This window comes from Undibacterium sp. TC9W (assembly GCF_049339865.1).
GTDB lineage: Bacteria > Pseudomonadota > Gammaproteobacteria > Burkholderiales > Burkholderiaceae_D > Undibacterium.
Genome location: NZ_JBMPPJ010000013.1, coordinates 1 through 177214, shown reverse-complemented (window position 1 = coordinate 177214; position 177214 = coordinate 1). Strand labels below are relative to the sequence as shown.

The 177214-nt window shown below is 50.9% G+C and carries 163 protein-coding genes, 3 pseudogenes and 1 riboswitch; of the genes and pseudogenes, 58 read left to right on the top strand and 108 right to left on the bottom strand.

Annotated elements, in window-relative coordinates:
* Positions 1-226: pseudogene (locus ACO0LN_RS19015) on the bottom strand (hypothetical protein); the annotation flags it as partial.
* Positions 227-1649: 1423 nt separating this feature from the next.
* Positions 1650-3728, bottom strand: coding sequence for a hypothetical protein (locus ACO0LN_RS19010; RefSeq protein ID WP_422976422.1), 2079 nt, complete (start codon positions 3726-3728; stop codon positions 1650-1652).
* Between the two features lie 270 nt (positions 3729-3998).
* Here ACO0LN_RS19010 and ACO0LN_RS19005 point away from each other — a divergent pair, with 270 nt between their 5' ends.
* The 3 genes from ACO0LN_RS19005 to ACO0LN_RS18995 all read left to right on the top strand — a co-directional run bounded on the left by ACO0LN_RS19005 (position 3999) and on the right by ACO0LN_RS18995 (position 8122).
* Complete coding sequence (locus ACO0LN_RS19005) at positions 3999-5030, top strand: hypothetical protein (RefSeq protein WP_422976420.1); 1032 nt, start codon at positions 3999-4001, stop codon at positions 5028-5030.
* A 147-nt stretch (positions 5031-5177) separates the two neighbouring features.
* Entirely contained in the window at positions 5178-5963 is a 786-nt protein-coding gene (locus tag ACO0LN_RS19000) for a substrate-binding periplasmic protein (protein WP_422976418.1), read from the top strand.
* Between the two features lie 479 nt (positions 5964-6442).
* Positions 6443-8122 carry a chitinase gene (locus tag ACO0LN_RS18995; protein ID WP_422976416.1) on the top strand — a complete coding sequence of 560 codons (1680 nt, stop codon included), beginning with the start codon at positions 6443-6445 and terminating at the stop codon, positions 8120-8122.
* 113 nt (positions 8123-8235) lie between these two features.
* Here the strand turns inward: ACO0LN_RS18995 and ACO0LN_RS18990 are convergent, their stop codons facing one another.
* On the bottom strand, positions 8236-9276 hold the full coding sequence (locus ACO0LN_RS18990; RefSeq protein WP_422976415.1) for a cupin-like domain-containing protein: 1041 nt from the start codon (positions 9274-9276) through the stop codon (positions 8236-8238).
* 100 nt (positions 9277-9376) lie between these two features.
* A complete protein-coding gene (locus ACO0LN_RS18985) occupies positions 9377-11359 on the bottom strand; it encodes a glycosyl hydrolase family 18 protein (protein WP_422976413.1) in 1983 nt (660 codons plus the stop codon).
* Positions 11360-12063: 704 nt separating this feature from the next.
* Here ACO0LN_RS18985 and ACO0LN_RS18980 point away from each other — a divergent pair.
* Positions 12064-12936: a helix-turn-helix transcriptional regulator gene (locus ACO0LN_RS18980; RefSeq protein ID WP_422976411.1), complete on the top strand. Its 873-nt coding sequence runs from the start codon at positions 12064-12066 to the stop codon at positions 12934-12936.
* A gap of 72 nt (positions 12937-13008) precedes the next feature.
* Positions 13009-13650 (top strand): glutathione S-transferase family protein, encoded by a 642-nt coding sequence (locus ACO0LN_RS18975; protein WP_422976409.1) that lies wholly within the window; start codon positions 13009-13011, stop codon positions 13648-13650.
* Between the two features lie 33 nt (positions 13651-13683).
* Here the strand turns inward: ACO0LN_RS18975 and ACO0LN_RS18970 are convergent, their stop codons facing one another.
* Together ACO0LN_RS18970 and ACO0LN_RS18965 are read right to left on the bottom strand one after the other, a co-directional pair.
* Positions 13684-16947: a PAS domain S-box protein gene (locus ACO0LN_RS18970; RefSeq protein WP_422976408.1), complete on the bottom strand. Its 3264-nt coding sequence runs from the start codon at positions 16945-16947 to the stop codon at positions 13684-13686.
* Positions 16948-17236: 289 nt separating this feature from the next.
* Positions 17237-17896 (bottom strand): metal-dependent hydrolase, encoded by a 660-nt coding sequence (locus tag ACO0LN_RS18965; RefSeq protein ID WP_422976406.1) that lies wholly within the window; start codon positions 17894-17896, stop codon positions 17237-17239.
* A 363-nt stretch (positions 17897-18259) separates the two neighbouring features.
* Between ACO0LN_RS18965 and ACO0LN_RS18960 the strand changes: the two genes are divergently transcribed.
* Positions 18260-18397 (top strand): hypothetical protein, encoded by a 138-nt coding sequence (locus ACO0LN_RS18960; protein WP_422976404.1) that lies wholly within the window; start codon positions 18260-18262, stop codon positions 18395-18397.
* Positions 18398-18410: 13 nt separating this feature from the next.
* Here the strand turns inward: ACO0LN_RS18960 and ACO0LN_RS18955 are convergent, their stop codons facing one another.
* Positions 18411-20108, bottom strand: a complete 1698-nt coding sequence (locus ACO0LN_RS18955; RefSeq protein ID WP_422976402.1) for a serine hydrolase — start codon at positions 20106-20108, stop codon at positions 18411-18413.
* A gap of 305 nt (positions 20109-20413) precedes the next feature.
* Here ACO0LN_RS18955 and ACO0LN_RS18950 point away from each other — a divergent pair, with 305 nt between their 5' ends.
* Positions 20414-22381: a DUF6585 family protein gene (locus ACO0LN_RS18950; protein WP_422976400.1), complete on the top strand. Its 1968-nt coding sequence runs from the start codon at positions 20414-20416 to the stop codon at positions 22379-22381.
* 19 nt (positions 22382-22400) lie between these two features.
* Here the strand turns inward: ACO0LN_RS18950 and ACO0LN_RS18945 are convergent, their stop codons facing one another.
* A complete protein-coding gene (locus ACO0LN_RS18945) occupies positions 22401-23237 on the bottom strand; it encodes a hypothetical protein (protein ID WP_422976398.1) in 837 nt (278 codons plus the stop codon).
* Positions 23238-23478: 241 nt separating this feature from the next.
* Positions 23479-24069, bottom strand: a complete 591-nt coding sequence (locus ACO0LN_RS18940) for a hypothetical protein (RefSeq protein ID WP_422976396.1) — start codon at positions 24067-24069, stop codon at positions 23479-23481.
* A 151-nt stretch (positions 24070-24220) separates the two neighbouring features.
* Between ACO0LN_RS18940 and ACO0LN_RS18935 the strand changes: the two genes are divergently transcribed.
* Positions 24221-24949, top strand: a complete 729-nt coding sequence (locus ACO0LN_RS18935) for a metallophosphoesterase family protein (protein ID WP_162039680.1) — start codon at positions 24221-24223, stop codon at positions 24947-24949.
* 55 nt (positions 24950-25004) lie between these two features.
* Here the strand turns inward: ACO0LN_RS18935 and ACO0LN_RS18930 are convergent, their stop codons facing one another.
* Complete coding sequence (locus tag ACO0LN_RS18930) at positions 25005-25934, bottom strand: DMT family transporter (protein ID WP_422976393.1); 930 nt, start codon at positions 25932-25934, stop codon at positions 25005-25007.
* A gap of 96 nt (positions 25935-26030) precedes the next feature.
* Here ACO0LN_RS18930 and ACO0LN_RS18925 point away from each other — a divergent pair, with 96 nt between their 5' ends.
* On the top strand, positions 26031-26897 hold the full coding sequence (locus ACO0LN_RS18925; RefSeq protein ID WP_422976391.1) for a LysR family transcriptional regulator: 867 nt from the start codon (positions 26031-26033) through the stop codon (positions 26895-26897).
* A 6-nt stretch (positions 26898-26903) separates the two neighbouring features.
* Here ACO0LN_RS18925 and ACO0LN_RS18920 read toward each other — a convergent pair whose 3' ends face one another.
* Together ACO0LN_RS18920 and ACO0LN_RS18915 are read right to left on the bottom strand one after the other, a co-directional pair.
* Positions 26904-27293 carry a nuclear transport factor 2 family protein gene (locus ACO0LN_RS18920; protein WP_422976389.1) on the bottom strand — a complete coding sequence of 130 codons (390 nt, stop codon included), beginning with the start codon at positions 27291-27293 and terminating at the stop codon, positions 26904-26906.
* Positions 27294-27376: 83 nt separating this feature from the next.
* Positions 27377-28240: an MBL fold metallo-hydrolase gene (locus ACO0LN_RS18915; protein WP_422976387.1), complete on the bottom strand. Its 864-nt coding sequence runs from the start codon at positions 28238-28240 to the stop codon at positions 27377-27379.
* A 134-nt stretch (positions 28241-28374) separates the two neighbouring features.
* Here ACO0LN_RS18915 and ACO0LN_RS18910 point away from each other — a divergent pair, with 134 nt between their 5' ends.
* On the top strand, positions 28375-29265 hold the full coding sequence (locus tag ACO0LN_RS18910; protein WP_422976385.1) for a LysR family transcriptional regulator: 891 nt from the start codon (positions 28375-28377) through the stop codon (positions 29263-29265).
* A 46-nt stretch (positions 29266-29311) separates the two neighbouring features.
* Here ACO0LN_RS18910 and ACO0LN_RS18905 read toward each other — a convergent pair whose 3' ends face one another.
* The 3 genes from ACO0LN_RS18905 to ACO0LN_RS18895 form a co-directional block, all read right to left on the bottom strand.
* Positions 29312-30016 (bottom strand): glutamine amidotransferase, encoded by a 705-nt coding sequence (locus ACO0LN_RS18905; protein WP_422976383.1) that lies wholly within the window; start codon positions 30014-30016, stop codon positions 29312-29314.
* Positions 30017-30348: 332 nt separating this feature from the next.
* Positions 30349-30561, bottom strand: a complete 213-nt coding sequence (locus tag ACO0LN_RS18900) for a tautomerase family protein (protein ID WP_422976381.1) — start codon at positions 30559-30561, stop codon at positions 30349-30351.
* Positions 30562-30582: 21 nt separating this feature from the next.
* Positions 30583-31323: an SDR family oxidoreductase gene (locus tag ACO0LN_RS18895; RefSeq protein ID WP_422976379.1), complete on the bottom strand. Its 741-nt coding sequence runs from the start codon at positions 31321-31323 to the stop codon at positions 30583-30585.
* Positions 31324-31444: 121 nt separating this feature from the next.
* On the opposite strand from ACO0LN_RS18895, the gene ACO0LN_RS18890 reads away from it, so the two are divergent.
* Positions 31445-32377: a LysR family transcriptional regulator gene (locus ACO0LN_RS18890; RefSeq protein ID WP_422976377.1), complete on the top strand. Its 933-nt coding sequence runs from the start codon at positions 31445-31447 to the stop codon at positions 32375-32377.
* 232 nt (positions 32378-32609) lie between these two features.
* On the opposite strand, the gene ACO0LN_RS18885 is transcribed toward ACO0LN_RS18890, so the two are convergent.
* The gene (locus ACO0LN_RS18885; RefSeq protein WP_422952232.1) at positions 32610-32963 is read right to left on the bottom strand and encodes a DUF1428 domain-containing protein; all 354 of its coding nucleotides are present in this window, start codon (positions 32961-32963) and stop codon (positions 32610-32612) included.
* Positions 32964-33461: 498 nt separating this feature from the next.
* Between ACO0LN_RS18885 and ACO0LN_RS18880 the strand changes: the two genes are divergently transcribed.
* The 4 genes from ACO0LN_RS18880 (at position 33462) to ACO0LN_RS18865 (ending at position 36759) form a co-directional block, all read left to right on the top strand.
* Positions 33462-34226 (top strand): creatininase family protein, encoded by a 765-nt coding sequence (locus ACO0LN_RS18880; protein ID WP_422976375.1) that lies wholly within the window; start codon positions 33462-33464, stop codon positions 34224-34226.
* Between the two features lie 238 nt (positions 34227-34464).
* A complete protein-coding gene (locus tag ACO0LN_RS18875; RefSeq protein ID WP_422976373.1) occupies positions 34465-34935 on the top strand; it encodes a cache domain-containing protein in 471 nt (156 codons plus the stop codon).
* Positions 34936-35189: 254 nt separating this feature from the next.
* Positions 35190-35939 (top strand): tetratricopeptide repeat protein, encoded by a 750-nt coding sequence (locus tag ACO0LN_RS18870; protein ID WP_422976371.1) that lies wholly within the window; start codon positions 35190-35192, stop codon positions 35937-35939.
* Positions 35940-36213: 274 nt separating this feature from the next.
* Positions 36214-36759 carry an REP-associated tyrosine transposase gene (locus ACO0LN_RS18865; protein ID WP_422976369.1) on the top strand — a complete coding sequence of 182 codons (546 nt, stop codon included), beginning with the start codon at positions 36214-36216 and terminating at the stop codon, positions 36757-36759.
* A gap of 95 nt (positions 36760-36854) precedes the next feature.
* Here ACO0LN_RS18865 and ACO0LN_RS18860 read toward each other — a convergent pair whose 3' ends face one another.
* From ACO0LN_RS18860 to ACO0LN_RS18850, 3 genes are all read right to left on the bottom strand, one after another.
* Positions 36855-38798, bottom strand: a complete 1944-nt coding sequence (locus ACO0LN_RS18860; RefSeq protein WP_422976367.1) for a reverse transcriptase family protein — start codon at positions 38796-38798, stop codon at positions 36855-36857.
* 386 nt (positions 38799-39184) lie between these two features.
* Entirely contained in the window at positions 39185-40840 is a 1656-nt protein-coding gene (locus tag ACO0LN_RS18855; protein WP_422976365.1) for an SWIM zinc finger family protein, read from the bottom strand.
* The gene (locus ACO0LN_RS18850; protein WP_422976363.1) at positions 40837-44154 is read right to left on the bottom strand and encodes a hypothetical protein; all 3318 of its coding nucleotides are present in this window, start codon (positions 44152-44154) and stop codon (positions 40837-40839) included. The genes ACO0LN_RS18855 and ACO0LN_RS18850 overlap by 4 nt, the downstream gene beginning before the upstream one ends.
* Before the next feature lie 217 nt (positions 44155-44371).
* Between ACO0LN_RS18850 and ACO0LN_RS18845 the strand changes: the two genes are divergently transcribed.
* Together ACO0LN_RS18845 and ACO0LN_RS18840 are read left to right on the top strand one after the other, a co-directional pair.
* Positions 44372-44569: a hypothetical protein gene (locus ACO0LN_RS18845; RefSeq protein WP_162039663.1), complete on the top strand. Its 198-nt coding sequence runs from the start codon at positions 44372-44374 to the stop codon at positions 44567-44569.
* 14 nt (positions 44570-44583) lie between these two features.
* Positions 44584-45690: a patatin-like phospholipase family protein gene (locus ACO0LN_RS18840; RefSeq protein ID WP_422976361.1), complete on the top strand. Its 1107-nt coding sequence runs from the start codon at positions 44584-44586 to the stop codon at positions 45688-45690.
* 109 nt (positions 45691-45799) lie between these two features.
* On the opposite strand, the gene ACO0LN_RS18835 is transcribed toward ACO0LN_RS18840, so the two are convergent.
* Both ACO0LN_RS18835 and ACO0LN_RS18830 read right to left on the bottom strand, forming a co-directional pair.
* Positions 45800-46726 carry a pseudouridine-5'-phosphate glycosidase gene (locus tag ACO0LN_RS18835; protein ID WP_422976359.1) on the bottom strand — a complete coding sequence of 309 codons (927 nt, stop codon included), beginning with the start codon at positions 46724-46726 and terminating at the stop codon, positions 45800-45802.
* Positions 46727-46830: 104 nt separating this feature from the next.
* A complete protein-coding gene (locus ACO0LN_RS18830) occupies positions 46831-47922 on the bottom strand; it encodes a PfkB family carbohydrate kinase (protein WP_422976358.1) in 1092 nt (363 codons plus the stop codon).
* 335 nt (positions 47923-48257) lie between these two features.
* Here ACO0LN_RS18830 and ACO0LN_RS18825 point away from each other — a divergent pair, with 335 nt between their 5' ends.
* The gene (locus tag ACO0LN_RS18825; RefSeq protein WP_422976357.1) at positions 48258-50144 is read left to right on the top strand and encodes a hypothetical protein; all 1887 of its coding nucleotides are present in this window, start codon (positions 48258-48260) and stop codon (positions 50142-50144) included.
* A 160-nt stretch (positions 50145-50304) separates the two neighbouring features.
* Here the strand turns inward: ACO0LN_RS18825 and ACO0LN_RS18820 are convergent, their stop codons facing one another.
* Together ACO0LN_RS18820 and ACO0LN_RS18815 are read right to left on the bottom strand one after the other, a co-directional pair.
* On the bottom strand, positions 50305-53367 hold the full coding sequence (locus tag ACO0LN_RS18820; protein ID WP_422976355.1) for a tetratricopeptide repeat protein: 3063 nt from the start codon (positions 53365-53367) through the stop codon (positions 50305-50307).
* Positions 53367-54599, bottom strand: coding sequence for an ATP-binding protein (locus ACO0LN_RS18815; protein ID WP_422976353.1), 1233 nt, complete (start codon positions 54597-54599; stop codon positions 53367-53369). The genes ACO0LN_RS18820 and ACO0LN_RS18815 overlap by 1 nt, the downstream gene beginning before the upstream one ends.
* 371 nt (positions 54600-54970) lie before the next feature.
* Here ACO0LN_RS18815 and ACO0LN_RS18810 point away from each other — a divergent pair, with 371 nt between their 5' ends.
* The 4 genes from ACO0LN_RS18810 (at position 54971) to ACO0LN_RS18795 (ending at position 59306) form a co-directional block, all read left to right on the top strand.
* The gene (locus ACO0LN_RS18810) at positions 54971-55267 is read left to right on the top strand and encodes a collagen-like protein (RefSeq protein ID WP_422976351.1); all 297 of its coding nucleotides are present in this window, start codon (positions 54971-54973) and stop codon (positions 55265-55267) included.
* Positions 55268-55367: 100 nt separating this feature from the next.
* The gene (locus ACO0LN_RS18805; RefSeq protein ID WP_422952219.1) at positions 55368-55559 is read left to right on the top strand and encodes a Thivi_2564 family membrane protein; all 192 of its coding nucleotides are present in this window, start codon (positions 55368-55370) and stop codon (positions 55557-55559) included.
* A 328-nt stretch (positions 55560-55887) separates the two neighbouring features.
* Positions 55888-57972 carry a hypothetical protein gene (locus ACO0LN_RS18800; protein ID WP_422976349.1) on the top strand — a complete coding sequence of 695 codons (2085 nt, stop codon included), beginning with the start codon at positions 55888-55890 and terminating at the stop codon, positions 57970-57972.
* 53 nt (positions 57973-58025) lie between these two features.
* Positions 58026-59306: a hypothetical protein gene (locus ACO0LN_RS18795; RefSeq protein ID WP_422976347.1), complete on the top strand. Its 1281-nt coding sequence runs from the start codon at positions 58026-58028 to the stop codon at positions 59304-59306.
* A gap of 29 nt (positions 59307-59335) precedes the next feature.
* On the opposite strand, the gene ACO0LN_RS18790 is transcribed toward ACO0LN_RS18795, so the two are convergent.
* On the bottom strand, positions 59336-59563 hold the full coding sequence (locus ACO0LN_RS18790) for a hypothetical protein (RefSeq protein ID WP_422976345.1): 228 nt from the start codon (positions 59561-59563) through the stop codon (positions 59336-59338).
* 522 nt (positions 59564-60085) lie between these two features.
* Here ACO0LN_RS18790 and rbsK point away from each other — a divergent pair.
* A complete protein-coding gene (gene rbsK, locus ACO0LN_RS18785) occupies positions 60086-61015 on the top strand; it encodes a ribokinase (RefSeq protein ID WP_422976343.1) in 930 nt (309 codons plus the stop codon).
* A gap of 36 nt (positions 61016-61051) precedes the next feature.
* On the opposite strand, the gene ACO0LN_RS18780 is transcribed toward rbsK, so the two are convergent.
* The gene (locus tag ACO0LN_RS18780) at positions 61052-61306 is read right to left on the bottom strand and encodes a hypothetical protein (protein ID WP_422976341.1); all 255 of its coding nucleotides are present in this window, start codon (positions 61304-61306) and stop codon (positions 61052-61054) included.
* Here ACO0LN_RS18780 and ACO0LN_RS18775 point away from each other — a divergent pair.
* The 6 genes from ACO0LN_RS18775 to ACO0LN_RS18750 all read left to right on the top strand — a co-directional run bounded on the left by ACO0LN_RS18775 (position 61305) and on the right by ACO0LN_RS18750 (position 68367).
* A complete protein-coding gene (locus ACO0LN_RS18775; RefSeq protein ID WP_422976339.1) occupies positions 61305-62309 on the top strand; it encodes a BMP family lipoprotein in 1005 nt (334 codons plus the stop codon). The genes ACO0LN_RS18780 and ACO0LN_RS18775 overlap by 2 nt on opposite strands.
* Positions 62310-62442: 133 nt before the next feature.
* Complete coding sequence (locus ACO0LN_RS18770) at positions 62443-63972, top strand: ABC transporter ATP-binding protein (RefSeq protein WP_422976337.1); 1530 nt, start codon at positions 62443-62445, stop codon at positions 63970-63972.
* Between the two features lie 109 nt (positions 63973-64081).
* Entirely contained in the window at positions 64082-65164 is a 1083-nt protein-coding gene (locus tag ACO0LN_RS18765; protein WP_422952210.1) for an ABC transporter permease, read from the top strand.
* Complete coding sequence (locus ACO0LN_RS18760; RefSeq protein ID WP_422976335.1) at positions 65161-66132, top strand: ABC transporter permease; 972 nt, start codon at positions 65161-65163, stop codon at positions 66130-66132. The genes ACO0LN_RS18765 and ACO0LN_RS18760 overlap by 4 nt, the downstream gene beginning before the upstream one ends.
* 374 nt (positions 66133-66506) lie before the next feature.
* Positions 66507-67514: a nucleoside hydrolase gene (locus ACO0LN_RS18755; protein ID WP_422976333.1), complete on the top strand. Its 1008-nt coding sequence runs from the start codon at positions 66507-66509 to the stop codon at positions 67512-67514.
* 10 nt (positions 67515-67524) lie between these two features.
* The gene (locus ACO0LN_RS18750; RefSeq protein WP_422976331.1) at positions 67525-68367 is read left to right on the top strand and encodes an isopenicillin N synthase family dioxygenase; all 843 of its coding nucleotides are present in this window, start codon (positions 67525-67527) and stop codon (positions 68365-68367) included.
* Positions 68368-68851: 484 nt separating this feature from the next.
* Here the strand turns inward: ACO0LN_RS18750 and ACO0LN_RS18745 are convergent, their stop codons facing one another.
* On the bottom strand, positions 68852-69499 hold the full coding sequence (locus tag ACO0LN_RS18745; RefSeq protein ID WP_422976329.1) for a DUF5610 domain-containing protein: 648 nt from the start codon (positions 69497-69499) through the stop codon (positions 68852-68854).
* A gap of 139 nt (positions 69500-69638) precedes the next feature.
* Positions 69639-71111, bottom strand: coding sequence for a diguanylate cyclase (locus tag ACO0LN_RS18740; protein ID WP_422976327.1), 1473 nt, complete (start codon positions 71109-71111; stop codon positions 69639-69641).
* Between the two features lie 51 nt (positions 71112-71162).
* Between ACO0LN_RS18740 and cdd the strand changes: the two genes are divergently transcribed.
* From cdd to creD, 4 genes are all read left to right on the top strand, one after another.
* Complete coding sequence (cdd, locus tag ACO0LN_RS18735) at positions 71163-71564, top strand: cytidine deaminase (protein WP_422976325.1); 402 nt, start codon at positions 71163-71165, stop codon at positions 71562-71564.
* 61 nt (positions 71565-71625) lie between these two features.
* Complete coding sequence (gene creB, locus ACO0LN_RS18730) at positions 71626-72348, top strand: two-component system response regulator CreB (protein ID WP_422976323.1); 723 nt, start codon at positions 71626-71628, stop codon at positions 72346-72348.
* Entirely contained in the window at positions 72345-73784 is a 1440-nt protein-coding gene (gene creC, locus ACO0LN_RS18725; RefSeq protein ID WP_422976321.1) for a two-component system sensor histidine kinase CreC, read from the top strand. The genes creB and creC overlap by 4 nt, the downstream gene beginning before the upstream one ends.
* Before the next feature lie 284 nt (positions 73785-74068).
* Entirely contained in the window at positions 74069-75496 is a 1428-nt protein-coding gene (gene creD / locus ACO0LN_RS18720) for a cell envelope integrity protein CreD (protein WP_422976319.1), read from the top strand.
* 74 nt (positions 75497-75570) lie between these two features.
* On the opposite strand, the gene ACO0LN_RS18715 is transcribed toward creD, so the two are convergent.
* From ACO0LN_RS18715 to ACO0LN_RS18640, 16 genes and pseudogenes are all read right to left on the bottom strand, one after another.
* The gene (locus ACO0LN_RS18715) at positions 75571-76038 is read right to left on the bottom strand and encodes a hypothetical protein (protein ID WP_422976317.1); all 468 of its coding nucleotides are present in this window, start codon (positions 76036-76038) and stop codon (positions 75571-75573) included.
* 184 nt (positions 76039-76222) lie between these two features.
* A complete protein-coding gene (locus ACO0LN_RS18710) occupies positions 76223-76765 on the bottom strand; it encodes a cysteine hydrolase family protein (RefSeq protein WP_422976315.1) in 543 nt (180 codons plus the stop codon).
* 265 nt (positions 76766-77030) lie between these two features.
* On the bottom strand, positions 77031-77591 hold the full coding sequence (locus ACO0LN_RS18705) for an HD domain-containing protein (RefSeq protein WP_422976313.1): 561 nt from the start codon (positions 77589-77591) through the stop codon (positions 77031-77033).
* Between the two features lie 39 nt (positions 77592-77630).
* Positions 77631-78224: pseudogene (locus ACO0LN_RS18700) on the bottom strand (glutamate-cysteine ligase family protein); the annotation flags it as partial.
* Positions 78225-78347: 123 nt separating this feature from the next.
* The gene (locus ACO0LN_RS18695; RefSeq protein WP_422976311.1) at positions 78348-79595 is read right to left on the bottom strand and encodes a putative Na+/H+ antiporter; all 1248 of its coding nucleotides are present in this window, start codon (positions 79593-79595) and stop codon (positions 78348-78350) included.
* A 177-nt stretch (positions 79596-79772) separates the two neighbouring features.
* Positions 79773-80174, bottom strand: a complete 402-nt coding sequence (locus tag ACO0LN_RS18690) for a hypothetical protein (RefSeq protein ID WP_422976309.1) — start codon at positions 80172-80174, stop codon at positions 79773-79775.
* Positions 80175-80279: 105 nt separating this feature from the next.
* Entirely contained in the window at positions 80280-82397 is a 2118-nt protein-coding gene (locus ACO0LN_RS18685; protein ID WP_422976307.1) for a peptidase domain-containing ABC transporter, read from the bottom strand.
* Between the two features lie 47 nt (positions 82398-82444).
* Positions 82445-83191: a nucleotidyltransferase domain-containing protein gene (locus ACO0LN_RS18680; protein ID WP_422976305.1), complete on the bottom strand. Its 747-nt coding sequence runs from the start codon at positions 83189-83191 to the stop codon at positions 82445-82447.
* A gap of 101 nt (positions 83192-83292) precedes the next feature.
* The gene (locus ACO0LN_RS18675) at positions 83293-83925 is read right to left on the bottom strand and encodes a hypothetical protein (protein ID WP_422976303.1); all 633 of its coding nucleotides are present in this window, start codon (positions 83923-83925) and stop codon (positions 83293-83295) included.
* Between the two features lie 54 nt (positions 83926-83979).
* Positions 83980-84612, bottom strand: coding sequence for a hypothetical protein (locus ACO0LN_RS18670; RefSeq protein ID WP_422976301.1), 633 nt, complete (start codon positions 84610-84612; stop codon positions 83980-83982).
* Between the two features lie 119 nt (positions 84613-84731).
* Entirely contained in the window at positions 84732-84929 is a 198-nt protein-coding gene (locus tag ACO0LN_RS18665; RefSeq protein WP_422976300.1) for a hypothetical protein, read from the bottom strand.
* A 116-nt stretch (positions 84930-85045) separates the two neighbouring features.
* A complete protein-coding gene (locus ACO0LN_RS18660; RefSeq protein ID WP_422976298.1) occupies positions 85046-85999 on the bottom strand; it encodes a MauE/DoxX family redox-associated membrane protein in 954 nt (317 codons plus the stop codon).
* Positions 86000-86049: 50 nt separating this feature from the next.
* Positions 86050-87375 carry an HlyD family secretion protein gene (locus ACO0LN_RS18655; protein WP_422976296.1) on the bottom strand — a complete coding sequence of 442 codons (1326 nt, stop codon included), beginning with the start codon at positions 87373-87375 and terminating at the stop codon, positions 86050-86052.
* Between the two features lie 363 nt (positions 87376-87738).
* Positions 87739-88233, bottom strand: a complete 495-nt coding sequence (locus tag ACO0LN_RS18650; protein ID WP_422976294.1) for a hypothetical protein — start codon at positions 88231-88233, stop codon at positions 87739-87741.
* Positions 88234-88346: 113 nt separating this feature from the next.
* Positions 88347-89765, bottom strand: a complete 1419-nt coding sequence (locus ACO0LN_RS18645; RefSeq protein WP_422976292.1) for a hypothetical protein — start codon at positions 89763-89765, stop codon at positions 88347-88349.
* A complete protein-coding gene (locus ACO0LN_RS18640) occupies positions 89762-91066 on the bottom strand; it encodes an SPFH domain-containing protein (RefSeq protein ID WP_422976290.1) in 1305 nt (434 codons plus the stop codon). Before ACO0LN_RS18640 ends, ACO0LN_RS18645 begins: the two co-directional genes overlap by 4 nt.
* 260 nt (positions 91067-91326) lie before the next feature.
* Here ACO0LN_RS18640 and ACO0LN_RS18635 point away from each other — a divergent pair, with 260 nt between their 5' ends.
* The 3 genes from ACO0LN_RS18635 (at position 91327) to ACO0LN_RS18625 (ending at position 96606) form a co-directional block, all read left to right on the top strand.
* Positions 91327-92064, top strand: a complete 738-nt coding sequence (locus ACO0LN_RS18635; RefSeq protein WP_422976288.1) for a response regulator transcription factor — start codon at positions 91327-91329, stop codon at positions 92062-92064.
* Positions 92042-94144 (top strand): sensor histidine kinase, encoded by a 2103-nt coding sequence (locus ACO0LN_RS18630; protein WP_422976286.1) that lies wholly within the window; start codon positions 92042-92044, stop codon positions 94142-94144. Before ACO0LN_RS18635 ends, ACO0LN_RS18630 begins: the two co-directional genes overlap by 23 nt.
* 350 nt (positions 94145-94494) lie before the next feature.
* Positions 94495-96606, top strand: coding sequence for a prolyl oligopeptidase family serine peptidase (locus tag ACO0LN_RS18625; protein ID WP_422976284.1), 2112 nt, complete (start codon positions 94495-94497; stop codon positions 96604-96606).
* A gap of 51 nt (positions 96607-96657) precedes the next feature.
* On the opposite strand, the gene ACO0LN_RS18620 is transcribed toward ACO0LN_RS18625, so the two are convergent.
* Both ACO0LN_RS18620 and ACO0LN_RS18615 read right to left on the bottom strand, forming a co-directional pair.
* Positions 96658-97500 (bottom strand): amino acid ABC transporter substrate-binding protein, encoded by an 843-nt coding sequence (locus ACO0LN_RS18620; protein ID WP_422976282.1) that lies wholly within the window; start codon positions 97498-97500, stop codon positions 96658-96660.
* A gap of 422 nt (positions 97501-97922) precedes the next feature.
* Positions 97923-98810 carry an amino acid ABC transporter substrate-binding protein gene (locus tag ACO0LN_RS18615; protein WP_422976280.1) on the bottom strand — a complete coding sequence of 296 codons (888 nt, stop codon included), beginning with the start codon at positions 98808-98810 and terminating at the stop codon, positions 97923-97925.
* A gap of 514 nt (positions 98811-99324) precedes the next feature.
* Between ACO0LN_RS18615 and ACO0LN_RS18610 the strand changes: the two genes are divergently transcribed.
* The 4 genes from ACO0LN_RS18610 to ACO0LN_RS18595 all read left to right on the top strand — a co-directional run bounded on the left by ACO0LN_RS18610 (position 99325) and on the right by ACO0LN_RS18595 (position 105932).
* Positions 99325-101076, top strand: coding sequence for an ABC transporter ATP-binding protein (locus tag ACO0LN_RS18610; protein ID WP_422976278.1), 1752 nt, complete (start codon positions 99325-99327; stop codon positions 101074-101076).
* The gene (locus ACO0LN_RS18605; protein WP_422976428.1) at positions 101066-102832 is read left to right on the top strand and encodes an ABC transporter ATP-binding protein; all 1767 of its coding nucleotides are present in this window, start codon (positions 101066-101068) and stop codon (positions 102830-102832) included. The genes ACO0LN_RS18610 and ACO0LN_RS18605 overlap by 11 nt, the downstream gene beginning before the upstream one ends.
* Before the next feature lie 8 nt (positions 102833-102840).
* Positions 102841-105099: a penicillin-binding protein 1A gene (locus ACO0LN_RS18600; protein WP_422976276.1), complete on the top strand. Its 2259-nt coding sequence runs from the start codon at positions 102841-102843 to the stop codon at positions 105097-105099.
* A 329-nt stretch (positions 105100-105428) separates the two neighbouring features.
* Positions 105429-105932 (top strand): hypothetical protein, encoded by a 504-nt coding sequence (locus ACO0LN_RS18595; protein ID WP_422976274.1) that lies wholly within the window; start codon positions 105429-105431, stop codon positions 105930-105932.
* A gap of 45 nt (positions 105933-105977) precedes the next feature.
* Here ACO0LN_RS18595 and metC read toward each other — a convergent pair whose 3' ends face one another.
* Entirely contained in the window at positions 105978-107339 is a 1362-nt protein-coding gene (gene metC / locus ACO0LN_RS18590) for a cystathionine beta-lyase (protein WP_422976272.1), read from the bottom strand.
* A gap of 44 nt (positions 107340-107383) precedes the next feature.
* Here metC and ACO0LN_RS18585 point away from each other — a divergent pair, with 44 nt between their 5' ends.
* Positions 107384-107863, top strand: coding sequence for an Lrp/AsnC family transcriptional regulator (locus tag ACO0LN_RS18585; RefSeq protein WP_162057460.1), 480 nt, complete (start codon positions 107384-107386; stop codon positions 107861-107863).
* A 6-nt stretch (positions 107864-107869) separates the two neighbouring features.
* On the opposite strand, the gene ACO0LN_RS18580 is transcribed toward ACO0LN_RS18585, so the two are convergent.
* Positions 107870-108652 carry an MBL fold metallo-hydrolase gene (locus ACO0LN_RS18580; protein ID WP_422976269.1) on the bottom strand — a complete coding sequence of 261 codons (783 nt, stop codon included), beginning with the start codon at positions 108650-108652 and terminating at the stop codon, positions 107870-107872.
* Between the two features lie 226 nt (positions 108653-108878).
* Here ACO0LN_RS18580 and ACO0LN_RS18575 point away from each other — a divergent pair, with 226 nt between their 5' ends.
* Entirely contained in the window at positions 108879-109781 is a 903-nt protein-coding gene (locus tag ACO0LN_RS18575; RefSeq protein ID WP_422976267.1) for an AEC family transporter, read from the top strand.
* A gap of 46 nt (positions 109782-109827) precedes the next feature.
* On the opposite strand, the gene ACO0LN_RS18570 is transcribed toward ACO0LN_RS18575, so the two are convergent.
* The 7 genes from ACO0LN_RS18570 to ACO0LN_RS18540 all read right to left on the bottom strand — a co-directional run bounded on the left by ACO0LN_RS18570 (position 109828) and on the right by ACO0LN_RS18540 (position 116321).
* Positions 109828-110283 carry a DUF3592 domain-containing protein gene (locus ACO0LN_RS18570; RefSeq protein WP_422976265.1) on the bottom strand — a complete coding sequence of 152 codons (456 nt, stop codon included), beginning with the start codon at positions 110281-110283 and terminating at the stop codon, positions 109828-109830.
* A gap of 48 nt (positions 110284-110331) precedes the next feature.
* Positions 110332-111159 carry a methylenetetrahydrofolate reductase [NAD(P)H] gene (metF, locus tag ACO0LN_RS18565; RefSeq protein ID WP_162039607.1) on the bottom strand — a complete coding sequence of 276 codons (828 nt, stop codon included), beginning with the start codon at positions 111157-111159 and terminating at the stop codon, positions 110332-110334.
* Positions 111146-111505 (bottom strand): phage holin family protein, encoded by a 360-nt coding sequence (locus tag ACO0LN_RS18560; protein WP_162039606.1) that lies wholly within the window; start codon positions 111503-111505, stop codon positions 111146-111148. Before ACO0LN_RS18560 ends, metF begins: the two co-directional genes overlap by 14 nt.
* 119 nt (positions 111506-111624) lie before the next feature.
* Positions 111625-113055, bottom strand: a complete 1431-nt coding sequence (ahcY, locus tag ACO0LN_RS18555) for an adenosylhomocysteinase (protein ID WP_422976263.1) — start codon at positions 113053-113055, stop codon at positions 111625-111627.
* A gap of 25 nt (positions 113056-113080) precedes the next feature.
* A riboswitch (S-adenosyl-L-homocysteine riboswitch) is annotated at positions 113081-113155 on the bottom strand.
* 129 nt (positions 113156-113284) lie between these two features.
* Entirely contained in the window at positions 113285-113737 is a 453-nt protein-coding gene (locus ACO0LN_RS18550) for a GNAT family N-acetyltransferase (RefSeq protein ID WP_422976262.1), read from the bottom strand.
* Positions 113738-113763: 26 nt separating this feature from the next.
* A complete protein-coding gene (locus tag ACO0LN_RS18545) occupies positions 113764-114306 on the bottom strand; it encodes an adenine phosphoribosyltransferase (RefSeq protein ID WP_422976260.1) in 543 nt (180 codons plus the stop codon).
* 32 nt (positions 114307-114338) lie between these two features.
* Positions 114339-116321, bottom strand: a complete 1983-nt coding sequence (locus tag ACO0LN_RS18540) for a monovalent cation:proton antiporter-2 (CPA2) family protein (protein ID WP_422976258.1) — start codon at positions 116319-116321, stop codon at positions 114339-114341.
* Positions 116322-116434: 113 nt separating this feature from the next.
* On the opposite strand from ACO0LN_RS18540, the gene ACO0LN_RS18535 reads away from it, so the two are divergent.
* The 8 genes from ACO0LN_RS18535 to ACO0LN_RS18500 all read left to right on the top strand — a co-directional run bounded on the left by ACO0LN_RS18535 (position 116435) and on the right by ACO0LN_RS18500 (position 123743).
* A complete protein-coding gene (locus ACO0LN_RS18535; protein WP_422976255.1) occupies positions 116435-117475 on the top strand; it encodes a KpsF/GutQ family sugar-phosphate isomerase in 1041 nt (346 codons plus the stop codon).
* Complete coding sequence (locus ACO0LN_RS18530; protein WP_422976253.1) at positions 117475-118008, top strand: KdsC family phosphatase; 534 nt, start codon at positions 117475-117477, stop codon at positions 118006-118008. The genes ACO0LN_RS18535 and ACO0LN_RS18530 overlap by 1 nt, the downstream gene beginning before the upstream one ends.
* Complete coding sequence (gene lptC / locus ACO0LN_RS18525; RefSeq protein ID WP_422976251.1) at positions 118005-118649, top strand: LPS export ABC transporter periplasmic protein LptC; 645 nt, start codon at positions 118005-118007, stop codon at positions 118647-118649. Before ACO0LN_RS18530 ends, lptC begins: the two co-directional genes overlap by 4 nt.
* Positions 118650-118669: 20 nt before the next feature.
* A complete protein-coding gene (locus ACO0LN_RS18520; protein WP_162057449.1) occupies positions 118670-119233 on the top strand; it encodes an LptA/OstA family protein in 564 nt (187 codons plus the stop codon).
* Between the two features lies 1 nt (position 119234).
* On the top strand, positions 119235-119990 hold the full coding sequence (gene lptB / locus ACO0LN_RS18515; protein WP_162039597.1) for an LPS export ABC transporter ATP-binding protein: 756 nt from the start codon (positions 119235-119237) through the stop codon (positions 119988-119990).
* Positions 119991-120001: 11 nt separating this feature from the next.
* On the top strand, positions 120002-121492 hold the full coding sequence (locus ACO0LN_RS18510) for an RNA polymerase factor sigma-54 (RefSeq protein ID WP_422976249.1): 1491 nt from the start codon (positions 120002-120004) through the stop codon (positions 121490-121492).
* Positions 121493-121599: 107 nt separating this feature from the next.
* Positions 121600-121947, top strand: coding sequence for a ribosome hibernation-promoting factor, HPF/YfiA family (gene hpf / locus ACO0LN_RS18505; RefSeq protein ID WP_110255966.1), 348 nt, complete (start codon positions 121600-121602; stop codon positions 121945-121947).
* A gap of 701 nt (positions 121948-122648) precedes the next feature.
* Positions 122649-123743, top strand: coding sequence for an enoyl-CoA hydratase/isomerase family protein (locus tag ACO0LN_RS18500; RefSeq protein ID WP_422976247.1), 1095 nt, complete (start codon positions 122649-122651; stop codon positions 123741-123743).
* A 555-nt stretch (positions 123744-124298) separates the two neighbouring features.
* On the opposite strand, the gene ACO0LN_RS18495 is transcribed toward ACO0LN_RS18500, so the two are convergent.
* The 14 genes from ACO0LN_RS18495 to ACO0LN_RS18430 all read right to left on the bottom strand — a co-directional run bounded on the left by ACO0LN_RS18495 (position 124299) and on the right by ACO0LN_RS18430 (position 142098).
* Positions 124299-125021, bottom strand: a complete 723-nt coding sequence (locus tag ACO0LN_RS18495) for an alpha/beta hydrolase family protein (protein ID WP_422976245.1) — start codon at positions 125019-125021, stop codon at positions 124299-124301.
* 356 nt (positions 125022-125377) lie between these two features.
* Positions 125378-126106: an ABC transporter ATP-binding protein gene (locus ACO0LN_RS18490; protein ID WP_422976243.1), complete on the bottom strand. Its 729-nt coding sequence runs from the start codon at positions 126104-126106 to the stop codon at positions 125378-125380.
* 10 nt (positions 126107-126116) lie between these two features.
* A complete protein-coding gene (locus ACO0LN_RS18485; RefSeq protein WP_422976241.1) occupies positions 126117-128066 on the bottom strand; it encodes an ABC transporter permease subunit in 1950 nt (649 codons plus the stop codon).
* 9 nt (positions 128067-128075) lie between these two features.
* Positions 128076-128966: a branched-chain amino acid ABC transporter permease gene (locus tag ACO0LN_RS18480; RefSeq protein ID WP_110256242.1), complete on the bottom strand. Its 891-nt coding sequence runs from the start codon at positions 128964-128966 to the stop codon at positions 128076-128078.
* A gap of 151 nt (positions 128967-129117) precedes the next feature.
* Positions 129118-130275, bottom strand: a complete 1158-nt coding sequence (locus ACO0LN_RS18475) for an ABC transporter substrate-binding protein (RefSeq protein ID WP_422976239.1) — start codon at positions 130273-130275, stop codon at positions 129118-129120.
* A gap of 435 nt (positions 130276-130710) precedes the next feature.
* A complete protein-coding gene (locus tag ACO0LN_RS18470) occupies positions 130711-131403 on the bottom strand; it encodes a DUF4197 domain-containing protein (protein ID WP_422976426.1) in 693 nt (230 codons plus the stop codon).
* Positions 131404-131555: 152 nt separating this feature from the next.
* Entirely contained in the window at positions 131556-132704 is a 1149-nt protein-coding gene (locus ACO0LN_RS18465) for a deoxyguanosinetriphosphate triphosphohydrolase (protein ID WP_422976237.1), read from the bottom strand.
* A gap of 19 nt (positions 132705-132723) precedes the next feature.
* Positions 132724-134367 carry a bifunctional shikimate kinase/3-dehydroquinate synthase AroKB gene (aroKB, locus tag ACO0LN_RS18460; protein WP_422976424.1) on the bottom strand — a complete coding sequence of 548 codons (1644 nt, stop codon included), beginning with the start codon at positions 134365-134367 and terminating at the stop codon, positions 132724-132726.
* A gap of 145 nt (positions 134368-134512) precedes the next feature.
* Positions 134513-136888 (bottom strand): beta strand repeat-containing protein, encoded by a 2376-nt coding sequence (locus ACO0LN_RS18455; protein WP_422976235.1) that lies wholly within the window; start codon positions 136886-136888, stop codon positions 134513-134515.
* 73 nt (positions 136889-136961) lie between these two features.
* Positions 136962-138953, bottom strand: coding sequence for a type IV pilus secretin PilQ (pilQ, locus tag ACO0LN_RS18450; RefSeq protein ID WP_422976233.1), 1992 nt, complete (start codon positions 138951-138953; stop codon positions 136962-136964).
* Positions 138954-139108: 155 nt separating this feature from the next.
* Positions 139109-139648, bottom strand: a complete 540-nt coding sequence (locus ACO0LN_RS18445) for a pilus assembly protein PilP (RefSeq protein WP_422948902.1) — start codon at positions 139646-139648, stop codon at positions 139109-139111.
* The gene (locus tag ACO0LN_RS18440) at positions 139645-140298 is read right to left on the bottom strand and encodes a type 4a pilus biogenesis protein PilO (protein WP_422948903.1); all 654 of its coding nucleotides are present in this window, start codon (positions 140296-140298) and stop codon (positions 139645-139647) included. The genes ACO0LN_RS18445 and ACO0LN_RS18440 overlap by 4 nt, the downstream gene beginning before the upstream one ends.
* Positions 140299-140335: 37 nt before the next feature.
* Entirely contained in the window at positions 140336-141019 is a 684-nt protein-coding gene (locus ACO0LN_RS18435; protein WP_422976231.1) for a PilN domain-containing protein, read from the bottom strand.
* On the bottom strand, positions 141019-142098 hold the full coding sequence (locus tag ACO0LN_RS18430) for a pilus assembly protein PilM (RefSeq protein WP_422976229.1): 1080 nt from the start codon (positions 142096-142098) through the stop codon (positions 141019-141021). The genes ACO0LN_RS18435 and ACO0LN_RS18430 overlap by 1 nt, the downstream gene beginning before the upstream one ends.
* A 464-nt stretch (positions 142099-142562) precedes the next feature.
* Here ACO0LN_RS18430 and ACO0LN_RS18425 point away from each other — a divergent pair, with 464 nt between their 5' ends.
* Complete coding sequence (locus ACO0LN_RS18425; protein WP_422976227.1) at positions 142563-144725, top strand: penicillin-binding protein 1A; 2163 nt, start codon at positions 142563-142565, stop codon at positions 144723-144725.
* Positions 144726-144739: 14 nt separating this feature from the next.
* Here the strand turns inward: ACO0LN_RS18425 and cyaY are convergent, their stop codons facing one another.
* Entirely contained in the window at positions 144740-145051 is a 312-nt protein-coding gene (cyaY, locus tag ACO0LN_RS18420; RefSeq protein ID WP_422976225.1) for an iron donor protein CyaY, read from the bottom strand.
* Between the two features lie 62 nt (positions 145052-145113).
* Here cyaY and lptM point away from each other — a divergent pair, with 62 nt between their 5' ends.
* Positions 145114-145239 carry an LPS translocon maturation chaperone LptM gene (gene lptM / locus ACO0LN_RS18415; RefSeq protein WP_422948908.1) on the top strand — a complete coding sequence of 42 codons (126 nt, stop codon included), beginning with the start codon at positions 145114-145116 and terminating at the stop codon, positions 145237-145239.
* Here lptM and ACO0LN_RS18410 read toward each other — a convergent pair.
* From ACO0LN_RS18410 to ACO0LN_RS18385, 6 genes are all read right to left on the bottom strand, one after another.
* Positions 145230-145859 carry a 1-acyl-sn-glycerol-3-phosphate acyltransferase gene (locus ACO0LN_RS18410; RefSeq protein ID WP_422976223.1) on the bottom strand — a complete coding sequence of 210 codons (630 nt, stop codon included), beginning with the start codon at positions 145857-145859 and terminating at the stop codon, positions 145230-145232. The genes lptM and ACO0LN_RS18410 overlap by 10 nt on opposite strands.
* Positions 145860-145986: 127 nt before the next feature.
* Entirely contained in the window at positions 145987-146613 is a 627-nt protein-coding gene (locus ACO0LN_RS18405; RefSeq protein WP_422976221.1) for a sulfite oxidase heme-binding subunit YedZ, read from the bottom strand.
* Positions 146614-146626: 13 nt separating this feature from the next.
* A complete protein-coding gene (gene msrP, locus ACO0LN_RS18400; protein ID WP_422976219.1) occupies positions 146627-147607 on the bottom strand; it encodes a protein-methionine-sulfoxide reductase catalytic subunit MsrP in 981 nt (326 codons plus the stop codon).
* Positions 147608-147718: 111 nt separating this feature from the next.
* Positions 147719-148867: a c-type cytochrome biogenesis protein CcsB gene (gene ccsB / locus ACO0LN_RS18395; protein ID WP_422976217.1), complete on the bottom strand. Its 1149-nt coding sequence runs from the start codon at positions 148865-148867 to the stop codon at positions 147719-147721.
* Between the two features lie 51 nt (positions 148868-148918).
* Entirely contained in the window at positions 148919-151105 is a 2187-nt protein-coding gene (locus ACO0LN_RS18390; protein WP_422976215.1) for a cytochrome c biogenesis protein ResB, read from the bottom strand.
* Between the two features lie 236 nt (positions 151106-151341).
* The gene (locus ACO0LN_RS18385) at positions 151342-152040 is read right to left on the bottom strand and encodes a c-type cytochrome (protein ID WP_162039573.1); all 699 of its coding nucleotides are present in this window, start codon (positions 152038-152040) and stop codon (positions 151342-151344) included.
* Between the two features lie 217 nt (positions 152041-152257).
* Here ACO0LN_RS18385 and yihA point away from each other — a divergent pair, with 217 nt between their 5' ends.
* From yihA to sbcB, 6 genes are all read left to right on the top strand, one after another.
* The gene (gene yihA, locus ACO0LN_RS18380) at positions 152258-153031 is read left to right on the top strand and encodes a ribosome biogenesis GTP-binding protein YihA/YsxC (protein ID WP_422976212.1); all 774 of its coding nucleotides are present in this window, start codon (positions 152258-152260) and stop codon (positions 153029-153031) included.
* Positions 153032-153220: 189 nt separating this feature from the next.
* Entirely contained in the window at positions 153221-154246 is a 1026-nt protein-coding gene (gene hemB, locus ACO0LN_RS18375) for a porphobilinogen synthase (protein ID WP_422976210.1), read from the top strand.
* A gap of 5 nt (positions 154247-154251) precedes the next feature.
* The gene (locus ACO0LN_RS18370) at positions 154252-154932 is read left to right on the top strand and encodes a lysoplasmalogenase (protein WP_422976208.1); all 681 of its coding nucleotides are present in this window, start codon (positions 154252-154254) and stop codon (positions 154930-154932) included.
* Positions 154933-154942: 10 nt separating this feature from the next.
* Positions 154943-156193 carry a sterol desaturase family protein gene (locus ACO0LN_RS18365; protein WP_422976206.1) on the top strand — a complete coding sequence of 417 codons (1251 nt, stop codon included), beginning with the start codon at positions 154943-154945 and terminating at the stop codon, positions 156191-156193.
* Positions 156174-157268, top strand: a complete 1095-nt coding sequence (locus ACO0LN_RS18360; RefSeq protein WP_422976204.1) for a magnesium transporter CorA family protein — start codon at positions 156174-156176, stop codon at positions 157266-157268. The genes ACO0LN_RS18365 and ACO0LN_RS18360 overlap by 20 nt, the downstream gene beginning before the upstream one ends.
* A gap of 49 nt (positions 157269-157317) precedes the next feature.
* Entirely contained in the window at positions 157318-158754 is a 1437-nt protein-coding gene (sbcB, locus tag ACO0LN_RS18355) for an exodeoxyribonuclease I (RefSeq protein ID WP_422976202.1), read from the top strand.
* Positions 158755-159017: 263 nt separating this feature from the next.
* Here the strand turns inward: sbcB and ACO0LN_RS18350 are convergent, their stop codons facing one another.
* The 33 genes and pseudogenes from ACO0LN_RS18350 to tuf form a co-directional block, all read right to left on the bottom strand.
* Positions 159018-159659: a peroxiredoxin gene (locus ACO0LN_RS18350; protein ID WP_422976200.1), complete on the bottom strand. Its 642-nt coding sequence runs from the start codon at positions 159657-159659 to the stop codon at positions 159018-159020.
* A gap of 99 nt (positions 159660-159758) precedes the next feature.
* Positions 159759-161630, bottom strand: coding sequence for a protein-disulfide reductase DsbD (gene dsbD / locus ACO0LN_RS18345; RefSeq protein WP_422976198.1), 1872 nt, complete (start codon positions 161628-161630; stop codon positions 159759-159761).
* The gene (gene cutA, locus ACO0LN_RS18340; protein ID WP_422976196.1) at positions 161627-161956 is read right to left on the bottom strand and encodes a divalent-cation tolerance protein CutA; all 330 of its coding nucleotides are present in this window, start codon (positions 161954-161956) and stop codon (positions 161627-161629) included. Before cutA ends, dsbD begins: the two co-directional genes overlap by 4 nt.
* 268 nt (positions 161957-162224) lie before the next feature.
* On the bottom strand, positions 162225-162620 hold the full coding sequence (gene rplQ, locus ACO0LN_RS18335; RefSeq protein ID WP_110255935.1) for a 50S ribosomal protein L17: 396 nt from the start codon (positions 162618-162620) through the stop codon (positions 162225-162227).
* Positions 162621-162745: 125 nt separating this feature from the next.
* A complete protein-coding gene (locus ACO0LN_RS18330; protein ID WP_110255934.1) occupies positions 162746-163723 on the bottom strand; it encodes a DNA-directed RNA polymerase subunit alpha in 978 nt (325 codons plus the stop codon).
* A 104-nt stretch (positions 163724-163827) separates the two neighbouring features.
* Complete coding sequence (gene rpsD / locus ACO0LN_RS18325; RefSeq protein ID WP_110255933.1) at positions 163828-164451, bottom strand: 30S ribosomal protein S4; 624 nt, start codon at positions 164449-164451, stop codon at positions 163828-163830.
* Between the two features lie 249 nt (positions 164452-164700).
* Positions 164701-165105: a 30S ribosomal protein S11 gene (gene rpsK / locus ACO0LN_RS18320; protein WP_110255932.1), complete on the bottom strand. Its 405-nt coding sequence runs from the start codon at positions 165103-165105 to the stop codon at positions 164701-164703.
* Between the two features lie 31 nt (positions 165106-165136).
* Positions 165137-165502 carry a 30S ribosomal protein S13 gene (gene rpsM, locus ACO0LN_RS18315; RefSeq protein WP_186950499.1) on the bottom strand — a complete coding sequence of 122 codons (366 nt, stop codon included), beginning with the start codon at positions 165500-165502 and terminating at the stop codon, positions 165137-165139.
* 27 nt (positions 165503-165529) lie between these two features.
* Positions 165530-165643, bottom strand: coding sequence for a 50S ribosomal protein L36 (gene rpmJ / locus ACO0LN_RS18310; RefSeq protein ID WP_014004415.1), 114 nt, complete (start codon positions 165641-165643; stop codon positions 165530-165532).
* Positions 165644-165676: 33 nt separating this feature from the next.
* On the bottom strand, positions 165677-165895 hold the full coding sequence (gene infA, locus ACO0LN_RS18305; protein WP_005663428.1) for a translation initiation factor IF-1: 219 nt from the start codon (positions 165893-165895) through the stop codon (positions 165677-165679).
* Between the two features lie 23 nt (positions 165896-165918).
* Positions 165919-167256, bottom strand: coding sequence for a preprotein translocase subunit SecY (gene secY / locus ACO0LN_RS18300; protein WP_422976192.1), 1338 nt, complete (start codon positions 167254-167256; stop codon positions 165919-165921).
* 25 nt (positions 167257-167281) lie between these two features.
* Positions 167282-167713 (bottom strand): 50S ribosomal protein L15, encoded by a 432-nt coding sequence (gene rplO / locus ACO0LN_RS18295; RefSeq protein ID WP_110255929.1) that lies wholly within the window; start codon positions 167711-167713, stop codon positions 167282-167284.
* A 28-nt stretch (positions 167714-167741) separates the two neighbouring features.
* Complete coding sequence (gene rpmD, locus ACO0LN_RS18290; protein WP_110255928.1) at positions 167742-167921, bottom strand: 50S ribosomal protein L30; 180 nt, start codon at positions 167919-167921, stop codon at positions 167742-167744.
* A gap of 10 nt (positions 167922-167931) precedes the next feature.
* Positions 167932-168450, bottom strand: a complete 519-nt coding sequence (gene rpsE / locus ACO0LN_RS18285; RefSeq protein ID WP_110255927.1) for a 30S ribosomal protein S5 — start codon at positions 168448-168450, stop codon at positions 167932-167934.
* A 12-nt stretch (positions 168451-168462) separates the two neighbouring features.
* The gene (rplR, locus tag ACO0LN_RS18280; RefSeq protein ID WP_110255926.1) at positions 168463-168825 is read right to left on the bottom strand and encodes a 50S ribosomal protein L18; all 363 of its coding nucleotides are present in this window, start codon (positions 168823-168825) and stop codon (positions 168463-168465) included.
* A 12-nt stretch (positions 168826-168837) separates the two neighbouring features.
* Positions 168838-169371: a 50S ribosomal protein L6 gene (gene rplF / locus ACO0LN_RS18275; protein ID WP_162039558.1), complete on the bottom strand. Its 534-nt coding sequence runs from the start codon at positions 169369-169371 to the stop codon at positions 168838-168840.
* A 10-nt stretch (positions 169372-169381) separates the two neighbouring features.
* Complete coding sequence (rpsH, locus tag ACO0LN_RS18270) at positions 169382-169777, bottom strand: 30S ribosomal protein S8 (RefSeq protein WP_110255924.1); 396 nt, start codon at positions 169775-169777, stop codon at positions 169382-169384.
* 14 nt (positions 169778-169791) lie between these two features.
* Positions 169792-170097, bottom strand: a complete 306-nt coding sequence (gene rpsN, locus ACO0LN_RS18265; protein ID WP_110255923.1) for a 30S ribosomal protein S14 — start codon at positions 170095-170097, stop codon at positions 169792-169794.
* 7 nt (positions 170098-170104) lie between these two features.
* Positions 170105-170644, bottom strand: coding sequence for a 50S ribosomal protein L5 (gene rplE / locus ACO0LN_RS18260; RefSeq protein ID WP_110255922.1), 540 nt, complete (start codon positions 170642-170644; stop codon positions 170105-170107).
* 4 nt (positions 170645-170648) lie between these two features.
* A complete protein-coding gene (gene rplX / locus ACO0LN_RS18255) occupies positions 170649-170963 on the bottom strand; it encodes a 50S ribosomal protein L24 (RefSeq protein WP_110255921.1) in 315 nt (104 codons plus the stop codon).
* Between the two features lie 9 nt (positions 170964-170972).
* Positions 170973-171341 (bottom strand): 50S ribosomal protein L14, encoded by a 369-nt coding sequence (gene rplN, locus ACO0LN_RS18250; RefSeq protein ID WP_006464924.1) that lies wholly within the window; start codon positions 171339-171341, stop codon positions 170973-170975.
* A 239-nt stretch (positions 171342-171580) separates the two neighbouring features.
* On the bottom strand, positions 171581-171853 hold the full coding sequence (gene rpsQ, locus ACO0LN_RS18245) for a 30S ribosomal protein S17 (protein ID WP_110255920.1): 273 nt from the start codon (positions 171851-171853) through the stop codon (positions 171581-171583).
* Complete coding sequence (gene rpmC, locus ACO0LN_RS18240; protein ID WP_110255919.1) at positions 171853-172044, bottom strand: 50S ribosomal protein L29; 192 nt, start codon at positions 172042-172044, stop codon at positions 171853-171855. Before rpmC ends, rpsQ begins: the two co-directional genes overlap by 1 nt.
* A gap of 12 nt (positions 172045-172056) precedes the next feature.
* Positions 172057-172476 carry a 50S ribosomal protein L16 gene (rplP, locus tag ACO0LN_RS18235; RefSeq protein ID WP_110255918.1) on the bottom strand — a complete coding sequence of 140 codons (420 nt, stop codon included), beginning with the start codon at positions 172474-172476 and terminating at the stop codon, positions 172057-172059.
* A 2-nt stretch (positions 172477-172478) separates the two neighbouring features.
* Entirely contained in the window at positions 172479-173312 is an 834-nt protein-coding gene (gene rpsC / locus ACO0LN_RS18230; protein ID WP_186953127.1) for a 30S ribosomal protein S3, read from the bottom strand.
* Positions 173313-173321: 9 nt separating this feature from the next.
* Positions 173322-173654, bottom strand: coding sequence for a 50S ribosomal protein L22 (rplV, locus tag ACO0LN_RS18225; RefSeq protein WP_174244915.1), 333 nt, complete (start codon positions 173652-173654; stop codon positions 173322-173324).
* 6 nt (positions 173655-173660) lie between these two features.
* Entirely contained in the window at positions 173661-173936 is a 276-nt protein-coding gene (gene rpsS, locus ACO0LN_RS18220; protein ID WP_110255916.1) for a 30S ribosomal protein S19, read from the bottom strand.
* Between the two features lie 10 nt (positions 173937-173946).
* Positions 173947-174774 (bottom strand): 50S ribosomal protein L2, encoded by an 828-nt coding sequence (gene rplB, locus ACO0LN_RS18215; protein ID WP_110255915.1) that lies wholly within the window; start codon positions 174772-174774, stop codon positions 173947-173949.
* Between the two features lie 2 nt (positions 174775-174776).
* Positions 174777-175091: a 50S ribosomal protein L23 gene (gene rplW, locus ACO0LN_RS18210; RefSeq protein ID WP_110255914.1), complete on the bottom strand. Its 315-nt coding sequence runs from the start codon at positions 175089-175091 to the stop codon at positions 174777-174779.
* A complete protein-coding gene (gene rplD, locus ACO0LN_RS18205) occupies positions 175088-175711 on the bottom strand; it encodes a 50S ribosomal protein L4 (RefSeq protein ID WP_422976189.1) in 624 nt (207 codons plus the stop codon). The genes rplW and rplD overlap by 4 nt, the downstream gene beginning before the upstream one ends.
* A gap of 3 nt (positions 175712-175714) precedes the next feature.
* The gene (gene rplC, locus ACO0LN_RS18200; protein ID WP_110255912.1) at positions 175715-176371 is read right to left on the bottom strand and encodes a 50S ribosomal protein L3; all 657 of its coding nucleotides are present in this window, start codon (positions 176369-176371) and stop codon (positions 175715-175717) included.
* 223 nt (positions 176372-176594) lie between these two features.
* Positions 176595-176912 carry a 30S ribosomal protein S10 gene (gene rpsJ, locus ACO0LN_RS18195; RefSeq protein ID WP_110255911.1) on the bottom strand — a complete coding sequence of 106 codons (318 nt, stop codon included), beginning with the start codon at positions 176910-176912 and terminating at the stop codon, positions 176595-176597.
* Positions 176913-177044: 132 nt separating this feature from the next.
* A pseudogene (gene tuf, locus ACO0LN_RS18190) lies at positions 177045-177214 on the bottom strand (elongation factor Tu); the annotation flags it as partial.

Here is a 177214-nt window from a genome sequence, read left to right as displayed (position 1 = left end):
CTACGTCAGCTTTGTGGCCGAACAGGTTGTTGTAGATGGTGTTGACGGTGTCTTCTGTTGTTTTACCAGCGAATACGGTGGCGTATTCTGCTTGTTTGGAGAAGCTGTCGGCGATTTGGTTCAGTGTGAAACCTTGTGCCATCCAGTAAGCCAGACCATTTGGGTCTGCAGGACGGTTGAAGTAGGCGATGTAAAGCTTTTGGATGTCTGCTGCTGTGTTTGCCATTAGGAACCTTTATCCCGTATTTCGAAGTGTTCACACTTCTGATGATGTGGTTTGTTTGTGCTTGCCCCTGTGGCGAGGTCTGAAGTCGGTTAATGCATGGGCGTGTAAGCGGCACGCCGGACTTGTCACAGCTCATTTGCGAAAAGCAGGGTAAACATTTGGCAACGATCTGGGAAGGGTGAAATTAGTCATACTCCATCCACTTCCCTCTTATAGCTCAATGAATCATTGACGCGTTTATTAAACAGGGCCAGTGAATCTTTCAGTGTCTGTACCCAGCGTGCAGAAAAGGTATTCTCAGAAGTATTTCGTCCATCGTTGTATCGCTATCAATAACACATATAGAAATAAACTTTTTCCAGAATGATGATTTGTGATCTGGTTTCTGTTTAATTCTCTTTATCTCTCCATTACCGTCTCAAGTCCTTATTCGACATTTTTAAGGGGAATAAGGGAGCATGGCATCGTTAAATAGCCTATTGTCATATATCAACGTAAGAGGATCGTAAGTTAGCTATTTGGTCAGGCGAATCATCATTGTATTCAGGTCATTCAGGGGCGTTCGTTTGCTATCTGAATTGGCCCAGACAGTTCGATCCGCCTCCCACTTCCAGGCGAAGGCCAACATCAGGTCTTGCGTTCGCCTCAAATCCCAGTTCTTTCAGATCCAAGTGAAGTTTTTTGAGCTGCGTCGATGCTTACGACTTTTTTCAGTATTACGTCCGCAAGCAACATTGCACATTTATCGATGGCCCTGGTTGTTTGTCGCTCCACACAGGCTGGCTCGGTGACTTCAGAGCGCAGATAGCGCCGGACAGTGTTACCAGAGATGCCCAGCGGTCTGGAGATCTCCCACAATGGAATCTGGTCACGAATGTGCCAGCGTCGAATAATACCTAGTACTCATTTCATAAATAGGGATGAGATGCGTTTGTCTCATAACGTGGGCTGGCCAATGGTAAAACTATGGACGAGGCAGTCAATAGCGGTGCTATTGATAATGAGTCCAACGCAGTCCAGCGCGCGTTATGAGGCAACCCCTCCGGGAACTGACGATTTGGGCGCATTGCTGCGTTGCGCCCCTCGCTAAGGCACCAGCCTTAGCAGCGGGTCACGCCTTGCACTGCATCCCAAATCGTTTTGTTCGCACTCACCCCTATTTATGAAATGAGTTCTAGTAATGCCGCATCATTCACCCAGTTTCCCTACTCATCAAGATAAGTTGGAATTCGTGCTGGACGTGAGTCAATTTTCAGTGCAAATCAACAAATAGGCGACATATTGAGTAACGGCGACGAAAAGATCTGAATAAAATGGGTGAACCGAAAAGTTCAGAGTTAGCTGATTTTTACAAAAACTAATCTCTCACAAAAAGGTAAGTCGTTGATATTTAAGATTGTTGAGTTCAGAGGAACGACAACACCTATTCCTTTGACGCCGTTCCATCTCCATATTCTTCTATAGCCGGGTCCAGGTTTTCCGGTGCATGAAGAATAGTCGGTCCCCTGGAGCAAGCCTGACGGGTCAGGTATTCTGTCAAACCTTCTGCTTGCACGGCGGGTGGGATTGTTGCCTGCATCTCAGTCAGCAATTCTTCTGTTGCCTTGACTATCCATTCCACGCTGCGATACTTGGGCGAGACAATTTGTATATTCTGCGAATCAGTCTGGTCAAAGAAACCGTGCTGCAGTTTATGCCTGACGTAAGAAAGTGCAGTGATACCAGGTATGGTGCGCTGTTCCAGATAAGCCTGTTTGCCTTCTTCATCATAACGGACGACGATGTCAGGGAATTCATAACCCTCATCTTCCAGCAGCGCTTCGCTGACGATCGCTGGCAATAGTGGCCTGGCGTCTTCATGCCCGACTTCAAACAGCAAAATTTTCTTGAGTTTTTTCATTTCCTTTTCCTCTTCCGTGTCCGTTTTTTGTATGGCGATCGTCGGGAAGTACTCACGGATAAAGGCATTGGATTTACTGATCAACTCGTCCCTGCTGACTTCAGGTCTATGCTTGAAAAATCTGTCGTCCATGTCCATCATCTTCCAGGCATGGTTCAGATCATGAATCAGGAATTCGAGCGGAGATTGCCAGAACTCATCGACATACACAGGTTCGGTAGATACGCCGATAAAATACACTGGCGTGCCGCGTATTTTCATGAGGTCAGTCGCAGAGATATTATCGAAACTGGGGATGATGATGACCTCTGGCAAACGTCGCATGAGTTCTTCATAGCGGTACCAATATTTTTTTTGAAAATGCGTACTTAAATTCCTTTCAGTACGGCAAGCCACATCAAAAAAACCTACGGCCTCAAACAGGAGGCGCAGGGTTGGTTCATACGGGCACATCGCGCCATTCTGTATCGTGACGTGGTGCAGCTTGTGCAGCAACTGATCGCGCATGAAAGCCAGCGCTGCATCGTTGCGGCATTTTTCTTCCATCGCCGGGAGCATCATCTGGCTGCGAAAATACTCAACCACGGGCAATAATTCCAGCACCGATGTATTCAGGCTATTGTGGTTCTGTTCAAAGCGCTGGCGCAATTCACGGTATAAATCTACCGGATTTTTCACCCATTCACGTATCCATTCATGGTGAGAAACACCCTGCGTCCTGCTGAAATTTTTTGCGACCAGTGCTGCAGCTATCTGCTTGTGGTGACCAAAGGCAAACGAGCCTTCTTTCGCATACGGCGTTGTCATCACGCTCTCAGGCAACCACCTGCCGTGAACGTCTTTGGTGTCGGCAATTTCGACGAGCAAGCCCAGCGTATCGACAATATGACGCGGGTCAGAGGGAACGGCAATTTCTTTCAGATGGTCGCGGTAACTGTGCGTCACCGTCCTGTCCATGTAGATACGGGCTTCATTGCTGGCTGCATTTTTTGCTTCGCTACGGACAAAATAGTATTTGCGCCCGTCTTGTTCTGCAATGCCGTATTCTGGTGCCAGGGATGCAAACACCTTGCTGCCTGTTACCCGCAATGCGGCAAAAATATTGGCGGGAATGCCGCTCGCATTTTGCTCATCTTCATCCTGCAACAGCCCGCCCGGCAGCGCAATACCTTCTGGAAAAATAGTGCGGTCCAGGACCAGAAATTCGCGGCCATGTTGTACTTCCCGCATGACCAGCACATCAACCGTCTTGCGCACCATGATGCCCTCATCTATGCGCTGCCTGGCCCCGGTTTTAAGCTGCTGATCCGACAGCAAAGCTTGCACCGCTGCTGATTGAGGGGCCAGATCCAGGTATTTACCTATGCACTCTTGCATGGTGTTCTTGCGGGCCGGGTCACGCAGGCGATGGAACCAGTAAATCATGTACAACAGCGATTCGGCATACAGGCTGGCGGGAAAGCTTTGCGTATTGAGATGCACTGCGTGCTTGTCAAGTATGTCGATAACGGTATCCGCGACCTTGTCTGCCTGCACATCCGGGAGAGGAGCTGAAGATTGCGCGCTCGTTTCTGGAGCAGACGCAGATGTATTCGATGTCATATTGTTTTCCCTAACAAGTTCTCAGATGTGGCGTATTCGCATGAAACATGTCTGTATTGACCTCTGACATTAGCAGAATTGATGCATGTTCTCATATTGCCATTAAATCACATTGGAAACCATCTATCATACTGCTTGAACTATGCGGCAAGACAAATCCTGCCGCATCCGGGATTTTAAAAAATACTAAACACACCAGAAAAGCCAGGTATGGTCCACTGCGCCGGGAAATACTGTAAAAAATCAAGCAGCCTCATCCTCAGTATATTCATGCTGCTGTTAACAACGACATGCCAGGCAGAATCACTCACTCTCGCTGGCAAAATAGGTACATCGCCTGTTGTTATGGAACTGGACTTGAATAAGGGAGATGTGCAGGGCCGTTATTTCTATCGCAGGCATCATCTGGATCTGGCTCTTGAAGGCCAGGTGCATGACGACGGCAGCCTGGCCTTGACAGAAGTCATTGCAAACTCCACGGCAGCGAATGCTGAAATGGTATTGCGACCAGGCCCCAATGGCAAATTGCAGGGAAGCTGGAAAACCCGCACGCGCCCTGCTGCACTGCTTGTGCAGTTGTCGCCGTTAAAGGCACTTGCCAGCTCTGCTGCCGGGCCAAGTGCCTACGAACTTGAACGGTTGCAAGGCCTGCCGCTGCGTCGTGACCATGCTGAAGCGGTCGCGGATAAAAAGTTGCAATGGTGGATAGAACCCGTCTCTGGAGTCAGGGCTTTTCGTTTTGACAGTGGCTACGACACCACTGTCATGGCAAGTCTTAATGCACGGCTATCACAAGAACAGACCACAGCCATTACCGCTTTTTTCGCTTGCCAACTCGATTATTCGCGCCGTTATGGCCCCGGGCAAACCGCTGATTTCAGCTTCAGTGCTGAGCCACGTTTATTTTCGACGACGCTGGTCAGCATGCGCTTTAGTACCGTAAGCACTTGCAACAGCGGCGGATTGTCTATACATGGATCAAACATGAATGTCCAGATTCCTGGCATGCGTGAACTTGAGCTTTCACAACTGATCCGGGGTGAGGATAAACCAGCCGCAGTGGATCAGTCTGCACTTTCCAGCTGGATCGCAAATGCCATGCAAAATCTCTACGGCAGCGACATGGCCGACCTCAGAGAGCGATGTGCCGCCAAGGATGAAGATATCTGGCGCCAGCCTGCATGGTCAATGACAGCAGCAGGGATCATGCTGGAGCCTGTCTTTTCACAAAACAAGCAAGGGCCATGCGGTGGAGAATGGCTTTTGCCATGGACCATGTTCAAGCTTAAGCCAGGGAGTTGAGGGGCGACGGTGGCTGGCCCTGTAAAGTCTGCGTTGAAACTAGCAGAGACATCAGGTATGCGCTGGCGTACAATGTAAAAAAGCCCCGTTCTGAGCCTGGCTGTGGCGACAATCAGGGGCGCATAAAACATAAAATGGAGGCGATACGTGGCTGCTTTCGGATCAAGCATCAAAGGCACACGCTGCTTTATTCTGTGCATGGCGTCTCTTCTATTTTTTGCCAGTCCAGCCTATGCACAAAGCCTGATCAGGACAGCGGCGCAAGAGGCATCTGCCCCCAAGTTCATCTCTGTGATACAAGATGGCAAACCCGCCGTTGGCGGCGTATGTGTCGATATCATGCGGGCCATAGAAGCGGTGGAGCCCGGCATCAAATTTGTCGGTGACCAGAACTGGCTGCCACTGGTCAGGATCCTGGGCGGGCCTGTCGATGCGATTTGCGGGATACTGCATACCAAAGAGCGCGCCCTGCTCTACGACTACGTCGATACGCCTATTATTTCTGTCAATTACCTGCTGGCGGTGCGCGCCGACGACGACATACAGGTATCAGGCTGGGATGACATACGCAAGCTTGGCAAGGATGGCATTATCCTGTCCATGCATAACTATGCCATCAATGAACGCTTGAAGAATCTTGGTGGCTTGCAAGTCGATTCCAGCGCAGTCTCATCCAGATCCAACCTGAACAAATTGCTTGCGCGCAGGGGCCGCTTTTATTGCCACCGCTCGCCCGGCATCGCTGCAGAAATAAGGCAGGCAGGGCTGGAGGGCCAGATCAAACTGCTACCCAAGGTGATGCTGAAAGATGAACTTTACATGGTGCTGTCAAAAACACTGGCAGTGGAAGATGCGAAGAAGATCAGGGCGGCAATCACCTTGCTTGACCGCCAGGGTACATTGGCGAAATTATTTGAAAAGTACCAGGAGTGAGCCTGTACCTGTGCAGCTCTGAAACTGACAATCCAGCCAGATTGACCAACACATCTGGCTCATTACATCCGGGCTGGACCCAGTACCAGCTACCCAAGAGATAACAGGTCACAGGCCCGTTCCAGCGCCTGCGCAAGCTGGTGCTGTACCTGTATTCAACATCGTCCCATCAGCAATCATCCATGCTGATAAAAAAGAGCTAATACCACTGTTGCAAACTGTCAGGGCTGGTCTGATCAAGGAACAGTCAAAGCAAGGCACATACTGTTTACCTGATTCTTATTTCCATTGCATCTTGTTGCCTGTCAATTAAGTGGTATCTAAGTGGCAAGATAAAAACAAAACCAGTTGACGTCCAAATTCAAGGCCTACATGCTTGAATCCTGAGCGCTTGTCTGCAGCAAGGGCAAGCGTATCAAGAATGTATCTGGGGGAATAAACACATTTTCTGAATTCACAAAATCACGGGGGAGACGGCAGTGGAAAATACAACTTTAAGAAACCTGATTCAAAACATGCTGGTGTGTGCGACGAGCGGTAGCTTGCTGGTTGCATGCGGTGGTGGCAGTGGCAGTGCAGCAGGCAACGGGCAGGCAAACACGCCGCCACAGGCTCCGCCAGCAGTGGCTTCAACAGCGTGCTATGCGGCCTGGGATGCAGCAACTGCCTACAACGGCGGTGCCCTGGTCAGCACCGGTGGCAATAATTATGTGGCAAACTGGTGGACGCAAAATGAAAACCCCGCTTCCAATAGCGGTGCATCTGGAAGCGGCAAACCCTGGACAGGTAAAGGCGCTTGTGATGCCACGCCTACTCCAACACCAACACCAACACCAACGCCCACACCGACTCCGACTCCAACGCCCACACCGACTCCGACTCCAACGCCCACACCAACCCCGACACCTACGCCGACTCCCACACCAACCCCGACGCCGAGCTGTTCTGCCTATGTCGCCGGTACCCAATACGCCGCTGGAAAAGTGGTCAGTAATGCAGGTGGCTTTTATCGTTGCGATGTAGCGGGCTGGTGTTCTACCGGTGCATCTGCTTACGAGCCTGGTGTAGGCTGGGCCTGGACTAGCGCGTGGACATCAGTCACATCAAGTGCCTGCCCTACGCCGACACCTACCCCAACACCTACCCCAACACCCACTCCGACACCAACGCCGACGCCCACACCAACGCCAACACCGACTCCCACGCCAGTCCCTGGCCTGGCCAAGCATGCACTGGTCGGTTACTGGCACAACTTTACCAACCCTAGCGGCAATACCTATCCTATCGCGCAAGTCAGCAATGACTGGGATGTGATCGTCGTTTCGTTTGGTGACAACGCAGGCGGTGGCAATGTGAGCTTTACGCTGGACCCAGGTGCCGGTAGCGAAGCGCAATTTATTGCAGACATCAAAACCAAGCAGGCGCAAGGCAAAAAAGTCGTGCTGTCACTCGGCGGCCAGAATGGTTCAGTCTCGGTAGGCTCTGATGCAGAGGCCACCAACTTTGCCAACAGTCTGTACGGCATCATCAGCAAATACGGTTTTGATGGTATTGATCTTGATCTTGAAAACGGCGTGGCGCAGGGTGCCGCTATCCAGACTTATCTGCCGGTCGCTGTCAAAAAACTGAAAGCCAAAGTCGGGGCAAACTTCTACCTGTCGATGGCACCGGAATGGGTATATGTGGAAGGTGGCTTTACTTCTTACGGCTCAATCTGGGGTGCATATATCCCCATCATCAATGCGCTGCGCGATGAGCTGACTATCCTGCATCCACAGTATTACAACAATGGTGATATTTATACACCTTATCAGTCTGCGCCACTCAGGGCAGGCTCGGCAGACCAACTGGTGGGCACGGCAAAAATGCTGATCGAGGGCTTTACCTATGGCGGTAATAGCTTTGCTGGCTTGCGTCCTGACCAGGTTGCTTTTGGTGTGCCGTCTGGCCGTAGTTCTGCCAATTCCGGCTTTACCACGTCAGCAGATGTCAGCAATGCGCTGAACTGTTTAACCAAGTTGCTGAACTGCGGCACCATCGTTCCCAAACAGGCTTACCCTGGCTTCAGAGGAGTCATGACCTGGTCTATCAACTGGGATAAGCATGATGGCTACAACTTCTCGGCGCCTACCAAGGCTGTCTTGAAAACCTTGCCTTGATGTAGAAATGCCTTGCCTGTCAGATGACAGGCAAGGCATGGATAACTGATACAAAAGGACTGCGCTCCGGCATACGCCGGAAGCGCAGTATTCTTATGATGAAAGACTGTTGATCAAAAGTCGTGATTGGCCGGATAATTACTGAAGAAGTCATTATCCCAGCGGAAATTCGTCGCAGCGATGGTGACAGAAATATCCAGTGATTCTACAAAATGCCACCAGCCCACAGGCAGGAACAATATCTCGCCAGGCTCCAGTATACATTCCAGCACAGGCACATCCCGCATCTGGGGGAAGCGTGTCAGGTCGATGTTGCGGCCATCCACAGGCGTAAAGCAATGGCGTTCATTCTGCAGCTTGGCGAGGTGGCATGGCGCGATGAGCTTGACGCGCTTGCGCCCCATGATCTGCATCATGAAATTATTGGTCAGGTCATGGTGGAAAGGCGTAATCGTGCCCGCCGGGCCAAACCAGAAAAAGCCCTGCTTGCCCTGATCGGTCTTCAGATACTCTGGCAATGAAGGCACGTCTTCCCACAGTTCATTAAGTGCGTTACGGTTGCTGGAATCATTATTCGCAGTCATGTACATGTCATTGCTATGACCGGTTTTTTCCACCAGATCGACATACTCACCAAAGCGCATCTGGCGTTTGTGGGCGATGCTGTTCATTTCATAATTGGCGTCGCTATTACGGCCAAATTGCACTTCTACCTGGCGTTCAGAAAAATGTTCACGGAACCAGGCCAGGTTCCAGCGGCTGCGCGCCGGGCAATCATCGAGCATGCCGGTAATAATGACGGGGCGGTTTTGCTGGTAATAGTCATGCAAAAACTGCTCGCCAGATAATTGATGCTGACGTTCCAATACAAGCGGCTGTATCTGATCAAGTTTGGCGGAGATGGCCAATACCCAGTCACGCTTGTCGAGTCGGTTTTTGAGCCTTAGCACGCCTTGAAAATAGGGACTGGATAAAGCTGCACTAATTTCCAGTCGTGCCGTGTGCAGGCTGAAAGAATTTTTTTGCAAGACATTTTCCAGGGTTGCCGGGTGCGCGCCGAGCAGCAAATTTTCTGCGATCCAGCGACGCCATTCATCGCTCATGGGCTGGGCTGTTTGCTTTATTGGCGCATGCAAATCAAGTTGTGCATTCATGTACTTTCCTCTCGCTGAAAAAACTGCGGATGTGATGGTATTGTTCATCACACCCGCAGCCCTACACTATTAATGGACTATACCATTCCACTAATCAGGCTTATCGCCCTTTCCAGACTTCGCTACCCAGGGTACCGCTGGCATCGCCGTCAAGCTCCCAGGTAAATGCGCCACGCAGGTTCTGGTCACGCACATACTTCATTTTAATGGCAATGGCAGCAGGGTCATCATAACTCCACCATTCGCCATTATTGGTCAACAACATCAGTTGCTTGGTCACCGGATGCAGGGTGCGCGTACCAGTCTTGTTTTTCAAGACCTTGTAGTCTTCTATCCCTGCTTCATAAGTAGCCGGTGCTGGCCCACCAGTTGCCTGGTACAGGCCGTTGCCATTTGGCCCTGCACTGACGCCTTTCCAGCCACGCCCGTAGAATGGAATGCCCAGCAAGATTTTATTGCGTGGCATACCAGCCGTGACCAGGGCCTGGATGGCATCGTCACTATTGTACTTGGCCAGCACACCCGTGGATGGATCTGCAGGGTCATGGTACAGCGGTGAATGGAAGTTGGTGGTGTTTTCCCAACCGCCATGGAAGTCATAGGTCATGACATTCACCCAATCCATGTACTGGCTATACAGGGCCGGTTCGGTCTGGGCGATCTTTTCAGTGCCCGCGCCTATCGCTGCAGTCAGCGCATAACGCTTGTTGTCGAGAGCCCCTTGCGCGTCAAGTTGCGCACGGAATTCTGCCATCAACAAAGTGAAGTTATGTTTGTCGTTGACAGCATCAAAAGTGTTATACGGCTGCCCGCCACCACCTGGGTATTCCCAGTCGATGTCGATACCATCAAACACACCTTTGGCTGCACCAGGACCACCGCGGCCATCCTGCACCGGCAAATCACCTGCGATGAATTGCTTGACGCAAGACTTCGCGAGTTGCTTGCGCAGGGCATCGGTCTTTGCTGCGGCAGAGAAGAACTTCGACCAGGTCCAGCCACCGAGTGAGATGAACACCTTGAGGTTAGGATGTGCCGCCTTCAGCAATTTCAGTTGCGCAAAATTGCCGGTGAGCTTGGCGTCCCAGGGTATGGTTTTGCCATCCACGGTACGTGCTGGCTGACGCTGGTAATCGGCAAAGGCATCACCACCGGTACCGGCATCGGCAGGCGGCGGAGTGTTATTGCCGGTCTCTGCCTTGGTGACCATATCGCATTCATAGCCACCATTTTTGGCATACACATTGCCGAAGGCATAGTTAATGAAGGTCAGTTGATCAGCGACGCTGGTCTGCACGCCATTCACTGGTGTCTGCGTGGTGTGGATATCAGCCACTTCATAGCCACGGCCATACACACCCCATTGGGCAAAGTAGGAACCAACTTCGCGGCCACCGACTGGCGTTGGAGTCGGCGTAGGCGTTGGAGTCGGCGTTGGCGTTGGCGTTGGCGTTGGCGTTGGCGTTGGCGTAGGTGTTGGCGTAGGTGTTGGTGTCGGCGTTGGGCAGGCACTGACAGTCACCGCAGTCCAGGCGCTGGTCCAGGCCCAGCCTACACCGGGCTCATAAGCAGAAGCACCGGTAGAACACCAACCCGCGACATCGCAGCGATAATAGCCACCGGCATTGCTGACGACACTGCCTGCCAGATAACTGGTTCCTGCCACATAAGGCGCACACCCTGATGTAGGCGTAGGAGTAGGAGTCGGCGTTGGTGTCGGAGTGGGCGTCGGCGTTGGTGTGGGTGTCGGAGTTGGTGTGGGCGTTGGAGTCGGTGTTGGCGTGACCGCACTCACTTCCCATGGTCCCCACTGTTCTGTGCCCGGCACATTCCCCAGCGTCCACCATTTGGCTTTATAGGTAACGCCCTGATAAGTTACGCAATTGCCCTGGGTATAAATCTGGGTATTGCTCCAGACTGCGCAACTGCTTGGCACTTCTGCCGGCGGCATTGCCATGTGCGCACCTGCCTTGGGTGTATCTGTCAAACTGCTGGTGTTACTTCCTCCACCGCAGGCTGCCAGCATACCGCCGACCAGACTGAGCATGAGGTGATTAATGCGAATTCCAGTTCTATGTCTCATCCTATTCCCCCTGAACTGTTGATAGATAAATGCCCCGGTTTTGTGGGGTCATTTTCGTCGTTCCTGTTTCATTTTGAGCAGAAACTGAGGCAACGATGTTGCTTAAATATCAGGCGGTCAAGTGGTTTTTTTTGAAACAAAATCTTGTTACAAAAAAAGAGTCCAATTGAATAAACCGGGTTTTGGAAAATAAAAACTGAGAGGCGTAGCGATTAAATCAGTATAAAAAATTAAATACCATAACAATACCAATATTTACAATTAATCGAAGTGGTATTATCGTGAAATTTAGTCCTGACTAAACAGAAAATTCCCGCTGACCAAAAAAATTATGGACTTGGATAAAGAATTAATTGAACCTTGCTAAAGGATGCCCACCCGGAAGTACTCCAGCACACATGACCGGGCACCTTGTTTTGCTATGCAGCAAAAAACAACTCCCCCTTCTTTAGCTTGACTATGCCGACATGTAAAGCTTCAGGCCCAAGCAAGACTCTTGCTGCGACTCATCGATGTTTAAAAATTTTGACTGGCTTGGCACCAAAATCGACTTGCACAGCACAAAGTCAGATTGATACGGCAGCTATACTGAACTTGTTTACATCACCCGTCACTGACATGCTTGCAAACTCACTTTTCTACTTGCTGCCTCATGCCCTGGGCATTGCAAAGCCCCGGCTACACATCATCACAAGGGGCGCAAATTGACTGACCACGTCGCTTATAAACCAGACCAGACTGCCGCAACACGCGAGATCCATGTCAGAAAAGAGCTGGGTATTGCCGCCCACGTCATGCAGGCAAATGGGCTGGAGATAAGACGCATTCATGTACAGCAACCAGCGCTCGTAGTCGTTGAGCGAGGCAGCAAATCTGTACGTACTGATCTTGGTATCTGTGTCCAGGCTACTGCCGGGCAAGCCATACTGCTCGGTGGCAATCAAACCCTAGACTTCACAAACCTGCTGGAAGCTGGCAAAGCTTATGAAGCTCGCTGGTTGGTCTTTGATGCGGCGTTACTTGAAGACGCCTATTATCGCCATCGGGCAGAAACACTGAAAACCACCGACCAGAGTCACGCACCGGTGCGCCTGATTCCAGAAGTCAAAGATAGTTTGCGCAGTGCCTACATGCATGCATGGCACGCTCTGGTTAGTGGCAATGGCATCCCGGACGCAGTGGCGCGCCAGCGCACGCTTGAGGTACTGCACTGGCTACTGGAAGAAGGCATCCTCCTGCGCAATCCTACGCTCATCGAAAATGTAACACGCAAGGTCAGGGACTTGATTGCCCAGTCTTTGGACTATGCCTGGACCGCTGAACGCATCGCCAGTGAGCTGGCACTGTCAGAAGCAACACTCAGGCGCCGCCTGGCAGCAGAGGGCAATACCCTGACAGATTTGCTGGTAGATACACGGATGGCAACCGCACTCACACTCTTGCAGGCAACAACGCAGCCTGTATCTGCAATAGCGCTATCGGTTGGCTACGAATCGTCGTCCCGCTTTGCAATCAGGTTCCGGCAACGCTTTGGCTTCGCGCCAACCAGTGTGCGTGGTCATCAGCGGGCGGGCTGAGTTTTCCGCTCTTATTTTCAACTCTCATTTTTTTAACTCTTATTTTCAACCTTATTGCGCATCTAAAAGCTCATGATAACTATCCATCACCTCGGACATTCACAATCTGAACGTATCATCTGGCTCTGCGAAGAACTGGGTCTCCCGTATGAGCTGGTGCATTACCGGCGCGATGCTAACACCAGGCTATCGCCACCTGAATTAAAAGCCCTGCATCCTCTCGGCGCGGCACCCCTGATTGAGGATCAGGGATTGCTGCTGGCTGAGTCTGCCGCAATCGTCGAATACATTATCACCAGACATGGCAGTGGCCGCCTCAAGCCAGGCCCTGACCATCCTGACTATGCGGATTTTCTTTACTGGTTCCATTTTTCCAATGGCAATCTTCAACCAGTGATGTTGCGACTCATGACCGTGCATAGCGCCAAGCTGCCCACTGATCATCCTATGCTGGTATCTGTACAGGGCAGGCTGGACAAGGTCTTGCACCATATGGACACGCGTCTGGGCAATGCCCCGTATCTTGCGGGGCAAGAGTTAAGCGCTGCCGATATCATGAGCATATTCTCCCTGACGACCATGCGCCTTTTCCAGCCTGTTGATCTCAGCCCTTATCCCAATATCCGCGCTTATTTGCAACGCATAGGAGAGCGTCCGGCATATCGCAGCGCAATGTCCAAAGGCGACCCGGACCTGACACCATTGCTGACATGATCCGGCATGCTTGCTGACTTACTAGCTGATCGTTCACCCCTTCACCGCCTCCGCCAGCGCAGCTACATCATAGGGCTTGATGAGCGTGACTGCACCCGGCAAACTGATTTGTTGGTGGCGTCCAGATGCAAACACGACGTGCAATGTGGGCAGGATATTGCGGGCCTGGGTGGCAAGGGTTTCGCCGGACATGCCGGGGAGCTGGATGTCGGTCATGAGGACATCGAATGGTGTTGCTGGCAGCAAGCTCAGGGCTTGTTCGGCAGTGCTGGCTTCAAGCACGGTATGACCCAGCAGGGAAAGTAACTCTGTCGTATTGGCACGGATGACCTCATCGTCTTCCACCAGCAAGATGCGTTTGCCGCGTAGTGGTGTGGGTGGCATGTCGGGCGTAGCGGTAATAGCACTGGCACTGGCAGTGGCACTTGCATTGGCACTCTCAGACGTGGCCGCGGCAGCCTGTTTGCGCTGCTTCTGGTTAGCCAGCACGTGGCGGATTTTTTGTGCCAGGGCAGCGCGGGTATATGGTTTGCCCAGCAACTCTACACCGGCATCAAGGCGGCCACCGTGGACGATGGCGTTTTCAGTATAGCCGGAGGTGAACAGCACAGCCAGGTTGGGCAGGCAGCCACGTGCTTCGCGCGCCAGGTCAGGGCTGCGCAGCGGGCCGGGCATGACCACGTCAGTGAACAGCAAGTCGATGGCTAGGCCACTTTGTACGATAGCGAGTGCGCCTTCAGCTTCACCGGCCTGCAAGACGCGGTAACCGAGGCCGCCCAGCATTTCAACAACGGTCTTGCGCACACCGGCATCGTCTTCCACCACGAGTATGGTTTCTTCACCGCCGACGATTTCGCGGCTGTCGATAATGGTGGGCATTTCTTCTGCCGCCATTGAGCGGGGCAGATACAGTTTGACGGTGGTGCCGTCGCCCACTTCGCTATAAATCTTGACGTGGCCACCAGACTGTTTGACGAAACCATAGACCATGGACAAACCCAGCCCCGTGCCCTTGCCTTCTGGCTTGGTCGAAAAGAAGGGTTCGAATGCCTGCGCCATGACTTCAGGCGTCATGCCGCTGCCGGTATCACTGACGGCGATCATGATGTACTGGCCGCGCTCTACTTCAAGATGGTTGGCGGCATACTCATCGTCAAGGGCAACGTTGCCCATTTCTATGGTCAGCTTGCCGTTGGATTCCATCGCATCACGGGCGTTGATGCACAGGTTGAGGATGGCGTTTTCAAGCTGCGGTACATCGACCAGGCAATTCCACAAACCACCGGAGGCGATCATTTCTATATCGATGGCTTCACCGAGGCTGCGGCGCAGCATGTCTTCCATCGCACCTATGTAGCGGCTGACCTTGACGACTTTGGGTTCAAGCGCCTGGCGGCGGCCAAAAGCCAGTAAATAGCTGGCCAGCTTGGCCCCGCGTGATACGCCATCGAGCGCATTGTCGATCTTGCGTTGCGCACGAGGGTTATCCTTTACTTCGGCAGCCAGCAATTGCAGGTTGCCAGAGATGACTTGCAGCAGATTGTTGAAGTCATGGGCCACGCCACCGGTCAGCTTGCCTATGGTGTCCATTTTTTGTGATTGTATGAGCGCCTGTTCGGTACGCTTCATGGCGGCGGCAGCAGCACGCTCGGCGGTGACATCACGGCCTACGGCATGGAACAGGCCAGCATCACGCGAGCCGGTCCACGACACAAGATTGTAGCTACCATCAGCGCGGCGCACGTGTTTTTCAAATTTGAAGGTATTGTTACCATCAGAGGAGGCAAATAATTTGCCACCTGCGCGTCGCTGTTCGTCGGGATGTATGAGGCTGACAAAGGGCATGCCCGCGACATCAGCTTCCGCCCAGCCCAGGAGCGCAGTAAAGGCCGGGTTGACCGAGGTGATATTGCCATCCACATCAGCCACCAGCATCAGGTCTGTTGCCAGCCGCCACATGCGGTCGCGTTCTTCTGTGCGTTCACCTATTTGCTGGGTCAGGTTCAGGTTTTCATGCGTCAGCACTTGTGAAGCGCTCTTCTGGTCGTGGATATCGGTGTTGGTGCCTATCCAGCGCAAGATTTCACCCTGCTCATCACGGATTGGCAGTGCCCTTACCAGATGCCAGTGGTAATTGCCGTCATGCTGGCGAATGCGAAATTCTGTCTGATAGACTTCACCAGCAGTAACGGCAGCTATCCAGGTCGCGGCCACTTCTGCTACTTCATCAGGGTGAAGGATGCTCGCCCATTTGTCGCCATCAAGCTCACCCGGCCTGGCACCGCTATAGCTATACACGCGGTCGTTGAACCAGTACAGCAAACCGTCTGGCGATGCGGCCCACACCTGGTTGGGTACGGCTTGCGCCATTGTGCGGAACAGGGCTTCACTTTCCAGCCGAGCTTTTTCTGCCAGCACGCGGTCGGTGACATCAAAGCCCTGCACGAAGATGCCAAATATCTCACCAGCATTATTCTTTAGTGGCTGATACACAAAATCGAGAAAGCGGTCTTTGGTGCCACAGTTAATATCATCGACCAGAGAAAATGGTATCGCATGGCCTTCAAATATTTCGCCGCTCGCATATAGCTTGTCGAGCAGATCGACAAAGCCCTGCTCTGCCGCCTCTGGCAAAGCTTGCGCCACGCTTTTACCCAATACCTGGCGATTGTTCACCAGCGATGAATAGGCGCGGTTGGTCAGTGTAAAAATATGCTCTGGCCCGGTCAGCATGGCCGTAAAACCAGGCGTCTGTTCAAACATGGCTTGCAGGCGCTGATGTTCGCCCTTGATCCAGCGGTCTGCCCTTACTTTATCGGTCGTCTCTACCACGGTTGCCAGCACTGCTGCAGTGACACCATGCTCATCGGAGACGGCAGAGTAATCAAGACTCAGAAACACCTCTTCCAGCATACCCTTTCTGTTGAGAGCAAATTCCTGGTCGGTGTAGGTAATTCTTTCACCGGCAAATACGCGGCTGATAATCATGGCATTGAATTCTGCCACTTCTGGCCAGCCTTCTTTGGCCGTCATCCCCAGCAAGTGTGGGTGGCGCGGGCCAGCGAATTTTGCATAACCCTCGTTATAGATCATGACACCTTCCACTCCCATCAACATCACCATGGGCATGGGCGAGCGCAACATCATTGCCACCACGGCCTTGACACCGGCAGGCCAGGTATTGATATCACCTAAAGCAGTGGCGGCCCAGTCAAATTGACTGACCAGCTCACCAATGACGCCGGTATCGTTCAAAAAAGGCTGATGCGCGCGTTCGCTAGGGATGGAATTGATCATTGGCTTAGTAAATGGTATCTGGGTACCCGTAGCCAATTCCATCAAAGGGCAATGACGCAGGGTTCATACGAGCCTGCCATTATAGAGCACAATATCAAACGGAATAGCGCATTTTACAATCACACCTTTCGAGAAAAGTCTTTTTAAAACAAAGACTTAAAGTCACAAGATGTGGGTATAAAGCGACACCTGTGCTGCCATGGACATGCTTCCATACTCCATGTTATCGCCGCATTGTCGCCTGAGCATTGCTTGATTATTGCCTCATTATTGCCTGATCAGGCTGCCATCAGCTTGCCGTCAGCGCTCCGCTGACGACCAGCAAACCCGACCACATGCTCAACACCAGTAAAATTTCAGGCAGATAAATCCGCATTGGAAGGCGCCGTGCCAGCAGCAGAATGCCGAGCAACACGGGCAAAAGCAGGCAGGATTCAAGCAACAGATTGCGCCAGAACGTAAAGCTGGCAAGACCGGTGTGTGCCGCCCCCGGCAGCATCGCCACAGGCAAGAAAAACTCTGTCGTGAGAAAAGGCCATAACAAAGGCAAAGAGCGCCCCACCAGTATATCAAGCAAGAGATGTGAACAGGCAGCCAGCAGCAGTTGCAACAATGTCGTAAAGCCTGGTTTTGTCCATGCTGGCTGCAGCGGACGATATAGCAAACGGTACAAACGGTACATCAGGTAATACGTGATACCACCCGCCAGCAGGCAAAACGTCAGCGAATGCGTGTAGCGTTGTTCAAAACGCAGATGCAAAAACCAGATTGCGAAGTAATCAAAGTCAGGCAAAATTGCCAGCAAGACCAACAGGCCCGCCAATGCCATGCCCGGATACGCCGGGTTTGCCTGGTCGTCGCGCTTGCAAAAATACAGGGTAAGGCCAGCGGCAACATGGGCCAGCAATGAAGACATAGTCAAGCCGGATAAGACGGCGGTAGTAAGCAAACCTGCAGCTTAACCAGTGCATGTGAAGCCAGTATGTGCTGGCTGTGAAGTGAATTTCAGCGATGAATTTCAGCTACACATTTCAACCCGCAAATACTGTGATGGAAGGGGCCATATCTTAATTACCCCAGCTCCCATATTCCAACAACATCTGATTTACTTCCTGCTCGCAATATACCTTAGCCCCCTGAGTCGATTTTTCGCTGGATTCTGGCAAAAATAATACTAAAACATACGCTTCCTGCAAAATCCTACGCAAGCTGGTTCCGTCTTCCTACATCCATTTTGGCTTGGAAAATTCATCATGCTACTCATGAGCAGATAATTTCACTTCCTTATCACAATATCCCCGGGGAAACACAAATGAACACATATACAGGCAACAATGCCGGCAACAAAAAAATAAACAGGCGCAGGCCAAAAAAACTTTCCCCTCCCAGTATAGGCCTGGCTTTGCTCATGCTGGCATCAACGGTGCATGCATTGATCAAGCTGGCATGAATTGTGGAAGATGCTAATCCGCATCACGCGGCCCCGGCATATTGCGGCCATTCTGGTGCAAGACCAGGCCGCTGATTTTGCCATCTGCCTGACGCTGGAAACTCAGTTGCGCATCGACGACTTTCAAAAAGAATTTGTCCTTTGCCTCGGCAAAGATAGCATTGCTACCCTGGCCGGTAGCCTGCGCATACAATTGCCCGGCCTGCTCGCTGATGATGAGCTTGAAGCCCGGTGCCAGGGTGTAGCTGCCGGTATATTGTTTAAGCTGTTCAGCGGGTAAATTTATTTCTGTGCGCTTAGTTGCGTTTAAAGCGGCTTCTGGTGCAGCCTCGCCTATGCGCGGTGCCGGTGAAGCATGGCCGTTCTGATGCAGTGTCACTGACTGTATCTTGCCATTGGCATCGCGCTCAAATTGCAGGCTGGCTTCCACTACTTTATAAAAGAATTCATCTTTCTTGCGCGGGAACACTGGCGCCTGTGGCTGGCCGCTCAGTTGCGCAAGCAAGCCATCTGGCCCGGCGCTTATGTTGAGGATGGCACCGGGAGCAAGCTGATAGCGCCCTGAGTATTCTGCCAGCTGTTTTGCGCTGAGCTTCTCAGTGGCGGCATTGCCGACATCAGCAGCAGGAGCTGGCAACAAAGCTGCCATGCCTATGTCATCAACATTGACACTGGCATTGGCCAGCACCACGACACCACGCTGGCCGTCTGTCGTAAAACCGATGAAGGATGCGTATCCACCCGTCATGCCGTTATGCCAGACCACGGTCTGACCGCGCGCACTTTGCACATGCCAGGCCAAAGCTATCTGCAAACCTGGCATGCCGGTAGTACGTTGTGGCTGTTGCACCAGTTGCAAACCTGCAGGTACTTTGACATTGGCACCATGCATGTGCGCCTGCAGGTAACGCAGCATGTCTTGCGCGCTGGAGCGCAAGGCACCTGCACCTGCGAGTGTGGGCATGTCCCAGTTGGCGACAATCTTGCCTTGTGCATCATGGCCCGTCGCCAGATTTTTTTGCATGGTGGCAGTCAGGGCGATGCCGGTATCTGCCATACCTAGCGGCTTGGCAATACGCTCTTGCACCAGTTCTGCATAAGACTTGCCAGCGCGTGCAGACAAGGCCTGGCCCAGCAAGCCAAAGCCAAGGTTGGAATATTCATACTTTGCGCCTGGCGCGCGTGTCAGTTGATAGCTGCGCAAGAAGTCACGCAGATTATTCTCTGAGTAATCCGCATAGGGGTTATCCGCTAGTTTGGGCATGAGATTGGCAGGCAGCCGTGGCAGGGCCGACGTCTGGGTCGCCAGATCAAGCAAGGTGATGGCACGACCCTGGTATTGCGGTATTGTGTAGGCAGGCAGCAAGGCTGCTACTGCATCATCAAGCTTGAGCTGGCCACGCATCTGCATATCTGCCAGCAATAAGGCCGTGAAGGTTTTGCTGACTGAGCCGATTTCAAAAACGGTATTGGCATCTGGTGGGTGAGACTGCGACTGGTTTTTACCGTCGCTACCATTTGTGACGAGACCAAAGCCCTGTATTTTTTGCTCCTGACCATTCACGGTCACGACCACCAAGCCAGGAATCGCGGCACCGCTGACGCGTGCGTTGGCGACTTTTTGTGCAGCTGCAGCGAAGTCCTCTGCCGCAGCGACTGGCCCCAGAATGAGGAGGCCGCATACTGCAAGCAGGGCTGATGATATCTTCATGTACATTCCTTTATGTATATTTTGCATGCCATTGGCAAAAAAATATGTACGTGCATTATGCAAAGATGCGCGATGCACCTGCCCGACCCTGTCACTGCATGACATCATTGCCCAGCAAAATGCTGCTCATATTACAACAAGACAAGTAAAAAAAGAACAATTCCAGAGCTGCTTCTGACAAAGCTGCCGCTGGGACGCCTGGCAAGTGTGGCCGCTCAATGGCATACTGATGCCTGACCAGCTTTTACAGCAGTACCTGCACCTGTCCTTATCTGCCATTGTCTGCCCTTTTTCAGGAAATCCCCTTGCGACCTGCCGTTCTTCCAATTTTTCGTTTACTGCCCATCTGCTTATTTGTTTTATTTTGTTTATACGGTGCCAATGCACAGGCCAGTGTCGTCAACTCAAATTATGAAATCGACTGGGTAGCAAATACCAGCGCACGCGGGAATGATGGCGAAGTCTTGTATCTGGGCAGGCGCTTGCGCACTGACGTGTTTTTACTCCCATATAACATTACAGATGAAGGATTTGTCATGGGCGTCAAGGGCAGTCCGACTGACTATTACCCCTTGTCGCCAGAGCGTATCAAAGAGCTGCAGCAAAACGGCATGCTGCCCACACCCTTGCCTGGCTACCGCATCAGGTTGATCGATTACCTCATCGGCAATGCCTTGTGGATGCCATTTCTTATCCTGCTTTTGTATTTGCTGTTGCGCATGACTCAAGTTGTACATGCACGCAAGCAAAAATTTGCCGACGAGTTTTCATCTGCGGCGTTGGGCAAGCTGGTCGCCAGCTACCAGAAAAACTGGTCGCTGCAGAAATTGCATTACTTGCTCCTGATTTTCTCTTATTTGCCACTCGCCATGGGTTGGACCATTGCGTCCTGGCCGGTTTTTTTGCTCGGCATTCTCCTTCTCACACCTGCGCTGCTCTTGATTGTCAGTCAGTTCAACTACCAAGTACATGTTTATGAAAAAGGCCTGACCGTACAGGGCCCTCTGGAGGCCGGATTGATCAGCTTCTCGACGGAGCTCAGCATTTATGAGAATCACGCACGTAACAGCACCAGCATGGCGGCGCTTTTTTCCGGGCGACTCAATGATTGCCTGATTTTAAAAAACCGTAGCTCCCGCAGCACTGAACTGATCATCCCCAGCAATATCGCTAATATGGGTGAACTGCTGACCCGCCTGCGTCAATTGCAGGAAAAAATCCTTTTTCCACATTTATTGGAAAAATATGAACAAGGCGCAAGCCTGGATTTTTCTGCCTTAAAAGTACGCAAGACCCAGCTCATGACTGCGAACAAGGTGATCAATGCAAACGATATCGGCAGCATAGAGGTGAAGCATGTTCTGTACAGCACAACGTTGATCATCCGTGACAGGACAATGAAAAGAAGCTTGTTAAGCCTGAACTTGTCCGCACTGGCAAATTTTTGCGCTCTGATCCCTCTGCTGAACATGTATTTCAATCCAACGACCAGGCGGCCATTTCCGCAAGCAGCATCCCCTGTGCAAGCTGACCAGATGCAAACCCACAGCGCTGCCACCACGACGGATGCCGTAGCAGATTCCCTGCTGGCAGCCATCAGCGAGCGCCGGAAAACCGAGCCCTTGATCGGTGCCAGACTGGGTGGTAGAGAAATTCTCAAGCGCCTGATGGAAGCCATGAAAAATGACAAGGGCGTGCACATAGAATCGCTGTTGAGCATGCTGGGTGCGCTGGCTGGTTTTTCCTGCCAGATGAGCGCACGGGCTCAAATGCATGGCACGCCATCTGGAAATGCGGAAATCACCAAGGTGGAATGCGAAGATGGCACAAGCTACTTCATGGGCGATGCCATCAACCGTCCATTGGCAGAAAGCCAGTATTCAGTCTGGTCAATGATATGCGGCGCAGCCGAAAGCAATGGCGCAAAACCGCAAGACAGGCCCGACCTTCACGCACTGTTCAAGCATGTGAGCAACACCTTGGGCAGTGCAGAATTTGGCAAGCCACGCTTGCCCAGTGGCTTTCCGGCGTCAGATACACCGCTCAATTACCTCAAGAATTTTTGGCCTGCCTTGCAATCCACGATAGAAAGATTTTGCGCCAGTCCTGATGAATGGCCCATCGCCTATGCCTTTGCCATACAGGATGTCATAGACCAGGTTAGCACCACCACGCCAGCGTATGTCGCTGTTGCCATCGCCATGGAAAGTGCGGTACCCATGTCCAAAATCAATCCAGCTTTGATCGGTATCCGGGTTCCGCAAAAAACATGATTGCGGCTTGCGCCAGGCTTCACATATAAATCGCCTGCCAGCCAGTTGCCGGCATGATGAGGTTACCCTTTTCTTTGGCGACATCCTTGGCTGCAAAGCGGGCGCAATGGACTTTGTTTTTGAGAGGGTCGGTCGCATCACTGTTGGCGGGCAGTTGCTGTTCTTCATTGCCTTTGACCAGCACGGTCTGGTTTTGTCCGGCATAGCAAATGCCTATGCTATTGACCGACGGCATGAACACGCGAAAATACCAGGGTACCAGTTCCTTGATGGCCATTTGGGCAGCCTCTATGCTTTCACTGATGTCGGCATATTTGAAGACATCTTGCGGTAGTTTAGGCAGCAGCAGGATGTTGACTTCCATCGAGCCCTTTTTCTGGTTGGTGACAAACTCTGCACCATCGGCATAGGCGGCCTGATCCAGTGGCACGTTGACGAAACCGGTTGCTGAAATTTCCAGTTGCTGACGGGTGTTCTTGCCGTCGAGGTAGATGCTCAGGTTGGGTACCGGTGCGTGGGTTTTTGCCGAGGTGATGCGTATCTGTATCTGCACCTTGTCTTTGCTTGCCGCCCGTACTTTGGACATCAGCTCATACGCCACCTTATACGGCATGATGGCGGGGTCCCTGACGGCTTTGACTTCTACACTTTGCAATTCTTCTGCTGCAGTTTCAGCCGCGCTTGCCGATGAGCTTGCCGATGTACTTGCTGGGGTACTTACAGGTGCGTTTGCCGGTGTACTGGCAGGTGCGCTGGCCTGCGTTTGTGCCTGGCTAGTATGTGCGGACATCATGAGCAGCGTGAGCATCAGCGTGGCGACATGTCTGGCGGGAGTGAAAACAGAAACTGAGGGCATGTAACATTTCCTTGAATGATTATTCTGCCGGGGCTGGATAATACATAGCCGACCGGCAGCCTGTGCCTGCATCCCATACAGCCAAAAATTGGGGAGAAACCGGCACAACAATTTTCAAAGTGTCCTCACTTTTGATACATGGTGCTATATTTTTGGACAAAGTACTGCATTTTCATCCTCAAGGCACCATCTGGCAGAACTAATTTGCAAATTTATTACTCATTATCAATTTATGTCCGGCTCACTTCACCTCAATCGCCTCTACCCTGATTAACTCGCAGGCACCTGCGCCAGTGTCATCGCGGGTCAGGGATGAACGCCAGCGCCAGCCATCGGCAGCTTTTGCCTCAACCAGTTGGCCACGTATCTTGACAACCTGGCCAACGCGCACGTCTTTCATGATTTTTTCCAGTGCGGGCGTGGTGGGTATCAAATGCATGTTCGCGCTATGGGTGGCGATTTCTGCCGGTGGCCTTGGTGGCTCTTTTTCCCAGCGATAGAAATAAAAACGGTTGCTCTGCCCTATCGACAACTGATCAAGCACTGCCGTATCTGACATCGAACCCCAGCCCAGCGCCAGATCTACCGGGGCCAGCTCGGCCTCGCGGTCAGATGAATAAGTCTGCTTCGACAAGACACGCGCTTCTACCGTAAAGTCTGCCAGCGCTGTCAGCTTGTAATTATTTTGATCGTAAATCTTGCCAGAACCTGAAGTCTGCACAGGCTCATTCGGCGCGATACTGCCTGGTGGCACTGGCAAAGGACGGTTACGCCAGTGTTGTACGGCAAAGAACAGGATGATTGCAGCGATGATCCATTTCCATGGTGACATAATTGATTTACTAAATAAGATGTGAAGAATGTGAAATTTCGAAATATATTTGTTACCTGTATCTTATTTGAATTTGTTTCTCAGGTATATTCTTTGCATCTGAACTCTTGCGGCGCTGTCTTTGGTGCGCCACTATTTTAAATGCAATGTTATGCAAGCTATTTATTTTTGCGGTGACACCCACGGCAATTTCCAGCATGTGATTGATGCAGTGCTGGATAAGCGCCCTGCCGCCATCATCTTCCTCGGAGATTTGCAAGCCCGCCAGCCGCTGGAAATGGAGCTTGAGGCTATCGTTGATCTGACTGAAGTCTGGTATATCCACGGCAACCATGACACGGATACCGATGCCGACTACGACCACCTGTTTGGCTCAGCCCTGGCTGGCCGCAACCTGCATGGGCGCATAGTGGATGTTGCCGGTTACCGCATCGCCGGTCTGGGTGGTGTGTTCAGGGGTCATATCTGGATGCCGCCGGGGCCAAAGAAATTCCAGACGCAAAGAGAATATACGCAGAAGGCAGGTAAAGAAAACCGCTGGCGTGATGGCTTGCCGCGCAAGCATTACAGTTCCATCTTCCCTACCGACTACAACTACCTCGCCAGCCAGCGTGCCGACATTCTGGTCACGCATGAAGCCCCCAGTGCCCACCCGCACGGCTTTGCCACCATCGATGAACTGGCCCGCAGCATGCGCGTGAGCCGCAGCTTCCACGGTCATCATCACGACCGCATCGACTACAGCGAACATCAGGAACGCCTGGGTTTCAAAGCACAGGGAGTGGGTTTGTGTGGAGTATCAGATATAGACGGTAACGTCATTGTCGCGGGCAAGCATGATCATGAAGTGCCCTGGGCGACATTGCATAGACGTAGATAAGCAGACCTAAGTAAATAGACGTAGATAAGCAGGTGAATTGAACAAACCCTGAGTGTCACAAAGCTGCCAGCCTCTGCCTGACTGCATACCACGACCAGTTCAAGTTAACACCCAGACTGGCCAGCACGATCAATATCAGACCTGTCATTTGCAGCAGACTGATGTGTTGCCCATACACAAGATAATCCACACCTAGCGCCGTCGCCGGATAGATGAAGGTCAGCACTGCAATTGCCGTCGTAGGCATTTTAGGCAATGCACCGTAGATCAAGACATAGGCCAGCGCGGTAGGCATCAGGCCCAGCCCTAGCAGCCATGCCCATTGCTGCATCCTGATGCCATCAACCGGGATAGTGACCAAACCGGCCAGCAAGACCATGCCCACCAGGCAGTGTATCAGTGCAATCAGATGTGCTGGCATATTGCGCATGGCGCGGGTGGTCAGGGTCACACCGGCGTAGGCGCAGGCACCTGTCAGTGTCAGCAGCAAACCCAGCAGATATTGTTCACTCATTTGCCCACCCAGCTGCACACCTCCAATCTGCAAGCCGCAGGCCAGCACCAGTCCGGCAAAGCCCAGGCATATCCATGCCAGTTTATTGGCGGCGATTTTTTCGCGGAACAGCACTGCTCCCAACAGCAGGACGATAAACGGCTGCACATGAAAAACAATCGTGGTGACCGAGATACCTATGCGCTGTATCGCTGCAAAAAAAGTCACCCAGTTCACCACCATGAGCACACCACCAAATACTGCCAGCCCCAGGTTCTTGCGTGAGAAATTGGCAGCGACAAACATGCCTTTGTAAGCGCAATAAAGCGCCAGCGCGATGGCGGCAAACAGGCAGCGGAAAAATACCGTCGTCACCGCATCCAGACCAGCTTCATGAATAAAGATACCCAGCGTTGCCAGCATCAGCATGGCGGCGATGTAAGCCAATGTGGCATTGCGATTGTAAGGAATGACGGCTGATGGCCCAGACATGTTTTGCTCTCTGATTGATTATTGCGCTATCATGAATTTTATCCATGCATCAGACAAGCTGATTAAATTGAAGTCATACTTTCGAATAACTGAATCATGAATTTATCTGAACTCAACCTCAGCCAGTTGCGCACCTTTGTGCTGGCCGCAGAACGCCTGAGCTTTGTCAGCGCGGCAGAAGCCGTGCACAGGTCACAGGCCGCAGTCAGCATGCAGATCAGCAAGCTTGAGACCAGTCTGGGCCAACCCCTGTTTGAGCGGCATACCCGGCGCATCGCCCTGACGCTCGCAGGTGAAACCCTATTGCCCTATGCTCGCCAGTTATTGCAGACTGAGCAGGCGGCACTGAATGCATTACGTACGCAACAAGTGGTGGGCAAGGTGGTGCTGGGTTCACCGGATGATTATGTGTCCTCGCTACTGCCCGCCGTGCTGGAACGGTTTTCAAAAAGATTTACTGGCGTGGAAATAGAACTGGTGTGCCTGCAAAGCCTGTTGCTCAGACCCCTGCTGAAGAAAGGTGCCATCGACCTGGCCTTCGTCACCCGCGATGAAGGTCTCGACGGTGCCTTCATACGTCGTGAACCCATGGTCTGGGTAGGCGCAGAAAAACATGCCGTGTGGAAGAAAAGCCCGCTACCAGTCGCCCTGTACGACAAAGGATGCGTCGCCCGCGCCCATACCCTGGCAGCGCTGGAAAAAAGTAATCTGCCGTATTACTCCACCTACAGCAGCCCCAGTCTGCTGGGTATCTTGGCGATGGTAGAAGCAGGCCTGGCTATCGCCGCACTGGCCGAATGCAGCGCACCTGCACATCTGGTGCGGCTGGGGAAAGCGGAAGGATTGAAACCAATAGCGCCGCTGGACATTGTGTTGATCAAGGGCCGCAAAAATAATTCGCCTGCGGCGGAGTGTCTGGCGAATGGGATTATGCAGGGGTTGAGTGAACGGCGTGGGGTGTAGCGCGAGCTAGGCCATTGCAACAATAACGCTGTGGCTATCCACAAACTGTTCAAAGCGGATGATCTTTTCATCCTTTAATTGCCATAGATGGGCGACTCTGGCTGTGAAAGATTTTTGGCTCGCCTTATGCGTACCGCTATAAGTGCCATAAGCTACGACCTTGTCGCTGCTGGCGACGTAATCTTCTACGGTGAATTTGTAGTCCAGCCATTCTGTGGCGAGACGGTAGAAGACATTCTTTTGTATGTCGGCGAAGCCAATATAAGTTCCGGCATAGGGAAACCCTTTCGCCTCGGTCCAAATGGCGTCTGTCGCCAGATAGCGCTGGAGGTTCTTGCCGTTTTCTTCCGAGGTCTTACCTTCGTATGTACTCTTGATGATATCGAGGTTGCTCATATTTTTTGCGCTTCGCAGGTAGCAACATGGCGAACAATGTTCGCCATGTTTGGTAACGTTCTAGTGAATTAACTGAACCAGACTCACCACTTCATCTCACCCTTATTTACCTTGGCACCAATATCCAGAGACAAACCTGGTGGCGCATCAGGATAGGCTTTTTTCATGGCATCAATCAGCTCGGCACCTGTTTTGGTCGCCGCTGCATTCTTCTCAAACGACAGCAGATAGGCCTTGGTATAAGTGATGGCGCTGATGTCCACGGCGGTGCCAGATTTCATGTGGCCAGGCACGACAATTTTTGGTTGCAAGGCAGCCATTTCATCCAGTTGTGCGACCCAGGCGCTGCGTTCTGCCACAGTCTGGGTGTCTGCTGTCCATACATGCAGGTTACCAAATACACCGATGTTACCAACGATGGCTTTGATGGAAGGGATCCAGAAGTAAGGGCGGTGTGCCAGCAAACCCTGGTTGCCACGCAATTCGACCACTTGGCCATCGACGGTCAGGCTATTGCCGCTCAAGGCTTTTGGCAGGACTGGTGTGCGCGGTGCATTCGCGCCCATCTTTGGGCCCCAGAAAGCGACCTTACCTGCAACTTTGGCTGTCAGCTTTTCCAGCACGGCGGGTGTAGCGACAACGTCGGCTTGCGGGAAGATTTCTTTCAGTGTTTCTACGCCAAAGTAATAATCAGGATCAGCCTGGCTGACGAGTATGGTTTTAAGTTGCTTGCCGCTATCAAGCACATTGGCAGCAATGCGCAAGGCATCTGCACGGGTGAAACCGGCATCGATGACCATGGCTTCTTTTTCGCCATAGACCAGGGTGGAGTTGACATTAAAGCTATTGCCGTCAGCGTTATATACTTTGACTTGCAAGGGTGTTGCTGCCTCGGCAGAGGCAAAAGTGACAGCGAGGGTGGTGGCTAAGATGGTCGTGCGCAGCATGATGGGCTCCAGATTTTAAGGGGTTTTGAATCTGTACTGATTCAGTGCTTGCAGTTTAATTTCATTTTTTAGGCAGATAAACCAGCTAAAATGCACATACCTGTTTCAATATTCGAGCATATGGCAAATAGATCATGGACAGACTGACAGCAATGCGGGTGTTTTGTGAGGTGGCGACCAGTGGCAGCTTCAGCGCCACGGCAGACAAGCTGGACATGTCGCGTGCCATGGTGACGCGCTATGTGAGTGAGCTGGAACGCTGGCTGAATGCCCGCCTGCTGCAGAGAACCACGCGCAGCGTGACCCTGACGGATGCGGGTGAGCAATGCCTGCGCCGCAGCCAGCAAATGCTGGCGCTGATGGAAAATATAGAAGAAGAAACCCGCAGCGATGATGCAGAATTGCGCGGGCAATTGCGGCTGACTTGCAGTACCTCGTTTGCCTTTGGTCATCTGGCGCGTGTCATCAGCAAGTTCCTCGCGCAACATCCCTTGCTGAAAATAGACCTGCATGTCGGTGATGGCACCGTCAACCTGGTTGAGGCGCGCATAGACCTGGCGATACGTATCAGCAGCGAGCCTGATCCTTTGTTGATAGCGCGGCCACTTGCGATTTGTGACTCTGTGCTGGTTGCCGCGCCTTCTTATGTGCAGCAGGCGGGTTTGCCACAACACCCGCAGGACTTACCTGCCCATCGCTGTTTAAGCCATGCCAATTATGGCCGCAACACCTGGCGCTTTGTGCGTGGGGATGAGCATGTGCAAACCGATATCGCCAGCCACTTCAGCGCCAATGATGCAACGGTATTGTTGCAGGCGGTGCTGGCTGGTGCAGGTATTACCCTGTTGCCGACTTACCTGATGGGTGATCATCTGGACAAGGGTGATTTGCAAATCATCTTGCCGGGGTGGACGGCACCGCCCATGACTATCTATGCCCTCTTCCCTTCACGTCGCCACTTGTCGCCTGCGGTGCGGGCCTTGCTGGATTTTTTGGTGGAAGAATTTGCCAGCCAGCCCTGGTGAGTAAATACCGACAGGCCCTGGTTCCATGCCGTCTTTGAAATCAGCATTACGCTCCGCATATTCTCAGCCATTCGGTAAAGAACAAACGCGCCTGATGTGCGAGGTCCAGCGCATGCGCAGCGGCCTGCTGGCGCATCTGTGTTACCGATAAATTTTCATGTGCCATTTCATAGGCATTCCCGACATACCAGGCCTCCAGTCCTGCTGCCGTCACCTCTGGATGACACTGGAATGCCAGACCATGCTTGCCCCAGCCATAAGCCTGGTTATGGCAAGCCTCGCTCGATGCCAGCAATTGCGCACCCTGCGGCAAATCGAAGGTATCGCCATGCCAGTGGAACATATTGCAATGCCTTGCATCAAAATGCCGCACTGGCGTGTCCTTGCCCTCGTTTGTCATCTTCAGCGGAAACCAGCCTATCTCTTTGGCAGCCGCCGGATAAACGCTGGCCCCCAGCGCCCGCGCCATGATTTGCGCGCCCAGGCAAATACCCAGCGTGGGCAAATCTGCATGCAGGCGCTGCTGCAAGAAATATACCTCTTGCAACAAGAAAGGATAATTGTCATCTTCGTAGGCCCCGATAGGGCCGCCCAGCACGATGCACACATCGGCCGCCAGCGGGTCTAGTGCAGCCCAGCCCTGGGTACAGGCGTTAACTTCCTGAATGTTGAAATCCTGCTCTTTCAGCAGGGCAAGAAAACTGCCTGCATCTTCAAAAGCAACGTGGTGGATGATCAGGGCGGTTTTCATCGGGGCTCCTCAATATGGCTTTGCTTGCATGGTCCAGAGTGTGTTGCAACTTGCACTGTGGACATTAGCACGGACAAGTCAACGCGAGTCCAATAAACAATATAGTCTTGAATTTGCTAAATTCAAAACGCGCCGTGCCATATTGATGAGGCTGATGAGTGGGAATTTGTAGGTTGGGCCGGGCCTCGCTAGCATTGTAGGTTGGGCCGGGCCTCGCTAGGCTACGGTTTACCAGCCCAACACTGGGCGTTTAAATGACGTATACGTTGATTCGGGCCTAGTGTTGGGCTGGTAAACCGTAGCCCAACCTACGCTGTTAACCCGACCCAGGTTTACCTTACCTTCATCCCCATCTTCTCCAGCGTCAGGGTCTCATCCGCCCTGCCCCAACCACCATCGGTCACTTCTTCGACAAGCACCATGGTGTAAGGCCGTACGCCTTCACCGAAATATTCGACAAACATGGCGGTGGTGCGGTGGATGATTTCTTCTTTGCGGGCAGCATCGATGATGCCTTCAGGGAATTTGAAATTGGCAAATGGCATGATTATTTCCTTTAAAATAAATTAGGCGAAACCGCCGTTGACACGTAATACTTGTGAATTGACCCACACACCATCAGGGCCAGCCAGGAAGGCAACCGCTGATGCAATTTCTGTTGGCGTGCCTATGCGTTCCATGGGATTCATCCTGGCGATGTTGCTGACCTGCTCTTCCGTTTTGCCTTGAAAGAACATCTCAGTGCCTACCGGCCCTGGGGCAATGGCATTGACGGTGATATCGCGTCCACGCAATTCATTGGCCAGCACATGCACCAAACCTTCTACTCCTGCCTTGCTGGCGATATAGGGGCCATAGGCAGGAAAGGATTTGGCGATCACGCTGGTCGATAGTGCGATGATGCGCCCGCCCTTTTCTACATGCTGCGCCGCCTGTGCCAGTACCAGGAACGTGCCGCGCAGATTGATGGCGATGAGCTTGTCAAAGGCATCAACATTGCTGGTGTTGATGGTGGTCATCGTCATGCTGCCAGCACTGTTGACGACCACATCTATGCGGCCAAACACTTCTTTGGCGGTGGCAAACAATTGCGCCACATCTTCAGGCTTGCTGACATCGCCCTGCACGGCGATAGCCTTGCCCCCTGCCGCCTGTATGGCGCTGACAGTTTCCTGCGCCTTGCTCACATTACCTGCGTAATTGACGACGACAGCAAAACCATCTGCCGCCAGGCGCAGGGAGATGGCCTGTCCTATGCCGCGTGAACCACCGGTGACGATGGCGGTTTTTGTTATTTCATTGTTCATGTTTTTTCCTTAATCCAGATTGCACAGACTGATGCGTCTGTCTGGATCACACTTTAAGCATTCAACCCAGCAAGATAAATACTGATAAACTCAGAACACAATTCAACATAGCTCAACAATCATGGACAAACTGGACACCCTGCAACTGTTTACCCGCATCGTTGAAACCGGCAGCTTCAGCCGGGCGGCGGATATGCTGGACATCCCCAGAGCCAGTGCCACCCATGCCATCAAGCAGCTGGAAACACGTCTGGGCACCCGTCTGCTCGAGCGCACCACGCGCCAGGTGCGCTCCACGCTGGACGGCCAGGCTTTTTATGAGCGTTGCGTGCATATCATCAGTGAACTTGATGATGCCGAGGCATCAATGCGGCATGTGGCCGCCAATCCGCGTGGGGTCTTGCGGGTCGATATGCATGGCACGCATGCGACGCAAGTGGTGCTGCCACGGATACACGAGTTTCGTGACCGTTATCCCGGCATAAACCTGGTGGTCAGCAGTGGTGACCGCCTGGTTGATCTGGTGCGCGAAGGTGTTGATTGCGTGATACGCGGCGGCAACCCGCGAGATTCAACTCTGGTAGCACGCCGCCTGGCACTGATGCCGCAAGTACTATGCGCCAGCCCTGCCTATCTGACCAGATTTGGCACACCACATCACCCGGATGATTTGATGTTGCACCAGGCCGTCAGGTTCTTTTCCAGCACGACCGCGATAGACTATCCCATCGTGCTCAATATCGACGGCCAGGTGAAGGAATTTGACGTCGGCGGCTGGATGACAGTCAATGATGCCGAGAACTACGTGACCTGCGCCCTTGCTGGCTGCGGCCTGATACAACTGCCGCGCTTCCACATCGCCGACGCCTTGCGCGATGGCCGCCTGGTAGAAGTGCTGGCAGACTGGCAAAGCCCGCCCTTGCCGGTTACGGCGCTTTACCCCTACCGCCGCCAGCTATCGCCACGCGTGCGGGTGTTTGTGGATTGGCTGGTGGGTTTGTATGAGCAGAAGTTTGGGGTCTTGCCTGTGACAATGAAGGGAGAAATAAGCTGATGAAAATTTGTTTACCAGTCCTATGGGGCAGGCCTGCAGATGTTGATTACGGTACAGAGCAATTAACACTATCAGAAATGCAGATATGTAGGTTGGGCTACGGGTTATCAGCCCAACACTGGGCCTTCAAATGACGTATAAGATGGCCGAGGCCGAGTGTTGGGCTGATGAAGCGTAGCCCAACCTAAGCCCCTACGCCCGACAATTTTCTCATCCGGCACCCGTCAACAAATCACAACTCCACCATCACCTCAAAGCCACCATAAATCATGCGCTTGCCGTCGCAGGGCATGGGGTTGGCTTCCTGGCTCAGGCGTGGGTCCTGCATGGCTTTTTCCCATCCGGTATTGCGCGCTTCTTTTGATGGCCAGGTCATCCAGGAAAAGACCACGGTTTCATCTTCCTTGCATTGCACGGCCAGGGGGAAAGAAGTCAGCTTGCCGGGTGGCACATCATCACCCCAGCATTCGACGATACTGAGTACGCCATATTCCTTGAACACCGGCGAGGTTTTTTCCGAATACAGGCGATAGGCTTCCCGGTTGGCATTGGGCACTGCGAGTACAAATCCGTCAACGTAGCTCATGCTGAAACTCCTGGTCTGGCAAAGATAAATGAAGGATGAAGCTGATGGATTTTTGAACTATCCAAAGCATCAAAAAAAGCAACCGTATTTGTCGCTGTGCTTGAATTCTAGTGCAAAGATTTGGCCTGATGTTAAGTATTTTTTGCCACCATGCAGTGCGCATGCCCTGTTTGATTTTCCTTGAACATGCCTCAATTTCATCCACGATTAGTTCTGGATATAAATCGATTTAATCCAGGATTGATTTTGAATGTACATCAATTTAATCCAGTTCTAGCCCGGCTGATTCCTGATTCCCCTAACCTGATTCCTGATTCCTGATTCCTGATTCCCTCTCCCCTTCATTCATCGCAATCCATGCGATGACGTGTGAGATAAAAAAATTTGGCGATTTTCAAAATTTGCGGCAAGATGATGGCTGCGAATTTTGTCGTCCGTACCTAACCCACCGCGGGCGAATCAGCACTACACAGCCCACCCCGATTTGAAAGTAACCCCATGCGTCTCGCCTACTCCACTTGGCCCGAAATCACGGCTTTTTTGAACACGTCCAAAACCGTCATTATCCCCATAGGCTCGAATGAGCAACACGGCCCCATGGGTTTGCTGGGGACTGACTGGATGTGTCCAGAGATCATCGCCACTGCCACCGAAAAAATCGCCCAGCAAAACGGCCAGGCCATGATGCTGGCACCCACCTTCAACATCGGCATGGCGCAGCATCACCTGGGCTTTGCCGGGACGATTTCGCTGCGCCCTTCAACCTTCATGGCGGCGATTGAAGACTGGGTCTTGTCGCTGGCGCGCCATGGCTTTGACCACATTTATTTTTTGAACGGCCACGGTGGCAATATCGCCACCATCGAGGCGGCTTTCTCGCAAATTTATTCGCATTATTCGTACAACAACAAGGCTTGCCCGCTGGCGCTGAGGCTGAAAAACTGGTGGGACTTGCCCGGCGTTGCAAGCTTGTGCCATGGGATGTTCCCGGTAGGCCATGGCTCGCATGCGACACCGTCAGAAATCGCGGTCACCTATGCGGCTTACCCTGACCAGGTGCGCCAGGTAGAGCTGACACCAAAAATCCCGCCGACAGGCCCCATCCTTGATGCACTCGATTACCGCGCCCGTTTCCCGGATGGCCGCATCGGTGCCGACTCCAGCCTGGCGACGATAGAATTGGGACAGCAGATCATCGATACTGCGGTAGCTGGCTTGTTGAGTGATATCAAGCTGTTTAGTGCTGAACAAAAGCCTGCTTGATTGCCACTCATAGCCATTTATGACCACCGATAGGCGTCACATTGATTCACAAAGCTGCTGAAAAAATCATCAACATTTCCACATGGAAATCTGGTATTGTTTTCTTGTAGCCCGATGCTGAAAGAAAAAGTGTGGTCTTTGTATTGCCAAACCAGCCTGCAAAGCCTACTCTGGATTCGCCGTTGTTCGTTACGGTCAGGCATTTGGCCACGCCATAAAAACACATACCGGAGACATCATGAGACAATTTTTCAAAAGCATCCTCGTCGCTTTATCCCTGTCATTGCTTGCCCAGAGTAGCGCATTTGCCGCCGAACACGCGACGGCACAAGATGCAATCGACATGATCAAAAAGGTCGTTACCTACTACAAAGCGAATGGTCCTGAAAAAACCTATGCCGCGGTGAATGACCCCAAGGGGCAGTTCATTTACAAGGATTTGTATGTCTTTGCCGGTACGGTCAAACCTGGTGGTGTCACCCTCGCCCATGGCGGCAACCCCAAATTGCTAGGCAAACCCCTGGGTGAATTGCGTGATGGCGATGGTGTTTTCTTCGTCAAGAAAATCAATGAAGTGGCAGCCAGCAAAGAGGGCAAAGGCTGGGTAGATTACAAATGGCCTAATCCTGTGACCAAGGCGCTGGAGCAAAAAAGTACTTATGTAGAACGGGTAGATGAGATTTATTTTGCTTGCGGCATCTATAAATAAATCTGACCCAGGCTGACCTGTATTTTTTGGCACTTCATATGCTGACTGGCCGTGATCGTTTGAACACGTCTAGCAGCAATCAAGCTCCCCTCTTTCGTCTGATGGTAAAATGATAGCTAGCAGCCTTGCTATGCTATTTTTTAGACTGTTTTAGACTATTTTCATCCCCCTGTTGCATCCTGATCTACACATATCAGCTGGATACTTCCAGATGTACGGGATGCATTTGCCCTCTATTTTTACCACTTATTTTTATGCCATATATCGGAGCAGGTTTTCATTTTCTCATCGCCATATTTTTTGCGGTGCACGCCATGCGCAACAAACGCGAGATGTACTGGCTGATGATTTTATTCATGTTTCCCTTGCTGGGTAGCGCGGTGTATTTCTTTGCAGTATTCTTGCCGGAATCACGCCTGGAGCGCGGCATGCGCAAGACCGTGATTGCCGCCGCCAAAAGCCTTAACCCTGGCCGTGAACTGCGCGAAGCACAGCAGGCCTTTGATCTGGTACCAACAGCACAAAACCAGATGCGTCTGGCAAATGCCTATCTGGATGCCGGTGATACTGCCAAGGCAGTGCAACAATATGATATCTGCCTGCAAGGGCCTTTTGCCAGCGACGCCGTCATCCGCATGCATGCCGCCGAAGCAAAGATCTTGCATGGTCAGGCTGAAGAGGCCATCACTTTGCTTCAGGCAGTAAGCAAAGACCAACCTAATCACAGGCCAGAACAGCAAGCCTTGTTACTTGGCAGAGCCTATGTAGCAGCCAGCCGCCAGCAAGAGGCAGGTACCACCTTTGCCGATGCAGTAGCCCGTTTTGGCAGCATGGAGACGCGCGTTGAATATGCCCTCTGGGCCTTGCAGGCAGGTGAGCAAAGTATCGCCGATGCGCAATACGCAGAAATCCAGCAAAACATGCGGCACTGGAATAGCGATACCAAAGCCATGAACCGTGATCTGGTCAAGCGCCTCAATAGTGCTTTTGCTGGCCGCAAATGATAGGTCTATGTTGGGTGCGCCGTGCGCACCATCGTTGAAAAATACGATTGCTGTTATTCAAAAAAATGGTGCGCATGGCACACCCTACTGGATATTATTAAATTACGCTCACACTCAATGAAAAGCAATCAATACGTTAGCGTAAAATATTCGCGATATGTGTAATTTCGTAGGGTGCGCCGTGCGCACCACTCTTAAAAATACGATTGCTGTTATTCAAAGACGATGCGCACGGCGCACCCTACAAGATAGCGAACTCTAAGCGTATATTTTTATGCCCAACTATCGACGGTCGCGAATTAAAGGCGCAAGTTATTTTTTTACTTTAACCAGCCTCCACCGAAGACCAATATTGACCAAGCCTGCGATACGGCTATCATTACGCGCAGCGATACAACAAACCCGCATTTCACATCCTTTCGAGATTGATGCCTGGGTATTACTACCCGATCATTTGCATTGCATCTGGACTTTACCTGAAGACGATGCAGATTTCTCCATGCGCTGGTCTATGATCAAACGACTGGTAACGCAAGCGTGCGCTAAGAATTTCGGTGTAGAAGAATTATCTTCGTCCCGTACATCAAGAAGAGAATCCGGAGTATGGCAACGTCGTTTCTGGGAACATCAAATCCGGGATGACGAAGATTTCGCCAGACATGTTGATTACATTCACTGGAATCCAGTCAAGCATGATTTGGTTAAACGCGCAAGGGATTGGTCTTACTCCACATTTCATCGCTACGTCAAAGAAGGAATATTGTCACCAGAGTGGGGAATCAGCACATCAATGAATGGGTATCATGATTTTGGTGAATAAATCACCGATAGTAGGGGGCGCCGTGCGCACCATCGTTGAAAAATACGATTGCTGTTATTCAAAGACGGTGCGCACGGCGCACCCTACCAGGCTACTCAACTCAACAAAACCACACTCAAAGCCAGCATCACCATGACCCACACCAGGCTGCTGCGGCCAGTGATCAGGCTCAAGGAAACCAATGCGATGCCAAATGTCAGCGGATATAGGCTATGCAGGCTGGCTGAAAATATAGTGCACAAAAGAACCTGAAAGACGCGGCCCAGCGTGCCATAGAGGCGCTTGCTGAGTTTGTTTTTTTCTGCCGCGGTATATTGGTTTGCCGCGTTGGCTGCCTGATTGCCATTATTGTTTGCGCTATCAAACTGTCCGGCTTTGGGTGCTGCCGCAGCTTTCTTTTCTTCCTTCGCAGCTTGTTTTACAGCCTTCTTCTCTTCCGCCGCTTGCTGCGCAGTTTGCTCCAGCACGGGGGCAGCGGCTTCCTGCACCTGCCACCAGTCCTGGCCGTTTGCTCTTTGCGGTGTCTTGCCGCTGGCGACTTGCTGACGTAGCGTAGGCCTTGCCGGACGTACTGCTGACTGCGGGGTTGCTGACTGCTCTGCATATTGCGCTCGCAAAGCCTTAATGCGTTGCAGCCATGGTTTGCCTTTTACAGGATTGACCATGCAGACATAGCGGGCATAGCCTTCCAGTGCTGACAACACATCGGTATTGCCATTCCAGTGATAACCAGCCGGACCATTTTTTTCTACCAGGTGCAAGGTGGCGCGGAAGCGGTGCAGGGTTTCGGCATCGATAGTCGGGCTGTGGTTGACGACGATGCCAGTGACCTCCTGCTTCTGACTATGACGCATGATGTGCTGCTTGTCGGGATGCAGGGTAAAACCCTCATCAGCGATAATCTGCTTGACGCGCCACAGGAGTTTGCCGACCGGTGGGCGTTCTTTTTGCTTGCTGGAAAACGTCAGGTCATCGGCATAACGGGTATATACAAAACCCAGCTTGGTTGCCGCAGCATGCAGGCGTTTATCCAAGGTATGGCACAAGATATTCGTGATCATCGGGCTGGATGGCGCACCTTGTGGCAGGCTGCGTTTTTTGCCAGCGACAAAATATGTTTGCGTATCAACACGCACTTCTTCTGTTGCCTGTTCAGTACACAGCAGGCCCAGCAGGGTAGCAATCTGGTCGCCATACCCCAGGGATTTGAACACGCCTTTGACGCGTGGATATTCTATGCTGGGGAAGAAGTCTTTCAAATCAAGGTTGATGACTACGGCCTGCCCCACGTGCGGCAAGGCATTGCTGAGTATGGAATGTTGCGGCAAAAAACCATGGGCAGCAGGATGGCAAGGTACTTTGGCGAGGATGTGATCGAGCACCCAGTACTGGCAACGCTTGAGGCGCGGCATGGGGGCAGAAATAAAACGCTGGCCACCAGTCTTTTTGGGAATGGCGAAACGCTGGTAGTGACTGACCTGACTGACCTTGCGCTGGAAACTCATGAAGCGCAATTCGGCCAGTGGTATGCCTATCGCCGTTGCCAGGTCCAGGGATTTTTGCAGCGCTGGCAATTGATAACGCGCCAGTTTGTCGGTATTGGTGCTGGTGTAATTCAAGCCAGTGGAAACACCCTCGCCCAGATAGCCTATGTCGTTCTGGCGTTTTTCTTGCCAGGCTACTGCCTTCGCATGCCGTAGTTGCGCATGCTTTTGTTTGGTCAGCTCACGCTTTTCTTTTGCTGCCGCCATGCGTTGCTTGCGCATGTCACGCAGGGCTGCCTTAGGGTCTTGCACGCGGCGTAACTGGGCCGTCAAGTCATTTAATTCTTTACTGAGTGCAGCTTCGCGTGTGATGAGTTCGTCAGTCACCGATGGCTTGCCACTATCGGCAGGCCAGAAGCCGAGACGGCGCATCTCTTGCAAGACCACGGCATCTTTGGTGGTCGTGCGCAGGTGGGCATACAATTCATCGCGTGTCATCTGTGACAGGGGCTTGTCAGATGCGTTTTGTACAGATGCTTGCTGTTGTTGTGTCATGACGCTGGTCTCTGTTTTCTTTTGGCGCGCTGGTATCAACAAATATCAAAGAGCAACAAAAGAATTCACGTTTTCCAAATAAATCAAAAACGGTGAGCCAGACAAAAGAAGGGAAAGCGGCAGGAAGCTCATCGAAGAGCCTTCAGACTGAGAGGCTCCACTCGACGCCGGAAGGACATACCGGCGTGATGGGGTTCACGGAATCCACATCGTCATCACGCCGGTATGTCCTTCCGGCACAGTGAAGAGAAACTCAGTGATGCATAGCTAAGCAAAAAACATGGATGGCGATACACCATCCGGATTGCAAGAGCCTTCCTGCCTGCACTTATTCTAATGTCCTGCTCACCTCCTGTAAATAACTACGATGTAAAAACTTGTAATGCTCACTTCGAATTCGCGACCTGCCTGATCGCCAGCATGTGTTCACAAGGCCCACGGAACATGCGGTTGCGCACGTAGTAATCGCAACTGCAATTGCCTTCGACCAGCCTGTCATCATTGTCCAGCCTGATCATGGTCTTGCTGAGTTTCTTGGTGTTCGTGATACTCGCGCTGACGCTGGCTTTCCATTCGATACCACCACCAGCCAGGTTTGCTGACTGCAAATCGAGCAAAAGGTTTTTGTGCACGAGCTGGGCTGCCAGGGCTTCACGTTCACTGGCAAAGCGCAGGCTGGCGACGTTGATGGGTTCGCGCACCAGGTCGCGCCAGCGGGCTACCTGATCCACCGCGTCATACACCACGCGGCCTGCCTGCATGAGACCGGTCAGGGCAGATGCCACGAGTTTGCTGTCGAGTTGCAATTGCTGCGCCAGGCTGGCAGTGCTGGCTGACCATTGCGAAGACAAGGCATGTGCCACGGCTTGTGCCGTCGTGTCATCGACATCCAGACGCGGTGCCAGCAAATCAAATTGCCCGGCGCGTGACCAGTCATTGGCTGTCCAGCCAGATAAACCCAGGGTGTAATCCATGTCAGGCAGGTGCGCGATCCAGAAGCTGGGCAAACCTGTTCCCATAAGCATGACGCTGAACTTGTCGGTGACGGCGATCAGCCTCTCCAGCGTCAGCAAGCGACGACGGCCCCAGATCCTGACTTCTGCCGCCTCTTTGCCAGTGAAGACCGAGCGCTGACACACCAGCTTGATGCCCCAGGGTTCAAACAACATGGTGATGGGTTGGCCCGGCTCAAGGATGAAACGCATAGAGCGTGGCCCTACCCGCTCAGTCTTGCGGCGCAGGATGTGGCAGATGCTATGCACATCCATGGGGTGCAAATCGAGCTTGTGAGCAGGCATGGACATGGCGGTGCTGACTTGCAAAAAGCCGCGCATCCAGCTGTCTGGCAAATCGATCTTGGCTTCATGGTATTGCTCGTCATGACCGGTTTGCACCTGAAAACCATCGGCCTGGATTTCAAAACGGGTTTCTTTATAGGCGCGTATCTTTTGGAACTCTTCATACAACGCAGACGAATAATCAATATTCGTGGTGCCGCAGGCAAATTCGCCCAGATGTTTGAAGACATTGTGGCGGCAACTCAGGCTGGCATAAGTTGATTCATCACGGCTGAAGCATTCAAAGAACACCTTGTCGGGATGTACGGTGATGACAGGGTCAAGCACTATCCACATGTCGCGGTTTTCTTTGTACAGATAATCAAAGTATTCGCGCTGGGCCTTGTAGAAAGGCTGCATAAGGCTATATTTTTGATTCTGCACCTTGGTCAGTTCTGCACGCAGCGGCGTGATTTTTTCGCGCAACTCTTTTTCCTGTGCCATGAAATCTGCCAGCAGGCTGGCCTCATTCTCTGCCAGCCAGGCGAAGTAGGCTGTCCTGTCCTTGGGCTGGGTGCGCAGGTCGGATACCACCACATCATGCATGGCACTGATCGCTTCGCGGTAAGCCCGCGCCAGCGTGGGTTGCAGGGTGGCGGCAAAATATGTGGGCGTGCGCAAAGTATCGGGCGCGAACTGCATGCTAGTGGCATTGGCGCTGTCATTCACCTGGCTATTGCCAAAATAGCGGTATTCAAACTTCATACAGACTCCGCAGAAATGGTGGCTATATCTTGATGCAGGCGTGGAGCAACGAGCTGCATGGGCCAGTCGGCTGATTCAGCCAGTGCCGGATACGCGGCCTGCAATTGCGTCAGGCCCAGGATGTATTGCGCCTTGTCCTGTATCGCTACGGTCAATACCTGACGCGTGAAAATCTGTGCGACAAATTGCGCATGCGCCTCACACAGCAAACCCTGATCCTGCAGGAAACGTATCACGCGGTTCTTGACCGTGCGCGCCTTGTTCACATGTGACAGCACACTGAGAAAATAAGGGCGCAGTTGCTGAAGATGATGAAGTGCTGCCTGCATATCATCATATGCCTGCACACTTTGCTCGAGCCACTGGCTGACAAATAATTGCATGTTGGCCGATGGATGCTGTGCCAGGCTCAAGACATATTCGGCGGCGTCTTCCATACGGAAATGGCGGGTAATCAATTGCCTGCCCAGTCTTTGTATGACAGCTTGCTGATGGTCACACAAGGCCAGCAACTGGCCCAGCGACCATTCGTCAGCACTGATATTGCGGGCAAAATAGTCAGCCGCAAAAGAGCGGGTTTCTGGCCAGCGGGTATCAAGTATGCGCAGTGCATCGTTGAGGTTTTCGCGCACTTCAGGCACATGCTGGTTGAAGTAATGCTGGGCACGCAGCCGCACTTGCAAGACTGCGTGCCTGCCCAGCAAGGCCCATTGCAGGACGCAGAGGCTGGCAGCCAATGTGCCACTTGCCTGTATCAACAGCATGGCACCCAGTTCCTGCGCGCCCTTGCTGCGTGCCTGCAACAGACGCCATTGCATATCCACAGGTTGCGCCATTATTGCTGTTAGCAAAGGGCCGCTGCACCAGTTAATGATGTCGGCATGCACACTTTCTTCACCATCTGCATTATCACTGCGGAAGATGACGTCGATAAAGTGTGCCAGCAGCTTTTCAGCAAAAACGACATCAGTAGCGAGCTGGGTAATCACAGGCGTCATGGCAGCCCGCACACGCGCATCCAGCGCTGTTGCGAGGGTAGCGACAAGGTCGGGCTGCTGGCGCACTACGTCGGCGGGCAAGGCCGCAAACAAACGGCTGCCCAGGCTTTGCCTGCCGGGATCAGCATCCTGCAATAAATCACGTAGTGTCAGCGGCGAAACATGGGCGATGCCAGCCGGGTGGGCCAGCAAGATATCGGTCGCCAGCGCCTGTTGCCAGAAGTTCGTTGACTGCAGCAGATCACACCAGACGGCAATATCCTGGTCTGGCAATTGCGCGACTTGTTCTGCCAGCACATGCTGGATCAGCCATTGCAAGTCATCCCGCAAAGTGTCGATCTGGTTTGCCGCCATGGTAGTTTGCCTTGCCCAGATGGACAGGCGGCTCAAGATTAGCTGCCGTGTCGCACCAGTTGTAGCATGCGCCAGCAAACGGCAAGTTTCGCGCACGCTTTGCGACGGGCTGGTGATCATCGCCACGATCAGGCCAGCGTCTTGCGCATACAGCTCTGGCGTCTTGCGGATAAAACTCAGCGCAAATTCGGCAGCAGGCTGATAATCCGTTGCCAGCAAAATCATTAGCCAGTTAAGGTCTGGCGTTTGCTGTGCAAAGCGTTGCTTGACGATGGTAAAAGCAAATTCTTTGGTCGGCAGATAGGCGCTTTGCAGCAAGCCCTGCAACTGCTCCACACTCAATTGCTGGCAATATGCCTGATTATCCACCAGGGCACGGGCAGCAAATACATGCACGCCATGGCACTGGCTGTGTTGCATCAGATAGAGCAATTTTTCTGGTACGGCATCCCATAGTTTTGGGAAAGCTTCCTGCCGTTTCGTGCGCGGTGGATAATCGAGACTGTCTGTCGTCGCAGGTATCCACCATTTGAGTGCAGTACGGCTGGTTTTGACTTCGCTGTCATGCTGGTGCACGAGCTGGTTGAATACCATCCAGCTGGCATAGGGGGACAGGAAACGCAGTTCTGTCGTGTAAGAACGGCTCTGGTAATTCCAGTTAACCAGTCTTTGCATGTGTGCCTTGTGAGCATGTGCATCGTCACAGGCCAGCAATACTCCCGTTGCCATGCTGGTGAAATCCGCACTTTCAAGCTCACCCAGACGGCGCAGTGTGCGCCAGGTGCGGCGGCGCAGATAATCGCGGGTCAGGCTGGAATACGCGACCCGGGTTTGCGGCTTTTTGACTTCATCGGCATAGCTGACGTAACGCCTTTCCAGATACACGTAGCTGGTATTGGAACTCAGCAAAAACAAAGGCCAGACTTTTTCAAAGCGCTGGTGCAGGATGCCGAACAGTTCGGCATCGGCGCGGAATTCTGCAGTTTTGTACAAATGGCGGAAGGCGCGGAACACCAGCAGATTCACCGGCAGGTTGCGCAACTGCTGCAACAGCAAAGGCCGCGCAATTGAAGAGATCAGTGACGAGATATTGGCCTGGGCTATCATGTCCAGTTGCTCCAGCCAGTCATCATGACGCCATGCCCCCCATGACTTGGCAGACAGCAAGGCCAGCAGCACTTCATCCATGCCTTTTTGCAAGTCCCCTGCCTGCTGCGCCTTTTGCCAGGCCGCAAGCAGCTCTATTGGCCATTGCGTGATCATATCCTGGGCAAATTGCTGCGCTTCTTCTGGCGTCGCCAATGCCAGCCAGGCTTGCCGCGCCATGTGTTTGACATGTGCGTCTTTGGAACGCTGGCTCAGCTCATGCATGGCCTGTTTGGCGCCAGCATCACCGCAACGCCCTATGGCATAGGCAATGCAGTAATCAAGCATGGCATCAGCACTGCCCAGCAATTCGACCAGACGTGGCACGGCGGCAGACAGGCGGCGCTCGCCTATGCGCCAGACTGTGCGGGTACGCTCTGCCCTGGACATACCAGACCAGGCGCGTGGTGGCAGACGGTCAAGCAGGATTTTTTCCTGGCCCGATACCGAGGCTGGTTTACTGATTTTTTGCACCAGGGTTTGCGACGAGTGGCCCCATTGCATGGCATCAGCCTTGACCTGGTCCTGTGCTGCTGGAGTAGCTGGAATAGCTGGAGGTGCAGATGTATCTACGAAACCCTGTTCGCGCTTGCTGGCCAAGACCTGGGCATACAAAACTTCAGCCTGACTCAGTGTGACAGGGAAAGGCGTTCTGGTGCTTTCCTGCCATTCGGCATCGGGATGGCCTTCACGCACATTGACCAAATATAAGGGGGCAGCCCCTTCGTTCTGCGGTGCCAGTGACAACTCGATTTCGCAATGCCGCTCTGTGGGCTGCATGCGTACCAGCTTCACCAATTTAATCACGCCTTGCATAAGCATGCTCCGGAAAGTGTCGCAAGCCGGAACAGTAATGTCAGTATTCCGGCATCATAAAGCGAAGCATTATGACATCGATTATTTTGTCAGCAATACATACTTACGTTTAGCTACAAAGATGATTTCCTCGCTATTACACTGTGAAATATGCATACAAAATGCACATGTTAGAATGCCTCCATCAATATCACAATAACATTTCCCTGGGGAACTTATGCACTATCGTCTGATCAGCCGTAATGAACAAAATGAAGTCGTCAAATCTACAGAAGCGGGCGATGATTTCATGGCCGCCGTCAGCCAGGGCGCGCATCTGCGTCATGAACTCAATGCTGCATATCAAGTCGATCTGATCTCGGTCACCCATGATGGTGAAGAGCACAAGTTGGCACAACTTGGCGGTTTCGCCTGAAGCCGCAGACATCCATGGCCAACCAGGATACCGTATTGATTTTGCAGGGCGGCGGCGCCCTGGGTGCCTATCAGGCGGGTGTTTATCAGCAATTGCATGAGGCAGAAACCCCGCTGGACTGGATTATTGGCACCTCCATCGGTGCCATCAATAGTGCACTGATAGCAGGTAACCCGCCTGAAAAGCGTATCGCGCAGCTACGTGCCTTCTGGGATAGTCTGGCACCAGATGCAGTCAGCCGTGGCAGTTTCTGGCCGACCTTCTCACCATGGATGAATCTCACCAATAACTTCAATACACTCAATGCCATTACGCAGGGTGTCAATGGGTTTTTCAAACCGCGCTTTGGTGCAACATGGGATATCAATGCCAAGGTACCTATAGAAGAAGCCGGTTTTTACGACACATCCCCCCTCAAGGCCACGCTGGAAAAATATGTGGATTTTGATTACCTCAACGATGGCCCGATACGCGTCAGCATTTGCGCAGTGGATATCGACAGCGGCCAGGGCGTGGTGTTTGACAGCAAGCGTGGTCGTCTGGGGCCTGAACACATCATGGCCAGCGGCGCCCTGCCACCCGGTTTTGCGCCAGTCAAGATAGGCGATCGTGCCTATTGGGACGGCGGTGTGTATTCCAATACACCGCTTGATGTCTTTCTGGATGAAGAAAGAAAAGCAGATGCGCTGTGCTTCATGATTGATCTGTGGGACCCGTCAGAGACCCGTCCAGAATCTATCTCTGCTGCCATGACGCGCTATAAAAGCATACAGTACGCCAGCCGTTCGGCAGAGCAGTTGCTGATCTACCAGCGCATGCAAGACATGCAACGCGCAATACGTACGCTGACCGAACACCTGCCCGCAGCAGTACGAAAGAAAGAAGAGTTGAAGCCGTTGATGGAGATGGGTTGCGACCATACCATCAATGTCGTCCACCTCATCATGAAGGCGCTGCCGGACGATAATTATTTCAAGGATGTGGATTTCAGCATGGCGACCATGGAAGCCCGCTGGGCTGCCGGCATCCACGACTGCAAACGCGCCTTGCGCCACAAGTCATGGCAAAAACCCTTGCCACCGCATGCGGGGCTGGTGATTCATGAATTGCCGCAGGAGTGAGCTGCATGATAGCTGCGGGATGATGGGCAGGGTGCGCTGTGCGCACCTTTGAATAACAGCAATCGTATTTTTCAGAGAGCGGTGCGCACGGCGCACACTGGCAAATTTTTTACACCGTACGCTTGCGCAAATGATGCAAGGCCAACGCCAATTGCGTACCCACGACAGCATTGTTTTTGACCAGCGCGATATTGGTTTCCAGGCTGCGGCCTTCCGTCATTTGTTTGATGCGGTTCAGCAAAAAAGGTGTGATGGCCTTGCCAGTGATGTCCATCTCGTCTGCCAGTTGCAAAGCTTTTTGCGTGATGGATTCTATTTCTTCTTTGGGCATGGCAGATTCAACCGGAACAGGATTGGCGATGACGATGCCGCCGTTTAATCCCAGTGTCCATTTGGCGTGGATGAACTCAGCCTGTTGTTCTGCCGTGTCGAGCTGGAAGTCTGCCTTGTAGCCGCTGTCGGCGGTAAAGAAAGCCGGGAAGGCTGGCTGGCCTACGCTGACGACCGGCACGCCATGGGTCTCAAGATATTCCAGCGTCAGGCCTATGTCGAGTATGGATTTGGCACCGGCACAGACCACGGCAACCGAGGTGCGCGCCAGTTCCTGCAAGTCGGCAGAAATATCGAAGCTGGTTTCAGCACCACGATGTACGCCGCCTATGCCGCCTGTGACGAACACTTCTACGCCTGCCAGGGCCGCGCAGATCATGGTGGCGGCCACTGTCGTTGCACCGAGTTTGTTATTGGTCAGTGCATAGGCCAGGTCACGGCGGCTGACTTTCATGGCGTCGGGCGAATTGCCCAGCAACTCCAGTTCTTCGTCATTCAAGCCTATATGGATTTTGCCATTCATGATGGCGATGGTGGCAGGTACGGCTCCGCCATCGCGGATGATTTGTTCGAGTTCACGCGCAGTCTGCACATTTTGTGGATAAGGCATGCCATGCGAGATGATGGTGGATTCGAGTGCCACCACAGGCTTGGCCGCCAGGCGGGCAGCGCGGACTTCGTCGGATAAGACCAGATAAGATTGCATGATGTTTCCTTTTGTAGAAATACAGGATAAGTCGTGTACTAGTTGCGTATTAGTCGAGTATTAGTCGAGTATTAGTCGAGTATTAATTGCGCATTAGTTGTGCATTAAGCTTCTTCAAAAATTGTCGGGCTGATCGTTGCTGCCACTGTCGCATCGCTTTCCAGCGTCAGTTTGGCCAGCTTCAAACCATATTCACAGGCCAGGCGCAGATCATCTGGCTGGTGGCACAAAGACCAAGCTACGCCTGCGGCGAAAGCATCACCCGCACCTGTGGCATCGCGCACGCTGGCTGGTGGTGCTGGCATGTGCTGCAAACCGCTATTATTGGTAAAAGTCACGCCTGCCACGCCCTTGGTGACGACGATGTCCTGCACGCCACGCTGCTGCAATTGTTTGCAGGCTGCTTCCAGTTCTGCCTGGCTTTGTATGCCATGTCCAACAGCGGCTGCGAGTTCACCCTGGTTCAATAATAACAGGCGCAAGCCAAGCAAATCCTGCGGCAGGCGCGCCATCTTGGGTTCAGACACAGCCACGGCCATTAGCGGCATGGCTTGCTGATGCGCTTCTTGCAATAACAAGCCTATGCTATCTGTTGGTAAATTCAAGTCGATGATGGTGAAGGCAGCATTGCCCCGCTGGGTCTGGCGGCTATGCAGATAATCTGGCGTCAGGGCATCGCAGCATTCCATATGCGCCAACGCCAGCACCATGTCGCCCTCATCATTGAGCAAAGCAGTATAGCTGCCGCTATGCATGCCTGCCGCTTGCAAGCAGGCTTTGACATCAATGCCAACGGATTGCGCATGGTCAAGCATGCTGCGCCCGGCAGCATCGTCACCAACCACGCACAACAAACGTGTGGGCATGCCCAGGCGTGCCAGGTTCTCGGCAATATTGCGGGCAACACCGCCAAAGGCTTCATGCTGACTGACCGGGTTAGAGGTACCCATTTGCACCGGCCCCAATGTGCGCAACTTGCGGTCGATATTCGCCCCGCCTATGCACACCACGGGCCGCTGATCAGGCAAAACATAGGCCCGGCCCAGCAAACGTTTGTCACGTATCAGCGCGGCAATATGCCCGGCCACGGCAGAACGTGACAAACCTAGCTGGTCTGCCAGCTCTTGCTGCGAGATAAAAGGCTGGGCAGCGATGAGCTGGTAAAGCTGTTCTTTTTTGGAGGGTGTTGCTGTCATGTTCTTGCCTGACGGTTTTGGATTTCTTCACATTATAGACAATTGTTTTCAACATGAGACAAATGTTTTTAAATTTAAACTTGAATGCCGGCGACGAGCTTGTATTGCGCAGAGCAGGCCGAAAATGACAATAATTAACATAATGTCTAATCTTTTTTATAATTTTAAATAAAAAAATGATAACCTTTCAAATGCAGATGAAGGGTGCGAATGAGAACGGGCATCAGCAGCCCAGCCAATACTGAAAACTATGGTAGTACCCGGATAAATCCGCATCACCAATGACACTACTGACACTACCGACACATAAAAACAAAACCAACGAGAGGGAAACCATGAACACGTCTGACCGCAAGCAACGCAAGCCTGCCCACGCAGTGAAACTGACTACCTGCATTTCTTTACTGGCTACGGCTTGCCTGTGTCCGCTGGCACAGGCGCAAATCCTGCCGCCCGATGCCAAACCGACCTGCACTACCTCTACACCGGCCAATCCCGGTGGGCCGGCGCCAATTCCATTCGCGCAATGGTTTGAGCCAGCCGGTGTTACCAACGGTGGACTGGTCAAGGCTGCCGACAGCGTGAATTTTGCTGATGCGTCGGCCTGCAGTTTTTATCAATGGTCACACCAGATGTTTTTATGGCTGACTTCACCCACACCCAAAGGGCTCTCTGGTGGCGATCATATCTTCTCTTCTTCAGCTTTCTATGGGGTATCACCAGCCGCCAATGGAGCGCGCAACTTTATACCGCAACTGACCAGGCAGGCGATGAACTTCAGCCCTTTGCTGCGGCAACTGGGGCCGAATAATCTGCCTGTGGCCTTTGACAAGTCAGGCAAATTGTTTGAAGTCTTGCCACCCAAGCTGGCACCAAGTGGCAAGGCAACCACGATAGACAAGGCTGGTAAAACGGTAGAAATAGATCATGCTGAAGTAGGTGCAACTGGCAAGGTCAACCTGTTGGCCAAGGGTGGCAAGCAGATAGAAACTGATCTGGTAGCCAACCTGCGCGCGCGCCTGCCCAAGAAGCAAACTGCCTTGCTGACCGCAGCAAGTACCGACAGCAATATCGTGCAAAGTTTCAAGCGGGATGCCAAGGGTGGCCTGATTTATCTGGATGCAGCTGGCAATGAAGTCGATATGACCATAGGCCAGGCAGGTGGCAGCAATGTGCTGGTCGCGCAAAACGGCTCGCTGGTGTATTACTCGATTGCCGCGAATGATTTGTTCGCCTACTTCCTGACGCAGAGAAAACCGAATGCGCCAGCAAACCTGATGTATCCAACCACTGCGCAAGAATTGGCCGACGTGGTTGCCTATGCCAAGAAAGCCGGACTGCGTGACCTGGCAGCCCCAGAAGCGCTGGCTGTTGAAGTCAAGCTGGCATGGATAGAAACCACTGGTTTTGATGAAGCAACCAAAAAGAAATTCATCATCATCGATGCTGAAATACCAGATGTCAGCATCAACCAGCCAGCGTCGCTGAAACAGGGCGCGGTAAAGAACAAAAAAACCAAACTGGCATTGGTCGGTGTGCACGTGGTCGGCAGTGCGAAAGGTAATCCTGAGTTGATCTGGGCGACCTTTGAGCATATGGACAATACCCCAAATGCCGAATACAAATACATAGATGTGAACGGCGCAGAGAAACTGGTGCCGCAAAACACCAAGGGCAAATGGCTGTTCAGCCATGATGGCGCAACAGGCCCTTTCAACCAGGCCCTGTACAAGGCTTCCGGCAATAGCATCACTTGCACCGACACTACCAAGCCTTGCGTAGTCAAACCGAATGACACCATACGCTGGAAACCATGGGGCGCTGCTGCCGACCAGAATCCACGCCAGGCTGACCCTACCCATGCTGGCCCTGTCATCACCCCGCCTGAATCCAATACTGACTTGTTGTCGATCAACAATAGCGTCATTTCACAACTGGCACCAGGCGATGTACGCAAAAATTACCTGATGATAGGTTCAACCTGGACCACCGGTGGCCGCGCACCTGATTCAGACAAAGCACCGGCCACGGCCATCAACCAGGTCGGTACCAGCAGGCTGGCCAACACCACGATGGAAACCGTGCATCAGGGCTCGAACGTCAACTGGGCAGGCGGCACCAATTGCTTTAGCTGCCACAAGAGTAATACGGTGACTGTCAGTCATATCTGGCCTGAGCTGAACCCTTTGCCAAAAACGCTGTTGAAGGCAAAAACCAAGTAATAGCGAACTAACACACATTGATTGAGGTAACTTAATCGGATGGACTGTTTATTTTTAAACCACAGTTATCTTCTACTAAATAAGCCCTCAAAAAAACAATTGCCCATATTCTGGGCAATTGTTTTTTTGTTTTGAAGCAGTTTCAAAACTGTACTATTTTCTAAAGCTTTGTTTCAGCAATCTTTGCAGATTTTCTACTCCTTTTTTTCTTTGGTTTTCCAGTCAGACGCTCATACATATGCATGGTCGCCCCCTGAAGTTCAGGCTCTAACTCTGCAAGCATTTCAGCTTTATTTTCAATTGCGGCTTCGAATGCCAGTACCAATGGGCGAGCGTGTCTTTCGTAACCGAGACTACGCATTTCGTTAAGCACGATTAAAGCTGATGCGGGCTTTTTTAATAACACAGCAAGGAAAGTCTCAATGAACTGACGACTAACTAACGCAGCTGCAATATCAATAGAATGCTCAAACAAGCGTTTCAAAGCCTCATTTAAAGAGTATTTATCTTCGGCTATCAGTGCATGCTCGGAGTTTTCTACACATAATTCAGTTAATAAATCGGTGTACTTTTTTCTCCAAAATGAATTTTCAATGATATCAAACTCAATTCCATGTTTATAAGCAGTCAATGCTTCTTCTCTTCGCCGCAATTGTTCCAACAAAACACCAAAAGCCAACCAAGTCCCAGCATCATCAGATTTAAGCTTTATCGCTCTTTGGAAGGCCAAGTCAGCTTCATCATAACGCTCTAAATTTATTGTGAGAAATATCCCAAAGCGAGTCCACAATTGCGCATCATCGGCATCAAGCTCTATTGCCTTACGCAATACTTGCTCTCCCTCTTCATAACATTTTAGATAATCAACTAATAGAATTGAAAGTCCATTCCAAGCACGAGCATCACTTGGATTAATTTTTATAGCTGTTCTAAAAGCTGTTTCAGCTTCACTATAGCGATTCAATTCAAGCATCAACAAAATACCTAGAAAAATCCAAGGATCTGCGTTATTAGGGTCAAGTTCTATTGCTTTGCGATACAAATCCTCAACCGCATCGTAGCGTTCAAGTTTATAATGCAAAAGGACACCTAGCTTAATCCAAGCTGTTGGGTTATTTGGATTTATAGCAATAACCTCACGATACGCTTTTTCAGCATCTTCATATCGTTCAAGTTTTTCATTTAAAAGATTACCCAAATTATCCCAGACCGTTGAATATTTTGGATTTAATTCAATCGCTTTCCGATATGCTTTTTCAGATTCATCATAACGCCCAAGCTTATCGTTTAAAAGAGTACCCAAATTATTCCAAGCAATTGATTCGCTCGAATCAAGTTCAATCGCTTTAGTATAAAATTCCTCAGCTTCCGTGTAAGCTTGCAACTTAAAAGCTAATAAATTTCCCATATTGATATAGGCTTTAGGATTTTCTGGCTCAAGTTCTATAGCCTTCAAATAATTAGTTCTAGCCTCATCGTAACGTGCAAACTGTTCGTCTAACAAAACACCAAGATTATTCCATCCACATGAAAGGCTCGGTTCAATTTCGATCACTTTTCGGTAAGCCTTTTCGGCATCTTCAAAGCTTTTTAATTGGTTATACATCAAAAGAGCGAGATCAAACCATGATTCAGCATCATTAGGATTAATGTCTATCAATTGTCGACATATTTTTTCAGCAATTACAAATTCCTCGTCTAGTATTACTCGCTTAAATTTTTCTCGCAACCCCTCAACTTCAATATCAAAACCACTCGAATTCCCTTCCCTATACACAAAACCTTCTCGATTATCATCAATGGATAAATAATCTTCAATTTCACCACCGTACAGCTCAATATAATCCCTGACTCGTTCAGTTCCATAAGCTTCTGCTTCATTACGAAGGGCCAAACTAACATTCCGAGTAGATGCAACAGCAAATGCGTACTTTGCGCCCGCTAACGCACTGACTCCACAATCGTCTTTCAACTTAGCTTGCAACTCCTCTTGGTCATACATTGCCTCAAAAAACTTCGCCAATGAAATCACATTTTGACGTATCCGGCGTGTCGCACGCATTTGTAACCACAGGCGGAACATTTGTTCTGCAATGCGATATTGTGTACGGCCATGGACGTGTGATTTTTCTATCAGTCCGTCGTTTTCCATCAAGCTCAATTGGGCAGAAATACTGCTGGTTGGCAGATTTGTGTAACGGCCTAATTCTGCGGCGGTATGACCAAAGCGCAAGCCCAATTCGGAATCATATACAGCCAATGCATGCATAATGACTTGGGCTTGCTCAGACTGTTCCTCGATACGCGCTTTGTAATAAGGTGTTGTCATGTCCATCAATCGCTCAAAATCTTCCACAGCACGACTGTTGGGACCAATGCGCAGCAGTTCAAAAATAAAACCAAGCGCCCGTGGATTACCACCAGTCAATTCGAATAGTGCTTCAATGCGTGCCGGGTTGGTATGCAGTTTTTCTTTGACTTTTTGCAGGTTTTGCGCGTCTGCCAAATTTTCCAGCACCATACGCACCTCTTCCAGACTTAGCTTACCCAAACGCTTAGGCAGGAAAAAATCATAGAATGCTTTATCGTAATCTGTAAATGCGTCAGTCAACCGCACAGAGCCACCGATAACTATAGGTGACATATTTGTGGAGAGTGCTTCGCGCAAAGCCCAATAGGCAGGTGAGTGCGGATTATTGAGTTTGCGGCCGGATTTATCGATACGTTCAAAAAGCATGTCGAGATTATCAACCAGCATAACCGGGCGCTTTTGCAAACGGGCACAGGTCTCTTGCAAGAGCTTGAAGCCTGCATCAATAGTATCGTTATCTTTGCCCACGTTTTTGCGGGATTGGTCAATTGCAAGCAATAGCCTCTCCGCTTCATTGGTTTGCTCAAGATGATCAAGTTCATCAATCAAGGCTTCGCATGCCGCCCACCAAAAATCAGAGAGATTTTTTACTTGATACAACTCTTCAGGAAAAGACAGGGCAATCAAATGATTACTCAATTCCTGGTCACGCCGTATAGCGACAGCCAGGCGCTTTAATAAAGTGGTCTTCCCTGCGCCTCGTACACCAACCAACAAATAATGTTGGACATTGCCCTGTAATGGCGCTCTGGCTAATTCTGCATTGAGAAAAGCAAAATCGTTTTGTCGTGCAACAAAACTGGCAAGCAAGGCATCGTCACTAAGCCAGTCGGGATTGTAGTGGTGGCTCATTACAGTGTATTCCTTCTGATCCACCAACGTCTCAAGGGCTCAAGGTGAAAGCGATAACGTTTGTCCCCGGATCTTTCATCAGGCCACCAATAGGCATCTCTTTGCAAAATATCCCGCAGATTGATGAAAACTTCCCTATGCCTTTCAGCATCATCATTCGGCATTCGTCCTTCTAATACTGCCAGCAGATTTTCAGGTCTTGCGCCAGTAAAGTCTTTCGCGGCAAAGCTCAGCAAAGCAACAGCATGCGCTGCTTGATTTGCACCTAATTGCAATGTCAGTCTCTGCTCCCAATGGTGGAAGTCATTGTCTGAACCTGGTTGTACCATGTCATTGATTGAAGGTTCTATCAGACTGATGATATCTATGTCTTTATCGATACTGGCTCTGTGCCGTAAGTGGTGAAAGGCTTTTTGTAGATAGTATGGTTGCGCCCATTGCACTTCAGCTACAAGCTTGCCAGCAGCTTCTTCACCAAGTTCTAACTGGTAGCGTTCGGCCAATTTGAGCAACATCGCTTTTGCAACTTCCTCTGTAAAGGCTACCAAATTCTGATGATTCAAGCTATTGATCGTATCGGCCATACCATGTTGCTGCACTAAAGTGTCTAAACCAACTGAACCAGACACTAACCACCTGATCGAATGTGAGTCTGGCAAGGCACGGACATCATTGCGGAACCAGTCAAGAAAAAGACGCACTCTCTGTACACCTGTTTTATCATCATTGCGAATGATGTTGAAAAGCATAATCGGCAACTCATCAATGTAAATTAGCCAGCGTTGATTGGCTTGAATCAGCAGGCGCAATACATCATTACCCAACTCAATCCAATCTTCTGCTACCTTATCCGCTAAATTCACTTCAACCGGTCCCGCACCAGGAATAGGTATCTTGAATGACTTGATACGAGCATGCAGCGCATCAACGGCATTGGTAAACGTGCCTTTGATTTTGCTACTTAAAGTGGAGAGTTCTGGTGCAAGGGCATCATGCAGCTTTGCCAAAAAAGCCAACTCGTCTTCACAAGCAGCGACATTAATTTCAATCGCGTGCCATTTATTGGTGCGTACCTGCGCCATTACTGCGCGACAAATTGATGTCTTGCCAATACGACGCGGCCCTAACAATAAGATGTCGTCATTCTCAAGAATCTCGGCCAGCCGCAGCACTTCTGCACTTCGACCAAAGAAGTTATCACCCTCAACCGGGGTTCCAGCAATGTTATCCATGAATTACGCCTATTCTCAAAAACAAATACTAAGAAAATTTAGCACTAAGAAATATTAGTACTAAATTTTCTTAGTGTAAAGGCGTAATTAAAAATTTTTAATGTCCAGTTACAAAAAAAACCGCAGACTTTACAGGTCTGCGGTTTTTCTCTTCTTTGATCTATTTCATCCCCGCCAGCCACACCCATTGCTTTTACAGCGCAGATAGCCGGGGTTTTGTACTTCACTTTGTATTACCGGTATCGCCAATATAGGTCAAAAAAAATTCACGGTATGTTCGTCAGCGTACGGATGCAAAACTTTATTGCGCGCATCCTGTGATGGCATTGTTATTGAACTATTTTGAAATTTAATTTACCGAGGCTAATCCCATGAAAATCTCTATCCTTGCTTTGACACTCGCTGCTGTAATGGCAACCACTGCTTGCGACCGTAAGCCTACAGAAGTCGCTGTTCCAGTGCCTGTAGCCGTACCAGTGGCTGTGCCAGTTGCAGTACCTGGCCCTGCCGGTGCACCAGGTGCACCAGGAGCGCCCGGCGCAACTGGCGCCCAGGGTGAACAAGGAGCAGCAGCCTCAGTCGGCGCCACTGGCCCGGCAGGTGCAGATGGCAAGCCAGGTGAGCCAGGCAAACCAGGCGACACCATCGTCGTCGTGCCACAGAAGTAAGCCTGCTGGCAAGCATGTGCCTGTCGTTGTTTCCTTGATTCACGGTTTCACGACGCACGCATGCTTGCCACTTCATCGTCTTTTTTTAAATAGGTGAATCATGGTTCAGCTCGTCAATCTCATTATCTATCTTGTTGTATTCGGCCTGATCTGGTGGCTGGTTGGTTTCTTGCCCCTGCCTGCTCCGGTGGCACAGGTTGTACGCGTGTTGTTCATCGTCTTGCTGATCATCATCGTGCTGTCTGCTTTTGGTATCGTGCCTGGCATACACATGCCGCAGTTGCGCTGGTAGATTGCAGTCATTTTAGGGCTCGCTACTTTTGAGGGCATGCGAATTCTATTGCATGCCTGCTCCTCTCCTTGCACTTCCTGTCTCCTTCTTCTATCCTCCCACACCTCTCCCCTTCCACGCCTTTTCTAATACATAAGCCGTAACATGCGGTAACAATAAATACCCCTCGTATTCAAGCGCCTCTGTTTTTCGCTTTCCCGCACATTGTAAAATAATCCACTTTTTATTGCTTCGGGCAAACATGTTCATGCTTCACTTGTCAGCAAGAGCGTTTGATTTTTTACGCTTTTTTTTTGCCGCAGCTTATCGCTATTTTTACAGGGCTATTATGCAGGGATATGTCACCTCAATTTCACGCAAGACAAGCAGCTCTTGCCTGCTGACCCTGACTCTGGTTTTATCCAGCCTGAGCTTGCCAGGCTTTGCGCAGCCGCAGACATCACAACAAGGTACGCTGCGTTTGCTCGCTGGTTCTGGCGATACGCCTTCTGGCATTGCAGACGGGCCTGCATCGGTGGCGAGATTTAATACCAATTTCTTGAAATTTGATGCCTTCATTGGTACAGCGATGAATGACGAGGGCAAGCTGTTCGTCACCGACCCTGGCAATCACACGATACGTAAGATAGAAGCAGATGGCGCAGTCAGTACTCTGGCAGGCAAGGCAGAACAGCCGGGCAGCACAGACGGTGCGATTACCCAGGCACGCTTCCGTTTGCCCAGCGGCATGGTCTTTGACAAGGCAGGCAGTTTATATGTCGCCGATTCAGGCAATCACAGCATACGCAAGATCAGCCCGGATGGCATGGTCAGCACAGTCGCTGGCAAGGCGGGCGCGCCCGGCACCGCCGATGGTCCGGCAGCAAAAGCACGTTTCAATACTCCCACCGATGTGAAGATCGATGCTGCTGGCAACCTGTATGTAGCCGACTATGAGAACCACAGCATACGCAAGATTACTCCCGATGGCATGGTCAGCACCTGGGCTGGTGTATCAGGCAAGGAAGGTAATGCAGAAGGCGCAGGCAGGCAAGCCCGCTTCCTCAGACCCAAGGCACTGGTATTTGACGCAGCAGGTAATTTGATCGTCAACGATGCAGGTGAAATGATCATACGCCGCATCACGCCAGCGGGCATTGTATCGACCTTATCGGTAGGGCCAGAAAAATTTGATAAAAACAAGAATGATCAGGAAATAGAATATGGTGAGATTGATGGCATGGTTGCTGATGCGGATGGGAGTGTTTACGTTGCGGACCGTAGCAGCGGCAAAATCCGTCGAATTAAGCCATCTGGCGATGTCCATTCTTTTGTCAGGAACAAGAAAAACGAACTCTATAGCGAGCCCAGCGGACTGATACTCGCGCCTGATGGTGATATTTTTATTTGCCAGCGAGATGGCAACATACTCAAGGTTAAAGACGGTGGCATGGCTGCATCCCTGTCAGGGCCGGTCTACCCCACAATTAGCCAGGATGGCCCCGCACTTGAGGCAAGATTCTCAAGCCCCTCAGCTATTACTGCAGACCACAATGGCAATCTGTATTTGACAGATTATCGCCATACCATACGCAAGATCAGCAGCTCAGGCGTGGTGAGCACCGTCGCCGGCATGATTGATCAGCGGGGTAGCAACGATGGCATTGGTACTGAAGCGCAATTCAATATACCGTCTGCATTGATATTCGACAGCAAGGGTAATCTCTACGTCAGCGACCGGGAAAACCATAGCATACGTAAAATCGATGCTGCCGGAGTAGTGACGACATTTGCAGGCAAGGCAGGCAAAGCGGGTAGTGTTGATGGGACGGTGCTTGCAGCTCGCTTCAACAGCCCCATCGGTTTGGCGATAGACAAGCACGACAATGTCTATGTTGCTGACAACGGCAATAAACAGATACGCAAGATCAGTCCGGCTGGCGTGGTCACTACGCTGATGGGCAAACCCAATGGCAGCAACAAGCCGCGCGATGGCGACAGAAAAACCGGAAACCTGGTTGATCCAATAGCATTGGCGATTGATCCAACTGGAAATCTTTATGTCACTGACCGCACATCTGTAAGAAAAATTACTCCGAATGGCAAACTAACTACTATTACTGAAAATAAATTCGCTGCCGGATTTATTGGGCCTCATAGCACTCAGGACATTTACGGGACATCCTGGGGTATCGCCATGGACCATGCAGGCAATCTGCTGGTGAGCGACTACGACAACGACGTCATACGCAAGATCAACCCCAAAGGAAAGATAACCACGATCGCAGGCGTAGATGGCTACCGGCGTATACAGACTGGCAGTTTGCCTGGCCGCCTCTATCGCCCCATGGGCATCACCACGGTGGACAAAAATAATTTCGCCGTGATCAGTGGTGACAATGTGCTGATGATGACATTGCCTGGAAATCCCTGATTTCCATCCGCAAAAATAGACAGATCAAACAAAACGGAATACTGATTACAGATATGACTGATAACATCAAAGACGGCAAAGTTGAAGCAAGCAGCGGAAATGGCAAAGTCACGGTTGACATTAAAGAGAAATCAGCAGAGGCAAGCTATAAAGGCGTCAAAGCCACCATCGACAAAGAGCACCTGACCGTGCAGGCAGGACCTGGCACGATCAGCAGAGACCGTGAAACAGGTGTGACATCAGCTGAAGTAAAAGCTGCGGGAGCCAGTGTAAAGGGTGATACTGCGGGAAATCAGAAGGTCAGTGCGGGCAATGTCGAATACCAAAAAAATGGGGAGACTGGTGAGCGTACTTCGAGCATGTCCATCAGTCGCGGCATTGTGAATGCCGGTGTAGATGCCACAGTGGATGAACATGGACAAGCCCGCATCAACAAGGCTGAAATAGGTGCTGGCAAAATTCTGGGCAAAGGCAGCAAATATGAAACTGGCGCAGAAACCAGGGCCAGCATAGAACCAACTTTGACGCAGCGCGGCGTTATTCTTGACTACGATGTAAAAACCAAAGCAACAATAGCAGGCCACAATGCAACGGACGTTCTCAACAAAATGGGCGCGCATGTGAGCTTACCGGAGAAGCTCAACCAGAAAGGAACACTGGACTTGTCTGATGCCGACAAGCTGGCAGAAAAAACTCATCTGCCTGGTTACAGGGAAATCAAGGCTGGTAATGCGCGTACGGAAAATGCAATCAATGAAGCCAGCGGCGAAGCAAGTCAACATATAAAAACGGCAGATACAGACTCGGCCTTAAGGGTGACGCATTTCTCAACCGGAAAATCGGTGCCAAAAGCGATGGAGCATAAAGGCGCGGAAAATGTAGAAGGTGGTTTAATCGCGCTCGCTCAAAGAAAAGGTTATAGCAAAGTCAAATCCGAGGCTTATATAGACGAGCAAACCCATAAACAGCAATACAAAATCACAGGCATTGCGCCCAATACCGGCAAGCCCGAAGACATCTATATCACCACGAATGCCAAAGCCGTCAAGGGCAAACCACCAGGTCCGGTCAATATTGAAGAGAGCGAACCAGAGCAGCCTAAAGAAGGTGAAAGCAAACCAGCATCCCCCATCAACATCTTGCGCGACAAATTGTCGGATGCGAATCCCGGCAAGGGGGCAGGCACCACTCCAGACTCACCTCAGCTTGCGGCAGCCAAACCAGCGACAATCAGTAAAGAAGTCAACGGCGGATTATTGATGGGCGACGACACCCGCTCCAACCGCCTTGTCGCACTGGCAGAACCAGCATTGCGCCGCCCTGTGCCAACCTGAGCCTTACCCCTCAGCTCAGCGACTGCCAACTATTTCTTACCAAGGAATTTTTCCCGCTGCCATTCAATCAGCACGGCTACCAGAAAAAATCCCACGCTCACCAGCAGCAGCTTGAACATGATCTCCACATCAAACTGCTTGCTGCGGTAGGAAGCCGCAGCAGCGATCAGGCCGGCAGCACAAAGTATGCGCATACCCTGGCGCTTGTAGGCAGCGCGGCATAAAGATAAGAATTTGTTGTCTGTTTTGCTGCTCATCATTGTCTCTTGCTCAAATCATCAACCCAGATTTTAACAGCGCTACGAGCAGGCACATTTTTTGAAAGCATCGAAAGATCGCCGTTGTATGCGATTTGCCTGATCAATCTGCCTGTTGCGATATCAAATAAATCATTTTTTCATTGAAACTGATAAAAATCACCCGCAAAACCCAGAGAAATGAACAGCGCGCCCATGCTGATGCATTTGACATCTCACTGTGGCAGCCCCACAATCAGCCCGCGCTGGCAAATTAGATGGAATTCTCTAGCAACAATGATATTTTTTCATTACGCGACGGTCTGATGCATTCTGATGCAATGCAGCAAATTCTCACTCTGACAATGCCAGCAAAACAGACTGAAAACAATATTTTTACTATGGTTGTCTGACTGCCGCGATTTTGCACAATTTTTGACCAAAAAATCAGATTGCGCTTGACGTTAAACAGGCTCCATAGTTAAATACGAAATCGATTGCGCAAACGATTGCGCGACAACTTTTTACCGAGAAAAAAGCATCATGAAGCCACGCATCACTGTAGTCGGCAGCGTCAATATGGATCTGGTTTTTCGCACGCCGCGCATGCCGGCCCTGGGCGAGACCCTGCATGGCCATGAATTTTGTCAGATTCCCGGTGGCAAAGGGGCCAACCAGGCCGTAGCCGCTGCCCGCCAGGGCGCGCAGGTCAGTTTTATCGGTGCGGTGGGTGATGATGGCTTTGGCAGTTTTTCGCATGATTGCCTGGCCGCCGAGGGCATGGACCTGACTCACCTGGCGCGCGTAGCCGGTGTCGCCACAGGCGTGGCTGGCATTTTGGTAGAAGATGGCGGCGACAATAGCATCGTGCTGGCAGCAGGAGCCAATGCAACATTGACCCCGGCCCAGGTTGAGGCAGCTACTGCCACCATCGCAGGCGCACAGTTACTGGTTTGCCAACTTGAAACCCCGCTTGCTACCGTCACCCGCGCGATAGAAATTGCCCACGCCAAGGGTGTCAAAGTGATTTTGAACCCTGCCCCGGCGCAAGACCTGACCGATGCCTTGCTGGCCCAGGTCGATTACCTGATCCTGAATGAAACCGAAGCCTCGCAACTGAGTGGCGTGACGGTCGTTGATCAGGCCAGTGCCAAAGCAGCCTCGGAACAAATCTTGCAACGTGGTACAGGCACGGTCTTGCTGACCATGGGTGAGCATGGTGCCCTGATCACTGAGAGCACAGGCAGCCAGTTCATCCCGGCTGTCAAGGTCGATGTGGTCGATACTACTGCTGCTGGTGACACCTTTGTCGGCGCCTTTGCAGTTGGCCTGGCAAACGGCCTGAGCGTGATGGACGCCAGCCGCGAAGCGCAATACACTGCCGCACTGACTGTCACCAAGCTGGGTGCACAGACATCCATACCACAACGCCAGCAAGTGCTGGACTTCATGGCGGTTGGCAAGGCTGCCTGATCGGGCAATAAATTGAGAATGACGACCAAGTTGCCGTCAAAAAATGGCACCAATATTGGGCGCGGGCACTAAATCATGCCCCGCCACCGGTACCAACACTGTTTTTGATAAAATTTCGCCCGCGTGGCTGAAACGAAATGTCTGCACCATGTTAGGCTTGCACAGGCTTTCAAGACTGGCTTGATTTTTTACAAAGCCCAGGCTGTGGCAGCAGAAAACATGGTTTTTAATTTGGGCGCTGCATGCTCTTTGTGAGCACAGCACAACGACATCTGATGAAGGAAATTTCATGAAACTCAAGCAAATCTGCCTGTCCCTGGCGACCCTGATGGCTGTCGGCGGCGCGGCCAGTGCTTATGCTGCAGACCTTAAATTTGCAGTGATCTATGACGCAGGCGGCAAGTTTGACAAGTCCTTCAACCAGTCAGCATCTGAAGGCGCAGAGCGTTTCAAGAAAGAAACCAAGCTGAACTTCATCGAAGTACAAGTCGCCAGCGACACCCAGACTGAACAGGTCTTGCGCAATCTGGCCCGCAAGAATGTCGATTTGATCGCCGCCATCGGCTTTGGCCAGGCACAGGCGGTACAAAACATCGCCAAGGAATTCCCAAAAACCAAATTCGTTCTCATCGACGGTATTGCTACGGGTGACAATGTCAGTTCTGTGCTGTTCAAGGAACAGGAAGGTTCTTACCTGGTGGGCGTGGCAGCTGCGATTGCCAGCAAATCCAAAAAAGTAGGCTTTGTAGGCGGCATGGATATCCCGCTGATACGCAACTTTGCCTGTGGCTATGCACAAGGTGCAAAAGCTACTGAACCCAAGATTGATGTTGTACAAAACATGGTCGGCACCACCACAGCAGCCTGGAATGATCCGGCCAAAGGCGGCGAGCTGGCACGCGCCCAGTTTGAACGCGGCGTTGATGTGATTTTTGCAGCAGCCGGTGGTAGCGGTATGGGCACTTTGCAAGCGGTAAAAGAAAAAGGCAAGCTGGGTATAGGTGTTGATTCCAACCAGAACTACATGCATCCAGGCAGCATGCTGACATCCATGGTCAAGCGTGTAGATCAAGCCATTTATGACAGCTTCATGCAGTTGAAAAACGGTAGCTGGAAAGGCGGGACCCAATACAAGGGCTTGAAAGAAGGCGGCGTAGATTGGGCGCTGGACAAGGATAACCGCAGCGTCGTCAGTGCTGACATGGAAAAACGTGTCAACGCGGCCAAGCAAGACATTATCAATGGCAAGGTCAAGGTCGCTGATTTCCGCGACGGCAATAAGTGTCCGGTCTGATCGTTTTTACAAAGTAGTAGCCATAAGTAGTAGCAATGTATGAAGGGCGCAGTATCTTTTCAGGTACTTTGCGCCCTGATTGATGTTTAGAGCCCAATCTGTCGCACATCGTATTTTAAAGAAACGCTAAAGTATGCAGCCAGCAGTCGAATTTCAACAGATCTCCAAACGTTTTGGCGCGGTGCAGGCCAATCGTGATGTGAGCTTTTCCATCGCGCCGGGCTCCATCCATGGCGTGATTGGTGAAAACGGCGCCGGCAAGTCCACGCTTATGAGCATACTGTATGGCTATTACCGCGCCGACAGCGGCAAGCTGCTCATCAATGGCGCAGAACAGCATATCCGCAACAGCCAGGAAGCGATCAACCTGGGCATAGGCATGGTGCATCAGCATTTCATGCTCGTCGAGAACATGACAGTGCTAGACAATGTCATGCTGGGCACAGAAGGCGGCTTTCGCCTGAAACCCAAGCGCCATGAAGTTGAAGCAAAATTGCGCGAAATTTGCCAGCGCTATTCTCTGGAAGTAGATCCGCTGGCGACGATACAGGATTTGTCGGTCGGTGTGCAGCAAAGGGTGGAAATCCTCAAGCAGATTTACCGTAGCGCGAATATCCTGATCCTGGATGAGCCTACCGCCGTATTGACGGTGCAGGAGACAGCTTCATTGTTTGAGGTGCTGCGCCTGTTCAAGGAACAGGGCAAGACCATCATCCTGATTACCCACAAACTGCAAGAGATACAGGAAATCACTGACCAGGTCACCGTCATGCGCGGTGGAGCTGTCATCGGTTCGGTCGCGACCAGGGACACCACGACGGCACAAATGGCCGAGATGATGGTGGGCCGCCCGATAGTCACCCACTTGCCACGTGCTGCCTATGCGCCGGGCGAGACGGTACTCGAAGTCAAGGACCTGAACCTGGTGAACTCGCAAAAAGTCAGCCTGTTGAAGAATGTCAGTTTCAATATCCGTGCGGGTGAAATCGTGGCGATTGCCGGTGTCTCTGGCAATGGACAGAGTGAATTGCTGGAAATCTTGAGCGGCATGCGCCTGCCCACCAGTGGCAAGCTGCAAATGCAGGGCAAGGATTTACCGTTTGCTGGCCGCAAGGATGCCGACGGTTTGCCAGCGACTTTCCGCGACCTGGGCATAGCCCATGTGCCAGAAGACCGCTTGCGTGATGCCGTTGTCAAGAATTTCCCGGTGATGATGAACAGTTTTCTGGGTTATCAGAAAAAACTCGGCAAGTCCTTTGGTTTGCTCGATTACAAAAGTATTTTGAAAAATTGTACAGACTTGCTGGCGAAATTTGATGTGCGCCCGGCTGACCCGCATTTGCGTATCGCCCTGCTGTCTGGCGGTAACCAGCAAAAAGTGGTGATGGCGCGCGAGATTGCGGCCAACCCAAAACTGATGCTGGTAGGCCAGCCTACCCGTGGTGTGGATATAGGCACGATAGAAAGCCTGCATACCCGCCTGCTGGCGATGCGTGATGCTGGCATTGCGATTTTGCTGGTATCGGTAGAACTGGAAGAAGTACGCGCCCTGGCTGACCGCATCCTGGTCATCTCTGGTGGTGCCATCACCGGTGAACTGAAGGCAGAAGAATTTGATGCAACCGAGATAGGTTGCCTCATGGGTGGCATCCATACGCACTAAGCGCAGTAAGTATTAAGTACGAAGCGAGTGCCAAGGATAATCCAGCCCTGGTAAGAATATTGCAAGAACAAGCAAATACAGACAAGCACAGACAAGCGACCAAACAAAGATGAATCAAGCCGACCTCCCACGCTGGGCCACCGCATTTGCCCTGCCGCTGTTAAACCTGTTCTCCGCCTTACTGGTCGCGGCGGGTGTGATTTATCTGCTCGGTGAAAGCCCGGTAGAATGCCTTGGCATCCTCATCAATGCTGCGGTGCTGAACCCAGAAGGCCTGGGTTACACCCTGTTTTATGCAGCGACTTTTATCTTCACTGGTTTGTCCGTGTCGGTGGCCATGCAGGCCGGCTTGTTCAATATCGGCAGTGAAGGCCAGATGTATCTCGGTGGCCTGGGCCTGACCCTGGTCTTGCTGTGGCTGGACTCTTCCGTGCCGGGCTGGTTATTGATACCACTGGCCATGCTGGGCAGTGCCGCCTTTGGCGCAGCCTGGGCTTTTTTGCCGGGTTATCTGCAAGCCAAACGCGGCAGCCACGTGGTGGTGACGACCATCATGTTCAACTTCATCGCTGCCTGCCTGATGAATTTTGTGATCATCAGCATCCTGGTGCCTATGGGTGGGCAAAATACCTCGAGCCGCATGTTTGCCGATGCCTCGTGGTTGCCCAAGCTGAATAGTATTTTGCCGGTACTGGGTGAAACACCGTTGAACATCAGCTTTGTGCTGGCCCTGGTGGCGCTAGTGATTTATGGCGTCGTGGTCTGGCGCACGACCTGGGGTTATCAGTTGCGTGCCACTGGCCTGAACCAGCATGCGGCGCACTATGCCGGCATCTCCATCAGCAAAACCATTATCATCACGATGATGGTATCTGGTGCACTGGCGGGCCTGGCGGCGGTTAATTCCATCATGGGTTCTACCCATTACCTGCCGCTGAACTTCCCTGCCGGCGCCGGTTTTATCGGTATCGCGATTGCCCTGATGGGGCGGCAGCATCCGGTGGGTATCTTGCTGTCTTCCATCCTGTTTGGTGCGCTGATACAGGGTGGTTTTGATCTGTCGCTGGAAAAAGCCAATATCCCGCCAGAGACGTTTATCTTTATCCAGGGTTTGATCATCCTGTTCTGCGGTGCCATGGAAAACCTGTATGCCCCTGCCCTGTCTGCCCTGCTCAAGCGTAAGGAAAAATGATGTTTGATGATTTTCAATTTTCCAGCATCCTGGTATCGACCATACGCAATGCGCCGGTATTGATGTTTGCTGCCATGGCTGGGCTGTTTGCAGAACGCAGCGGCGTGGTCGATCTGGCGCTGGAAGGCAAGATGCTGGCCGCCGCCTTTGTTTCTGCTGCTGTGGCCTTTGTGACCAAGAACCCCTGGCTGGGCATCATGGCTGGCGTCGGTATTTCTGCTGCCATCGCCCTGTTGCAAGGCTTTGTCAGCATCACGCAAAAGGGTAACCAGCTGGTCGCCGGTATTGCCCTTAATATCGCGCTCAGTGGTTTAACCTTTGTGGTTGCCCAATATTTCTTCCAGCAGGGTGGCCGCACGCCTGACCTGGGTGATGCGCGTTTGTTTGATATCGTGCTGCCAGGTTCAGCCGCTGTTGCCAACATCCCTTTCCTGGGCTGGTTTTATACCAGGCTCATCGGTGGGCATAGTGTGCTGGTGTATCTGGCATTTGCCCTGATCCCTGTCGTGCACTGGGTCTTGTACCATACCCGCTTTGGTCTGCGCCTGCGTGCCGTCGGTGAAAACCCGCATGCGGCAGATGCGGCGGGCATTAATGTAGAACGTACCCGCTTCATGGCCATGCTATGCGCTGGCGTGCTGTGCTCATTCTCCGGTGCCTATCTGTCCATCGTACAAAGTGGCTTCTTCCTGCGCGACATGTCAGCCGGTAATGGCTACCTGGCCTTGACAGCGCTGGTGTTTGGCAACTGGCGGCCTTTATACACGGCACTTGGTTGCCTGATGTTCGGCTTCTTCGCCGCCCTGCAAGTCCAGATAGAAGGCGTGGTCTTCCCTGGCATAGGCAAGGTACCGGGTTCCCTGATACAAATGATACCTTACGTCGTGACCGTGATCGTGTTGGCAGGCTTGATGGCAAAGTCCGTCGCCCCGAAAGCGATAGGTCAGCCGTTTGTGAAATCACGGTAATTTGAAAAACATAAGACCTCTCACCACAGAGGCACGGAGACACAGAGGGGCACAGAGAAAAGAGCCGAGGAGGTTGGCAGGTTTGTAGGTTGGGCTACGCTTCATCAGCCCAACACTTAACCTACAATCGACGAGTACGTATTTGAAACGCCGAGTGTTGGGCTGGTAAACCGTAGCCCAACCTACAACAATACCAACACTTCGGCTCCTCGCTCGCTTTTCTCTGTGCCCCCTCCGTGTCTCTGTAGTGAGCTTTTCGGTCTAAGGTTTTAAAACATAATTTCGACCTCCTTGAACCGGGTCAACTGCAACAATTCACATCGCGACTGGGTTCTGCCCAATGGCCAGCCGGTGTAATTTTGGAGAGCATACACATGTCAACAACAGCAAAACATAAAGTCATCTTTGATACGGATCCAGGCGTCGATGATGCAATGGCCTTGTATTTCGCGCTGGCACATCCTGATATCGATGTGGTTGGTATCACGACTACGTTTGGTAATGTCCATGTTGAGCAAGCCACCATCAATGCCTTGTACCTGACGCGCATTGCGGGCCGCAATATCCCTGTCGCGCAAGGCGTACCTGTACCTTTCGCCAAAGCACCTGGCATGCCGCCAGATTTCATCCACGGTGCTGATGGTTTGGGTAACCTGAACAGCCGTATTGAAGTCGGTGGCAAGGCAGAAGTAGAAAGCGCGGCAGAATTCATCGTCAAGATGGCACGCCAGCATCCGGGTGAAATCACCCTGGTCGCGGTTGGCCCATTGGGTAACCTGGGTCTGGCCCTGAAGATGGAACCACAACTGCCAAAACTGTTGAAGCAAGTCGTGCTGATGGCTGGTACTGTTGATGAACCAGGCAATGTGTCACCAGTGGCAGAAGCGAATGTCTGGAATGACCCGGACGCGGCTGATCTGGTCTTTACCGCAGGCTGGGATTTGACCATGGTGGGTCTGGATGTCACGCACCGCGTGGTCTTGCCTTCTACCTTCTTCGCTGCCCTGGCAGAAAAACACAAGCACGTAGCGATGGATACCCTGTCGCATGCAGTCAACTTCTACGCCAACTTCTACCAGAGCATACGCCCGGATCTGGGCCACGCCTGCTATGGCCATGATGTCCTGGCATTTGTCTGGCTGGTGGCACCGCAGATTTTCGAAACCAGCTCTGGCCGCGTACGCGTTGCCAAAGAAGGTATAGGCAATGGCCAGACCATGATGGCAAAACTGCCTATCCCTTATCCACAGGCAGGTTGGGAAGCCAGCAAACCAGAAACACGCGTTTGCATGAAGGTGGATGCAGAGGCATGTAAACAATTGATCGATACCACCCTGGCATCCAGCTGGCTACAGTCCCCACTGGCTCCATTGTCGAAATAAGGAGGCCATCATGTTCATAGAACCAGTTGATTATCGCGCACCCGATGCTGCGAAAAAATTCACTGAAAGCCTGCACCGTACCGGTTTTGGTGTATTAACCAATCATCCGCTGTCGCAAAGCACACTGGAAACCATCTACAAGGAATGGTATGAGTTTTTCCAGACCGATGCGAAGAACAAGTATGACTTTGATGCCGAGAAAATGGATGGCTATTTTTCGCCAAAAATTTCTGAGACAGCCAAAGGCCAGACCAAGCGTGACCTGAAAGAGTTTTATCACATCTACCCGACAGGCCGTTATCCGTCTGAAGTGTCGGATGCTGCGCGCAAGTATTATGACGATGGTGCCAAGCTGGCAGCAGAATTGTTGCAATGGGTAGAAGATCATTCACCTGCTGACGTCAAGGCCAAGTATTCCATGCCTCTGTCAGACATGATCACCAACAGCGACCTGACCCTGCTGCGCGTTCTGCATTACCCGCCACTGCGTGGTGATGAAGAACCGGACGCAGTACGCGCCGCTGCCCATGGCGACATCAACCTGCTGACCTTGCTGCCTGCGGCAACCCAGGCTGGTTTGCAAGTGCAAGGCAAGGACGATGCTTGGCATGATGTACCCTGCGACTTTGGCATGCTGATCGTGAATATCGGCGACATGCTCGATGAAGCATCGGCCGGTTACTACCCATCGACTATCCACCGCGTGCTGAACCCTACCGGTGAAGAAGCGAAAAAATCCCGCATCTCGCTGCCATTGTTCCTGCACCCACGTGCAGATGTGGTGCTGTCAGAGCGTCATACTTCTGGCAGTTATCTGCAAGAACGTTTGCGTGAACTGGGTGTGAAGAAGTAAGTTTTTGCAGTTTGGTTTTACAAGACCATCTGCAAGCGAAAAGCCCGCAACAGAAAACTGTTGCGGGCTTTTTGTATGTTGCGCCATGTTCCTTGATATTTTTTGACGTGCGCTCAATGCACGGCAATATCCGTCGTCAGCAATTTGCCTCTCAGTCGTCATGCCAGACCCGATCCGGCATCCAGTGGCGTTAGCCTTATCGCTTGCGTCACCCGTGCCCGCAGAAGATCTGTGATTTTACAGACTGCCTTTGAAGAGCCAGATACGTATGCAGACAACGCCGCTGTATGCCGGATCAAGTCCGGCATGACGGATTTCAGAGTTTGCGTTTAATTTTTTGTATACGTAATCAGAGGCAGCACTGCATTTATATACTCAGGCATGCAGTATTTTGTTGGGTGCACCATGCGCACCGTCTGAAAAACGCATCAGTAAGCGAAGAAGGTGCGCGGGGCGCACCCTACCAGATATACCAGGATTCAGCTCAAGCAGCTTTCTGAGTCGATGTTGTCGCTGGTTTTGCCAGACTCACGGTATCGCCTGAGGGTATGCCATCCGACTTCCAGCGTGCAAATTCTGTCCGTATGGCTTCCAGGGTTTGCTTGCTGATGTCTGGCAAAGTACCACCTAGTATGTCTGATGCTTCTTTAAAACCCTGCTCGACCGCTTTAGTGATTTTATCGAGCTTGGCCGGATCATCGCCAATGGCTGCCTTGGCAAAGCTGAGTATGCGTTCAGCAGTTTTTTGTACGCTGAACTCGCCACCATCAGCCACGGCTGCCTGCGCTGCCTTGATGGCTTCCGGGCTGGCCGAGATTTTTTGCTGGCCACTGACCACCTTGGACAATTCCAGCCCCTGCTGCTCTACCAGTGGTTTGATCAGATTGATAATGTCCTGCGCCTTGCGATTGGATTCTTCCAGCAGGGCCTGCAGGTCAGGTGCGGCTGTTTTATTCAGGCGCGGGTCTGCATATACCACCGTATCATTCTTGCTGGCGTCCAGATTAACGCTGGTGCTGTCAGATGTGGTGGCATTCGTGTCTGCCGTTGGCTCGTCCGTTTTGGGCGCTTTGGTTTGCGCAGTCTGATAAGTGCGCACGTAAAGATCTTGTCTGGATATGCCTATACTCATCGTATTGCTCCCTGATAATAGTGGTGGATGTTTAGTCCTGTACTATCGTTATGGAGCATGGAAGGCAAAAATGCAATGACAAAATCAGATGATTATTACCGCCATTAAATTTTTTGCATAATAATTATGCATTGAAATATCAAGCCGCCTCGTCGGTAACGGCATCAAACATGATGCGGTTTCTGCCTGCATGTTTTGCTGCATAAAGTAGCTGATCAGCACGTGTGCGCACCATGTCCGGAGTCACATCTCCACCCTGATATTCTGTAATGCCAATGCTGGCGGTGACATAAATATCAATACCTGCCACGGTGACCGGACTTTTTTCCAGGCGCAGGCGCAATCTTTCCATGGCGGCAGCAGCATCCAGGGCATCAGACTCAGGAAAAAGCACGGCAAACTCATCCCCACCAAGGCGGGCAGCCTTGTCTATACCACGGGTATTGGCTTGCATCAGACTGGCAAAGTGAGCGATTACTTCATCACCTGCCTGGTGCCCGTATAAGTCATTGACCTTTTTAAAGTGATCAATATCCAGCAAGGCCAGGGCATAAGACCGTTTTATGCGCTTGGCGCGTTGATGTTCTTCTGCCAGCATGGGTAAAAAGGTGGCGCGATTGATCAGCTTGGTCAGTTCATCCACTTCCGCGGCTTTTTGCCATTCCTGCCTGGCGGCCTCTATTGTCAGCAATTGACGATTATGCAAGGCGACCGCCAGTATCGTAAAGGTGGTCGTGCACACAAAGCACACCAGCATGAAATTCGCCTCGACCAGATTGCTGCTTTGGAAAGGGCCTAACTGTTGCCCGGTAATAGCGATAATGGCAACCATGCTGGCAGTCAGCGCCAGTGTCATGAGCTTGAGGCTGACATAAAAAGCCAGCAGCAAAAGCACGGGCAAAACGAAATAGATAAACCCCGGGTGCCCGCGAAATGCCAGGTATAGCAGCACCCCTATGCCGAGGCCGGTTAATACCAGCCGCTGCACTTCATTACTGTGCAATTGATGGTCGTCGCGCCAGGCCTGGTAGAGGGGATAAATCAGCAAGATACCCAGGCTATCAGCCAGCACCAGCATGCGAAAGAAGTTACCCGCTTCGTCCCAATGGATGTAACCGCCCACAGACAAATTCAGGCTCAGGATAAGACTGCTGAGCATGGTCGGTATCAGACAGACTTTGATGCCGAAATGCAACAAATCAGTAGATTGACGCAAGCCTTGCGGCAGGGACAAACGCATCATGAGCATGGCAACGATCCCCGCCAGACCGTCAGCCATGGCAGAGATCAATGTATATAGCGCAGGGGAATTTTTGTGCGCCTCGACCATGCCGGGATAATTTGCCAGGAAGCTGGCCACCAGAATGAAAGGGAAAGCCAGCAAGCCATGGCGCATGCCCATCACCATGCCTATGCCAGACGCCAGCCACAGCAAAGTGATATTGCTGGGTTTGAGGGCAAACAATTGCATGCCCGTGTGTGCTGCCAGATAGTAGAGGCCGGCTGCGCAGATCAGGAAGACGATTTCCTGCAGTTTTTTTCTTAAGGGAGAATGCGTTTGTCCATCCTGCCCGACCGGGCCGGGAGCGGAGGATTTAAGAGGATTCACCATATTTGACATGGTTTGATAATACAATGTCGCCTATACCAACGAAAGATGAACATGTTTAACAAAAGTGAACTATTGCAAGCTGCCAATACAGCCCGTGAATCCGCTTATGCGCCTTACTCCAAATTCAAGGTCGGCGCTGCCGTATTAACCAAGGATGGCAAGACTTTTCATGGTTGCAATGTAGAAAACGCCTCTTATGGTTTGTGCAATTGTGCCGAGCGCACTGCCCTGTTTTCTGCCGTTGCTGCCGGCTATCGCCCTGGCGACTTTGCTGCCATCGCCGTGACGGGTGATACAGAAGGCCCGATCGCCCCTTGTGGCGCTTGCCGCCAGGTCATCATCGAACTGGGAGGCCCGGAATTGCCTGTGCTGCTGACGAATCTCAAAGGTGATCTCAAGACCACCACAGCGGGCGATCAATTGCCAGATGCGTTCTACCTGAAGCCGGAATAAGTATTCACTATCCCGCACAGCAGCCCTGCGCGGGATTTTCAACATCTCTATCAGCTCCTGCATGAGCAAATCCATACTGATCATCGAAGATGAAGTCAGCATCGCCGACACCCTGGCCTACGCCCTGAAGACTGACGGTTTTATCCCGCAACACCTTTGCCTGGGCCAGCAAGCGCTGGAATTCTTGCGCACAACGACCACGCCACCCGCACTGATCGTGCTCGACATTGGCTTGCCCGACATCAACGGCTTTGATGTCTGCCGCCAGTTGCGCCAGTTCTCGGATACACCCGTGCTGTTTTTAACCGCACGCAATGATGAAATAGACCGCATCGTTGGCCTGGAAATCGGGGCTGACGATTATGTCAGCAAACCCTTTTCACCACGCGAAGTGGTGGCACGCATACGTGCGATTTTGCGGCGTCAGCAAGGCAAGGTGCAAACTGCGGCAGATGCCACCGTGCCACGTTTTGAATTGAAGCCGCAAGAAGCGCGCATCATCGCTTACGGCCAGACACTGAGCCTGACGCGTTATGAATACCTGCTGCAAAAAACCCTGATGGAAAGCCCTGGCCATTTATTTTCACGCGCACAGCTCATGGAAATCGTCTGGACCAACGCACCAGATACGCTGGACCGCACCGTGGATGCCCACGTCAAATGCCTGCGGGCCAAACTGCGCCAGGCAAGACTCAATAATACAGGCGCGGCAGATGATGTTGAAGCAAATGATGAAGGTATCATCACCCACCGTGGCATGGGTTATAGCTGGTCGCCTGCATGAAAATAGGCCTGCGCATACTGCTGGGTTATTTCCTGATACTGGGCCTGAGTGCCTGGCTGATACTGAATGTAGTAGTCGAAGAAATCAAACCCGGCGTGCGTGCGACGCTGGAAGACACTCTCATCGACACTGCCCAAATGCTGGCCACCCTGGTGGCCGACGATGTGGCAGCAGGCAAGGTCGCCGATAGTGATTTGATGAAGCGCCTGCAAAACTATGCGCAACGCAGCATCGATGCCAACATCAGCGGTATACGCAAGACCAGTCTCGATTACCGCATCTATATCACCGACATCAAAGGCATCGTCATCTTTGACAGCGATGGCAAAGACGTGGGTCAGGATTACTCACGCTGGAATGATGTCAACCGCACCCTGCAGGGCAAATACGGTGCCCGCAGCACCCGTAGCAAATCGGAAGATGAAGGCAGCAGCGTCATGCATGTGGCAGCACCCGTCCTCGACCATGGCCGCATCATAGGCTCGCTGACGGTCGCCAAACCCATCTCCACCATCAACCCGTTTATCTGGCGCAGCCAGCGCAAGATACTGCAACGCAGTGCCTGGCTGTGGCTGGGCTCTCTGTTGATAGGTCTCGGGTTTTCATGGTGGCTGAACCGCACTTTGCGCAAACTGCAAACTTATGCCGCCAGCGTAGAAAATGGCGAAAAAACCAGCCTGCCTGAACTGGGCAATAATGAAATCGGTAGCCTGGGCCGCGCCCTTGAAACCATGCGCGACAAGCTCGAAGGCAAGCAATATGTAGAACAACTCATGCACACCATGGCGCATGAGTTGAAGAGCCCTATTGCCTCTATCCAAGGTTCAGCCGAACTCATGCGCGAAGACATGCCCGCCGCTGACAGGCAGCATTTTTTGAACAACATCCTCGAACAAAATTCCCGCCAGCGCCAGCTCATCGATAAATTGCTGGCCCTGATCAAGCTGGAAAAACAGCAAAGCCTGGACCATGTACAAGTCGTCAACATCCCGCACCTACTGGCACTGGTGACTGAAGATGTACAACCCGGATTATCAGCCAAGTCTCTGCAATTGCAACAGGATATAGACACCACCATCACCAGCATCAGCGGCGATGAATTACTGTTGCGCCAGGCGCTGGGTAACTTGCTCGACAATGCGATTGCCTTTGCTCCAGCGGGCAGCACGATAAAAATGCAATCCAGCCTGGTCAACAATGCAGACGGAACGCCATCCCTGCAAATCAGCATCAGCGACCACGGACCAGGCATACCTGACTACGCCCTCGATAAAATCTTTGACCGCTTCTATTCCTTGCCTCGCCCACATGCAGCTAAAAGCACGGGACTGGGTTTGCCATTTGTGCGGGAAGTGGCGTTGCTGCATGGGGGGAGTATCACTGTGAGCAATCAGGGTGGTGGTGGGGTGCAGGCTATCTTGTGCTTGGGAGTGTGAATACCGTATAACGTAGGTTGGGCTACGCTTCACCAGCCCAACACTCTGCGTTTAAATAATGTGTACGTTTGTTCAGGCCCAGTGTTGGGCTGGTAAGGCGTAGCCCAACCTACGAATCTGATGAGGCGTAGCCTAGCGAGGCCCGGTCCAACCTACAGAACACCGAGGTATGACCCAACCTACGCCAAGCCCGACAACAAAGAAACACCCCACTTCACACAAACCACATCATCCCCGCACATTCCTTTTTTACATTACAAGCTTCGCCATTACCGGAGCCAGTCATGCAAAGAAGTCTGTTATTCAAAATCGCCATCGTCGGCCTGCTGGCCATTTTGCTGTATGTGCCGCTGGGCATGATACAGGCCACGATCTGGGAGCGTATGCATTACCGCGAAGAGGCCGTGCGCAGTATCACGGCAGATTCTGTCAGTGAGCAGGTCATCGTTGGCCCCGTGCTGGTCGTGCCTTATACCGAAACCTGGGAAGATGAGAGCTTTGATGCGACGCTCAATAAAACCACGCGCCGCCAGTTATCTGCCAATAAAAAACATTACATCTACCCGAATGAAATGCAGGTCATGGGCAATATCGATACTGACCAGCGCTATCGCGGCATCCATAAAGTGCTGGTATATACCGGGCACCATAAAATAACGGGTGACTTCATGCTACCTGAATTGTCGAACATGGTGCAGAAGGATAATCCCAAGGCCATCATCACCCTGACAGAAAAGCCCTATATTGCCATGGGACTCAGCGATACCCGTGGCCTGAGAAATTTCCCTAAATTAATGTGGGATGAACAAAGCATAGAGTTCAAGCAAGGCAGCAAGCTCAGTTCTTTCCAGCGCGGCATCCACGCGGGGTTGGATGGTGTCAACCTGACTAGCGCAAAACAAGTCAAATTCAAGATAGACCTGGATGTGGATGGCATAGAAAAACTGAGCTTTGCACCACTGGCAAAAAATAACCAGGTGACACTGACTTCGAACTGGCCACATGTGCAGTATGGTGGTCGCTTCTTGCCATCACCAAAAGGCAGGATTAATACAGACAAGAATGTCAGTGCCAACTGGAATATCTCTTCCTTGTCCAGCAATGCGCAGCAACAAATGACGCGTCTCGAAAACGCTGGGAGCGCAGTCAAAGTAGCAAGTGGTACAAACCTGAACGACGATGGCAGCCCCACTTCATCGGCATCGCCTATCGATATCTTCAGTGTCTCTTACATCGAACCCGTCAACATCTATACGCAGGCTGACCGCGCCGTCAAATATGGCCTGATGTTCGTCGCCCTGACCTTTGCCGCGTTCTTTTTGTTCGAGGTCCTCAAGCAACTGCCTATCCACCCTGTGCAATACACCCTGGTGGGTCTGGCACTGGTGATTTTCTTCTTGCTGCTGGTCAGCCTGTCAGAAAAAATCAGCTTCGTGATGGCCTACCTGACAGCCAGTGCCGCCTGTATTTTGCTCATTGGTATTTACCTGGCCAATGTACTGCATAACTGGAAGCGCGGCCTGGGATTTGGCGCGGCATTGACGGTCTTGTACGGCATCCTGTTTGGTCTGCTGAGTTCAGAAAACAATGCCATGATGATGGGTAGCCTGCTGCTGTTTGCTGTCTTGTCCGGCATCATGCTGGCAACCCGCAAGGTCGATTGGTACAACCTCGGCAAGCCTGCTACAGACAGCGCGTTTGATCATGCCTGATCAGTAAATTAGCCCGGTAAGTATAAGAACCAGAACCTTGTCAGCTTCAAATTTGCAGGCAAGGTTCTGTTTTTTTATGCGTGGTCTATCGTCAGCCCCGCATTGATCTCGGTCAGATTGCGCACCAGGGTTTCTGAATAATGCAGGCCTGCGCCTGAAGTGGCATAAACAAGCCTGAGCAAGATGAAGTACTCACCATCACAATAGTCGGCAACAGCAGGTAATTTGTATTTGACCTGCTCCAAAAAATCCAGCAGTTGCGCTTCTTCCGCCAGCCATGCAGGCAAGTTTGTTTCTGATTCGCTGGCACATTCCAGCAGGCCGGTACACCATTGCCTGGCCCCGCTATTGCTGTCTGGCTGCGCTGGCCCTGCCAGATGAATCGTCACCTGCGCATCTTCACCCCAGCGCTTAAGTGTCTTGCTATTGTTACTGATGCGCGAGACTGCACCATCAAGCCCCTTGTTATCTGCAGCCAGGGCAAAGCTGTCGGCATCAAATTCTTCTCCTCCTACTTCAACATAAAAGCGCAGTAATTTCATTCTTGCCTCCGTGCTCAGGATTTGAAATGCAGTTCAACCGTATTCACCAGGCTGGGCACTATCAGCCAGCCCATAGCCATTCTAGTCTGAATTGAAATTTTTGCAATTTCAATCAGCACTGATCACCAGCCGCAGGTCGCCGTCCTGAAATGCATGCGGCTGGCGGCTTTCTTGCCTGGCAGGATTAAAAACGCAGATCCTCAGTCTTGATCAGACTGGCGAACAGACCATTCAAGCTTGCATTATGGTGGGCGATGATGGTGCTGGCAGGCAGCAATTCGGTGTCATTGCAACTATGTGCATCTTCCACGAGGATCACCTTGAAACCCAGCTCACTGGCAGCGCGGCAATTGCTGTCTATGCAGTACTGGGTTTTAAGCCCGCAAATGATCAGTTCCTGTATGCCTTTTGCGCGCAATTGCTGCAATAAATCCGTACCTGCAAAGCAACTGGGCCGGGTCTTTTCAAATACGGTATCCCTGTCCATGTCGATACCCAACTCAGGCATGAATTGCCAGTTGGCACTGCCAGCTTCTATCGGTGAACCCTGCGGGCCAGTGTGGCGTACGGCAAATACCGGCACACTGGCGGCGTGTGCCTTGACCAGCACGCGCTTGACATTGCCCAGCACCTGCTCTGCTGCATGGATAATGCGCCCACCATGGAACAGGCCTACCTGCATATCAATAACCAGCACGACCGGGTTTGCATATGATTCTTGCACCATCTTTCAGACTCCTTTGCGCATTTCTGCATGGATAAATTGCCCGCGTACAGGCAAGAAAAAACCCCGCTCATCGCTGGCGGGGTTTGCTATTTCAGGCAGTTTTCACTACCTGTGATGACGCTATCAAGCCGGACGCCAACCTACCCCGCTACTACCGATGGCAGTCGCAGTAGTCGTGGTAAAGGTAGAACCTGTCGTGGTGGTAAGTTGAAATGTCATGCGCAAAGTGTAGTTTTTCAACATCCAATAGTCAAGCACAGCAAAATCATTTTTTCAGGAACTGCGGATAGGCATTGATCTTTGCCTGCAGGCGCTGGGCCAGGCCAAAATCTGCAGTCAGCAATTCATCATGAATGAGCTGGGCCTCATCGCGATACGCGAGTATCTTTTCATTGTTCCAGTAATGCGGCGGGTGATACAGATTGGTGATGCGGTCAGCCATCTTGACCATCCATATCTCTGCCGGTTGCTGGCGTATGCGGTCCAGGCTGTCGCGCATTTGCACTGCCTTGGTCGGCAGTGCCGTGTTTTTGGACAAGGCCTGCACACCGTCGGCCACGGCCAGACCAAATTCCTGCTGCAATAATTCATAGCTGGCGCTGGTGTCTTCTATGGTGTCATGCAGCAAGGCACATTGCACGGCAAGCGCACCATCAGCAGTAGTATTGGCTTGCAAAGCCCAGATCACTTCCATCGCGACACTGGCGATGTGGTTGATGTATTCAATACGCTCACCTTCGACCTTGCCACCATAGGTTTGCCCGCTATGCTGGCGCGATGAAAACGACCAGGCTTTTTCGTAAATGTCCGGCGTCCAGTTATTCATTTTTTTCCCTTCATATTGATCACTGACCACAGATATCTCTCACATAGCCACCCACCTGGTACGACGCCTGCGGTCGCGGAACATGTGTATCGCGGAATGTACCATGCCTTCGGGGCCGCCGCTTTCGTGGTATTGCTGGCGCAGGTATTGAGCGTCGTTGCCGGTAAGGGCCACTTCGCTCAGGTGTGTCAGTGCGGCTTGTGCATCGAGAGTTTCTGCATCGGGTTTGAGCCTGTTGAGGGTGGCAAGTATGTCTTCGCGCAAGATGCTGTTTTGATAGGTCTTGGGATGCACGGTGACGCCGTCAAAGCCAAAGCGGCAGGCCTGGAAGCGGTTATAGTTATAGACAAGATAGTCGTCTTCTTCTGGCGCGGCTTCGCGTCTTTCCAGCAGATAGGAACACAGGACTTGCAGATAGGCGGCCAGGGCAGCAGCTCTTTCTACATTCAGCGGGGTATCGCAGACGCGCAGTTCTATAGTGCCGTATTCTGGCTTGGGGCGTATGTCCCAGTAAAAATCCTTCATGCTTTTGACGACACCGGTTTTTTCCATCTTGCTGAAATAGCCGTTGGCAAATTCGTCCCAATTGAGCAGGAAAGGAGCGCGCCCTGACAAGGGCAAGGCAAGCAAGTTCATGCAGTAGCGCTTGATACCGTATAGTTCAAATCTGTTTTTTTGAAATGTGCCAACAGCAGCAACAGCAGCAGACCCTGATGCGCATCACATTCCGTTTCACATCCCGCTTAACATTCCACATCAAAGCAAGAACATCAATGCCGCCACCAGCGTTGGCGGCAAGGCACCGAGCAGCAAACCAACTGCGCCTATCGATTCATCATTGAAACCACGCTTCAATAAAGCCACGCCTGCAGGATTGGGGGCATTGGCGATGACAGTCAGGCCGCCTCCGGCGACCGCACCGGCGACCAGCAGGTATTTTGCCTGCTCACTAAGGCCAGCTATCAAGGAACCAAGATAAGTCAGTGCTGCATTATCCGTAATGGCCGTCAGGCCCAGGGCTGCGAAAAACAGGGTGTGCGGCTGCAGGCTGGAGACGATGGGTTGCAACCACCATTGCTGCATGCCGCCCAGCACTACCAGACCAGCAAGAAAGAAACCAACCAGCAAACCCTCTTTCAAAATCAATGGGCTTTGATAACGTTCGTATGCCTGGGTGTACCCCATAAAGAATAGAAACAAACCCAGGAAGAATACAGGGTGATGTGCAAACAGGACAACGCCCGCCAGAAAAGCCAGATGTACCAGACTAACGATCAGTGGCACTGCCTGCACTTGCGTGCTATCTGCTGCACTCTGTGCTGGTAAGTGCTTGCGCAAAAGCAGTGTAATCACGCTGGCATTGAACAACACGGCAACAGCAGCCTTCCAGCCAAAAGTGGCCAGCATGAAAGCGCTATCCCATTGCCAGGCAGAGGCCACCATCAGCACCGGCGGCGCGGCGAAAGAAGTCAGCGTACCACCTACGGAGACATTGACGAACAGCACGCCCAGTGCAGCATACTTGAGCCACTCTGGCATGCCCTGTCTAAAGATTATTGGCGCCAGCATCAGGGCAGCCAGGGTCATCGCCGCTGGCTCGGTAATCAATGAGCCCAGCAAAGGTACGACTGCCAGGCCAAACCACACCATCGCCAGCGCATCAGGCACAGGTGTGAAACGCGCCAGCACCTTGAGCACACGGCCAACGATCTCCAGCACAGGGCGCGACGCAGCGACCACCATGACAACAAAGACAAACAGGGGTTCGGTATATTGACGCGACTCGGCATAGGCCACGGCAGCATCCCCACCAGACACCAGCGCCATGACGACGATGAGCACAAAAGCCCAGAAGCCAAACACAACTTCGACTTCACCCAGCAGGTGAAACAGGCCCGCATGTCTGTTACTGCGGTGCGCCAGCACTTCAAAAAACTTGGCGCTGAAAGTATGCAACAGGGCCAGGCCAAAAATCACTGCCCCCAGGGTTTCTATCAGGTTCATTATGCTCATTCCCGCGTCAATACAGACATATATCTTACACGAGCGTGAGCGTGCTTACGAGCTAAACCGGAGTATCAGAGACCGATAAAAGCCTTGCCATATTGTATTAGACGGGGTTCAAGATCGTCATATTTTGCGGCTCACCAATGCCGGAGAGTACTGCAAACTGCCCGGCCATCATATCCCGGAAAATCTATGCATTGCCGTCGCCTGCAGAATACTATCCTTGATACAGCCAACCAAGGCACACAAGATAAATGCATCTGTCATACTCAGTTTATATTCAGCCCAGTTCCTGGTCATGATCAAGAACAGCGCCAGGAAAAAGAATACGGCGCCTGTCCACTGTGCCCTTAGGTTAATCTTCATCGTCATTGCATTTGATTTTTTGTATTCTTCAAAGATAGTATAGGCTTCAAGCATGATAAAAGCCGCGAGCGGCACCCAAAAACTCCACATCGGTGCACCATCGCGGATACCATGCATCATAAAAAATAGAAGCACTGAGACGTTGGCCAATAGTGCAACATACACAGCCATTTTGCTGGTTTCAAAAATGCTCTTTTTTTCTGCCGTCATTTGCGTGTTCCTTAAGGTATTCAATCAGCCAAACTTGTTATTACAGACAACAAGCAATCTGGAATGCCATTTTTTCTTCGCCAGATATCTATAAAAATTGACTGCTCAAGCCAGCTTCAAACCCGCCCCATCCTCTTTAAGTACAGCCGCCCGCACCTCCACCACAGCCCCCTCCTGGATAGACACCACCCGCTCAGCAGCGTTGATGGTCTCAGGCCTGTGCGCCACCATGATGCGCGTCAGTTGCAAATTGCCGAGTGCCTGATTGACCTTGTGTTCATTGTTTACATCCAGATGACTGGTGGCTTCATCGAGCGCCAATACCTTGGGTTGCTTGTACAAGGCACGCGCCAGCAGCACACGCTGCTTTTGCCCGCCAGACAGGCTGCTACCCATATCACCTACCAGGGTTTGATAACCCATGGGCATTTTGCTGATCTCTTCATGAATGGCTGCGAGCTTCGCACATTCTTCTACTCTCTGTTGATCACAATGGCTGTCGAAGAAAGCGATATTGTCCATGATGGAACCGGCCAGCAAGACATCTTCCTGCATGACAGTGCCCACCAGTTGGCGGTAAGTTTTGATGCCTAGCTGGGTGATGGGGATATCATCGATCAGCACTTCACCTTCTGTTGGTTTCAACAAACCCAAAATGATCTTGCACAAGGTTGTCTTGCCACAACCACTGGGCCCAACCAGGGCGATGCTTTGCCCGGCAGGTATGGTCAGGTTCACATCGCTCAACACCCAGGGTTCACCTTCGGCATAGCGGAACTTGATATTCTTGAGGGTAATAACGGCTTTGATGCGTGAGATATCGGTCTCGATGGCAGTTTCTGCCTCGGCCTCTTCCAGCACGATATCGGCCAGCCTTTCGCTATGCAGGCTCAGCATGCGGTAACTGATGAACACATCAATGAGGCTGGAAATACGACCAGTGAAGGTACCGGCATAGCTGGAGAAGGCCATCAACATGCCCACCGTCAAGGTATTTTGCATGACCTGGCCAGCACCGATATAAAACAGCGCCAGGCCCTGTATGCCAAAGATCAGGGTATTGCTGACCTTGAAGATAATCGACAGCTTTTGCGTCTTGATATCGCGGTTCTGTACATCGATCTTCAGGTTTTGCCAGCGCGACAGTCGTTCAGTTTCACGGCCAAACAGTTTCAGTGGCGTGACGGCACGCATGGTTTCCAGGAAATGGGAACTCTCTTTGGAAGACAGAATCAGCCGCTCTTGTGATGCTTCACGGAAAGGTTGGTAGAAAGCCCAGCGCAAACCTGCGTAAAGAACCACTGCACCCAAGACGAGCATACTCAGTTTGAGGCTATACACCAGCATCATGACCAGCGCCAGCACGGCCATCAGGCCATCGAGTGCGCTCTCGACGAACATGGACGTCATGGTGCTCTGTATAGACCCTATGGAACCAAAGCGCGACACTACATCACCAAGATGACGCTTTTCAAAATAAGAGACTGGCAAACGCACCAAGTGGGCAAACACGCGTGCCGACCATTGCAGGCTGATGTCCATGCTCCAGCGCATAAGGAACCAGCTACGGGCGAGACCTATGGCATTCTGGGTGATCATCAACAGTGCAAAACCAAACACCAGCACGACCAGTAATTCTTTGTCACCGCTGACGATGACTTCGTCAATGACGAACTGATTGAACAGCGGTGCGCATATCGCAAATATCTCCAGCGCCAAAGCCAGCGCCAATACCTTGACGATGGCAGAACGCAGGCCAACGATGTGCCCTGTCAAATCGCGCAGGGCAACTTGCTTTTTTTCTTCCTTGGGCTTGAATGAGGGGCTGGGTGCCAGCTCCAGTGCTACGCCGGTAAAGTGGCTGGATGCTTCCTCCAGCGCAACACGTCTTTCACCGACTGCCGGGTCCAGCAAGACCAGAGTGACCTTGCCACGCCAGTCCTTGCGCACGGCTTTGAGTACCACGAAGTGATTCAAGTTCCAGTGCAGTATGCAGGGCAAGGCCAGTTGATCAAGCTCATCCAACTCAAGTCGCAGCGGGCGGCTGTTCAATTGCATGGAAGAAGCATGCCGCATCAATTGCGCCAGCGTCGCACCTTTGAGGCTGATCGAGAACTGACGGCGTAAATCAGCCAGGTCAGTGTGATAGCCAAAATGGCTGGCAACCATGGCGAGGCAGGCGAGACCGCATTCGCTTGATTCGGTTTGGAGTATCAATTTCATTCTTAAGAAATGCCTAGCCAGGATGTTTTCTAGAGCTATAAATGAAATTAAAGTACAGGTAAAGGAATTCTGGTTATATCAGAAGAATTCATTCGAAACCCTTCACGTAGTGCTCCCCCTAATGGTTTTAGAACTTCGTCCGCAATATCTGTAAGAGGAGTGATATCATCAGTCAGCGCTTGGATAAATGCTGCATCTAGTCTCGCATGAAATTCGGGATCGTATTCAGTTAGTTCCCTTGCAGCATGCTTTCTAGAATGCGAACCAGCGCCACTCATCATTAAAATTAGGTCTACCATTGAGCGATAAAGATCTACACAAAGCATGTGCCTCTCATTTTTTTTAGTGCTAGTCTTGAGATCATCAAGAATATTTGTAATATATTGTTGACGAAACGCTTTATTTTGGAAAATGTAGCCTACATGCTTTACTCTTTTTGCGACTTCTCGGAGCTGTCCAGAAAGTTCTGTTTCTGAAGGTAATGTGACCGAATTCAAGACGGCATTAACAGTTGTAAATTGAGCGGTGGTACGTGCCGCATTCAATATTCCATTTAATGATTCCGCATCATATATAAAAACATCGAATAAGTATCCTTCAAAGAGAAATTTTTCTCTGTAAGGCTGTATTGGTTTTTCATAAACAATAATCAAGTCTACATCAGAATATTCATCGTTTGTGCCCTCCGCAAAAGATCCATAAAAATAACAAAATGCACTGCCCTTATAGCCGCTTTCAATCGCTCTACCAATAGTTTCCTGTACGGACTTTAAGCCAATATTTCTATCGTTCATAATTTTTTACTCAATAAAATTTTTCGTTCGGATAATTCTTTTTTAAATCATTTATGCTTTTTAAATAAAAACCCTGAAGCTATTTATTGTCGTGCAGAAAATTATTTCTCGACTTTAATTCCGTAATCTTCTGGCGTTTGGAACTCTAATTTTCCTGGTTTTTCACCGATTCGAGAGGAAAAAAAAACGTGTGAATTGCCAGGAATAGCAAGTTTCATTATTGCGATACCACCAAATTCGTCATGCACTTCATAAAGTCTCTTTAATAAATCCAAAGGAATTTTATTCTCGCTTCGTTTAACTATATCTTCGAAAAAAGAATTTGTTTCTTCTTCTAAAAATTCATTATTTTCAGTCATCAAAGGGTGCAGAAGTAATCTTGTTTGGCGAGTGCGAATACCTTCTTTTAGCGTGCGCTCATAACCTGTCAAGAATAGTAAGGCGCAAGAACCAAGACAGAGACCTCTTGCCGACGTAACCAGTTTGTTAGTATTAATGAGTCTTTTAAATTCCTTCAAAGCCTCAGCATCATCACCTTTAATACTTATGCTTCCCGAATTAATGAATTCAATCTCCTTAATTTCTGAATTCAGTATTAATGCAGCCTTAAATTCCTGTAATTTTTGCGAATCGATATTTCCCTTAATTTGAAAAATTCTGTTTGATTTTACTTCCACTTCAGCGGTACATCCCAAATTGCAAATGAAGACAAGCACCCAAATGAGATTTTTCATGATTCTTTAATGTTTAATAGAAGTGTTATTTGTTAAATGAGCGCAATTACCCATTTATTGATCAATTCTAATGCCTAAATCAGCCGGTGATAAATTACTTAAAATCTCGTATTTTGCTCCATACCTTTTCTGAAAGAAAATATGTGCCCCAGCAAGTTGTGGGTCCCGATGAATAAATATGCCCCCTCGTCGATCAGTGACTTCATACATCTTATTCAGAAATTCTTTGGTGATTTTCCCATCACTGCGCTTGCAAATAATATCGATAAAATCGTCTGTATATGTCCTAAGAAACTCACCTGTTTCAGTTTTATGAATTGGATGCAGAGATAAGACAGTTTTTTCACCAGTAATTTTGGACAATAAGGTTGGCTCAAAACCCATGAGAAAAATAAATGCACAAGTTGATTCGCAATGCCCCCTGGCAAATGTTCTTAACTTGAAAGTATTTATTCTCGCTTGGAATTGATAGACAACTTCTGCCGCTACGATCGTACTTCCAGGCACTTCGACAAATTCAAGTTCTTTAATTTTCGGGTTTTTTCTGATTTCCTCATCAAACTCTTTTAAATTGGAGAGCGATAACTCTCCGGTTATGATGTATCTGAGTGAGGAGTCAGTATTTTTCTCCATTGCTTTAATGGATAAACTTACACATAGAACCAGTACAAAAAATAAATTTTTCACCGACATTTTTCCTTGGCGACAAAATTAATGGAAGATAGTCAGCAGATATTGCTGACTATCAAGGCGCAATAATTATCTGCTCAATTTCTTAAAATTAGAATTAAGCGGTAATTCGCAAATTAATATCCGCGACCATACATCATGTCGTAAGTAGCCTCCATGCAAGCTTGATTGCCTTCGCAAGCCGCAGACCGACGTTCATAAGTTCCATCATTTGCATCCGTGCGTTCACCCCAGCTATTGGTGTTTGACGTTCTAGTAGCACCAGCATCTCCACCAGAGATTAATTGAATTTCAGTTATTGATACTGCTCTCATGTGATTCTCCATTATTAAAGTGAGTTGTTATTTCGGTCAACTCGATACCGCTCTCCCTGTTTTTCAAAAACGAAAAACACCAAGATACTTAATTTTAACGACGCAAAGTCTTGAACTTAACGAATATTTAATGCAACCGAAAAGAGAATACGAATACGATCTGAACCATATGCAGTCGGTGCTAATTGCTGCAAGTTTGTACCATGTAAAAGCAATCCAAATGGACTAGCTTCTGCCCCAATATTTTTAAAGAGCTCTTTCTCTTCGTCAACCAAAAGCGAACACAGATGTGATACTTCTTCGAGCAAAACCTCGCTAAACTCTGTTACAACTACAATCTTGATACAGTCACCAAATCCATAAATAAATTTTTTTAGATCTGGTATAAATTTTTTACAGTGATCACAGTTGGATGACAGGAAAATCACTACTAACGGCGAATCGGGAACTGCTATGTCGTCAAGAGTAATTTGAGCTTCACCTGCTTTCCCGAGATATGTATTTCTTTTGAAGCTAATCGTGTTTTGCACGCGTTTTTCTATAGGACTATTTTCTTTAGGCAATTTTTTTTCGTTTGTTAAATCATTTTTTAATAATTTCAATGAGTACAAAAAGCACAAAGCAATTGCAGCTAATTGGATATTCTCCTTTGCGACTATTTCAATACTATTGAAACGTGTCGAGATGAAAGTAACCATAATTATGAATACAGCTGCTACACCCATTGCGAATCTCAACGAATGCGCGCCGAGTATAGTTTTTGGGGACAGCGAACCAAAACAATTACAAGGCTGTTTTTGGTGTCTTTCTATGAATAGCCCAAATCCGATAATTGCCAAGCAAAATAATGCACAAAGCCCATTTGTCCATGGTGTCCAAGGCCGTAAAAAAGAGATGGCGATTACTACTTCCAATATCGCGATATACCTATTTGAAAAGATAGAAATTAGACTTACCTTGATCGGGGGAGAATGCTGTATTTGAATGACCTTCGCCGCACCTGACACAAACATGATCAAAAATAAAAACGAAGTACAAAAAATATAAAGAACATCTAATGCGTAATTCATGAAATTTAATTTTTCTTTGTAAAGGAGATTCAAAGTACATTTTTAATAAATCAATTTGGTTTTATTACCAATAAAGGCTCCAAAACCCACTCCCAGATTTTCCTGCTGTCCTGCAAGACATCCGCCTCCAAGGTCATGCCGGGCTTGAGCATTTGTGCCTTCCCATAGGTATTGATGCTTTGCTCATGCAGCCTGACCTTGATGCGGTACAGCGCTTCATTACTGTTGAAACCATTGATGGCTTGCTGGGCATTGCTCAGTATCGTCGTTGCCAGATTCTGCGGTAGTTCAGACGGTGCGAATGGGGTGCGGCTGACATCGACCACTGTTGCCTTGTGCAAGCCGAACTTCTGATAAGGAAAGGCGGCATAGCGTATCAACACTTCCTGCTCTGGCTGGATAAAACCTGCTGTGCGGCTAGGGGCATACAGATGGGCTTCCAGCGATCCTGTTTCTGTCTTGCCTGCTTGAGCGGTCCTGGCATCAACAGGTATCAGGCTGGCCAGTACTTGCCCTGTATTGATGGCTTGCCCTGGCTGATTGGTCAGGGCGGTAATCGTGCCTGCTTGTGTTGCTATAATTTGCACCGCCTGGCGATTTGCATTTTCTGCGGCTTCTTGCTTGAGGCTGGCCTTGGCTCTTTCTATTTGCGTCAGGTCGGTAGCCAAGCTATTGGCTAAGCTATCGAGTTCTGATTGCAGGGCAATCTGGTTGGCCTGTAACTGGGTTTTGTTACGTTGCAAGGTGCTCAGACGAGTACTGATGTCGAGCAGGTCTTCCTGCTTTTGCTGGGTCTGGGCGGCAGAGACATAGCCATTGCCTTGCAGGGTTTCATACTTGACGACGCTTTGCTGTGCCAGTTGCTGGCGGCGCTGGGCCAGCAGCAGCTCTTGTTCAAGCTGGGTATGCTCCTGAGCCAGGTTCGCCAGTCTTTGTTGCAGAGCCTGCTTTTTTTCTTGATACTGGCTTTGGCGCAATCTTTGTTCTGCAGCCATGCTGTCAGCACGGCTGGCAAGTTGCTGGGCGACAAGGGCAGTAATTTCACCCTGGCTGTTCTGGCGTTCGGTACTGAGTGTGAACAGGATTTGCCCGGCTTTGACTTGCTCGCCCTCCTTGACGTGGGTAGTCAGCAAGATACCGGCATTGGGTGCAGCCACGCTAAGCTGGCCACCTATAGGCACTGTGATACCAGTGACGCGGGCTTTTTTGGTGATGCTGCCGAAAGTGATGTAAGCAATCAACACCGCGGCAATGATCAGGGCAACAATCGCAATTAAAGAAGCGGACAGCGGCTGTGCCAGGCGGATGGAACCCATCCATTGGCTACCTAATGCTGCTGTCACTTCAGGGCGAAACAGGGGGCTGGACTTACTCACCATTCACCCCATTCACTGCAATTTGTTGCGATTTTGCTGACATCTTCATTTATCTACGGCAATATTTCAAAAAAGGCACTTAACTCCCGTGCATTGATTAACAGCATAAATGAAAACCCTCGGGAAATGTCAAACAAAGTTAAAAATATATTTTAAGCATGCTTAAAGAATATTTAATATTTCTCTGCTAGGATGGCGCGCCGCGTGTGCGGGCGCTTGAAACCGCTTATCCTGAACAACGCTGATCGCTCCTTGTCCATGTAAAGCGATCAGGCCATCAAAGAGCTGTCATTCAGCGTCTGGACATCGTTCTGATGTCCAGACATCTGTTAAATCCCGACCCATTCACTCGCATGTGTAAAATCAGTCACCTTGCTGCTGCCAGACTGCTTTACCCGACTTCAAATAAATCAAGCCGCTGGCGGAGCCTTCTTTCGCTACCACGATCCCATCGTTGTGCAATTTGACGGATTTGGCATGGTAGCTGTGCGGCTGCGAACCTTTATCTTCAACATACCAAAGTTCCAGCCAGGAAAAGTCATCACCACCGTTGCCTGTTGCATGCCCTGCGCCGACAATGACAGGCTTGGCTTTGCCGTGGGACAAAAAGACGATGCCTTCTTTATTACTCTTGCTATCCTTGACCAGGACCGCCAGGTCACCCTTGCCAGCACCAAGAAAATTGCCACGCCAGACAAAGGGATTGATGCGGCTATTGATCGCTATGGATTCTTGCTTGGACAAGCCATCAAGCTGCTTGTTTGCCCAGTCAGGCAATTGCATTTTGGGAGACACATCCTGTGCAAAAGCGATGCTGTTGGCAAATAACAGGACGACGGACGCTAATTTGAAATTCATGGCAAAACTCCTGATAGTGATATAAATTTTTAAGTATCGTTTTGAATAAAGGCCTGCATTACTATTAATGATTACTACGACTGCCTGCTGCCACCGCGCTCACTACAAATACCTCACCTCAAACTGATGGTCTGCCTCTTCCATGCCGGGTCTTGCCACTTGTAGAACACACTCAAAGAACCCGGCTTGTCGGCATAATTTTCGACTTGCAGGCTGTCCATGCTGACGACTTCAAAGCTCTTTTTAAAGCGGCCTTCGACTTTGGCTTCGCGTGCCACCAGCATCTTGTTGGTGCCGGGTACCCAGCCTGCAAATTCTGCATAGCCAAGATCAGGGTCACTATTGGCAGGGGGCAGGATGTCGATGATCCAGCCCTGGCTGGTCTGGTGGAATAACCAGAGTTCACGCCAATTCTCCATGGGTTGTACGGCCAGCGTCAGTGCAGTGTTTTGTGCATTGGCGCGGGCAGATGCGGCCCATACCACACTATAGGTGCAGCGCTTTGCCAGCGGGGTTTTCATGTCATGTTTGGCGTCAGTCAATATGACGCAGGTTTCACCCGGCTGGCCTGGAGCGGTGACGATGTTCAGGCCAGGTTTGGGAATAATGGCTGGTTCAGCCGCCCAGCGCGTCGTGCCTGCACGCACCCCGGCATCAGCGCAGGTATACACATCTTCATCAGCGAACTCTTCTTTATTGACGGCAGCCAGTTCTGTCAATGCGCGGTTGGCGGCATCATCTGCTTTCTCGCCTTTGCGGGCACGCTGGAAGGCGATGCTGGACCAGACGCTAGCCTTGCGCATGCGCATGCGGTTTTTCAGGTACTCGGGCAGGCTGGTGGTGTTGACCTTGTCGAGTACGTCGGCACGCCACTGGTCCAGGGCATAGCGCTCGGTCGGGCGCATAGTGGGGTCTATGCAATCCTGCCTGGTTACTGCCAGGGCAGCCCGGGCTTTTTGGTCGGGTGTGGCATTCATGGCCAGCACGCGGCGAAAGGCTTCGCCGTCGTAGCAGAGTTGCATACGGCCTTCGCGTTCATAGCCTTTGATGTTGATGCCGTAATTGGCAACCACTTCCAGGTGGGCGGCGATGGTGGCTTCATTTTGCTTGGGCTGTTTGCTCGATGCACGCCTGGCCAGGCGTTCTGCCATGCTGCCGAGTGCATCAAAAGCTTCGGCACCTATGGCACTGGCAGGAGCGGCTTTCAAATAAGCCGCGGTATAGCTGATGCCCAGGGATTCTGCACCCGGTGTGTCACGCAGGAAGCGGATGACGGCGAAGGCATCCGGTGCATCATCTGGCTGCATGGACACCAGGCGCACTTGCGATGTCTTGATATAGCCTGCACGTTCGCGCCTGTGGTCATACACTTGCAGATAGTCGAGTTTTTCACCACGGATTTCCAGGCTGTCGCCCTGCCAGAGTACGGCCTGTTGTTGTGCACCGTCTTTGGGGGCAGCGCGCAATTGTGCCTGGTCTTGTGTGACGACAGCGAGCACGGCGACAGCAGCTAAAGTAGCAAACATGATCATTGGCTCTCTTTGTTTTCGTTAGTGGTTTCTGTTTCAGCCTCGGTAGCTACTTTTTGCATGCCTTGCCTGTTGTTCTTGCCACTGCCCAGCAAGGTCGCACCAATGAAACTGCCATCTGTTGGTGGTGGCGCGATGATGACCGAGATCTTGTCTGACAATTTGTCGGCCATGGTTTTCTGTATCAACAAGGGATGCTTGCTCAGCAGGGCACCTTCTCTCTCCATCTGCACGCTGGCGACCTTGCCTACCAGGTCTTGCCTGTAGGCTTCAGCATCGGCCAGTTTGCGGCGGGAGTCGGCCTCACCTTGTGCTTCGATGACGCGGGCTTGTGCCGTACCTTCTGAAGTTTTGATGCGGGCCATTTTTTCTGCTTCGGCTTCAAACTTGCGTTGTTCTATCTGTTTTTCCTTGAAAGGCAGGACATGCTTCATGGCTTCTTCTTGCGCTTTGGCGGCGATGATTTGTTCATTGCCTGCTGCCTCAGCGGCTTTCTCGCGCTTGATCTTGTCGGCGTCAGCTTCCAGCGCGGTTTGCTTGACCTGCTTGTCTTTCAGTTCCAGGGTATAGCGCATTTTCTCGCTTTCCAGTTCTTCGGCCAGCAGTTTTTCCATGCCGCGTTTATAGTCGGCAGGCAGATCAACTTTGCCCATCATCACGCTGCGCAGGATGATGCCGTCAGCAGCGAGACGGGGTTTTAATTCAGCTTCTACCTGCTTCTGGATTTCTGCACGTTTGCTGGAAAATATCTCGCGTACTGTATACAAGGTGAATGCCTTGTAGATCACGCCCTGCACTGCCGGTTCAACGATGTCGGTATTGATGTTCTCTGGCAGGCTGGTGGACATATTGGTCAGCTTGGTCGGGTCAACGGCATAACGTATGCTCAGGTCTACACCGAGTGACAAACCTTCTACCGACTGGAACGGTGCTTCACCATCGGCACGGCTGCTGCGTGTGGGTTTGTATAACTGGTCTTGCAAGCTGAACAGGCGCAACTCATGCAGGCCGGGTACGACAATCAGGGCACCGTCACGCACCTGGTCAGCATGACCGGTCAACTGGTTGATACGCACACCCACGTCACCACGCGGGATATGTTTGATCGGTGGGTGGGTACTGATCGCATACACGGCACCGCCTACCAGGCTGAGCACTACCAGACGCTTGAAAGTGACTTTGCTGAACATGCCCGATTCTGTTGTGACCCTGGCCCCCGCTTTGATTCCCGTTGCGCTTTTGCTGAAAACGGAAGACAGAGTGGATCTTACGGCTTGTACCAGGGATTTGATACGGTCAGACATGATAGCTCTCCAATGAGGTAGTAACAGGTTCTTAGGGTTAGTGCAGTGGCATTTACCCTGCATCCCTGAGACACATCATGCGCTGTACTGGGCGGAACATACAATGCTGCGGCAGGGGCAGAAATATCACTGTGGCAAGCTATTTATTCCGCGCCTGGAATAAGCCTTGCCGCGTGTGAAGAAAAACTCACAGCGGCTTTATGACATTTACGGCGAAAGCGTGGATACTGCGGTTATTGAATACATTGCAGGAGAAAACCGTGGTCAAAGTAGCTGTCATCGAAGATGATCTGCCCACCAGCAATCAGTTAAAAACCTGGATAGAAGCAGCAAAACCAGGCATACAGATAGACCAGTGGTTCAGCCGTGATGATGCAGAAGCCGCCATCGCACGCGAAAGCTATGACCTGGTGGTGCTCGATATTGAACTGGGGCGCGAACGCCACGCCGGGGTTGCCATCATCAACGCCATTAACAAGCAGCATGCAACGCCAGTACTGGTGGTGTCGGCCATGCCTGCCACGATTTACCGCAGCATCATGAAGGCGCTGGATGCCTGGGATTACCTGCAAAAAGCCACCTTTGAAGAAGCTGATTTTATTGAAACCTTTCTGGAAATGCTGCGCTCGGTGAAAGAGCGCAAACAGCATAAAGAGAGCCAGAGTGCTGCCTATAAAGAAGCCGCAAAAAGCCCGGCTGCCGACCAGCTCAGCATGGACCCCTTACGCCAGCGCACCCCTATCTGGCGCGGCCAGCGCATCAACCTGCCACTGACTGCGCAACGCATACTGGCGGCGCTGTTTGCCCGCCGTGGCCAGGTGGTGTCGTATGAAGACCTGTATGAAGTCGTCAAGAGCGGGCGCAACCGCGACAATATACGCAAGCATGTCTCGACGATACGCGATGCCTTTCGTGAAATTGATGCCGACTTTGAATGCATAGAAAACGTCCCCATGCGCGGTTTCAGATGGGTGGATGACGACGTGGGCAGAAGCTGAGATGGGCAAGTTCTTGCTGGCGACTTACCGGCTGCGGATTTTATTCCGTGGCGTTTTTCTTTTGCTGGCACTGGCGACCGTGGGCCTGGCGCTGTCTGTCCTGCAACAGGAAAAACAGCTCAGCTATAACAATTACCAAAGCAATTTCAATAAAACCCGTTTGCAGATATCCGCCACGCTGCGCCACCCTGCCGGGCAACTGGCCTTGCTGAATCCCCCAGCAGACGCCAAGCGCGCATCCTTGCGCCCGCTGTTGTTGCCGTATTCTGCAATTGATTTCGACGACCAGAACAAGGTGCAGCAAGCCATCGCCATGTCAGGCTGCCTTGTCCAGTATGGTAATGAAGGCGCACTCTGTAGCGGCATAGGCAATAACCCCTGGGCTGGCGGCTTTATCTATATAGCGGGTAACTTCAATAGCAGTCAGCTGGTGTCACACAAACGCGGCAATGAAAGCCTGACCCAGGCGCACAGGCTGAAAGTCAGCGTCAGCCTGCGCGGCCAGACATATCGCTGGATAGCGCCGTTTGAAGAAGAGATAGCGCCAGCGAGACAAAACCAGGGCGTGCGTGGGCGCTGGACTGGTTTTAATGAAAGCGAAGCCAACAGGCCGAATGCCCGCCCGGTAAAAGACTTCCGTGGCTGGGCCTGGCAACAGGCGATCTGCAACCAGGCTGACCTGGACGACAAGGATACTGACTGCCAAAAGAATACCTTCTTCTCACTGCGCCTGCCGATACCGGTCTTGCAGGAAGCCCTGTTTGAAAAGAAACGCCCGGTCTGGCCGCCACAGGACCTGGACCAGATGGAAGTCAGCATCGCCGTGCTGCCACCTGACTCTGACACTGCGCTGCTCGACAGCAAGAGCACGCCGACTGCAACCCCATTCTCCCTCAAGGATTTACAAGACAATCTCTTGCCTGGCGAAACTCTGCGCATACGCAAACGCGACGCTCAAGACAGTAAAGACAGCAAAGATGACCTGATCAACCTGACCGGTATCGTTGAACAAAGTGATGAATCCTGGAATATCATCACCCGCCTGATACGCCGCCTGCCTGTCGATGAATATGATGTCCCGCTAGAAAGCCGCGAAACGATCAGCACGCCACTGGCCAATTATGAAGTCTTGCTGAAGGGAGATGTGCGCAGTGTCAGCAAGAGCCTTAGCGTGGTTGCCAGCCGGGTGTCCTGGTTTGTCGGTGCGATGTTGCTGGCGCTGACGCTGGCCTGGCTATTGATCGAGGTCAGCATCATACGCCGCATCACCCTGCTCACTAAACGCGCTGTATCGCTGTCGAAGACCATGAAGGGTGCGGGTGAGCTTGAGCAATTCGATGTCAGCGATTTGCGCAGCCCGGATGAACTCGGCGTGCTGGCCAGTTGCCTGCATGATTTGCTACGCCGAGTAAAGGAAGACGTGGAACGCGAAACCATACGCACTGAACAAGAAAAAGAGATGTGGCATGCAGTCGGCCATGAAATCATGTCACCGCTACAGTCTTTGATGGCCCTGCATGGCACGGCAGATAACCAGAGCAATCGCTACATCAGCCGCATGCAGCAGGCCATACGTGTGTTGTATGGCAGTGCTTCGCCGAGCGAAGCATTTCAGTCCACTGTCTTGCAGGTCAGTGAAATTGACATCACCCTGTTCCTGAAAAACGTGGCCGACAATGCGCCTATGGTAGATATACCGGATGTCGTCTATCAGGGGCCGGATGAAGTCATCATGGTCAAGGCCGATGAATATTCACTTGAAGATGTGGTTACCCATGTCCTGCGCAATGCCCAACGTTATCGCAAGACTGATAGTTCTATTAGTATCAGGTTACAAGATAGTGAAACTGCCGTGACTATTACTATCCACAATGATGGCCCGCATATTGCCGAAGATTTGATCGACAAGATTTTTGAGTACGGCGTATCGGACCAACATGACTCGGGCGCGAATGGCAACCGTGGCCAGGGTCTGTTTGTGGCCAAGACTTATATGGCGAAGATGGGCGGGACTATCAATGTGCAGAATGTGGATCAGGGTGTGAGTTTTGCCCTCACTTTGCAACGAGGAAATCCGTAAACCTCTGGAGAGACAAAAATAGGTCACTGGATTCCGGCCAGGAGCATGGCGGAATGACGTAGCTGGGGCATGGCAAATCAAGCGATGCACCAGTCTATATTATTTTCAATAAATTATTAAAAAAACATCAATCCGACGACATCAACAGTTTTTATCCAAAAAGCAAAACTTAGTTTTGTATCATCACACAATTCACATCGCACTATCGGAAAGCATGGCTTTAGAATTCTTGACGGGCGCGCTGAACCGAACGCCTGCTCGCAGGGTCAATTACTGGCTATCAATATAGTTATGGTTATCCCGTGAAAAAATACCAGGCTGAGACCGCCTGTCCAACAATAAGGAAAGCAATGAAACCACAAATGAAACTGATCGCCGCGCTGTGCATGGTAGGTGCAAGCAGTCTGGCGCTGGCCCAGGCAGAAGACAAACACCAGTGGCTGGAAGACGTCACCGGCGACAAGGCACTGAGCTGGGTCAAGGACCAGAACAAGGTCACTCGCAGCAAGCTCGACAACGATGCCGGCTTCAATAAACTGAAAGCTGATTTGCAGGTTGTGCTCAATTCCAAAGATCGCATCCCCTCCATACGCAAAATGGGGGACGCCGTATATAACTACTGGATGGATGCAGAACACCCGCGTGGTGTGTGGCGTAAAACCACGCTAGAAGAATACAAGAAAGCCCAACCTAAATGGGAAGTGGTGCTCGACGTTGATGCACTGGCCAAGGCAGAAAATGAGAGCTGGGTATACAAAGCCAGCGTATGTCGTGAACCAGTCTATGACCGTTGCCTGATTGAGTTGTCACGCGGTGGTTCAGATGCGGTGGTCACCCGTGAATTTGATCTTGCCAGCAAGTCCTTCGTCAAAGGTGGCTTCAGCCTGCCAGAAGCAAAAATGAGCCTGGACTGGGTCAATAAAGACACCCTGTTTGTCGCTACCGATTTTGGTGCCGGCACGCTGACTGATTCTGGCTATGCACGCGTCGTCAAGGAATGGAAGCGCGGCACGGAATTGTCTGCGGCCAAGACCCTGTTTGAAGGCCAGAAAACCGATATGGCCGTAGGTGCCAATTCCAGTGACCATAAAGGCATACACAGGGAACTGGTGGGTCGCCAGATCACCTTCTACACATCAGAACAATATCTGAAAGAAGGCGACAAACTCAGCAAGCTGGATATCCCGGCCAAGAGCAATCTGTATTTCTTTGACAAACAGGCAGTGATCACCCCACGTGAAGCATGGACAGTTGGTGGCAAGACTTATGCGTCAGGCAGTGTACTGGCCATCGACTTTGATGCCTTCATGAAAGGCAATCGTGAATTCACCGTATTATTTGAACCCAGCGATACCACGTCATACACTGGTGCTGCCATCACGAAAAATTATCTGTTGTTGCAAACCCTGGATAACGTCAAAAGCAGCATGAAAGAATGGAGGTTCGATGGCGGCAAATGGTCAGCTCGCCAGGTCACTCTGCCTACCCTGGGTGCCATTACTGTGACTGCAGTGGATGCTGAAAATTCTGATGATTACCTGCTCGGCTACTCTGATTACCTGACACCGAGTGTTTACATGATGGCCCACGCTGGCAATGACAAGCGTGAATTGCTGAAGTCTGCACCAAGCTTTTTCGATGCAAGTGCCTATGAAACCACGCAAAAATTCACTACATCCAAAGATGGTACCAAGGTGCCTTACTTTATCGTACGTCGCAAGGATGTGAAATTCGACAGCAATAATCCTACCCTGCTGTATGGCTACGGCGGCTTCGAGATTCCCATGACGCCTTCGTATTCCGGTGGTCTGGGCAAGAGCTGGCTGGAAAAAGGTGGCGTCTATGTCGTTGCCAATATCCGTGGTGGCGGTGAGTTTGGCCCGCGCTGGCATCAACTGGCCTTGAAAGAAAACCGTCAACGCGCCTATGATGACTTTGCTGCCGTAGCAGAAGACCTGATTGCCAGCAAAATCACCAGCCCTAAACACCTGGGTGCCATGGGTGGCAGTAATGGCGGCCTGCTGGCTGGTGTCGCCCTGACCCAGCGCCCTGACTTGTTCAATGCGATTGTCAGCCGTGTGCCTTTGCTGGACATGCGCCGCTTTAACCAGTTGCTGGCCGGTGCCTCATGGATGGGTGAATATGGCAACCCCGACGTGCCTGCCGAGTGGGATTACATCTCCAAATATTCTCCCTACCAGAACGTCAAGGCAGGGGTGACTTATCCTAATGTGCTGTTTATTACCTCCACCAAGGATGACCGCGTACACCCAGGCCATGCGCGCAAAATGGCTGCCAAAATGATGGAGCAGGGTCACAAGAATGTCTGGTATTACGAAAACATAGAAGGCGGCCACGGCGGTGCAGCCAACAATGCACAACGTGCCGACATGGACGCCATTGTTTATACTTTCTTGTGGAATATGCTCAAGCGTGACAATGATGCAGTACAGGTGCATTAATTAAGTCAGGTACGATGAAAAAAGCAGCCATATGGCTGCTTTTTTTTTCGCTTAATCGACTTTATCCGACGGGAAGCGTATGGTTTCACGCAACAGGACGCTCATGGGCAAGGCCAGGTTAACACCATTCGGTTGCACCGGTTTTGTAAACCATTTCTCATAGAGTCTGGTCAGCTCACCATCTGTCATCATGCGCACCATTTCCATATCAATGAGCTTCTTGAAAGAGGCATCGCCCTTGGGCAGCATCATTGCATAGGCTTCTGAAGACAGCGGGTCACCGACGATGACCAGTTTATCGCGAAGCTTGGACCTGGCCTTGAAACCAGCCAGGATTGCATCATGCTGGGCAAATGCATCGACTTGCTTGTTTTCCAGCATACTGACAGATTCGATATGATCTTTGCTCTGGACCATCTTCATATTCAGGGAGCGCACTTTATCCCTTTCCAGCAAATATTTATCTGTGGAAGTGCCCTTGGTCACAACTACTTTTTTATCTTTCAGATCCTGCCAGTTCTTGATGCTGGAATCAGCAAAAACCATCATGCGTATCGTGGCGAAAAAATGTGGCAGCGTGTAGTTTACTTTAGTACGTCGTTCTGCATTATTGGAGGTAGAACCACACTCAATATCTGCCTTGCCTGAGGTCATCGCCTCCATGCGCGTATCTGAAGTAACAGGGATGTAATTGATCTTCAACTGCGGTAGTTTTAATTCTTTTTTGATCGCATCCACAAATTTGGCGCAGATATCAATCGAGTAACCGATAGGTGTTTTATTCTCTGACAGATAAGAGAACGGGAGTGAGGTTTCCCTGAATGCGATGTTGATCGTATTGGTTTTTTTGATACGCTCAAGTGTATCGGCTGCAGAGGATAACTGTGCCAGCATACAACTTGAAAGAATTAAACTTGCTTTGATAAAGCGACGAAATTTCATGCGACTTCCTTGACCCGGTTGGAGTAGTGGGGATGATAAAGAACTGATTTAGGCGCTGAAGGAGCGATGCTACTTCAATAGCATCGTCAGATACTGTCGCGCTGAAGGATAAATACTGCGCGATACTTGCCAGACCAAAGTGAACCCGATATCAGTTGCGACAAAAACACCGCAGGCGAGGATTATAGGAATATTTCTACACAACAACAATCGAAAATTTATGCATTTTGCTTAATGTCATAATTCAACGCCTGATTACGCTCACGCATTTGAGCAATATCAATCAAAAACCCGGGCAAATATCCCGGGTTGGTGAGCACAAAATAGAGGTAGCAAAATAAGCAATAAGCAATAAGCAATAAGCAATAAGCAGCTTAATTCACTTTATCTGAAGGAAAACGTATGGTTTCCTTCAACAGTGCACCCATGGGCCAGGCCAGGTTCATATTGTTGGGCTGTATCGGTTTGGTGAACCATTTTTCGTGCAGCTTGGTGATTTCTCCGTCAGTCATCTGCCGTGCCATTTCAGTATCGATGATTTTCTTGAATGCGGCGTCACCTTTGGGCAGCATGATGGCATAGGCTTCAGAAGCCAGTGGGTCACCAACGATGGTCAGTTTGGATGGATCCTTGGCCTTGGCTTTCAGGCCAAACAGGAGAGCTTCATCCTGGGCAAAGGCATCGACCTGGTTGGTTTCCAGCATGTTAAAAGAATCGCTGTGGTCTTTACCTTCTACCAGCTTCATGTTCAGGGCGCGTACCTTATCACGCTCGAGTATGAATTTGTCAGTAGAAGTGCCTTTGGTGAAGACGACTTTCTTGCCCTTCAAATCTGTCCAGTTCTTGATGCCTGAACTGGTTTTGACCATCATGCGCAGGGTAGAAAAGAAATGCGGTATCGTAAAATCAACTACTTTCCTGCGGTCTGCAGTATTGCTGGTTGAACCACATTCCATATCTGCCTTGCCGGATGTCATGACCTCGATGCGGTTATCTGCGGTGACAGGCAAAAAATTGATTTTCAGTTGTGGCAATTTCAATTCTTTTTTAAGCGCATCAACCATTTTTTTGCAAATGTCTATGGTGTAGCCGACTGGTGCCTTGCTGTCTGACAAATAAGAGAAAGGCAGGGCAGACTCGCGATACGCGATATTGACAGTCTGGCTTTTTTTGATACGGTCCAGTGTGTCAGCAGAGGACAACTGGGAAAGAATAGCGGCAGACGCAAAAACGCCAGCCTGAAGAATACAGCGCAATTTCATATGGTTTCCTTATGCTCTTAAAAAGGACAAAATTTATCGAGACATGTCAGTGGAAGATGTTGCAAAGATGTTCAGGCAGCATATAACTACAATGAGCAGCTATTGCCTGAGTATAGGTAATACAGCGGGGCTATGCAATTAAGCCCGGGATATTTTGCAACAAGCGTGGGGGTTTCAACAGTGAGGAGGCGGATTATATAGCGGACTGAGCGTCTGGAGGGAGAAGTAAACCTCTAGTGCATAAGGAGATAGAAAATGAGATAGAAATATAGACAAGCAACATCCACTCATGGAAGACAAAAACTGTATGTTTTTACTTTTCATAAAAACAAAACCATGTGTGATGAACAAAAATGCAGAGCCATTCAACAAACAAATGGAAAATGAATACTGGCGTAAGTTAAATCGCGGAGAATGAAATCAGAATTTGAGGATACTGTATCATTTCCTGCTTTGCCATTCACACACCCCAGATGCATGCAACCATTTTCTGTCTTACTGGTCTGAACCATCTATGAGTCTGAACCAGCTTTTAGCACAATTTATCCGCCAGCACTGGCGCCAGTACATCAGCGCTGGCCTGATGCTGTTTGCCGTTGCCGTCATGACGGTCTTGATACCACGCCGTGTCGGCATGATTATCGATGGCATGGTGGCGGGACGTTTTGACAACACAGCCCTGATGTGGGAATTGTCCTGGTTGCTGGGCATGGGCCTGGCTATCTACTTCTTGCGGGTGGGTTGGCGCACGCAACTGTTTACGGCCTCATATCAACTGGGCATGCAATTGCGTACCCGTTTGTATGAGCGTCTGAGTGTGCAGGGTTCGCGCTTTTTCCAGCAGCAAAGAACCGGCGACCTGATGGCGCTGGGCACCAATGATGCAGATGCCATAGAACTGGCCGCAGGTGAGGCCGCTCTCGCCGGTTTTGATGGCAGCATGACCTTTGCCCTGGTGATAGGCATGATGCTGCTGGGTGTAGATTGGCGACTGGCACTGGCGGCCCTGCTGCCCTTCCCTTTCATGGCCTGGGCTTTCAAGCATATTACCCATCATATACAGGATGCTTCACGCGATTCTCTCGACCGTTTCAGCAAACTCAATGATCAGGTGCAGGAAACCTTGTCAGGCGTACGCACCCTGCGCGCCCTTGGCCTGGAACAACGCAGCGCCGCGCAGTTTGCCGAACTGGCAGAAAACGCTGCCGCAGCCAGCCTGAATGCGCAACGCTGGGAAGCAGCCTATGAACCGGCAGTGGGCCTGTCCCTGACTGCGGCTGGTGCGCTGACGCTGGGCGTTGGTGGTTACCTGGTCTGGCATGGTGAAATGAGTATTGGTTCCTTGACGAGTTTTTCCATGTACCTGGGGCAGCTGATCTGGCCCATGTTTGCTGCTGGCTGGGTCTTGTCGCTGCTGGAACGCGGCAAGGCCGCCTGGGCACGGCTGGAACCGGTATTGACGCAGGAACTCAGCGTCAATGATGAGGGCAAGCTGGATACGCCACCTGCCGGTGATCTGGTTGTAGAAAATGTCAGCTTTGCTTATCCTGGCCAGACCAGGCCAGCCTTGCAGGACATCAGCCTGCGTATTGCGCCGGGACAAACCCTGGGCATAGTCGGCCCTACCGGCTCAGGCAAATCCAGCGTAGTGCGCCTGCTGCTGCGCCAGATCGAGGCCGAGCAAGGCCTGGTGCAATGGGGTGAACATGCGCTGGCAGACTACAAATTGCAAGCCTTGCGCCTATCCATCAACTGGGTGGCGCAGGAGCCGTTTTTATTCTCGGCATCGATTGCTGACAATATCTCGCTCAGTAATCCTGCCGCCAGCCGCGCCGAGATCATAAAGGCCGCACAACTGGCGTCAGTGGATGATGATATACAGCGCTTCCCGCATGGTTATGACACGCTGGTGGGTGAGCGTGGCGTCACCCTGTCTGGCGGCCAGAAACAGCGCGTAGCCATCGCCCGTGCCTTGCTGACGGCCAGCCCTTTATTATTGCTCGACGATGCCCTGTCAGCAGTCGATACACAAACCGAAACGCATATCCTGCAACACTTGGCAGAGTTGCGACAAGAACATCCTGAACGCAGTGCCGTCATCGTCAGCCACCGCCTGAGTGCGGTACTGGAAGCCAATCACATCCTGGTTTTGCGTGAAGGCAAAATCATAGAGCAAGGCAATCACCAGGCTTTACTGGACTTGAATGGCTGGTATGCAACGCAATGGCGTTATCAACAATTGGAAGCAAGCCTGGATGCAGCCTGATACGAAAAAAATACCCGCTGCCATGTCAGAAAAAAAACAGGCGGTGCATTTGCTGCTGCATGCAGCCCGCAGTGAAAAACGCCACGTCTGGCTGGGCATTTTCTTTTTATTTATCGCCGCCGGCCTGGAGGCGATTGGCCCCTTGCTGGGCAAGGCCTTCATAGACCGTTACCTGTTGCCGCACCAGATGGATATGGGCATGGTCATAGGCTTGCTGGCTGCCTATGTATTATCAGGCTGGGCTGCAACATGGCTGCGTTACCTGCAACTGACGCGGCTGGCAGGCGTCGCCATGCGTTCAGTACGGCGTTTGCGTGAACAGGTGTATGAACATGTCTTGCGCCTGCCCATGGCTTTTTTTGACAAGGCCATCACGGGGCAACTGGTCAGCCGTGTGACGAATGATACTGAGTCAGTTAAGAGCCTGTATGTGCAGGTCTTGTTTGTCATGCTTGACAGCACCATCGTCGTCATCGGTGCGCTTACTGCCATGGCATGGCTGGAATGGCGCTTGATGCTGATCGTCATCATGCTGATACCGGCAGTGATCATCATCGTCTGGTTTTACCAGCGCTGGAGCGCGCCAGCTGTCAGCAAGGCGCGCCAGTTGCGCAGTGAAATCAATGCCCAGGTCGCAGAGAGCATCAATGGCATGAGCACGTTGCAAGCCAGCAATGCCGAGCGCCGCTTTGGTGAGCGCTTTGCCAAAACCAATCAATTGCATTACGCCGCCAGGCTGGATGAATTGCGTGCCAATGCCTGGCTATTGCGCCCGGCGCTGGACCTGATGAATTCGATCTTGCTGGTGGTGGTGATTTTCACTTTCAGCCAGCGCAGTTTTTCTGGTGTGGAGATAGGTGTGCTGTACGCCTTTGTCAGCTACATCGCCCGCGTCGTGGAGCCGCTGATACAGATCACCCTGCAGTTCGGCCAGATACAGCAAGCCGTGGTTTCTGCCGCGCGTGTCAACACACTGCTCAATGAACATCAGCATGTACAGGCCAGCAGCGATGCGCGCATTACTGACGGCCATCTGACGCTGGACAAAGTCAATTTTGGTTATGACCCGGCGCGACCAGTCTTGCATGACTTTAGCCTGGATATCCCGGCGGGCAGTTTTTATGGCATCGTCGGCCATACCGGCAGTGGCAAATCTACCCTGCTGAGTCTCTTGCTACGTTTTTATACGCCGCAGTCTGGCCGCATGGAAGTCGATGGTCAGCCGCTGGCCAGCATCACGGATGCGCACTTCCGCGAAAAGGTGGGGCTGGTGCCGCAAGAACCATTTTTGCTGGCAGCCAATGCGCGTGAAAATATCGCTATGGGGCGTGACATCAGCGAGGCAGATATCATCGCTGCGGCCAAGGCTGCACATGTCCATGATTTTATTTTGCAACTGGAAAATGGCTACGACACACAACTGGGTGAAGGTGGTGCGCGGCTCTCTACCGGCCAAAAACAATTGCTGGCAATTGCCCGCGCGCTGGCCGGCAAGCCGCGCATCCTGTTCCTGGATGAAGCGACTTCGCATATCGACAGTGAAACCGAACAGGTAGTACAAACCGCGCTGACAGAATTGCGCGGCAAGGTCAGTATCATCGCGATTGCCCACAGACTCTCTACCATACGCGATGCCGACAGCATCATCGTGCTGAACCACGGCAAGCTGGCTGAGCAAGGTAATCATCAAGAATTAATGCAGGTCGATCAGGGCATATACCAGCGCCTGTATTTGCTGCAAACTCTGGAAGAATAAGGAATAGCATGAAGAAATGGATCGTGTTTGGCATCAGTGTTGCTGTGACTCTGGCGCTGGCAAGCCTGGCCTTTATATTTTTTGTAGTGGCCCCGGGTTTGCCTACTCTGGAAGCGGTAACCGATTACCGCCCAAAAATACCGCTGCGCATCTACACGGCAGACAATGCCCTGATCGGTGAGTTTGGTGAAGAACACCGTGACTTTGTACCAATCAAGCAAATCCCGGCGGTCATGAAAAATGCCTTGCTGTCGATAGAAGATGCGCGTTTTTATGAGCATGGCGGGATCTCCTTCATCGGTGCGGGGCGCGCCATACTAGCGGACTTGCGCGGTGGTTTTCATCAGGGTGCATCCACCATCACCATGCAGGTAGCACGCAACTTCTTCCTGACCAATGAAAAATCGGTAGAACGCAAAATGAAAGAAATTTTGCTGACTTACCGAATAGAAGATGCACTGAGCAAAGACCAGATCCTGGAACTGTATATGAACCAGATTTTCCTGGGCAAACGCAGCCATGGTTTTTCCAGTGCCGCAAAAACCTACTTTGGCAAATCGCTTGATCAACTGACGCTGGCAGAAGCTGCCATGCTGGCGGGAGTACCGCAAAACCCGGTGCGACATAACCCCGCTGTGAATTTCGAAAAGACCAAGCAAAGACAGTTACTGGTCTTGAAGAGCATGGTCAGGAATGGTTTCATCACCGAAGCCCAGATGGAAACCGCCGCCAAGGAAGACATCAAGGTCATCAAAGGCCAGCAATTTGATGCCCATGCTGACTACGTGGCCGAGATGGTACGCCAGAGTATCTATGCGCAATACAAGGAAGATACCTATACCAAAGGTATCAGGGTCTATACCACCATCAACAAGGCCGAGCAGGATGCCGCTTATGAAGCCGTGCGCCGCAACATCATGGCTTATGACCAGCGCCATGGTTATGACGGCCCTGAAGCCCATATAGACTTACCAGCAGATGAAGATGAACGCGACGATGCGATAGACCAGATCTTGCGCAAGCATCCTGACAATGACAAGCTATTAGCAGCGGTGGTGACCCAGGCGTCCGGCAAGATCGTCAAGGCTGAACTGCAGTCTGGCGACAGCATAGAAATCACCGGCGATGGCTTGCGCTTTGCCGCAGCAGCGCTGACAGACAAGGCCAAGGCTGGCATCAAGATACGCCCAGGCTCAGTGATACGGGTGATGCAGGACGCAAAAAAACGCTGGGCGATTACCCAAATACCTGAAGTCGAAGGCTCATTCGTGGCGCTGAATGCGGACGATGGCTCTTTCCGCGCGATGGTCGGTGGTTTTGACTACAACCGCAAGAAATTCAACCATGTGACCAGTGCATGGCGTCAGCCTGGGTCGAGCATCAAACCCTTCATTTATTCAGCCGCGCTGGAAAAAGGTTTTTACCCTGGCACCCTGATCAATGACGTGCAACTATCGGAAACATCAGACAGCAATCTGCGCTGGGACCCGCGTAATGATGACGGCAAATATGACGGCCCCATCAGCATGCGCACGGCGCTGGCGCAATCCAAGAACGTGGTGTCGGTGCGCATATTGAAAGCCATCGGCGTCGATCATGCGAAGACATGGTTGCCACGTTTTGGCTTTGACAAGGACAAGCACCCGGCCAACCTGACCATGGCGCTGGGTACTGGTTCAGTGACACCCTTGCAACTGGCATCAGCCTATGCGGTATTTGCCAATGGCGGCTACTCGGTCAACCCCTGGTTGATCAGCAAGGTGGTGGATGGCAAGGGTGTCGTGCTGTTTGAAAACAAGCCACCTGCCAAAGCGCAGGAAGAATCCCGTGTCATCGATGCACGCAATGCCTATATCACCGACCAGATGTTGCGTGAGGTGGTACGCAGCGGCACCGGTGCCAGCGCCACCGCAAAACTGGGGCGTCGTGACCTGGCAGGCAAGACCGGCACCACCAGTGATGCGGTCGATGGCTGGTTTGCCGGTTATGCAGGCAATGTGGTGGCAGTGGCCTGGATGGGTTATGACGATCCCAAAAGCCTCGGTGGCCGCGAGTTTGGCTCGACCCTTGCCCTGCCTATCTGGATAGACACCATGCGCGTGGCGCTGGCTGGCAAGCCAGAAGTCGTGCGTGCCGTGCCTGAGGGCATCAGCAATGCAGAGGGCGACTGGATGTTTAATGAATTTTTGAACGGTGCTGGTGTGCGCACGCTGGATATGGGGGATGCGCCGGTGGCTGATCCGGCTGCAAGTTCGGCCACGCAGTAGCCCACATAGAAAAAACCCGCAGATCGCTCTGCGGGTAAGTATCCCGACCTTTGGAGGTAAAACATTTCAGGATGGGCGCATGGTAGTGGCTGGACATGACAAGCGCATGACAAATCATGCTCGCCATAAAAAAAGCCCGCTGGCAGAGGCCTACGGGCTAAAATCCTGTGCGGGAAGCAAAACAGGATGGTGGTAAATCTCACAAACTCTTGTCAATCAATCTTCTATTCAGCGAACAGAGCGCAAAGCACCCTCTTATTCCGCGCCTTGAACACCTTGCACATTTTGTAGACTCCTCAGCATCCCTTTACAAAATGTCAGGTTAAGAGATGACTACTACCTACCGCCCACAAAGGTCCTTGCCGCGCGAACCACAATTCATGCATGGCACGCCAGGTACTATCTACATTTTGCAAAACGATGGCTTGCGCCAGGGTCTGTACAAGATCGGTGCTACCCGCCGCTCTGGCGTCTCCAAGGCCATGGAACTCAACCGTGACCAGCAGCAACTGATACCCGGCCAGTATGAATGCGCATTTGAACTACATACCAAGGATTGCGGCCAGGCCCTTGATGAAATCCTGAAACTGTTCAAGCATGAGCGCCGCGGCAAACGTGGGGATGAATTCTATGAGTTCGATCTCGACATCGCCGCCGGTAAAATCGCCAACATCATTGCCACCATCAACCGCCAGGGCCTGATACGCCAGCAACACACGCTCTCAATGATGCGTCACCTCGAACCAGACGAACCCAGCACCAGCAATGCTGAGGCCTTTACCCCGCCACCTTCCGGCATATTCAAGAAGGCGATAGCCTGGGTAAATAGCTGAACTGGCGGGTTGTTTTCAGCTCTCTGTTTAAGCTCTGTATTTCAGCTACACAACCGCTTTCAGATAATTGCGTTCACGCCCAGCCTCCTGGCCCTTGCGCAAGGCGGAAAAACCTTGATCAAGATCGGCCAGTAAATCCTGTACTGCTTCCAGCCCCACATGCAGGCGCAACATCGGTGCCTGCCATTTGGCAGCATTAACGCTGCGGTAAGAAGCAGGGTTGGTCGGCAAGATCAGGCTCTCAAAACCACCCCAGCTAAAACCGATGCCAAACAGGCGGGTACGGTCTATCAATGCAGCGACTTGCTGTTCTGTGATGTCTGCACGGAATACTGCTCCCATCAGGCCGCAGGCATATTCCTCTTTGAAATCACGCTTCCACAATTCGTGGCCAGGGCTGCCTGGCATGGGCGGGTACAAGACCTCGGCCACTTCTGGCTGTTCTTTCAACCAGCGTGCGACTACGTGGGCGCTTTCCCTGTGCGCTGCCAGGCGTGCTGCCAGCGTACGCAAGCCGCGCAAGGCCAGCGCGGCATCATCTGCACCTATGGTCAAGCCTAGCTGGCGATAGGTATTGCGAACGCGCTCTTCCAGCGCTGCCGTAGTCAAAATCGCCCCCATCAGAGCATCAGAATGGCCGACGATGTATTTAGTGGCTGCATGGATAGAGACATCAATACCCAGCTCGAACGAATCCCAGCCTATAGGCGTGGCCCAGGTAGAGTCAGACACCACCACAGCGCCACGCGCATGGGCAGCAGCGGCGATGCCGGGAATGTCTTGTATTTCAAACGTCAGGGAGCCTGGCGACTCAACAAAGATCACCTTGGTATTGAATTGCATGAGGTCAGCAATGCCACGGCCCACCAGCGGGTCATAATAAGTCGTAGTGACACCCATCTGCTTGAGCATGCCATCACAGAACAAACGGGTCGGGTCATACACGGTATCAACCATCAGCAAATGATCACCAGGCTGTAGCAGGGCCAGCAAGGTAGTGGTAACTGCTGACAGGCCTGATGGTGTCAGCATGCAGGCAGCAGCGCCCTCAGCCGCGCACAAGGCCTGTTCAAGCGCCTGTGTGGTTTCATTACCATGGCGGCCATAGGCGCGGCGTGTACCACAGGCATTCTTGAGGGAAGCGACATCAGGAAACAGCATGGTCGAAGCGCGCACTACGGAAGGATTCACAAACGCCGCGTGGTCCTTGCCCTTGCGACCGGCATGGGTCAGGCGGGTGGCGGTTTGTAATACTGGCTCGACGACATTCATGGTGATTCCTTTGTTCATTCTGTGCATTAACTGATTGCTACCCTGATGCGTATCGATAAAGACCATGATCACGTCAGGGTGGTACAAGACATATCCTAGCAACAGCCAATAAGAATTTTTTACCAAATTATTCAAAAATTTATGCTATTTTTAGAAATATTTCCTATTAATTAGAAAAAATGGACAAAATTGATCTAGAAATCCTGAATATCTTGCAGAAAGATGCTTCCATTGCACTGGCCGACCTTGCCCAGGCCGTGCATTTGTCCGTCACGCCTTGCTGGCGGCGTGTGCAAAAACTGCAGGAGGATGGTGTCATCAGGCAGCAGGTCACACTCTGTGACCCGGTCAAGCTAAACCTCGGTTTGACGGTGATGGTGGCGCTGAAGGCGGCCCAGCATAATGAGAAGTGGATGCAACGTTTTATTGCAGGTGTTGGGGCGATACCTGAGATCGTCGAAATCCTGCGCATGAGTGGAGACATCGACTACTTATTGAAAGTCTATGTGCCCGACATGGCAGGCTTTGACCAGGTGTATAAAAAACTGGTCAAGGTGGCTGACCTGCAGGATGTCAGCTCCAGTTTTGTGATGGAGGTCATCAAGAACACCACGGCCTTGCCCTTGAATTATGCCGTACTGAAAAGCGGTAAAAGCTGAGCTTGCTCAGCCCCTGAAGCGGTAATGTTCCTGCGTGAACAAATCGATGCCGCATTGCAGGTTTTCTATCCAGTCCAGGAATGCGGTGATTGCTTCACGGCCTTTGAAATACCTGCCATGCTGAGGCACCAGCATCTCGACATCCATGGTCCTGACCATGTTTGCCCACAGACGGCAGACTTTGTTCGACACCATATAACGCTTGTGGAAACCACTCATGGTATGCACATGATCAAGGAATTGCGCCCTGGTGGTGATGGCTGTTTCTATGTCATGCGCATCGACCATGGAGGCGCCGACGTCACCAGAAAACAGGATTTTCGATTTACTGTCGTAGAACTGGAAATTGCCTTCAGCATGCAGGAAATGCGCAGGCACGGCATGGATGATGGTGTCGCGCAAACGCACCGGCATGCCTTCATCGGGGATGCCGACGATGCGTCCTTCGGAGCGATTCAGGTTACAGAAATGCGGCACAAAGCGCGACCATAATTTCGACACATACAAATCACAATTCGTCCCCATTAGCCACTTGTCGAGCGCGCCTATGATGTCAGGGTCCTGGTGTGATGCGAACAGGTATTTGAGGTCTTTCTTCGGCAGATATTTGTGCAGGCTTATCAGCAATGCGTTATAGGTCAGGTTGCCGGAAGGATCGATCAACGCCCCCTCGCCTTCTGATACGACAAGGAACTGGTTGGCCTGGACGGCGTGGTCTGCAGTATCGTCCAGCAGATCATTGAACATTACGCAGATGTGTTTGCCGTCATTAAAAAGTTCTATCGCCAATTGAGCCCCGCATACCATAAATGTGAAATGGTATTGTAGAAAAACTGGCAAAACGGCTCTTGACGTGGATCAAGCATGGATCAAGAACAACTGAGGCTGCTGGCTAATCCCCTTCACATGAAATCTTGTCATCTGTGTTTTCTGCTACAGCGCAAAGACTGCAAAGCGGCTAGACTCTTGTGAACAGAAGTAAACCTGTCTCCCCATTTTTCCGGCAAGCGCACGCATGATAGAACGCATACTATCCATCATCCTTCCTGTGTTTATTATCATAGGACTGGGTTATGCCTATGCGCGGCGCAAGGGTCCTGCTGCTGCGGCGGATATGGTGTCGGTCAACCGCATCAGCATGGATGTGCTGTGCCCCTTGCTGATTTTCACTGCGCTGGCGGGCAAGGACTTTGATGTCGCCCACAACCTGTGGCTGATACTGGCCGGTGCCCTGATTGCCCTGGGCTCAGGTTTGCTGGCATGGCCGGTAGCGCGCCTGCTGGGTTACGACGTGCGCAGCTTTGTGCCGCCGATGATGTATAACAATTGCGGCAATATGGGTTTGCCACTGGCAGCACTGGCCTTTGGTACCAGCGGCCTGTCGGCAGCAGTGGCGCTGTTCATGGCTTGCAACCTTGTGTATTTCACGGTGGGCATACGCATCATCCAGCATGGGCATCCCGATCATCAGGATAATCCCTGGCGCTTTTTGCTGAGCCCCATGATGCTGTCAATGGCAGCGGGCATGTTGTTTGCGGTTTTGGATATCCCATTACAGCCCACGCTTTTCCTGGCCTTGAAAATGACGGGAGATGCCTGTATCCCTATCATGCTGTTTGCACTTGGGGTGCGCATGCTGGACATCAATTTTGCGAGCTGGCGCATAGGCATGGCAGGCGCCATCGTCTGCCCGCTGGCAGGTTTGCTGGTGGCCGGGATACTGGAACTTATCTTGCCGCTGACGCCAACCCAGCGCGGCCAGATGTATCTGTTTGCGGCATTGCCACCGGCAGTATTTTGTTTCATGGTGGCAGAACAATATAAACAGGAGCCTGACAAGGTCGCGTCTATCGTTTTGCTCGGCAATGCCGCTGCCCTACTGTTTGTTCCTTTGGGTTTGTGGCTGGGTCTGCGCTAGCTATGCCTACGTTATTGATACGCACTCTGTACACTGCCAGCTGTGGCTAACGATATTGCCACAGCCACGCCATCAGTGAAAAGAACAACAATGCCAGGATGAGGCCACCGTAGGTATAACGATTGAATCCGGGAATCAGCACGCTAGTGCCCGGCTGCTTTGGATAGTAATACACTTTCACTGCAGCTCCGGCAGGAAACCTGGCCACGATATTGCGGGCAACACCTAGCGTTGGTTCACTACCGTAATATGCGCGCCAGCCTTTATGCCTGGTTCCGTTCAGGACATATTCATAGTGAATCCGCCACGTCCAGGTATTACCTTCACTTCCTGTGCGTCGAGAAAAACGCTGTACCTTGGAATGTACTATTTCCCCCTCGGTCGCAGGCCATGACCTGCTTTGGTATGCTCCCCAAAGGTCACGCATGGCCAACGCCAGAGCAAGCAAACCAAACAGCGCAAGCAGCAGGCAGGCAACTTGAGGAAAAGAATCAAAATTCATACATTCACAAGCCCATTCCCTTAGAGGAGGCCACTGACTGATGCTATATCAAACCAATCGCTGCCAGATTGCTGTCGTCGCTGCTGCCTGGTTCAAAGAATAGAAATGCAGGCCCGGCGCACCACCTGCGAGCAGTCGCTCGCACATGGTGGTCACAACATCAAGGCCAAAGGCTTTGATCGACGCAGTATCGTCACCATAACTGGCGAGCTTCAAACGTATCCAGCGCGGGATTTCTGCGCCGCACATTTCAGAGAAACGCTGTAATTGTGTGCTATTGGTGATAGGCATGATGCCTGCGACAATAGGTGCTGTGACGCCCGCCTTGCGTGCTTCTTCAACAAAACGGAAGTAGGCATCAGCATTGTAAAAATACTGGGTGATTGCAGCATTCGCACCAGCATTCATCTTGCGCACGAAGCTGTTCAGATCGTCTTGCGGTGAACGTGCCTGTGGATGCATTTCAGGATAGGCCGCCACTTCAATATGAAACCAGTCGCCAGTCTCGGCACGGATAAATTCGACCAGTTCATTGGCATAACGGAATTCACCGCCCATGCCATAGCCACTGGGCAAGTCGCCACGCAAGGCGACCAGGCGGCGGATATCATTGGCCTTGAATTCATTCAGGATAGCCCGTATCGATTCACGCGTACCACCCACGCAGGACAGATGCGGTGCGGCATCATGGCCTTCGCGGCGTATCTCGGTCACGGTATCAAGCGTACCCTGCTGGGTAGTGCCGCCAGCACCGAAAGTGACAGAGAAATATTTAGGATTAAGTTCGGCCAGTTTGGCCCGTGTGACACGCAGCTTTTCCGTGCCTTCCGCCGTCTTGGGCGGAAAAAATTCTATGCTGAAATTAGGCGTCTTCATCTTTTTTATTTTGCAACAATAAGGTCGAGAGTGCCCAGGAGATCACGCTGTACAACAATGCGCCACCCACTGCAGCCCAGAAACCGGTGACATGGAAACCATCCACCATATTCGCCACACCCCAGAACATCAAGCCATTAATGATGAAGATGAACAGGCCCAGACTCAATACCGTTGCAGGCAAGGTCAGTATCAATACGATAGGGCGGATGATGGTGTTGACCAGGCCCAGCACGACTGCCACGACCAGTGCCGTACCAAAAGTGTCTATTTGCACCGACGAAATGAGATAAGGAATTGCCAGCAAAGCCAGCGCATTGACCAACCAGGTTGCCAGTAAACGCATACATGCTCCTGTTGCAGAGGGATGAAGCTGTAGTCACAAGATACAGCTTCATTGCACACCTGCCCGGATAAACAAGCTTCAAACTACAAGCTGCAAACCCGGACAGGCGCTATCGTGGATTAATAACGGTAGTGATCTGGCTTGTAAGGGCCGTTTTGATTCACGCCGATATAGGCAGCCTGCTCTTCTGTCAGCACGCTCAGTTGTGCATTGAGTTTTTTCAATTGCAGACGCGCGACTTTTTCATCCAGATGTTTAGGCAAGGTGTAAACGCCGACTGGATATTTCGCTGTATTGGCAAACAATTCGATTTGCGCAATGGTCTGGTTAGCGAAAGAAGAACTCATGACATAGGATGGGTGACCTGTACCGCAACCCAGGTTTACCAGGCGGCCTTCTGCCAGCAAGATGATGCGTTTGCCGTCAGGGAAAATCACGTGATCTACTTGTGGCTTGATGTTTTCCCAGGTGTATTGCTTCAATGCGGCGACGTCGATTTCATTATCGAAGTGACCGATGTTGCAAACGATGGCCTGGTCTTTCATCTTCAGCATGTGCGCATGGCTGATGACGTGGTAGTTACCTGTCGTTGTCACGAAAATGTCGCCATGTTCAGCAGCATATTCCATGGTCACGACGCGGTAGCCTTCCATCGCTGCCTGCAATGCGCAGATAGGATCGATTTCAGTTACCCATACCTGGGCAGACAAGGCACGCATGGCTTGCGCAGAGCCCTTGCCTACATCACCGTAACCGGCGATAACGGCGACTTTCCCCGCGATCATGACGTCAGTTGCACGCTTGATGCCATCGACCAGAGATTCACGGCAGCCATACAGGTTGTCGAACTTGGACTTGGTGACGGAGTCATTGACGTTGATGGCAGGGAAAGCCAGCTTGCCATCTTTGTGCATCTGGTACAGGCGATGTACGCCTGTGGTTGTTTCTTCTGTCACGCCCTTGATTTCTGGCAGGCGTTTGGAGTACCAGGCACCGTCTATCGCCAGGTGTTTTTTGATCGCATTGAACAGGCAGATTTCTTCTTCTGAACCTGGGTTGGCCAAGACAGAAATATCTGTTTCAGCACGAGTACCCAGATGCAGCAACAATGTCGCGTCGCCGCCATCATCAAGAATCATGTTGGAATAGCCGCCGTCTTTCCATTCGAAAATACGGTGGGTGAAATCCCAGTACTCATCCAGGTTTTCGCCTTTAAAAGCGAACACTGGTGTGCCGCCAGCAGCAATCGCTGCAGCAGCATGATCTTGTGTGGAGTAAATATTGCAAGATGCCCAGCGCACTTCTGCACCCAGGGCCAGCAGTGTTTCAATCAACACGGCAGTCTGGATAGTCATGTGGAGGGAACCGGTGATACGGGCACCCTTCAAAGGCTGGCTAGCGGCGAACTCTTCACGGATCGCCATCAGGCCCGGCATTTCTGTTTCAGCAATGCGGATTTCTTTACGGCCCCAATCAGCGAGACTCAGGTCAGCAACGAAAAAATCTTGAGAAGTATTGGTAGTGGATGTATTTGCTACGACGGCGTTCATCACGCCCTCCTTTCTAGTGAAAAAAGTAACGTGAGCGCGGTTATGGATATCCCAAGCCTGGCAAAAACTTAACGTTTTCGTCGCAACGCTCCTTGGAAGATTTGAAGTATAGCGCAGCTCTGGGCTTTGTGCAGATTTCTTGCTATTTGTAACGAATAAGTCCTAAAAAGAAAAATGACCACCCTTTGCAGGGGTTTGGCATTTAAGCAATCGTGAGTCTTTTATATGATTACTTGAGTATTTTCTCAAAGCAAACAGCCTCTGTCCGTCCGGCATATTTACCAAAATTTGGAATCCGTGCGTAGCCATGTTTTTCATAGAAAGTGACCGCACGCTGGTTGATGAGGCGGGTTTCCAGACATAGCCTCAGGTAACCAAATTCTTTGGCGGCAGCTTCAAGATGTCCCAATACGGCAAGACCCACACCCGCTACCTGTGCGTACATGCGCTTGACTTCAGCCGCCCCCTCGCCCATCGGACGAAAAGCACCGCAACCCACAGCCTTGCCATCTTCGTCGCGTGCCAGCACAAACAAGGCACCGGGCACGCGCACATCCTGCATGTCAAATGAAGAACGGCCACTGTCACCAGTGATCGCTGCCAGGCTGGCAGACAATTCATCCAGCAAAATAGCGGCCTCGGGCAAGGCTGGGTCAACGGTGGCTATATGAAACGAACTCATGTAGGTCAAGACTTGTAACTTATATGTTAATGACCATCAAAATTACAGACAGTGAACAACGGCAGGCCGCTGTCCTGGATGATCTTTGAGCCACCAAGCTCAGGCAAGTCAACGATGACAGCACCTTCCACTACCGTTGCACCCAGGCGTTCCAGCAATTTCTTGCCTGCCATCATGGTGCCACCAGTAGCGATCAGATCATCGATCAACACTACGCGGTCGCCTTGTTTACAGGCGTCAGAATGCAGTTCTACTGTTGCACTGCCGTATTCAAGCTCGTATTGTTCAGATACGGTATGGAAAGGCAACTTGCCTTTCTTGCGGATAGGCACAAATCCCAGGTTCAGCTCATACGCCACCACAGAACCGATGATGAAGCCGCGTGCATCCAGGCCAGCTACAACGTCAAGCTTTTCATCCATGTAGCGGTGCACAAACATATCTATCAGCACACGGAATACTTTAGGATTTTGCAACAAGGGGGTAATGTCGCGGAACATCACGCCTGCTTGTGGCCAGTTTTCCACCGTGCGTATATGTTGTTTAATGTATTCAGCCGGATTCAACATCGAGCATGTCCTTCAAATTTAAAAATAACCCGCTATTTTAACAGCCGCTGCTCTGCTCTAGCGACTGCTTCGGAAGTTCCCCTGACAACGACCACGTCGCCATTCTGTAAAACGATGTCATCGAGCTGTTCCAGCCTGGTCTTGCCACGGCGGACTGTGTGAATATCGACTTCCAGCTCAGCCAGGTTGATCTCTGCCAGCTTCTGACCTAGCGCTTTGGCATTGTCGGTCAAGACAACAGTATGCAGGCGTATCTGCATGCTCTCAGGGCTGTCAGCGGCATCACTGGCACCGTGGAAGAAGCCACGCAGCGATTCATAGCGCGCCTCACGCGCGACCTGCACCCTGTGTACCACGCGCCGCAAAGGCACACCAAGCATCACCAGCGCATGCGAAGCAAGCATCAGGCTGCCCTCCATGAGTTCTGGCACTACCTCAGTGGCACCGGCAGCCCTGAGCTTATCGAGATCAACATCATCATGGCTGCGCACGATGACAGGCAGGCTAGGGTTCATTTCGTTAACGAAATGCAAAACCTTGAGCGCGGATGCAGTGCTGGTATAGGTCACCACCAATGCCGAGGCGCGGTTGACACCGGCCGCAAGCAGGCTTTCACGTCTTGCCGCATCACCATAGGAGACATTGGCACCGGCTGTCTGGGCTTCCCTGACGCGGTCAGGGTCAAGATCGAGGGCGTGGTAATCGATATTTTCTTCTGCGAGGATACGCGCCAGGCTTTGCCCGCTACGGCCAAAGCCGGCGATGATCACATGCTTCTTGCTGGTCATGGTGCGGGCTGCAATCTGGGTCAATGCCAGCGATTGCATCATCCATTCATTGGCAGAGAATTTCATGACAATGGCATCCGACTTGGCCAGGATAAAAGGTGAGATCAGCATCGAAATCACCATGGACGCCAGTATCAATTGCACCAGCATGGGATCAACCAGTTGCAATCCACCAGCCTGGTTCAACAAAACGAAGCCAAATTCGCCCGCCTGCGCCAAACCAAGACCAGTACGCAAGGCAACGCTGGTGGAATTGCCAAATGCCCTTGCCAGCGCCGCGATCAATACCAGTTTTAACAACACAGGCCCGGTCAGCAGCAACAGCACCAGCCAGAATTGTTCATACACCAGCCGCACATTGAGCAACATGCCCACGGTAATAAAGAACAGCCCCAGCAAGACATCGCGGAAGGGTTTAATATCTTCTTCCACCTGATGGCGGTATTCAGTCTCCGAGATCAGCATGCCGGCGACAAAGGCACCGAGTGCCATCGACAAGCCGGCTTTCTCGGTTAGCCAGGCAGCGCCAAGCGTAATGAACAAGAGATTCAACATGAACAACTCTTGCGAGCGCCGCTTGACGACGATGTGGAACCAGGCACGCATGAGTTTTTGCCCGACCACCAGCAGCAATACCAGCACCACCGCCGCCTTGCCACTCGCCAGTGCCAGGGTTTTGCCCAGGTCCGGTGACTTGGATGCCAGCGCCGGAACCAGGATCAGCAGCGGTACCACGGCCAGATCCTGAAACAACAGCACGCTGATGATCTGCCTGCCATGCAGGCTTTCGAGCTCCAGCCTCTCCGTGAGCATTTTCGAGACGATAGCGGTGGAAGACATGGCCAATGCGCCACCAAGGGCGAATGAGGCTTCCCAACTGATCTGGAAAATGCCAGGCAACCAGCGGCTGGCTATCCAGCCAAATACCATGCTGGTCAGTATCGTGACCAGTACCTGTGCCATGCCCAGGCCAAATACGGCCTTGCGCATGGCCATGAGTTTGGACAGCGAGAACTCCAGTCCTATCGAAAACATCAGGAAGACCACGCCAAATTCGGCCAGTTCATGGGTCACGGCACTGTCTTCTGCCATGCCAAAACCGTGCGGGCCTACGAAGATGCCAACCACCAGATAACCCAGCATGGGCGGCAGTTGCAACATACGGAATGCGACTACGCCCAATACGGCAGCAGCCAGCAATAAAAGTGTGGTGTCCAGACCTGTCATGTCGCCTATTATTGCCGATTTATCGCCTTGTCATCCTGCTTTTGGGCAAACATAATTCATTACGTTACAACTGGCAAAGTTTTTGCTTTGCGGATTTCGTTTATACTTCTGGCATGAATGAACTGAATGCACCTTTAACTTTTACACAACAACCCACGACAGATGCGGCTGTAGCAGCACAACGCGCCCTGAAACTGGCTTGTGAAACCCTGCAAATCGAGTCTGACGCCCTGCTTGCCCTGCAAAAACGCCTGGGTAATGGCGATGCCGCCGGCTTTGCGCAAGCGGTCAGTATGTTGTTGGCATGCCACGGTAGGGTTGTGGTTTCTGGCATAGGTAAATCTGGCCATATTGCGCGCAAGATCTCGGCCACCTTTGCCTCAACAGGTACGCCCTCGTTTTTTGTCCATCCGGCTGAGGCTGCGCATGGCGATCTGGGCATGGTCACTTCGCAAGATGTGTTTATTGCGATCTCGTATTCTGGCGAAGCGTCTGAGCTGATGTCCATCCTGCCCATCATCAAGCGCCTTGGTGTGAAGCTGATTGCCATGACCGGCAACCCCGAATCCAGCCTCGGCAAGTTGGCTGATATCCACCTGAACCTGCATGTGGATAAGGAAGCCTGCCCGCTGAACCTGGCACCGACTGCCAGCACCACAGTGACGCTGGCGCTGGGCGATGCATTGGCGGTGGCGGTACTGGACGCGCGTGGCTTTAGAGAAGAAGACTTTGCCCGCTCGCACCCCGGTGGCTCGCTTGGTCGCCGTCTGCTGACACACGTCAGAGACGTCATGCGCACCAACGAAGACATTCCGCAGGTTGGGCCAGAAACCAGCCTGAAAACTGCGCTGCTGGAAATTACCAAAAAAGGTATGGCGATGACCGCCGTGGTGGATGAGCAGCAACATGTGCTGGGTATCTTCACCGATGGTGACTTGCGCCGCCTGATGGATGGCACGCGCGACTTTACCCAGTTGCGTATTGCCGATGTCATGAACCACGCGCCGCGACGCATACGCCCGGAACAATTGGCTGTCGAAGCCGTCGAAGTCATGGAAACTTACCGCATCAACCAGTTGCTGGTCGCTGACGACAGCGGCAAGCTGGTGGGTGCCTTGCATATCCATGACCTGACCAGGGCCAAGGTGATCTGATGAATAATTCTGTAGATTCTGTAGAAAGAGCCAGCAAAGTCCGGCTCATGATTTTTGATGTCGATGGCATACTGACTGATGGCAGTCTGTACTTTGGGCCAGACGGCGAAATGATGAAATGCTTTAATGTGCTGGATGGGCAAGGCATCAAGCTCTTGCAGCAGGCCGGCATTATCACGGCCATCATCAGCGCGCGGCAATCGGCCATCGTCAGCAAGCGTGCGGCTGATCTTGGCATCAGCCATGTCAGCCAGGGTATCCATGACAAGAAGAGTGCATTTCTTGAACTACTGGCGAAGCTGGATATCCCTGCTGAACACTGCGGCTTTATCGGTGATGACGTGATTGATTTACCGATACTGACCAGGGTTGGCTTTGCAGCCAGCGTACCAAATGCCCATGCTGAAGTACAACAACGTGTGCAGTACATCACCAGGGGCAGTGGCGGCCAGGGTGCTGCACGCGAAGTCTGCGACTTCATCCTGCGTGCACAAGGTAAATATGAACATGCTTTACAAGCATATCTGACATGAAACCCCAAATGACCATAGACCGCTTCCGCATCTGGCTAGCCGTAATCCTGCTGGGCGTGATCACCATGGGCACCATCTGGGTCATGGAAGTCATACGTCGCCATGCCGATGATGAGCAAAGCCGTACTTCTGCCAGGTCAGCACCGGATTACTATGTCGAGAAATTCAATTTCATCCGGCTGTCAAACAATGGCAAGGCCAATTACCATATCACGGGTGACAGCCTGGTGCATTTGCCGCGGACTGACAATATAGAAATCAAGCATCCGCAGATCAACAGCTTTGATCAGGGCAGGCCTCCCCTGCACCTGCGTGCTGAACTCGCAGTTGTATCGCAAAAATCTTCACTGACCACACCCAAGCGCGAGCATGATGAGGTTCACTTGCATGACAATGTCAGCATGGAGAGACCTGAGGGCCTGAGTTCACAATTTGTGCGTGTGGAGTCTGATTATCTTTTGCTCTTGCCGGACGAAGACATCGTTAAAACCGACAAACCGGTTTCAATTACGACTGGCAAACTGCATTCAACTGCAACTGGCATGATTGCCAATAATTCAACCCAAGGCCTGGAATTGCTGAGCAAGGTTTACATTCAACTCAAGAAACGTGAACCCGCTCCCAAAACCGGGAATAAATAAGCAAGAAAGCGAATATGCACATGATCAAAACATCATTTAGCGTCACACGCTTGATCAGCCTGGCCTGCCTGGGCCTGGCCTGTGTTTCTGCAAATGCAGAAAAAGCCGACAGTAATAAAGAGACCATCATCAAAGCCGGTTACGGCATCAGTGATGGCAAAGCCAGCGTCAGCAGATTATCCAAGGGTGTGTCCCTGGTGCGTGGCACCCTGACCGTCACTTCTGAGAGTGCTGTCGTGACCGAAGCCCCGAATGGTGATCAGTTTGTTGTTCTGACAGGTGGCAGTGGCCGCAAAGTCACCTTCCGCCAGAAACGCGATGGTGGCCCTGATCTGTGGGTAGATGGCGAAGCTGACCGTGCTGAATACAACCAGAGTACAGAAATCGTCAAATTCATTTCCAAGGCCAAGGTACGCTACCTCGAAGGCAAGCGCGTCACCCAGGAACAGGAAGGTGAATACCTGTCATATGACAGCAAGAATGATGTTTTTGTTGGCACGAATTCGACCAGTGGCCAGCATGTAGATGGCTCAGGCAATATCACCATCACCTTGCAACCAAAACCAGAAAAACAGGCTAAATAAGATGACAGCACAGTCAAGCAGCACCTTGCTTGTCAAGGGCTTGCAAAAGCGCTACGGTGCGCGCCAGGTGGTGCGCGATGTTTCCTTGCTCTTGAAAAGCGGCGAGGTCGTGGGTTTGCTGGGGCCGAATGGCGCAGGCAAGACCACTTCGTTTTACATGATCGTTGGCCTGGTACCTTCCGACGCCGGGGATATCACGATTGATGATGTGAATATTTCGCAACTGCCTATTCACGAGCGCGCCGTACTGGGTTTGTCTTACCTGCCACAGGAAGCTTCGGTATTTCGCAAGCTGACGGTAGAAGACAATATCCGTGCCGTCCTCGAATTGCAAAAAGACAGCGAAGGGAAATATCTCGGTGCCAAGAAAATTGAGCAAAGGCTCAATGCTCTGCTGGCAGATTTGCAGATAGAAAAAATACGTGAAAGCCAGGCGCTGTCACTGTCAGGTGGCGAACGCCGCCGCGTCGAAATTGCCCGTGCACTGGCGACCAATCCACGCTTTGTCTTGCTGGATGAACCCTTTGCCGGTGTTGACCCTATCGCCGTCATTGAAATCCAGCGCATCGTGCGCTTCCTCAAGGAGCGCGGCATAGGTGTGCTGATCACCGATCATAATGTGCGCGAAACCCTGGGCATCTGCGATCACGCCTATATCATCAACCAGGGCGCGGTACTTGCCAGCGGCAAGCCTGACGACATCATACAAAATGAATCTGTACGTCGCGTTTATCTCGGAGAACACTTCCGGATGTGACGGGAATCATCATGAAACAAAGCCTGCAACTACGTACCTCACAACATCTGGCCTTAACGCCGCAATTGCAGCAATCAATACGATTATTGCAGTTATCCACTTTGGAATTGCATCAGGAGCTGGAGACGCTGCTGACTGATAACCCCATGTTGGAACGTGTCGATGATCCCCTCGATCACGCCGTACGCCTGCTGGCCGACGGTGCCATCAATACCAGCAGTACTTCTACCGATGCCGGCATGGAAGCACCGGCAGCAAGAGAAGACAGTGACAGGTCAGCAGAACCGGCTGCCGCAGATGCAGAAACCGTCATCAGCAATGACAGCACCACCTCCAGCGAAGAAGACTGGGGCTTTGATGATGTACAGCATGGCAGCAAATCTGGCGATGATGAGGATGGCCGCCCGCAGCTGGGTGCTGCTCATATCACCTTGCGCGAGCACTTGCTGGAACAGATGCGCCTGAACCTGCGCGAACCGCGTGACCGTGCTCTGGTCGAGTTGATGATCGATGCGCTCGACAATAACGGTTACCTGACCGAAACATTAGATGAAATACATGCCAGTTTGCCACTGGAGCTGTGCGTAGAACCAGAAGAGCTGGCATTTGCGCTGAACATGCTGCAAAGCTTTGACCCGGCAGGTGTCGGTGCGCGCAGCCCGTCTGAATGCCTGGCCTTGCAAATCAGGCGTTTACCAAAAGTTGCTTTCGTCATACGCAGGCTGGCATTGCAAATTGTTGAAACACAACTGGCTTTATTTGCACAAAGAGATTTCACCAAACTCAAGAAAATCTTCGATTGCGATGACGAAGATTTGCGCGATGCACAAACTGTCATCCGCCAGTGCAAACCGCGCCCCGGCCTGGCCTTTGCTGCGGATGAATCTGACTATGTTGTACCCGATGTGATCGTCAGAAAATCCGGCAACGGCTGGCAAGTCATGCTGAATCAGGATGTCATGCCCAGGCTGCGAGTCAGCAGCATGTATGCCAACATCATGAAGCAAAACCGTGGTGAAGCTGGCATGGGCGCACAATTGCAGGAAGCACGCTGGCTTATCAAGAATATGCGGCAGCGTTTTGAGACTATATTGCGCGTTGCACAAGCCATAGTCGAAAGGCAACGCAATTTTTTCACCCACGGTGCTGTTGCAATGCGCCCCCTTGTTTTGCGCGAAATTGCTGATACACTAGGATTACACGAGAGCACTATCTCACGTGTAACAACCCAAAAATACATGTTGACCCCACATGGCATGTTTGAGTTGAAGTACTTTTTCGGCAGCCATGTCGCGACGGAAACAGGGGGTGAAGCATCTTCCACCGCGATACGTGCACTCATCAAGCAGTTGATAGGAGCAGAAGACCAGAAAAGCCCACTCTCTGATAGCAAAATTGCAGACATGCTGGGTGAACAGGGCATGGTAATTGCCCGACGGACAGTTGCCAAATACCGTGAAGCCCTCAAAATCCCCCCAGTCAGTTTGCGTAAATCTTTGTAAGCAGTCCTTGTAATCACGGTTTGAATTGCTATATATGATTTAGCTCAAGGCAAATAAATGCTGAGAGCGTATCGTTATAGCAAGCAACATCACTATAGGAGCACAGTATGAATCTCACCATCAGTGGACATCACGTCGAAGTAACTCCTGCAATTCGTGAATATGTACATACCAAACTAGAACGTATCAGGCGGCATTTCGACCAGGTCATTGATATCGCCGTCATCCTGACGGTGGACAAGCTCCGGGAAAAGGATAAACGACACAAAGCTGACATTAATTTGCATATCAGCGGTAAAGATATCCACGTTGAAAGTCTGGCGCATGATCTGTATGCAGCCATTGATGCACTGGTAGATAAACTTGATCGCCAGGTCATCAAGCATAAAGATAAAATGCAAGACCATCAGCACGACGCCATCAAGCACATACCTGATCCGGCATCGGCTTCATAAGACCCCAGTCCTTGCCCGAACAGGGTTGCGGACATCCAAAACAAGGACGCTAGAAGGCGTCCTTTTTGTTGGGTGAATGGTTTCTTTGTACGGCTGGTTTTTGATGCTTTAAATTTCAAATAAATAGTTTACTTTTATTACTACTTGTCACGTCCATCGCTCAAAAAGCTGCGAATTAGTTGATTCACGGCATTTTTATTAACGTCATTCCAGCGTGCTTTTAGCTGGAATCCAGTGACGTTCGCTGTATGCCATGGTGCTTGTTACAAGTGGCGCTTTGACTAAAGCGATTGCCCTCCGTGGATACAAGCCGGGTCTCGTCCCGGCAGCCGAAATACTTTCTTTGCGTCGCCAAAGTAAGTATTCAAAGAAAGGCGACCCAGGCGTAGCCGCCCCTACGGGGTGCCCATTTGTGCAGTACAAAAAATGGGAAGATCCGAAACTCGCCTGCGGCTCAAACAGCGGCTCTTCTTTTTCCATTTTCTGTACTGCACAAATGGCGGCTACACATGGGAACTGCGAAAAGTCAAAAGCAACCGCAACGTCAAACTCAACAGCAACAGCAACCCAAAAAGTCAAACCTAACAGCAACGAACATGCCGCCCTTACGCTATTTCCTCATAAACATATACACCCCGTGACTACCAAGCCTGACAAAGTTAAAATAGCAGCTTCATCCCCTACCCTGCATAGTCAACATTATGAGCGAATTTGTACTTACCTCCGTCAAGAACAATATAGGCTACATCACTCTCGACAGGCACAAAGCACTCAACTCGCTGTCTCTCGATATGGTAAGAGCAATGACGACGACCTTGCTGGCCTGGCAGGATGATCAGAATGTGCGTGCGGTGTTTATCCACAGCAGCAGTGAAAAGGCATTTTGCGCGGGTGGTGATATCCGTTTCTTCTATGACGTCGGAACGGCCACACCCAAAGGTGACTCTGCCCTGCTGGAAGATTTTTTCACCGAAGAATATGCCTTAAATCATTTAATCCATTTCTACCCAAAACCTTATATCGCCCTGATGAATGGCGTGGTCATGGGTGGTGGCATGGGTATCGCGCAGGCGGGTGAAGATTGCCGTTTGCGCATCGTCACTGAGCGTACCAAGATGGCCATGCCGGAAGTGAATATCGGTCTGTTCCCGGATGTAGGTGGCGGTTATTTCCTGTCACGTACTGAAGGCGAAATCGGTACTTACCTAGGGCTGACTGGCGAGATCATTACCGCCGCTGATGCCATCTATGCAGGCTTGGCGGATGTCTATATACCTACTGCAGAAATACCTGCAGTGATGAACTTAATCAGTGAAAGCACGGCCACGGACCTGCGCCAGGCGATACGCGATTTCGCGGCAACTTTTGCAGACCAGGCAAAACCAGATACCAGCAAACTGGCTGCACAACACGCCGCCATCAATGGCATCTTCGCGGGCAATAGTGTCATTGCCATCTGTGAAAAACTACAGCAAGACAACAGCGAATTCGCTCAACAAACACTGGCCACCATGCAAAAACGTTCGCCATTGCTGATGTCAGTCACGCTAGAACAACTACGCCGCAGTAAAGACATGACAGTATCAGCCTGCCTGCGCATGGAAAGAAACATGGTACGCCATTGCTTCAAGCATGGCGAAGTGCTGGAAGGTGTGCGTGCTCTGGTAGTGGACAAAGACAATACACCACGCTGGTCACCTGCCACTTTGGCTGAAGTGACAGCAGAACAAGTGACAGGATTCTTTGCAGAAGCCTGGCCTGCTCATGCGCATCCTTTGCGGTATTTAGAAGGGTAATTGCAAGGATGACCGATCAAAGCTTTGATCAATCGTAGCTCACGAAATTTGCACGAAGGTCGCGATGACGTTGTTTTTGATTTTCCGCAGTTCCCATGTGTAGACGGCGTTTGTGCAGTACAGAAAATGGATTAAGAAGAGCCGCTGTCTGAGGTGTAGCAGGGGTTTCGTGCAGCATGCTGCACGCCTGCGTAACGGCAATCGCTTGCAAGCGATTGTGCGCCCTGCAAGGGGAGCGAGTTTCGGGCCTTCCCATTTTTTGTACTGCACAAACGGGAACCCCCTTTAGGGGGCGACTACGCCTGGGTCGCCTTCTTTGGCTTACTTTTCTTGGCGAGACAAGAAAAGTGAGTAGCTGTCGGGCTACCCCCGACCTGCAATCGTTAATAACGTGTACACGTATTTGAAAACAGATACGTAAAGCACTACGAATTTGAAATTAATATACCTAACAGTAGGCAACAAACGCCACTAGATTCCTGCCAAAACCACGCAGGAATGACGTCATTATGTGTGCCGTAAATTTCAAAGCTGGTGGCTTCTGATAAGCGCGTATCACTTCAACTCAAACGCCTTCTTATCCCCCTTAAACCACCCCGCCAACCCCGCAATAAACTCTTGCGCCCCATTCCTGTCCCCAGTCCTCAAACCATGACTGGCCCCAGGAAATTCCACGAACTGAAAATCTTTTTCCGGATGCTTCAAAAAGTAATCCCGCAATGCACGCCCTGATTCTATCGGCACACTCTCATCCTTCTCACCCATTGCTGCCACCATGGGAATGCCCAGGTTCGCATACACGCTCAGAGGATCATTAAACAGATGCCCAGACCAATACGCGTATGTATGTCCAAAAAACTCTTTCTTGAGGCTCTTGCCGTCTTTCTTGATGTCTGCATAGACGTGTAAAAAATAGTCACGCGAAAACGGTTTTGCATAAGGTTCCACACCGCGGTCTGCAAAGATCAGAAATTCTTCACTCTGCGACAAACCACCACTTCCTGCGGTCGCCAGCCAGCCTATTTTATGACTGTCCCTGGCAATATAAGGAGCGACAGCTCCGCCTTCAGAAAAGCCTAAAACTGCAATAGACCGTGCAGGCATTTTTTGAAGCTCAGGCTGCAGCGCCAAGAATTTCAAATGATCTGACAATCGCTTATAAAGCTGATCTGCTGCCTGAAATTCTGCTGAGCACTTGCTGCCATCGGCATTTTTGGCAACGCCAGGTTTTTCCAGGTAATAGACATTGACCGTTCCGGAATAGCGTTCGAAAAACATGGGCAAACGAACTGCAAAATCATCGCATCCAGAACCGCTGACCAGCAATACAGGATGGCCAGATGTAGTCGCAGCCGGATCAGATAAATGATAATAGCGCCTTTGCTTGCCATCGATTTTTATGCTGTGTTCTTGCAGTACAGGTGCAGCCATCACGGAAGCACAAAAGAGTGTGATGGAAGCCAGAATGATGTGGCGGAAGCACGAAGAAAACGAATTGATGTCCATGGGCATGCGTGATTTACCTAGGAAAAATCAAGAAAATATCACAGCCCTGCCAGCATTGCGATAAAAATGCAAATGGGGAGCAAGCTCCCCATTCCCTGAACGTGCATAAACTTGCGTATGCACTACTATCAGTGCTGCGCACCACCACCCAGATAAGCCGCTTTGACAGCCGGATCATTTTGCAAACTGGCTGCAGGGCCATGCACGGAAATCTTGCCGTTTTCCAGTACATAGCCATAGTCAGCCACGGCTAAAGCAGCCGCTGCAAACTGCTCCACCAGCAGCATGGTGGTACCCTGCTCTTTCAGGCGCACGATGATGCGGAAGACTTCATCGACCAATATCGGTGCCAGGCCCATGGAGGGCTCATCCAGCAAGACCACGTCAGGATTGAGCATGACCGCTCTCGCCATCGCCAGCATTTGTTGTTCACCGCCAGACAGAGTACCCGCCAGTTGGTTCTTGCGTTCTTTTAAACGCGGGAACAATTCCATGGCTTTTTGCAGATCGCTTTCTATGTCGCCACGCGGGCGGCTGCGGGTGAAACGCGGGAAGGCACCGAGCAAGAGATTGTCTGTCACCGACATGGTGGCAAACACACGCCGCCCTTCTGGTGAATGTGCGAGACCTGCCCTGGCGATCTTGTGTGAATCGAGACCGGTGACATCTTTACCAGCCAGTGTCACCGTCCCTTCTTTAGGCTTCAACATGCCCGATATGGCGCGCATGGTGGTGGTCTTGCCGGCACCGTTGGAACCTATCAGTGTGACGACTTTACCCTTGGGCACTTCCATGGAAATACCATGCAAGACTTCAACCTTGCCATAGGCTGCATGCAGATTTGAAATAGTTAACATTGCATTCTCCTCAGGCTGGGGTAACTTCAGCGGCATCAGCTACGCTGCCACCGAGATAGGCTTCTATCACTTTAGGGTCGGCCTGCACTGCTGCGGGTTTGCCCTCTGCAATTTTCTGGCCAAAATCCAGCACAGTCACGGTATCGCAAATCGACATGACCACATCCATATGATGCTCAATGAGGATGATGGTAATACCGTGTTCACGTATCTTGCGGATGATGGCGATCAGATCCTTGATGTCGGGCGCTGTCAAACCAGCGGCAGGTTCATCGAGCAACAGCAGTTGTGGATTGAGGCCGAGTGCGCGACCGATTTCAAGCAGGCGTTGTTTGCCATAAGGCAGATTGCGCGCCTCTTCATTGGCCAGGTCAGCCAGACCAACAAATTGCAGGATGCTGGCAGCACGTGCTCTTGCCAATCGTTCTTCACGCAGATAGCGTGGCGTATGCAACATGGCATCGCCCACATTACTGCGGAAGGTGCTATGCAAGCCAACCAGGATGTTTTCTGTCGCCGTCATTTCGCCAAACAATTGCACGTTCTGGAAAGTACGTGCCACACCACCCAGAGCAATGGCAGATGGCGTGCTGCCCGAGATGACTTTGCCGCCAAACTCCACCACGCCATCGGTAGGCTGGTAGATGCCAGTCAACACATTCATCATGGTACTTTTGCCGGAACCGTTAGGGCCGATCAAACCATGTACCGTGCCTTTGTTGATTTGCAGATCAACCTGGTTCAGCGCTTTCAAGCCACCGAATTGCATGAGGATTTTCCGGCCAGTCAGCAGCACACCAACGCGGGTATCGCTGGCGTTGACAATGGCATTGCTGGCATTGGTCTCCGCACTTTCTACATTGACGACCAAATGTTGCTGCCCCTTGCCAAGCAAGCTGTTGACGAAGCCAACGATGCCGTCCTGCAGGTAGTACACAACAAACAAAGTCATCAGACCAAAGATAGTCAGGCGCCAGTCAGTAATGTTTTCCAGCTTGTAAGAGAATAAGGCCATGGCCACAGTCGCACCAACGGGTACGATGAGTTCCCTGACTGTCTTGCGCTGTTTGGCGATGGCAGCACCACCGGCAAGTACCGCGATGACTGCAGCGACGGTTGCGATCTTGCGGAACAGCTCGATATCAGCCAGCAGCGATGGCAACATGACGACAATCAAAGCCCCCAGCAGTGAACCGGTACGGGTTTTGCGCCCGCCCATAATGACTGCCAGCAGGAACATGATGGTCAGTTCAAAGTTGTAGGTATTCGGTGAAATATATTCTTCCGAATAGGCATACAGGCTGCCTGCCAGACCAGCCAGTGCGGCACTGATGACAAAGGCAATCACTTTGTACTTGTAGACTGACACGCCCATGCAGTCAGACGCGATTGGGCTGTCACGCAAGGCCTGGAAAGCACGGCCATAGTGAGAGCGTAAAACGCGGTGCACCACGACCAGCGCCAACACCAGCATGATGGCAACCAGATAAAAGAAACCAACCTCACCGAGCTTTTGCCCAAAGATCACAGGCTTGGTGAGTTTGATGCCCATCGGCCCTTCAGTCAGGAAACTCATTTCATTAATGAGAATCTGGATGATGGTCCCAAAGGCCAGTGTCACCATGGCCAGGTAAGGCCCGGTCACGCGCAGTGCAGGCAGGGCCAGCAAGGCACCAAATACGGCTGTGACGGCGATACTGCAGGGGATGGCAACAAACACCGACATGCCAAGCTTGAACACCAGCACGCCCGTTGTATACGAGCCTATGCCAAACAAGCCGGCATGACCGAGTGACACCTGGCCGGTGTAACCAACCACGATGTCCAGGCCAAACAGTAGGATGGCGTAAATCAGGATGGTCTCAGCCAGATGCAGGTAGTAAGGGTTATGCATTACTATGGGTGTCAACGCCAGTGCGCCTATACCCAGGACGGAAAGAGCGAGAGTCTGCTTATTCATACTTGTGCCTCACACTTTCTTGATGGCAGCTTTGCCAAACAAACCGGCAGGTTTGACGGCCAGCACCAGCAGCAATAACACCAGGCCTGGTACTTCCTTGTAGCCGGTGGAGATGTAGAAGCCAGTCAGGGTTTCAGCGATGCCCAAAATCAGGCCGCCGACGATAGCACCTACGCCAGAAGTCAGGCCACCGATAATCGCCACGGCAAAAGCTTTCAAACCCAGTGCCGAGCCCATGGTGGCACCAGTCAATGTCAGTGGTGCCACCAGTACGCCTGCGAAGGCAGCGGTAGCGGAAGACAGCGCATATGAGAAAGTGATGACCATGCTGGTATTGATACCCATGAGGCCGGCAGCATCCCTGTCATTCGATGTGGCGACAACGGCTTTGCCGTAAATGGATTTGCGGTTGAAGAACTCCACCGCCAGCATCATCGCCAGCGCGCCGATAACGACCACGACCTGCATGGCCTGCACGTTGGCGCCAAACACCTGGAACGGTGCAGCAGACAAGGGGGACGGGAAAGTCAGGTCATCCTTGCCCCAGATATTTTCTGCGACGTTTTTAAAGATGATGGCAAGTGCGATGGTGGACATGATCCAGCCAAATTCTGATTTGATCTTGATGGCCGGGCGCACGCCTATCCATTCAACGACCATGCCTTGCAGGCCGCCGAAGATCAGGACTATCGGTATCATCAGCCAATAATTCATGTACGGGCCGCCATGCACATTACCGACCACGCTGAGACCAACCAGTGCGCCCAGCATCAGGGCTTCACCCTGGCCGAAATTGAGTGTGCCTGAAGTCGCAAATGTGAGTTGATAGCCAAATGCGATGACAGCATAAATCATCCCCAGGGCAATGCCGCTGAAGACGAGCTGAAGTAGTATTTCCATTTTTTTCACCCGTGGAGTGGCAACCCGCCAGGCTCACCAAGGGATATTGGTGAAGCATGGGAGTTGTCTGTCTGAATAACAAGCCCAGCCACTTGCGGATGGCTGAGCCCGGGGCTAATTGAGGGCAGTGACTGTTGTCATGCCCCGTCTTTTACTTAGCCTGGACGATCTGGCCACCTTTGGCCAGGCCCATGACAGGCATGCCAGGTTTGATGGCCTCATGATCATCATGCGTAAAAGGCTTGTTATAGGTGGTGATCACGCCTTCGACTTTTTCATTCAGGTTTTCCAGTGCTTCGCGCACTTTGACACCGTCTGTACCACCGGCCTGCTTGATGGCCGCTGCCAGCAGGTAAATGGAATCATAGCCCTGTGCGGCAGACACGGCGGAAGGCATGCGGTCTACCTTGTAAGCCTTTTGATAGGCTTCGATAAAGGCTTTGCGTTTTGGCGTATTAGGGTCTTGGATGAAGGTTTGCGGCATGGTCGCGCCATCGCCGTTTTTTCCGGCATTGTCGAGGAAGTTACCCATGGACAAAGTCCAGCTGCCGATGATAGGTACTTTCCAGCCCAGTTTTTCCATACCGTTGGCGATTTGGGCCAGCTCAGGGCCGATACCGTAAGTCAGCACGGCTTGTGCACCACCCTGTTTGGCCTTCAACAATTGAGGTGTCATGTCGACATCCTTGATATTGAATTTTTCTACGGCGACAGGTTTGATGCCTTTGGCACCCAGAGTTTTTTCCAGATCTTCACGACCCAGTTGACCGTAGTTGGTCGAGTCAGCCAGGATGGCGACCTTGGTGAATTTATTTTTGACGACAGCTTCATCCACAATCATGGCGGATTGTATGGTGTCATTGGCTGCTGTGCGGAAGATGTAATTGTCCTTGTGTTCAGGTGCCACAAATTGCTTGGTCACCACACTGCCTGTCGCCACATTGTTAAGGACAGGGATTTTTGCTTCCTGGTAAAAACGCTGGGAAGCCAGTGCCACGCCGGTATTGATATAACCTACTGTAGCGACTACTTTTTCTTTATTGATGAGCTCTTGTGCTACCTGTACGCCGCGTTCATTTTTGGCTTCATCATCACGCTCTACCAGTTGCAACTGTCTGCCCAGCACGCCGCCTTTGGCATTGATCTCACTGACGGCGAGTTTGACGCCATCACGCATGGATACACCCATAGGGGCTGAGCCACCGGTGAAAGGGCCGGCAACACCGATTTTGATAGGTTCTGCTGCATTGCTTGCAGCAGCCAGACCCAGAACAATAGACGCGACGAGGGCTTTGACTTTGTATGACATGTTTGTCTCCTGATTTTTTATGTAAGTACTTCAAAAATGAATTTATGAATTACCACGATAAATTAACAGGAAATCGAAAAAATCTCAGGCTCCATTCTACTTAAGTAAAACTACGCAAAAATGCGGGGCGAAGAATAATGCGGGACGCTCGGAGGGGGCAAAGCCTTATGCAGCAAGGCTTTAGCCAGGGAATTGCGTGCCTGATGCAGCAAAATGGTGCAGAAGTTTGTTACAGAAAGAAACTCTTTCAAGCTTTCGATGAAAGATTTTCATGTCACTAGCATTAAAAAATTTATTGATGAGAATGGAGTGCTGCAAAAAAGCCGCAAAATTTTCATCAGAAAAGAATACCGCACTTATCAGGCACCCGGTTTCAGGTGCGCGGACAAGGCAGTTTTGCTGCCCTGTCACGCTGCATTTATAGAAAGCTGAAACTTATTTCAACAGGCTGAATACTTTGCTGATGGCCTTGCTGCCAGCGCCCAAGGGGTCCTGGCGTATGGCTTTTTCTTCTTCGGCGATCATGAGGAACAGGGCATCCATGGCTTTTTGGGTGACATAGCCTTCTACCGTTGCCTCTTGTTTGGCGACTGCCCCAAACTTTTGTGCCTGGCCCATGACGGCATTGTATTTGGCCGACAAGCCTGCCTTGTCAGTCACGCCTTTAACCATGGGCAGAAATTTTTCGCTTAAGGGTGCAGAAGTTTTTTCCCTGAAGAAATCTGTTACTGAAGTTTCACCGCCAGTCAGAATATTTTTGGCGTCAGTCAGGCTCATGGATTTGACCGCATTCACGAGCAAGGGTTTGGCCATGGGCACGGCAGATTCTGCGGCGCGGTTCATGGAAACAACCAGTTCATCAAGCTGCTGGCCCTTGCCTGTCATTTGCAGGATAGGGCGGGCTTTTTCGAGGATGGACGGCAGTTGTATCTTGACCTTGTCATTATTCAGGAAACCACCATCGACACCAAGCTTGCTGACTGCTGCGGATGAGCCTTTATCCAGTGCGGCTTTCAGACCCGTGCTGGCATCCTGGTTGCTGAGGTCAGCGAACGACATGGCGTTTGCTGCTGTAGTGGCGATAACAAAGCTGCTGGCAAGCAGCAGGCGGGTAAATACTGTTGACATGGATGGCACGGTTTCCTCCTGGTAAAGACTTGGTATTCTATACAAAGTACAGTCTATATCCAGAGTTTGAAAGTACAAATTATGTAAAGACAAAACAGGGAGAGAAATGCCCGGCAACTGGAGATGACCGCAAAGCCGGTTTGCAACGGTCGCTAAACTTCATCCACCACGTATAAGCGTTTGTGTTCACGCATGGCATAGCGGTCTGTCATACCGGCAATGTAGTCGGCTATTTTTCTGACTTGCAATTGCTGTAGCTCTTCGCTGCCTGCCTTGCTTACCTGATAATCTGGCGGCAGCAGATTGGGCTGCGCATGCAGGGCATCAAATAATCCGGTGACGGTACGCCTGGCCTTGAAGGTCATGCGGTTGACCTGATAGTGGCGGTACAGGTTTTCAAACAAAAACTGCTTCAGGGTTTGCGCTTCCTGGTACATGCTGTCTGAAAAGGCGATCATTCTTTCCATATTGCGCACGTCATCGACGGAGCGTGGCTGGTAATCCTGGATTTTCTGTGCCGATGTCTCAATCAAATCAACGATGAGCGTGTTGATCATGCGGCGTATGGTTTCAGCGATGCCACGGCGGCCACTGATACCGGGATAAGTGGCATCGACAATTGCCCGGTGGCGCGCGTAAATATCCACTTCCAGCATCTGCGATTCCAGTAACAGGCCAGAGCGCAGGCCATCATCTATATCATGATTATTGTAGGCGATAGAGTCTGCCAGGTTGGTGACTTGCGCTTCCAGCGACGGGCGTTTTTTATCGATAAAGCGTTGCCCTACATCGCCCAGCAATCTGGCATTGTTGATGGAGCAGTGCTTGAGTATGCCTTCGCGGGTTTCATACGTCAGGTTAAGGCCGTCAAAAGCGCCATAGCGCTCTTCCAGTTCATCGACCACACGCAGGCTTTGCAGATTATGTTCAAAGCCACCAAAGGGCTTCATGCAGGCATTCAGGGCATCCTGACCTGCGTGTCCAAATGGAGTATGGCCAAGATCATGCGCCAACGAGATAGCCTCAACCAGATCTTCATTCAGACGCAAGTTGCGGGCGATAGAGCGGCCTATCTGGGCTACTTCGAGACTATGCGTGAGGCGGTTGCGGAATAAATCGCCCTCATGATTGACGAAGACCTGGGTCTTGTATTCGAGACGGCGAAAGGCAGTGCTGTGGATGATGCGGTCACGGTCGCGCTGGTATTCACTGCGCGAGGAAGATGACTCTTCACTGTAACGCCGCCCTCGCGAACTGGCCGATTGTGCAGCATAGGGGGCGAGGTGGGCATCGGTGAACATGTTTGTTAACTGATGATGCTTAACTGGCAATGCAGCTACGCAGGGTTTCCAGCAAAATTTCTTTGGGCACGGTAGTGATATACGCCTTGCCCAAAGGTTTTAACAGGATGAACTTGATTTTGCCGCCTTCATTTTTCTTATCGACTTCCATGAGTTCCAGCCAGCGGTCTTCACCAAGGTCTGGTGCTACGCCTGGCAAACCTGCTGCTTCTACTACTTGCTTGATACGGGTTTTGGTCACGTAGTCGATATAGCCCAGGCGGCAAGATAAATCAGCGGCCATGACCATGCCACAGCCAACTGCTTCGCCATGCAGCCATTTGCCGTAGCCCAGGCCAGATTCAATTGCGTGGCCAAAGGTATGGCCAAAATTCAGGATGGCACGCAAGCCACCTTCGCGTTCATCCTGGCGCACGATATCGGCCTTGATTTCACAAGAACGCAAAATCGCATGCGTGAGTGCTTTAGGGTCTTTGGCGCGCAGGGCTGGCATATTGGTTTCTATCCAGTCAAAAAACACGGGATCGATAATCGCACCATGTTTGATGACTTCTGCCAGACCGGCGGAGAGTTCATTATCTGGCAGGCTTTGCAGGCTGCCGATGTCTGCAATCACTGCCTCGGGCTGGTAAAACGCCCCTATCATGTTTTTGCCCAGCGGATGATTGATGCCGGTCTTGCCACCTACTGATGAATCAACCTGCGATAACAAGGTCGTCGGGATTTGCACAAAAGGCACGCCGCGCATATAAGCAGAGGCGGCAAAGCCTGTCATGTCACCGATAACGCCACCGCCGAGTGCCAGCAAAGTGGTTTTTCTGTCGCACTTATTTTCGAGCAAGGCATCAAAGATCAGCATCAGGCTGGCCCAGTTTTTTTGTTCTTCGCCATCAGGCAATACCACCGACAATACTTCCTTGCCAGCAGCGCGCAGAGAGGCTTCCAGCGTGGCAAGATATAGAGGGGCAACAACGGTATTGGTGACAATGACAGTTTTCTTGCCCTTGATTTTCGATTGCAGAAACTGGCTATCGGTCAACAGTGTAGTGCCTATGGCAATCGGGTAACTGCGCTCACCCAGGTCCACATTCAAGAGCGTGGTGGTACTACTGCTGGCGGTGCTTTCTGCTGACATAGTTGTTTTGTGATTGCTGAGTAGGGCTTCAGGAATGTCGAATAATTTTTCCTGCGCTAATTTGTCCAGGACGGTTTGCACCAAAAATTGTACATTGGGCCTGCCGGTCTCAATGCTGATGTGGGCAACTTCCTGGTAGAGGGGAGCTCGCTGGGATTCCAGCTCTTCGAGTTTTTTGCGCGGGTCTGCAGTGCGCAAAAGGGGACGGTTCTTGTCGTGACGGGTACGCTGCAAAATGCTGTGTATTCCTGCCCGCAAATAAATGACAATGCCGCGCTCATGCAGATATTGACGACTCTCTGCATTCAACACGGCACCACCACCTGTAGCCAGGACTATATTTTCTTGCCCAGTCAGGTCACGGATCACATCCGCCTCCCGCTGGCGAAAACTAGCCTCGCCTTCAATCTCAAAAATCACGGGAATTGAGACACCCGTTCGTGCCTCAATTTCGTGATCAGTATCAATAAAACGCTTATTGAGTTTTTTTGCCAGGGCCCGGCCAACCGTGGTTTTGCCGGAGCCCATGAGGCCTACGAGAAAAATGTTCTTCAAAACTGTTTACCTGGCTTGTTACTTTTGCTGACCTCTCCCAGGCTTTACAGCCCAGGAGAGTTTTCCGGTTCTAAGCAAATAAACTAAGTTTATCAGTGTTTCTTGCTCTCACCAGATATTAACAGCCACCAGTGGTCAGATTCAAGATCCTCATCGTGCTGAAAACAGTTGCATTATTACTGTCTTTGATAGTAATAACGACTGGAGTATCCGCAGCTACACAACGAGTTGCCTGAGTACCCAGACTTACATTGACGGTACGGCCATTAAACGAGAGCGGATTCAAAGGATCAGGATTTGTACCCGCAACACTACTCAACACCGTATTGTTAGTAAATACCTGGAATGGAAGAGTGCCGCCGGAGATAGTCAATGCGATGACACTATTGTTGGTTTCATTGATGCTCCAATCTACTGGATTTACACCCAGAGCGGCAGACACTGCATTGACAACCACAGGTACAGTGAAAACAGTACCTTGCGCATCTGTCACTGTAAGACTAGTAGTACGTCCAACATTGAGCAGAGCAACCGTCACTGTTCCAGCACTATTCAGAGTTGCGCCACTGACAACCGACACATTTGTTGGACTGGTTGAGACTGTCGTATAAGGGGCGCTGCCACCAGAAATTGTGATAGCGACTGTATCCCCTACATTGCCAGTAATTGAGATTGGCAACACTGACAGGTTCGCGTTTTGACCAGTTACAACCGTCACCGCAATTACGATAGGAGCGCCAACGCTATCAACCAGCCTGACTGATGCAGTACCAGCGGCAACAGCCGTAATTGTCATCGTGCTGCCAGAAACTACTACCGTCGCAACACGTGTATCACTACTAGTCGCGAAGTAAGGCGCTGTACCGCCACCTACGGAATACGCCGGTGCTGCACCTGGTGCCAGAGAAATTGCCAGAGGAGCAGTGCTAAACAAGGCCACAGTCGCACCTGTGCCAACGCTGACAGCAATCGTGACAGGGGTGCCCGCCGCATCTTTTACGATGATATTTGCGGAACCGGTTGCAACGCCGGTAATTGTGAAGCTGGAGCCGCTAAGAGTGGCTGTTGCAATCGCAGTATTGCTGCTGCTGATCGAATATGGTGCAGAACCACCACCAATTTGATAAGCAGGGCTGGAACCGACAGCGATCGTCACTGCGCCAGGCGCAGTTGTGAAAATGGAGTTAACGTTACCCGACCCCAAAGTGACATTAATTGGAATTGTTTTTCCTGCTGCATCACGCAATATAACTACAGCCTTACCTGATCCAACGCCAGTCAATGTCAGATTATTTCCCGAAGCCGAAGCAGTAACAACCGAGGTATTGCTGCTCGTGGCCGTGTAAGGAGCGCTACCGCCACCCATCACGTAAGTACCAGTGCCATTGGCAGTCAGGGTAATATCGCTAGGAGCAGTCGTATAGAAATCGGCACCAGAACCAATGGTAACGTCAATTGTTACATTGTGACCCAGGCTATCTTTAACGATGACGGATGTTTTACCGGCAGAAACACCACTGATGGTAAATTTATTGCCATTAATACCGACGCCTGCAATCTGGGTGTTACCACTGGTGACCGTATAAACCTGACTACCACCACCAATAGTAAATGTCGGGCTGGATGTACCAATGCCAACTGTCAGTACTGCAGGTGCAGAAGTGAACAGGTCGGCTGTTGAGCCTACCGTCACCTTGATGGTGACGTTACCAGAAGTCGCATCACGGAGAATGATGTTGGCCGCACCAACGCCTACACCGGTCACCGTCAGTTTGGAACCAGAGATATTCGCTGTTGCAACCGCCGTGTTGCTGCTGCCCACACTGTATGGACCATTACCACCACCTACCGTGTAAGTAACAGCGGCATTGACGCCAACGTTGATGTCAGTGCCTGAGGTAGAAAACAGTGCATCCACCGAGCCTACGGTGACTTTGATCAATACCTTGCCACCGATGGAGTCACGCACAGTGACGTCTGCCTTACCACCTGTCGTACCAACAATGATGAAACGATTGCCGGAGAAAACCACATTGGCAATGGAATTGTCACTGGACGCCACTTCATAGACCAGGCTACCGCCACCTATGGTGTATTCAGCTGACTGTCCGCCTACGGGTACAGTTACCGTTTCAGGCGCGGTAGTGAACAAATCCAGCCCGGAACCTATCGTGACCTCGATGGTTACTGCAACACCGGCAGCGTCCTTGACTGTGACTGTTGCTGAACCGCCGCCGCCGCCCTTGATGGTGAGGGTGCTACCGGATAGCGTCACTATGGCGGCGCCATTGCTGCTGCTGGCAGAATAGCCAGGCACACCGCCGCCTACGGTAAACGTTTGCGTAGCACCGGGACTCAAAGTGAGTTTTTCAGGTGCTGTAGTGAACACCTTGGCACCATTACTGGTATTACCAGCAGAGCCACCGCCACCGCCACAGGCCGTAAGGCCTATCAGTAAGATCAGTGCGAATAAACCGCGTATATACTTCATCATGAAACACCTATATTTTTACGAATTCAGAAAATCGGTTGCCATTCTATGACACACATCACAAGCCCAGAACTCTTTATTGTTTGTTGCTAAATTTCTCAGCAACAATCTTGGGAGTAATAAAAATCAGCAATTCAGTTTTGTCATTCGTGCGGCCAGTAGTTTTAAACAAATTGCCAAACAATGGAAGATCGCCAAAGAACGGTACTTTTGTCACACTATCACGCTCGGTTTGCTGGAAGATACCACCGAGGACTACCGTTCCGCCATTTTCTACCAGAACGATGGTTTTCACCTCTTTGGTATCAATCGCAAAACCGGCCCTGGTTTCCTGGCCAACACTATCTTTATGAACATCAACATCCAGGATGACATTCCCATCAGGCGTAATTTGTGGAGTCACTTCCAGTCGCAAAGTTGCCTTACGGAAGAAAATGGAAGTAGCGCCGCTGGAAGTAGCCACTTGATATGGCAATTCTGTACCTTGCTCTATCGATGCTTTCAACTGGTCGGCCGTCACAACGCGTGGACTTGACACTATTTTACCCTTGCCATCTGCTTCCAGCGCTGACAATTCCAGATTCAGGAAACGATTGGCAGCCGAAGAGAACAAACTGATGGCCAGACTTCCCGGATTTAAACCATTAATGCCAGCAGCAGGCAAGCTGACGAATTGGGTATTAGGAATAAAACTTTGTTCAGTCGCTTTTGCTTGCAGTGTTTGTTCACCGACACCAAGGTAATTACCAGTCAGCGCTACGCGCTGGTTTCCAGCGACCTGATAGCCAGCATTTCCGCCGGCGAAGCCACGCAAGTCAGCAAAACCCAGTTTGGCACCGAGATTTTTACTGAATTTATCATCGGCCTCGACTATACGCGCCTCTATCAATACCTGCCTGGAAGCGATATCGGTTTTAGCGATCAGTTTGCGCACTTCTTCCATTTTGGAAGGAATATCGGTAACAAACAGTTGATTGGTACGTGGCTCAATTACAGCGCTGCCACGCTTGGAAAGTATGCGGTTTGTACTTGCACCATCAACACCAAAAACCTGTTTAAATGCTTCAACCTTTTGATAATTGAGTTGGAAAGATTCGGTTTTTAGGGGTTCCAGTTCAGCGATCTGCGCTTTTTGCTCAAGTTCAAGTTTTTCTTTGGTCAATAACTCTTCTTTTGGCGCGATCCAGATCACAGAACCATTTTTACGCATATCCAGTCCCTTGGACTGCATGATGATATCGAGTGCCTGATCCCATGGCACGTCTTTCAGGCGCAAGGTGATCGTTCCATTCACTGTATCACTGGCAATAATATTGAGGCTGCTGACCTCTGCAATGATCTGCAAAATGGCACGGATTTCAATATTCTGGAAATTGAAGGACAAGCGCTCACCACGGTAACCCTGGGTACCTTGGGTCAATTTGTTTGGGTCTTCCTTGATGGGTTTGACTTCAATTACAAACTGAGTATCGCTTTGATAAGCACTGTGCTCCCACAATCCGGTAGGCTCAATCACCATGCGGACATTTTCACCGCTTGGCGTCGTTGTAATCAATTGTACTGGGGAACCATAGTCAGCCACATCAAGACGGCGGCGCAGGGATTCAGGCAAAGTGACCTTGAGGAAATCAACAACAATTTTTTGTCCTTGCTGACGGATATCAACGGCAACCTGATCCAGCGGCAAATCGATGACTACACGACCTTCACCTGCAGCACCACGACGGAAATCAATATCACGCAAGGCGCGCTTTCCAACAACGGCTGGTTGCACATTGACTGGCAAGCCCTGGGAATTAACTGCAGTTGCAACACCACCAGAAGCATCAATCGTGACAATGAGTGAGTTGCCATCGATTGCTGTTGCGTAATTCAAGGATTTGTTGAGATTGAAAATCAGGCGCGAACGTCCGGTTGCTTCAATCAGGTTAATCACCCGCAAGTCACCCATGTTCATATCGAACGTAGTTTTGCCGGTGTTATTGCTGACATCTGAGAAATCGATGGCGATACGGGCTGGATTGGCAATAGCAAAACCCAAAGGAAGTTTTTCCAATGGTTTTTTCATGGTGATCTTGACGATAATGTTTGCACCCTGCTGATTGGCTGTCAGTGACTCTATTGAGTTTGTCTGCGCAAACGCAGCACTGCAAAAACCAAGCAGCGCAAATAAAATAAATTTAACCAATTTGGCGCCCCTTATACTTGTATTTATCAACGCATTCATTTCTTTGCCTCCTGCAACTCTAACTTGGATTGCCGCTCTGTCCAATCACCCGCAGCATCCTGAACTGTTTCCTTGATTTCGATTTCATTCTCCGAAATTTTTGTAACCATTCCAAAATTCTGCCCCAGATAGGATCCGAGTTTGGCTTGATACACAGTCTTATCTACTTGTACTAGGGCATAAACCAGCTTGTTTTTTTCTATCGTGCCCACCATCTTGAGACTATCCATAGGAAACGACTCCAGCGCCTCCCTTGGTCTGGTCAAGTCAGGTTTGAGACCATTGCTGGACTCTGCCTTCAGGCGTGCAAGCACCAAAAGTAATTTGGCGGGATCAAATGGTTCTGTACTCTCTTTACCACCATAAGCAAACGGTACGTAAACTTTGGGGGGACTGATTTTGGGAATCACTGCTTTTGCCTGGCTTTTCTCTGCGGCCATCCAGGCACGCAATTCTGTTTCCTGGCTATCGCCGCAAGCAGATAAGGAAAGCGCCAGGAATAAACAAAGCGTCGGCTTAATGACGATGTTCTTCATTTTTTAGGCTCCTTCTTCTTCTTCTCAGCCTGATCAAGAACTTCATCTCTGTTCAAATAGCGGAATGTCTTGGCTGTCACATCAAGTATCAGGTTGCCATCCGTAGCACGGGTAATATTCAAATTATTCAAGGTAACAATCCTTGGCAATTTCGCGATGTCTGCGACAAATTGTCCGAGGTCGTGATAATTGCCCTGAATCTTGATGGCAATCGGCAACTCTGCATAATAATCTTTAACTGCTGGCAAGCCCGGTACAAAAGAGTCAAACGCTAATCCACGACCCTGACCAGCCTGATTGATATCGGCCAGCAAAGCCGCCATTTCTGCCTGGCTAGGCAATTGCTTCTCCATAGTAGCAACATATTGTTGCACCAGCTTGCGTTGCTCTTTCAAGGCGTCCAGATTAATCGCCTGCTGCAGCTTTTGTTTGTATTCGCCCCGGAGTTTGACCTCTTCAGCCTGACCTGTTTCTATGGCCGTCATCTGGCCATCCCATTGACCATACCAACCCAGTGCAACCACCACAATCAAGACGCCTAAAGCAGACGCCATGCGGGGTGCAACTGGCCACAAACCAGGATGCAGTCCATTCAAGCCTTGAAATTGGGCGCTTAAAGACTGGCCAACTTCATTCAGATTAATCGCCATTTACAATCTTCCGTTGCATTGCATAAATAATCACACACTAAGGTTTTGGGGCTGGGCTGGCGGCTGACGAAGCAGGCGCTGGTGCAGCAGGAGCAACAGAACCAGGCGTAGCAGTAGCGGCAGCGGCCGAGGTGGCTGCTTGCGAAGCTGCCTCCTCTCTTTCACGCGGACGCTTGATACCTGCATTCACCTTAAACTCAAATACTTTCTTTGCATCCCTGCCCTGTCCCAAACCGGTTGAGTGAATGTCATTCAGTTCTGGCTTGAACATCCAATCCGATTTATTACCCAGGTTACGAATAAATTCAGCGACCCTGTCCTGGGATTGTGCGTAACCAGCCAAAGTAACCTTCTGACCATCCTGATTCAATTGCTTGAGGTAAACCCCTTCAGGTGTCAGCTTGACCAGTTCATCAAGCAAATATACGGGCTGATTACGATCTCCCTGCAAATCCTCAACGGCTTGCTGGCGTGCTTTCAAACCATCAATTTCCTGCCTTAGCGTAGCGATTTCTTTGATGCGCTCATCAAGCTGGACAATCTCTTTCTTGATAAAGTCGTTCTTATCATTCTGAATTGACAGCTCACGCCCAAAGTAAGCACTCACCACCACTACCACCAGAGCACCAGCTATCGCGGCCAGTAACAACAGACCATAAAAATCACTCTTGAGCTGCTTGCGCTTTTCTTCCCTGTGCGGCAGGAGATTAATCTTGATCATCAGCCAAATCTCCGTAATGCCAGACCACAGGCAACCATGTAAGCCGGAGCATCATTGCGCAACGCTTTTTCATTGACGCCCGAACCCAGTTCCATACCCTTGAACGGGCTGACTACTGCCGTAGAAATCTTGGTGCGTTCAGCAATAATATCGACCAGCCCTGGTATCACCGCACAACCACCAGACAGATAAATCTGATCTACCCGTGTAAAAGGGGTGGAAGTGAAGAAGAACTGTATGGCACGGGTTACTTCCAGTGCCGCACTTTCCAGGAAAGGTTCGAGCAATTCCATTTCATAGGAGTCAGGCAGATCACCATTTTTCTTTTTCTGCTCCGCTTCTTCTATGGACAAGCCATAATTCCTGACGATATCCTGGGTCAGTTGGGCACCACCAAACTGCTGTTCACGCTCATAAATGACTTCACCATTGAGCATGATGAAAATATAAGTGCGCTTGGAGCCTATCTGGAAAATAGCGTAAATCTGGTCCTTGCCGCCATTGGCCTGCTGATCGACCAGACGTGAAACGGCAGCACGCGCAGCATAGGATTCAATATCCATGACTTTGGCTTGCAAACCCGCTGCCTGTATGATGGCTACGCGATCTTCAATTTTTTCTTTTCTGGACGCAGCGAGCATCACTTCTATATCTTCTTCCGCATTGGCCGCCGGCCCCAGCACACAGAAATCCAGGCTGACTTCATCCATGGAGAAAGGTATGTACTGACTTGCCTCTGACTCAACCTGCACTTCAAGTGCCTGTTCGGTCAAAGTACCGGCGAGTATAATTTTTTTTGTAATGACAGCAGATGCCGGCATTGCCATTGCTACGTTTTTTGCCGAGGTGCCGCTTTTCTTCACGAGTTTGCGGACTGCCTCGGTCACTTGTTCAATATTCTCGATATTGCCATCCAGCACCGCGCCTTTGGGCAGTGGTTCTGAGGCATAGCGCTCAAGTCGATAGGACTTGTTGCTTCCTTCCGAAAGTTCAACAAGCTTGATATCGAGAGAACTGATATCCAGACCAAATAGTGGCGGATTTTTTCTGCCGAGCAACGAAGCCAGATCTAAAGCCAAGAATATCCCCTCACGATTACATCATCATTTCAATTTACACAAAATTACATGTGCGAAACATTATATTGCCAAAAGTAAATTGCCTTTAAAAACCGCTATTTACAACACAATCATCCAAGCTTACATGAAATCCTAGCAATAAGACTGGCATTGGTAAAGCAATTTCCGCGCAGCACTACCCTTATGCGTTGCCAAATATCCACGTACATGATGAATATTCTGAAAATTTGCTTACAAATCCGCTTATCTGCTGACAGTCTAATGCTCACCGAAGACAGCTATAATGTGCGCTGCCTTATTTACAATTAGCCCCTATGTCAGAGCAAAACAAAGAACCCGACAATCAACCTGAGCCACAAAAGCGCAGTGCTGGAAAGCTTTTCGCCCGCATTGTACTCGGAACTGCGGGAGTTTTATTCGGATTAGTTGTAGCAGGAGTATTAATTATTGGTTTTGCACTTACAATGGCTTATCCAAATCTGCCAGAACTGGATTCCATTACCAGCTACAAACCGAAAATGCCGCTACGGGTGTTCTCGGCAGACAATATGCTCATTGCTGAATTTGGCGAGGAACGACGCAATGTCGTGCGCTTCAAGGACATCCCTGAGATCATGAAAAAAGCCGTACTGGCGATCGAGGATGATCGCTTCTATGAGCATGGCGGCGTTGATTACCAGGGTATTACCAGGGCAACCATACATAATCTGACTGGTGGCGCCAAACAGGGTGCCTCTACCATTACCCAGCAGGTCGCCAGAAATTTCTTCCTGTCCAGCGAGCAAACCTTCAAGCGCAAGATTTATGAAATCCTGCTGGCCTGGAAGATAGAACAAAATCTCAGCAAGGATCAGATTCTGGAAATTTATATGAACCAGATTTATCTGGGTCAGCGCGCGTATGGATTTTCTTCCGCCGCACAAATCTATTTTGGCAAAGACTTGAAAGATGTGACGATAGCCGAAGCGGCGATGCTGGCCGGTTTGCCAAAAGCCCCCTCTGCCTATAATCCGGTCGCCAATCCCAAGCGCGCAACAGTCAGGCAGCAATATATCCTGCAAAGGATGCGCAATCTTGGCTACATCACCGAAGCACAATACGAACAAGCCAAGAATGAAGAACTGATCACCAAAACCAATAGCAATGAATTTGGCATCCACGCCGAATATGTTGCAGAAATGGCGCGTCAGTTGGTATATGAGCAATTCAAGGAAGAAACCTATACCCGCGGCCTGAATGTTTACACCACCATCACCAAGACTGACCAGGATACGGCCTATCTATCCCTGCGTCGTGGCGTCATGGATTACGAAAAACGTCATGGCTATCGCGGCCCGGAAGCCATCATCACCATACCTGAAGGCAAGGAAGCCGCCGAAGACGCCATAGAAAAAGAGTTGGCTGAACATACCGACAGCGATGACTTGCAAGTCGCCATGGTGTTGGAAGCCACGCCCAAACTGGTACGCGCAGTGTTGTCGTCTGGTGAAGAAATCCGTATCGAAGATACTGGCCTGACTTTCGCCGCCAGCGGCCTGTCGGTAAAAACACCAGCCAACAAGCGCATACAGCGCGGTGCCGTGATACGCGTGGTGCTGGAAGGCAAGAGCTGGAGCATTACCCAGATGCCTGAAGTGCAATCGGCCTTTGTTGCGGCAAACACCACCGATGGAGCAATCCGCGCCCTGGTCGGTGGTTTTGACTACAACCTCAACAAATTCAACCACGTGACCCAGGCCTGGCGTCAACCCGGCTCCAGTTTCAAGCCCTTCATTTATTCAGCTTCGCTGGAAAAAGGTCTCTCGCCATCGACCATCATCAATGATGAACCAATCAGCTTTGATGCAGGACAAACCGGTGGTCAGGCCTGGGAGCCAAAGAATTATGATGGCAAGTATGAAGGCCCGATGACCATGCGCCGTGGTCTGACCAAGTCCAAGAACATGATCTCCATCCGCATCCTGCACAAGATAGGCGCTAAATACGGGCAGGAATATACCAACCGCTTCGGCTTTTTGCCTGAGAAAAACCCCCCTTACCTGACCCTGGCCCTGGGTGCCGGCGCGGTCACTCCTCTGCAAATGGCCGGTGCCTATGCCGTGTTTGCCAATGGTGGTTACAAGGTCAACCCTTACCTGATTTCCAAGATTACCGACAGCTATGGCCAGGTATTGGTGCAGACCAAGCCTGACATGGCGGGCGATGAAGCCAATCGCGTCATCGATGAGCGCAATGCCTTCCTGATGGATAGCATGATGCGTGACGTGGTGAAGATGGGAACTGCGACCAAGGCATTGATCTTGAAACGTCCTGATATTGCCGGCAAGACAGGTACCACCAACGATTCTTTTGATGCATGGTTCGCCGGTTATCAGTCCAAGGTCGTTGGCATAGCGTGGATAGGCTTTGATCAGCCAAGAAACCTCGGCAATAAAGAAACCGGCGGTGGCCTGGCCTTGCCTATCTGGATAGGCTATATGCAAAAAATCCTGAAAGAATTCCCGATAGAAGAACGGCCAGTACCAAAAGGCATTATTGCTGCCGACGGCGATTATTATTACGCTGAAAACCCACCGGGATCGGGTGTAAGTACCCTGGCACCACCGATGAGTATCATAGAAGAGTAGTCTTGTAAGCTTGTTCAGTGACCTTGTTCTTGCGCTACGCGGGACAAGGTTGCAAACAATTCTGATCCATCGCGGGTATTGAGCCAGTGCTTGCCGTCATACTTATAGTGGAAACCGCCACTGCGCGCTGCCACCCACATCTCTTGCATCGGTGCCTGGCTGTTGATGATGATTTTTGAGTTGGTGTCGATAAATTCCACCGTCAGCACATTGCCGCTGCGGCTGCATTCGACATCGTATTCATCGTTTTCAAAGGCTAGTTCGAATAATTCCTCAACTTGCTGCAAGCAAGTATCTGCCAGTACCAGGAATTCAGATTCAGTCATGCTACACTCCAGCGTCTTTATATGTAAAAACGCCATTCTATACGGTGTTCAGGGAATACAAGATGCGCAAACTGATTAGCCTATTTTTCATCATGTCTTTATTGACTGCATGCGGCCAGAAAGGCCCCCTGGTCATGCCAGCCAAGCCTGCACCTGTCAGCACAAACAACACGCCAGCTCAACCCTGAGTATTACCATCCTCAGGACGAAATGCGATAGGGCCAGCCTGCTCAGGGCGGCAGCCTTGCACGCCTTGATATACAGCAGCAATGCTCGCCAGATCCTGTGCCTGCTCACCTGTCAGTGTCAGGTAATCGACCAGTGTGACTTCTCGCCTGGCAAAGTCAAAGCGGGCACAGCCTAAAGGTACTTTTGCCGTGATGGCAAGATGATAAAAGCCGCTACGCCAATACGGCTTCTTGCTACGTGTTCCCTCGGGTGTGATCGCCATCCAGTACCAGTCGGATTGATTGATTTTTTCTGCGAGTCGGGCGATTGTCCCGCTAGATACACCGCGCTCCACTGGCTCACCACCGAGGTAACGTACCAGACGGCCTATGGTGGCACCAGTCAGCCCCTCAAACAAAGTGGATTTGGCAATGAAATGAAAAGGCATGCCTATCGCCAGCTTGGCCAGGACACCGACGACAAAATCCCAGTTTGAGGTATGGGGATAAACGATGATGACGCCACGCGGCCCGGGCAAGGGCCGGTAAAGTACGCGCCAGCCTATCAAATCCAGTGTGCTGACTGCGACACGCTGGGTAAGTGTCGCAACCGTCTTTTTTTCGAGTATATAGTCTTCCATGTTTTACGCAATGAGCGGGTCTGCGCCCGCATTCTTCAAAAACGCGATTATGCCAAGAAGAAATATGCGCTGTAAAACAAGATCAATGTGCGCCCGCAACATGCAAAGCGGGCGAATTGCGGAAGACTCAGGCTCCCGTCACGAGCACGCTGTCACGGCCAGACCAGCGCCACCAAATACGTATCATGAGCAGAGCGGCAACGATGAGACCAAACAATACCGGCTGCGAAAAGTCATGCTTGCCGGCCTTCATCCAGAAATAGTGAAGTACGCCCAGCGGTGCGATCAAATAGATCAACTTATGCAACCACTGCCAGCGCTTGCCACCCAGGCGTTTGATCATGCCATTGGTGCTGGTCACGGCAAGGGGAATAAGCAAGACAAAGGCAATGAAGCCGACTGTGATGAAGGGGCGCTTGATGACATCTTTCCACATCTCAGCCACATCAAAGAAGTGGTCGAACCACAAGAATGTCATGAAATGCAAGAAGGCATAAAAAAAAGTATATACCCCCAACATGCGGCGGCACCGGATTAACCACGGCATGTGCAAGAGCTTGCGCAAAGGCGTCACGGCCAAAGTCATGCACAGGAAATACAGGGTCCAGTCACCTGTATTGCGGGTGATAAATTCAACCGGGTTCGCGCCCAGTTTGTCCAGGAATACAAAACTGACCAGCCTGATAAACGGCAACAATGCCAGGATAAACAAGACTATCTTGAACTGGGAGACCTGCTTATTGGTGAGCAACATGGGTGCGTCTATCCTAGAAAAACTTTTTCAAGTCCATGCCTGAATACAGCGACGCCACTTCGCTATAGCCATTGAACATCAGGGTCTTGCGCTTGCGGGCAAACAGACCATCTTCACCAATGCGCCGCTCAGTCGCCTGCGACCAGCGCGGGTGATCAACCTCAGGGTTCACGTTTGAATAAAACCCATATTCATTGGCTGCCGCCAGGTTCCAGGCGGTACGTGGCTGCTCCTTGACGAAGCGTATTTTGACGATGGACTTGGCAGATTTAAAGCCATACTTCCACGGCAAGACCATACGCACCGGCGCACCATTTTGATTAGGCAAGACTTCGCCATACATGCCAAAGGTCAACAAGGCCAGCGGATGATTTGCCTCGTCCATGCGCAGACCTTCTACATAAGGCCATTGCAACACGGGGCTGCGCAAGCCTGGCATTTGCTTCTTGTCATCAAGTGTGACGAATTCTATATATTTGGCATTACCCGTAGGTTCAACTTTTTTGATGAGGTTGGACAGTGAATAACCTGCCCAGGGTATCACCATGGACCAGCCCTCAACACAGCGCAGGCGATAAATGCGTTCTTCCATAGGTGCCAGTTTCATGAGGCTGTCGAGGTCCAGCGTCATCGGCTTTTTAACTTCACCTTCTATGCTGACAGACCAGGGGCGTGGCTTGAGTGTGTGAGCAGTCACTGCCGGATCGGCCTTGTCGGTCCCGAACTCATAGAAATTATTGTAGGTCGTTGCGTCCTTATAGGCGGTATGCTTTTCCATCAGCGCATAGGCAGAATTCGGATTTGCAGCCAGTTTTTGCGCACCAGGGTTCTGGGCAAAAGCGGCGCGGTTGGCCATTTCAAACAGGGCGGTGCCTGCGATGGAACCCAGTGCCATCTTGCGGATAAAATCACGACGCGCGTCAAACACGGCGCGCGGTGTGATTTCAGAAGAGAAAGGCAAGTCTATGCCATTAGGGCTACGTTTGATCAGCATGGTGGACTCCGTGGTTGAGTATGGCGCAACAGCAATTTGACATCGCTATTACGCCCTAGTTTCTCATGAGTCGGAGTTTCCTGCTGATCCTTACAAATTGAAGAGATATATTTATAGCTTGCCGTAAGAATGCAGGCCAGACAAGAACATGTTCACGCCCAGGAAAGCGAAGGTAGTCACCAATAAACCTACCAGCGCCCACCAGGCCGCGACCTGCCCGCGCAGACCTTTCATGAGGCGCATATGCAGCCAGGCGGCATAGTTGAGCCAGACGATCAGCGCCCAGGTTTCTTTAGGGTCCCATGACCAGTAGCCACCCCAGGCATCGGCAGCCCACAGTGCACCAAGGATAGTCGCAATCGTAAAGAAGGCAAAACCGACGGCAATCGCCTTGTACATGACATCATCCAGTACTTCCAGCGCCGGCAAGCGATCAACCAGATAGCCTTTGGACTTGAGCAAGTAGGCGATCGATACCATCGCAGCCAGCGAGAATGTACCGTAACCGATAAAATTGGCTGGCACATGTATCTTCATCCACCAGCTTTGCAAAGCTGGCAACAAGGGTTGAATCTCTGCAGCTTCGCGGCTGAACATATACCACAGCAAAAAGCCAACTGCGGCGGTAATCACCAACATCACGAAAGGGCCCAGCTGGCGGGTACGGTATTGCTGTTCGTAGTACAAATAGAACAATGCCGTAATCATGGCAAACAGAATGAACACTTCATACAGGTTTGATACCGGGATATGACCTACATCCGCACCGATCAGATAAGACTCATACCAACGCACCAGCATACCGGTAAAACCCATGACAACCGCAGACCAGCACAGAACCGAACCGACTGAAGCACCAAAATCAGAACGAGCAATCAGGCCGCCCCAGTAAAACAGGGTGGAAAGTACAAACAGGGTACTCATCCACAGAATCGCCGACTGACTGGATAACAGGTATTTAAGGAAAAATTTCTTGTTCGCCATATCCAGCGAACCGCCGTACATCTGTATCGTCAGCAGGCTCAATACTGTCAGTATCACCAGCAACATACGTATCGGTTTCCAGTGCCAGCCCAGCCATGCAAAAGTCGGCGCAGCGAGGACGACTATGCCTTTTTCATAAATATCCATGTAGGCACCAAAACGGCTCAGAGCAAACAAGGATGCCATGCACAAGGCCACAGCATACAGCCAGTCAGCAATAGACAGGCGCTTAAAGAAGCCCTGATAGGGCGTGTAATTCTGCGTAATTTCCATCATATTTCCCCAGATGCTCGGGCCATCAGGCCAACTGCTTCATAGTGTAGTCGATTACTCTGCATTTCGTGGTGCATCTGCAGGCGCTGCCTGACTCTCCAGCCCGGCTTGCGTACTCAGTTGCTGCAAATGCAATTTCAATTGCTCAAATTCTTTTTCAAAATCCAGTGTCTTGCGCTGGGAACTCAGCGCCATCAGTGCATGTGCACCCTTGTCATTATCCTTGATCCATACCCACAGGCGGCGCTCACGGATATAGAACATGGAAAACACGCCTATGACCAGAAACAGGGAACCAAGATACACCACATTCTTGCCCGGTGAACGCGTGACCTGCAATACCGATGCCTTGACCTCATCAAAACCGGTGAGTTGCAGATACACAGGCGCACCGTAGAAAGTGGCGTCAGACAGTGCACCTATCGCCAGTTGCAAAAAGCGGGCATGTTTTTCATCCAGCTCAAAAGTGGGCAAACCCTCTTTTTCGCGAGCCACCATCCACAACTCCCACATCGTGCCGTTCAATACCTTGATAAAGCCTTCGGCGACCTTCTCTTGTTCTGCCTGCGGGACTTTTTCCAGCAATTTGGAAATAGCATTCAGGCCGGATAATTTATCATCTCCGGCGAAAGCCTCCAGACTGATCTTCGCAGAAGTTGCCCACAAATCAGATTTTTGCGCACCACTGGATTGATTTCTTTTTAATGCACTCTCGGCGAAGCGCGTTACAGCCTGGGCACGCATTTCAGGATTTTGTACTGCTGCACGCAAACGCATCCAGTCCTTTATACTGTCCTCATCATCGGCAGGAATACGCAGATAGCGGAAGGCATCGCCTGGCGAATCGCGCGTGCCAGCCAAAATCATGTAGTCACCATTGATCTCAACGGGCTGCATGTAGTTATGAAACTCCCTGGCCTGGCCAGTTTTATCCCGCAATTTATATTGCAGGCTGGGGCCGACATTCTTGAAATCTTTATTATTGGCATTCTTGGCGGCAGAGCCCAGGTGCTTGTCCAGGTCAGCCGTGAATTTTTCATTCAAGGTCTGGTTGGGATTCACCGCCCTGACGTCACTGCCATTACGTGCCATGTTCTCGACATTGAATGGGCGAAAACCTGACCACTCTATCGTAAAGTCATTACCGGTACCTGGCTTCAAGTCCGTGCTGCCACCCACTTCACCTGTCATGGCAAGCGTGCTGGCATCTGGCCCGAGCATGGGGTAAGCCTTGACCTGCAGGCGGCTGCCGCCATCTTCAAAGCTTGACTGATAGATTGCAATGCCTTTATAAATCAATGGCTCATTGACCTTGATGACAGACGAGAAGGATTTGCCAGTGTCATGGTCGGTGACTTCCACATCGCTGGCAAACAGCTTGGGCATACCGGTGGAATAAAAGTCGATCGTAAATTTTTTCAGCTTGATGGTGAAAGGCAAGTCCTGCACCAGCACACCGCTTGCCTGCGGCAAGATGGCCGTACTGCTGCTGGCCCCTTCAGGAATCATGGTATTGCCACGGAAGGTAGGATTGGACAGAGACAAACGGTGCTGTTCAGGTATTTTGGCAATAATGCCACTTCCTTCAAACGGCACCTTGCCCATGAACCATTGCTGGAAACGGATAGGTAATTCAGAATCCAGCAAACCACCTATGCAGATGATGACGATCGCACTGTGCGCAAAGATATAACCCCATTTATTTGCTGCACCCTGTTTGGCGGCAATCAGGGTTGCGCCTTCTTTTTCAACCAGCTTGAAACGGTAACCGACACGAGCAAGATGGGCCAGTATCTGCTCAGTCACTTTACCCCGGCCATTGCTGCTTTGCCACTCAGAACGATGATGGAAATTACGCAAGGATTGTTCACGCACATTATCACGCCAGCTGCGCATGTCCTTGATCATCTTGGGTGCATTGCGTATCACGCACAATGAAGTCGAGATAACCAGGAAAGTCATGATGAGCAAGAACCACCAGGCTGAATACACCGCATACAGGCCGAGTTTGCTGTAAATCTCAAACCAGAACGGGCCAAACTGATTCACATAATTAGGCATGGGCTCATTTTGCTTGAGCACTGTGCCTATCACTGAGGCAATCGCGATCAGTGTCAACAAGCTGATGGCAAAACGCATGGAAGACAGCAACTCCACTGCGTCTGCCAGCCAGGCGCGCCGGGTTTGCAGCTGTATGCCGCCAGTATCTGCAGGCTGATCGCCTTCTATCTTGTTTTCCATACTCTCTGCTTATTACTTGGGATATGACAGATGATGCTTGCGCAAAATGATTGCTGCAGATGTTAAAAGAAACATCCTTGCCAGGAAGTGTTTTATATCAATATCCGGGCGCAACGAATAGTACACGCTTCATTAAAATCTGGCTCAATACAGGTGAATAGCTATTACACGGGCATCCATCATGAAAAAAGGGGATGGCTATTGCCACCCCCTCCTCAAATACTTTACTTGATGGTTTACTTCAGACCAGCGACGTAGTCTGCAACAGCTTTAATTTCGTCTTCAGACATTTTCTTGGCTATCGTCATCATCTGCGCACTATTTTGGCGGGCACCGGTGATTTTTGCGCCATCCTTGCGGGAACCGTTCTGGAAACCTGTCAGTTGGGCAATCGTGTAGTCCTGATGTTGACCTGCAATGCGTGGGAATTGTGCAGGAATACCAGCACCATTCGGGCTATGACAGCCAGCGCAGGCCGGAACATTTTTCTCTGCAATACCGCCGCGATAGATTTGCTTGCCCAGTTCAACGATGTCTTTATTTTTTGCAGTGCCTGGTTTGGATTTTTGCGTAGCCAGGTAAGCAGCAACGTTTTTCATGTCATCTGCTGTCATGGCCTTGGCAAAGGTGGTCATGATGGCATTTTTGCGTGTATCACCAGTAAAATCTGTCAATTGCTTGACCAGATAAGCCTCATGCTGGGCAGACAGTTTAGGATTGGCAGCAATGGTGGAATTACCGGCTGCGCCATGGCAGGATACGCAGGCAGTAATGCCGCGGGCTGCATCGCCATTGGTATACAGTGCTTCGCCTTTGACTGGGTCGGCCTTGGCTGGCTTGGCTACTTCATTAGCATGGACCGAAGAGGCAAAAGACGATACCGCCAGGACTGCGACGCTGATGGACTTAGACAACGATAAGAAAGCACGGTTCATTCAAACACCCTGAGACTAAATAATAGAAATCTGCCCTATTGGCGACATATTGCAGCGAGTTGATACGTAAAAAGGCTCTTTTTTGCAACGAAATACGTACAAAACTGGCATGTGGACATGGTTTTAATCGCTGCCCAAGACCTAACCCCTTATTGTACAATAGCTTTCGGGCGTTTTTACTGCCTTATGTTGCATTTTTCCATTATTCCTTTCCTCTATGTCTATCCTCTGGCAAGCCCGCTTCTTCACTACGGTGAATCATCTGCGCGATCTCCCGCGCACCCACGTGCCCGAAATCGCTTTCGCTGGCCGTTCCAACGCTGGCAAATCGACCGCTATCAATACCCTGTGCAATCAGAAAAAACTCTGTTTTGCCTCAAAAACACCGGGACGCACTCAACATATTAATTATTTTTCCATAGGTGGCGCCCATGTTGGGCAGCACCGCAAGGATGAAACCAGGGTCGATGAAATCCGCGCCTTGCTGGTGGATTTGCCGGGCTATGGCTATGCCGAGGTACCAGGTGCCGCCAAGCAACACTGGAACCAGTTGCTCGGTGCCTATGTACAAAGACGCACGCAACTGGCAGCCCTCGTGTTGATCATGGATGCCCGTCGCCCGTTTACCGATTTGGATATCCAGATGCTGGAATGGTTTGCGCCGACTGGCCGTCCCATCCATTGCATTTTGACCAAGGCAGATAAACTTAACCGCAGCGAATGTACTGATGCCTTGCGCAAAGCCAAGGCGGTACTCGACAGTTACGTAGATGATGAAGGCCCGCTCTTCCCTTTCAGCCTGCAATTATTTTCTGCCCTGAAACGCATAGGTATAGAAGAAGCCGATGCAGCCGTGCAACGTCTGGTGGGACTGGACCGTGATCCCATCGTTGATACCCTTGATGCTGTTGATACTGTTGATAGCGCTGATACCATTAATGCGGCGGATGAAGCCGATGCAGGCGCCAACAAGCCGGCTGACGCAGAATAAAAAAACCCCGGCAAAGTTAGTCTTTTTGCCGGGGTAATAACACCGTTACGAATAGGGACGCACGGTGCCCGCTCAGGGAGGAGAAGCGGTAGGCATGGAGTTGATCCAACCTATGCATTAAGATGTTGCCACTTAAAAAAAGTTTCATTAACCTGCAAAAAATTCTTTTCATTTGATTGTCACTTGACCATGCCATCCACTAAGCTATCTCACCCTTCTGCACTTTTCCCTGCCATCCGTATGCGCCGCATGCGTAAAGATGCATTTTCCCGCGCACTGATGCGCGAAAACGCGGTGACTGCATCTGATTTGATTTACCCGGTTTTTGTTATCGACGGCGTCAATCAAAGTGAAAAAGTTTCATCCATGCCTGGCGTGGAAAGAGTAACGATAGATTTGCTGATGGGTGTAGCAGAAGATTGCGTCGCCCTGGGCATACCGGTGCTGGCGCTATTCCCTGCCATCAACCCGCATCTGAAAACACCGGATGGCATAGAAGCCACCAATCCCAAGGGCCTGATACCCCGTGCCGTACGCGAACTGAAAAGCCGCTTCCCGGAACTCGGCATATTGACCGACGTGGCGCTGGACCCTTACACCAGCCACGGCCAAGATGGTTTGTTGAATGCTGACGGTTATGTCCTCAATGATGAGACCACGGCCATGCTGGTACGCCAGGCACTAGTACAGGCGGAGGCCGGTGTCGATATCGTTGCTCCCAGCGATATGATGGATGGCCGCATAGGTGCAATCCGTCATGCACTCGAAGCGAATAATTTCATCCACACCCGCATCATGGCTTACTCAGCCAAATATGCGTCGGCCTTTTACGGCCCTTTCCGTGAAGCCGTGGGCTCTGCCGCCAACCTGGGCAAAAGCGACAAAGCCAGTTACCAGATGGACCCGGCGAATAGCGATGAAGCGCTGCGCGAAGTGGCACTGGATCTCGCCGAAGGTGCCGACATGGTCATGGTCAAACCTGGCATGCCTTATCTGGATATCGTACGCAGGGTCAAGGATGAATTCAAGGTGCCGACCTTTGCCTATCAGGTCAGTGGCGAGTACGCGATGATCAAGGCGGCAGCACAAAATGGCTGGCTTGATCACAACAAAACCATGATGGAATCCATGCTGGCGTTCAAGCGTGCCGGTGCCGATGGCATCCTGACGTATTTTGCCCGTGATGTTGCGCGCCTGCTGAAACACACTGGCTGATTGCCATGCCTGCGATGTTGCGTGCTGTCTTCATTTTCATTTTTGCTGCGCTGGCAATTGCCGGTGCTGAATGGGGGAAAGAGGTAGGCAGTGCGCAATATCTGCACTATATTTTCAAGCCGCTGACAACACTCGCCGTCTTCTTTTTTGCATGGCGCAGTCAACCTGTCATCAGTACTATCTATAAAAAAGCTGTCCTTGCAGGCATCATCTGTTCGCTGATTGGCGACATATTTCTGATGCTACCTGGCACAGTATTTCGCCATGGTTTTTTATGTGGTCTGCTGAGTTTTTTACTGGCGCACGTCTGCTTCTTGCGAGCACTCATTAGCGACAGCCGCTTTGCCGGAAAACCTCTGGCTTTTGCTGGCATCGCTGCACTTGGCATCGCCAACCTGGTGATACTGTGGCCGGGTTTGCCAGCGGCTTTGCAGATTCCCGTTGTTGCCTATGTCTGCCTGTTGCTTTGCATGACGGCGCAAGCCATCAGCCGCGGCTTGCAATTGCGCAGCCTGTCTGGCCGCCTCGCATCGATTGGCGGCCTGTGCTTCATGCTGTCTGATACCCTGCTGGCCTATAACCGCTTCTACACACCAATTACGCATTCTCCTCTCCTCATCCTCAGCAGCTATTATCTGGCGCTGTGGCTGATTGCAGCTTCGGTCACGTCATCCCCTACTGAATAAGGCCAGGATCATGCATGAAAAAATCATTACCTTTGCCAGCCCGGTTTTTTTCATCCTGATCGCTATTGAGTTTATCGTCGCGCGCAAACGCCAGCGTCATTTGTACCGCATGAATGATTCGCTCAATAGCCTGAGCCTCGGTATCATGAGCCAGATCATAGGAGCATTTTCCAAGTTGTTTTCGATAGGCATGTATGCGCTGGTGCTCAAGTATCTGTCACTGTTCAGCCTGCCATCAGACAGTGTCTGGGTATGGATCGCCGCGCTGCTGCTCTACGATTTTTTATACTACTGGTTGCATAGAATGGGACACCAGACCAATCTGTTATGGGCAGCCCATGTCGTGCATCACCAGAGTGAGCAATACAATCTGAGTACGGCATTGCGACAAACCAGTACCGGGCCTTTGTTTGGCTGGATTTTTTATTTACCGATGGCGCTGATAGGCTTTCCACTCGATGTATTTATTGCAGTTGCCCTCATCGATTTGCTGTACCAGTTCTGGGTGCATACCGAGCAGATAGGCAAGCTAGGCTGGTTTGACCGCGTGTTTGTGTCGCCATCGAATCACCGCGTGCATCATGCTGTCAATGACATGTATCTGGACAAGAATTTTGGCGGGATACTCGTGATCTGGGACAGGTTGTTTGGCACTTTTATCGAAGAGCGCGATCACGTCGCCATTGTATATGGCACGCGCAAGCCCTTGCGTAGCTGGAACCCTTTGTGGGCTAATCTGGAAGTGTATGAGCAAGTCTGGCGCGATGCATGGAATACACGTCGGTGGCGGGATAAATTGCAGATCTGGTTACGCCCTCCGGGCTGGCGTCCTGCTGACCTCATGGCACAATCTGCACCTTTAACATTCGATATTCACAGGCCAGCTTATGACCCGTCCATGAGCAAGGCAACGACCTGGTATTGCATAGCCCAATTCATCCTCTTGCTGGAGGCAGCAACTCACTTTTTGCTGGTCTATAACAACATCAGTGCGCTGAACGCCACCATCTATGTGAGCTGGCTGGTCATGGGCCTGTGGTGCATAGGCGGGTTGATGGAGAGAGGTCGTATTTATCTGCTGCCTGAGACTGTGCGTATACTGTGTATCCTGATAATGAACTTGTTTACTGCCAGTTGGTTTTATTCCTTTGCTTTATCTACGCCAGCGCAGGCATTGCTGACGGCCACCTGCCTGATTTCGCTGGGTGGACTCTGGCTTATTTTTTCACGACAAAAGACGCATGGACATCTTCCACATTAACGATACGCAGACACTACAAAATCCTGACAAGCCTGAAGCCCTGGTCAATACTGGCGGTTTTTTATGGCTCGATGCCAGTCATGAAGAAGTCGCGGCTGACCCGATTGCCTGGCGCAACCGGGTTGAAGCGATTACGGGTACACAGATTTATGAATTGCATCTGAAGGATGTAACTAATCTCACGCATCCATCCTACTTCGATGCGACTGAAAAATATGAAATGGTGGTATTTCGCAAGCTGACACTGACAGAAGCGAATGGCGACAACAAGAACGGCGTGAAACGCAAGATACCCGCAGCATTGAATAAACTGGCGACTACACCTGTCTCATTTTTGCTCATGCAAAATGTACTGGTGACGGTGCGCCCTGCGCAAAGCCGCACAGTAGAACTGGCACGCCAGCGCCTGCTGGACTACAAATCGCGAGCAGAAAATAACACCCATGGCAGCCGCCTGCCAGTATCTCCAGAAGAACTGATGTTGCGGCTTTTGAATGCCATGGTGGATCAATACCTGGAATTGCGCCAGCCACTGACCCAGCAACTCGACCGCTGGCAACATGCCCTGCTGGACCCGCGCCGCCCCTTCAATAACTGGCTGGCCTTGCTGGATTCACGCGTAGAATTGCGCAAGCTTGACAACCTGTGTGAAGAACAGCGCGATGCCATGCAGGAATTGCGCGACCATATCGTCGATACCCATGATGGCAATAGCCGCGCCAAGGATTTGCTGCTGGTGCGCACCAATGATGTGATGGAACATATCAGCCGCGTACTGAACCATGCACGCCGCCTCGAAGCATCGCTGGAATCAGCAGTGCAAATCCACTTTGCAGCGATGGCCCATAGAACCAGTGAAATCATGCGCACCCTGACCGTCATCACTGCCCTGTTCATGCCACTGACATTAATCACAGGTATTTTTGGCATGAACTTTGAAGTCATGCCCTTGCTCAAACATGCGTCCGGCTTTTGGTACACCATGGGTGCAATGGGTGTCATCGTCGTGCTTTTGCTGATTTACTTCCGCAGCCAGCGTTATTTGCAAGACCAGGCCAGCCGCAGGATAGAGTAAGCTGCAAATTTTTTTCAAGTTCAGAACATACAATTACATTTAAATACCAATGCAAGAACATACCTTTCTCTGGCATGACTATGAAACCTTTGGCGCTGTTGCCCGCCGCGACAGGCCTGCGCAATTTGCCGCCATACGCACGGACGCTGAGCTCAATGAGATAGGCAAACCAGTCATGCTGTACTGCCAGCCCGCCAATGATTTTTTGCCTGATCCCCAGTCTTGCCTGATCACCCATATCACGCCACAAACCTGCCTTGAGCGCGGCATACCTGAACATGAATTTGCAGCAAAAATAGAACAGGAACTGGGCAAGACTGGCACCATAGGCGTGGGCTATAACACCATACGCTTTGATGATGAAATTACCCGTTTCATGTTCTGGCGCAATCTCATCGACCCGTATGCGCGCGAATGGCAAAACAATTGTGGCCGCTGGGACATCATGGACATGGTGCGCACCTGTTATGCCCTGCGCCCTGAGGGTATCAACTGGCCAAAGAACGATGAAGGCAAGCCCAGCTTTCGCCTTGAACACCTGACCAAGGCCAATGGCATTGCGCATGAAGCAGCGCATGATGCGCTGTCAGATGTACGCGCCACCATCGCCCTGGCCCGTCTGATACGCGAGCGCCAGCCCAAGCTGTTCGAGTTTTGCTTTGCCTTGCACAAGAAAGACAAGGCCGCCGCTGAAATAGGCATGCCCGTGCTGGACAAACCTTTCCTGCATATTTCCGGCATGTTCCCTACCGAGCATGGTTGCCTGGCCGTTATGTGGCCGCTGGCCATGCACCCCAAGAACAAGAATGAAGTCATCGCCTGGGACCTGTCCCATGATCCTACAGAGCTGGCGGGCCTGGATGCAGAAACGATACAGCTACGCATGTTCAGCAAGAGCGATGCCTTGCCTGAAGGCATACAGCGCCTGCCTGTGAAAAGCATACATATCAACAAATCACCCATCGTCATTGGCAATTTAAAGACCTTGTCAGCATCCATGGCTGAACACTGGAAGATAGATATGGCTCTGGTAGTGCAGCACGCCGAAAAAGCTGCTTCCCTGCCTGACGCTGCCAAGGCGATATGGGAAAAAGTGTATGCGCGCCCAGAGGCAGCCGCCAGTGATGTCGATGAAGACTTGTACGGTGGCTTTGTCGGTGCCGGTGACCGCCGTCTCTTGAATGATTTACGCCGTATGAATGGCGTGCAGCTCGCCAAGGCCAGTACCAGCTTCCAGGACCCGCGCCTGGCTGAATTATTATTCCGCTACCGCGCCCGCAACTTCCATGACAGCCTGAGCATGGAAGAGCAGGAAAGCTGGGAAGAACACCGTGCAGCACGTTTGCTCGATGGCGTCGGCAATGCCAGAACTGTAGAGATGTATTTTAATGAGATAGATACTTTGTCAGAAACAGCAGACGAAGCGGCAGAAGAGATTTTAGGCGCTTTGTATGACTATGCTGAAATGATCGTGCCATCGAGATAAGCTGAATTCATTCTGCATCTCAAAAACAAAAGCCACGAGTGACTCGTGGCTTTTGTTTTACTGATGCACTACATGAGTTGCGCAAAATTGTCCCAGCAAGGCTATCGCTTTCAGGAAACCTCCCTTGCAAGGGAGGTTCGTTGCATCGGCAGGCAACATGTTGCCTGAAATTCCGACTATACCGTCAGCGACGAAGACAGTACTTAAGTACCGAATTTACTAAGTGCCGGAGCTGCAACGCAGCTGGGGCGGTTTTGCGCAAGTCATGGTTTGTTTGGCTGTGGTGTCACGCGCAGATAAGGGCGGGCAGCGGTATAGCCTTTAGGGTATTTTTGCTTGATGACATCTTCGTCCTTGACTGACAGTGGGATGATGACGTCATCACCGTCACGCCAGTTGCCTGGAGTTGCTACGGTGTAGCCATCCGTTAATTGCAAGGCATCGATTACACGCAGGACCTCATCAAAATTGCGGCCCGTGGTCAGCGGGTAAGTGATGATGAGGCGAACTTTTTTATTAGGATCAATGATGAACAAGGAACGCACCGTGACAGTCTCAGACTGATTAGGGTGAATCATGTCATACAGTGCTGCAACTTTCTTGTCAGCATCAGCAACGATAGGAAAACCGACGACAGTCTTTTGCGTGTCTTCAATATCCTTGATCCATTGCAAATGAGATTCAGCGCCATCAACTGACAAGGCAATCGCTTTTACATTGCGCTTGTCAAACTCTGGCTTGAGTTTTGCAGTCAGGCCCAGCTCTGTCGTGCAGACCGGTGTAAAGTCAGCAGGGTGGGAGAACAAGACTACCCAGGAATTACCTGCCCATTCATGAAATTTCAAAGGGCCAATAGAAGAATCTTGTTCGAAATCAGGGGCGATGTCGCCTAAACGCAAAGTCATTTTTTTCTCCAAAAAGAAACGAGAACTCGAATATAGCCGCTCTACCCTGCTTACTCAAGGACAGTTTAGTTGCATGCTTATATATTCTTTGAATATACTTTATTTGCCTTCAGCACGATTCAGCGATTGCAGGAATTTATCTGCATTCTGATAACCAATAACCCGCTGGCCTGAAATTTCTTTGCCTTGGGCATCAAAGAAAATAATGCCTGGTGGACCAAACAGGCCAAAGCGTTTCAGCAGGGCTTTATCATCGGCATTATTAGCCGTGACATCGGCTTGCAACAGCAGCATATTGTCGAGCCTGGCCTTGACCTTGGCGTCAGGGAAAGTCAGTTTTTCCATCTCTTTGCACGACACACACCAGTCTGCATAAAAATCCAGCATGACCGTCTTGCCCTTGGATTGCGCCACGGCAGCATCAAGTTCGGCAATGCTGCGTATGCGGGTGAATTTCACGTGTTCTGCAGGTCCGCCATAAAGATGCGCGACTGGTGAAAACACATCACGGCCGCCTGTGGCGACGCCAAGCAACTGCACAGCACCGATCAGCAAGCAAATCACCGCGACCAGCTTGTTGAAGACTCCACTGCGCTGGAAAATGAACTGATATACGCCGAAGCCGATTAACAGGGCTGCCCAGGCCAGCATCTGCACACCAACGGGAATGACAGGGCTGACCATCCAGATAGCCAGGGCCAACATCAATACGCCAATGAAGCGCTTGACGCTCTCCATCCACGCACCGGCTTTTGGCAACAAGCTTCCGGCTGAGACACCCAGTAACAATAGTGGCGTCCCCATGCCCAGGGACAACATGAACATGGCAGACCCACCCACAGTGATATCCCTGGTCTGGCTGATATACACCAAAGCACCAGCCAGCGGCCCGGTAACGCAAGGTCCTATGATGAGTGCTGAAATCACGCCCATGACAAATACACCGAACAGTTTGCCTATCCTGCGATTTTTTGTCTGGCCCTCTGACAGGGTCGTCAATTTCGTCTGCAATGCCGCAGGCATCTGCAGTTGATAGACGTTAAACATGGACAACGCAAAAATCACGATGAACAGTGAGAAGGTGCCCAGCACGGCAGGTTTCTGCAATTCCGCAGCCAGACTCTCACCAGCGAGAGCCGCGGCGACACCAAATACCGTGTATAAGACCGTGGTACCCAGCACGTAGGCAAGGGAAAGAAGAAAGCCGCGAGCACGGGTAACGCTGACACCTTCGCCAACAATGATGAAGGAAAGTATAGGCACCATGGGCCATACGCATGGCGTCAATGACAGGCCAAGACCGAAAATATAAGCCAGAGGCAAAATGACCAGCAGCTTGCCACCTTTGAGAGCCTTGCTGATGACAGAGCTATCATCTTCTGAGGAGTCACTTGCAGCTTTGCTGGCAACTATTTCAGAATCGCTTTTTGACACAGCTGACGCAGCCGATACCGCTGCAGGTGTCGATACAGATGAGGATGCTGCACCGGCAATTTGCAATTTAACCGGCGTCTCCAACGGCGGATAACAAAGGCCGCCATCGGCGCAACCCTGGCGACCTATCTTTAGCGTGAAATCCGCCGCGGCTTGCACCGGTATGCGTACCGCCAGGGAATGGCGGTAAGTCTCGACTTCTTTCTGGAAGGTTTCATCAAACTTGACCTTGCCTGCTGGCATGACGATATCGCCGAGTTTGGCATCGTCCGAGCTGAACTTGAAACGTTCGCGATACAGGTAGTAACCGTCAGCTATCGTAAAAGTCACTTCGGCCACACCTGGCTCTGCCATTTTGGCAGATACCTTGAATGCTACTTCAGGATCGAGGAAGTCTTCTGCGCTGGCGAAAGGTGTCAGTAAGGATGTGAACAGCAAGGCAAACACCAGGGCACACAGGCGCCATAGCTGCGCTATCCGGAAGTTTTGTGGCTTGGCAGGCATATGTGCAGAAAACAGCGGCGTTGAGGCATTCATGGCGTTTCGGTTTCTTTTCTCACCCAGTCCAGGTAAGCCGGCAATCCGGCCACCAGGGGGATGGCTATTATTTCGGGTAGATCATAGGGATGTTGGGCGATGATCAGCGCTTCCAGCCTGGCATAGCAAGCTTGCCGGGTCTTGATCATCAATTGCACTTCAGTGTCAGCCTGTTGTTCACCATCCCAGTTGTAGATGGACAATATATCAGCAGAAATGTTCACGCAGGCAGCCAATTTTTCGGCGATGACCTGGCTGGCCAGTTTTTTGGCAATGTCACGGTCTGGCAGGTTAGTTAATACCAGGATCAGATTGTCATCATCCATCGCTATTCCATATTCGGCGGCGCCAATGCGCCTGATAAAAACTGCATGATGTTTGGTCGGGTGTACCGCAAGTGCATTACAGCATATCGCAAAATAAATGCCTGCAAGTATCTTGCTTCGACGTGTTATTAAGCTTATATCTGTGCTTGGCCTCAGGCACTGCCAAAAGCATGCGCCCATCAAGCGCCAATAAGCAAAAAGCCGTTCAGTTTACACTGAACGGCTTCTTTAAGCTTTGAGCAGTCTGGGCATGATGCCCAAGTGCTAATTACTCAGCAACTGGTGCATCAGCTGCATCTACGCCTTCTGGACGGTCCAGCAGTTCAACGTATGCCATAGGAGCATTGTCGCCGACGCGGAAACCCATTTTCAGGATGCGCAGGTAGCCGCCGTTACGATTTGCGTAACGTGGGCCCAGTTCAGCAAACAGCTTGACTACCATTTCGCGATCGCGCAAACGGGAGAAAGCCAGACGCTTGTTAGCCAGTGTGTCTGTTTTACCCAAAGTCAGAATCGGCTCGATAACGCGGCGCAGTTCTTTGGCTTTTGGCAAAGTTGTTTTGATGGCTTCGTGACGCAACAGGGATACTGTCATGTTGCGCAGCATTGCCAGACGGTGGGAAGAAGTACGATTCAGCTTACGTAAGCCGTGACGATGACGCATGGTATTTCCTTTCAGATTTAAATGCCAGCTCTTCTATCGATAAGCAAACTTATCGCGGGCCGGTAATTATTTTTACTACGGTTAAAAAACGGGCAGGCTGCCTCAGCCCACCCGTTGGGACAAAATTATTTTTCCAGGCCAGCAGGTGGCCAGTTTTCCAGTTTCATGCCCAGAGACAAACCACGGGAAGCCAGAACTTCCTTGATTTCGTTCAAGGACTTGCGACCCAGATTTGGTGTCTTCAACAGTTCATTTTCGCTACGCTGGATCAGATCACCAATGTAGTAAATGTTTTCTGCTTTCAGGCAGTTGGCTGAACGTACTGTCAGTTCCAGATCATCGACTGGACGCAACAGGACAGGATCAACTGCAGGTGCGCGGGATGGCGCTTCAGCAGCGGCTTCAGTACCTTCCAGTGCAGCGAATACATTCAATTGATCAACCAGCACGCGGGCAGATTGACGAATTGCTTCTTCAGGAGAGATAACGCCATTGGTCTCAATATTGATAACCAGTTTATCCAGATCAGTACGTTGTTCAACGCGGGCAGATTCTACAGCGTAAGAAACACGGCGTACTGGAGAGAAAGACGCATCCAAAATCATACGACCGATGGTTTTGTTCGCATCTTCAGACAAGCGGCGAACGTTACCTGGCACATAGCCACGGCCTTTTTCTACCTTGATCTGCATGTCCAGCTTACCACCGGCTGTCAGATTGGCGATAACGTGATCTGGGTTAATCAGTTCTACGTCATGCGGCAGATCGATGTCGGAAGCCAATACTGCGCCTTCGCCATCTTTTTTCAATGTCAGCGTGACTTCATCACGGTTGTGCAACTTGAAGACGACACCTTTCAAGTTCAACAGGATATCGACGACGTCTTCTTGCACGCCATCGAGGGAGGAGTATTCATGAACTACACCAGCGATCACAACTTCAGTCGGTGCATAACCAACCATAGTGGACAACAATACGCGACGCAATGCGTTGCCCAGTGTGTGGCCATAGCCACGTTCAAACGGTTCCATCACGACTTTAGCGTGACCGGCACCCAACATTTCCACATCAATAATACGTGGTTTTAACAGATTGTTTTGCATGAATGTCCTTTTCAATACCCTCGGTTCGTTACACCGATAAGGCTGACGGCATTAAAGAAAAAAGCCTGCCTGTAGTAAAACAGGCAGGCGGTGAAACTTGAATATTAACGAGAATACAATTCAACGATCAGGGATTCGTTGACATCGTGAGCGATATCGCTACGATCTGGCATGGACTTGAAAGTACCTTCCAGTTTTTTCGCATCAACAGCTACCCATGAAGGCATGCCGGATTGTTCTGCCAGGGACAGAGCTTCAGCGATACGAACTTGTTTTTTCGCTTTTTCACGAACAGCAACTACGTCACCAGCTTTAACCTGGTAAGAAGCGATGTTGACAACGATACCGTTGACAGTGAATGCTTTGTGGCTGACCAGCTGACGTGCTTCAGCGCGTGTGGAACCGAAGCCCATACGGTAAGCAACGTTATCCAGACGGGATTCCAGCAATTTCAACAGTGTTTCGCCTGTGTTGCCTTTTTGACGGTCAGCTTCAGCGAAGTAGCGGCGGAACTGACGTTCCAAAACGCCGTACATACGTTTAACTTTTTGCTTTTCGCGCAATTGATTACCGTAGTCAGAGGTACGAGCACCAGAAGTGCGACCATGTTGACCTGGTTTTGCGTCCAGTTTGCATTTAGAGTCCAGGGAGCGACGTGCGCTCTTCAAGAACAGGTCCGTGCCTTCGCGACGGGAAAGTTTTGCTTTTGGTCCGATATAACGTGCCACGATATTTTCCTTGTAAATGACGTAATGTTTTCTACACTACGCTAGTCTGATCTGCCTGCAACCAGACGGTGGTCTTAACAACAAAGGCTGTGCCTTTGATTATTTTTTTGTACTCTGAAATTTCCACAACACAAAACCCGCCAACGAAATGGCGGGTCTGCATTCTAACGGAGATTCCGCAAGAATGCCAGCAGAGAATGAATCTGCTTGCCTAAGTCGCTTAAATAATAAGCAACTTAGAGCTCCAACTTAGATACGACGACGCTTTGGAGGGCGGCAGCCGTTATGTGGAACTGGAGTAACGTCTTGAATCAGGGAGATCTTGATACCCAGATTGTTCAAAGCGCGTACTGAAGATTCGCGACCTGGGCCTGGGCCTTTGATACGAACTTCCAGATTTTTGATACCGCATTCAACAGCCACTTTACCTGCTGCTTCTGCTGCGACCTGCGCTGCAAAAGGAGTAGATTTACGTGAGCCTTTAAAACCAGCACCACCGGCTGTTGCCCAAGACAACGCATTGCCTTGACGATCAGTGATCGTGATGATGGTGTTGTTGAAAGAAGCGTGAACGTGAGCGATACCTTCCGCAACGTTCTTTTTAACTTTCTTACGCGCACGTGCTGCTGCAGCGTTATTTTGAGCTTTTGCCATAATGTTTTCCTTGGATCCGGGCTAGCCTGGATTATTTCTTCAAAGATTGCGCTGCTTTACGTGGACCCTTACGAGTACGCGCATTTGTACGTGTACGTTGGCCACGGCAAGGCAAGCCTTTACGATGACGGAGACCACGGTAGCAACCCAAGTCCATCAAGCGTTTGATGTTCATGGACAGTTCACGACGCAAGTCGCCTTCGACGATAAATTTACCGATTTCGTCGCGAAGCTTCTCGAGTTCGTTGTCATCCAGATCCTTAACCTTTTTATTGGTCAAAACACCTGTTGCGTCACAGATTTTCTGTGCGCGTGGACGGCCAATACCATAGATAGCTGTTAAGCCGATTACGGTATGCTGATGATTTGGGATATTAACCCCTGCGATACGTGCCATTCGTTATTCCTCGTTCAATAACGTTAATTAACCTTGGCGCTGCTTATGGCGTGGTTCTGTGCAAATAACACGAACAACACCCTTGCGCTTGATGATTTTACAGTTGCGGCAGATCCGCTTAACTGATGCGAGAACTTTCATTTTTGCCCTCTTTCCTTCTAGTTCATTTTAAATTTACTTGGTACGGAACACTATTCGCGCCCGGCTCAAATCATAAGGCGTCAATTCCACTGTCACCTTATCACCTGGAAGGATACGGATATAATTCATCCGCATCTTCCCGGAAATATGGCCAAGTACAACATGCCCGTTTTCCAACTTAACTCGAAATGTTGCATTCGGAAGATTCTCAAGAATCTCGCCCTGCATCTGTATAACGTCGTCTTTTGCCATTCGATCTGCTGTCCCCTGGGCGATTACCTTGAAGGAATCCCGCCCTTGAAATTTGCTTTACGAAGAAGCGATTCATATTGCTGGGACATAACATAGTTCTGTACCTGCGCCATAAAGTCCATGGTTACCACCACGATAATCAGCAGAGACGTTCCGCCGAAATAAAATGGTACTTTCCACTTCGCAATCAAAAATTCTGGCAACAGACAAACCAGCGTAATGTAAATCGCACCTGCCAGCGTCAAACGCATCAATATCTTGTCGATATAGCGTGCGGTCTGGTCACCTGGACGTATCCCGGGAACAAAAGCACCGCTCTTCTTCAAGTTATCAGCGGTTTCTTTGCTATTGAATACCAAAGCGGTATAGAAGAAGCAGAAGAAAATGATCGCTATTGCATACAACAAAGCGTGTATCGGTTCACCAGGCGCCATAGACGCAGCCAGATCCTTCAGGAAAGTGATAAAACCACTTGTAGAAGACTCTGCACCCTTGGTAAACCAGCTCGTAATCGTCGCAGGGAACAAGATAATCGATGAAGCGAAAATAGGAGGAATAACACCAGCCATATTCAACTTCAGTGGCAAATGACTGCTCTGACCACCGTAAATCTTATTACCAACCTGGCGTTTTGCATAATTCACCAGGATTTTGCGCTGACCACGCTCTACAAACACGACAGCAAACGTTACTGCAGGCACAACAATACAGATAACCAGTGCGGCAAAGTTACCCATTTGACCGGTACGGACCAGTTCAAACAAATTACTCAAGCCACCAGGCAAACCTGCTGCAATACCGGCGAAAATGATGATGGAGATACCATTTCCCAGACCGCGCTCAGTGATTTGCTCACCTAACCACATCAGGAACATAGTGCCCGTCACCAGCGACAATACCGTCGTCAAACGAAATGCCATGCCAGGATCAAGTACCAGACCGGCCTGACCTTCGAGACCGAATGCAATAAAATAACTTTCGATCAGGGCAAGAACCACAGTGCCATAACGTGTAAATTGCGTAATCTTTCTACGGCCGGACTCGCCCTCTTTTTTGAGCGCTTCCAGCTGCGGAGAGACGATCGACATCAATTGCATGATGATCGACGCAGAAATATACGGCATGATACCCAGGGCGAATACAGTGAATCTTTGCATCGCACCACCAGAGAACATATTGAACATACCCAGCAAACCACCCTGGTTTTGTTTGAACATGTCTTCCAGCACTTTGGCGTCTATACCCGGCACAGGAACATGTGCACCAATCCTGTAGACAACCAGTGCCGCCAGCAAGAACCAGAGTCGCCCCCAGGGAAACCCGCTTGCAGCACTTTTAGCTTGTTGTGGAGATGTTGCCAATTAATGCTCCGGTTGTCTGCTTCGATTAAGCGATTGTGCCACCAGCAGCTTCGATTGCAGCTTTAGCGCCTTTAGTGACGATCAAGCCGTTCAAAGAAACTTTCTTGGTGATAGCACCAGACAAGATCACACGGACTACACGTGCGAGCTCAGAAACTACGCCGGCTTGTTTCAAAGCCAAAACGTCGATCTCTGTCACTGGCAGGTTTTCCAGATCTGTCAGGCGAACTTCTGCTTTGTACGGTGTTGCCAGTGATTTGAAACCACGTTTTGGCAAACGACGTTGCAGAGGCATCTGACCGCCTTCGAAACCGACTTTATGAAAGCCGCCTGAACGGGATTTTTGGCCTTTATGACCGCGACCCGCTGTTTTACCTAAGCCTGAACCGATACCGCGACCAACACGACGTTTGTAGTGTTTTGCGCCATCAGCTGGCTGGATTGTATTCAATTCCATAATTTGCTCCGATCGCAAACCTGACGGCTTACGATACAACCTTCACAAGATACGAGACTTTATTGATCATGCCACGTACGGATGGTGTGTCTTCCAGTTCGGAAACTGAATTAACACGACGCAGACCCAGGCCACGTACAGTTGCACGGTGATCCTGGCGTGTGCCGATCAAACCTTTAACCAATTGCACTTTTACTGTCTTAGACATGAGGTGCTCCTTAACCGAGAATTTCTTCAACAGTTTTGCCACGCTTTGCAGCGATTTCAGATGGAGTACTCATCTTGGCCAAACCATTCAAAGTTGCACGAACCATGTTGTATGGATTTGTGGAGCCGTTGGATTTCGCCACGACGTTTACAATACCCATTACTTCAAAAATCGCGCGCATTGGACCACCAGCGATAACGCCAGTACCTTCTTTTGCTGGAGAAATCATGACGGAAGACGCGCCGTGCTTGCCAGTAACGGTGTGTTGCAGAGTACCGTTCTTCAAAGTCACTTTGATCATCTTACGACGTGCTTCTTCCATCGCTTTTTGTACAGCAACTGGAACTTCTTTCGATTTCCCTTTGCCCATACCGATACGGCCATCGCCGTCACCAACGACTGTCAGCGCCGCGAAACCCATGATACGACCACCCTTGACCACTTTGGTCACGCGGTTGATCGCGATCATTTTTTCGCGCATGCCATCATCCGGCTTGTCGGCTGCTGTTTTTGCTTGCATTTTTGCCATGACAAATTTTCCTTAGAACTTCAAGCCAGCTTCACGGGCTGCTTCTGCAAGCGCCTTGACGCGACCGTGGTAACGGAAACCGGAGCGGTCAAACGCAACTTCGGTAACCCCTGCTTTGATTGCCTTCTCTGCAACACGTTTGCCGATCAAGCTCGCTGCAGCAGCGTTGCCGCCTGCACCAGACTTGCCAGCCAACTCTGCACGTACTTCTGCTTCTACTGTAGAGGCAGATGCCAACACTTTGGCGTCTGGGCCAATGATGTTTGCATAGATATGCAGGTTTGTGCGATGCACGGCCAGGCGGTTCACTTTGAGTTCTGCGATCTTGGCACGGGTTTGACGTGCGCGGCGCAGACGTGATTGTTTCTTGTCCATCGTCAACCCCTATTACTTCTTCTTGGTTTCTTTAATCACAACCACTTCGTCCGCATAGCGAACGCCTTTGCCTTTATAAGGCTCTGGACTGCGGTATGCACGAACTTCAGCGGCAACCTGACCAACTTTTTGCTTATCAATCCCTTTGATCAGGATTTCAGTTGGAGTTGGTGTTGCGCATGTAACGCCAGCTGGCATTGCGTGAACAACCGGGTGCGAGAAACCAAGAGACAAATTCAATTTGTCGCCTTGAGCTTGCGCTTTGTAACCAACACCGACCAGATTCAGTTTCTTTTCGAAACCTTTAGTGACGCCGTTAACCATGTTATTGACCAGGGCACGCAGGGTACCGCTCATCGCATTGGCTTCACGACCATCATTAGCTGGGGAAAAACTCAAAGTGCCATTGTCGTTCGCAATTGTCACCAGGCCGTTCAAGGCTTGAGACAATACGCCCTGTGGGCCTTTAATTGTAATCTGCTCTGTCGAAATGGTGACTTCAGCACCTGCCGGCAAAGCGATTGGCATCTTACCTACTCGAGACATCTTTCACTCCTTAGGCGACGTAGCAAATCACTTCGCCACCGACACCGGTTGCGCGCGCTTTGCGGTCAGTCATGACGCCTTGTGGTGTGGAAACGATCGCCACTCCCAAACCGTTCATGACACTTGGGATCTCGTCTTTACCTTTGTAAATACGGAGACCTGGACGTGACACACGTTCCAAGCGTTCAATCACAGGACGTCCTGCGTAATATTTCAAGCCGATTTTTAATTCGGACTTACCTGCAGTTTCAGAAACTGCGAAATCTTCAATGTAACCTTCGTCTTTAAGTACGTTCGCAATTGCGATCTTTACTTTGGAGGACGGCATCGCGACGACAGTCTTTTGAACAACTTGTGCGTTACGGATGCGGGTCAGCATATCGGCGATAGGATCGCTCATACTCATTGCTTATTCTCCTATTACCAGCTGGCTTTAGTCATACCCGGGATTTCACCACGCATGGCGACTTCACGGAGTTTAATACGGCCCAAACCGAATTTACGGAATGTGCCACGTGGGCGACCTGTCAAAGCGCAGCGGTTACGCTGACGAGTCGGATTGGAGTTACGTGGCAATGCCTGCAACTTCAGACGGGCAGCGTACTGCTCTTCTTCAGTTTTTGATTGGTCATCAATGATGGCCTTCAATTCGGCACGCTTACCAGCGAATTTCTTCACCAGGTCTGCACGCTTTTGCTCACGATTAATCAGTGCCAGTTTTGCCATGGCGACCTCAGTTTCTGAACGGAAATTTAAATGCGGCGAGGAGTGCTTTCGCTTCGTCGTCGGTCTTTGCTGTTGTCGTGATACTGATGTTCATACCACGCAACGCGTCGATCTTGTCGTATTCGATTTCAGGGAAAATGATCTGTTCCTTGACACCGATATTGTAGTTACCACGACCATCAAACGCACGACCAGAAACGCCACGGAAGTCACGTACACGTGGCAGTGCCACTGTGATGAAACGGTCCAGGAATTCATACATCTGAGCGCCACGCAAAGTTACCATACAACCAATTGGATAACCTTCACGGATTTTAAAACCAGCGATCGCTTTGCGAGCTTTGGTAACTACTGGTTTTTGACCAGCAATCTTGGTGAGGTCACCAACCGCATGCTCAATAATCTTTTTGTCTGCAATTGCTTCAGACAAACCCATGTTCAGGGTGATTTTCAAGATGCGTGGAACTTCCATAACTGATTTGTACGCGTACTTTTCAGTCAGTTCACCAACGATTTTATCTTTATATATTGCTTGTAGACGGGCCATGATGTTATGCCTTCACAACTTCGCCAGTCGACTTATAGATACGGACTTTCTTGCCATCCACTACCTTGAAGCCTACACGGTCTGCTTTGCCAGACGCTGCATTAAACAATGCAACATTCGACACATGAATCGGCATCACTTTATCCACGATGCCACCTACTGCGCCAGTCATTGGGTTAGGCTTAACAGCTTTTTTAGCGACGTTAATACCTGCAACAACAACGTAATCGCTATCGATGCAAACTTGCACCTGACCGCGTTTACCTTTGTCTTTACCCGTCAAGACGATGACTTCGTCGTTTTTACGAATTTTGTTCATCACGACCCCTTACAGCACTTCTGGAGCCAAAGACACGATTTTCATAAAGCGCTCAGTACGCAGTTCGCGTGTTACTGGGCCGAAAATACGAGTACCGATAGGCTCAAGTTTTGCATTCAACAATACTGCAGCATTGCCATCAAATTTGACCAACGAGCCATCTTGACGACGAACACCCTTAGCTGTCCTCACGACAACGGCGTTGTAAATTTCACCTTTTTTTACACGACCGCGCGGAGCAGCAGACTTAACAGTGACTTTAATTACGTCACCAATACCCGCATAACGACGCTTGGAACCGCCCAACACTTTAATGCACAAAACTTCGCGCGCACCAGTATTGTCAGCCACTTCCAGCCGGCTTTCTGTTTGAATCATAATGTTCTCTTTCCCAACTTAATCCACACAACTTGCACAATGCAAATTTGTAGTCAGTCTTGGTCCCGCCAGCTAACCCCTACATAACCTACAATGCACGAGCCAACTGATTAGGTGGACGATTTTTTAACCACTTTCACAACAAGAGGGCGTTATGAAAGACATTTAGGCTGCCACTCGCATACTTTGCAAATGACAGCCCATCATTATTACACCAAAAAACGATTTGTGCAATAAATTTATACTACTTGTGCGACTTGAACCACACGTGTCACTGTCCAAGCTTTAGTCTTGGAGATAGGACGACCTTCTTGAATTTCAACGGTGTCGCCGGCCTTTGCCTGGTTCGCTTCATCGTGTGCGTGGTACTTGGCACTACGAACGATGATCTTGCCGTACAAAGGATGCTTAACGTGACGTTCAACAACCACTGTTACGGTTTTGTCCATCTTGTCGGAAACAACCTTGCCAATCAATGTGCGCTTCAGTGCGACTTTAACTTGATCGTTCATTATTTGGCATCCTTCTGGTTCATGACGGTTTTCACACGTGCGATGTCACGACGAACTTTCTTCAATTGAGAAGTGTTAGTCAGCTGTTGCGTAGCGATTTGCATACGCAGGCTGAATTGTGCCTTCAACAATTCATTCAGTTCTTTGGTCAAAGCCGCCTGATCCTTACCTTGGAGTTCAGATACTTTCATTTACAACTCCTATTATTGGCCGACTTGACGGACGACGAACGTTGTCAACAGCGGCAATTTAGCTGCAGCCAAGCGGAACGCTTCGCGTGCCAGCGTCTCATCGACACCATCCATTTCGTACAACATTTTGCCTGGTTGAATCTCGGCAACGTAGTACTCTGGATTACCTTTACCATTACCCATACGGACTTCCGCTGGTTTCTGGGAAATTGGCTTGTCCGGGAAAATGCGGATCCAGATACGGCCACCGCGTTTAATGTGACGAGTCATTGCACGACGCGCTGCTTCAATCTGACGCGCTGTGATACGACCACGACCAACTGCCTTCAAGCCAAACTCACCGAAGGAAACTGCTGTACCACGAGTATGCGAGATACCCTTGTTACGGCCTTTCTGTTCCTTACGATATTTTCTGCGTGCTGGTTGCAGCATGATTATTCTCCTGCTTTCTCAGCCGGTGCTGCAGCGTCAGCTTTTGCGCGTACGCGCTTGGCTGCCGGGGCTGCTGCGCCGGTCGTCGGTGTTTGTCCTTCTGGACGCTTGGCGCGTGGACGGCTATTTGGCTTGCCATCATCACGACGTGGACCACGACGTTTTTTGTCGTCTTCCGGTGTCGATTCGATAACAGGCGCATCGCCATTTGCCAAACGATCGCCTTTGTAGACCCATACTTTTACGCCAATAATGCCGTAAGTTGTGGATGCTTCGCCAAAGCCGTAGTCGATGTCAGCACGCAGAGTATGCAGAGGCACACGGCCTTCGCGATACCATTCTTTACGTGCGATCTCGATACCGTTCAAACGACCACCAGACATGATCTTGATACCTTGAGCGCCCAAACGCATTGCATTTTGCATCGCACGTTTCATGGCGCGGCGGAACATGATGCGTTTTTCCAATTGCTGAGCGATAGAATCAGCGATCAGTTGAGCATCGATTTCTGGCTTGCGAATTTCTTCGATGTTGACGTGAACTGGCACGCCCATCAATTTCGACAATTCAGCTTTCAATACTTCAATATCTTCGCCTTTTTTACCGATCACAACGCCTGGACGGGAGCTGTATATCGTGATGCGTGCGTTTTTAGCAGGACGCTCAATAACGATGCGGCCTACAGACGCGTTTTTCAGTTTCTTCTTCAGGTATTCACGTACCTTCAGATCTTCGATGAGCATAGTGGCAAAGTTACCATTGCCAGCATACCAACGAGAAGACCAGTTACGTGTTACTGCCAAACGAAAACCGGTTGGATGTATCTTCTGTCCCATCGTGACTCCTTAGTTACCAACGGTCACATAAATGTGACAGGATTGTTTAGAGATACGATCACCACGACCCTTAGCGCGTGCTGTGAAGCGCTTCAGAATCGCACCTTTTTCGACATAGATAGTCTTTACTTTCAGCTCGTCGATATCCGCGCCATCATTGTGCTCGGCGTTTGCAATTGCAGACTCCAACACTTTCTTGATGATCGCAGCACCTTTTTTAGGGCTGAATGCCAGGATATTCAATGCCTGATCTACTTTTTTACCGCGAATCAGGTCAGCCACCAGGCGACCTTTTTGCTCAGACAGACGCACACCGCGCAAATTTGCTTTAGTTTCCATCATCGGTCCTTATCTCTTAGCCTTTTTATCGGCAGCGTGACCCTTGAACGTACGGGTCAGCGCGAATTCGCCGAGCTTGTGACCAACCATGTTTTCGGAAACATAAACTGGTACGTGTTGCTTACCGTTATGAACCGCAATGGTCAAACCGATGAAGTCCGGCATAATTGTCGAACGACGGGACCAAGTCTTGATTGGCTTTTTGTCTTTAGTCGCTTGCGCGGTTTCGACTTTCTTCACCAGGTGGGCGTCGCAAAACGGCCCTTTTTTCAATGAACGTGTCATGTTTTATCCCTTATTTCTTGCCACGGCGTGAGACGATCATCGAAGTAGTGCGCTTGTTGCGACGAGTCTTCTTACCCTTGGTTTGCTGACCCCATGGTGATACTGGGTGACGGCCGGCTGCAGTTTTACCTTCACCACCACCGTGCGGGTGATCGACCGGGTTCATGACCACACCGCGAACGGTAGGACGAACACCACGCCAACGCATTGCACCAGCTTTACCGATTTTGCGCAGGTTATGCTCACCGTTGCCTACTTCACCGATAGTTGCGCGGCATTCGATATGAATACGACGAACTTCACCGGAGCGCAGACGAACCTGAGCGTAAGTACCTTCACGTGCCATCAGGACAACGCCAGCACCAGCTGTACGTGCAATCTGAGCACCTTTACCTGGCAGCATTTCTACGCAATGCATAGTTGTACCGACAGGGATATTACGGATAGGCAAGCAGTTACCAGATTTGATCGGCGCTTGAGAGCCGTTCATGACCTGATCACCAGCAGCCATACCTTTAGGGGCAATGATGTATGCACGTTCACCATCCGCGTAGCACAACAAAGCAATGTGCGCTGTACGGTTAGGATCGTATTCAATACGTTCTACTTTTGCAGGGATACCATCTTTGGTGCGTTTGAAATCGACCAGACGATAATGCTGCTTATGACCACCACCGATATGACGGGTAGTGATGTGACCGTTGTTATTACGGCCAGCAGTTTTTGATTTCTTTTCCAACAAAGCAGCGAACGGACGACCTTTGTACAGGCCTTCTGTCACTACCTTCACCATACCACGACGACCTGGTGAGGTTGGCTTCATCTTAACGAGTGCCATGCTTATGCCCCCTCAGTGAAGTTAATTTCCTGACCTGGCTTCAAGCATACAAAAGCGCGTCTTGTATGATTGCGGCGGCCATTAAATTTACCGGTACGTTTTTGTTTACCTTGACGATTTGCCACTTGTACGGATTCAACTTGTACTTTGAACAGCAATTCGACGGCAGCTTTGATTTCTGGCTTGGTTGCATCTGGCATAACCAGGAAAACCACTTGCTCATTCTTTTCAGCAACCATAGTTGCTTTTTCAGAAATTACAGGAGCCAGCAACACCTTCATCAGGCGTTCTTCGCTAATTTTGACTTGTGCGCTCATGCCAGCATCTCCTCAATCTTTGCCAGTGCTGGCTTAGTGATCAACACTTTCTTGTAGAACACCAAAGAAACTGGATCAGCATAACGTGGCTCAACAACCAAAACGTTTGCCAGGTTACGCGCTGCCAACATCAGGTTTTCATTGAATTCGTCAGTGATGATCAGGACGGAATCCAGGCAACCCATTGCTTTCAGTTTTTCGGACAACAGTTTTGTCTTAGGTGCGTCAACAGTCACATCATCGACCACATTCAAACGACCTTCACGAGCCAACTGAGACAGGATCGAGCAGATACCTGCGCGATACATCTTTTTGTTAACTTTGTGAGAGAAATTCTCATCAGGTGTGTTCGGGAATATACGACCACCGCCACGCCACAATGGAGAAGAAGACATACCAGCACGTGCACGACCAGTACCTTTTTGACGCCAAGGCTTCTTGGTTGTGTGATGGACTTCTTCACGATCTTTTTGTTTGCGATTACCGCTACGAGCATTGGCTTGGAATGCAACGACGACTTGATGGATCAAGGCTTCATTGTAGTCACGACCAAAGATAGTATCAGGAGCGGCTACGTTCGACGCTGCTTGACCTTGTTCGTTTAGGAGCTTCAGTTCCATGGATTAGGCTCCCTTCTTGGCTTTAACTTTAACAGCAGGAGATACAATCACCTGACCATTTTTTGCACCCGGCACGGCACCCTTCACCAGCAACAACTGACGCTCTGCATCTACGCGAGCGATTTCCAGATTTTGCACAGTGCGAGTTGCATCACCCAGGTGACCAGTCATGCGCTTACCAGGGAATACACGACCTGGATCCTGCGCCATACCGATAGAACCAGGTACATTATGCGAACGGGAGTTACCGTGAGTTGCACGACCAGAAGAGAAATGGTGACGTTTGATTGTACCGGCATAGCCTTTACCAATCGTTACGCCTTGCACGTCTACTTTTTGACCAGCTTCGAACATACCAACAGGCACAACATCGCCTGCTTTCAGTTCAGCAGCTTTAGCAGCATCAATACGGAATTCTTTTAATACAGTACCAGCTTCAACACCTGCTTTTGCGAGGTGACCGGCAGCCGCTTTTGTTACGCGGGATGCACGGCGCTGACCGAAAGTTACCTGAACAGCGGAGTAACCGTCTGTTTCAGGAGTTTTGACTTGCGTCACGCGGTTGTTGGATACGTCCAAAACAGTAACAGGAATCGAATCCCCATCATCTGTAAAGATGCGCATCATACCAACCTTGCGACCAACTAGGCCCAAGCTCATTGTTTTCTCCATTCTCACCTACGATTGGGTGAGGCTGATGTTTAAAAAACTTAAACGAATAGGCCAGCCGGAGCTGACCTACATCTAAGCCTTCGATTATAGCCCGCAAATTTTTTATTTACAAGACTAATTTATTTGAATTTTCGAAAAATTGTGGTATGTCGAATTTTCAGTATTTTTCTGAGAATACTAATTTGCATCAGTATTTTCAAATCAATAAGAATTATTGCAGTTTGATTTCTACGTCAACGCCAGCTGGCAGATCGAGCTTCATCAACGCGTCAACTGTTTTGTCAGTTGGGTCAACGATGTCCATCAAACGCTGGTGAGTACGGATTTCAAATTGATCACGGGAAGTTTTGTTCACGTGTGGGGAACGCAGTACGTCGAAACGCTGGATACGTGTAGGCAAAGGAACCGGGCCTTTAACGACAGCGCCAGTGCGCTTGGCTGTTTCTACGATTTCCAGAGCGGACTGATCGATCAGTTTGTAATCGAAAGCCTTCAGACGGATACGGATTTTTTGATTTTGTGTGGACATGTTCATTCCTATAAAGAGCGAGCCAGGTACGGCAGAGCCGCCGGCATATTTAATAAAGAGCGAAAACTAAATTGGCTGCCGCATTAAATTCAATACGACAGCCAACTAGTATACTACAAATTACGGCAGATATTACTCGATGATTTTAGCAACAACGCCAGCACCGACTGTACGACCACCTTCACGGATAGCGAAGCGCAAGCCTTCTTCCATCGCGATCGGGTTGATCAGTTTTACAGTGATAGATACGTTATCACCTGGCATGACCATTTCTTTGTCTTTCGGCAACTCGATCGAACCAG

What these genes read in the sequence shown, in the direction of transcription:
- ACO0LN_RS18885 (WP_422952232.1), bottom strand. Translation starts at nt 32,963, where the DNA reads ATGAGCTACGTTGACGGATTTGTACTCGCAGTGCCCAATGCCAACCGG.
- ACO0LN_RS18445 (WP_422948902.1), bottom strand. Translation starts at nt 139,648, where the DNA reads ATGAAGAACATCGTCATTAAGCCGACGCTTTGTTTATTCCTGGCGCTT.
- ACO0LN_RS18880 (WP_422976375.1), top strand. Translation starts at nt 33,462, where the DNA reads ATGCGTCTCGCCTACTCCACTTGGCCCGAAATCACGGCTTTTTTGAAC.
- ACO0LN_RS18925 (WP_422976391.1), top strand. Translation starts at nt 26,031, where the DNA reads ATGAATTTATCTGAACTCAACCTCAGCCAGTTGCGCACCTTTGTGCTG.
- ACO0LN_RS18545 (WP_422976260.1), bottom strand. Translation starts at nt 114,306, where the DNA reads ATGTTGAATCCGGCTGAATACATTAAACAACATATACGCACGGTGGAA.
- ACO0LN_RS18890 (WP_422976377.1), top strand. Translation starts at nt 31,445, where the DNA reads ATGGACAAACTGGACACCCTGCAACTGTTTACCCGCATCGTTGAAACC.
- ACO0LN_RS18385 (WP_162039573.1), bottom strand. Translation starts at nt 152,040, where the DNA reads ATGAACCGTGCTTTCTTATCGTTGTCTAAGTCCATCAGCGTCGCAGTC.
- ACO0LN_RS18810 (WP_422976351.1), top strand. Translation starts at nt 54,971, where the DNA reads ATGAAAATCTCTATCCTTGCTTTGACACTCGCTGCTGTAATGGCAACC.
- ACO0LN_RS18595 (WP_422976274.1), top strand. Translation starts at nt 105,429, where the DNA reads ATGACTACTACCTACCGCCCACAAAGGTCCTTGCCGCGCGAACCACAA.
- ACO0LN_RS18840 (WP_422976361.1), top strand. Translation starts at nt 44,584, where the DNA reads ATGGCCAACCAGGATACCGTATTGATTTTGCAGGGCGGCGGCGCCCTG.
- hemB (WP_422976210.1), top strand. Translation starts at nt 153,221, where the DNA reads ATGCCATCCACTAAGCTATCTCACCCTTCTGCACTTTTCCCTGCCATC.
- rpsQ (WP_110255920.1), bottom strand. Translation starts at nt 171,853, where the DNA reads ATGAACGATCAAGTTAAAGTCGCACTGAAGCGCACATTGATTGGCAAG.
- ACO0LN_RS18760 (WP_422976335.1), top strand. Translation starts at nt 65,161, where the DNA reads ATGATGTTTGATGATTTTCAATTTTCCAGCATCCTGGTATCGACCATA.
- ACO0LN_RS18920 (WP_422976389.1), bottom strand. Translation starts at nt 27,293, where the DNA reads ATGAGCAACCTCGATATCATCAAGAGTACATACGAAGGTAAGACCTCG.
- ACO0LN_RS18680 (WP_422976305.1), bottom strand. Translation starts at nt 83,191, where the DNA reads ATGAACGATAGAAATATTGGCTTAAAGTCCGTACAGGAAACTATTGGT.
- ACO0LN_RS18435 (WP_422976231.1), bottom strand. Translation starts at nt 141,019, where the DNA reads ATGATCAAGATTAATCTCCTGCCGCACAGGGAAGAAAAGCGCAAGCAG.
- ACO0LN_RS18625 (WP_422976284.1), top strand. Translation starts at nt 94,495, where the DNA reads ATGAAACCACAAATGAAACTGATCGCCGCGCTGTGCATGGTAGGTGCA.
- ACO0LN_RS18535 (WP_422976255.1), top strand. Translation starts at nt 116,435, where the DNA reads ATGAATGAACTGAATGCACCTTTAACTTTTACACAACAACCCACGACA.
- ACO0LN_RS18835 (WP_422976359.1), bottom strand. Translation starts at nt 46,726, where the DNA reads ATGCAATCTTATCTGGTCTTATCCGACGAAGTCCGCGCTGCCCGCCTG.
- ACO0LN_RS18945 (WP_422976398.1), bottom strand. Translation starts at nt 23,237, where the DNA reads ATGCCCTCAGTTTCTGTTTTCACTCCCGCCAGACATGTCGCCACGCTG.
- rpmD (WP_110255928.1), bottom strand. Translation starts at nt 167,921, where the DNA reads ATGTCTAAGACAGTAAAAGTGCAATTGGTTAAAGGTTTGATCGGCACA.
- ACO0LN_RS18755 (WP_422976333.1), top strand. Translation starts at nt 66,507, where the DNA reads ATGTCAACAACAGCAAAACATAAAGTCATCTTTGATACGGATCCAGGC.
- ACO0LN_RS18825 (WP_422976357.1), top strand. Translation starts at nt 48,258, where the DNA reads ATGAACACGTCTGACCGCAAGCAACGCAAGCCTGCCCACGCAGTGAAA.
- ACO0LN_RS18905 (WP_422976383.1), bottom strand. Translation starts at nt 30,016, where the DNA reads ATGAAAACCGCCCTGATCATCCACCACGTTGCTTTTGAAGATGCAGGC.
- ACO0LN_RS18410 (WP_422976223.1), bottom strand. Translation starts at nt 145,859, where the DNA reads ATGGAAGACTATATACTCGAAAAAAAGACGGTTGCGACACTTACCCAG.
- rpsK (WP_110255932.1), bottom strand. Translation starts at nt 165,105, where the DNA reads ATGGCAAAAGCTCAAAATAACGCTGCAGCAGCACGTGCGCGTAAGAAA.
- ACO0LN_RS18640 (WP_422976290.1), bottom strand. Translation starts at nt 91,066, where the DNA reads ATGTCTGACCGTATCAAATCCCTGGTACAAGCCGTAAGATCCACTCTG.
- ACO0LN_RS18845 (WP_162039663.1), top strand. Translation starts at nt 44,372, where the DNA reads ATGCACTATCGTCTGATCAGCCGTAATGAACAAAATGAAGTCGTCAAA.
- ACO0LN_RS18745 (WP_422976329.1), bottom strand. Translation starts at nt 69,499, where the DNA reads ATGAGTATAGGCATATCCAGACAAGATCTTTACGTGCGCACTTATCAG.
- ACO0LN_RS18900 (WP_422976381.1), bottom strand. Translation starts at nt 30,561, where the DNA reads ATGCCATTTGCCAATTTCAAATTCCCTGAAGGCATCATCGATGCTGCC.
- cutA (WP_422976196.1), bottom strand. Translation starts at nt 161,956, where the DNA reads ATGGATGATGACAATCTGATCCTGGTATTAACTAACCTGCCAGACCGT.
- rplO (WP_110255929.1), bottom strand. Translation starts at nt 167,713, where the DNA reads ATGGAATTGAATACAATCCAGCCAGCTGATGGCGCAAAACACTACAAA.
- ahcY (WP_422976263.1), bottom strand. Translation starts at nt 113,055, where the DNA reads ATGAACGCCGTCGTAGCAAATACATCCACTACCAATACTTCTCAAGAT.
- ACO0LN_RS18865 (WP_422976369.1), top strand. Translation starts at nt 36,214, where the DNA reads ATGCCCAACTATCGACGGTCGCGAATTAAAGGCGCAAGTTATTTTTTT.
- metF (WP_162039607.1), bottom strand. Translation starts at nt 111,159, where the DNA reads ATGAAGACGCCTAATTTCAGCATAGAATTTTTTCCGCCCAAGACGGCG.
- rplV (WP_174244915.1), bottom strand. Translation starts at nt 173,654, where the DNA reads ATGATGGAAACTAAAGCAAATTTGCGCGGTGTGCGTCTGTCTGAGCAA.
- ACO0LN_RS18665 (WP_422976300.1), bottom strand. Translation starts at nt 84,929, where the DNA reads ATGAGAGCAGTATCAATAACTGAAATTCAATTAATCTCTGGTGGAGAT.
- rpsE (WP_110255927.1), bottom strand. Translation starts at nt 168,450, where the DNA reads ATGGCAAAAATGCAAGCAAAAACAGCAGCCGACAAGCCGGATGATGGC.
- ACO0LN_RS18955 (WP_422976402.1), bottom strand. Translation starts at nt 20,108, where the DNA reads ATGAAGATATCATCAGCCCTGCTTGCAGTATGCGGCCTCCTCATTCTG.
- rpsH (WP_110255924.1), bottom strand. Translation starts at nt 169,777, where the DNA reads ATGAGTATGAGCGATCCTATCGCCGATATGCTGACCCGCATCCGTAAC.
- ACO0LN_RS18985 (WP_422976413.1), bottom strand. Translation starts at nt 11,359, where the DNA reads ATGAGACATAGAACTGGAATTCGCATTAATCACCTCATGCTCAGTCTG.
- ACO0LN_RS18645 (WP_422976292.1), bottom strand. Translation starts at nt 89,765, where the DNA reads ATGATCATGTTTGCTACTTTAGCTGCTGTCGCCGTGCTCGCTGTCGTC.
- rplN (WP_006464924.1), bottom strand. Translation starts at nt 171,341, where the DNA reads ATGATTCAAACAGAAAGCCGGCTGGAAGTGGCTGACAATACTGGTGCG.
- ACO0LN_RS18820 (WP_422976355.1), bottom strand. Translation starts at nt 53,367, where the DNA reads ATGAGCCACCACTACAATCCCGACTGGCTTAGTGACGATGCCTTGCTT.
- ACO0LN_RS18790 (WP_422976345.1), bottom strand. Translation starts at nt 59,563, where the DNA reads ATGAGCAGCAAAACAGACAACAAATTCTTATCTTTATGCCGCGCTGCC.
- rpsM (WP_186950499.1), bottom strand. Translation starts at nt 165,502, where the DNA reads ATGGCACGTATCGCAGGGGTTAATATCCCAAATCATCAGCATACCGTA.
- rplR (WP_110255926.1), bottom strand. Translation starts at nt 168,825, where the DNA reads ATGGACAAGAAACAATCACGTCTGCGCCGCGCACGTCAAACCCGTGCC.
- ACO0LN_RS18370 (WP_422976208.1), top strand. Translation starts at nt 154,252, where the DNA reads ATGCCTGCGATGTTGCGTGCTGTCTTCATTTTCATTTTTGCTGCGCTG.
- lptC (WP_422976251.1), top strand. Translation starts at nt 118,005, where the DNA reads ATGAAACCCCAAATGACCATAGACCGCTTCCGCATCTGGCTAGCCGTA.
- ACO0LN_RS18710 (WP_422976315.1), bottom strand. Translation starts at nt 76,765, where the DNA reads ATGGTGCAAGAATCATATGCAAACCCGGTCGTGCTGGTTATTGATATG.
- msrP (WP_422976219.1), bottom strand. Translation starts at nt 147,607, where the DNA reads ATGCTGATCAAACGTAGCCCTAATGGCATAGACTTGCCTTTCTCTTCT.
- rpsC (WP_186953127.1), bottom strand. Translation starts at nt 173,312, where the DNA reads ATGGGACAGAAGATACATCCAACCGGTTTTCGTTTGGCAGTAACACGT.
- yihA (WP_422976212.1), top strand. Translation starts at nt 152,258, where the DNA reads ATGTCTATCCTCTGGCAAGCCCGCTTCTTCACTACGGTGAATCATCTG.
- ACO0LN_RS18705 (WP_422976313.1), bottom strand. Translation starts at nt 77,591, where the DNA reads ATGAATAACTGGACGCCGGACATTTACGAAAAAGCCTGGTCGTTTTCA.
- ACO0LN_RS18530 (WP_422976253.1), top strand. Translation starts at nt 117,475, where the DNA reads ATGAATAATTCTGTAGATTCTGTAGAAAGAGCCAGCAAAGTCCGGCTC.
- ACO0LN_RS18860 (WP_422976367.1), bottom strand. Translation starts at nt 38,798, where the DNA reads ATGACACAACAACAGCAAGCATCTGTACAAAACGCATCTGACAAGCCC.
- ACO0LN_RS18800 (WP_422976349.1), top strand. Translation starts at nt 55,888, where the DNA reads ATGCAGGGATATGTCACCTCAATTTCACGCAAGACAAGCAGCTCTTGC.
- creC (WP_422976321.1), top strand. Translation starts at nt 72,345, where the DNA reads ATGAAAATAGGCCTGCGCATACTGCTGGGTTATTTCCTGATACTGGGC.
- ACO0LN_RS18935 (WP_162039680.1), top strand. Translation starts at nt 24,221, where the DNA reads ATGCAAGCTATTTATTTTTGCGGTGACACCCACGGCAATTTCCAGCAT.
- ACO0LN_RS18915 (WP_422976387.1), bottom strand. Translation starts at nt 28,240, where the DNA reads ATGCTGCGCACGACCATCTTAGCCACCACCCTCGCTGTCACTTTTGCC.
- rplD (WP_422976189.1), bottom strand. Translation starts at nt 175,711, where the DNA reads ATGGAACTGAAGCTCCTAAACGAACAAGGTCAAGCAGCGTCGAACGTA.
- ACO0LN_RS18685 (WP_422976307.1), bottom strand. Translation starts at nt 82,397, where the DNA reads ATGAAATTGATACTCCAAACCGAATCAAGCGAATGCGGTCTCGCCTGC.
- ACO0LN_RS18630 (WP_422976286.1), top strand. Translation starts at nt 92,042, where the DNA reads ATGACGACGTGGGCAGAAGCTGAGATGGGCAAGTTCTTGCTGGCGACT.
- ACO0LN_RS18510 (WP_422976249.1), top strand. Translation starts at nt 120,002, where the DNA reads ATGAAACAAAGCCTGCAACTACGTACCTCACAACATCTGGCCTTAACG.
- ACO0LN_RS18615 (WP_422976280.1), bottom strand. Translation starts at nt 98,810, where the DNA reads ATGAAATTGCGCTGTATTCTTCAGGCTGGCGTTTTTGCGTCTGCCGCT.
- ACO0LN_RS18570 (WP_422976265.1), bottom strand. Translation starts at nt 110,283, where the DNA reads ATGAATTTTGATTCTTTTCCTCAAGTTGCCTGCCTGCTGCTTGCGCTG.
- ACO0LN_RS18650 (WP_422976294.1), bottom strand. Translation starts at nt 88,233, where the DNA reads ATGAATTTCAAATTAGCGTCCGTCGTCCTGTTATTTGCCAACAGCATC.
- ACO0LN_RS18850 (WP_422976363.1), bottom strand. Translation starts at nt 44,154, where the DNA reads ATGCAAGGCGTGATTAAATTGGTGAAGCTGGTACGCATGCAGCCCACA.
- dsbD (WP_422976198.1), bottom strand. Translation starts at nt 161,630, where the DNA reads ATGAATGCCTCAACGCCGCTGTTTTCTGCACATATGCCTGCCAAGCCA.
- rpsN (WP_110255923.1), bottom strand. Translation starts at nt 170,097, where the DNA reads ATGGCAAAACTGGCACTGATTAATCGTGAGCAAAAGCGTGCAGACCTG.
- ccsB (WP_422976217.1), bottom strand. Translation starts at nt 148,867, where the DNA reads ATGATGGAAATTACGCAGAATTACACGCCCTATCAGGGCTTCTTTAAG.
- ACO0LN_RS18365 (WP_422976206.1), top strand. Translation starts at nt 154,943, where the DNA reads ATGCATGAAAAAATCATTACCTTTGCCAGCCCGGTTTTTTTCATCCTG.
- rplW (WP_110255914.1), bottom strand. Translation starts at nt 175,091, where the DNA reads ATGAGCGCACAAGTCAAAATTAGCGAAGAACGCCTGATGAAGGTGTTG.
- ACO0LN_RS18675 (WP_422976303.1), bottom strand. Translation starts at nt 83,925, where the DNA reads ATGAAAAATCTCATTTGGGTGCTTGTCTTCATTTGCAATTTGGGATGT.
- rplF (WP_162039558.1), bottom strand. Translation starts at nt 169,371, where the DNA reads ATGTCTCGAGTAGGTAAGATGCCAATCGCTTTGCCGGCAGGTGCTGAA.
- ACO0LN_RS18660 (WP_422976298.1), bottom strand. Translation starts at nt 85,999, where the DNA reads ATGAATTACGCATTAGATGTTCTTTATATTTTTTGTACTTCGTTTTTA.
- rpmC (WP_110255919.1), bottom strand. Translation starts at nt 172,044, where the DNA reads ATGAAAGTATCTGAACTCCAAGGTAAGGATCAGGCGGCTTTGACCAAA.
- ACO0LN_RS18770 (WP_422976337.1), top strand. Translation starts at nt 62,443, where the DNA reads ATGCAGCCAGCAGTCGAATTTCAACAGATCTCCAAACGTTTTGGCGCG.
- ACO0LN_RS18775 (WP_422976339.1), top strand. Translation starts at nt 61,305, where the DNA reads ATGAAACTCAAGCAAATCTGCCTGTCCCTGGCGACCCTGATGGCTGTC.
- rpsJ (WP_110255911.1), bottom strand. Translation starts at nt 176,912, where the DNA reads ATGTCCACACAAAATCAAAAAATCCGTATCCGTCTGAAGGCTTTCGAT.
- ACO0LN_RS18480 (WP_110256242.1), bottom strand. Translation starts at nt 128,966, where the DNA reads ATGGAAATACTACTTCAGCTCGTCTTCAGCGGCATTGCCCTGGGGATG.
- ACO0LN_RS18575 (WP_422976267.1), top strand. Translation starts at nt 108,879, where the DNA reads ATGATAGAACGCATACTATCCATCATCCTTCCTGTGTTTATTATCATA.
- ACO0LN_RS18550 (WP_422976262.1), bottom strand. Translation starts at nt 113,737, where the DNA reads ATGAGTTCGTTTCATATAGCCACCGTTGACCCAGCCTTGCCCGAGGCC.
- ACO0LN_RS18610 (WP_422976278.1), top strand. Translation starts at nt 99,325, where the DNA reads ATGAGTCTGAACCAGCTTTTAGCACAATTTATCCGCCAGCACTGGCGC.
- ACO0LN_RS18690 (WP_422976309.1), bottom strand. Translation starts at nt 80,174, where the DNA reads ATGACGGCAGAAAAAAAGAGCATTTTTGAAACCAGCAAAATGGCTGTG.
- rplC (WP_110255912.1), bottom strand. Translation starts at nt 176,371, where the DNA reads ATGAGCTTGGGCCTAGTTGGTCGCAAGGTTGGTATGATGCGCATCTTT.
- ACO0LN_RS18805 (WP_422952219.1), top strand. Translation starts at nt 55,368, where the DNA reads ATGGTTCAGCTCGTCAATCTCATTATCTATCTTGTTGTATTCGGCCTG.
- ACO0LN_RS18855 (WP_422976365.1), bottom strand. Translation starts at nt 40,840, where the DNA reads ATGAAGTTTGAATACCGCTATTTTGGCAATAGCCAGGTGAATGACAGC.
- ACO0LN_RS18540 (WP_422976258.1), bottom strand. Translation starts at nt 116,321, where the DNA reads ATGACAGGTCTGGACACCACACTTTTATTGCTGGCTGCTGCCGTATTG.
- ACO0LN_RS18485 (WP_422976241.1), bottom strand. Translation starts at nt 128,066, where the DNA reads ATGAATAAGCAGACTCTCGCTCTTTCCGTCCTGGGTATAGGCGCACTG.
- ACO0LN_RS18795 (WP_422976347.1), top strand. Translation starts at nt 58,026, where the DNA reads ATGACTGATAACATCAAAGACGGCAAAGTTGAAGCAAGCAGCGGAAAT.
- creB (WP_422976323.1), top strand. Translation starts at nt 71,626, where the DNA reads ATGAGCAAATCCATACTGATCATCGAAGATGAAGTCAGCATCGCCGAC.
- ACO0LN_RS18520 (WP_162057449.1), top strand. Translation starts at nt 118,670, where the DNA reads ATGATCAAAACATCATTTAGCGTCACACGCTTGATCAGCCTGGCCTGC.
- ACO0LN_RS18475 (WP_422976239.1), bottom strand. Translation starts at nt 130,275, where the DNA reads ATGTCATACAAAGTCAAAGCCCTCGTCGCGTCTATTGTTCTGGGTCTG.
- ACO0LN_RS18360 (WP_422976204.1), top strand. Translation starts at nt 156,174, where the DNA reads ATGGACATCTTCCACATTAACGATACGCAGACACTACAAAATCCTGAC.
- ACO0LN_RS18975 (WP_422976409.1), top strand. Translation starts at nt 13,009, where the DNA reads ATGATAACTATCCATCACCTCGGACATTCACAATCTGAACGTATCATC.
- ACO0LN_RS18750 (WP_422976331.1), top strand. Translation starts at nt 67,525, where the DNA reads ATGTTCATAGAACCAGTTGATTATCGCGCACCCGATGCTGCGAAAAAA.
- cdd (WP_422976325.1), top strand. Translation starts at nt 71,163, where the DNA reads ATGTTTAACAAAAGTGAACTATTGCAAGCTGCCAATACAGCCCGTGAA.
- hpf (WP_110255966.1), top strand. Translation starts at nt 121,600, where the DNA reads ATGAATCTCACCATCAGTGGACATCACGTCGAAGTAACTCCTGCAATT.
- rplE (WP_110255922.1), bottom strand. Translation starts at nt 170,644, where the DNA reads ATGGCCCGTCTACAAGCAATATATAAAGATAAAATCGTTGGTGAACTG.
- ACO0LN_RS18470 (WP_422976426.1), bottom strand. Translation starts at nt 131,403, where the DNA reads ATGTCAACAGTATTTACCCGCCTGCTGCTTGCCAGCAGCTTTGTTATC.
- ACO0LN_RS18910 (WP_422976385.1), top strand. Translation starts at nt 28,375, where the DNA reads ATGGACAGACTGACAGCAATGCGGGTGTTTTGTGAGGTGGCGACCAGT.
- ACO0LN_RS18815 (WP_422976353.1), bottom strand. Translation starts at nt 54,599, where the DNA reads ATGGATAACATTGCTGGAACCCCGGTTGAGGGTGATAACTTCTTTGGT.
- ACO0LN_RS18465 (WP_422976237.1), bottom strand. Translation starts at nt 132,704, where the DNA reads ATGTTCACCGATGCCCACCTCGCCCCCTATGCTGCACAATCGGCCAGT.
- ACO0LN_RS18895 (WP_422976379.1), bottom strand. Translation starts at nt 31,323, where the DNA reads ATGAACAATGAAATAACAAAAACCGCCATCGTCACCGGTGGTTCACGC.
- ACO0LN_RS18765 (WP_422952210.1), top strand. Translation starts at nt 64,082, where the DNA reads ATGAATCAAGCCGACCTCCCACGCTGGGCCACCGCATTTGCCCTGCCG.
- cyaY (WP_422976225.1), bottom strand. Translation starts at nt 145,051, where the DNA reads ATGACTGAATCTGAATTCCTGGTACTGGCAGATACTTGCTTGCAGCAA.
- ACO0LN_RS18960 (WP_422976404.1), top strand. Translation starts at nt 18,260, where the DNA reads ATGAACACATATACAGGCAACAATGCCGGCAACAAAAAAATAAACAGG.
- lptM (WP_422948908.1), top strand. Translation starts at nt 145,114, where the DNA reads ATGCGCAAACTGATTAGCCTATTTTTCATCATGTCTTTATTGACTGCA.
- ACO0LN_RS18870 (WP_422976371.1), top strand. Translation starts at nt 35,190, where the DNA reads ATGCCATATATCGGAGCAGGTTTTCATTTTCTCATCGCCATATTTTTT.
- ACO0LN_RS18330 (WP_110255934.1), bottom strand. Translation starts at nt 163,723, where the DNA reads ATGCAAAACAATCTGTTAAAACCACGTATTATTGATGTGGAAATGTTG.
- ACO0LN_RS18930 (WP_422976393.1), bottom strand. Translation starts at nt 25,934, where the DNA reads ATGTCTGGGCCATCAGCCGTCATTCCTTACAATCGCAATGCCACATTG.
- ACO0LN_RS18425 (WP_422976227.1), top strand. Translation starts at nt 142,563, where the DNA reads ATGGCTTATCCAAATCTGCCAGAACTGGATTCCATTACCAGCTACAAA.
- ACO0LN_RS18600 (WP_422976276.1), top strand. Translation starts at nt 102,841, where the DNA reads ATGAAGAAATGGATCGTGTTTGGCATCAGTGTTGCTGTGACTCTGGCG.
- rbsK (WP_422976343.1), top strand. Translation starts at nt 60,086, where the DNA reads ATGAAGCCACGCATCACTGTAGTCGGCAGCGTCAATATGGATCTGGTT.
- rpmJ (WP_014004415.1), bottom strand. Translation starts at nt 165,643, where the DNA reads ATGAAAGTTCTCGCATCAGTTAAGCGGATCTGCCGCAACTGTAAAATC.
- ACO0LN_RS18990 (WP_422976415.1), bottom strand. Translation starts at nt 9,276, where the DNA reads ATGAATGCACAACTTGATTTGCATGCGCCAATAAAGCAAACAGCCCAG.
- rplP (WP_110255918.1), bottom strand. Translation starts at nt 172,476, where the DNA reads ATGCTGCAACCAGCACGCAGAAAATATCGTAAGGAACAGAAAGGCCGT.
- ACO0LN_RS18500 (WP_422976247.1), top strand. Translation starts at nt 122,649, where the DNA reads ATGAGCGAATTTGTACTTACCTCCGTCAAGAACAATATAGGCTACATC.
- ACO0LN_RS18695 (WP_422976311.1), bottom strand. Translation starts at nt 79,595, where the DNA reads ATGAACCTGATAGAAACCCTGGGGGCAGTGATTTTTGGCCTGGCCCTG.
- pilQ (WP_422976233.1), bottom strand. Translation starts at nt 138,953, where the DNA reads ATGAAAAAACCATTGGAAAAACTTCCTTTGGGTTTTGCTATTGCCAAT.
- ACO0LN_RS18585 (WP_162057460.1), top strand. Translation starts at nt 107,384, where the DNA reads ATGGACAAAATTGATCTAGAAATCCTGAATATCTTGCAGAAAGATGCT.
- sbcB (WP_422976202.1), top strand. Translation starts at nt 157,318, where the DNA reads ATGCAAGAACATACCTTTCTCTGGCATGACTATGAAACCTTTGGCGCT.
- aroKB (WP_422976424.1), bottom strand. Translation starts at nt 134,367, where the DNA reads ATGGGCTCCGGCAAAACCACGGTTGGCCGGGCCCTGGCAAAAAAACTC.
- rpsS (WP_110255916.1), bottom strand. Translation starts at nt 173,936, where the DNA reads ATGACACGTTCATTGAAAAAAGGGCCGTTTTGCGACGCCCACCTGGTG.
- ACO0LN_RS18350 (WP_422976200.1), bottom strand. Translation starts at nt 159,659, where the DNA reads ATGACTTTGCGTTTAGGCGACATCGCCCCTGATTTCGAACAAGATTCT.
- ACO0LN_RS18780 (WP_422976341.1), bottom strand. Translation starts at nt 61,306, where the DNA reads ATGAAATTTCCTTCATCAGATGTCGTTGTGCTGTGCTCACAAAGAGCA.
- ACO0LN_RS18440 (WP_422948903.1), bottom strand. Translation starts at nt 140,298, where the DNA reads ATGGCGATTAATCTGAATGAAGTTGGCCAGTCTTTAAGCGCCCAATTT.
- ACO0LN_RS18495 (WP_422976245.1), bottom strand. Translation starts at nt 125,021, where the DNA reads ATGTTTTTCGAACGCTATTCCGGAACGGTCAATGTCTATTACCTGGAA.
- ACO0LN_RS18390 (WP_422976215.1), bottom strand. Translation starts at nt 151,105, where the DNA reads ATGGAAAACAAGATAGAAGGCGATCAGCCTGCAGATACTGGCGGCATA.
- ACO0LN_RS18875 (WP_422976373.1), top strand. Translation starts at nt 34,465, where the DNA reads ATGAGACAATTTTTCAAAAGCATCCTCGTCGCTTTATCCCTGTCATTG.
- ACO0LN_RS18490 (WP_422976243.1), bottom strand. Translation starts at nt 126,106, where the DNA reads ATGTTAACTATTTCAAATCTGCATGCAGCCTATGGCAAGGTTGAAGTC.
- creD (WP_422976319.1), top strand. Translation starts at nt 74,069, where the DNA reads ATGCAAAGAAGTCTGTTATTCAAAATCGCCATCGTCGGCCTGCTGGCC.
- ACO0LN_RS18970 (WP_422976408.1), bottom strand. Translation starts at nt 16,947, where the DNA reads ATGATCAATTCCATCCCTAGCGAACGCGCGCATCAGCCTTTTTTGAAC.
- ACO0LN_RS18940 (WP_422976396.1), bottom strand. Translation starts at nt 24,069, where the DNA reads ATGTCACCATGGAAATGGATCATCGCTGCAATCATCCTGTTCTTTGCC.
- ACO0LN_RS19010 (WP_422976422.1), bottom strand. Translation starts at nt 3,728, where the DNA reads ATGACATCGAATACATCTGCGTCTGCTCCAGAAACGAGCGCGCAATCT.
- ACO0LN_RS18830 (WP_422976358.1), bottom strand. Translation starts at nt 47,922, where the DNA reads ATGACAGCAACACCCTCCAAAAAAGAACAGCTTTACCAGCTCATCGCT.
- lptB (WP_162039597.1), top strand. Translation starts at nt 119,235, where the DNA reads ATGACAGCACAGTCAAGCAGCACCTTGCTTGTCAAGGGCTTGCAAAAG.
- ACO0LN_RS18715 (WP_422976317.1), bottom strand. Translation starts at nt 76,038, where the DNA reads ATGAAATTACTGCGCTTTTATGTTGAAGTAGGAGGAGAAGAATTTGAT.
- ACO0LN_RS18620 (WP_422976282.1), bottom strand. Translation starts at nt 97,500, where the DNA reads ATGCTGGCACAGTTATCCTCTGCAGCCGATACACTTGAGCGTATCAAA.
- rplQ (WP_110255935.1), bottom strand. Translation starts at nt 162,620, where the DNA reads ATGCGTCATCGTCACGGCTTACGTAAGCTGAATCGTACTTCTTCCCAC.
- ACO0LN_RS18605 (WP_422976428.1), top strand. Translation starts at nt 101,066, where the DNA reads ATGCAGCCTGATACGAAAAAAATACCCGCTGCCATGTCAGAAAAAAAA.
- ACO0LN_RS19005 (WP_422976420.1), top strand. Translation starts at nt 3,999, where the DNA reads ATGCTGCTGTTAACAACGACATGCCAGGCAGAATCACTCACTCTCGCT.
- rplX (WP_110255921.1), bottom strand. Translation starts at nt 170,963, where the DNA reads ATGAACAAAATTCGTAAAAACGACGAAGTCATCGTCTTGACGGGTAAA.
- ACO0LN_RS18740 (WP_422976327.1), bottom strand. Translation starts at nt 71,111, where the DNA reads ATGGTGAATCCTCTTAAATCCTCCGCTCCCGGCCCGGTCGGGCAGGAT.
- infA (WP_005663428.1), bottom strand. Translation starts at nt 165,895, where the DNA reads ATGGCAAAAGACGACGTTATACAGATGCAGGGCGAGATTCTTGAGAAT.
- ACO0LN_RS18560 (WP_162039606.1), bottom strand. Translation starts at nt 111,505, where the DNA reads ATGCGTTTACTGGCAACCTGGTTGGTCAATGCGCTGGCTTTGCTGGCA.
- ACO0LN_RS18405 (WP_422976221.1), bottom strand. Translation starts at nt 146,613, where the DNA reads ATGTTGCTCACCAATAAGCAGGTCTCCCAGTTCAAGATAGTCTTGTTT.
- ACO0LN_RS18455 (WP_422976235.1), bottom strand. Translation starts at nt 136,888, where the DNA reads ATGATGAAGTATATACGCGGTTTATTCGCACTGATCTTACTGATAGGC.
- rplB (WP_110255915.1), bottom strand. Translation starts at nt 174,774, where the DNA reads ATGGCACTCGTTAAGATGAAGCCAACCTCACCAGGTCGTCGTGGTATG.